The 230,686-nt window shown below is 44.0% G+C and carries 187 protein-coding genes, 2 pseudogenes, 1 riboswitch and 1 other annotated feature (2 of these 191 running past the window's edge); of the genes and pseudogenes, 156 read left to right on the forward strand and 33 right to left on the reverse strand.

Translation table 11 applies throughout. The features are described 5' to 3' along the window. Together MKY23_RS12870 and MKY23_RS12875 are read left to right on the forward strand one after the other, a co-directional pair. Positions 1 to 52, forward strand: the end of a protein-coding gene (locus MKY23_RS12870) for an aminopeptidase (protein WP_339838565.1). The gene continues 1,193 nt to the left of window position 1, outside the view; the window shows 52 of its 1,245 coding nt (coding positions 1,194-1,245); the start codon falls outside the window, past its left edge; its stop codon occupies positions 50 to 52. Positions 53 to 393: 341 nt separating this feature from the next. After that, entirely contained in the window at positions 394 to 1,572 is a 1,179-nt protein-coding gene (locus MKY23_RS12875) for a leucine-rich repeat domain-containing protein (protein ID WP_339838568.1), read from the forward strand. A gap of 129 nt (positions 1,573 to 1,701) precedes the next feature. Here the strand turns inward: MKY23_RS12875 and MKY23_RS12880 are convergent, their stop codons facing one another. Then, positions 1,702 to 2,334 (reverse strand): nitroreductase family protein, encoded by a 633-nt coding sequence (locus MKY23_RS12880; protein WP_339838571.1) that lies wholly within the window; start codon positions 2,332 to 2,334, stop codon positions 1,702 to 1,704. 137 nt (positions 2,335 to 2,471) lie between these two features. Here MKY23_RS12880 and MKY23_RS12885 point away from each other — a divergent pair, with 137 nt between their 5' ends. Then, complete coding sequence (locus tag MKY23_RS12885; protein WP_154889456.1) at positions 2,472 to 2,711, forward strand: hypothetical protein; 240 nt, start codon at positions 2,472 to 2,474, stop codon at positions 2,709 to 2,711. A gap of 207 nt (positions 2,712 to 2,918) precedes the next feature. On the opposite strand, the gene MKY23_RS12890 is transcribed toward MKY23_RS12885, so the two are convergent. Together MKY23_RS12890 and MKY23_RS12895 are read right to left on the reverse strand one after the other, a co-directional pair. Further along, the gene (locus MKY23_RS12890) at positions 2,919 to 3,695 is read right to left on the reverse strand and encodes a M15 family metallopeptidase (protein WP_253494887.1); all 777 of its coding nucleotides are present in this window, start codon (positions 3,693 to 3,695) and stop codon (positions 2,919 to 2,921) included. Positions 3,696 to 4,327: 632 nt separating this feature from the next. Continuing rightward, entirely contained in the window at positions 4,328 to 4,693 is a 366-nt protein-coding gene (locus tag MKY23_RS12895; protein ID WP_308721880.1) for an iron-sulfur cluster biosynthesis family protein, read from the reverse strand. Positions 4,694 to 4,857: 164 nt separating this feature from the next. Here MKY23_RS12895 and MKY23_RS12900 point away from each other — a divergent pair, with 164 nt between their 5' ends. From MKY23_RS12900 to MKY23_RS12925, 6 genes and pseudogenes are all read left to right on the forward strand, one after another. Next, on the forward strand, positions 4,858 to 5,442 hold the full coding sequence (locus MKY23_RS12900) for a TetR/AcrR family transcriptional regulator (protein ID WP_154958734.1): 585 nt from the start codon (positions 4,858 to 4,860) through the stop codon (positions 5,440 to 5,442). Positions 5,443 to 5,522: 80 nt separating this feature from the next. Then, positions 5,523 to 5,969 carry a nuclear transport factor 2 family protein gene (locus MKY23_RS12905; protein ID WP_154958733.1) on the forward strand — a complete coding sequence of 149 codons (447 nt, stop codon included), beginning with the start codon at positions 5,523 to 5,525 and terminating at the stop codon, positions 5,967 to 5,969. After that, a complete protein-coding gene (locus MKY23_RS12910; RefSeq protein ID WP_154958732.1) occupies positions 5,959 to 6,813 on the forward strand; it encodes an NAD(P)H-binding protein in 855 nt (284 codons plus the stop codon). Before MKY23_RS12905 ends, MKY23_RS12910 begins: the two co-directional genes overlap by 11 nt. A 184-nt stretch (positions 6,814 to 6,997) precedes the next feature. Continuing rightward, positions 6,998 to 7,606 carry a DUF1349 domain-containing protein gene (locus tag MKY23_RS12915; RefSeq protein WP_154958731.1) on the forward strand — a complete coding sequence of 203 codons (609 nt, stop codon included), beginning with the start codon at positions 6,998 to 7,000 and terminating at the stop codon, positions 7,604 to 7,606. Between the two features lie 83 nt (positions 7,607 to 7,689). Beyond that, positions 7,690 to 7,825, forward strand: a pseudogene (locus MKY23_RS12920) (IS1595 family transposase); the annotation flags it as partial. A gap of 135 nt (positions 7,826 to 7,960) precedes the next feature. Continuing rightward, positions 7,961 to 8,875, forward strand: coding sequence for a phosphotransferase (locus MKY23_RS12925; protein WP_154958730.1), 915 nt, complete (start codon positions 7,961 to 7,963; stop codon positions 8,873 to 8,875). Positions 8,876 to 9,265: 390 nt separating this feature from the next. Here the strand turns inward: MKY23_RS12925 and MKY23_RS12930 are convergent, their stop codons facing one another. Then, entirely contained in the window at positions 9,266 to 9,721 is a 456-nt protein-coding gene (locus MKY23_RS12930) for an SET domain-containing protein (protein WP_090924000.1), read from the reverse strand. A 193-nt stretch (positions 9,722 to 9,914) separates the two neighbouring features. On the opposite strand from MKY23_RS12930, the gene MKY23_RS12935 reads away from it, so the two are divergent. From MKY23_RS12935 to MKY23_RS12985, 11 genes are all read left to right on the forward strand, one after another. Further along, positions 9,915 to 11,471 (forward strand): ABC-F family ATP-binding cassette domain-containing protein, encoded by a 1,557-nt coding sequence (locus tag MKY23_RS12935; RefSeq protein ID WP_154958728.1) that lies wholly within the window; start codon positions 9,915 to 9,917, stop codon positions 11,469 to 11,471. 404 nt (positions 11,472 to 11,875) lie between these two features. Beyond that, the gene (locus MKY23_RS12940) at positions 11,876 to 17,128 is read left to right on the forward strand and encodes an S-layer homology domain-containing protein (RefSeq protein ID WP_339838584.1); all 5,253 of its coding nucleotides are present in this window, start codon (positions 11,876 to 11,878) and stop codon (positions 17,126 to 17,128) included. A 275-nt stretch (positions 17,129 to 17,403) separates the two neighbouring features. Continuing rightward, positions 17,404 to 19,239 (forward strand): assimilatory sulfite reductase (NADPH) flavoprotein subunit, encoded by a 1,836-nt coding sequence (locus MKY23_RS12945; protein WP_339839406.1) that lies wholly within the window; start codon positions 17,404 to 17,406, stop codon positions 19,237 to 19,239. Between the two features lie 53 nt (positions 19,240 to 19,292). Further along, positions 19,293 to 21,014 (forward strand): assimilatory sulfite reductase (NADPH) hemoprotein subunit, encoded by a 1,722-nt coding sequence (gene cysI, locus MKY23_RS12950; protein ID WP_154958726.1) that lies wholly within the window; start codon positions 19,293 to 19,295, stop codon positions 21,012 to 21,014. 152 nt (positions 21,015 to 21,166) lie between these two features. Further along, a complete protein-coding gene (locus tag MKY23_RS12955; RefSeq protein WP_090924069.1) occupies positions 21,167 to 21,883 on the forward strand; it encodes a YebC/PmpR family DNA-binding transcriptional regulator in 717 nt (238 codons plus the stop codon). Positions 21,884 to 22,095: 212 nt separating this feature from the next. Then, positions 22,096 to 23,007, forward strand: coding sequence for a tyrosine-type recombinase/integrase (locus MKY23_RS12960; protein ID WP_339838588.1), 912 nt, complete (start codon positions 22,096 to 22,098; stop codon positions 23,005 to 23,007). Between the two features lie 56 nt (positions 23,008 to 23,063). Then, positions 23,064 to 23,687 carry a hypothetical protein gene (locus MKY23_RS12965; protein WP_339838591.1) on the forward strand — a complete coding sequence of 208 codons (624 nt, stop codon included), beginning with the start codon at positions 23,064 to 23,066 and terminating at the stop codon, positions 23,685 to 23,687. 211 nt (positions 23,688 to 23,898) lie between these two features. After that, positions 23,899 to 24,096 carry a helix-turn-helix transcriptional regulator gene (locus MKY23_RS12970; protein ID WP_339838594.1) on the forward strand — a complete coding sequence of 66 codons (198 nt, stop codon included), beginning with the start codon at positions 23,899 to 23,901 and terminating at the stop codon, positions 24,094 to 24,096. Then, the gene (locus MKY23_RS12975) at positions 24,093 to 24,719 is read left to right on the forward strand and encodes a hypothetical protein (RefSeq protein WP_339838597.1); all 627 of its coding nucleotides are present in this window, start codon (positions 24,093 to 24,095) and stop codon (positions 24,717 to 24,719) included. Before MKY23_RS12970 ends, MKY23_RS12975 begins: the two co-directional genes overlap by 4 nt. Then, positions 24,706 to 25,332: a hypothetical protein gene (locus tag MKY23_RS12980; protein ID WP_339838600.1), complete on the forward strand. Its 627-nt coding sequence runs from the start codon at positions 24,706 to 24,708 to the stop codon at positions 25,330 to 25,332. Before MKY23_RS12975 ends, MKY23_RS12980 begins: the two co-directional genes overlap by 14 nt. Before the next feature lie 83 nt (positions 25,333 to 25,415). After that, positions 25,416 to 27,263, forward strand: coding sequence for a hypothetical protein (locus tag MKY23_RS12985; RefSeq protein ID WP_339838603.1), 1,848 nt, complete (start codon positions 25,416 to 25,418; stop codon positions 27,261 to 27,263). 320 nt (positions 27,264 to 27,583) lie between these two features. On the opposite strand, the gene MKY23_RS12990 is transcribed toward MKY23_RS12985, so the two are convergent. Further along, positions 27,584 to 27,907 (reverse strand): hypothetical protein, encoded by a 324-nt coding sequence (locus tag MKY23_RS12990; protein ID WP_339838606.1) that lies wholly within the window; start codon positions 27,905 to 27,907, stop codon positions 27,584 to 27,586. A gap of 180 nt (positions 27,908 to 28,087) precedes the next feature. Between MKY23_RS12990 and MKY23_RS12995 the strand changes: the two genes are divergently transcribed. The 3 genes from MKY23_RS12995 to MKY23_RS13005 all read left to right on the forward strand — a co-directional run bounded on the left by MKY23_RS12995 (position 28,088) and on the right by MKY23_RS13005 (position 32,346). Beyond that, positions 28,088 to 28,423, forward strand: coding sequence for a helix-turn-helix transcriptional regulator (locus MKY23_RS12995; RefSeq protein ID WP_339838609.1), 336 nt, complete (start codon positions 28,088 to 28,090; stop codon positions 28,421 to 28,423). Positions 28,424 to 28,576: 153 nt separating this feature from the next. Beyond that, a complete protein-coding gene (locus MKY23_RS13000) occupies positions 28,577 to 29,212 on the forward strand; it encodes a DUF1643 domain-containing protein (RefSeq protein ID WP_339838612.1) in 636 nt (211 codons plus the stop codon). A gap of 338 nt (positions 29,213 to 29,550) precedes the next feature. Beyond that, positions 29,551 to 32,346 carry a DEAD/DEAH box helicase gene (locus MKY23_RS13005; protein WP_339838615.1) on the forward strand — a complete coding sequence of 932 codons (2,796 nt, stop codon included), beginning with the start codon at positions 29,551 to 29,553 and terminating at the stop codon, positions 32,344 to 32,346. Positions 32,347 to 32,498: 152 nt separating this feature from the next. Here the strand turns inward: MKY23_RS13005 and MKY23_RS13010 are convergent, their stop codons facing one another. Continuing rightward, a complete protein-coding gene (locus MKY23_RS13010; protein ID WP_099859390.1) occupies positions 32,499 to 32,732 on the reverse strand; it encodes a helix-turn-helix transcriptional regulator in 234 nt (77 codons plus the stop codon). A 158-nt stretch (positions 32,733 to 32,890) separates the two neighbouring features. Here MKY23_RS13010 and MKY23_RS13015 point away from each other — a divergent pair, with 158 nt between their 5' ends. Next, positions 32,891 to 33,640, forward strand: coding sequence for a hypothetical protein (locus tag MKY23_RS13015; protein ID WP_339838621.1), 750 nt, complete (start codon positions 32,891 to 32,893; stop codon positions 33,638 to 33,640). 210 nt (positions 33,641 to 33,850) lie between these two features. Further along, entirely contained in the window at positions 33,851 to 34,153 is a 303-nt protein-coding gene (locus MKY23_RS13020; protein WP_339838624.1) for a hypothetical protein, read from the forward strand. Positions 34,154 to 34,211: 58 nt separating this feature from the next. Here the strand turns inward: MKY23_RS13020 and MKY23_RS13025 are convergent, their stop codons facing one another. Further along, the gene (locus MKY23_RS13025) at positions 34,212 to 34,496 is read right to left on the reverse strand and encodes a hypothetical protein (protein ID WP_339838627.1); all 285 of its coding nucleotides are present in this window, start codon (positions 34,494 to 34,496) and stop codon (positions 34,212 to 34,214) included. Positions 34,497 to 34,927: 431 nt separating this feature from the next. Here MKY23_RS13025 and MKY23_RS13030 point away from each other — a divergent pair, with 431 nt between their 5' ends. From MKY23_RS13030 to MKY23_RS13040, 3 genes are all read left to right on the forward strand, one after another. Next, positions 34,928 to 36,991 carry a caspase family protein gene (locus MKY23_RS13030; protein ID WP_339838629.1) on the forward strand — a complete coding sequence of 688 codons (2,064 nt, stop codon included), beginning with the start codon at positions 34,928 to 34,930 and terminating at the stop codon, positions 36,989 to 36,991. 791 nt (positions 36,992 to 37,782) lie between these two features. After that, a complete protein-coding gene (locus MKY23_RS13035) occupies positions 37,783 to 37,965 on the forward strand; it encodes a type II toxin-antitoxin system HicA family toxin (protein WP_339839409.1) in 183 nt (60 codons plus the stop codon). Between the two features lie 32 nt (positions 37,966 to 37,997). After that, positions 37,998 to 38,402: a type II toxin-antitoxin system HicB family antitoxin gene (locus MKY23_RS13040; protein ID WP_339838632.1), complete on the forward strand. Its 405-nt coding sequence runs from the start codon at positions 37,998 to 38,000 to the stop codon at positions 38,400 to 38,402. Positions 38,403 to 38,725: 323 nt separating this feature from the next. Here MKY23_RS13040 and MKY23_RS13045 read toward each other — a convergent pair whose 3' ends face one another. Continuing rightward, complete coding sequence (locus MKY23_RS13045) at positions 38,726 to 38,971, reverse strand: hypothetical protein (protein WP_339838635.1); 246 nt, start codon at positions 38,969 to 38,971, stop codon at positions 38,726 to 38,728. Between the two features lie 515 nt (positions 38,972 to 39,486). Here MKY23_RS13045 and MKY23_RS13050 point away from each other — a divergent pair. The 4 genes and pseudogenes from MKY23_RS13050 to MKY23_RS13065 form a co-directional block, all read left to right on the forward strand. After that, positions 39,487 to 40,725, forward strand: a complete 1,239-nt coding sequence (locus MKY23_RS13050; RefSeq protein WP_339838638.1) for a hypothetical protein — start codon at positions 39,487 to 39,489, stop codon at positions 40,723 to 40,725. A gap of 40 nt (positions 40,726 to 40,765) precedes the next feature. Next, positions 40,766 to 41,377: a hypothetical protein gene (locus MKY23_RS13055; protein ID WP_339838641.1), complete on the forward strand. Its 612-nt coding sequence runs from the start codon at positions 40,766 to 40,768 to the stop codon at positions 41,375 to 41,377. Continuing rightward, positions 41,355 to 42,428 (forward strand): hypothetical protein, encoded by a 1,074-nt coding sequence (locus tag MKY23_RS13060; protein ID WP_339838644.1) that lies wholly within the window; start codon positions 41,355 to 41,357, stop codon positions 42,426 to 42,428. The genes MKY23_RS13055 and MKY23_RS13060 overlap by 23 nt, the downstream gene beginning before the upstream one ends. Before the next feature lie 66 nt (positions 42,429 to 42,494). After that, positions 42,495 to 42,776, forward strand: a pseudogene (locus MKY23_RS13065) (YebC/PmpR family DNA-binding transcriptional regulator); the annotation flags it as partial. Between the two features lie 175 nt (positions 42,777 to 42,951). On the opposite strand, the gene MKY23_RS13070 reads toward MKY23_RS13065, so the two are convergent. The 4 genes from MKY23_RS13070 to MKY23_RS13085 form a co-directional block, all read right to left on the reverse strand. Then, positions 42,952 to 43,446, reverse strand: coding sequence for a DMT family transporter (locus MKY23_RS13070; RefSeq protein ID WP_154889595.1), 495 nt, complete (start codon positions 43,444 to 43,446; stop codon positions 42,952 to 42,954). Between the two features lie 18 nt (positions 43,447 to 43,464). Next, positions 43,465 to 44,163, reverse strand: a complete 699-nt coding sequence (locus MKY23_RS13075; protein WP_154889435.1) for a cyclic nucleotide-binding domain-containing protein — start codon at positions 44,161 to 44,163, stop codon at positions 43,465 to 43,467. Between the two features lie 33 nt (positions 44,164 to 44,196). Beyond that, positions 44,197 to 44,622, reverse strand: coding sequence for a DMT family transporter (locus MKY23_RS13080; protein ID WP_090924008.1), 426 nt, complete (start codon positions 44,620 to 44,622; stop codon positions 44,197 to 44,199). A gap of 367 nt (positions 44,623 to 44,989) precedes the next feature. Beyond that, positions 44,990 to 45,814 carry a Nif3-like dinuclear metal center hexameric protein gene (locus MKY23_RS13085; RefSeq protein ID WP_339838649.1) on the reverse strand — a complete coding sequence of 275 codons (825 nt, stop codon included), beginning with the start codon at positions 45,812 to 45,814 and terminating at the stop codon, positions 44,990 to 44,992. A gap of 381 nt (positions 45,815 to 46,195) precedes the next feature. Between MKY23_RS13085 and MKY23_RS13090 the strand changes: the two genes are divergently transcribed. The 19 genes from MKY23_RS13090 (at position 46,196) to MKY23_RS13180 (ending at position 84,287) form a co-directional block, all read left to right on the forward strand. Next, the gene (locus tag MKY23_RS13090) at positions 46,196 to 46,792 is read left to right on the forward strand and encodes a biliverdin-producing heme oxygenase (RefSeq protein WP_339838652.1); all 597 of its coding nucleotides are present in this window, start codon (positions 46,196 to 46,198) and stop codon (positions 46,790 to 46,792) included. Positions 46,793 to 46,879: 87 nt separating this feature from the next. Then, positions 46,880 to 49,420 (forward strand): diguanylate cyclase, encoded by a 2,541-nt coding sequence (locus MKY23_RS13095; RefSeq protein WP_339838654.1) that lies wholly within the window; start codon positions 46,880 to 46,882, stop codon positions 49,418 to 49,420. 217 nt (positions 49,421 to 49,637) lie between these two features. Beyond that, positions 49,638 to 51,218 carry a TerB N-terminal domain-containing protein gene (locus MKY23_RS13100; protein WP_339838657.1) on the forward strand — a complete coding sequence of 527 codons (1,581 nt, stop codon included), beginning with the start codon at positions 49,638 to 49,640 and terminating at the stop codon, positions 51,216 to 51,218. 5 nt (positions 51,219 to 51,223) lie between these two features. After that, positions 51,224 to 52,615, forward strand: coding sequence for an ATP-binding protein (locus MKY23_RS13105; RefSeq protein WP_339838660.1), 1,392 nt, complete (start codon positions 51,224 to 51,226; stop codon positions 52,613 to 52,615). Beyond that, positions 52,612 to 54,819 carry a DEAD/DEAH box helicase gene (locus MKY23_RS13110; RefSeq protein ID WP_339838663.1) on the forward strand — a complete coding sequence of 736 codons (2,208 nt, stop codon included), beginning with the start codon at positions 52,612 to 52,614 and terminating at the stop codon, positions 54,817 to 54,819. Before MKY23_RS13105 ends, MKY23_RS13110 begins: the two co-directional genes overlap by 4 nt. A gap of 136 nt (positions 54,820 to 54,955) precedes the next feature. Next, positions 54,956 to 55,066: riboswitch (purine riboswitch) on the forward strand. A gap of 106 nt (positions 55,067 to 55,172) precedes the next feature. Then, on the forward strand, positions 55,173 to 56,138 hold the full coding sequence (locus MKY23_RS13115; protein ID WP_339838665.1) for a DMT family transporter: 966 nt from the start codon (positions 55,173 to 55,175) through the stop codon (positions 56,136 to 56,138). A gap of 102 nt (positions 56,139 to 56,240) precedes the next feature. Continuing rightward, a complete protein-coding gene (locus tag MKY23_RS13120) occupies positions 56,241 to 56,666 on the forward strand; it encodes a cupredoxin domain-containing protein (RefSeq protein ID WP_154984154.1) in 426 nt (141 codons plus the stop codon). 153 nt (positions 56,667 to 56,819) lie between these two features. Further along, positions 56,820 to 57,842 (forward strand): SDR family oxidoreductase, encoded by a 1,023-nt coding sequence (locus tag MKY23_RS13125; RefSeq protein WP_339838669.1) that lies wholly within the window; start codon positions 56,820 to 56,822, stop codon positions 57,840 to 57,842. A gap of 176 nt (positions 57,843 to 58,018) precedes the next feature. After that, positions 58,019 to 65,524, forward strand: a complete 7,506-nt coding sequence (locus tag MKY23_RS13130) for a fibronectin type III domain-containing protein (protein ID WP_339838672.1) — start codon at positions 58,019 to 58,021, stop codon at positions 65,522 to 65,524. 57 nt (positions 65,525 to 65,581) lie between these two features. After that, on the forward strand, positions 65,582 to 66,292 hold the full coding sequence (gene treR, locus MKY23_RS13135) for a trehalose operon repressor (protein WP_154889417.1): 711 nt from the start codon (positions 65,582 to 65,584) through the stop codon (positions 66,290 to 66,292). Positions 66,293 to 66,534: 242 nt separating this feature from the next. After that, on the forward strand, positions 66,535 to 69,852 hold the full coding sequence (locus tag MKY23_RS13140) for a DUF5107 domain-containing protein (RefSeq protein ID WP_339839412.1): 3,318 nt from the start codon (positions 66,535 to 66,537) through the stop codon (positions 69,850 to 69,852). A gap of 61 nt (positions 69,853 to 69,913) precedes the next feature. Next, a complete protein-coding gene (locus MKY23_RS13145; protein WP_336122592.1) occupies positions 69,914 to 72,289 on the forward strand; it encodes a beta-galactosidase in 2,376 nt (791 codons plus the stop codon). A gap of 352 nt (positions 72,290 to 72,641) precedes the next feature. Beyond that, positions 72,642 to 73,577 (forward strand): glycoside hydrolase family 5 protein, encoded by a 936-nt coding sequence (locus tag MKY23_RS13150; protein ID WP_260510882.1) that lies wholly within the window; start codon positions 72,642 to 72,644, stop codon positions 73,575 to 73,577. A gap of 244 nt (positions 73,578 to 73,821) precedes the next feature. After that, positions 73,822 to 75,891 (forward strand): bifunctional aldolase/short-chain dehydrogenase, encoded by a 2,070-nt coding sequence (locus MKY23_RS13155; RefSeq protein WP_221788583.1) that lies wholly within the window; start codon positions 73,822 to 73,824, stop codon positions 75,889 to 75,891. 14 nt (positions 75,892 to 75,905) lie between these two features. After that, positions 75,906 to 77,162: an L-rhamnose isomerase gene (gene rhaA, locus MKY23_RS13160; RefSeq protein WP_221788584.1), complete on the forward strand. Its 1,257-nt coding sequence runs from the start codon at positions 75,906 to 75,908 to the stop codon at positions 77,160 to 77,162. A 552-nt stretch (positions 77,163 to 77,714) separates the two neighbouring features. Continuing rightward, a complete protein-coding gene (locus tag MKY23_RS13165) occupies positions 77,715 to 79,388 on the forward strand; it encodes a ribonuclease J (RefSeq protein ID WP_336122595.1) in 1,674 nt (557 codons plus the stop codon). Positions 79,389 to 79,621: 233 nt separating this feature from the next. Continuing rightward, entirely contained in the window at positions 79,622 to 80,605 is a 984-nt protein-coding gene (locus tag MKY23_RS13170; protein WP_336122596.1) for a LacI family DNA-binding transcriptional regulator, read from the forward strand. Between the two features lie 176 nt (positions 80,606 to 80,781). Continuing rightward, positions 80,782 to 82,272: a sucrose-6-phosphate hydrolase gene (locus MKY23_RS13175; protein WP_339838679.1), complete on the forward strand. Its 1,491-nt coding sequence runs from the start codon at positions 80,782 to 80,784 to the stop codon at positions 82,270 to 82,272. A gap of 26 nt (positions 82,273 to 82,298) precedes the next feature. After that, the gene (locus tag MKY23_RS13180) at positions 82,299 to 84,287 is read left to right on the forward strand and encodes a sucrose-specific PTS transporter subunit IIBC (protein WP_339838682.1); all 1,989 of its coding nucleotides are present in this window, start codon (positions 82,299 to 82,301) and stop codon (positions 84,285 to 84,287) included. A gap of 84 nt (positions 84,288 to 84,371) precedes the next feature. On the opposite strand, the gene MKY23_RS13185 is transcribed toward MKY23_RS13180, so the two are convergent. Both MKY23_RS13185 and MKY23_RS13190 read right to left on the reverse strand, forming a co-directional pair. Continuing rightward, positions 84,372 to 85,271, reverse strand: a complete 900-nt coding sequence (locus tag MKY23_RS13185; RefSeq protein ID WP_090924024.1) for a manganese catalase family protein — start codon at positions 85,269 to 85,271, stop codon at positions 84,372 to 84,374. Between the two features lie 58 nt (positions 85,272 to 85,329). Next, positions 85,330 to 87,060: a cellulase family glycosylhydrolase gene (locus MKY23_RS13190; protein WP_339838685.1), complete on the reverse strand. Its 1,731-nt coding sequence runs from the start codon at positions 87,058 to 87,060 to the stop codon at positions 85,330 to 85,332. 208 nt (positions 87,061 to 87,268) lie between these two features. Here MKY23_RS13190 and MKY23_RS13195 point away from each other — a divergent pair, with 208 nt between their 5' ends. The 4 genes from MKY23_RS13195 to MKY23_RS13210 all read left to right on the forward strand — a co-directional run bounded on the left by MKY23_RS13195 (position 87,269) and on the right by MKY23_RS13210 (position 93,279). Beyond that, a complete protein-coding gene (locus tag MKY23_RS13195; RefSeq protein ID WP_339838688.1) occupies positions 87,269 to 88,099 on the forward strand; it encodes an amidohydrolase family protein in 831 nt (276 codons plus the stop codon). Between the two features lie 288 nt (positions 88,100 to 88,387). Continuing rightward, positions 88,388 to 89,830 (forward strand): 6-phospho-beta-glucosidase, encoded by a 1,443-nt coding sequence (locus tag MKY23_RS13200; RefSeq protein ID WP_339838691.1) that lies wholly within the window; start codon positions 88,388 to 88,390, stop codon positions 89,828 to 89,830. Positions 89,831 to 90,125: 295 nt separating this feature from the next. Continuing rightward, positions 90,126 to 90,956, forward strand: a complete 831-nt coding sequence (locus MKY23_RS13205) for a PRD domain-containing protein (RefSeq protein ID WP_090924027.1) — start codon at positions 90,126 to 90,128, stop codon at positions 90,954 to 90,956. A 397-nt stretch (positions 90,957 to 91,353) separates the two neighbouring features. Next, complete coding sequence (locus MKY23_RS13210) at positions 91,354 to 93,279, forward strand: beta-glucoside-specific PTS transporter subunit IIABC (RefSeq protein WP_339838693.1); 1,926 nt, start codon at positions 91,354 to 91,356, stop codon at positions 93,277 to 93,279. Between the two features lie 149 nt (positions 93,280 to 93,428). Here the strand turns inward: MKY23_RS13210 and MKY23_RS13215 are convergent, their stop codons facing one another. After that, positions 93,429 to 94,016, reverse strand: coding sequence for a biotin transporter BioY (locus tag MKY23_RS13215; RefSeq protein WP_339838696.1), 588 nt, complete (start codon positions 94,014 to 94,016; stop codon positions 93,429 to 93,431). A gap of 113 nt (positions 94,017 to 94,129) precedes the next feature. Between MKY23_RS13215 and MKY23_RS13220 the strand changes: the two genes are divergently transcribed. The 4 genes from MKY23_RS13220 to asd all read left to right on the forward strand — a co-directional run bounded on the left by MKY23_RS13220 (position 94,130) and on the right by asd (position 98,931). After that, positions 94,130 to 94,987 (forward strand): ATP-binding cassette domain-containing protein, encoded by an 858-nt coding sequence (locus MKY23_RS13220; RefSeq protein WP_339838698.1) that lies wholly within the window; start codon positions 94,130 to 94,132, stop codon positions 94,985 to 94,987. Beyond that, the gene (locus tag MKY23_RS13225; RefSeq protein WP_339838701.1) at positions 94,984 to 96,786 is read left to right on the forward strand and encodes an ATP-binding cassette domain-containing protein; all 1,803 of its coding nucleotides are present in this window, start codon (positions 94,984 to 94,986) and stop codon (positions 96,784 to 96,786) included. Before MKY23_RS13220 ends, MKY23_RS13225 begins: the two co-directional genes overlap by 4 nt. A 142-nt stretch (positions 96,787 to 96,928) precedes the next feature. Beyond that, the gene (locus tag MKY23_RS13230) at positions 96,929 to 97,228 is read left to right on the forward strand and encodes a hypothetical protein (protein WP_154889385.1); all 300 of its coding nucleotides are present in this window, start codon (positions 96,929 to 96,931) and stop codon (positions 97,226 to 97,228) included. Between the two features lie 157 nt (positions 97,229 to 97,385). After that, positions 97,386 to 97,681, forward strand: a binding site (T-box leader). A 164-nt stretch (positions 97,682 to 97,845) separates the two neighbouring features. Then, entirely contained in the window at positions 97,846 to 98,931 is a 1,086-nt protein-coding gene (gene asd / locus MKY23_RS13235) for an aspartate-semialdehyde dehydrogenase (RefSeq protein WP_090924033.1), read from the forward strand. A gap of 101 nt (positions 98,932 to 99,032) precedes the next feature. Here the strand turns inward: asd and MKY23_RS13240 are convergent, their stop codons facing one another. Next, positions 99,033 to 100,001 (reverse strand): bile acid:sodium symporter family protein, encoded by a 969-nt coding sequence (locus MKY23_RS13240; RefSeq protein WP_090924034.1) that lies wholly within the window; start codon positions 99,999 to 100,001, stop codon positions 99,033 to 99,035. Between the two features lie 172 nt (positions 100,002 to 100,173). On the opposite strand from MKY23_RS13240, the gene MKY23_RS13245 reads away from it, so the two are divergent. From MKY23_RS13245 to MKY23_RS13260, 4 genes are all read left to right on the forward strand, one after another. Further along, the gene (locus MKY23_RS13245) at positions 100,174 to 100,614 is read left to right on the forward strand and encodes a DUF6376 family protein (RefSeq protein WP_090924035.1); all 441 of its coding nucleotides are present in this window, start codon (positions 100,174 to 100,176) and stop codon (positions 100,612 to 100,614) included. Positions 100,615 to 100,978: 364 nt separating this feature from the next. Further along, positions 100,979 to 101,734, forward strand: coding sequence for an SDR family NAD(P)-dependent oxidoreductase (locus MKY23_RS13250; RefSeq protein ID WP_339838708.1), 756 nt, complete (start codon positions 100,979 to 100,981; stop codon positions 101,732 to 101,734). A 489-nt stretch (positions 101,735 to 102,223) separates the two neighbouring features. Next, positions 102,224 to 103,021 carry a sulfite exporter TauE/SafE family protein gene (locus MKY23_RS13255; protein ID WP_154984141.1) on the forward strand — a complete coding sequence of 266 codons (798 nt, stop codon included), beginning with the start codon at positions 102,224 to 102,226 and terminating at the stop codon, positions 103,019 to 103,021. A 135-nt stretch (positions 103,022 to 103,156) separates the two neighbouring features. Next, positions 103,157 to 105,538, forward strand: a complete 2,382-nt coding sequence (locus tag MKY23_RS13260) for a polyprenyl synthetase family protein (protein WP_339838710.1) — start codon at positions 103,157 to 103,159, stop codon at positions 105,536 to 105,538. 105 nt (positions 105,539 to 105,643) lie between these two features. Here MKY23_RS13260 and MKY23_RS13265 read toward each other — a convergent pair whose 3' ends face one another. Then, on the reverse strand, positions 105,644 to 107,413 hold the full coding sequence (locus MKY23_RS13265) for an ABC transporter substrate-binding protein (RefSeq protein ID WP_339838713.1): 1,770 nt from the start codon (positions 107,411 to 107,413) through the stop codon (positions 105,644 to 105,646). A gap of 159 nt (positions 107,414 to 107,572) precedes the next feature. Here MKY23_RS13265 and MKY23_RS13270 point away from each other — a divergent pair, with 159 nt between their 5' ends. The 3 genes from MKY23_RS13270 (at position 107,573) to MKY23_RS13280 (ending at position 112,971) form a co-directional block, all read left to right on the forward strand. Continuing rightward, complete coding sequence (locus MKY23_RS13270; RefSeq protein WP_154984139.1) at positions 107,573 to 108,811, forward strand: MFS transporter; 1,239 nt, start codon at positions 107,573 to 107,575, stop codon at positions 108,809 to 108,811. A 648-nt stretch (positions 108,812 to 109,459) separates the two neighbouring features. Beyond that, positions 109,460 to 111,205, forward strand: coding sequence for an ABC transporter ATP-binding protein (locus tag MKY23_RS13275; protein WP_154984138.1), 1,746 nt, complete (start codon positions 109,460 to 109,462; stop codon positions 111,203 to 111,205). Further along, entirely contained in the window at positions 111,202 to 112,971 is a 1,770-nt protein-coding gene (locus MKY23_RS13280; RefSeq protein WP_339838717.1) for an ABC transporter ATP-binding protein, read from the forward strand. The genes MKY23_RS13275 and MKY23_RS13280 overlap by 4 nt, the downstream gene beginning before the upstream one ends. 162 nt (positions 112,972 to 113,133) lie before the next feature. On the opposite strand, the gene cyoE is transcribed toward MKY23_RS13280, so the two are convergent. Beyond that, positions 113,134 to 114,051, reverse strand: a complete 918-nt coding sequence (gene cyoE / locus MKY23_RS13285) for a heme o synthase (protein ID WP_253494804.1) — start codon at positions 114,049 to 114,051, stop codon at positions 113,134 to 113,136. A 433-nt stretch (positions 114,052 to 114,484) separates the two neighbouring features. On the opposite strand from cyoE, the gene MKY23_RS13290 reads away from it, so the two are divergent. The 3 genes from MKY23_RS13290 to MKY23_RS13300 all read left to right on the forward strand — a co-directional run bounded on the left by MKY23_RS13290 (position 114,485) and on the right by MKY23_RS13300 (position 117,744). Beyond that, the gene (locus MKY23_RS13290) at positions 114,485 to 115,405 is read left to right on the forward strand and encodes an NAD(P)/FAD-dependent oxidoreductase (RefSeq protein ID WP_154984136.1); all 921 of its coding nucleotides are present in this window, start codon (positions 114,485 to 114,487) and stop codon (positions 115,403 to 115,405) included. Positions 115,406 to 115,604: 199 nt separating this feature from the next. Further along, positions 115,605 to 116,192, forward strand: coding sequence for a TetR/AcrR family transcriptional regulator (locus MKY23_RS13295; protein ID WP_154889367.1), 588 nt, complete (start codon positions 115,605 to 115,607; stop codon positions 116,190 to 116,192). A gap of 70 nt (positions 116,193 to 116,262) precedes the next feature. Next, positions 116,263 to 117,744, forward strand: coding sequence for a DHA2 family efflux MFS transporter permease subunit (locus tag MKY23_RS13300; protein ID WP_339839415.1), 1,482 nt, complete (start codon positions 116,263 to 116,265; stop codon positions 117,742 to 117,744). 114 nt (positions 117,745 to 117,858) lie between these two features. On the opposite strand, the gene MKY23_RS13305 is transcribed toward MKY23_RS13300, so the two are convergent. Then, positions 117,859 to 118,839: an alpha/beta hydrolase gene (locus tag MKY23_RS13305; RefSeq protein WP_339838722.1), complete on the reverse strand. Its 981-nt coding sequence runs from the start codon at positions 118,837 to 118,839 to the stop codon at positions 117,859 to 117,861. 205 nt (positions 118,840 to 119,044) lie between these two features. On the opposite strand from MKY23_RS13305, the gene MKY23_RS13310 reads away from it, so the two are divergent. Then, positions 119,045 to 120,022, forward strand: coding sequence for an MBL fold metallo-hydrolase (locus tag MKY23_RS13310; RefSeq protein ID WP_339838725.1), 978 nt, complete (start codon positions 119,045 to 119,047; stop codon positions 120,020 to 120,022). A gap of 58 nt (positions 120,023 to 120,080) precedes the next feature. Here the strand turns inward: MKY23_RS13310 and MKY23_RS13315 are convergent, their stop codons facing one another. After that, the gene (locus tag MKY23_RS13315) at positions 120,081 to 120,671 is read right to left on the reverse strand and encodes a LysE family transporter (protein ID WP_339838727.1); all 591 of its coding nucleotides are present in this window, start codon (positions 120,669 to 120,671) and stop codon (positions 120,081 to 120,083) included. Between the two features lie 130 nt (positions 120,672 to 120,801). Here MKY23_RS13315 and MKY23_RS13320 point away from each other — a divergent pair, with 130 nt between their 5' ends. Beyond that, the gene (locus MKY23_RS13320; RefSeq protein ID WP_339838730.1) at positions 120,802 to 121,362 is read left to right on the forward strand and encodes a helix-turn-helix domain-containing protein; all 561 of its coding nucleotides are present in this window, start codon (positions 120,802 to 120,804) and stop codon (positions 121,360 to 121,362) included. Positions 121,363 to 121,499: 137 nt separating this feature from the next. Here the strand turns inward: MKY23_RS13320 and MKY23_RS13325 are convergent, their stop codons facing one another. Continuing rightward, positions 121,500 to 121,628 carry a DUF4023 family protein gene (locus MKY23_RS13325; RefSeq protein ID WP_090924048.1) on the reverse strand — a complete coding sequence of 43 codons (129 nt, stop codon included), beginning with the start codon at positions 121,626 to 121,628 and terminating at the stop codon, positions 121,500 to 121,502. A 183-nt stretch (positions 121,629 to 121,811) separates the two neighbouring features. On the opposite strand from MKY23_RS13325, the gene MKY23_RS13330 reads away from it, so the two are divergent. From MKY23_RS13330 to MKY23_RS13340, 3 genes are all read left to right on the forward strand, one after another. Continuing rightward, positions 121,812 to 122,564 carry a TrmB family transcriptional regulator gene (locus MKY23_RS13330; RefSeq protein WP_090924049.1) on the forward strand — a complete coding sequence of 251 codons (753 nt, stop codon included), beginning with the start codon at positions 121,812 to 121,814 and terminating at the stop codon, positions 122,562 to 122,564. Between the two features lie 156 nt (positions 122,565 to 122,720). Beyond that, positions 122,721 to 123,884, forward strand: coding sequence for an MFS transporter (locus tag MKY23_RS13335; protein ID WP_339838735.1), 1,164 nt, complete (start codon positions 122,721 to 122,723; stop codon positions 123,882 to 123,884). A 264-nt stretch (positions 123,885 to 124,148) separates the two neighbouring features. Further along, a complete protein-coding gene (locus tag MKY23_RS13340; RefSeq protein WP_339838738.1) occupies positions 124,149 to 124,718 on the forward strand; it encodes a sugar O-acetyltransferase in 570 nt (189 codons plus the stop codon). A 173-nt stretch (positions 124,719 to 124,891) separates the two neighbouring features. On the opposite strand, the gene MKY23_RS13345 is transcribed toward MKY23_RS13340, so the two are convergent. Further along, positions 124,892 to 126,325 carry a glycoside hydrolase family 1 protein gene (locus tag MKY23_RS13345; protein WP_154889352.1) on the reverse strand — a complete coding sequence of 478 codons (1,434 nt, stop codon included), beginning with the start codon at positions 126,323 to 126,325 and terminating at the stop codon, positions 124,892 to 124,894. 168 nt (positions 126,326 to 126,493) lie between these two features. Between MKY23_RS13345 and MKY23_RS13350 the strand changes: the two genes are divergently transcribed. Beyond that, positions 126,494 to 127,462, forward strand: a complete 969-nt coding sequence (locus MKY23_RS13350) for a LacI family DNA-binding transcriptional regulator (protein ID WP_154889350.1) — start codon at positions 126,494 to 126,496, stop codon at positions 127,460 to 127,462. A gap of 201 nt (positions 127,463 to 127,663) precedes the next feature. Next, positions 127,664 to 127,957, forward strand: coding sequence for a DUF3817 domain-containing protein (locus tag MKY23_RS13355; RefSeq protein WP_154984128.1), 294 nt, complete (start codon positions 127,664 to 127,666; stop codon positions 127,955 to 127,957). 168 nt (positions 127,958 to 128,125) lie between these two features. On the opposite strand, the gene MKY23_RS13360 is transcribed toward MKY23_RS13355, so the two are convergent. Both MKY23_RS13360 and MKY23_RS13365 read right to left on the reverse strand, forming a co-directional pair. After that, positions 128,126 to 128,263, reverse strand: a complete 138-nt coding sequence (locus tag MKY23_RS13360; protein ID WP_167375824.1) for a hypothetical protein — start codon at positions 128,261 to 128,263, stop codon at positions 128,126 to 128,128. Between the two features lie 100 nt (positions 128,264 to 128,363). Next, on the reverse strand, positions 128,364 to 129,194 hold the full coding sequence (locus MKY23_RS13365) for an AraC family transcriptional regulator (protein ID WP_154889345.1): 831 nt from the start codon (positions 129,192 to 129,194) through the stop codon (positions 128,364 to 128,366). A gap of 119 nt (positions 129,195 to 129,313) precedes the next feature. Here MKY23_RS13365 and MKY23_RS13370 point away from each other — a divergent pair, with 119 nt between their 5' ends. The 22 genes from MKY23_RS13370 to MKY23_RS13475 all read left to right on the forward strand — a co-directional run bounded on the left by MKY23_RS13370 (position 129,314) and on the right by MKY23_RS13475 (position 160,604). After that, positions 129,314 to 130,774 carry an alpha-L-fucosidase gene (locus tag MKY23_RS13370; protein WP_154889343.1) on the forward strand — a complete coding sequence of 487 codons (1,461 nt, stop codon included), beginning with the start codon at positions 129,314 to 129,316 and terminating at the stop codon, positions 130,772 to 130,774. Between the two features lie 650 nt (positions 130,775 to 131,424). After that, positions 131,425 to 136,704: a S8 family serine peptidase gene (locus MKY23_RS13375; RefSeq protein ID WP_339838746.1), complete on the forward strand. Its 5,280-nt coding sequence runs from the start codon at positions 131,425 to 131,427 to the stop codon at positions 136,702 to 136,704. 247 nt (positions 136,705 to 136,951) lie between these two features. After that, entirely contained in the window at positions 136,952 to 138,139 is a 1,188-nt protein-coding gene (locus MKY23_RS13380) for a GntR family transcriptional regulator (RefSeq protein WP_312027616.1), read from the forward strand. 248 nt (positions 138,140 to 138,387) lie between these two features. Continuing rightward, positions 138,388 to 139,689, forward strand: a complete 1,302-nt coding sequence (locus MKY23_RS13385) for a glycoside hydrolase family 125 protein (RefSeq protein ID WP_339838748.1) — start codon at positions 138,388 to 138,390, stop codon at positions 139,687 to 139,689. A 20-nt stretch (positions 139,690 to 139,709) separates the two neighbouring features. Next, complete coding sequence (locus MKY23_RS13390) at positions 139,710 to 141,089, forward strand: extracellular solute-binding protein (RefSeq protein WP_339838751.1); 1,380 nt, start codon at positions 139,710 to 139,712, stop codon at positions 141,087 to 141,089. A 180-nt stretch (positions 141,090 to 141,269) separates the two neighbouring features. Continuing rightward, a complete protein-coding gene (locus MKY23_RS13395) occupies positions 141,270 to 142,136 on the forward strand; it encodes a sugar ABC transporter permease (protein ID WP_090924060.1) in 867 nt (288 codons plus the stop codon). 27 nt (positions 142,137 to 142,163) lie between these two features. Then, positions 142,164 to 142,988, forward strand: coding sequence for a carbohydrate ABC transporter permease (locus tag MKY23_RS13400; RefSeq protein ID WP_123063799.1), 825 nt, complete (start codon positions 142,164 to 142,166; stop codon positions 142,986 to 142,988). A gap of 12 nt (positions 142,989 to 143,000) precedes the next feature. Next, a complete protein-coding gene (locus MKY23_RS13405) occupies positions 143,001 to 145,805 on the forward strand; it encodes an alpha-mannosidase (protein ID WP_339838754.1) in 2,805 nt (934 codons plus the stop codon). A gap of 258 nt (positions 145,806 to 146,063) precedes the next feature. Further along, positions 146,064 to 147,068, forward strand: a complete 1,005-nt coding sequence (locus MKY23_RS13410; RefSeq protein WP_339838757.1) for a Gfo/Idh/MocA family oxidoreductase — start codon at positions 146,064 to 146,066, stop codon at positions 147,066 to 147,068. 135 nt (positions 147,069 to 147,203) lie between these two features. After that, a complete protein-coding gene (locus MKY23_RS13415) occupies positions 147,204 to 148,127 on the forward strand; it encodes an AraC family transcriptional regulator (protein WP_260510864.1) in 924 nt (307 codons plus the stop codon). Between the two features lie 12 nt (positions 148,128 to 148,139). Further along, complete coding sequence (locus MKY23_RS13420) at positions 148,140 to 149,225, forward strand: Gfo/Idh/MocA family oxidoreductase (RefSeq protein WP_154889579.1); 1,086 nt, start codon at positions 148,140 to 148,142, stop codon at positions 149,223 to 149,225. 169 nt (positions 149,226 to 149,394) lie between these two features. Continuing rightward, on the forward strand, positions 149,395 to 150,108 hold the full coding sequence (locus MKY23_RS13425; RefSeq protein WP_339838763.1) for a glycosyltransferase: 714 nt from the start codon (positions 149,395 to 149,397) through the stop codon (positions 150,106 to 150,108). 267 nt (positions 150,109 to 150,375) lie between these two features. After that, positions 150,376 to 151,128: a FadR/GntR family transcriptional regulator gene (locus tag MKY23_RS13430; protein ID WP_339838766.1), complete on the forward strand. Its 753-nt coding sequence runs from the start codon at positions 150,376 to 150,378 to the stop codon at positions 151,126 to 151,128. Continuing rightward, positions 151,125 to 152,336 (forward strand): M20 family metallopeptidase, encoded by a 1,212-nt coding sequence (locus tag MKY23_RS13435; RefSeq protein WP_339838769.1) that lies wholly within the window; start codon positions 151,125 to 151,127, stop codon positions 152,334 to 152,336. Before MKY23_RS13430 ends, MKY23_RS13435 begins: the two co-directional genes overlap by 4 nt. Beyond that, a complete protein-coding gene (locus MKY23_RS13440; RefSeq protein ID WP_339838771.1) occupies positions 152,333 to 153,904 on the forward strand; it encodes an ABC transporter substrate-binding protein in 1,572 nt (523 codons plus the stop codon). Before MKY23_RS13435 ends, MKY23_RS13440 begins: the two co-directional genes overlap by 4 nt. 105 nt (positions 153,905 to 154,009) lie before the next feature. Then, positions 154,010 to 154,927, forward strand: coding sequence for an ABC transporter permease (locus tag MKY23_RS13445; RefSeq protein WP_145412920.1), 918 nt, complete (start codon positions 154,010 to 154,012; stop codon positions 154,925 to 154,927). A gap of 15 nt (positions 154,928 to 154,942) precedes the next feature. Beyond that, the gene (locus MKY23_RS13450; RefSeq protein WP_090915740.1) at positions 154,943 to 155,875 is read left to right on the forward strand and encodes an ABC transporter permease; all 933 of its coding nucleotides are present in this window, start codon (positions 154,943 to 154,945) and stop codon (positions 155,873 to 155,875) included. Between the two features lie 18 nt (positions 155,876 to 155,893). Beyond that, positions 155,894 to 158,005 carry a S9 family peptidase gene (locus MKY23_RS13455; protein ID WP_339838775.1) on the forward strand — a complete coding sequence of 704 codons (2,112 nt, stop codon included), beginning with the start codon at positions 155,894 to 155,896 and terminating at the stop codon, positions 158,003 to 158,005. Between the two features lie 202 nt (positions 158,006 to 158,207). After that, entirely contained in the window at positions 158,208 to 158,570 is a 363-nt protein-coding gene (locus MKY23_RS13460; RefSeq protein ID WP_339838778.1) for an Asp23/Gls24 family envelope stress response protein, read from the forward strand. A 47-nt stretch (positions 158,571 to 158,617) separates the two neighbouring features. Further along, the gene (locus MKY23_RS13465; RefSeq protein ID WP_090915747.1) at positions 158,618 to 159,226 is read left to right on the forward strand and encodes a GNAT family N-acetyltransferase; all 609 of its coding nucleotides are present in this window, start codon (positions 158,618 to 158,620) and stop codon (positions 159,224 to 159,226) included. An 85-nt stretch (positions 159,227 to 159,311) separates the two neighbouring features. Then, the gene (locus MKY23_RS13470) at positions 159,312 to 159,917 is read left to right on the forward strand and encodes a pentapeptide repeat-containing protein (RefSeq protein WP_090915749.1); all 606 of its coding nucleotides are present in this window, start codon (positions 159,312 to 159,314) and stop codon (positions 159,915 to 159,917) included. A gap of 120 nt (positions 159,918 to 160,037) precedes the next feature. Beyond that, positions 160,038 to 160,604, forward strand: coding sequence for a helix-turn-helix domain-containing protein (locus MKY23_RS13475; RefSeq protein WP_090915751.1), 567 nt, complete (start codon positions 160,038 to 160,040; stop codon positions 160,602 to 160,604). Between the two features lie 155 nt (positions 160,605 to 160,759). Here the strand turns inward: MKY23_RS13475 and dapA are convergent, their stop codons facing one another. Further along, positions 160,760 to 161,629, reverse strand: coding sequence for a 4-hydroxy-tetrahydrodipicolinate synthase (dapA, locus tag MKY23_RS13480; protein WP_090915753.1), 870 nt, complete (start codon positions 161,627 to 161,629; stop codon positions 160,760 to 160,762). A gap of 122 nt (positions 161,630 to 161,751) precedes the next feature. Between dapA and MKY23_RS13485 the strand changes: the two genes are divergently transcribed. The 7 genes from MKY23_RS13485 (at position 161,752) to MKY23_RS13515 (ending at position 169,279) form a co-directional block, all read left to right on the forward strand. Further along, positions 161,752 to 162,657 (forward strand): LysR family transcriptional regulator, encoded by a 906-nt coding sequence (locus MKY23_RS13485; RefSeq protein WP_318286355.1) that lies wholly within the window; start codon positions 161,752 to 161,754, stop codon positions 162,655 to 162,657. Between the two features lie 317 nt (positions 162,658 to 162,974). Next, on the forward strand, positions 162,975 to 164,129 hold the full coding sequence (locus MKY23_RS13490; RefSeq protein ID WP_186809670.1) for a glycosyltransferase: 1,155 nt from the start codon (positions 162,975 to 162,977) through the stop codon (positions 164,127 to 164,129). Between the two features lie 55 nt (positions 164,130 to 164,184). Then, positions 164,185 to 165,471 carry an aminotransferase class III-fold pyridoxal phosphate-dependent enzyme gene (locus MKY23_RS13495; protein WP_339838785.1) on the forward strand — a complete coding sequence of 429 codons (1,287 nt, stop codon included), beginning with the start codon at positions 164,185 to 164,187 and terminating at the stop codon, positions 165,469 to 165,471. 44 nt (positions 165,472 to 165,515) lie between these two features. Further along, entirely contained in the window at positions 165,516 to 166,547 is a 1,032-nt protein-coding gene (locus MKY23_RS13500; protein ID WP_339838788.1) for an alcohol dehydrogenase catalytic domain-containing protein, read from the forward strand. 132 nt (positions 166,548 to 166,679) lie between these two features. Then, on the forward strand, positions 166,680 to 167,924 hold the full coding sequence (locus MKY23_RS13505; protein WP_339838791.1) for an MFS transporter: 1,245 nt from the start codon (positions 166,680 to 166,682) through the stop codon (positions 167,922 to 167,924). Between the two features lie 79 nt (positions 167,925 to 168,003). Continuing rightward, a complete protein-coding gene (locus tag MKY23_RS13510) occupies positions 168,004 to 168,597 on the forward strand; it encodes a DUF1349 domain-containing protein (RefSeq protein ID WP_186812302.1) in 594 nt (197 codons plus the stop codon). A gap of 40 nt (positions 168,598 to 168,637) precedes the next feature. Continuing rightward, complete coding sequence (locus tag MKY23_RS13515) at positions 168,638 to 169,279, forward strand: HAD family hydrolase (RefSeq protein ID WP_090915761.1); 642 nt, start codon at positions 168,638 to 168,640, stop codon at positions 169,277 to 169,279. A gap of 4 nt (positions 169,280 to 169,283) precedes the next feature. On the opposite strand, the gene MKY23_RS13520 is transcribed toward MKY23_RS13515, so the two are convergent. Beyond that, positions 169,284 to 170,099 carry an AraC family transcriptional regulator gene (locus MKY23_RS13520; RefSeq protein ID WP_154958661.1) on the reverse strand — a complete coding sequence of 272 codons (816 nt, stop codon included), beginning with the start codon at positions 170,097 to 170,099 and terminating at the stop codon, positions 169,284 to 169,286. Positions 170,100 to 170,334: 235 nt separating this feature from the next. Here MKY23_RS13520 and MKY23_RS13525 point away from each other — a divergent pair, with 235 nt between their 5' ends. From MKY23_RS13525 to MKY23_RS13625, 21 genes are all read left to right on the forward strand, one after another. Continuing rightward, positions 170,335 to 171,468: an FAD-dependent oxidoreductase gene (locus MKY23_RS13525; protein WP_339838796.1), complete on the forward strand. Its 1,134-nt coding sequence runs from the start codon at positions 170,335 to 170,337 to the stop codon at positions 171,466 to 171,468. Positions 171,469 to 171,492: 24 nt separating this feature from the next. Then, positions 171,493 to 171,741: a hypothetical protein gene (locus MKY23_RS13530; RefSeq protein WP_339838799.1), complete on the forward strand. Its 249-nt coding sequence runs from the start codon at positions 171,493 to 171,495 to the stop codon at positions 171,739 to 171,741. Between the two features lie 46 nt (positions 171,742 to 171,787). After that, on the forward strand, positions 171,788 to 172,330 hold the full coding sequence (locus MKY23_RS13535) for a GNAT family N-acetyltransferase (RefSeq protein WP_339838801.1): 543 nt from the start codon (positions 171,788 to 171,790) through the stop codon (positions 172,328 to 172,330). 105 nt (positions 172,331 to 172,435) lie between these two features. Beyond that, complete coding sequence (locus MKY23_RS13540) at positions 172,436 to 173,113, forward strand: response regulator transcription factor (RefSeq protein WP_090915766.1); 678 nt, start codon at positions 172,436 to 172,438, stop codon at positions 173,111 to 173,113. Then, entirely contained in the window at positions 173,106 to 174,476 is a 1,371-nt protein-coding gene (locus tag MKY23_RS13545) for a HAMP domain-containing sensor histidine kinase (RefSeq protein ID WP_339838804.1), read from the forward strand. The genes MKY23_RS13540 and MKY23_RS13545 overlap by 8 nt, the downstream gene beginning before the upstream one ends. A gap of 435 nt (positions 174,477 to 174,911) precedes the next feature. Continuing rightward, a complete protein-coding gene (locus tag MKY23_RS13550; RefSeq protein WP_253494751.1) occupies positions 174,912 to 176,138 on the forward strand; it encodes an alpha/beta fold hydrolase in 1,227 nt (408 codons plus the stop codon). A gap of 151 nt (positions 176,139 to 176,289) precedes the next feature. Next, positions 176,290 to 178,419: a serine hydrolase domain-containing protein gene (locus MKY23_RS13555; RefSeq protein ID WP_339838807.1), complete on the forward strand. Its 2,130-nt coding sequence runs from the start codon at positions 176,290 to 176,292 to the stop codon at positions 178,417 to 178,419. 174 nt (positions 178,420 to 178,593) lie between these two features. Then, positions 178,594 to 180,312, forward strand: a complete 1,719-nt coding sequence (locus MKY23_RS13560; RefSeq protein WP_336122635.1) for an ABC transporter ATP-binding protein — start codon at positions 178,594 to 178,596, stop codon at positions 180,310 to 180,312. A 178-nt stretch (positions 180,313 to 180,490) separates the two neighbouring features. Then, complete coding sequence (locus tag MKY23_RS13565) at positions 180,491 to 180,952, forward strand: MarR family winged helix-turn-helix transcriptional regulator (RefSeq protein ID WP_167375624.1); 462 nt, start codon at positions 180,491 to 180,493, stop codon at positions 180,950 to 180,952. After that, positions 180,949 to 182,052, forward strand: a complete 1,104-nt coding sequence (locus MKY23_RS13570) for a low specificity L-threonine aldolase (RefSeq protein ID WP_336122636.1) — start codon at positions 180,949 to 180,951, stop codon at positions 182,050 to 182,052. The genes MKY23_RS13565 and MKY23_RS13570 overlap by 4 nt, the downstream gene beginning before the upstream one ends. A 767-nt stretch (positions 182,053 to 182,819) precedes the next feature. Next, positions 182,820 to 183,632, forward strand: a complete 813-nt coding sequence (locus MKY23_RS13575; protein WP_339838813.1) for a class I SAM-dependent methyltransferase — start codon at positions 182,820 to 182,822, stop codon at positions 183,630 to 183,632. 57 nt (positions 183,633 to 183,689) lie between these two features. Beyond that, positions 183,690 to 184,319, forward strand: coding sequence for a pentapeptide repeat-containing protein (locus tag MKY23_RS13580; protein ID WP_336122638.1), 630 nt, complete (start codon positions 183,690 to 183,692; stop codon positions 184,317 to 184,319). Between the two features lie 105 nt (positions 184,320 to 184,424). Beyond that, on the forward strand, positions 184,425 to 185,972 hold the full coding sequence (locus tag MKY23_RS13585) for a DEAD/DEAH box helicase (protein ID WP_339838817.1): 1,548 nt from the start codon (positions 184,425 to 184,427) through the stop codon (positions 185,970 to 185,972). 106 nt (positions 185,973 to 186,078) lie between these two features. After that, positions 186,079 to 186,432: an MmcQ/YjbR family DNA-binding protein gene (locus MKY23_RS13590; protein ID WP_221788668.1), complete on the forward strand. Its 354-nt coding sequence runs from the start codon at positions 186,079 to 186,081 to the stop codon at positions 186,430 to 186,432. A 68-nt stretch (positions 186,433 to 186,500) separates the two neighbouring features. Beyond that, positions 186,501 to 187,403 (forward strand): alpha/beta hydrolase, encoded by a 903-nt coding sequence (locus tag MKY23_RS13595; RefSeq protein WP_339838820.1) that lies wholly within the window; start codon positions 186,501 to 186,503, stop codon positions 187,401 to 187,403. A gap of 276 nt (positions 187,404 to 187,679) precedes the next feature. Then, a complete protein-coding gene (locus tag MKY23_RS13600) occupies positions 187,680 to 188,837 on the forward strand; it encodes a type III polyketide synthase (protein WP_339838823.1) in 1,158 nt (385 codons plus the stop codon). Beyond that, the gene (locus MKY23_RS13605) at positions 188,824 to 189,552 is read left to right on the forward strand and encodes an SAM-dependent methyltransferase (RefSeq protein ID WP_339838826.1); all 729 of its coding nucleotides are present in this window, start codon (positions 188,824 to 188,826) and stop codon (positions 189,550 to 189,552) included. The genes MKY23_RS13600 and MKY23_RS13605 overlap by 14 nt, the downstream gene beginning before the upstream one ends. Beyond that, positions 189,549 to 190,688, forward strand: a complete 1,140-nt coding sequence (locus MKY23_RS13610) for an NAD(P)/FAD-dependent oxidoreductase (protein ID WP_336122644.1) — start codon at positions 189,549 to 189,551, stop codon at positions 190,686 to 190,688. The genes MKY23_RS13605 and MKY23_RS13610 overlap by 4 nt, the downstream gene beginning before the upstream one ends. A 177-nt stretch (positions 190,689 to 190,865) precedes the next feature. Beyond that, positions 190,866 to 192,056: a PLP-dependent aminotransferase family protein gene (locus MKY23_RS13615; protein ID WP_339838829.1), complete on the forward strand. Its 1,191-nt coding sequence runs from the start codon at positions 190,866 to 190,868 to the stop codon at positions 192,054 to 192,056. Between the two features lie 258 nt (positions 192,057 to 192,314). Further along, positions 192,315 to 193,166, forward strand: coding sequence for a CPBP family intramembrane glutamic endopeptidase (locus MKY23_RS13620; RefSeq protein ID WP_339838832.1), 852 nt, complete (start codon positions 192,315 to 192,317; stop codon positions 193,164 to 193,166). A gap of 16 nt (positions 193,167 to 193,182) precedes the next feature. Beyond that, complete coding sequence (locus MKY23_RS13625; RefSeq protein ID WP_339838835.1) at positions 193,183 to 193,782, forward strand: TetR/AcrR family transcriptional regulator; 600 nt, start codon at positions 193,183 to 193,185, stop codon at positions 193,780 to 193,782. Positions 193,783 to 193,857: 75 nt separating this feature from the next. Here the strand turns inward: MKY23_RS13625 and MKY23_RS13630 are convergent, their stop codons facing one another. Next, a complete protein-coding gene (locus MKY23_RS13630) occupies positions 193,858 to 194,283 on the reverse strand; it encodes a MaoC family dehydratase (protein WP_339838838.1) in 426 nt (141 codons plus the stop codon). A 196-nt stretch (positions 194,284 to 194,479) separates the two neighbouring features. On the opposite strand from MKY23_RS13630, the gene MKY23_RS13635 reads away from it, so the two are divergent. The 8 genes from MKY23_RS13635 to MKY23_RS13670 all read left to right on the forward strand — a co-directional run bounded on the left by MKY23_RS13635 (position 194,480) and on the right by MKY23_RS13670 (position 203,349). Next, positions 194,480 to 195,355 carry an AraC family transcriptional regulator gene (locus MKY23_RS13635; protein WP_090915779.1) on the forward strand — a complete coding sequence of 292 codons (876 nt, stop codon included), beginning with the start codon at positions 194,480 to 194,482 and terminating at the stop codon, positions 195,353 to 195,355. A gap of 86 nt (positions 195,356 to 195,441) precedes the next feature. Beyond that, on the forward strand, positions 195,442 to 196,719 hold the full coding sequence (locus MKY23_RS13640) for an extracellular solute-binding protein (protein ID WP_339838841.1): 1,278 nt from the start codon (positions 195,442 to 195,444) through the stop codon (positions 196,717 to 196,719). Positions 196,720 to 196,948: 229 nt separating this feature from the next. Continuing rightward, positions 196,949 to 197,839 carry a sugar ABC transporter permease gene (locus tag MKY23_RS13645; RefSeq protein ID WP_154889262.1) on the forward strand — a complete coding sequence of 297 codons (891 nt, stop codon included), beginning with the start codon at positions 196,949 to 196,951 and terminating at the stop codon, positions 197,837 to 197,839. A 15-nt stretch (positions 197,840 to 197,854) separates the two neighbouring features. Then, a complete protein-coding gene (locus MKY23_RS13650; RefSeq protein ID WP_251503388.1) occupies positions 197,855 to 198,736 on the forward strand; it encodes a carbohydrate ABC transporter permease in 882 nt (293 codons plus the stop codon). Positions 198,737 to 198,900: 164 nt separating this feature from the next. Beyond that, positions 198,901 to 200,706 carry a spore germination protein gene (locus MKY23_RS13655; RefSeq protein WP_339838848.1) on the forward strand — a complete coding sequence of 602 codons (1,806 nt, stop codon included), beginning with the start codon at positions 198,901 to 198,903 and terminating at the stop codon, positions 200,704 to 200,706. Positions 200,707 to 200,749: 43 nt separating this feature from the next. Next, positions 200,750 to 201,865, forward strand: coding sequence for an endospore germination permease (locus tag MKY23_RS13660; RefSeq protein ID WP_339838851.1), 1,116 nt, complete (start codon positions 200,750 to 200,752; stop codon positions 201,863 to 201,865). Further along, the gene (locus tag MKY23_RS13665; protein WP_339838854.1) at positions 201,858 to 203,060 is read left to right on the forward strand and encodes a Ger(x)C family spore germination protein; all 1,203 of its coding nucleotides are present in this window, start codon (positions 201,858 to 201,860) and stop codon (positions 203,058 to 203,060) included. Before MKY23_RS13660 ends, MKY23_RS13665 begins: the two co-directional genes overlap by 8 nt. 70 nt (positions 203,061 to 203,130) lie before the next feature. Further along, positions 203,131 to 203,349 carry a hypothetical protein gene (locus tag MKY23_RS13670; RefSeq protein ID WP_154958645.1) on the forward strand — a complete coding sequence of 73 codons (219 nt, stop codon included), beginning with the start codon at positions 203,131 to 203,133 and terminating at the stop codon, positions 203,347 to 203,349. Between the two features lie 126 nt (positions 203,350 to 203,475). On the opposite strand, the gene MKY23_RS13675 is transcribed toward MKY23_RS13670, so the two are convergent. Continuing rightward, positions 203,476 to 204,756 (reverse strand): stalk domain-containing protein, encoded by a 1,281-nt coding sequence (locus MKY23_RS13675; protein ID WP_339838859.1) that lies wholly within the window; start codon positions 204,754 to 204,756, stop codon positions 203,476 to 203,478. Between the two features lie 178 nt (positions 204,757 to 204,934). Between MKY23_RS13675 and MKY23_RS13680 the strand changes: the two genes are divergently transcribed. Together MKY23_RS13680 and MKY23_RS13685 are read left to right on the forward strand one after the other, a co-directional pair. Further along, entirely contained in the window at positions 204,935 to 205,303 is a 369-nt protein-coding gene (locus MKY23_RS13680) for a hypothetical protein (protein ID WP_339838862.1), read from the forward strand. A gap of 17 nt (positions 205,304 to 205,320) precedes the next feature. Beyond that, on the forward strand, positions 205,321 to 206,553 hold the full coding sequence (locus tag MKY23_RS13685; protein ID WP_339838865.1) for an exo-alpha-sialidase: 1,233 nt from the start codon (positions 205,321 to 205,323) through the stop codon (positions 206,551 to 206,553). A 124-nt stretch (positions 206,554 to 206,677) separates the two neighbouring features. Here MKY23_RS13685 and MKY23_RS13690 read toward each other — a convergent pair whose 3' ends face one another. Continuing rightward, positions 206,678 to 207,103: a hypothetical protein gene (locus MKY23_RS13690; RefSeq protein WP_090915789.1), complete on the reverse strand. Its 426-nt coding sequence runs from the start codon at positions 207,101 to 207,103 to the stop codon at positions 206,678 to 206,680. A gap of 210 nt (positions 207,104 to 207,313) precedes the next feature. On the opposite strand from MKY23_RS13690, the gene MKY23_RS13695 reads away from it, so the two are divergent. The 8 genes from MKY23_RS13695 (at position 207,314) to MKY23_RS13730 (ending at position 216,262) form a co-directional block, all read left to right on the forward strand. Continuing rightward, positions 207,314 to 207,622, forward strand: a complete 309-nt coding sequence (locus tag MKY23_RS13695; RefSeq protein WP_251503395.1) for a hypothetical protein — start codon at positions 207,314 to 207,316, stop codon at positions 207,620 to 207,622. A 213-nt stretch (positions 207,623 to 207,835) separates the two neighbouring features. Then, complete coding sequence (locus tag MKY23_RS13700) at positions 207,836 to 208,402, forward strand: alpha/beta fold hydrolase (RefSeq protein ID WP_339839421.1); 567 nt, start codon at positions 207,836 to 207,838, stop codon at positions 208,400 to 208,402. Between the two features lie 300 nt (positions 208,403 to 208,702). After that, the gene (locus tag MKY23_RS13705) at positions 208,703 to 209,443 is read left to right on the forward strand and encodes a LytTR family DNA-binding domain-containing protein (protein ID WP_154889243.1); all 741 of its coding nucleotides are present in this window, start codon (positions 208,703 to 208,705) and stop codon (positions 209,441 to 209,443) included. A gap of 1 nt (position 209,444) precedes the next feature. Then, positions 209,445 to 210,743, forward strand: a complete 1,299-nt coding sequence (locus MKY23_RS13710; RefSeq protein ID WP_339838876.1) for a GHKL domain-containing protein — start codon at positions 209,445 to 209,447, stop codon at positions 210,741 to 210,743. 111 nt (positions 210,744 to 210,854) lie between these two features. Next, positions 210,855 to 212,906 (forward strand): serine hydrolase domain-containing protein, encoded by a 2,052-nt coding sequence (locus tag MKY23_RS13715; RefSeq protein ID WP_339838879.1) that lies wholly within the window; start codon positions 210,855 to 210,857, stop codon positions 212,904 to 212,906. Positions 212,907 to 213,151: 245 nt separating this feature from the next. Then, positions 213,152 to 214,141, forward strand: coding sequence for an SDR family NAD(P)-dependent oxidoreductase (locus MKY23_RS13720; RefSeq protein ID WP_154984090.1), 990 nt, complete (start codon positions 213,152 to 213,154; stop codon positions 214,139 to 214,141). Between the two features lie 296 nt (positions 214,142 to 214,437). Beyond that, positions 214,438 to 215,331 carry a UDP-N-acetylmuramate dehydrogenase gene (gene murB / locus MKY23_RS13725; protein ID WP_154889235.1) on the forward strand — a complete coding sequence of 298 codons (894 nt, stop codon included), beginning with the start codon at positions 214,438 to 214,440 and terminating at the stop codon, positions 215,329 to 215,331. A 211-nt stretch (positions 215,332 to 215,542) separates the two neighbouring features. Next, complete coding sequence (locus MKY23_RS13730; protein WP_339838883.1) at positions 215,543 to 216,262, forward strand: hypothetical protein; 720 nt, start codon at positions 215,543 to 215,545, stop codon at positions 216,260 to 216,262. 22 nt (positions 216,263 to 216,284) lie between these two features. Here MKY23_RS13730 and MKY23_RS13735 read toward each other — a convergent pair whose 3' ends face one another. After that, complete coding sequence (locus tag MKY23_RS13735; RefSeq protein WP_339838886.1) at positions 216,285 to 217,055, reverse strand: DUF817 domain-containing protein; 771 nt, start codon at positions 217,053 to 217,055, stop codon at positions 216,285 to 216,287. 224 nt (positions 217,056 to 217,279) lie between these two features. Here MKY23_RS13735 and MKY23_RS13740 point away from each other — a divergent pair, with 224 nt between their 5' ends. The 7 genes from MKY23_RS13740 to MKY23_RS13770 all read left to right on the forward strand — a co-directional run bounded on the left by MKY23_RS13740 (position 217,280) and on the right by MKY23_RS13770 (position 222,760). Next, the gene (locus tag MKY23_RS13740; protein WP_090915805.1) at positions 217,280 to 217,624 is read left to right on the forward strand and encodes a YojF family protein; all 345 of its coding nucleotides are present in this window, start codon (positions 217,280 to 217,282) and stop codon (positions 217,622 to 217,624) included. A 20-nt stretch (positions 217,625 to 217,644) separates the two neighbouring features. After that, a complete protein-coding gene (gene bshB2, locus MKY23_RS13745) occupies positions 217,645 to 218,322 on the forward strand; it encodes a bacillithiol biosynthesis deacetylase BshB2 (RefSeq protein ID WP_154889229.1) in 678 nt (225 codons plus the stop codon). 282 nt (positions 218,323 to 218,604) lie between these two features. Beyond that, a complete protein-coding gene (locus MKY23_RS13750; RefSeq protein ID WP_339838891.1) occupies positions 218,605 to 220,002 on the forward strand; it encodes a NosD domain-containing protein in 1,398 nt (465 codons plus the stop codon). Next, positions 219,999 to 220,601: a nitrous oxide reductase accessory protein NosL gene (locus tag MKY23_RS13755; protein WP_261771619.1), complete on the forward strand. Its 603-nt coding sequence runs from the start codon at positions 219,999 to 220,001 to the stop codon at positions 220,599 to 220,601. Before MKY23_RS13750 ends, MKY23_RS13755 begins: the two co-directional genes overlap by 4 nt. A 24-nt stretch (positions 220,602 to 220,625) precedes the next feature. Next, positions 220,626 to 221,447, forward strand: a complete 822-nt coding sequence (locus MKY23_RS13760; RefSeq protein ID WP_339838895.1) for an ABC transporter permease — start codon at positions 220,626 to 220,628, stop codon at positions 221,445 to 221,447. Next, positions 221,440 to 222,153, forward strand: a complete 714-nt coding sequence (ccmA, locus tag MKY23_RS13765; protein WP_339838898.1) for a heme ABC exporter ATP-binding protein CcmA — start codon at positions 221,440 to 221,442, stop codon at positions 222,151 to 222,153. Before MKY23_RS13760 ends, ccmA begins: the two co-directional genes overlap by 8 nt. Positions 222,154 to 222,166: 13 nt before the next feature. Next, positions 222,167 to 222,760, forward strand: a complete 594-nt coding sequence (locus tag MKY23_RS13770) for a redoxin domain-containing protein (protein ID WP_339838901.1) — start codon at positions 222,167 to 222,169, stop codon at positions 222,758 to 222,760. Between the two features lie 75 nt (positions 222,761 to 222,835). Here the strand turns inward: MKY23_RS13770 and MKY23_RS13775 are convergent, their stop codons facing one another. Beyond that, entirely contained in the window at positions 222,836 to 223,123 is a 288-nt protein-coding gene (locus MKY23_RS13775; protein ID WP_339838904.1) for a hypothetical protein, read from the reverse strand. Positions 223,124 to 223,559: 436 nt separating this feature from the next. Between MKY23_RS13775 and MKY23_RS13780 the strand changes: the two genes are divergently transcribed. After that, on the forward strand, positions 223,560 to 225,074 hold the full coding sequence (locus tag MKY23_RS13780; protein WP_154958630.1) for an FAD-dependent monooxygenase: 1,515 nt from the start codon (positions 223,560 to 223,562) through the stop codon (positions 225,072 to 225,074). A 262-nt stretch (positions 225,075 to 225,336) separates the two neighbouring features. Here MKY23_RS13780 and MKY23_RS13785 read toward each other — a convergent pair whose 3' ends face one another. Next, positions 225,337 to 225,909 (reverse strand): flavin reductase family protein, encoded by a 573-nt coding sequence (locus MKY23_RS13785; RefSeq protein ID WP_154958629.1) that lies wholly within the window; start codon positions 225,907 to 225,909, stop codon positions 225,337 to 225,339. A 125-nt stretch (positions 225,910 to 226,034) separates the two neighbouring features. Here MKY23_RS13785 and MKY23_RS13790 point away from each other — a divergent pair, with 125 nt between their 5' ends. The 4 genes from MKY23_RS13790 (at position 226,035) to MKY23_RS13805 (ending at position 230,201) form a co-directional block, all read left to right on the forward strand. After that, on the forward strand, positions 226,035 to 226,379 hold the full coding sequence (locus tag MKY23_RS13790) for a helix-turn-helix domain-containing protein (RefSeq protein ID WP_154958628.1): 345 nt from the start codon (positions 226,035 to 226,037) through the stop codon (positions 226,377 to 226,379). A gap of 235 nt (positions 226,380 to 226,614) precedes the next feature. Further along, on the forward strand, positions 226,615 to 227,295 hold the full coding sequence (locus MKY23_RS13795; RefSeq protein WP_261764559.1) for an MBL fold metallo-hydrolase: 681 nt from the start codon (positions 226,615 to 226,617) through the stop codon (positions 227,293 to 227,295). Between the two features lie 302 nt (positions 227,296 to 227,597). After that, positions 227,598 to 229,022, forward strand: coding sequence for a 6-phospho-beta-glucosidase (gene ascB, locus MKY23_RS13800; RefSeq protein WP_154958627.1), 1,425 nt, complete (start codon positions 227,598 to 227,600; stop codon positions 229,020 to 229,022). Between the two features lie 3 nt (positions 229,023 to 229,025). Then, complete coding sequence (locus tag MKY23_RS13805) at positions 229,026 to 230,201, forward strand: MFS transporter (protein WP_154958626.1); 1,176 nt, start codon at positions 229,026 to 229,028, stop codon at positions 230,199 to 230,201. A gap of 102 nt (positions 230,202 to 230,303) precedes the next feature. On the opposite strand, the gene MKY23_RS13810 is transcribed toward MKY23_RS13805, so the two are convergent. Beyond that, positions 230,304 to 230,686, reverse strand: partial view of a MurR/RpiR family transcriptional regulator gene (locus MKY23_RS13810; protein ID WP_154889211.1) — the 3' portion only. Its footprint extends 361 nt past the window's final position; 383 of the gene's 744 nt are visible here — the last part of the coding sequence; its start codon lies beyond the right edge, outside the window; its stop codon occupies positions 230,304 to 230,306.

Genomic DNA, 230,686 nt, shown 5'->3' on the forward strand with positions numbered 1-230,686 from the left:
ACAGGACGGTACGATTGAGCCGGTATTCCGCAAAGGAAACTGGGCATATTAATATGAAATGCATAGTCTGTTTACGATGAAAGTATAAGTGCAATTCTAGTGTAGTCAAATCAATAACAGATGCAACGTAGAAAAGTGACTTCAATGGAAGTCACTTTTCTGTTTATATTCAGTCATTAGGGAGCATATAAGACTAAGTCTGGGATAAAACATGTGAAGTGTAAGCAACTGTGGAATCATCTCATTCCAGGTTTTCTGAATACCCTCAGCCGTATGAGGAATCGTGAAAATGATAGTCTGGTAGCATTGTAAACCACTCGAAGAACTCATAAAATAGGCATAATATGATATGTACAGTGAGCCGTACGTAAAAGTGGTTAGGGAGGAGAATAGATGATGAATATGGATGGAATGGATATTACAAACGCCTTTACAGATGAACTTTTCAAGCAATACATATTAGCAAATTATTGTGATCAACGGGGTTATATTCGGGCACAAGATGTGAGTGAAGTGGAGACCCTGGAGCTTCCCAAAGTTGGTATGAAAAATCTTCAAGGCATTGAATATTTCACCGAACTTAAGGTGCTCGATTGCACGTATAATGCGTTGATCAGTCTGAATGTTGAACATAATCTGAAGTTGAAAACGTTATTATGCAGAGAAAATCAAATTGTTGAGCTGAAGTTGAACTCCAATACAGAGCTTGAAACATTAGATTGTAGCTTTAATTGTTTGCGTAAACTGGAACTTTCGCAGAATCATAAGCTTATAGCGATTGAATGTAACTGGAATTTGCTCTCTGAACTGAAAGTAGAGCATCTAAAGCAATTGCAAAGACTCGCATGCAGCTACAACACACTTTTCTCACTGGATATGGTAAGTAATGAGCACCTAACTTATTTGGATTGTTCGAGCAATGATCTTATTGAGCTTGATGTCACTGGCTGTCCTGCTTTACTGGAGCTTCGCTGTCATCACAATCACCTTAAAAGTCTGGATCTCCGTTCCAATCACCGTCTGAAAAGTGTTCGTTGTTTCAATAATCATATTCGTGAACTGGATTTACGTAATAATACCGAACTTGCGGAACTATATTGTTCTGAAAATAAGTTAAAATCACTTGACGTGAGCTGTAATTCCAAGATGGAGCGCATGCAGTACGGTGATAATCTCATCATGGAACCGGATCATGAAGTTCCAGGCATGGGTACATTTCAATATGATAATGAAACGACGATATATCATATGAAATTGCAGGAGGAAGGAAGAGAACTGTGTGTTACGGCACAAATTTCAACGAAGGCCGGTATGGATGCATTGTCTGCTTCTTTCGAAGCTGCTTGGGAACAATGGCATGTCCTGCGAGAGCAGGCGCTTCATATGATTGGTAACGCTCATCCAGACGAGGATGTAAATACTTTGGTGCTAGCAGATATAGAATTTCAAGCAGATGGCAGATTAAAGTTGGGATTTGATGCTGGCGATACGCCAGCCGGGCAGCTCTATATCTATGCTGAATTCGATAGCGATCTCCAGATCTCGGATGAGTTAATATATGAAACGTATTGAAACAACGGAATGTTAAGAAGGCTATTAAGGCAGTCAGTAACTTGATTAAGTTCTACACACGAAAAAGCCACGAAGTCGAAGTCGTGGCTTTTCAAGCACTTTTATTTTAGGAAAAAGATCGGATAACAGTTATTCGGCATTCATTTTATTAAAGCTAACATATTCATGAATAGGTTTACGATACCCGCGCGGACGCTGTTTGGATTCTGATTTTTTGCCAATGGTGATCATCATCGCAGTTACATAATGATCCGGAATGTTAAGACTTTGCTGCAGTTCCTCAGCGTTAAATCCAATCATCGGACAAGTATCCCAGCCACGATCCTGAGCGATCAGCATGAATTGCATCGCTGACAGGCTGGCGTTACGGATGGCATCCTCACGTTGGAAAAATCTGCCGCGAGTTTCGTAGAATTCGATAACACTTTGTGATTCCTGCTCGTATTGAAAAGGCGTGAGTGCGCCTAAGTTAAGCAGTCCTTCGTTAATCGTGCGAATATGATGATGTGCATTGACATCCCCTAACACGATAATGACCGCAGAAGCTGTTTTCACCTTGTACTGCTGAGAAGCCTGATATACTTTCTCTTTCTGAGCTTCATCGGTCAATACAAGATAATGAGTGTGTTGCAGGTTAAACGCGGATGGCGCAAATTTGTTCAAAGCAAACATTTCTTCCAGTTCGGACTCTGAAATTTCAATTCCCTCTTCAAAAATAACAGCAGATCTTCGGTTTTTAATCAATTGGTCCAGTTCGCTCATGTTGTTTACCTCACTTATGTATAGTTTGCTTGCTTATAAAGTGAATATAACATACTTAATTACTTTATGTAAGTATTATTTTTGAATAAGACAAGATATGCTCGCCATACGCTAGTAGAAAACAGCAGAGGTGAGTCATGAGATCATTCATCCTCAGATTAAAATCAGCTTGGCGGCATCGTGAGTTCCAGGTTTATGTCTTTGAATCCTCTGCCCTTAAAAAGTTTGTGGTGGTGGAGATCATACTGGGTTACATTGTATACAAAACAGCCTTTTATCTGAGCCACAACGATTTACTGGCAGGGGCAAGTTCCTGGGCGGGTACCGAAGGTGTAAAACGGTTGCCTGTTTTGATTCGGCGTATTGCTGGAGTCTAAAAAATGTTGAATAGTTGATCTGTAACCGTGTGGGATACGTGACTGCAATCAAGAACACTTTCTCAGAATACATTGGTGCACAGATGCTTTCCTGGAACTATAGCTATCTTGTAATTTATATGGAGAAGGGGCGAGTGTGCCCCGTTCTCCAGGTATCGATCTGCAAATGAAGAGGTTGAGTTACTAAGCTGCTTGCCGACCGAGAGCTTATTTTGCACGTTCCAAATATTGCTCCAAAGTTAATTTTTGGCTAGTAATCTCGCCAGCAATGTAGACACCAACATAACGGACATGCCAAGGCTCATATGAATATCCGGTTAACTTCTCTTGATCTTTGCCATAACGGATAATAAAACCGTATTTGTGGGCATTGGCTTTCAGCCATTTGCCTTCTTTGGTGTTGCCAAAACTTTGCTGAAGATCATAACCTGCCGAAGCGCTGGAAATGTCCATGGCGAGTCCGGTTTGATGTTCGCTCTGTCCTGGACGAGCACTTGTTTTGTTAGCAACAGCTTCGCCTTTGATGCTGGCATTACGGTCAAAGATTGCTTTCTGCGTAGCATATGAACGGTAGCCGGATACAGCTTTGATATCGATACCATCCTTTTTCGCGGCGGCAAACAATTTCTCCATTGCTGTTGCTGCGACTTTACGCATCTGTTTCTTGGGACTTGAGCCGGAGAAGCTGAATGGGATGTTAGGAACGACCAGATCTTTCGGCTCGTAAGTGGATGGTAGGTTTCTTTTTTTATTCACAAGCACAACAGTGCTGGATAGGTTCGTCACGGTAGCAACGCCTTTGCTAGAGGTCGTAACGGTACGGCTTGGTGCGTTATCTCTCAGAAATTGAGAGAAGCTTGAGCTTGCCGCAGAGGCAACCGGGTTAAAGATTTGGTTGATTGGAAGTGTAGTAAACGCTGTGCTTGCAAGCACTGAGCCAACCAGAAGTGTCGATATGATGGATTTGCGAGTAAATGATGACATGATGGGAATTCCTCCTTGGAATATATTAATCTATAAACCAAGTATACTGGAGGATTATGTCCATAGGTTCTCCAAATGTTTCCGACTTGTAAACAAAGTTTGCTAGAATCTATTTTATTGGGAAATTAGATGAAAGTTCGAATATCGCATATTTCAGGATGAAGGTCCTAGAAAATCGGTTGCTACCGGGCAAAAGATGCTGGAAGGAGAAATGTAAACGGTGGGGGAGAAAGGAAAAAGATGAAAGTGAGTAAAGACATAAAGAGCACAAAATATAGAGTATAAAGGGAATAAACAGGGAGGGCCAAGTTATTCATCAGCAAATTCAAGGCACAAGCAAGTAAAACAATTTAAGCGAGTAACTCGAGGCTTTTACCCAGTAAACTGTAAAAAATCTAACGATCACCACAGTGCTTATTCTACGAAAAAAGCCCATTTTTATAATCAAATACTGCTTTCAGGTTAAATAACGTTACTGGTGATCGTTAGATTTTCAATTTACTATTTTGGAGCTAAATAAGGTTCCTCATGATCATTAGAAGTTGCTCCAAGCATCTGGTGCTTGAGAAAGCTGGAAAAATCATCTTTGCAGGCTTTCCTACAAGGGTGACAATACTCTGCTTACCTGCTGTTTAGGATAGTGTACATGCATTTTCCGCACTAGGTGTACCTACTGCGGCAGCACGTGTATCCCGGAGTCTGAGATTACTGCTGATTACACCCGAATCACTGCTCAAAGTAAAGGCAGGAAAGTTTTCTTGTGCATCCAGCTTCATGTTTGATTCCAGGTTAAGCTGGTGTTTGGGGTCCACGTAGAATGGAACAAAGTTGGTTTCAATCTGCTCATCCAGCGCAGCCAGTTCATCAACAATCAGCAGTACGACAACACCGTTACATCCACAGCCTTCCATATCGTAAAATACTTTGAAATAACCCGGTTGATCATTCAAACTTGTTGTTAAACGTTGTGCCGCCAGATCAGTAATTTGCATATGCATATCGCTTCACTCCTCTATATATTGACCTCGTCATAAATGGTTAAGGAACATTCAGCCTGTAATGCCATTATACCACTTTGTCGAAAATTAAATCATTCATTTTCTTGACTGATCAGTCTGGAAAGTGTAAGATGTGTTTAACGAAGAGGAGGTGGGGACACCAGTTGGGAAGAGCGAAAGAGTTTGACACAGAACAAGTATTACGAAAAGCGACTTCTGTTTTTGGCGCTTATGGTTATGAAGGGACCTCGTTAACGGTATTACTTAATGAACTCGGCATTGCCCGGCAAAGCCTCTATGACACCTACGGAACAAAACATGATTTGTTTGTCTCTGCTCTGAAATTTTATGTGCAGCAGAAAACAGAAGCATCGACACAACTGTTAGAACAAAGCGGCAGTGTACGTGAGGGTATGCAACAATTGTTTGAAGAGGTGGTGAACGTGTTAGCCGATCCGGATCGGCGCAACGAATGTTTTATCATTAACAGCGCGATAGAACAGGCACCTCAGCAACATGAGATCGCTGCGTTTATACAGGCGAATAATCGCTGGATGGAGAACGTATTTTACACAGCACTTTTACGAGGGTGCAATACGGGAGAGTTACAGTTACAAGAAGAAGAACTGCATCGTATCGCACGGTTTCTTAACTATTCAAGGCTTTCGTTCACATATACGGCGAAGAGTGGTGCTAGTGAGGAAGAAATGCGGGAACTTGTGCAAACGACTTTGAAGGTTTTGGATTAAACGATTAATAAATGAACGCCTTAAGCGTTTATTTTTTTAACTATTCTAGACTGATTAGTCCGAAAAGGAGAGGGTTTAAAATGAAAGAACAACAAGAGGTGGACAATGAGCAAAATGTGCCCAAGCAAATCATGCAACACTTCACAGGGCTTTTGCTTGAGGGGAAACTTGATGAGTGGGCAGAGCTGTTTACCACGGATGCCATTTTTGAATTTCCTTATTCACCTCCGGGTTATCCGCAGCGGCTGGAAGGGAAATCAGCCATTTTCAATCATGTGAATGCGTTGTTTAAATTTCTCAAAATTCATCAATTTAGCGAACCGACCATTTTAATCGATTCAGACCAACAACGATTTGTAGCAGAATTCACTTGTGAAGGCGTATTTCTGAGTACAGGGAAGCCATACAATCAAACATATATTTCTGTCGTCAGCTATGATGGTGACAAAATTACGCATTACAGAGACTATTGGAATCCTCTTGTCGTAATGGAATCGGAAATGGGAGGTGTTGTAGATGAGCAATGAGAAACCTCTTACACTCATTACCGGAGCGAGTGGCAAGACAGGAAGTCGAGTGGCTGCACAGCTACAGAAACAAGGTTATCCGGTACGTTTGGCTGGAAGAAAGCTTCCGTCGTCCACAGATTCTCGTGGGAATCATGTCTACTTTGACTGGTATGATCCTGCGACATATGGCGCAGCACTAAAGGGTATTAATCAAATTTATCTTGTTGTGCCACAGATGGATATGAATCCAGAGAAAGTGATGTTTCCTTTCATTCAGGAAGCGATATGGAGTGGAGTGAAGCGTTTTGTGTTGCTGGGAAGTGCATCTGTCGATGAAGAAGGGCCCGTTTTTGGCAAAGTACATCAAGCCTTGAAAAAGCTTGCGCCAGAGTGGGCTGTGTTACGTCCTTCTTATTTTATGGAAAATTTCACGGAGGGTCCTCATCGACAGTCGATTGCCCAGTTTCGCAAAATATATAGTGCAACGGGTGAGGGGAGAATCGGTTTTGTAAGTGCGGACGATATAGCAGCTGTTGCCTTTCATGCCCTAACCGATACTGTGCCTCATAATAGAGAGCACATCATAACGGGACCGGAATCGTTATCCTATGCAGAGGTGGCGCAGAAAGCCAGTGAAATATTAAATCAGCCAATCCAGCATGAATCGTTATCGGAAGAGACTTTAAGAAACCAGATGATTCAAGTAGGGATGCCTGAGAATTATGCGATAATGCTTGCAGGTTTGGACACTCATATTAGAGAGGAAGGAAGAGAAGATCAGGTAACGGATACTGTTATTCGCGTAACGGGTAATCAACCACGATCCATTGAGCGCTTGTTTTCAAAACAGATGATGGAGTAGCATAGTGGAGAAATTTCATGAGAAAATCTTGGTGAGTATCAGATCATTGCATAATCTATTATTACAAGAGGTAAGAGCATAAGTGAAGCATATAAGGTAGATTATGAGGTAGTTTACAAGGTAAATGTACAGGATACGTCGAATTCCTACATGTATAGACGAAGCAGAAAGGATGGGAATGAAGATGTCCGTCAACTTTACAAACCTTGAACGAGGAAGCTGGACAACCGAGCCTGTCTATACCCAACATGATGGAGAGAGGTTGATTGTACAGGCTCAGGAGGGCAGCGATTTTTGGGAAGAGACGTTCTATGGTTTCTGTCACCGAAATGGCCATGCCTTGCTTGCGCCGTGGGATGGGGAACAAGCTGTTGAAGTTTCGTTTGATCTAAGTTCTTTTACAGAATTATATGATCAGGCGGGATTAATGCTGTGGCATGGAGAACATCAGTGGATTAAAGCCGGGGTTGAAGTCAATGATGGCATTGTGCATGTGGGCGCTGTTGTCACAGATCAATTTTCAGATTGGTCACTCTCACCTGTACCGGAGTGGGGGGGACGAATCGTTACCATTCGTGCATCGTATCACCAGGAATCCGTTGTCATTCGTGCGCGTACAGATGAGCATCCTTGGCGTACGATTCGAGTGGCGAGATTTGCTTATCCAACCAATAAGCAGGCAGGACCGTTCCTTTGCTCGCCTAAACGGGCAGGCTTTGAGGTTGCTTTTACAAGATGGACCTATACTCCACCAGATGCAGACTTGCATACCGATCCACCAATTAGCGGGTAAACGCAGAGAATAGATTCTGTAAGGGAATCAGTGAATCAAAATGTATAGAAGATGTATGAGGGTTCGTTTTATCGGATGGATGATGGAGGGCATTTAACTCATATGCGAATTCAGAAGGCCATGACTCATTACCGATTCAAATCCGACGGAGAACAACGCCTGAAAGGCGTGTACCCTATCCAAAATGTAAACAGCTACCACAGCCAATTGAAGAAATGGAAGGATTGCTTCGATTGTAAGAATAAAAAAACTTCGGTTTTCTGCTTCTTCTTGTTAAGCTAAAGGGCAGTTATGCATAACTTTCAGGGAATGTAAACATCTAAATAACGTAAGAAACGAGGAGGCAGACAATTTATGGGGGAAACGAATGTATGGGATGCGGAGTGGGAGGTTAATGAAGAGCAGGCGCAGACGCTGATCGGCAGACAATTCCCTCAGCTGTCATCAAAGCAAGTGAAGCGATTGGGATGGGGCTGGGACAATACGGTTTTTCTCATCGGTGACGAGTACGTGTTCCGGTTTCCAAGAAGAACGTTTGCAGTTGGTCCGATTCGTATGGAAGGGAAGCTGCTACCGAAGCTGGATGCATATTTGACCATCCCTTATCCGAAACCGTTATTCTATGGCGAAGCAAGTGACGAATACCCGGCACCATTTCTTGGCTATGCCCACGTGCCAGGAGATTTCCCAATTGGTTTGGCGGAAGAACGCCGGGCTTTATCGGCAGAGACGCTGGCGAAATTTTTGCGGAGATTACATGAGTTTCCGGTGCAGGCGGCGCTGGAGTGCGGAGTTCAGCAAGATCATCGAAACTTGACGGACATCGCATCGCGCAAAGTGAAAATGGAGGGTTTTCTATCGAAGGTAGTCGAACACTTGTCGCCGGAAGAGTTCGGTGCAATCGAAGCATATATTGGCAGTCTGCCACAGGACCGTGTCAAGGCCGTGAATAAAGTGCTACATGGAGATCTTCATTTCAAAAATATGCTTGTGAATGAGAAAGGGATCGTTTCCGGCATCATTGATTGGGGGGATCTGAGTGTAGGTCATCCGGCTTGCGATTTGAGCATTGCTTATAGCTTTTTACCACCATACGCTCGCGGCGTGTTTTTTGAAACGTACGGAGGAGCGGACGAGGAAACGAAGTTGCTGGCGCGTCTGATCGCTGTATACATACCTATACTGATCTTAATGCAAGCGATCGATGACGGGAATGAAACGATTGCGGCAGAAGCGAAATCCAACATCATGCGGGCACTGTCGGATTAGGTTCATTATTTCGTTCCGGCTAAGAGGCTATGGCTATCAACACCATTTTGGCGTTTATAGTCGCGATAAGGTATGATCCGCCTTCTCAGACGCCGCTTTACATCTACGAACACGGAATTCAACAGAGTAAGTCGTTGCGCTAACGGGACACGATTGTAATAAACCGCCTTTTCAACAAAGGCGGTTTTCTTATGGTCAAATATCAACATTAGAATTTAACATAGCTTTAATGTTTAATCGCGTTACATTCAATGAATGCTTCATGAGGCAGCTAGCGAAAAATTGTATTCTGGCAGAGAATGCTCAAGTACGTTCATAGGATGGCTCGATGAGGATTAGAGGTAGCACTATATTACATTTTAGAATAAATTTGCCTCTGCACTGGTCTGGTCACTTCTGTTCTGGTTCTTGAGTGAGCTCGTCGTCTTGTTCTTCCTTGTCCTGCATTTCGCGCATACGTTCTTCGTAATCGTCCAGGAACCATAGCGGGTCCATATTATCTTCTTCGCCGTTATAGTTAATGAGGATTTCTTCGCCAGCCTTAATGTCCTTATAAGCATAGAAATCAAAGGTGTGATTTTCGAAGTTGATATCATACGTGGCATTAGGCTCGTAGGAATGATTAATCAGACTGCCGTATCCTAACAGGATCGCGGTATGATTGGCACCGTATTCGAAGACGTAATCCTCCAGAATCGTTTTCTCAATATGTTCGTGATCTTCATTCGGATAAGGCACCACGGGGGCCTGATGAATTAGTTGACCTTTTGCAATATCCACTGTAGCAAATACCCCGCGGTTAAACTCACCGCCGTCACCCAGCTTGGACTGTTTTACTTCAATCATGACATTCACCTGATGCTCTCGCTGAGAGCTCCGTTCTATATAATAGTTGTAATTCGTTTAAGGCAAAATTTTACCGCATACGCCGGGATAAGGCAAATGGAACATCACATTTTTTAAATAGGGCGTTGAGTTGTTCGGCAGATAACGCTTATAATATACAAAGAATTAAGTCTATATAGAAAAGGTGTCATGAATGAGCATATTAAATGTAGAAAAATTAAGTCACGGTTTTGGTGACCGTGCTATCTTTAACAACGTTTCATTCCGCTTGCTTAAGGGCGAGCACATTGGTCTGATCGGGGCGAATGGAGAAGGTAAATCCACCTTCATGAATATTATTACAGGTAAGCTTCAGCCAGACGAAGGTAAAGTGGAATGGTCCAAACGTATGCGTGTAGGTTATCTCGACCAGCATGCGGTACTCAGCAAAGGACAATCGATTCGCGATGTGCTGCGCGGCGCATTCCAATACCTGTTTGACATGGAACAGGAAATGAATGACATGTACGGCAAGATGGGCGACGTTACGCCGGAGGAACTGGAGCAGTTGCTTGAGGACGTAGGTACCATTCAGGATACGCTGACGAACCAGGACTTTTACATGATCGATGCCAAAGTCGACGAAACCGCGCGTGGTCTGGGCTTGACCGACATTGGTCTGGACAAGGACGTCAACGACCTGAGCGGTGGACAACGGACCAAAGTACTGCTCGCCAAATTGTTGCTGGAAAAACCGGATATCTTGCTACTCGACGAGCCGACGAACTATCTGGATGAACAGCATATTGAATGGCTGAAACGATATCTGCAGGAATATGAGAATGCATTTATTCTCATCTCGCATGATATTCCGTTCCTGAACAGCGTAATCAACCTCATTTACCACATGGAAAATCAAGACCTGACACGTTATGTGGGCGATTACAACCACTTCCAGGAAGTCTACGAAATGAAGAAACAACAGCTGGAGTCGGCGTACAAGCGTCAGCAGCAAGAGATTGCAGACCTGAAAGACTTCGTAGCACGTAACAAAGCCAGCGTTGCCACTCGGAATATGGCGATGTCCAGACAGAAGAAACTCGATAAGATGGATGTCATCGAGATGGCCAAGGAGAAACCGAAGCCACAGTTCAACTTCCGCGATGCGAGAACGTCAGGCAAGCTTATTTTTGAAACGAAAGGCCTGGTTATTGGTTATAACGAACCGTTGTCCAGACCGCTTGATCTGCGTATGGAGCGCGGGCAGAAAATTGCTCTTGTCGGTGCGAACGGTATCGGTAAAACAACGCTGATGCGTAGCATTTTAGGGGAGATTCAGCCTTTGGAAGGCAATGTCCAGCGCGGAGAACATCTAGAGATCGGATACTTCCAGCAAGAGATGAAGGATGCCAACTACAATACGTGTATTGAAGAGATCTGGCAGGAGTTCCCTTCCTATACCCAGTTTGAAGTTCGTGCCGCACTTGCCAAATGCGGACTGACAACGAAACACATCGAGAGTAAGGTCGCAGTTCTCAGTGGTGGAGAGAAAGCGAAAGTGCGTCTTTGCAAGCTGATCAACAATGAGACCAACCTGCTTGTGCTTGACGAGCCGACGAACCACTTGGACGTGGATGCGAAGGATGAGTTAAAACGTGCGCTTCAAGCGTACAAAGGCAGCATTTTGCTGATTTCACACGAACCTGAATTTTACCGTGACGTCGTGACAGACACATGGAACTGTGAATCCTGGACGACCAAAGTATTCTAAAAGGTGCGTATTTCACTTGCATAGAGCATGTGGAATACGCGTTTTTTGTCATATTACACGGAGGATGAAATAGGACAAAAGAATGGTTGACAGCCTTAAAAGCAAACGATATTCTAATTTTAGAAAGCGGTTACATTTTGTTTGAAGAAACCTGTTTACGACATGGGCAAGAAAAAAACGGTTCTCTGTTCTCCGTAACGTGCGTGATTGCACCTGCCTGAGTAAACGGGGCTTTTTTGCTCTTGAATGAAACCGGTTTCATTGAATGGGGAGGTGTGATCAGCGGAGAAAGCATGGTCTGAGGCTCAATTGACTGATTCATGTGTACTAGGGCGTGTTAAACCACTACGCTGAATATGTAAGGAACCTGCTTATATGTTCAGGCGCAAAGGAGCGAATCGAGATTGGATAAACTGAGAAAACCGGTTGCAATTCTATTATCCGCTGCACTGATGTTATCTTCTGGACCGTTGATGTACCCGAACAAGGTTCTTGCAGATGGAGCTCTTATTCCCGGATTGTTAATTCAAGACGATTTTTCCGATGGAGACTATACCGTTTCACCTGAATGGCATGTGATCTCAGGCCAGTGGCAAGTGACATCAGATCCGGCTGACGCATCCAACCAGGTTCTTTTTCAAAATGGTACCGATGAAGGTTTTATCACAACGGGGGAGCCCGTACCGGACAAGACAGTGTCGATGCGTTTTTATACAGGAGCGGGTGAGGGATTTCCCGGTATTTTGCCGCGGTTTCAAGACAAGAGCAACTTCTACTATTTCCAGATGCAGGTGCCCGGCAATAAACTCGTTTTCAGTAAAAGAATAAATGGCACTGACACCACGCTGAAATCGGTGGACTATAAGTTCAGCCAAAATACATGGTATACGCTTAAAGTGGCGGTATCAGGGACCTCCATCCGCGGTTATATCGTCGAAAATGGGATGGACCGATTGGTTTTTGATCTGAACGATACATCTATTGCAACCGGTACCGTTGGCATTCGAAATAAGTGGCAGACCGTACATATTGATGATGTAATGATTGCGGAGCCGCCTCGAATGAATGAAGCTGTGCTTGTAAAGGATGGAGAGACGGCATCTTCAATTTCATTGCATTGGCCGGAGATTGAAGGGGCAACAGGTTACCGTCTTTATCGCTCGAACACGCAGGAAGGTAGCTACTCTTATGTAAGTCAGACGTCATCAACAAGTTATGTGGATGAAGGACTAAGCTCGGATACGGCCTATTATTACAGACTTGCATATGACTACGGGGCATTAACCGAGTCACAGTGGTCTGCCCCGCTTGAAGCCAAAACGGCTGCCGAGGCACCACAAGCACCGGGGGACCTGAAAGCGACAGCGTTGACAGCGACAAGTGTCAAATTGAGCTGGAATACGGTCAGTAAGGCGAATGGTTATCGTGTCGTTCGCGCCGAACAAGGAACGGAAGATTATGTACAGGTATATAACGGCAACCTATTGTCTTTTACAGATCAGGCACTTGAGCCTGGAAAGAATTACAGTTATCGGGTGACGGCGTACAATGCTGCGGGTGAATCGGCCTTTAGTATAGCGGAAGCGCAGACGTACACGGTAGATTCTCCTTCAGGATTTGGTGTTACTGCTATAACGGATACGTCCATTTCCTTAGGATGGGCTGCACTGCCCGGATCGGAAGTCTCCTACACGGTTTCGAAGGCGACAAGCGCTTCGGGGACGTATCAGCAAGTCTACACAGGGAAGTCTACTTCGTTAGACGATACAGGTTTGACGATGGGCACGGGATACTTTTATACAATTCAGGCCAAAGTGGACGGAATGGACACTCCTGTATCTGCACCGCTTGGTGTATCCACGGTGCGCACAAGTATTACGCCAGGACAAATGTGGCCGGATCAAAACGGCAAACCGATTGATGCTCATGGCGCAGGTTTCTTTTACGATGAAAAAACAGAAAAATATTACTGGTATGGCGAATATCATACCGGGGGGTGGCCAGCTGCAGGGGTGCGTGCCTATTCTTCCAAAGATCTGATGAACTGGACAGACGAAGGCATGGCATTGACGATGCTGCAATCGATGGATGATTTTGACACAAACCCGTTAATCAAGGAACTCTATGCAGGTCGCGAGGATCGTGTGGACATCTGGGCCGATATTCGCAAAGGACGGATTATCGAACGGCCAAAGGTCATTTACAATGATAAAACGAAAAAATATGTCATGTGGGCTCATATGGATGGAGACAAGGACCCTTACAACAATAATGCGAATTACGGTAAAGCGAAGGCCGGTTATGCAATCAGTGACTCACCTGCTGGACCTTTTATATATCAGAAAAGTTACCGTATGGACATGGCCCCTGAAGGCGAGAAGGACTATTTCCCAAGTGACAGAGGTATGGCCCGTGACATGACGCTATTTAAGGATGATGACGGCACGGGTTACCTGATCTACTCCAGCGAAGAAAATCTGACGTTATACATTTCCAAGCTCACCGAGGATTACAGTGACGTCACAGGCTGGCATAAGCAAGGTCTTAAGGATGATAAAGGCAATCTTGTTCGCGATAGCGTATATCAGGCGGAATACGGCGTAGACTATGTCCGGGTATTCCCAGGTGGACAGCGTGAAGCACCAGCCATGTTCAAGTATCAGGGCAAATACTATATTATAACATCGGGTGCAACGGGCTGGGCTCCTAATGAGAACAAAGTTACGGTCGCGGATCACATCTTCGGACCTTGGTCGGCGATGACAAATCCGTTTGTCCGCACACTGCCGAGTGATCCTGATCCCGGGAAGGCATTTGGTACACAGGCAACTTCAATCATCCCGGTTGATCCGGAAAAGGGCAAGTTTATTTATGTAGGAGATATGTGGAACGGAGGCAATTTCGCCAACGATGCAGCCAAGTACGTGTTTTTGCCAATCGAATTCGGTATAGGGTCAGACATTGCGATCAAGTGGTATAACAGCTGGACACCAGATCTGCTGGATTCGATGGGTAAGGTAGATATCGCTGATAAACTGCCTGAAGCGGTGAAGCTTGGCGAAGTTCCAGTGCTTCCTTCCACGGTAAAGGTGCGTGATGGAAATAATCTCGTGTCAACGCCAGCCGTCTGGACGATTAATCATCGTGCGATGACAGCGGAGGATTTTGCCAAGCCTGGACCGCTTACGCTACAGATCACGACCCCTGAGTATAACAACAAAACACAGGCAGTTCGTGTGTTTGTCATTCCCGAGAATACATTATACTTTGTGAACAGCGGTGGTTATGATACGGCAGATTACAAGCTGATGAGTGGTTATATGCAAGATACGCTCATGCATCCGGGAATTATAGATCAGATGTATGCTCCGGCTAATGGTCAATCCTGGGGATATGTTAGTGCCGATGCGCTGCCTTCCGGTTCGAACGGCGGTGATATTTTCTCGACCGTACGTTATCTGAATGGCGGCAATGTCAGCAACTCGCCTAAAGGCAAGGATTTGACCTATAGTTTTGATGTGCCAAATGGTGAATATGATGTGTATGCGGGATTCAATGACCCGTGGACGAATACTTCTCGTCGTGCGGATTTTATTATTAACGGTACGAACACCGGGGCGGTTACGTATATCCCTGCAAGTGTTCGGGCTCAGAAGGGCGCCGTGGTGTCAGACGGTAAACTGGAAATCACGGTGCGTAATACTGCTTCCCAGGACCCGCTGATCAGCTGGATCATGATTGTAAAACCTGATATATCGTCCCCTGGTTACGGTAGCGGGGGGCTGCACTCTGTTTCCGCCACGCCTTCAAGTGTAACACTTGGCTGGGATACATTACACGTTGCGGCAACCTATAAGCTGTATCGTTCGAATCAAGAAGAAGGAACTTACGAAATAGTTTATTCCGGCGCGCTTCCAGAGTATACGGATTCTGGGCTGAGTGAAGATACGGTTTACTATTACAAAGTCGAGGCACTGGACGATGCAAGCCAATCCATCAAAGGATTGTCTGATCCTTATCAAATCACAACAACTCGCCAGACGGCTGCTGACGTGGCTTCAGGCATTACAACACTCGAACAGCCAACGACGGCTTCTGCAAAAATTAAACTGCCAGTGTTGCCTCGAGGTTTTACGGCATCCGTTCATTCAAGCACAGCTCCGACTGTAGTCCAACTGGACGGAAGCATTATTTTACCAGCGAGTGAGACGACGGTCTGGATTGAACTTGCCATCACACGAACCTCCGATGGGAGCAAAGCGATAACAACGCCTCTGATCATTAAAGTCCCTGCACGTACAACATCTCCAGGCGGCAATGATTCAGGAGGGAATTCTGGCGGAGGATCAGGGAATAGCTCAGGCGGCAATAATGGAAATGGTTCAAACCCGGGCAACGGTGGTCAGATAGGCAACAGTAATGGTACCTCAGGCACAACTCAATCGCAGTCGTCAACTCAACCTGTCACAGAAAAGGACCGCGCTGTTCTTGAACTGCAAGCCTCTTCGGCTCCAGAAGGAAATGCACAGTCCAAAGTGGATGCTTCAGCGATTGAAGCTGCGGTCAAAGCCGCACCTCTTACAGGCACAGGTCAACGTCTGGTTGAATTTCGCTTGAAGTCTGTTCCGGAAGCGGCTGCTTACGAGCTGGCCCTGCCAGTTTCATCCCTGCTGGAGCAGAAGAAATCAGATGTTTTCCGTATCGTATCAGCGTTTGCAACGGTTGATTTGCCCGCTGATTTGCTGCCAAAAGAGGGAACCAATGAGGGTACGGCAATTATTCGATTGATCCGCACACCGCTTTCGCAAGGGATAACAGATCGTGTGGGTGCAGAGCATGGTGTACAGCTCGAATTTAGCCTAAATAATCAGACCTTCATGCCGGTTAGCGGGATTTCCATTGAATTACCGTATACCTCATCGAAAGATACCGTGGCTGATAAAGTGGTTGCTGTGCAAATTGGACCAGGCGGGGAAATCACACGACTGCCACAGAGTTATTACGATCCGGCACGCGGTGAGATTATATTTTCTGCAAAAGCTTTATCCTTGACTGGTGCATATGCAGTCTTATCTATGGAAGAGAACTTTTTGGATCTAACCGGAGTACCATGGGCACAAAAAGCGATGGAGGCACTCGCTGTTCGGGGCGTGGTGGATGCAACAGGTAGTGAGAACACCAAACAGCTTCATCCAAAGCAAGATATGACACGCGGGCAATATGTGCAGTGGCTTGTAGCTTCGCTTGGTCTAAACGGGGGTTCTACTGAACCATTCAAGGATGTGAATGAACAATCTTCTTATTATAAGGCTGTTAACATAGCACGATCACTCGGTATTACGGATGGGGCTGGAGATGGACGTTTCAAGCCAGAATCCGCAATTACTCGTCAAGAGATGATGACCTTAACAGTAAGGGCGCTCGTCGCGGGTGGATTCATTGATGATGAAGCACAGAATTCTTCCGCAACTGATCTCGCTCGTTTCCGGGACGCAGGTCAGATCAACTCGTATGCAAGAGAAAGTGTAGCTGCGCTTGTGAACCTGGGCATCGTAGGTGGTTACAACGGTGAAGTAAAACCTGCGGCTGAAGCCAGCCGAGCCGAATCTGCTACGCTGATCTATGCAATGATGAGCAAGCTGGTCTGGAAAAAGTGATGAATCACTGTAACTTATAAAATAGAAAAGAAGCTTGTTTTCACCTGAAGTCAGGTTAAAGCAAGCTTTTTTTTGCTGTTCATTGTCGATTGTTGTTGATGTATTTGCAAACAGGTGATTCGCACGTTTTGTTCCTTTATCAGAGAAACTGATAAATGGTATAAAATCATTGAAATTGACCCTCACCCCCCGGTGTGTTAGGTTCTAGAGAGAAGAAATTAATATGATCATTTTAGTAGGAATTAAAATCGAAGTAATGCGTGAGGTGGCAGATGGTGGAACTTCAAGTGACAAATAGTCCTTTTAATCAAGAGCAGGTAGAATTGCTCAATCGACTTATTCCTACATTAACGGACGGACAAAGACTCTGGCTTGGTGGGTATATTGCAGCGTATCAAGCAGGTGTGGCAACAGCACAGACTGGCCTGATTGGGCAAGTTGGACAAAATCCGGTAGCAGCGCCAGTCAGTGCTCCTGCCGTTTCCCGTGAAGTTACGGTGCTGTACGGTTCCCAGACAGGGAATTCCATTGGATTATCGAAAAAACTCGGTAAGAAGCTGGAGGAACAGGGATTGCAAGTAACCTTGTCATCCATGGGAGATTTCAAACCGAACGGACTGAAAAAAATTGAAAATCTTCTGATTGTGGTCAGCACACATGGAGAAGGCGAACCGCCGGATAATGCAATTCCTTTTCATGAATTCTTGAACAGCAAACGTGCTCCAAAGCTGGACGGACTTCGTTATTCCGTATTGGCGCTTGGAGATACCTCTTATGAGTTTTTCTGTCAAACGGGTAAGGATTTTGATAAACGACTACAGGAACTGGGCGCAACAGCTTTGGTTCCGCGCGTAGACTGCGATGTTGATTTTGATGAGCCAGCTGCAGCGTGGATGAACGATGTGCTTGCTTCGCTTAGCGGCGCAGCAACTACAGCCGGTGCGGTAACCAGTGAAGCAATCACAGCAGCGGTAAGCAGTGGAGAATCGGAATTCAACCGTACCAACCCGTTCAAGGCAGAGGTGCTGGAAAATCTCAACTTGAACGGCCGAGGATCGGATCGTGAGACACGCCATATTGAGCTGTCTTTGGAAGGCTCTAATCTGGATTATGAGCCAGGCGACAGCCTGGGCGTGTTCCCGGAGAACCACCCGCGTCTGGTAGATGAATTAATTGCAGCAATGGGTTGGAATGCAGATGAACAGGTTACGGTGAACAAAAATGGAGATCAAGTATCGGTTTACGAAGCACTGCTGCGTCATTACGAGATTACAGCAGTAACCAAACCGGTGGCAGAGCAACTCGCCAAGTTGAGTTCAGGAAACGAATTAACAGCATTGCTCGCCAATGATTCCGAATTCCGTAACGTCATGAATAGCTCCGATCTGCTAGATGTGGTTCAGGACTACGCACTGAAGGGCATTCCAGCCGCTCAATTTCTAGCGGTTCTTCGGAAAATACCAGCACGTCTGTATTCCATTGCAAGCAGCTCGAAGTCTTTCCCGGACGAGGTTCATCTAACGGTTCGGACTGTACGTTATGAAGCACGTGGCAGACAACGTTATGGCGTATGCTCGGTACATCTCGCTGAACGTATCGAAGCCGGTGACACTTTGCCAGTATATATTCAGCATAATCCCAACTTCAAATTACCCGAGAATCCGGATACTCCAATCATTATGGTTGGACCTGGAACAGGGGTTGCTCCATTCCGCTCTTTCCTTGGTGAAAGAGAAGAAACGGGTGCAGAAGGAAAAACATGGCTCTTCTACGGGGACCAGCACTTCTCTACAGACTTCCTTTACCAAACGGAGTGGCAGCGTTGGCTCAAAGATGGCGTTCTGACGAAAATGGATGTTGCCTTCTCTCGTGATACGGAACAGAAAGTATATGTACAGCACCGTATGCTGGAACATAGCAAGGAATTGTATCAATGGCTTCAGGAAGGGGCAAGCGTGTATATCTGCGGCGATGAGAAAAAAATGGCTCATGATGTACATGCGGCGCTGATTACGATTCTACAGCAGGAAGGCGGCTTGTCATCCGAGCAGGCTGTGGAATACATGACACGGTTACAACAGGAGAAACGTTATCAGCGGGATGTGTATTAATCCAAGGCTAAGCCGAAAGGTTATATTCCGCAGAAACGAGAGGAGAAAGCGGCATGGCTTATAATAACTTACTTAATCCGCAACGTACCAACAGCGATGTGGAAGATATAAAGATCAAGAGCAATTACTTGCGTGGAAGTCTCACGGAGACACTAGCCGATCGCATTACTGGCTCAATTCCCGAAGATGATAACCGGCTGATGAAACATCATGGCAGCTACATGCAGGATGATCGTGACCTGCGCAATGAGCGCAATAAATCCAAGCTGGAGCCTGCATATCAGTTCATGCTACGTGTGCGTGCTTCCGGGGGAATCGTAACGCCGGAGCAGTGGCTGATGATGGACCGTGTTGCCCATAAATATGCGAACCAGACGATCCGTCTGACCACTCGTCAATCGTTTCAGTTGCACGGGGTGTTGAAATGGGATCTCAAAAATACGATTCGTGAGGTCAATGACTCTTTGCTAAGTACACTCGCTGCATGTGGAGACGTTAACCGTAACGTGATGTGCAACCCGAATCCGAATCAGTCTGAAGTTCATGCTGAAGTGTATGAATGGGCTTGTCAGGTAAGTAATCATCTCGATCCGCGAACTCGTGCATATCATGAACTGTGGCTCGATGGTGAGAAGATCATTGACTCCCAGGATTCGGACGAAGAGGTTGAACCGATCTACGGCAAAGTATACTTGCCACGTAAGTTCAAAATTGGTATCGCGGTACCGCCTTCCAATGATGTGGATGTATTTTCACAGGATCTCGGTTTTATCGCCATTGTAGAGAACGGCAAACTGCAAGGGTTCAACGTATCTGTTGGCGGAGGAATGGGCATGTCTCACGGAGATTCGAAGACATATCCTCAGGTATCCAAAGTCATTGGTTTCTGCACGCCGGAGCAGATGATTGATGTTGCAGAGAAAACGGTCATGATTCAGCGTGACTACGGGGATCGTGCGGTTCGTAAACATGCGCGTTTCAAATATACAATCGATGACCATGGTCTGGAGTGGTTTGTTGATGAGTTAACGAGTCGTCTTGGCTGGAGTCTGGAAGCGGCACGTGAGTATCATTTTGACCATAATGGAGATCGTTATGGCTGGGTGAAAGGCAGTAATGGCAAATGGCATTACACGTTGTTCATTCAGAATGGACGGGTAAAAGATGTAGAGGGTTATCCGCTCATGACGGGTTTGCGTGAAATTGCCAAAATACACACCGGAGATTTCCGTCTGACGGCGAACCAAAACCTGATTATCGGTAATATCAGCAGTCAGAAAAAGAAAAAGATTGAAGCGTTGATGCAACAATACAATCTGACGGATGGCGCGCATTATTCAGCACTTCGCAGAAGTTCCATGGCTTGTGTCGCACTCCCAACCTGTGGTCTTGCCATGGCTGAGTCCGAGCGTTACCTGCCGTCCTTAATCGACAAACTGGAGCCTGTACTGGATGAAGCGGGTTTGAGGGATGAAGAGATTGTCATTCGTATGACAGGTTGCCCGAACGGGTGCGCTAGACCGATGCTGGCAGAGATTGCTTTTATCGGAAAAGCACCTGGCAAGTACAATTTCTATCTCGGTGGTAGTTTTACAGGTCATCGTCTGAACAAATTGTACCGCGAAAATATCGGTGAAAATGAGATTCTGGACACACTGACACCGATGATTAATCAATATGCCAAAGAGCGCAACGAAGGTGAACATTTCGGAGATTTCGTGATCCGTGCGGGTTATGTGCCTGAAGTGCTGGACGGAAGACAGTTCCACGCGTAACTTGACGTTTACTCAAAAAGCATTCCTTACGGAGTGCTTTTTGTTTCTCAGAAGCAGAATCGTTTGATGAGATGAACTTGTTGAACCAAGCGCAACACGATATAATGACAAAGTAGAAAGCAGATTACATGTTGAAAGTGAGCGGAAACGATATGGGTCGTAAGTGGAATAATATTAAGGAAAAGAAAGCGTCAAAAGACGCAAACACAAGCCGGGTCTACGCGAAATTTGGCGTTGAGATCTATGTAGCGGCGAAAAAGGGTGAACCGGACCCGGAAGCGAACCGAGCACTGAAGGTCGTTCTGGAGCGTGCCAAAACGTATAACGTACCTAAAGCCATCATTGATCGTGCGATGGAAAAAGCAAAAGGCAGCGGCGATGAGAACTATGAAGAGTTGCGTTACGAAGGCTTCGGACCAAACGGTGCGATGGTCATCGTGGATGCCCTCACGAATAACGTAAACCGTACAGCACCTGAAGTGCGTTCTGCGTTTAACAAAAACGGAGGCAACATGGGTGTGAGTGGTTCTGTTGCTTACATGTTTGATCCTACAGCAGTCATCGGCGTTGAAGGTAAAAATGCGGAAGAAGTGCTGGAAATCATGTTGGAAGCAGATGTGGATGTGCGTGATATCGTGGATGAAGATGAAGCGGTTATCGTATACGCAGAACCAGACCAATTCCACGCGGTACAAGAAGCATTCAAGGCCGCTGGTGTGAACGAGTTCACCGTAGCCGAGCTGACGATGCTTGCGCAAAACCACATTGAACTGCCTGCGGATGCCCAAGTTCAGTTCGAGAAGCTAATCGATGCGCTCGAAGACCTGGAAGATGTGCAGCAAGTGTATCATAACGTGGAGTTTGTGTAAGCGAGCAAGGGACTGCGGTGATAACGGTGGTTTAGAGTCTTTCTAGCCCAGTTAAGGATTTGAAAATGTTCAGCAATCATCCATTTTGTCACTCAGCGAGGGTATACATGCTATCTCCAAGTGATTCTTGTGATGATGTACGTTTTCCTTATCTGTATTGTATTTAACTCACTTTTTGTATGGGAAATATCCATATGAGGAGTGAGTTTTTTATGTTGTTTGAAGATGTTTATAAAGAGTTTCTTTTTGATTTAGAGATTAAGAATTATAGTATCCGAACTATAAAAGGGTATAAAAACAACAATCGGGCGTTTCTAAATTACTTATGTAATGAATTCTCAGTTATTGAAGTAGAAGAGATTAACACCTCTCACATCAAAGCATACCTTATGAACTTAAAAATGAAAGGATTATCAGAATCATATATTAATGGAATACAAAAAAATATTCGTTCATTCTTTAACTTCATTGTGGAGGAAGGGTATATTGCTGAAAAGCGAAATCCAGTATTAGGTTTGAAATGGATGAAAGAACCTAAAGTTCTTATAAAAACTTTCAACGATGATGAAGTAAAACGTTTAATCAACGCATATAAAGGTGACTTCTACTTGAGTATGCGTAACAAATTGATACTGATGTTCTTTGTAGACTTAGGGATTAGAAATTTGGAATTATGTTCACTTGGCTCTCTTGATGTAGGAGAAAGTGTCATTAAGATACATGGCAAAGGAAACAAAGAAAGAAATTTGTACATTTCCCCTTTTCTTAAGAAATACATCATTAAGTACGAAAGGATGAAAGAGGCTTATTTTAAGGATAAATTCATGACTGATTCCAATTTTTTCTTGTCTCAAAATGGTAAGGTTTTAACTGTTACAGCAATTGAAGTCATGATGAAGAAAGCAGGAAATGAAGCTAAAATTCGTGATCATATTCGTTGTAGTCCCCACACGCTGAGACATTATTTTGCTCAAAAACAATTAAGATTGGGTTTAGATGTTTACAGCCTTAGTAGATTATTAGGTCATGAGTCAACCATAATAACTAATCGTTATCTCCAATCAATCCAAGATGAACAAATATTGGAGTTGGCAAAAACAACTAGTCCGCTTATGAACCTGTAAGGGCATAAAGAAGGAGTCGTTGAAACTATTATCTCAAAGGACAGGTGATAATATTAATGAGTAATATTTTTAACTTTAGTGGGACGCATAGCATAGTAAAGTTAAATGTTTTTCCGTGGTATGGATACAGGAATTTGCAGAATTATTCCTTCGTTTTCTCTACATTTACTGAAGATATTGAGCTAAAAGGATGTGCATACGTGCAAGTGAGGATTATACATGACTCAAAACTTCTAGCAATGGATCGAGATGTACTGGCTGCAAATAAGTTTATATTTAAGGAAGGGAATTTAGTTGTTAATGAATTCATTGAGATTATTCAAGAGAAGACTCGCTTTCAAACGCTATACATTGCAGTTTTAAAGGGACAGGTAACTCCTAAAAAGCATATTTATATAGGAAAAAGAAATCTTCTTCTCTATACAGACAATAAAGACGGAGAAGGAATAAGCGACAAATACGCTGCCTACTATGGAAAAGAATTCGAAGCAAGTGTTAAGTGGCAGGAGGCTAGACTTAAGTATGAGATCATTCAACAGATGTATATTCTTCCTAGGAAGAATCCCGATAAGAACTTTACTGATCAATTAAAACTTCAATGGGATGAGCAAAGACAAATTGTGAATGAATTACATGAATTGTATGAAGAAGCATCTCGAAATGAGTACATGGAGATTTAAATATTACTTTAATAAAGTAAGAATGAAAAAAGTCAATAAAACATTAGGTATTTACATTATTTTACAAATTTATTTTTTTGGTGTATAATTATGTTGTAGTTAAGGTAAGAGGCCTTAAATTAGCCACTATCTTAATTGAAAATTCTAATGGCAAAACAGAGACTTCAGAATGTCTCTGTTTTTTGTTATTCACTAAATAAAGGAGGTTCTTATGGAACTAAGAGAAAGAGAATTGTACAGAGTAAAAAGGATTATCAAACGAATTAAGATCGCAGAAATTGCAGTATATCTAGGATGTCATCGAGGAACAGTAGGTCACTTTGAGAATAATGGATATCCTATGTCAAAAGAAAAAATTCAGAAATACAAGGAGTATATCGACAACCATCAAGGGAGTGAGCGTTTATGAGTTTATGTATTGCACTTAACAATCCTAGGAGCAAGTTTGCAATTATCGCTGGAGATGGAAGAGTCACTAAAAATGACGAATTGGTAAGGGATAACCACGTGAAGGTAACTGCACTTACACAATATGTCTCAATGTTCTGTTCAGGTGCACAGGACTATTGTGAAATTCTAAGAATAAAAGTCTCAGAACGAGTGAAATATGACACAAGGATTGATGAGATTAGCGTAATCATTGAAGAAGTTTTGAAAGAAGTTCTAGAACAATTTGAAAAAGAAAATCCAATGTATTTATCGGATAAACCTGAATTTTGTCCACTATCAACTGTAATAGGTTATTATGATGTGTTCAAAAATGAAACTGGAACTATTGAGTATTGTCATAAAAATAAGACACGTAGAACAACTGAAGCGGTGGTAACTGCTAGAGGCGAGGATAGAGAGGCAGTATTAACATTTTTTCTAAACAATCAGGTAGATCAAAACGACATCATTGATACAGTGTTTGATTTGTTCAAATACATCAACAGCTTTAACAAAGATGTTGGAGGAGATACGATTCTTCATGTTGTGACTCCTAATGGTATCTACGAATATAGCAGGGGATTCTATCATGTATCTAGGTAGAAATGTAAAAATGGGGCCAAATGCAAGTATTTCATGGGATCAGGTTGCAAACCAGCCTTTTATTCCAGTAGTACCAGAATACATTAAGTCTACATACATTGATGCAACGCAAATCTTTTCTCCTAATATATATGGCGGTACGATTGCTATAGGATCAGGAAATAACATTTTCAAGGCAGACAACAGAGGGATTTATTTAGGGCATAACCTGTTTGAAAGCGCTAAATTTAAAGTGAGTATGGATGGAAAGTTAGTAGCAGTGGATGGAATATTTTCAGGAACTATTAATGGTTCAATTATCACTGGAGGAACAATCAGAACAGCTGAGGCAAATGCAGACAGGATAGAGATATCGCGTAATGGATTCAACTCTTACAATCTGTGGGGAGAAAAGAACGGAGTAAGCGTTGATAGTGGAAACTTCTCTTCACTAGATTTTTATTACAGAGGAGAGAAAAGAGGGGGACTATCACAAGCAGCAGCAAACATCTCACTAGAATCAACAATGGGTGACATCATTGTAAAAGCATCCACTTATGGTAAAACGCAATTCAGAGGAACAGTAGATTTTACAGATGCTACTGTAAAAGGGGTTGCCGCGGTTTTTGGATAATTAAAGCTGAATAAAGGACATCCACATTTAGTGGATGTCCTTTATTTAAAAAATTGAGATATGAGAAAAAGGGGAATGATTGAATGTCATTATTATTTAAAGAAATTAAGGAATTAGTAAGCGAAGATCAGTTAGCATCCTTACATGAGAAAGGATTCGAAGAAACAGTAAGAGTGATTGTAGATTTTTTGGAGAATGAAGTAGAGGAGAATAATCACTGGGTATGTGATTCAGCTCCTGGTCATGGAAAGACAACTGCCTTAACAAAGGTTGTTCAAAAGATGGCTACAAAGAATAAAGTAACTCCATTACTTCTTGTTTTCAATAACAGTGATAACTTAAGAAGATTTTACAATGACGTAAGGGAGCACTGCTTGAAAGTAAGAAAAGAGAAATTCATTCAATATGTAGATACTAACAACTTTGAAGATGTTATTGACGGTTTAAGTGAATACCCAATCCTTTGCATTATGCATCAGCGTCTTAAAAATATATGCTTAGGAATAAGTAAGAAAGAAAGTTATCTAACACATAAATTTGCAAACAATAGCTACGTAACTCGAAAAATTATCATTGATGAGATGCCAATCTTTTTAAATGAGTGTACTTTTGATATTTCTAGTGAAAGTAATAGTGTTGACTGGTTTGATGAAGTTGCTTATGCCAACAATCTGCAATCAGAAGAAATCAGATTTGGTCGTAGTATCATTATGTCACTAGTTAATCATGAGTTATTCTTCAATGTAGGACAGACCACACTATACTTGAAAAGATCAATAGTGGGCTCACAGATGGAGAAAGACTTTGACTCATTAATGACTAGATTAGACACAACAGGAATGAGTAACGAAACAAGTATTAAATATATGTGGTTTAAGCGATTGCTTGTTGAAGATAATATTGGAGTCATCGAACGACACCTAAAAGGAAGCAAGATAATCTGTGCTGAGCGAATTGATTATAGAGCTTTAGGAAACATTCTTGTATTAGATGGAACAAGTTCAGTTACTAAAGAATTGTACAATAATGAATATCAATTTAGAAAGGTTAACAACTATCATAATTATAAAGATCGACTTTACTTACATTTCCGAGAGATTAATACATCTGCATCGAACAGGAGAGAATCAAAAATTACAAATACAATAGCTAATGATATAACAAAGATTCGTAATAGAGATTTAGTGTTTCCATTAATGAATAAAGATTGTGTAGACTTATATTTATTGAATGGAGTTATAACAAAAGATCAGGCGAAGTTTTTTGTTGTTTCTGAACATTCTGATGCTGACATGCCACTTAATCTACTTAACACAGTAGGGAAAAATGTACTTAATGACTATAATTCTTTAGCATTGTTGAATCTTCCAATACGTAATCCTATATATTATAAAAAAATTGCTATTAGTTTGTTAGGTACTGACGTTGATCTAAGTATGTCTACTGGAAATAAAGTACAATGGTTTCGTGATGAGAAGGTACAGAGGATTTTTGAAGAAGTAGTACTCGCTGATATTTTACAGATAATTCACCGAAGTAATCTTAGAAACATAAACGATAGATCGATTGTAAATATTTATCTATACACAAACAGGGGGGAATGGTCAGCTAAATTGAAAGCGGTATTAGATACTCAAGATAATAATTTTACAAAAATAAGAATCTTAGACAACTATCATGAACGATTTATTGAAGAGTGTAAGAGTTGGGCATTACAAACAAAAGAATATTTACTTTTGCTGAATACTGAGGATGTTTTCAAGTCAACTAAGACAAAAGCTTCAGAAGTGGGTGGGAAAAAATTTAAAGACTGGTTTAATAACAATTGGAAAGAAAAGGAGAGAAAAACGGAAATGATTGATTTGTTTTCCCAAGAAGAGATTGAAATCGTGGTAAGCACATCATTATATAAATCTTTTAAATTGAAATAAAACTAATAAGAATATGTGATTTTATAAAAGTGACGAGAACTGTCTCTATACTATATAGAACAACTACGTCACTTCGTCACTTAATTATACTTCAATAATGAAAAAAGTTATATTCGTTAAAAATTCAAACGAAATCACAGCGAAGCGAAGATTTCTTTGAATTTTCCACGCACTTGCTTGCAAGTGACGGGGCAGGGTCAAGCCGCAGGCTTCGACAAATAAACGAAGAAAGAGTGTTATTGAGAAACGATTAAAAGGATAGAACTGCACAGTCTTCTAATCGTTTCAAAAAGAATTTTGCCCATATATATTAACTTCTATTAGTTAATCTTCTCAAACCTCATATCCACTACTTCGAAATCCTCACCATCCCACTCACGAATTTCTTTCCATATGTATACTCCGTCTTGGCATATAACAAATTTTTCTCTAGGTATCTCATCACTAACACACGCCCACCAATTAATATCTTCACCTGTAGCGAGTCTCACATCCTCCTGTAGCATTGCTTCTCCATTGTCAAAGGTAATAATGAGTTCACGAGCGACCAAAGTTTTTTTAAGTTGTTGTATCGAGCGTGTTGAGCCTTCATAGGCATACGCTGATACTGAATTATTATGAGTAAGAGTTTTAATAATTTCCATGTGATAGTTCCCCCTAGTAAAAAGCATTTTTTAACTGTTATTGTGCTTTTAACACAGTATATTTCTAATTAATTGAGTTGTCAACACAAAAAAACGCGTTTTTATTGTGTTGACTACATTTTTTTTGTGTTGTAATGTTGATTCAGTATCTGAAACCTAAAGAAGAGGTGGAACGGAATAGTGCATAACAGAATAAAAGCTATTAGAAAATATCTTGGATTATCTCAAAGTGTTTTTGGTGAGAAATTAGGCGTGAGCAGAGATGTAATAAGCAATTTAGAATACAATCGTGTTCAGCCCAAAGAACTTTTTATCAAACATTTATGTGAGCGCTATTCTGTTAATGAAAAATGGCTGCTTTTTGGTGAAGGTGAAATGATAGTAGCTGGAGAATCTAACAGGAAGGAAATCGAAGAAGTGATAACGTTGTTTAATCAGTTACAACCTGTCTTTAAAGACTATATCTTGGATCAAATGAAGAGAGTCTCAGAACTACAGTCAAAAGTGAGAAATTGAGATGTTTATTAAAAAATAATTGCTTCGTAGATGCAGTTATTACAATGATGTGCTAAAAGATTAGAAAATCTTATAGCTTTAGATGTATCTGATTTTGAAATGGTTGAGGTATAGGTAGTGTAAGTAAATCATTATATAAATGAGAGGTGTTTTATGGAATACCCAAAGTTTGTGACTAATACTAATATTGATTGTGAATTCGAATCTCTATCGAATCAAATTGACGCTAGATATAGCTTGACTATTCCTATAAATAAAAATTATGAAAATATAATGACTTATATCATGATGAACCCAAGCAAGGCAGATAAGAATCAATCGGACACAACAGTAAATAATGTACTCAACTTTGCAGCTAAGAAACTGCAAAAGAAAATTGGAAAGGTAATTGTAGTTAATTTATTCTGTCTATATGAACCTAACTCAACAAAATTGAAGAGCCTTTTAAGTGAAATTAGTGATTGTGAGAGAGAGTACAGTTCTATAAAGAATAAAACGAGCATTGATGAGGCGATCTTTAATTCGAATTATATTATTTTAGCTTGGGGGAATGTACCTAAAGGAATAGCTGCGGCTGATCATAATAAGGAAGTAAGCTATGTGTATGAATCTATAAAGAAACACAAGAAGTTAAAGTCTGTATACATATTGAAGTCAGAAAAACATAAGAACATATTGACTGTTGCAAAGCGTCCAAGACATCCTGGACGAATGAAAATTGAAAAATACATTAAATGCTCACAGTTATCATTGAAAGGTTCGTTTCTTGTAGTTGCACATAACGATTAGAAGTATAATTGGATTAAGTTAGAGTGAACATCAGATGGCAAAACCTTTAAAAACTACGTCTAACTAAATTTATGTATAACATTAGCGTTTTACTTATAAGTATTTGGGTCTATATTTGTCAGTAAATTTAGGCTGATTATTTACGGGATTTATACGTTAATGCGTTAACGTAATGAAGTAAGTTCACTTAAATGAAATCCAGATTTCATTTAAACTAGAACCAGCATTTTACTTATATAAATATAATAGTATAATCGATTTACGGATTTAGTTCTTTTATCCTGATTCTTTTAAACCATGTAGAAAGTAAAGTAACTTATAAATGGGGAGGAATTACAATGAGTACTGCTTTCATTAATTTAATGAAAGAACATGATTTTCCAGATGAGATTATTGAGGTATGGAATGAAAATAAAATTATAGATTTACTTCCGATTCAAAGAGAAGCTATTAATCAAGGGTTGTTTTCAAATAAGAATTTTTTGATTGTTGCTCCAACCTCGTCAGGCAAAACCTTTATCGGAGAAATGGCTTCAATAAACTACTCTTACTATGGTAAGAAAAGTATTTACCTAGTACCCTTCAAAGCTATTGCTGAAGAAAAATACGATGATTTTAGTAGAAAATATTCAGGACTGGGGATAAATATTAAAATTTCAGATAGAGATCACAGAGAAGAAGATGATGACATACGTAGTGGGGACTACGATCTTGCGATACTTACATATGAAAAGCTTTCAGGAATGTTAATTGTAAATCCTGATTTACTAAATAATTGTGATTGTATAATAGTTGATGAAGTTCAAATGCTTGGAGACTCTCAGCGTGGAGGGAGTTTGGAATTACTACTTACAAAAATTAAAGAGTTTACTCATCTACAGGTTATTGCTCTCAGTGCGGTATTAGATGATTTGAATGGTTTTGATGTATGGCTGGATGCGAAAGTAATTAAAGAGGACAACAGACCCGTTGAGTTAAGGCAAGGTGTTTTTATAACTGGAAATGGAACTTTCGAATACAAAGAATGGAATTCAGGCAAAGCTGGTATTGAGCAGATAAACGCTACCGATATGAACGGACTTATAAAGTATCTACTTGATCTAAACGAACAAATAGTCATCATTAAAAATTCTGTTGCTTCAACTCAAAAAATGGCGATCGAATTAATGGAAGAATTTTATGATTTGCCAGCAGCAAGTAAAATTATTGGAGAATTAAAACACGAATCTGAATCAGAAACTAGAGATGAACTTATTACAGTTTTAAGAAATTCAATTGCTTTTCATAATGCTGACTGTGAACCAGCTGAACGAAGAATAGTGGAGAAAGGATTTAGAGACGGTCATATTCGGATAATTGTTGCAACTACCACAATATCTGCAGGGGTTAATCTGCCTTGTAAAACTGTTATTCTTGCTGATGATAAAAAATGGAGTTCAGGTCTTAATCGCCCTCAAAAAGTAAATTGGGGGGTCGGAGAAGTGAGAAATATTTTTGGTAGAGCTGGACGTCTAGGTGAACATAACGAGTTTGGTCGTGGGATTTTTATAGCTACTAACTCTAAAGAAAAAGAAACATTAAAACGAACTTACTTAAATGCACCCCTAGAGTCCTTGACTTCAACATTTGCTGAACAAGATATTGATAAGCGTGTTTTAGATGTTGTTGCATCGGGCTTTGGCGATAATGAGACAGCAATCACAAATTTTATCTTTAAGACGTATGCTGCACGCTCTTGGAATGATGATTTAGCAAAAGAACAAATAGCGAATTATATAAAAATCGGAATAGAGAAATGCCTGAGACATAAGCTGATCGAAGTGGCGTCTTCAGGTGAGTTGCGCATAACTGATTTAGGGAAGGTTTGTGCTTCTTTGGGTTGTAAGATTGAAACTATATCTGTATTAGAAGATTACCTAACAACAGCAGAGGATTTGAATTCTCTGGAGTTGTTACTGCTTGTTTCAAAAACTGAAGAAGTTTCTGGTTCTTACTATAGATTTAATTGGAAAAACCAAGAACTTAAAGACAAAATTATGATGCAATTAGATGGACTCGAAAAATCGTCACTGCTCTCTGGGATATGCTTACATGAATACGAGAAAGCTAAAGATAAACTAACTTTTACGAATGATGAACAGTTTAAATCTTTTGTTTGTGCCTTACTTTCAAATGATATTATTAACACGAATCTCTCAATATCAATGATTAAACGGGGTTACGGTTTTTCAACTGCGAACATAAGAAATATAACTTTGAATGTAATTTGGATATTAGAAGTTTTAAGTAGAAGTGCTGCAATATTTCGACCTGATTTCGTTGGAGAAATTAATGAAATCAATTTAGCATTGGCTAAAGGTACACCAATAAATTGTAATCATCTTAACACTCTCCCTGTGCAGCTTACACGTGAAGATAAAATTCGTTTAGTTGATGCTGGTTACGAGACTCTTGATGACTTTATAGATAAAGAGTCTTCTGATTTCCAAGGTATAATTAATCCAACGAAGGTTGATAAAATCATACAAAGTATTAATAGTAAAAGGGAGAAGAATCTTGAGTATTGGAAACGTGAGCACATTAGGAGGGGAGATATACTAAATGAAAGCACCGAGCTAATTAAGGAATTATATGACGCACAAGGAATCCCCTTTGAATATAAGTTAGTCGAACTCCTTGGAAAGAAATTCTTGGATTGTGAAACTGAACGAATCACTGATCAAAGAAACGGAGAGCCAGATATTCTTTTATTGCTAAATAGTGGTGAAAGAGTTGTGATTCAGGTTACAGCCAAGGAGGATAACACTAAGTTTATAGAACATAGCAAAGCAGCTGATGTTTTAACAAAATCAGAGAGCTTTAACCCCCATGCGTATATTTGTCTTGGAAAACCAGACTTCCAAGATAATGCAATTTCTCACGCCACTAAACTTGGTAAAAAAAGCAATTTCAAGCTATTGACTATATCTTGTTTTGTTGAATTATATTTACGAGTTCTTGAAGAGAAAATAAGTGTTGAGAATGCAACTAAATTTATTAAAGACGAAAGAGGATATCTTGATATCAGAGAATTGAATCGATACACTGCCAATTTAACGCTGAAATTAAAAAGTAATGCGAACAAAGCAGAATGAGGGGGGATGGTTACAACTTCTCCTTTTATGCATGAGTTGCCAAAACTTATAAGCACACCAACAGATCGATCAGCCTTCAAATAAGGAAATAAGACTATCCATCCATCAAACATGAAACAGAGCTGTAGGGTTTCCTACGGCTCTGTTTTGTGTTAGTTATTTGATTCGTATTCCAGTTCCACCATTCGGATGAGTTCTGAAGGTTTGATATTCAATGCTCTAGCCAACTCAAATATAGTAGTTAATGATGGTTGACTATTACCGCGCTCAATTCTGGATATGAATGTTCTTTCTAGTGTTGAGAGTTCAGCCAGTTTATCTTGGGATAAATCATTTCTAATTCGAAGACTTTTAAGTACTTTTCCGAAAATTGCTTCAATGTGCAAAGGAATTTCTCCTTTTAGTAATCATTATTATATCCAATAACGATTAATTTCTGCACACTATATGATTCAAAATGGTTTATTTATACAATTATTTGTGCTAGAATCAAATTGGATTAAATAAAATAAAACGAAATAACTTTACTAGGAGAGAAGAATTTATGGGAACTGGAGAAAACTTGTTAAGAGTAAATGAAGAAGTTATTAAGGCAGAAGAGAATAAGAATGCTACAAAATTTCAAAAAATGGCCATTATACCTGGATTGATTTTGTTCCTTACATTCATTTATCTGACTTATCGATATTTTGCTGTACACGATTTCCATGGATCATTTGTGATAATCTCTTTTTTAGTATCTCTTTATTTTCTTGGTCAGAGTAGCTTGCCTGATGAACAAGCAAAAATAAAAATTGAAGAGGCTAGGCGAGAAAGGTTGGAAGAATTACTCAGCAACATATCAGACTTCAATTCATCTCAAGTGTTCGTGAACGAAAAACATGACATAGCCATTTCTATTGATGATTTAACTAACAGGCTTTGTATAATCGATTCTGAAGTTAGAGTGTTTCCTTCAAGAGATGTTCTAGAATTAGAATTGGTAGTAGATGAAGTACAACTAACTCAAACTTCAAGAGGTAGCCAAATAGGAGGTGTAGTAGTTGGTGGTGTGCTTGCTGGTGGAGTAGGAGCTGTGATTGGTGGATTGTCTGGACAGAAAACTACTAGTAACGATAAAGTGAAGAAGGTCTATCTTAAGTTAATTGTAAACGATGCAAAAAGACCTTACGTTACAGTAGACTTCTTGAATGAAAAAAAAGAAATAATGAAGAAAGACAAGAAGGCAATTAATGCATTTAGTCAAGCTAATCACTGGTACGGAGTGCTAAGCGTACTTATTAAAAGAGGATAACAAAATATCTTGTTCATTACATATTACTTAATACAATCACATTAGAAATTCAAATGATCGACATTGATAGCAGGGCTGTTAACAAGTTGAAAGTTAAAAACCATATAACTAATTTCGATGGATAAGGTTAACTCTCTAGTCATATACTGCTTTGATAGACCTTGATCCGCGACTCTATCTAAAAATAAAAATAAAGGTGAGTGATGCTGGATGAAGTATTTAAAGAATAAGCACTACTGGATCATTGCAAGTATCATCATGATTGTTTCTTTGCTTCGTCCAGCTGATTATACAGTTAATCATGAAACATTCTTTAATGAGTATAATTATGGAGCAGTTTTCCCTTATCTTTCACTTAGGGTATCTGAACCTGTCACTGGTAGCTTAAATATCTTTAAAGTACTGAGCGCTGCTGAAAACTTTGAGTTTAACATCTCAAGTTTCTTAGGATCGGCGTTGTCAAGCTACTTAATGGCTTATCTTTTAGTTGTTATATATCGCAAATTTGTTTAACCTGACCGCTGATTTCTCAGCGGTTTTTTTTCTTTTGTGTGTAGTGCATATGGATTACTTAGTTTTCGTTTAAAATCAGGAATTCTCCTTTTTGAACTAAGTAAACCAACGATAATTTACCAGAATCGTCTACGATAACTTCTTCTTGTTCGTGTCTGTGATAAAGAATAGGATACACCTTACCAATAGTTACGTCTGTCCCTGAGAGCGTTTCATCATAAGTTCTCCAGTGCGTTGCAAGAGAAATATCTGTAGTTAAAGTAAAGATGGGATTTTTTTCAGGAACTTTATTTAATATTTTTGACTTATTTTGAAGAAGAAAATTTTTAAATTCTTCACTCATAGTTTTTGCTCCAATTCTTAGTTTTATTTAATTAAAATCTCTTTTTCTACATTTTTTCCTTAACTCTTCTTTTTTTATATGTTATGGTCAAACTTAGGCTAAAATTCTTTCTCTTTGACAGCAGAAGATACACAATAATTTTGAATTCTCTGTTGTTCACAAATCTTTTGAGAAAATGAACTTATGACGACAATAAAAGTTATTGCATATGAATTGTAAAGATTAAAATCGATGATTTAAATCATCTCATTGTTACCGATTAATATTATAAATCAAAAACCTCAAAATTACAAATTTTTACAAGTGTCAAATAAAATGATTTAATGTTTATGCTCAAAATAAGATAGATTATAATACTTCATTCATTTACAGAATCGATGGTATAATGAGGCTACTTTAATTAGTTTTTATCTTAGGGGGATAAGTTTTAAATGAATAAGGCTCTAATAATAGGTGTAAATAAGTACGAACATTTCAAAGATTTAATGAGTGTAGAATATGATGTTAAATGTATGAGTGAAACTTTAGATAAGCACTTTGAAGACATGAATATAAAAGAGGTTACTGGAATAAAAGCGAAATCTCAATTCTTGAAATTGGAATTAGAATATTTTTTGAAGAATTGTAGTTCACAGGATACCCTTATACTTTATTGGGCTGGTCATGGAGAGGTTTATAATCAAAAAGGGTACCTCCTAACATCTGATTCTATAGATGACGATTCCGAATTTAATAAGATTCCTATGAGCACTTTAACAGAATGGATTGAAGAATCTCCAGCAAAAGCAATACTAGTGTTAGTTGATTGTTGTAAAAGTGGTTACTTAACAAGAAGTGGTAGCAATAATTCAATAGATACTGCTATTAGTAATGAACTGGTCATTAGAGGTAAAGGAAGAATAATAATCACAGCAGCAAATGATGAGAATGCATATAGCCTTGAAGATAACAGTAATGGATTTTTTACGCATGCTTTTTTAATGAACCTAGACTTGTACATAAAGGAGTTAAATGAGCAAAATGATAACGTAGATATTACACAACTTTATTCAATGATTGTGAAAGATATGGAAGATGGTTATTACAAACAAGTACCTTGTATGAAAGCTTCAATAGAGGGGCGTTTTTTACTAAAATTGAAAAGTGCATCATCATTTAAAAACACTAACATTTCACGAAAAAATATACCACTAGCTAATTTAACTAGAGGAGGAATTAAACAAATTGAATCATTGGAAGAGGTTTTCAGGGGGACATACTTAGATCATAGACACTTTATGGGAACTGTAGTCAAATATGTTGGTTTAGATTTATTAGCTGCTAAAGTAGTTGAAGTTGTACCACATGTATTAATGGAAAACTTCTTTCATTTAAAGATTGAATGGTTTAATTGGGTTCAGTTTTCTAAAATTGGTTTAATGAGAGAATCTTATGTATTGAAGCTAGACAGAAGTGAAGCAGAAGTTATTTTTAAATTAGTTAATGATAAAAAATGTTTTGTGAATATCAGGTTTTCTATAATTAATGAGAATTTAAATGTTGAAAGACTGAGTTTGAAAATAGAAAAAAAGGAGATATCCTTCCCTCGAAATTATACCAGAAATCGTACAAATAAGTTTGCACATAGTATGGAAGAACATTATTCTTGGATTTTTTTGACGAAAGATGAAAGGTATTTGATAACATTTGATAATAATAATAATTTAAGTAAGTGGCGTATAGAAGATAGAGAGAAGTTGCAGACTATTAATTTAAAAAGTGAAAGTGATGAGCTTCTAATTGTAGGATATAGTAGTATAAAAGAAACTATACTTGCTGTTGAAATAGTAAAAGAACAGTACGTTTACTATTTATTTAATTTCTTAGGAGAGATAATATATACACAAAAACTTGATGAAGGCGTATTGGCTTATTTTCCTGATTCTGGTGACTATATAATTTTTTATCATAAAACTGAATTGATGTTTGTGGCATTATCAGAGAACGAAGATACAGAGAAAATGTTTAAGTTCAAAAAAGTTTTTTTTGCAAGAAGGCAGTACCCGCTCTTCTGTGAAAGCACTGAAGAAATTTTCGTCTTTAACTATAATCGCTTTTTAGTCTTTAATAGAAGCTTTGAGTATCTAAAAGAAATTCCAATCCAAGATGAAAATGTTTCTTCTATACTTAATTCTGATTTGCTTCTAGCAATTAAGGGAGAATATGTACAAGTTTTTGATGTTAACGATAAAACTAAAAAGTATCCTCAAATAAAATTAAATGAAAACTATATTAATAGTAAACATAACATTGTTAGTAATTATTATTATATAGGATACAAAAAAGCGGACATTTATTCTAAAGAAAAAACATTTGAAATTATTGACCTAACGTTAAATACATCTAATAATGATTTGTTTTTAATTGATGGAGAGCTGAAAACAGTGCTAGTAAATAAAGATAAATCTTTTATTGCTGTTCTCACTAAAGATGGAAAAATCCGTGTATGGGAGTGACATATAAAAAAACTAAAAATAAAGCTATCCTTTACATATTCCGTTAAGGATAGCTTTATTTTATTGAGTATCTTTATATGTAGTTTGATTAGATGAATTAAAGTTACTTATTCAACTCACATTATTCTATTGGTTAAATGTAGCAGAAATAGTAACAGAGTAATGAACTATATGATCTAGAGGAATCCATAAAGTTTCCTGAAGATTCTTAATTTTTACACGCTTCTTATCATTGGTAAGCGAAATTTCACCTATGTAGTTTGTCCCATCTGCAAAAGTTAAAAAAACTTGATACTTATGTTTTTCAGCTTTTATTAGGTCTTTTATCACTACGCATCCCTCGATCTAAATTATTTTAGTCCCATAAATTTACTCTATCATAATTTTTATTTACTATAAAGGGAAAATCTGAGACATTGCGAGGGACATTTTGGTTAGTGGTATAAAAAATTGATGAAAAGTTGCAATAAACGGTACTTGTTTACCTTTAGGAGACAAATACCTTTGTAGCGTCAACAAGGAGGTCAGTACGTGCTGTTTTAAGTGTGGTTTAATTGTTAGTAACAGTTTGAGGATATACAGTCTGTAATGGTCAACCAACTCTTGTAGGGAATAAGAACAGATTCGATATAAGGCTAGATTAAAAAATACATATAATTAAGTTACCCAATTTAAAAGAAATTCGGCTTAGCTGAGGTTGCTTTTTACGAGAGTCAAATGATGCGTTTTGAAAATTGACGTGCATAATTTATGCATGTTATTATTAATGTGGGGAAGGAGGATATTTATTGATCTACTCATCACGGGGTATAATTACACTAATTGAAGTGGATGGGTGGTACTTAGTAAGGGTCAAAGGTAGTCATCATCATTTTAAACATCATATAAAACGTGGCCTAGTAACAGTACCTCATCCTAAAAAGGAACTAAAGGCTAAAACAACGAAAAAAATTCTCGAACAGGCGGGGCTTTAAAAGTCCCTCCTAAGGAGGTTAAGAATATATATATGGATAAGTACATCTATCCAGCAGTTTTTGAAAAAGATGAAGTTGCGGGATATACAGTGACATTTCCTGATTTAAATGGAGCAGTAACTGAGGGTGATGATCTTGAAGAGGCTTTACGAATGGCTCGTGAATGCTTGGAACTTTATTTATATGGTCTAGAGGAAGATGAAGAAGACATTCCTAAGCCATCGGAACCAGTTAGTATTAATTTACCTGTAGATTCATTCATAACACTTGTTGAAGTTCGAATGGGATCAATTAGAGATGAGATGATGAACAAATCGATTACAAAGAACGTGTCGATTCCAAGATGGTTAGAAAGAGCAGCAGCGAAAGAAAAGTTAAATTTCTCACAAGTGCTACAGTATGCTTTGAAAGAGCGCTTAGGTATCAACGATAAGTAAGAGCGCTAGATAAATTGGTAAACAATGAATATATAAATACATTTTAAAAATACTAAATAATGTACTGACCTTATTGGCAATCCAGTTGCTAATAAGGTCTTTTTTAACTCTTAGTTAAAAAATTAAAGAAAGATAGGGAAGGGGGGAAAGTTAATCATTACTATATGTTAAATGATGTTAAAAATATAACTTGCATGCAAAGTGGAAAGTTTTTTTTTGTTAGTACTGTTGGGTTAGAGATGAGGAGTGATAGAAGGTAGGTAACATGAAAGATACCAAAGGTACTTCAAGTGTGGTTTTCTTCCTGAATTATAGGAGATGTGTTAGTTGTTTTTCTTTGCGGTACTTAATTCTTCATGGGATGTTTTAACTTCTAGGTGATTTTTTTGAAGATATTTAGTGACACCTTCCTCTCTAATTTGCTGAAATGTTTTACCTTTTAATTGTTCCTGTATATCATCAGGTACATGCCCTAATATTCCAACAGTATTCAATAAAGTTTTCTTCTTAAAAGTACTCTTGTTTTCTGGCATTAGCTGGCTCACCATCATTTCTTTTATTTTGTCCAAACAGTACATCCTAATTGTTTTTCCTTTATTCTGAAGGGAATATATTATTGTATTATGACATGCTCCCTTGATCCTTATACTAACGTATAACATTGATGCCCTCTGTAATTATATACTTTGCGTAATCAGTTGTTAAGAAGTTTTCAACTTTTAAAAATTTGATGTAAAGATTTTGTGTAAAACATTGTGATCTGAATCTTTCTAATAGGAATATCTATTCTTATTTCGTAAGAAACAACATATGAATTTTATTTTTTAGTCATAAACTCAATTATAAGGTTGTGGCTCTATTCTTTCATATGTTCATACCTTATCCAGATAAAAGAAGAAAGGACTATTCCTTCATCTGCATACAATTTTTCTACCTTCAATACAATGGAATATGCTAGAATATAAGATAGGTCATTGTAACTATTTATGGCGCTTATTTAAATACATAGTTTAAACTTTTAGAGAGTACAGTACCAATATAATTATATGAGAATTTATTAAGAATGATTCAGGGGGAATCAAAGATGAACATAAATGGAGCACTTACAAAATTCTTTAAAAAAGTAAATAGAGAAAACGTAGAAAAACTTATGAAGGAAAAAGGAGTCTTTCCTGATAAAAAAATAAAAAACAAGCATGAGCTATATCCTTATTTTATGCAACTCTCTTCTATAGTGAGTATGGAAGAGGTAGTGGATTTAGTTGAAATGGCAGTGCACGTAAAGTCCAAAGGACTACCAGCATTTACACATAAGTTAAGTAACAAAAATTTCTTCACAGGGAAGAATTATCAAGAGATTGCAGAACATTTTGAATATAAAGTTCACCCAGTGGGAGATATATTTACTATATCAACAAAAATGGCAAAAGAACATGAAGGACAGTATAGAATTGATTATGTTTTGAAAAAATACGAAGAGGCTTGGAGAAATGGGCAATTGAATATTGAGAGTCTCTCTGCTGTTTATAAATCAAGTATTAAAATTGATTTAGAAAAAAACATTCTAACAATTTTTGCAGGAGACGACGAGACACATACTATTATTGAAACTTTCATAAGTACTGTTCTGAAATTGCCAATACAATCATATAGAATAAAAACAACCAATAGCAATCTTACATGGGATCAAAATGCCAGCTATCTGACTGCTCTTTTTTTAGATTTCGTATTTAACAGATTGAAAAACAAAGGGATTGTAACTAGCTTTTCTCATATGAAATTTAGGGTTGCTAGCGACGATATAAAAGAAGTTACAATTAATGGTAGGAATATTCTAAATTCGTTTCTAGCGTGTGAATATGTTGTTTTAGGTAGAGATATCGTGCAGTTTAAAACAACAATGATACAGAACGGAAGAAGTTTTTCCTGTAACTTTGAATTAAAAGGTAACGAAATGTTGAAGATTGTAGTTCTGGATATTGCTGATGAGGAGCTTAAAGAACAAATTATGAGATTTATTCAAGATGAATATATCCTTATGTGTGAAAAAGGTATTTTTGATTACAATGAAACAAGTAAGTTACTTGAACAAATTTACGATAGATTTATGAACAAAGAAAAGTTATTCCAAGATACTTTGCGAGAAAACTTAGTTTCGAATCTATCTCAATTGAGATACTTATTAGAACATACTGAGAAGAACGATCAGTCTAAAAGAGCCTTATTACTAATGATTGAAAGTAGTAAAGTACTACTTGAAAATCTGGATGTTGAAGGAAAAGACGTACTAGTTAATCAACTCAATGGTTGGTTAAATTCGTAAATAAGAGCGAGCTAAATAAAGTAGAGGTGAAATTAAAATTATGCTTCTTGAAAGGGATTGTGTCGGTTATTCGGTTGATAGTGATATTAAGATTAGTTCAAAAAAAATAAGTAATTTTGAAGAAATTGAAACTTTATCAGATTCAGTCTCTTATCAAGTTCATCGGTATAATTGGGTAGACCCAATAAGGTACAGAGAGAAATTTATTAGTAAAACCACTAAATCAGTCTCAATAATATATTTAAAAAGCGATTTAACATTTTTCTTATTTGGTAACTCTGAAAGCAATATAACGTATGTGGTATCAAGACTTAAAAGCTTGTTTTCGATTCATATCGAGAAGCTTGACTTATATCCAAAAATCGTTTCCGAACTTCTTTCGAAAAATAAGAAATATAAAATTGTAAATATTCAGTTTGTGCGTGAAACAGACCAATTAGAAAAATGGATATCATTAGATACTGTTGGATTAAGCCAAAATGAATTATCAAAAATTTTAAGAGAAGAAACCCCCCAAGCAATCAGTCTGTACCTTGAATTCAATAATACTTATTTTACCGTGGATGTACATTCGTCAATGTCCTTTAATGATACATCCTCTATTCCAGAAATAGTAGGTGTTTTAAAATATGTTGGTTCTTGCTTTTCTTAAGAGATGGTATTCTATAATTCTTTACTTTATTTCACTTGTTCTTATTTTGAAATTCATGTTTGAGGGAATTAGTGGTGTTAATTACCCTCAAGGATCAAGAGAAACAATTGAATTAATCAGTTGGTTGTTTTCGGGAGTAGTTTCAATAATATCCTTTTTGTCGATATTTGTTGGATTTGTGTATGATAATAAATTGATTAATGCCTCATCATCGTTAAGGCAGATATATAAACCCTATGGACTGGAGATTGATAGCTATCGTTCAGTTCTGATTGATTACCAGCAATATATATCTAAGGGCTTAACGTTAAACTCTATATATTGGGTTATACTTATCACATCAAACTTATCAATTGTAATTTGGCTAGTTAGTCTTGAAATAGTAAATAATATTTTTCCGATATCATTAGATTTTAAAAACATAACAAATATTTTTCTTTTCATAATGTGGCTAATTTTCGGTTTCTTGTTGACCTTTCTGGTTTTTTACTTAAATAGAATAAAAAACAATAAAGACCCTCTAGGTAAAGGATATTTGCCTAAACCAAGTCAACTACTAGATTTTAAATTTCTTGTAACCCAAGATGCGGATATAGATGAAATTATTCAAAAGATGCTACCTATTGTTGAAATATATTCTAACTCTGACACTGATTATGAACTAAGTTTGGTGTTTCCTCTGCCTTTAAGTAACTATAAGTATGTGTTGAAAATTTATGATGGAAATAAGAGGCTTCTACTTCGTTGTTTTGGCTATTATGAATTACAGAGTTCCTTTGGAAAGAAACAACACGTAACAGTAATAAACAATATGAGTGAAGCTTTATATAATTTAATTAATGTAGACGCAACAGCCGAAGTTAAAGTTTATAATCCATCGGATAATAAACTTATAGGAAGAATGACCCTTTCATTTGAAGTGAATTCAAGTAAGAAGAGTACTCGAATTGAGCGATCGATAAGCCATATAGCAACACTAGATATCGATCAGGGTGTGATTATAACCATAAATACATCAAGTCATTTATTTCAAATGGAAAATGGTTCGTGAGCCTGTATGAGCATTATTCAATATTCGGTTTATAGAGATGGATATCCATACTAATTGTTATAGTAAAATCATTCAATAACTGTTATGATAAACGTATAAATTTTTATACAAAAAGTGAGTTAAGATGAAGCGGTTATCGTATACGCAGAACCAGACCAATTCCACGCGGTACAAGAAGCATTTAAAGCTGCGGGCGTGAACGAGTTCACGGTAGCCGAGCTGACGATGCTGGCACAAAACCACATTGAACTGCCTGCAGATGCCCAAGTTCAGTTCGAGAAGCTAATCGATGCGCTCGAAGACCTGGAAGATGTGCAGCAGGTATATCATAATGTAGAGTTTGTGTAAGAGCTAGCTAATTACTCACTCAGTTTGATATTTTTTGATTGATTAATATCGTGACTCCAGAGCAATCTACTTAACTTACTTACGTATGTTCTAAATTTAATTAGGCTAAAAGGTTTGAATTAAAAAGAGTGTCTATCCAATCCAGTTTGATTGGATAGACACTCTTTTCTTTTGATTAAGATTTACTCGGCACAGTGTGGGCTTGCTTATCCGATGAATCGGATGTCTCTTTTTTCAGTCCGCCAAATTTGAAGAGCACGATGCCACCTACAATGACAAGTACACCAATAAGTTGGTTCCATGAGAACGGAATTTGCTCCAGACCGAGCCAGCCCATCGAATCAAATAGTAAAGCGAAGCTTAACTGAGAGGTTAATACGATGGAAATCGCATAAGTTGGTCCGAGTAACTTCATGCCTTGAACGAGACAGAAGACGACGCCTACACCAATCGCACCGCTCAGCCAGTACCACGACTGCATGTGCTGAATGCTAAATGTATTTTTTCCTTCAACGAGTAAGGAGATTACAAAAGAAGCAATAAATCCGGTAAATAACACCATCGTTGTGGTCGACCATGAACCGGTGCGTTCATTGACTTTACTATTAAATATCGTTTGCAGACTGACCAGTGAACCGGCAAGCAGTGCAAGTAAAATACCTGTAATGATCATGTATGTCCTAACTCCTTATTCATAAATGTTGTGTCCCGCAATGTGTCTAAGGCCTGCACGATTTTTAATGCGGATTAATCCTTGATCCCGTTGGATGTAACCGTCAGCACATAGCTTCTGAATCACCCGATTCAAATGGCGATAACTGGTGCCGATCAGGTTGGCGATGTCCGTCAGGTTAAAAGCATCCAGTTCCTCATGCAGTACGGTTCCGCCTTCATCCGTTGAGATGGATAACAGATAACTGGCTAAGCGAACATCCACCGGATACATCAGATTAAAGTTCGAAAAGTTCGAATCAATGTAAAACTTGTGTGAGATGATTTTTAGCAAAAATTGCAGTAATGGCGCGTAATCACTGGCAAGCTCAGTAAGCCAGCGGTAATGAATACGGAGCATTACAACAGGGGACACCGCCTGAACGGTGTTAACGATGTTACTTTCACGCACATATTCGATATCTCCCACCACTTCAAGCGGTGTTTTGAAACAGAGCACGAGTGTTTTGTCTTGTGGAGAGGTGGTGAAAATTTTAATTTTCCCCTCTACCAGGACATATAAGTATTCGGAAGCTTCGCCTTCGCGGCAGATGAGCTCACATTTTTCAAATTGACATAGGGTCATATGAGGACGTAGGTGTTCGTGAAAAACCGCCTCCAATTGATACTGTTTTAAATAGTCCATAATTTGCTGGGATTGATGAATCTCTTCCATGCGGTTCTCACCTCTGCGTTAATTGTAATGAAACTACAGCTTCATAATGATGACACCGGCGATCATTAGAGCAATGCCTAGGAATTGCGGCAGTTTCATTTTTTGTTTAAGCACGCCAAACCATCCGTTGCTGTCGATCAAAAAAGTTAGAAACAATTGGGCAATCAACAAAGCCGAGATCGTAAAAGTGACGCCAATTTGCTGAATCGCGGAGACTTCACTGAAAATAATAACCGCACCAAATGCTCCTCCGGCGAGATACATCGGTTTAACCTGTTTAATTCCCTGAAGATTGGTGTCCCGCACAAACATCAGGATGATCGCCGCGAGTATAAATCCCGTTAACTGGGTGATCGAGGCGGCCTGCCATGTGCCTATATCTGTACTGATTCTGGTGTTAGCAACCCCTTGTAGCGTAATGCAGGCTCCGCCCAGCAAGGCAAAAATAATCCCTCTCATCTTTCTCCGTACACTCCTTCAATGCATGACTTCGACTTCTATTAAATGATAAATATCTCCAAACAGCCAAGGACAAATGTCCTGAGTCTGAAATTTACAGCATCTAGCGTACACTAAAGCTTCAGGATATTCCAGAAAAGCAAGAAAAGAAGTAGCTATGGAAGGTAGGAAGGGGAGGAAGGGGAGGAAGAAAGAAGTGGATTAACGATCCCAGGAACGCTATTCCACCAAACGAAGTCAAAACGCTGGATATGTGGAAAAATGGAGGAGATAGCTTCACTGAGGATCGTCAGGTTTATAAATGAGACAAGTTACGTAAAAAGGTATGTCAGCTGTAGTTCAATATGTTCTCTAACCTAGCCTAACGTTAAAACACCTTAAATACAGGCTGTTCCTTCACAAAAGTAATTTTGGTCTCTGGAAAAGACTCCTTCAGTCTGTCCGCCAAAAGCTTCATTCCCGGGGCCTCACTTTCGGCATGTCCAACCATGATGAGTGCTTTGGATTTACCTTGCTGCACAGCATCACGAACATATTCAGGCATTTCCCATTCAAATCCTTCCCCTGCGATAATCAGATCCACCTGTTCATTCTGAAGAAGAGGTATCGTGACGGGTCCATTTCCACGAAATCCAACCAGAACGGCAGCGCGTCTGCAAACGATTTCAGAATTGCCCGCAATGCGGACATAGTCAATACCCAGACGTTGCTTTAAATGTTGAGCAATTTCCTGAACGGTCATTCCTTCTGGAAATGTAACTATATCCGACTCTGCCGTTCGCCCGCTCAGATATGTAATCCAGCCAAGCTCCTGAATGAGTCCATCTGTAATGCCATCTGGCTCGAAACGGTGGATTATATCATGGCAACGAAAAAGAGCAATGCCTGCTTGGTCGATCAATGTTCTTTTATCCGTATAAACGGAATTGTTCACAAGCCAGTCGGTCGCACTGTGATGATTATAAAATGGGGATTCATGGGCAATAATCAGATTAGCTCCGACCTGAATAGCCTGTTCAATGACCTGTTGTGTAGGCATAAAAGCAACTACAATGCCAGTCACAAACTGATTCGGTGAACCCGTGATCAGCTGATCCACTGTATTTTCCGGAAGTGTTATCCCCTCTGTGAGGTGCAGTATAATCTCTTGAACCGTGAGTTCCTTAGGTCCTGTCATATCTTTAATTTCCATTAGCTTCATTCCTCCAAAATAAGGATATAGTGTTAGTGTATCATCTTCATAGGTAAAAACCAGCTATACATACGATACTTCATTACCCTGAAAATGAACGATTTTCAGATAGACTCTACGGTGCTCTAGGCATGCTCAGGTCCGTGTCTACCCTATGTTTAACCCAGGCTTACAGCACATCCATCAATTCCGCAGTTAACCTAACAACGTAAGTTTACAACCAGCTCACAAGCCTCTTGAATTCATGTAGTTTTCTGATACGAGAAACCGTATACTTACATAGAGTCTTTTTTGAATCAGGTAAAATTTACTATATTCGCAATAGATTTTTACGCTAATCATAGCCTGGATTCACATCACGATACGAAAGGGGATAACGACATGACGGCAGTTAGTATTATGGAACGCCTGAAGAGTGAGACAGCACATTATCATAGACAAGTAGAACAGAACCCCTATGCGAAAGCAATTATGGATTCAACCATAACGATTGAACAATATAGAGTGTATTTGGAGAAATTCTACGGTTTCCTAAAACCTTTGGAGGATCAAGCGATAGCGCAGTCTTTTTGGGCGGAAACAGGATTGGATATCGAGGTAAGAGGCAAGGCTGGTTTATTAGAGCAAGATCTGAGGGATCTTGGCTTAAGCGAGGAGCAGATCAAGCAGATTCCACAATGTAGCGACAAGGATTTACCCGACATTTCTACATCTGCACGACTGTTCGGATATCTCTATGTCATTGAGGGCTCAACCAACGGTGGACAGATCATGACCAAACGGTTGTCACAATTTTTGCCTATAGAGGCGGATCGTGGACTGCAATATTTCAACGCATACGGCACACAGACACGCACAAGATGGAGCGAGTTTGTGGAATTGTTACAACAATCGATTCAGACATCCGAGGATGAAGACAGCGTTTTGCATACGGCTTCGGAGACATTCAGGCTACTGGATCAGTGGATTAATACGTAAGAATTACGCCTGCAACACCCGATTAGCTACCCGACGTAAGTTCTGTAACAATGAAACAACACATGCTGAGAGGGGATATTCAAGTTCATGGCTGAACCTAGGTCGAGGCAAGAAATGAGTCTGCTTAACCGCACCTTACTCCCGCAAGGGACATATACCAATGATCCGATCGACCTGAATAACTGCGATAAGGAGCCTATTCATATTCCTGGCTTTATCCAGCCACATGGCGTGCTTCTGGCTATCGATCCCAAAGGGACAGCAACCATTGTGCAGTGTAGCCAAAATACACAGGATCATCTGGGCATAGATTACTCAGATATTTTAGGTATGCCTCTAAGCGACTTGATCGCTGAAGAAGATGTAAACAAGCTCCTGAACAACCGCTCGAACGCAGCTGTAACGTCAGACTTGCATTATATGGATCTGATTATAGAAGTGGCAGGGGAAGAGAAAGTTTTTTCAACGGTCCTGCATGAGAGCGAAGGTCTGTTAATTCTTGAAATTGAGCCTTATTATGAAAAAGAAAACATCGAATCGAACGATTTTGAATGGATATCCCGTTTCTTCGGAAGAATCAAAAGCACGGACAGCCGCGTGGATGCGAGCCAGATTGCGGCTGAACAAGTCAAAGAAATGCTTGGATATGACAGAGTCATGATCTATGAATTTGACGAGCAATGGAACGGCAAAGTGATTGCGGAAGCGCGCGAACCGGAACTCGAACCATTTCTAGGGCATCACTATCCGGCCTCGGACATTCCCAAGCAAGCAAGGGAACTGTATCTTCGTAACTGGCTACGTACCATTGTCAACGTGGATTATACGCCTGTTGAAATCGTACCAACGTTGCAGCCCCTTACAGGCAAACCTTTGAATTTAAGTCTGTCTGTGTTGCGGAGTGTATCTCCGCTTCATATTGAATATTTGCAAAACATGGGCGTGGGAGCTACCGTGACCATTTCGCTCATCCATGATAATCAACTCTGGGGACTCATTACGTGTCATCATTATTCTGCAAGATACGTTCCGCATCGTGTTCGTAATCTGTGTAACTTCCTGGGAGCCTTTTTCTCTAATGAATTGTTCCAGCGTCAACAGCTGGATGATTACCAGGCAGAGATCAACTCCCGTGAGGCTGCTACGCGGATCGTTAACATTTTCATCGGCAATACAAGCCCGGCGCGAGTGGTGGAAGAGCTGCAAGGAGAGCAGGAAACCATTCTTAGGTTAATGAATGCATCCGGTGCGGCAATTTGTTACCAGGACAAGTTGCTGTTATTCGGTGAGACTCCGACAAATGGACAGATTCGTGAATTGGCCGGATGGCTGGCTGGACAGGCAGAGGATCACAGCTATCACACGTCGAAGCTGAGTCTGGAATACGAGACAGCCAAGCGATATCAAGATGTAGCCTCCGGGGTTATTTATGTTGCCATCTCACCGGGTCACCACAACTATATGTTATGGTTCCGTCCCGAGGTAGTTCAGGTGGTCGAATGGGCTGGTGATCCGGCGAAAGCCGTGCTGAAGACGGATGATGGTGTACGTTTGTCTCCGCGGAAATCGTTTGAAAAATGGAGGGAGGTTGTGCAATCGACCTCCTATCCATGGACAACGAGAGAACTGAGCATATTACCTTTGCTAAAGTCTATTGTGCGTCGTCAGACGGAAAATCAGCTGGCTCAAGCGGAGGAGCACGCTTTTCAGAATGCCCGTATTTTGAAGCGAAACGAGCAACGTTATTTGCAATTGATGGACTTCTCGCCTGTTGCCTTTTTCACACTTACCGAAGGTCGGATTATTTACTGTAACAGGATGGCGGCCGAACTGTTTGGATATGAAAGTACAGGCAGTCTGATCGGGAAGAGTTTCAACGATTTTTTGCCTGATAATACAAGGGACATACTACGGCAAGACTTTGAAAAATTGCAGCTCGACATCACAAGTTTGATGAACAATCAGTTGTATTTTACAACAGCTTCTGGCATGTCTTTGCTCTTTGAGATTACGATGGCCTCCGTCGTTCATGCAGGCAAACCTTCCGTCATGTTGTTGCTTCGCAGCAGAACTTCACAGCAAGAGCAGGATGATTATAGCGAAACAACAAACCAATTACGCAATTACCTGACCACCGATCCGTTAACCGATATGCCTGTTCAAACGGTGTTCAAGCAGCAGCTTGAAGAGGATTGGAATGATTGCTTGCAGGACAACTGCAGTCTGGGGCTGTTGATCATTGATATTGACGATTTCCGTTCTTATAATACGGCGTATGGCCTGCAAGGTGGCGACCTGTGTTTACAGTGGATTGGAGAGGTGCTGACGGTGGTTAGTGAGCAGCATAATGCTCTCATTTCCCGCCAGCGCGGAGGTACGTTTATGTTGAAAATAAAAGACACAACGTCAGCGCATTTAATGGAACTGGCTGAGGAGATCAGGCAACATGTGCTTGCTCTGCATATTCAGCGAGAGCTCACGGGTCAGAGTGGTGTGGTTACAGTCAGCGTTGGCGGGGCGGTTCTGCTTCCTGATGAGAATACTGTCGCAAGTGATTTGATCGAGCTGGCTACTCAAGCCCTGTCTCAAGCCAAGGATGAAGGCAAAAATCGTACGCGGGTGGTTTGAGTTCAACGGATAAGTCCGCACTGTGTATCAAAAAAAGAGATTCAATTACCTGTAAAATAGATAGGAAAGACAAAATAGAGAAGAGGGCAGTGATGCCTTCTTTTTTGTGTGAAAAGAAAGTATGATTTTGCCGCCCATAGAAGCTACACAAGTGTTATAATGATGCGTATGGATACACGTGTTCGTATTTTGACCTGAAAGAGGTGGATTCAATTCCATGAGAGATCATTCGGAACAGCTGGAATTCATGGAGATTGATCTAAGTGAAGATACAGAGACAACCTCGATTCGTATACCTGATCGTTCATCTATAGAGAACCAGAGTCGTCAACCACACAAGTCGCAGGGAGCTGTATTGTCTTCGGAGAAGCGATTTGTGCAGGAAGCTAGACGCCTTGCAGAAGTTACGGGAGAAGAAACTTCACCTGTTCCCTTTATGAGTTACTGGCCGACGTATGGGGTGATGAATGACGCACAGTTGAAATGGTATTTGTACTGGAGAACGGAGGTACGCCAGGAAAGATACCTGGATGTCGACCTGTCGTATCTGTTTGTTCATGTTTACGAGTTGATTAACGGGATCGGCTGGTTACATCCAGAGGATGGTTATCACCAATTAAAACGATTATGGTTGAATTATCGAGAGCGGCTTCCTCAGCTTCATGTTTATATGCAGGAGTGGATGGTCGATTACGTTCTGGTTCACGATCTTCATACATTGCTTCATGATGTGATGATGCTCTCGGGTGGTTATTTGCCGGCATCATTGATGGACAAGGAATTAGAACGGGTGTTACAGGATAATGTCGCTGAGGTAACGCTGGATATGCTGAAATGGTATTTTGACTATGATGTTACGCTAAATGCCTTTTACCGGGATGGCGGCAAAGAATTAATGGAACGATATGTGCCCAAAGTGATGGCTGTGATGGATTCGTATTTGCAGCGAACGCAACAAAGAGGGTTGTTGCCTGCGCTTGAATCGAAAGCCGAGCAGACGGTGAAACGCACGCTGTTTCATAAAGCGGTATATGACGAGTCCATTTACGGCAGATTTGTTACGTTCACTCATGTTCCTCTCATATTGGAACGTGAATTTGTGGAGAGGTTAACCCACATTTACCGCTGTACGGAAAATAAGCTGCGTGAACTGTTAGGCTTCCGGGGCCGTCTGCGAGGTAAAACGCTGGAGCCTGAGCTTGCCAGTGTGATTGAGCGTTATCTGGAAAGAGCTTTTGCCATGGAACAAGCTGAGGCTGTAACTGCGCAAGTCATTCAGATTGATACGGCCAAACTGGCTTCTTTGCAGAAGGATAGCGAATATGTGCGTAAGGCGTTGAGCATTGAAGATAGCGCACATTCCGAATCGGATAATGCTGAATCTGACCTTGAAGAAAACGCAGACGAGAATGAAAGACACGGAATGGATGAGCCGCTTTTCCAAGAACAGCAAAGTGGTTCATTATCGATCCTAGACAACGGGAGTCAGCCATCCATGAGTTCGGATCGTTGGAATGAAGTGCTTATATGGGACGAAGCTGCGGAAGCCCATGTACCAGAGGAGTGGCGAGAATTTGCTGAGAGGTTGGATGCCCGGCATGTAAGAGCCATCCACGCTTTGCTTGGTGAACATCCGGATGGTGATTTGATGCGGCTTGCCGAAGAAACGGGAACGATGCCAGCTCTTTTACTAGATGAAATGAACGATATCGCTATGGAAACCATCGGAGATCTGCTGGTGGATGGTGACCGAATCGTTGCTGATTATATTGATGTATTTGAACATGTGAAGAGGTGATTGACATGACTGAGCATACAGTGAATGAACATCAAAAGACAGAACATCAACCAAACCAGCTTAAGATTCCAAAACGTTTGACCACCGCACTTGTGAATTCATTAACGGCAGGCGTCGTGCCACGGATTGGACTGGAGCAAATTGCTGTAGGGCGAAAGCCGGAAGTGGAAGCGATCTTGCGAGACTTGGATAACATTGCTGAAGGCGGTGCAGCATTTAAACTGATTACTGGCCGTTATGGTAGCGGTAAAAGCTTTCTTTTGCAAATGATTCGAAATTATGCGATGGATCGTGAGTTTGTGGTTGCGGATGCGGATCTTTCTCCAGAGCGTAGACTTGTCGGCACAAAAGGGCAAGGTCTGGCAACTTATCGTGAGCTGATGACACGCTTGTCTACACGAACACGCCCGGATGGTGGGGCTTTGGAGCCTATTTTGCAAAAATGGATTGCAGGCTTGCAGCAAACAGCGATGACCCAGTTGAATATTCGTCCAGATGATCCTGCGTTACCACTGGAGGTAGAAAAACAGATTTATCTGGTGACGGGTGAGATGCAGAACCTGGTTCACGGTTTTGATTTTGCCAAAGTGCTGGCTTCTTACTGGAACGGTTACAAACTTGCGGATGATGACCTGAAACAGTCTGCACTTCGCTGGCTTCGGGGTGAATTTGCTACCAAAACGGAGGCGAAGAAAGAGCTTTCCGTGGGTGTCATTATCGATGATGATAACTGGTATGACTATTTCAAATTATGGTCTGAATTTACGGCACGTATCGGTTACAAAGGGCTGTTGCTCTTTATCGACGAAGCTGTGAATCTGTATAAAATTACAAACAGCGTTTCACGTCAAAGCAACTACGAGAAGTTGCTAACGATGTTTAATGATACGATGCAGGGGAAAGCCGAGCATCTGGGCATTTTTGTGGGGGGAACCCCTCAATTTGTGGAGGATGAACGCCGTGGTTTGTACAGCTATGAAGCGCTTCGATCCAGACTTATTGACGGTCGTTATTCCGCAAGTGCGTATGCGAATTATACGGGCCCCATTATCAAACTTGCGATGTTGTCGCATGAAGAAATTTTGATTTTGCTACAAAAGCTACGCCAGATTCATGCCCTTCATTTTGCATATACCGCAAGTTTAAGCGATGAACAATTAGTTGGTTTTATGCAAATGGCTGTGAATCGTTTGGGTGCGGATGAACTTTTGACAACACGAGAAGTGGTGCGTGACTTTATGGATGTGTTGCATACGCTACATCAGAATCCTGATGTGACTTACGAGCAGTTACTTGGTGAGCGTGCGTCTCTTTCCGATGGTTTGGCTCGTGGAGCAACGGGTTCCCAAAAGGAATCCGATGAGCTTGATGATTTTCTTGCGGAGTTCGAACTATGAGTGAGAACCCAAACCCATTTTATAGACTGGCTCCGTTTGTGCAGGAATTTATTTATAAAAAAAGATGGGAATCGCTACGTCCTGCGCAGATTGAAGCGTGTAACATTTGTTTTCACACTCCGCACCACATGCTGATTGCGGCGGGGACGGCTTCCGGCAAGACGGAGGCCGCTTTTTTTCCTGCGTTGACTGAACTTTATGACCAGCCTTCCAAATCGGTGGGCATTCTGTATATTGGCCCTTTAAAAGCACTGATTAATGACCAGTTCGAACGACTCAAAGACTTGCTCACGGAAGGGAATATTCCTGTCTGGCACTGGCATGGGGATGTGCCGCAGGCTGAGAAGACCAAGCTGATGAAAAATCCGTCAGGTGTGCTGCAGATTACGCCCGAATCGCTGGAAGGGCTGTTGATGAATCGACCGAATGCGATTCCTGCGCTTTTTCATGATCTGCGCTATGTCATCATTGATGAAGTGCATGCGTTCATGGGAGCGGATCGGGGCATTCAGGTGTTAAGCCAGCTGGCTCGAATTGAACGTATGGCTGGCTGTGCTCCTAGAAGAGTTGGATTATCCGCTACACTTAGCGATTATGAAGCAGCGACAGCTTGGCTTGCAGCGGGAACACGGCAAGGAGTTGATGTCGTATCCTCCCCAGGCGGACGTAAACTGCGGCTCCGGGTGGAGCATTTTTCATTCCCGGATGCACAAAACGAAGAGCAGGCTGAGCAGCTTCATCATGCGCGTAAAGCCTATTACGACTTCATTTATGAGAGCACACATCGCAAAAAGGCTCTGATTTTCACCAACAGCCGCACGGATGCGGAAGTCACAATTCTGGAGATGCGCCGTATTGCAGCACGCAGAGAAGAACGGGATGTGTTCCATGTGCATCATGGAAGTATATCGGCCATGCTGAGAGAAGAAACCGAAGCGGCTTTGCGGACAGGTGCAGGTCCGGCTGTTGCTGCTGCGACGGTTACGCTGGAACTTGGCATTGATCTGGGAGAATTGGAGCGTGTCGTTCAGCTTGGCGCACCTTATAGTGCTTCGAGTTTCGTTCAGCGGCTAGGTCGCTCGGGTAGGCGTGATGATATGGCATCGGAGATGCTTTTTGTATGCCCGGAGGAAGAAGACGAGGAAGCACAGCTGCCGGCCCGTATGCCATGGACATTAATGCGTGCAATAGCGGTGATTGAGCTGTACGTTAAAACCAAATGGGTAGAGCCACTTGAAGCTCGGAAAATGCCTATTGGGGTTCTTTATCACCAGACGATGAGCATGTTGAAAAGTATGGGGGAGGCTGAACCAAGAGAGCTTGCAGCCGCAATCCTCTCCCTGGCGCCTTTTTCAGAGATTACACCGGATCAATATCAAACGTTCCTGAATTACCTGATCGCGACGGATCATCTGCAATGGACGGAAGAACAGACGCTGATTATCGGACTCACGGGTGAAAAGATTGTAAACAACTACCGCTTCTATGCCGTGTTCAAGGACGATGAAGAGCATAAAGTGCTGAACGGCTCGGAAGAGATCGGGTCAATCACGACCGTGCCGCCGCCAGGTTATTGTTTCTCTCTCGCAGGCAAGCTGTGGAAGGTAGAAGAGGTCGATCAGAAGCACAAGGCCGTGTACGTGAAGTCCGCGAAAGGCAAAGTCGATACACTGTGGCTTGGTGCAGGAGGAGATATTCATACGGCGGTTGTACAAAAAATGCGCGAGGTGCTGTCCGAATCCGTGATCTACCCGTATCTGTCTCCACAAGCGGTGAACCGCTTGGAGCGTGCACGTCGCTTGGCTCGCGAGAGCGGATTGCTCAAACAGGTTGTCATTCCGGCAGGCGGGGATTCCATGTATGTGTTGCCTTGGGTGGGTAGCAAATCGTTTCGCACGCTGGAGCGGTTGATGAAACATAATTTGTCTGAAAGGCTGGCTTTGCGTTCCGTTGTGCCGATGGAACCGTACTATTTTGTGGTATCAGGCAAAGTGGACGAACGAACCTTGTTAGCCGAGATGATGAGTGAGTGTCGAACGGCCCAGGATGCATCTGATTTGCTTGCTGAGGATGAAGCACCGTATCTTGGCAAATATGATGAGTTTATTGCACCGCCCTTGATTCGTGAAGCTTTTGCAGTAGATGGTCTGGATCTCGAAGGATTGAAATCAGGATTGCAAAAGACGCTGGAGTGGGACAGCTAGAGGAGACATTGGAGTGAACAAATGAGAGTGGCCATGTTAAGCTTTCATTTTTTAACGTTTAAAAATTGAAAAGAAATGGGTTGACACCACTTGACCTCCCATGTAATATATGAAAAGTCGTCACACATGAGCGATAGTTAAATTGCATACTTCATTTCGTATAACCTCGCAGGCCGAAAGTGTACACAGGGCGAGGGTCTCTACGGGAAGCCTATACTTCCTAACTACGAAGCAAAGGAATCAACATATTCCTTGCTCGGAGTTAGGATTTTTTTGCATTTAATACGTGGTTGTGACCTTACATGAACCCGGACAAGGGGCGCATTATTGAATCATCGGGAGGTTAATTACACATGAAATATTATTTGTCAGTCCTTGCAGGCGCGATGAGTTATGGTATTCTGTCCACCATTGTTGTACTGGCGTATGGCCAGGGATATCAACTTGGTGAGGTTGTGGGAACACAGCTGATTACCGGTTTCATCTTGTCGTGGATGCTGGCTTTATACACGCGTTTTAGAGCTAAACGCAAAGCACCGGCTGGTGGCCAAGTAAAGGTTACATCGGCTAGTCCTTCAAACGTCTTCACACGTTTAACTTGGAAACAGCGTTTGATGCTGATGGCGGCTGGAACGCCAACGGTAATTACCGGACTCGTATATTATCAATCGTTACGTTACATTCCGGCATCGCTTGCGATCATCCTGCTCTTCCAATTTACATGGATCAGCGTGCTGATTCAGGCGATTAGCAAACGGCAGCGTCCAGACAAAATCACGTTCCTGACCCTCTTTATTTTGTTTGGTGGAACCTTGCTGGCAGCAGGTTTTCTGGAACAGGGCATTAGTAATGTAAGTGGGATCGGGATTGCGCTCGGATTAATGGCGGCAGTTAGCTACTCCTTGTTTGTATTATTCAGCGGTAAAGCAGTTCCTTCTGCACACCCGGCATTTCGGAGTGCTTGGATGGTTACAGGCGGATTGATTCTGCTTTGCATTTTATTCCCGCCGACGTTCCTCTTTAACGGTCTAATCTGGAGTCAACTGCTTGTGTTTGGATTGTTACTTGGATTCTTTGGAGCTTTTATCCCGCCAGTGCTGTTCGCCATCGGCGTACCTCATATTGGTGGAGATATGGCGGGGATTCTGGGGGCAGTTGAACTTCCGGTTGCCGTGTTATTATCCTCCATCGTACTGCATGAGCATGTCAGCGCTCTACAGTGGTTTGGTGTCGTTATCGTACTGATTGGTGTGGCTCTCCCGGAATTGTATAAAATGAGGGCACGGCGAAGTCGGAGCACACCTGTATATTCCGGATAGCCCAGAGGGGTCATTTTCATTAAGTGCATAATGGGGTATGCTTGTAGAGTACATCCATCCACTTACGAATGAAGATGGGACAACGGAATAAGGAGTGTGTATATGAATAGCTGGTTTAAAAAAGCGTGGCCGTTCTTAACTCTGGGCGTGGCTGTAGTTGCTCTGCTCGGTGGATTTTTTGTATATTTCATGGGTAAGGACGTATCCCCGGGATCAGGCGGTTCAGTAACAGCAAAGATCGAGACACCGGAGGATTTGAAAGGATATGAGGTCATTAATGTGAACGTGAGCAACGATGGATTTGAGCCGAATGTCATTGAGGTGAAATCTGGAGTGCCTACGAAAATTAATTTCATCCTGACCCGGAGCGTGACACACGTCAAATCTGTCGCTGCAGAGAAGTTAGGCATGGATCTTTATATGCAAAAGGGAGACAACTACTACACGGTTGATCAGAACGTCGCTCCAGGGGAATACGAGCTTCACTGCGGGATGTACATGATCTACGGTACGATTAAGGTTATTTAAAGAGTCAACGAATTGAACCGGACAGTACATGTAGGATAGAGTTCTTTATATCAATTTCAAAAGGAGGAGCAGAGTTCGGGCAACCGGACTTTGCTCCTTTTTCACCTGCATGATATCATGAACGGGGAACATAATCGATCTGGAGGTGTTGCAATGAAAGCGCTATTTATCGGAGGAACAGGCACTATAAGTACAGCTATTACCGACATGCTTGCCAAGCAAGGTTGTGAATTGTATTTGATGAATCGCGGGAATCATAATGACAATTTGCCTGCAGGAGTCAAGGTTCTTCAAGCCGACATTAATGACGAAAAACGGGTAGCCGATCTGATTGCCGATTTACAATTTGATGTCGTTGTGGACTTTATTGCTTTTGTACCCGCTCAGCTGGAGAGAGATTATCGTTTGTTTCAAGGCAAGACCAAGCAGTTCATTTTTATAAGCTCCGCATCGGCCTATCAGACTCCGCTGTCGGATTACAGAATTACCGAAGGAACGCCATTATCCAATCCATTCTGGGAATACTCCCGAAATAAAATTGCGTGTGAAGACTACCTGATGAAATTATATCGGGATGAAGGTTTTCCCGTGACCATAGTTCGTCCAAGCCATACTTACGGGGATAAGTCCGTACCGCTTGGTGTACATGGTGAGAAGGGAAGCTGGCAGGTTCTGAAGCGTATGCTTGAAAATAAACCAGTGATCATTCACGGTGACGGCACTTCGTTATGGACGATTACACACAACACCGATTTTGCCAAAGGTTTTATCGGCTTAATGGGCAATATCCACGCCATCGGAGAGGCTGTACATATCACTTCGGATGAGTCTGTCACATGGAACCAGATTCATGAAATCATTGCTGATGTGCTCGGGGTCAAGTTACATGCAGTTCATGTGCCATCGGATTTTTTGGCGGCTAGCAGTAATTTGGATTTCAGGGGTGGTTTGCTTGGAGATAAGGCCAACACGGTTGTTTTTGACAACAGCAAACTGAAACGACTGGTTCCTGAATTTGTAGCTACAACAAGGGCTGACCAGGGCATTCGCAGCACGATTGAGCATATTCTGGAGCACCCGGAATTACAGATGGAGGACCCTGAATTCGATCAATGGTGTGACCTTGTTGTCAGCACATTGGACGAGGCGTTGCTGAAAATCAGAGATGGAAAGTAAAACTAGATAGAGAATGACTTTTTATACACGTCTCCATTCCAGGTATTTACATTCGATTTCCGAATCGTTATAATCAATAAAAAATAACACTTTAGGGGAGGCACCCCAACTCAGGACATTGTTCCTTGGTTGGGGTGCCTCCTTTTTTTTGTGTGCATAAAAAGGAGAGCAAGGTATTGAAAAACTCAAGAAAACGGTTGAAAAAGCAAGCGGAGCAAATGTCTAAAGTGATGCTAGCGTTTGCATTATTGTCGCCTCAGTCATTAATACCTGAATGGAGCCAAGCGGGCACGGCAATGGCAGCAACGGTAGAGAATATTGGGGTGGTATCCGATACATCCTCATTAAAGGCGGTACAATCCTCCAAAGTGAAAGTGGAGATGAACAGTGATGGAAAATACCGAATCGTATTACTACCAAGTACGAACGTTTTTTACGGAGGTGACACCGGTAATGTATCGACGATTATTGACCATCACGGCACAGCAATCAATTTCAAATCATTGCCGCTGAATTATTATCGAATTAACAACAATGTCATCGAGATGTCCAGACAAAAAGACAATGTAGAGTATATTTTGCGAGTTTCCATCGTAAATGCGACATCTCAAGGCGGATATATGAAGGTGGAACTGGAAGCGATAAATCGAAGCGGCTCAGCGCTGAATCTTGGGGGGGCTTTTTATTGGGATACGATGGTGAACGGCAACGATGCTTCTCCTTTTGAAGTCATTCAGAACGGGTGGCGCAATTATAGCGGAGGCGTACAGGTGACGGCTTTTTATGCCAACACGTACAACGTCGTTAATGCTGACCGTGTATTCATGGGACAATATCAAAGCCCGGATAGTGCCCAGTTGACAGGGGGCTCAGCTCCATCAGCCTATACACCTGGACAGATCGTGAATGCGAGTGATACTGCAGCTCAGTTCTGGTGGGACGCGAGATCAACGGCTAATCAGGGATCACGGAAATTTTCAACCATTGTAGGCATTGGGCCACAAAACGTTCCGCCTTCTTTTACATTAACAGCACCTGCTTCAGGTCAAACGTATTACAAAGGGGAACAGTTGCAGATTTCAGGTACAACACGGGATAACGACGCAGGCGATCTGTTAACGGTCAAGTGGTCCATTGATGGCGGGCCTGAGAATGTTCTGACGCAAATAACGGCAACAGGTTCGAACCAGGCTTTTAACACCAGCTATACCTTGCCTGATACATTGCCGGACGGATCTCATTTCTTGCAAGTATGGGTTATGGACGATAAGGGCGGAGTATCTTCCGCGGGCACGGTTAACTTCTTGGTCAGAAGTTTTGTCGTACCCGGAACTCCGACGTATACCCTGGTGAATAATAATAATGTGACGGTAAACTGGGATAAAAGAGTAAATGATGCTTCTGTAACGTATGAACTGAAAAATATGACAACGAATCAGACCTACGATACAGGCACATCCAACACGAGAGAGCTGACGGGTCTAACACCCAATACAAGTTATTCGTTTGCCGTACGCGCGAAAAATTCAAGCGGTGCTTATACGGGCTACTCAGCTACATCCTCCAAATACACACTTGCAAATCCACCTGCGGATGTTGCTGCTTCACAAATCGGAAATAACGTAACAGCCAGCTGGACCACAAACGGTAATCCTGTCGGTACCAGATACAAAACGGAAATCCGCAATGTGAATGGACAAGTGCTTCAATCATCAACGACAACTTCTACCTCGATGACTACAGCCTTAACAGGACTGGAGGATGGACGTTATGAACTGCATGTAGTAGCTTTGAATGCTGAAGGTATTCAGACAGCCTTTGTCTTGGCAGGGCAGATTATGAAAGATACAACCGGACCTTCTGCTCCTTCCATTACCCTCACCCCTTCAACGTGGACAAAAGAAGAGGTTCTTGTCACGGTTGAAGCGGGGACGGATCAATGGAGTGGAACACAGAAGACAGAAGTGAAGATTGGCCTCACTGGTGAATGGAGAGAATATACCGGGCCATTCACGATGAACGATGAGGGAAGTATAACAATCACAGTACGGAGCGTGGATGCATTCGGGAACTTGGGTCAGGAAAGCCGTGTGACTGCACGAGTTGACCGGACGGCTCCAACCCCGCCGTTGATTTCCTTGAATCCAGCGGAATGGACGAAGGAATCGGTTGTCGTTACCTTGACGGAAGGTGCGGATGATGCAAGTGGTATCGCCTTAACACAATATAAAGTTGGTGAGAGTGCACAATGGATCGATTACAAAACACCGTTCATCCTGAAAGATGAGGGCGTAACCGTAATTTACGCACGCAGTATAGACCGCGCTTCGAACGTAAGTGCATTGACGTCAACCGTTGCTCGAATTGACAAAACAGCCCCTGAACAACCTGTGATCCAATTAAGCGAAGCCGACTGGACGAGAGAGGATGTATCTTTTGTCATTACAAGTGGTACAGATGAAGGAAGCGGGACAAGCAAAACGCAGTATCGGTTAACAGAGCATGGGCCTTGGTTAGATTATTTAGGCGAGGTCACGATTAAAGATGAAGGTGAAACCGTAGTTTATGCTCGTACATTTGACCGCGTAGGCAATGTAAGTATGTTGGCGCAAGCCACGGCTCGGATCGACAAGACGGCTCCGACAGAACCGGAGATCTCGTTGAGCCAACCCGGCTGGAGTAAAGAAGCTGTACAGTTTACGATCGCTGGAAGTGTGGATGATAGAGAAATTACATATGAATATCGATTGGAAAATGAGCCATATACGACCGGAAATAAAGGTACGGTCAATACAGATGGAGCAACTGTAATCTATGCTCGGGCCAAAGATGCAGTCGGTAATGTGAGCAGAGAAGTCAGCAGGACGGTGTATGTGGATAAAACTCTACCGAATATTAGCTTTACTCCTGATGGAGCGGCTTGGACAGATGAAAATATAACCGCTACCGTACAATTTGTAGACAGCCATTCCGGCATAGATGGAACACAACGTTTCTATCAGATCACAGCTCAGGCAGAAGCTCAAGGAGACTGGCTGGAGGCTGAATCCGATCAGCAGAGCATATCCATATCGTCTGAAGGTACTTGGTATATCCACGCTAAGGCCGCTGACAGAGCAGGCAATACCGTTCAGGTGACATCTTCTCCTTATCGAATTCAACGGAAGCCTAATCCACCAACTCAAGTCCAGTGGAGTGCGGTTGGTGAAACATCGGTAACATTAACAGCTGATTTACCTTCAGGTGAAACTTACACCTCAGGTTACCAATATGAAATCAAAAATAGAACGACCGGGCAATCCTGGACACTGCAATATCCGAACAATAGTCTAGTTAATGACACATTGAGCGGAGGGCGAGTTTATGAGTATGAAGTGAGAGCAAGAAATCATACGGGTGTAAGTGAGCCGGCGATGATGAGTGTTTTAACTTTACCGCCATCTCCAACTGAGGTGCGCATACAAAAAGTGGACGCAGAGCCAAGTCTGGCTAAAGTAGACTTTGATCACGTACAAGGAGCCACAGCATATCGGGTGACGGCTACGGATTCTAACGGAAGAATCGTTTTTGAACAAACCATCTCTGATCCGGAAAGTCTTCCTTACATTAGCAATCTTGCTCCCGGAATGGTTCATACGATATCTGTTACGCCTATGAATGCGAGTGGTGCTGGTGCAAGTTGTGTAGCCGCATTTATGAGTCTACCTGCCGCTCCGGGTGAGTTCGCAGCAGTGCAGATTCGTGAGCATGATATCTCCATGACGTGGGAGTCCGTAACATCGGCTACGTATTATGCACTTGCACGTAACGGGGATATGATCTACGAGGGAGGGGGACTCTCCTACAAAGATGCTGGACTTGAAAGTGGAACAGATTACAGTTATACCGTTGTTGCAGAAAATGAAACAGGCTCAGGTCCTTATGCGAGTTTACCATTGCTAAGAACGTTGCCTGCGCAGGTGACGGGTTTACACGTCACGGATGCCTCGCACTCAAGTTTGCATCTGAACTGGGAAACCGTTCGTGGAGCAGAAGCTTATGAGGTATGGAGTAATGGAGAGAAAGTGGGCGAGATTACAGCTGACAAGAATGCATGGACACTGACGAATCTGAATCCGGGATCGGCGTACCAACTGCAAGTTCGGGCGGTAAACAGAGCTGGGCATGGAATGAGTAGTTCAATAACGGGACTAACTATTCCCAAAAGTCCAACAGGACTTCACGTTGTAAGGGCTACGGAACAGGGAGCGACGTTGAGTTGGGAAGCTGTGGCTGGAGCAGACAAATACCGCGTGACCATTGATGGGCAAACATACGAGATGTCGGGTACAGAGTTGACTGTTAAGAACCTGTCAGGTAGCAATCTGTATACGTATGAAGTGCAAGCAGGGAATGCTGCGGGGTATAGTGAGGGCGTAACGAGCACTGTTCTGACGCTGCCAAGGAGGCCGGAAGGATTGCAGGTCAGCTTAACGGAAGAAACGCAGATCGGTATTCGCTGGCAAGCCGTTCCTACAGCAGAGATGTATATCGTTATGATTAATGGTGCAGAGACAGGCAGAACGTCCGATCTCGAATATAGAGCGGAGGGATTGTTACCCGGCCAAGAATACACATTGCAGGTGCAAGCGGTAAACGCAGCGGGTGCTGGTGCACAAGCAGAGCTTGTGCGATTGTCCAAACCTCGTCGTCCAACGAACATTACGATGCAACCAGATGTACATGTCACCCGTTTGTCATGGTCTGCCGTTCCGGGAGCTTCTGAATATGTCATATTGCAAGAGGATAAAGAAGTATACAGAGGCATGGATACAGATGCCGTAATTACAGGGCTTGAAGCTGGGCGATGGCATCATTATAGACTATTCGCGGTCAACAGGCAGTCCTCCCGTTCTGAAGCAGCAGAAGTATCGTTTCTGACATTGCCGATTAAACCGGAGAAGGTGGATGTACGTGACGTAACCGAGAATGGGCTTTCACTCGATTTTACTGATACGGGTGTACGTGGAGCTGATCAATATATCATTGAACGTAATGGGCGAGAAGTGGCTCGTATGGAAGCAAGCGAAACTCAGTTTGTAGAAGAACATTTGAAACCGGGCACAATGTACACTTACGTTATCCGTGCAGTGAATGCAAGCGGTACCGGTGCACCGTTGACGATCAGAACGATGACACAAACGCTACCGCTCACAACAGACACGATTGAAGTGATTTCACGAACCTATTCACAAGACATAAGCTGGGAAGCGGTCACTGGGGCTGTTGCCTATGAAATTCGAAACCAGGCCACAGGTGAGGTCACAAGTGTATCTGAGCCTCATGCACATCTCGTGAGTATGGAGGACGGCACGTTGTATCGATTAGAAATTGTGGCTGTAAATGAGCAGGGACAGCGCTCCAAACCTGTTCAGATTGAAACGTTAACGAAGCCTCTAGCGCCGCAGACTGCCAGTGTAGAGCAGTTCACAGATCGGTCAGTCAAGCTGGATTTATCAGAAATTTCTGTTCGAGGTGTGGAGCAATTTATCATTCGGCGGGATGGTGTCGAGATTGCCAGAATTTCTGCAAATCAGACAGATCAGAAGCAGTTTGAAGACAGTGGGCTCGTCCCTGGAGAGCGCTATACTTATTCCATTCATACATTTAATACAGCGGGCGAGAGTGAAACCGGGTTTAACCTTGATGTGAGAACCTTGCCGGCAGCGGTGGATGAAGTGTTGAGTGCACAAGAGGTTGAAGAAGAAGATGCAGTACTGGTCTGGCCTAAGGTACAGGGGGCAGAAGGCTACATTGTTCTCATTAATAATGAGGAAGTTACTAGATTAGATGACGCGAACACGACTGAGTTCAGGTTAACGAATTTGAGTAGTGCGGACGTGTACGACAAAATTAAAGTCATTCCGATCAACTCGGCAGGAGAAGGCGCCGCAATCTTGGTTGCCCCTTTTTATACATTGCCTCACATTGATTCGCTCGATATGAGAGTCTTTCCAGAATCTGATCATATCAAACTGGAGTGGGACTTTTCCTATCCTAACGAAACGTTTGTGATTGTATTGGATGGTGTGGAGCGATATCGGGGACGGAATCAAGAATATGTAGTTGATGGACTGGAGGCGGGCAAACAATATCAGCTTGAGGTATACACGGAAAATGGTGAGCAGACTGCATCGGACAAAAGAAGCTATTCCCTCTTAACCAAGCCGGGTTTCCCGATAAAAGTTGCATATAAAGCCACCAAGGATCAAGTACATCTTCTATTGGAAGAAACACGTGCGGCTGGTGCCGAGCAGTTTTCAATTGAAAGGAATGGCCTGGAGATTGCCCGTATTAGCGCTAAGGAGACAAGGTATGAAGATACGGATCTTGAGCCCGGAACACGATACAACTATGTTATTCGAGCGATCAACGCTTCGGGCACAAGTGATGACGGATTTATGCTGCAAGCTGTGACTTTACCTGGTCAGTTAAATGTACCGCCAATTGTGCAGGACCGCTCCGTATCTGGTGCGACGCTGGTTTGGGAACTTGTACCCGGTGCAGAGGGTTATCGGATTTATCAAAATAAAGAAGTAGTCGGAACAACAGCTGAAACGTCACTTCAAATTACCGGATTGACTAGTGCTGCAAAATATGATGATTTTAGTATTATTCCTTATAATGAGGCCGGTGAAGGTGAAGGCATGAAGGTGCTGGAATTTGAAACGTTACCCTCGTTGCTTGAATCGATTACAGCCACCGCAAAAGGGCCTGATCGTATCCTGCTTACGTGGAGATTGGAAACCCAAAATGAGATTGTTGTAGTTGCTTATAAGGATCAGGAGATTTATCGCGGTCAAGAGCGAGAATATGTCTGGAAAGGCTTAGATGCAGAACGTCATTACGAGATTTCAGCGTGGACGGAAAATACGGCTGGTGAGGCAAGTGAGAAGAAAAGCGCAGCAGCAGTAACCATTTCGGTTCCAGTAGTTTCATCGAACGGTGGAAGTGCAGGAAATAACACCAGTACAACTAATTCAAAAGATCAGGATGAAAATTCCAAGAACAAGGATGAGGAACAAAATAAGGATACAACGAATACTCAGTCTGGAGGAATAACAAGTAGGCGAGTTGCTTTTTTAGATATTGACCAAACGTTTAATAAAGACCAGATTACTTGGCTTGCCGAGCATAATATTATACAGGGGGTAAGCTCAACGCGTTACGAACCGCATCGCCCCATTACTCGAGCAGAGTTTACAGCACTTATTGTGCGTTTAATGAGGCTGGATATCTCGTTGAAACCATCACATGTTTTTCAGGATGTGAATGACACGGATTGGTTTGCACCTGAGATCAACACAGCAGCCGAGCGTGATGTTGTACAAGGTATGGGGAATGGAAAATTTGCTCCACATGCTCTGGTGACTCGCGAGCAAGCCTCCAAAATTATAGCCAATGTGGTTCATCAGATTAGAAGCGAGCCGATCACCTCACATAAGACATTCACTGACCAGGTCGATGTCTCCAACTGGGCCAGGGAGGAGGTCGCGGAGTTAGCAGGTATTTATATGATTAACGGATACGAGGACGGCAGTTTCCGCCCATTACAAGCGTTGAGTAGAGCTGAAGCGGCCGCGTTAATATTCCGTTTGAATAAACTGATGCAGGTTATTGCCAGCGACGCAGATTCCCTTTGAATTGGTTTTAATGTTATGATTGGTTTCAAAAAAGGTAATGAATTATGGTGATGAAAAATGAATAATAAATTTATCCGAATATACGAAGATATCGCTGGACGTATTCGGAACGGAGACATCGAAGCGGGCACACTGCTTCAATCAGAACTGGATTTATCAGAACGATATCAAACATCCAGAGAAACGATACGTAAAGCACTGAAAATGCTATATGAAGAAGGTTATATTCAGAAGATTCAAGGTAAGGGTTCCATTGTACTGGATATCCGTAAAATTGATTTTCCCGTGTCAGGTCTCGTTAGCTTTAAGGAGCTCGCACAAAAGATGGGACACCGCGCACAAACGGTTGTGAAGCTGTTTGAGGAACAAGGGATTGATCAGACGCTCAGCCAAAAGACCAGCTTTGGTCTGAATGAACAAGTGTGGCAGATCAATCGTGTTCGCATTGTGGATGGAGAACATGTCATTCTGGACAAAGACTACATCAGTCAGCGCTTAATTCCGGGGCTGAACCAGGAAATCTGTAATGACTCCATCTATGAGTATATTGAACAGAAGCTTGGGCTATCGATTTCTTATGCCAAGAAAGAAATTTTGGTGGAGGAGCCTACGGCTGAGGATCGCGAGTTACTTGATCTTGACGGTTTTCACAATGTTGTTGTCGTGAGAAGTCAGGTGTATCTAGAAGATACTAGCCAGTTCCAGTATACGGAATCACGGCATCGACCGGACAAGTTCACATTTGTGGACTTTGCCAGACGCAAGTAAACGGGGTAGAAAGGTAGAATATATGTAATGCGAATTCAGTAATTGAACCCATAACCTAATGTCGACAAGAAAAGAGTATCAGGTCACTGTAATCAGAGGTGATCGGGTACTCTTTTTGCCATGCAACATTCCAGTCATGATCCGAAGATCGTCCATCATTAACCGTTAAATGTCAATGTCAGTCTCGCTTATCTAAGCGTATGATCATCCTATCTCGAAGCAAGGAGTGAGCGAATTTGGAATTGAAGCAGGTTAGTGCAGAGACGTCCGTTCGGATCTGGGAAGAGAATAGAGACATTCCAACGTATAGCACAGGTAAACCCGATAAAAATCCAATGTTTCTTGAAAAACGAATCTATCAGGGCAGTTCGGGTAAGGTATATCCTTATCCCGTCATTGATCGAATCGAGAATGAGGCGAAACTGCAATCGTATCGATTGATTATTCTTGAAAACGAATATGTCCGCATCGAGATCATGCCAGAACTCGGTGGCCGTATCTATCGTGCGCTGGATCTGACAAACCAGTATGATTTCGTCTATTACAACCGAGTGATCAAACCTGCTTTGGTTGGTCTTGCTGGGCCTTGGATATCAGGAGGCATTGAGTTCAACTGGCCACAGCACCATAGGCCAAACACATTTGGCAAAGTAGATTGCACTTATAGTAGCAATAAGGACGGAAGCGCTACTGTATGGGTGGGTGAGATCGATCGAATGTACGGTACCAAGGTGACGACTGGTTTTACTTTGTATCCCGGGAGAGCTTACCTGGAGATTCATTCCCAAGTATACAATCGGACAAGTGAACCCCAGACGTTTCTATGGTGGGCTAATCCAGCGGTCGCTGCGAACGATGATACGCAATCTGTGTTTCCACCAGATGTAAACGCCGTAATGGATCATGGTAAACGTGATGTTTCCCGATTTCCCATTGCTACAGGAACGTATTATAAGATGGATTATTCGGAGGGGGTGGATATTTCGCGGTACAAGAATATTCCGGTGCCTACTTCCTACATGGCATACAAGTCCGAATATAACTTTGTAGGTGGATATGATCATCGTTTACAGGCAGGGCTGTTACATGTTGCCAATCATCATATCTCTCCAGGCAAGAAACAATGGACCTGGGGTAATGGGGATTTCGGCAAAGCATGGGACAGGCAATTGACGGATGAAGATGGGCCGTATATTGAACTGATGACAGGCATTTTTACGGATAATCAGCCTGATTTTAGTTGGCTACAGCCATATGAAAGCAAGTCTTTTACTCAATATTTCATGCCTTACAAAGATGTCGGTGTAGTAAAAAATGCAACGATTGACGCAGCGGTTAATCTGGCGCTGGATAAGCAGACGGGAACGGCCAAGATTCTGGTTTACGCGACAGCTAATTATGAGAAAGTCTCTATTAAAGTAAAGGGTGCTGCAGGGAATTATTTTGAAGACATATGCGATATCTCGCCAACACAATCTTATACAGGTACATTCCCATGGAATGAAGAGGAAGAATGGCATCAATTAAAACTGAGTGTATGTACAAAAGAGGGAAGAGTACTTGTGGCGTATCAGCCAGAACAGACGCGCATTCAGGAAGTGCCTGATCCTGCGAAGCCGCTACCGCTCCCCTCAGAGATCCAGACCAACGAACAGCTCTATCTCGCAGGTCTTCATCTGGAGCAGTATCGACATGCAACCTATGAACCGGAATTATATTATCTAGAAGGACTGAAACGTGATCGTACTGACATCCGCTTGAATGTTGCATATGGGACTTTACTCTTACGAAGATGCCTATTTCAGGAGGCAGAGACTCATTTTAGACAGGCCGTTCAGTCCCTCACATGGAAAAACACCAATCCGTATGATAGTGAGGCTTATTACCAGCTTGGTTTGAGTTTGAAGCTTCAAGGAAAGATGAAAGAATCCTATGATGCAATATATAAATCCGTTTGGTCGGCACAGTTTCAGGATATCGGATATTTCACTCTCGCCCAGATGGATGTAGCTCAGGATCAGTACGCACAGGCACTCGAACACATTGAATGTGCGCTAATTCGAAACAGCAGAAATCTCAAAGCACGTCACTTGAAGACATCATTGCTTCGAAAAACGGGGTGTAACTCACAAGCCATTTCGTTTGCTCGTGAAACACTGGATATAGACCCGATGGAATATGGCACGGCATATGAACTGATGTTATTGTCTGCGGAGCAGGCGAAGGAGTATTTCGTGCGGATGATGAGCGGGGATGTTCACAATTACTTGCACTTGGCTGCAGATTATGCAGAGAGTGGCATGTGGGAGGAAGCACGAAGTGTACTTTCCTCAATAGAATCCGATTTGACCAGACCATACCCGATGCTTGGTTATGCTCAGGCATATCTGTATCGGCAGTTGGATCAACTGGATCAAGCATCTCAATGTCAGGCACAGGCGAGTGCCGCAGAGACGGAGTATTGTTTTCCGAATACACCGTTCGAATGCATGATTCTTCAAGATGCGCTTGAAGCGGACCCAGAGGATGCACATGCACATTATTATATGGGTAACTGGCTCTACGACCACAAACGTTACGAGGATGCGATAAACCACTGGGAGATGTCTTGTAAAATAAACCCGGCCTTCCCTACGGTACACCGAAATCTAGGTCTGGCTTATTACAACAAGATGAATCAGCCTCATAAAGCGTTGACTTCGCTGGAGGAAGCATTTCGGCTGGAGCCGCAGGATGCCCGTGTATTCTACGAGTTGGATCAATTACAGAAGAAGCTTGGATGCCCTCCAGCAGAACGATTGCAGCGGTTTGAGGCTCAGATGGAGCTGGTACATCAACGGGATGACTTATACATCGAGTGGGTTACGTTGTTGAATATGTTAAGTCATCATCAGGAGGCTTACAATGCACTGCAAACAAGAACATTTCATCCATGGGAGGGCGGAGAAGGTAAAGTTACGGGTCAGTATGTGACGGCTCTGACGGAACTTGCTAAGCAAAAACTCACGGAAAAGCATCCAGAAGAAGCTATAGAATTGTTGCTTCGAGCTCAGAAGTATCCTGAAAATCTGGGGGAAGGCAAGCTTGAAGGCAGTGCAGACAATGCACTTTATTATGTTCTGGGCTGTGCATATGAACAGATGCAGCAGACTATTGCCGCTGAAGAGAGCTTCCGCAGAGCTTGCACAGGTTTGCATGAACCAGCAAGTGCGATGTTTTATAACGACCAGCCACCAGAATCTATATTTTATCAGGGACTTGCCTGGAAGAAGCTGGGCAATATTAAGGAAACAAACAGACGTTTTAACAAACTGATTGATTACGCCGAACGGCATATGCATGACTCCATTCAGATCGATTATTTTGCCGTATCTTTGCCAGACTTCCTTGTATTCGATGATGATCTGGATCAGCGAAATAAAGAGCACTGCCATTATATGCGGGCTTTAGGCCTCCTCGGTCTGGGTAAGAAACAGGAAGCTTCACAGGAATTGCAACGAGTGCTGGAAAACAATGCAAATCATCAGCAGGCATTTTTACTTTTGGCAAAAGGGATTTAAATTGGATTTTCACATCGTGACATCCTGCCTATTCTATTGAAGAAAGAGTTGATCTCCCAATATGAAAGATAAGATAAACGCCGATATGTGTAAGCACATCAACGAACCAGATGACAAGTTTTGTTCACATCGTTGTATTCGCTTCACATTGGAAGCCGAGGATAAACTGATCCAACCGGGCCACATGGAAGGCTATGGAGGTTACAACACGCGCGGAGAGTCCTATGATTTCACTAATTTTTATATGATGCATAATGATAAACCGTATATTCCGGTCGTCGGGGAATTTCATTTCTCAAGATTTGCTTATCTTCAATGGGAAGAAGAATTGTTGAAGATGAAAGCAGGAGGAGTGCATATCGTAGCAACCTATATCTTTTGGAATTTTCATGAGGAGCAAGAGGGAGAGTTTAATTGGTCGGGTAACTTGAATTTGCGGCAGTTTGTGGAGTTATGTGGTAAACATGAGCTGGCTTTAATTCTTCGGATTGGTCCGTTCTGTCACGGAGAAGTTCGGAATGGCGGTTTGCCGGATTGGCTGTTCAACTATGCATTTGAGGTCCGTTCTAATGACGAAGGGTATTTATTCTATGCGAAACGGTTATATCAGGAGATTACTCGTCAGATTGAAGGCAGTTTTTATCAAGATGGTGGGCCGATTATCGGTATCCAGCTGGAGAATGAATATATGCATGCTGGTGCGCCAATGGATTCGTGGGGTTATTCGCAGGATAAATATATCTCTTCAGGACGTGATGGAAAAGAACATATGGAGCGGCTTCGCCGTATTGCGGAAAAAGCGGGTATGAAACCGATGTTTTACACGGCGACTGCTTGGGGGAAAGCGGCAGTTCCCGCGCAAGGTACGCTACCAATGCTTGCAGGATATGCTTATACCCCTTGGATACCTAATCAGCCACCTAGCGGGGAGTATCTGTTTCGTGATTTGCATCTAAATCCTGCAGAAGAACTGGATTATGATAGTAAACGCTACCCAGCGGCCTATTGCGAACTTGCCGGCGGAATGCAGGTTAGTTATCATGCCCGCCCTGTGGTCGATGCAGACAGTGTAGAGGCGATGACTATTGTTAAGCTGGCGAATGGTAGCAATATGGTGGGTTATTATATGTATCACGGAGGTTCCAATCCCATTGGTCGCAAAACGTACATGAACGAACGAGGATTACCGAAGGTGACGTACGACTATCAAGCACCCCTTGGAGAGTTTGGACGTATCGGAGAATCGTATGATCGAATCCGGAGTTTGTCCATGTTCTTGGAGGCATATGGGGAGCAGTTGGCACCGATGGGGTGTGTCATTTCTGAGGATCAGTTGACTATTGCGCCAGAAAATACGTTGGATCTTCGTTGGTCGGTCCGCCAGCGGTCAGGAGCAGGGTTTCTTTTTATAAATAACTATCAGGATCATATTCAAATGCCAGCGCGTGACATTCGACTGGAGCTTCTTACCTCTCAAGGAAATGCGATGTTTCCTTATGAAGAGGGCACCATGCAATTGAATTCTGGCAAAGCAGTAATCCTGCCTTTTCATCTGGATCTCGGGGAGATAAAGCTTATAAGTGCTACGGTTCAACCTCTGACTAAATTTCTTGTAAAAGAGGAGCTTACGGCTGTCTTTTATGCTCATGAAGGCATGACTCCCGAATATGTAATTGATGCATCCTCTGTAGCAAGTGTGCAAATGACAGCAGGTACAGTCCGTGAACAGGATGGGAAGTACGTCCTTCATCCGGTGGCTGGCAAAAATGATGGCTTTAGTGTTAGCACGATGGATGGGAAAGTGATTCGTATCGTTACGTTAACGCGTGAGGAAGCCTTGCAAAGTTATCTTTTTGAACTAGGTGGAGAAAAAAGATTGGTGATCAGTAGCAGTCATATATATCAACAAAATGAGCAGTTAATAAGCACGTCTGTTGGACAGAGTGAGATCGAGGTTTCCATATATCCTGCACCTGAGAGGATAACGGCCCCTGAATATACAATCATCTCCCGGATGCAGCAGCAACGGTGGTTTGTAACCTATACTTTGCAGGTATGTGTATATCAGCCGGAAGTGGAGATCAATTATCCGAAAGAGCATGCAGCTTCTTTAAAAATAAATACGTGCTGGCCTGAACAGGTTCATGACCTGTTTGTGGAGATTGATTATGAAGGGGATGTGGCGGCAGCCTACATTCATCAACAGTTATTGACGGATCATATCCAGTATGGTCACACTTGGAACATTGGACTGAAGCAATCCCGACATTTATTACATGACCACGCTCTGAGGTTATTAATAACACCTCTTCGTAGGGGAAAGACAGAGCATTTTGTGAATCAAGCGTATGTGGAAAGGTTCCACGGTGTAGAACTGGGCAGGTTTGAGCAGATTCGAATTGTACCGCATTACCGAGTGGCTCTAAAGTTTTCCTGAATGTGTTCCAAAGACTTTTACTCTGTCCGTATGGAGTAAAAGTCTTTTTATTTGTTCAAAAAAACCTGAAAATGGAAAAAATAATTGACTGGTAAGCGTTTTCATTTTAAAATAAATATATTACTTTAACGATAAGTTTATTTATACAGTAATTTTTTGATTCAAAAACTTTATATTGATTCTGATTCTAAAGTTAATTTGAAAAGATTTTGTTCAGTGAAGGTGCAAATACGCTCATGGTTTTGATTCGCTTTGTTAGTGCAAAGTGAATTAAAATAAAAACATAACAGGAGGTTTCAAACGAATGGTCAATCTGAAGAAATGTACGATCTTTACGTTGATTGCTGCGCTCATGTTCATGGCTCTGGGGAGTGTTACGCCCAAGGCAGCTGCTGCATCCGGTTTTTATGTAAGCGGGAACAAGTTATATGACTCGACGGGCAAGCCTTTTGTCATGAGAGGAATCAATCACGGCCATTCCTGGTTCAAAAATGATCTGAATACAGCCATACCTGCTATTGCGAAAACAGGCGCCAACACGGTACGAATTGTTCTCTCGAATGGAACACTGTACACCAAAGATGATCTGAATTCAGTTAAAAACATAATCAATCTGGTCAATCAGAATAAGATGATCGCCGTGCTTGAAGTGCATGATGCAACAGGCAAAGACGATTATAACTCGCTGGATGCAGCCGTGAATTACTGGATCAGCATCAAAGAAGCGTTGATTGGCAAGGAAGATCGAGTGATCGTTAATATCGCCAACGAATGGTATGGAACCTGGAACGGCAGCGCTTGGGCAGACGGTTACAAAAAGGCTATTCCGAAGCTCAGAAACGCAGGCATCAAAAATACCTTGATTGTTGATGCTGCAGGCTGGGGTCAATATCCACAATCGATTGTCGATTATGGTCAAAGCGTATTCGCAACAGATACGCTCAAAAATACGGTGTTTTCCATTCATATGTATGAATATGCAGGTAAGGATGCGGCAACGGTGAAAGCTAATATGGAGAATGTGCTGAACAAAGGACTTGCAGTAATCATTGGTGAGTTCGGTGGATATCACACAAATGGTGATGTGGATGAATATGCCATTATGAGATATGGACAAGAGAAGGGTGTAGGCTGGCTTGCATGGTCATGGTACGGCAACAGTTCCGGTCTGGGTTATCTGGATCTGGCTACCGGTCCGAACGGAAGTCTCACAAGTTATGGCAATACGGTAGTTAATGACACATACGGAATCAAAAATACGTCCCAAAAAGCAGGGATATTTCAATAGATAACAAATTTAATGAAAAAATAAAACAAAATGTGATCGGCAAAGAACAGGACAAAGCATGAACTATAGTGCGATGTCCTGTTTGTTTTTTGCACATTTCTAAAGAAGGAACACCGTTGAAGGAGATATCTATTTAGATTCTTTGTATATTTTTGTTTTTCCTGATAAAGTTTTTGTTTTCAAAACAAAACAAAGATGATAAACTCGTTTTAGGAAGAAAACAAACATTATCGGAGGGGAACAAATGGTACAGAGTTTATGGAATGCAGCGAAGGCATCAGAGAAAACAACAGGGCTTGAACAATTAGTCTACCGCTCTAATCTGATCGGAGCAGATCGTCGGGTCTGCAATATTTATGGGGGTAACACATCTACTAAAACAACAGTAAAGGATTTTCGTGGTCGTGATGTCGAAGTGATGTATGTGAAGGGGAGCGGATCGGATCTCGGTTCCATGGAAGCAAAACATTTTACCGGACTGGCGCTTGAAGATATCGGCCCCCTCATGGAACGTGACTCGATGTCGGATGAAGAGATGGTTGAATACCTTGGGCATTGCATGATTGATGCGAAACATCCGCGAGCTTCCATTGAAACGTTGTTACATGCGTTCCTTCCGTACAAACATGTGGATCATACACACCCGGATGCAATTATCAGCCTCTGCTGTGCGGATAACGGGAAAGAGCTGGCACGTGAAATATATGGCGATCGTTTTGTATGGGTTCCTTATGTGCGCCCAGGTTTTACACTGTCCAAGATGATTGCTGAAAGCGTATTCGCCAATCCGAATGCCGAGCTTGTACTTATGGAGAAACATGGTCTGGTGACTTGGGGAGAGACCTCTGAGGAATGTTACGCTCAGACGATCAAAATCATTAATGAAGCGGAAGCATTCATCGAGGCACGTGTCAATGAAGCTAATCTGTTTGGCGGCGTGAAGCATCCTGCACTTCCTGCTGAAGTTCGTCGTCAGATTGCTGCTCGGGTGATGCCTGTCATTCGCGGAGCGGTGTCGGACAGCAAAAAAATGATTTTGTCCTTTGACGATCAGGATGATGTGCTTGCTTTTGCAGGTGGAACGGATTCTCCACAGTTGTCTCAGGTTGGCGCGGCTTGTCCGGATCATCTGGTGCATACCAAAGTGGTGCCGCTGTTCATTGACTGGACGCCGAATGCGGATGATATTGACGGACTGAAAGCCAAGCTGGCGGAAGGCATTGCTACGTACAAAGAGCAATACAAGCAATATTTTGAGGAGAATAAAAATGAAGGCGACGTAATGTTCGAAGCCGCTCCTCGCGTTATTCTCATTCCGGGCGTAGGGATGATTAATACCGGCAAAAGCTGGGCGTTGTCACAAGTAAGCGGTGCGCTGTACCATCGGGCAATTGCAGTTATGCGTGGGGCAACAAGCCTCGGTAAATTCGTTTCGCTCAGTGCGAATGAATCTTACAATGTGGAATACTGGCCGCTGGAGTTATATAAATTGTCGCTGGCTCCTGCAGAGACGGAGTTTTCTCGCAAAGTAGCGTTTATTACGGGTGGTGCAGGTGGTATCGGTAGTGAAACAGCACGCAGACTCGTTTCGGAAGGCGCCCATGTTGTGCTTGCAGATTTGAATTTGGAAGGCGCGCAGAAGGTAGCACAGGAAATTAACGATCAATATGGTGCCAATCGTGCATACGCGCTCAAGATGGACGTGACAGATGAAGAAGCGGTACAGGCAGCTTATGCAGAAACGGCTCTGCAATACGGTGGTGTGGATATCATCGTGAATAATGCGGGCCTGGCCACATCCAGTCCATTTGACGAAACTTCATTGAAGGAATGGAATCTGAATATGAGTGTGCTGGGCACAGGTTATTTCCTGGTCGCTCGCGAAGCGTTCAAATTAATGAAAGAGCAGAGCATCGGTGGAAGCATGGTCTTCATCGGCTCCAAAAACTCGGTATATGCAGGTAAAAGTGCCTCTGCTTACAGCTCAGCGAAAGCACTCGAAGCCCATCTGGCGCGCTGTATTGCAGCAGAAGGCGGTGAATATGGTATTCGTGTCAACACTATTCTGCCGGATGCCATTTTGCAAGGTTCCGCGATCTGGAACGGTTCATGGAGAAACGAGCGTGCGGCCGCATATGGCATTGAACCGGATCAATTGGAAGAATATTATCGCAAACGCACGACATTGCTCGTTAACATCTATCCGAGAGATATCGCGGAAGGTATCGCCTTCTTCGCTTCATCGAAATCGGAGAAAACAACAGGTTGTATGCTGACCATTGATGGTGGTGTACCAGCAGCATTTACACGTTAAGGGAGGTTAGATTGATGCAAAATCAAGTGGAACAAGCGTATCAAGCTGCGAAGACTTTGTATGCACAACACGGCATCAATACAGACGATGTATTAAATAAGCTTGCAGATATTAAAGTATCCGTACACTGCTGGCAAGGAGATGATGTCAGAGGTTTCCTCAACCAGGAAGGTGAACTGACGGGTGGTATATCGGTTACGGGAAACTATCCGGGCGCAGCAACAACCCCTGCGGAGCTTCGTGCGGATCTGGAGAAAGCTTTTGCTCTCATTCCCGGTAAACATAAAGTCAATTTGCACGCGATCTATGCGGATACAGACGAACAAGTGGAACTGGATCAGATCGAGCCAAGACATTACGAAAATTGGGTAAAGTGGGCGAAAGAGCACGGGCTTGGACTGGACTTCAACCCAACGTGTTTCTCACATGAAAAATCAAGCGACGGCTTCACACTTAGTCATCCTGATCCGGAGATTCGCAAATTCTGGATTGATCACTGCAAAGCTTCACGGCGAATTGGTGCGTATTTCGGCGAACAATTGGGCCAAACCTGTGTGACCAACGTATGGGTACCGGATGGATTCAAGGACACCCCTGTTGACCGGATGGCTCCCCGCAAACGTTTGAAGGAATCCTTGGACGAAGTATTTGCAGAACCACTGAATCCGAAGCATAATCTGGATGCGGTTGAAAGCAAGCTGTTTGGTCTTGGTTCTGAAGCTTACGTTGTCGGCTCACATGAGTTTTATATGGGATACGGTTTGCAAAATGATACGTTAATCTGCCTGGATGCTGGTCATTTTCATCCAACAGAAGTGATATCTAACAAGCTGTCCTCTCTGGCATTGTTTACGAGTGGTATTCTGCTTCACGTTAGTCGTCCGATGCGCTGGGATAGCGATCATGTCGTTATTATGGATGACGAATTGCTTGAAATTGCCCGTGAATTGGTACGTCATGAGCTTCTCGGCACAACCCATATCGGACTGGACTTCTTTGACGCCAGTATTAATCGTGTGGCAGCATGGGTGGTCGGCACCCGTAATACAATTAAAGCTTTGCTGCGAGCTATGCTGGAACCGGTAGACGCTTTAAAACAGGCGGAACTGGATGGAGATTACACGACACGCCTGGCTTTGACGGAGGAGTTCAAATCCTATCCATTTGGCGCAGTATGGGACTACTATTGTGCTCAGCAAGGTGTGCCTGTCCGTGAGCAGTGGATTAAAGAAGTTAAGTCTTATGAGCAGGATATACTTCAATCAAGGTAAAATAATGCGAAAACCCTGTTATTACAGGGTTTTTTTGTTTACATATAAAATATTTTGATCATACAGCTTGATCGATGTTATTTGTCGACAGCTGAATGGTAGCTTGCAGGCTCAGTATTTGTCATACTATAACTAGGTCCTTAATGAATGATCAAAGAGGTCTTTAAAGGAGAGGTGGGGTTGGTATCTCTAGTGCAGATGCGATAATTGTAGTGGGTGTATCTGGAGCCGTTATTTTTTTAATCGCACTAGTCGTTGTTATTACATGGTTAGTTTTAAAGAGAAAAAAGAAGGATAATAAACGAATATAAAATACAGAGTAGTTGCTGATTAAGCCTTGTTTCAAGAATTTTTTTTCTTGTTTAATAACAAACTTAAATTCTCATTTGTTCATATAAATTAACTAACTCTCATAAACCACGTCGGAACGAAAATTCCGTACGTGGTTTTTGGCATATATCCGTTGTTGTGTATAACCAAAGCGTTTATTTCCATACTAGGAATACACAAGAAGAAATTGAGGATCACTATACAGAGGCGGGTGAAGGTATATTGAAGTTTGCTCATAACAAACTGTATATTGCTGCACTTGGCGGCGTGAATGAAATCGGTAAAAACATGTATTTGATTCAATATGATCAAGACATCATTGTGATTGACTGTGGTTCGAAGTTTCCCGATGAAACAATGCCGGGCATTGATCTTATCGTGCCGGATGTGACGTATCTGCTCGAAAATCAGGATAAAGTAAAGGCCCTTGTTGTCACGCATGGACATGAAGACCATATTGGAGGAATTCCGTATCTTTTAAAACAAATCAATATTCCCGTCTACGCTTCCAGGCTAACACGAGGTCTAATTGAGTTGAAATTGAGAGAGCATAACTTGTTGCGCCAATCAGACCTGCACACCATTGATGCAAACTCTCAGATCACGCTTGGGAGTATCGCCGTCTCATTTTTCGCAACGAGTCACAGTATTCCGGACTGTCTGGGTATTTTCTTTCAGACGCCGGCAGGCAATGTGGTTCACACGGGCGATTTCAAATTTGATATGTCCCCTGTAAACGGCCCTTTCCCGGATTTACACCGCATGGCTGAGATTGGGAAACAAGGGGTGCATGTGCTTCTTTCCGAGAGTACCAATGCCGAAAGACCGGGTTTCACTCCTTCAGAACGTGTTGTCGGAGATCATATTCTGGATGCTTTTATTCGTGCGAAGCAAAAAGTGTTTATCTCTACCTTCGCATCCAATATCAGCAGAGTTCAGCAGATCGTGAATGCTGCATTTCAGACTGGTCGCAAGCTTGCACTGCTTGGACGAAGCATGATTAACGTCGTGAATGTTGCAAGTGAACTCGGTTATCTCGACGTTCCGGATGGACTGTTGATTGAGGCCGCTGATTCAGGACAGTTTCCGCGGGAGCAGGTGGTTGTGCTATGTACGGGAAGCCAGGGAGAGGCGATGGCGGCTTTGTCCCGGTTAGCTGCGGGTAAACATCCTCAAGTTAGCATTGAATCTGGAGATACGGTTATTATTGCAGCAGGAGCCATACCTGGCAACGAAAGAAACCTTGCCCATGTCATCGACAACCTGTATGTTCTGGGCGCTCGCGTAATTTATGGCTCCAGCGGAGCGGCGGGTATGCACGTATCCGGTCATGGAAGTCAGGAAGAGCTGAAACTGATGCTTACACTGATGAAACCGGATTATTTGGTACCGATTCACGGCGAATTCCGGATGCTGTACCAGCACAGATTGCTTGCGGAATCTGTAGGAATTGAGCAAAGTCATGTGTTTATCGTCAATAATGGAGATATGGTGGAATACAGAGACGGAACAGCTTCATTGGGTCCGAAGATTGCCTCAGGTAACAGCTTGGTGGACGGGCTTATTATCGGTGACGTTGGCAATGTTGTGCTTCGGGATCGCAGGCAGCTATCATCGGATGGGATGCTAGTCATTGTAACCACGCTTAGCAAAACAGAAAAACAAATGGTTGCCTCCCCGGAGATCATCTCTAGAGGTTTTGTTTTTGTGAAGGACTCAGAACAATTCATGAAGGAGATTCACGAACGGGTCGTTAACCGCATGGATGAATTAACGGGTGCCGGGGTCAATCAGTGGAATGTGATCAAACGGAAGCTGAAGGATGAGATCGGTCATTACATTTATGCACAAACCAAGCGCAGACCGATGATTTTACCGATTATTATTGAGGTTTGAACTCAATGTTTGCTGGCAGAACGGAAGGCTATCCGTTCCTGATCTCTTTATACGTATGTGTTTACAAAATGACTTTGCCAAGCTCGGTTCGATTCGTATGGAGCACACGACGTCGTGTGCTTCTGCGTGAACCGGGCTTTTTTGCTATGTTATCCTGCCCATATTCGATGAGCTTTGCGATTTGCGTTATAATACATAAATGAATGATTTTATTGACACTAGAGGAGTTTCTTATGAATAAAACGATTTCAGATATTGCTCAAATGGCAGGCGTGGCGAAGAGTACCGTATCTCGTTTCCTGAATGGCGGTTCGGTCAGTGAGGATACCCGTCAGAAGATTGAGCGTATTATTAAAGAATATAATTATGTTCCGAATACCTTTGCGCAGAGTCTCAAAGCAAAAAAGACCAGCATTATCGGTACAGTGGTTCCAAGGCTGGATTCCTATGCGACATCACAGACGCTAATCGGCATTGATGAGGAGCTAAGAGGGCTGCAATATCAGATGCTCATTGCCAATACGAGTCAGGATATGCAGCGTGAGATAGATGCTATTTATGATTTTGCCAGACAAAAAGTGTCCGGGATCATTCTGCTTGCCGCTGAAATAACGGATGCACATCTGAAGGCCATAGAAGACATCCAGCTTCCCGTGTTACTGGTAGGACAGCAGCATGAGTTACTGCATAGTCTCATTCACAACGACGAACAAGCCGGGTATCTGATGGGCAAATATGTTGTGGAACAAGGACACCGGGACATCGTGTACATGGGGGTAAGCGAGAAGGACCAGGCTGTAGGTATCCATCGTAAACAAGGGTTTAAACGTGCCATTGAAGAGTGCAGTGATTGCACGGTGAGGTATTATGAAACGAGCTTCAAAATGTCAGAGGCAGTGCTTACGGCAGCGGAGATTTTGCAAGAAAACAGGCCCTCTCTTATCGTTGCAGCGACAGATAATATTGCGATGGGCGTCATGAAAACCGCGTCCTTTCAAAAAGTCCGCATCCCGCAGCAAATGTCAGTAGCCGGGTTCGGCGGATACGATATCACTGAAATGATTCATCCGACATTGACTACGGTAAAATATCATTATTTGCAGGCCGGAAAACTCGCCGCAAGTCATATTAGCAAGCTGGTTAAAGGGGAGAGTATAAGTCAGCACACCGTTATGGATGTTGAATTAATCCCCCGAGAAAGCGTTGACAAAATATAAATCGATCCTTTATGATAATTCCATCGAACCGGTTCCATTCTAGTTTTTAGTTTGAGAATGATGACACCGGTCGGCAACAATGGTTGTATGGAATTATTTTTTTGTCTAATTTGGAACCGGTTCCTCTAAGAGTGGAACTTCTGATTTTGCATCATGATTGGAGATTGATATGACGTATGAAAATGACAAGAGAGCAGCTCTATCGGCGGATTGAGCAAGCTGAACCGGGAGAGATTGCTGCACTGGAAGCTAAGATCGCTGCATGTCCATGGAGACAGGGTTACCATATTCAGCCCGTAACCGGTTTGCTTAACGATCCGAACGGATTTTCCTTTTATGAAGGTTACTACCATCTGTTTTATCAATGGTTCCCTCTTGGAACGGAGCACGGCATGAAATACTGGTATCATACCCGTTCTAAAAATTTGGTGACTTGGGAGAATGTTGGTATTGCGATTGAACCCGGAACTCCTTATGACTCCCACGGAGCGTATTCCGGAAGTGCGATTGAAAAAGATGGCATGTTAAACCTGATCTACACAGGCAATACGCGAGATGAGAATTGGATTAGACATCCGTTTCAGTGCTTGGCGTTCATGGATGAGCAGAATGTAATCACAAAATTCGAGCATCCTGTCATTTCTGACGTACCGACTGGATATACCGAGCATTTCCGAGATCCGAAGGTGTGGCTGCACGAAGATGTCTATTATGGTGTCATTGGAGCCCAGCGTACGGATGAGACAGGATGCACGGTACTGTATTGCTCGGAAGATTTGAAACATTGGCAGTTTCTTGGTGAGATCGGTACAACATTGTCTTCCTTTGGTTACATGTGGGAATGCCCCGACTATCTGGAGCTGGAAGGCCAAGGAGTACTCATCTTCTCACCACAAGGCATTCCGGCCGAATCAGACCGATACCAAAACATCTATCAATCGGGATACCTCATTGGTGAACCTCTAAACCTGGATACGAGAGAATTCACACATGGGGAGTTTGAGGAACTGGATCGTGGATTTGACTTTTATGCGCCGCAAACGATGCAATCTCCAGACGGAAGACGAATCCTGGTTGCATGGATGGGACTTCCTGATCTGACGTATCCCACAGATGACAGTGGCTGGGCCCATTGTTTAACGATTCCACGGCAATTATCGATTCAAGGCGGCAAGCTTATTCAGCGACCCGTTCCTGAAATGGCTCAGTTGCGCAAGGATCAGCAAGGTATTCGGACTCAGGACTCGCTTAGCAATGAAAGCCGATCCTTTGCAGGCTTTAATGGTATCGCTTACGAACTCCAATGTGAGATTAGCCAGAACGATGCAGACCTTGTGGGCATTGAGTTCCGGGCGAGCGATACGGAGAAAACGGTCATTCAGTATGATCGCCTTCAGCGCAAACTTATATTGGATCGCAGTCAGTCTGGTGCGACACTATCTGAAGCCAATGGCACCATTCGCACCTGTACTTTGGATGAAGATATAGATGTAGATGCTGTAATTAAGCTGCATATGTTCGTAGATTCGTCCTCGGTTGAGATATTTGTCAACGATGGACAGGAAGTCTTCACTAGCCGAATCTTCCCAAGCCGAGACAGTACGGATATTCGATTTTTTGCACACGGAGGCAAGGTGGATTTCAGAGCGGTTATGTGGAATGTTTAGATTGAATGAGAGAGGGATGAGACAACATGTCGGATAATCAGCGCATTGCTAAAGAGGTCATCCAGGCTGTCGGGGGAAAAGACAATATCGCCTCCTTTGCACATTGTGCAACGCGGCTTCGCATCATGGTGAAGGATAAAGAGCAGATTGATCAGAAACAAGTCGAAAACATTGACAAGGTGAAGGGTGCCTTTTTCAACTCGGGCCAATATCAGATTATTTTCGGCACAGGTACAGTCAACCGAATTTTTGAAGAGGTGGAGAAGCAGGGGATTGAAGGGACATCGAAAGAAGATGTGAAGAGTCAGGGGAAAAAGGAAGGCAATGCATTCCAGCGGGCTATTCGCACATTTGGTGATGTCTTTGTTCCGATTATTCCTGTACTGGTAGCGACAGGGCTATTCATGGGGCTGCGCGGTCTGCTTACGCAAAATGAAATTCTGGCGTGGTTCGGCGCAACGCCCGATGACATATCGCCAAACTTTTTGCTGTTCACGCAGATTCTAACGGATACGGCTTTTGCATTTCTGCCTGCGCTTGTCGCCTGGTCTGCATTCCGCGTATTCGGCGGGAGCCCCGTGCTCGGGATTGTACTTGGTCTGATGCTGGTGAATCCGGCGCTGCCGAATGCTTATGCTGTAGCCGATGGCTCGGCGCAACCCTTGCATATGTTCGGGTTTATCCCCGTCGTAGGGTATCAGGGATCAGTCCTGCCTGCCTTTTTTGTAGGTTTACTCGGTGCAAAGTTTGAAAAAGTATTGCGTAGACGTGTGCCTGAGGCACTGGATTTGATTTTGACTCCATTCATTACGCTAACGGTGATGATTACACTTGGACTATTCGCTATTGGTCCTGTATTTCACTCACTTGAAGAGTGGGTTCTGCATGGCACAACGGCTGTACTCGATCTGCCTTACGGAATCGCAGGCATTATTATCGGTTTTTTCCATCAGATCATTGTGGTTACGGGTGTACATCATATCTTTAACTTTCTTGAGATTCAATTGCTTGAAAAAACGGGCTTCAATCCGTTTAACGCGATTATTACATGTGCAATGGCTGCACAAGGAGCGGCATGTCTTGCGGTGGGACTGAAAACTAAAAATATGAAGCTCAAAGCACTCGCGCTTCCTTCATCGTTATCTGCATTCCTTGGTATCACTGAACCCGCCATCTTTGGTGTGAATCTGCGTTATATGAAACCATTTGTAATGGGCCTGATCGGGGGAGCCGTTGGTGGTTTCATCGCTTCACTCTTTCATCTGCAAGGTACGGGTATGGCAGTAACGGTAATTCCCGGAACACTGCTATATCTGAATAGTCAATTGCCTTTGTACATTTTGTCCAACGTAACGGCAATGGCGATTGCTTTTGCACTGACATGGTTCTTTGGTTATAAAGATCAAGCTGTAGAGACAGCTTCCGACACTGGTTCGAAAAATATGGAATCAACGACTGAGTCATCCGCATCGAACTTAACTTCATCTACGTCTGCATCGGTAACGGAATCGGTCAACACCGCATCTCGTCCCAAAGTGAAACTACTTGAGATTGCATCCCCGATCCATGGTACACTCGTTGAACTGGAGCAGGTACCTGATTCGGCATTTGCGGAAAAACATATGGGAGAGGGCTTCGCCGTCGAGCCTTCCGAAGGCAAAGTATATGCTCCGTTTGATGGCGTTGTTGCCCATGTCATGGATAAGAGTAAACATGCGGTTATTTTAGAGCACGAGACAGGAGTTCAACTGCTGGTTCATATCGGTATCAATACCGTCGGTCTGAAAGGAAAAGGCTTTGTTACTCATGTGAAAAGCGGGGATTCCGTGCTTACTGGACAACTACTCATTGAATTTGATATGGATATCATCGAGGAGGCTGGACTGCCGTTGATTACTCCTGTGCTGATCCCGAGCGGGAATGAGTTTATTGCTTCTGTGAGAGCGATAACCAGTGGTATCGTGCAGGCGAATGAGAAAAAGGTACTGACGGTGGAGTTTGCGGAGCCGCAATAGGAGATATCATGTAAAATAAGAGCTACAAAAAAAGGGAAACCGGGTGGATACATCCTCCGCAGGTTTCCCTTTTTTCTAATCCTATTATAATCCGGCATTCCGCTTAAGTCGTTCTGCAATCTGAAGAAAGTCCTCCGGCGATATTCCAGGAGCAAATTCTTCCGGTAGATCAGGAAGCTCGGGAATGGGCCCTCCGTAACCCGGTAAACCTGCAAAGGCCTCCAGTTTACCTCCGTCGGTAGGATGCACACCCTTCCATATCTGGGCAATCTGCTGATAATCCTTGTCACTGAACGTGTACAATCGTCTTTGTTCACCCATCGCTTCCCATTTGCGGGTGGTCTCAAACGCTTTGTTGTCAAGAGAGGGGATAGGAATCAGCTTCGTCACATCAACCCCGGTCGCAATCTCCAGAGCTTTGGCGTATGCCAGAATGTGCACACCGCCCCGGACAAGCAGATAACCTGTCATCTCACGAGCCGTATTGTTGTCGGTCATTTCGTACACTCTCATTTTGTGTGTTCTTGCACCACATTCCAAAAAGAAATTATGCAGCAGATCCAAAATCAAGTTACCACTGCTAAAAACATACGAGCCATTCCAAGGTCTTCCCATGGAATCATAGGGCAGTGCCGTCTGCGCGGATTCAATAAAATGCGAAGTCATACGTAAATCCTTGGCTATGCGAAGCGGTGTGGAGTCTGGTTCGCCAGGTGACGTTGAACCTTCAAGCATCAAATTAATCGTGTTCGCGACAAGTTCGACATGACCGAATTCTTCTGCTGTAATACTGGCAACAATGTCATAGAAGGGACGTAGCTTGGATCTGCCTCTGAAGTTAAACGATTGATACATGTAATTGTTCAGCGTTGACATCTCCCCATATTTTCCACCGAGCAATTCCTGTACGGCACTGGCTCCGTTGGGGTCGGGATTATTCGATATAGGCAATTCAATGGCAAGACGATCTACACGTTTAAACATGTCAATTCCTCCTCAATCCTCATTACAATCAAGGTATGAAGGTTGACTTGTACGTTATTCAATCTAATGTTGCGCCCTCTACGATGGAGCCATTTTTCGTAAGGGTATATTCAATGACAGTACCACTCCAGAAATGGAACTTGAGCTGGATTTCGCCATCTTTGGTTTCGTTAAAAAAGTTAGGTTTCAGTTCAATGACGTTACGATCATAATCCGGGCTAAACGTATAGGCGAATTCCTTAAATGACGTCCAGTTCTGAGGGCCGGCATTTTCTCCATTGGCATAGGTCGCTTCCATCGTTGCGAGCTGATCGCCACCAAATGTGACAGGGATAGCGAAAGCACTGGTTGTACCCTGCGCGTCATTTAAAACAGGTGTGTTGTATTGAATAATATTCAACGTCCAGTCTGCACCTGCACTGAACCCGGCTGTCAGTGTGGCATTTACCCCCAGCTTGCTTTCAGCAGTTAATCGGGTTAGCAGGCTTGATTTTAAAGTGAGTACACCGTTTCGAATCGAGTAATCTTTCCCTCGTAGAAGTGGAGTTGTGCCATTTTTCAGAGAAAAGAAGCGATTTCCATTCAAATGGAGATTAATTTTCACATCCTGAACGGGTTCATGTTGTTTTAGATAAACCTGATCGGTCTCTGCGGTGGATGAGCGCCCGTTCCAGCTCGCCTGGATCATATCAAACAGTTGTGGATCTGACCAGGTAAAGCTGGTGCGTCCAAAGTGTTGTCCATTGTCCCAAAGCATGGTTGTCATCTGTTTTTGCCAGGAATAATGTCCAACGAATTCAAAAAACTTTAATTTTTCACCTTGTTCGATCACACCTGTATGCTGGTCAAATCCGAGCAAACCGTACTCACCGATGATGACTGGAATACCTTTGGCTGTAAAGGCATCGTGCACACGGTCGAACGTGTCGGTAACGTCCTTTTGTACTTCGTCGTTGAATTTGGTAAATCCCGCAATGTTCACGCTGAAAGGCCAGAACCCGTAATAATGTACGGTAGCGATGAGATTAGGATCATCCAGCTTTTGAATCGTCCGACTCAACGCATCCAGATCAGGCTGAGCCGATGAAGTATGCATAGTGGGTAATACAAGTGGACGGGTATCATTGTTACCGCCGGACGATCTTACGATATGATGAAAAGAAGTATTTAACGTATCCAGCATGCGGTATCCGGTATCTGCATTCGTAGTGCCACCTTCGGTGAAGCGGGGTTCATTGACACTCTCGAACATCAGTTTCTCGGGTGCATCCTTGAACTTGTTTGCAATCTGTGTCCAAATGGCATTGTAACGCGCAAGAACGTGATCATAGTCTTTCTCCATGGTGCTGATCCAGCGCCAGGAATCATGATGCAGATTGATCATGACATAGAGGTCGGCATCAAGCGCCCAGCCTACGACCTCCTGAACCCGATTTATGTAAGCCGCGTCAATGTTGTAATCCGGTTTGTCACCGATGTGCGCTTCCCAGGTAACGGGTATACGAATGCTTTTGTACCCTTGATCGGCAATCGATTGTATCAGCTCTTTCGTAATGCGCGGGTTGCCCCAAGCCGTCTCATCATCCCCGACTGCATCCAGCGAGTTACCCAGATTCCAGCCTGGTTCCATTGCATTAACATAAGTTTGCATTTTACTTACGGGGGCTGGTTTACTGTCGGGTTCGTGGGAGCTTGTTGCAGCAGAGGCCATGGCCGTGGAGAGCATAGACAGAACCAAGGCGGCAACAACGGTGATCGAGAGGATGGACTTTCGTTTTTTTGGCATCAATAACATCTCCTTTTTTAAAATCAAGATGATGAACCTAAAATACTGAAAGCGTTTTCTGAACAGTAAATATATCACAGTTAACAGGAAGGAAATACCAGTACAATTGGAATAAAATTCATTCGATAATTAGTGCTTATCTGCTGCATTTGATTTATATTTATATGAATGTAGTACACTGAACTAACGTGGACAATACAGGAGGGCACTTATGATGAAACTCGATGCACATCAACATTTTTGGAATTATAACATTCGTGATTATGGATGGATCGGTGAAGAGATGAGTGTGATTCAGCGTTCATTTCTGCCAGAAGACCTAGAGCCAATACTTACGGATTCCGGCGTCTCGGGCTGTGTAGCTGTTCAAGCGCGCCAAACTCTTGAAGAAACCGAGTGGCTTCTCGAACTTGCGGACAAGCATGGTTTCATTAAAGGCGTAGTTGGCTGGGTAGATCTACGCTCTGAGGAAGCCTCATCTCAACTGGAAAAGTTTGCGGCTAACCCGTGGCTGAAGGGGGTTCGTCATGTCATTCAGGACGAGCCTGATGTAAAGTTCGTGTTGCGTGAGGATTTCCAACGAGGCATTGCCCTGCTGGAACAGCACGATTTAGCCTACGATTTACTCGTATCGAAGGAGCAACTGTCCTATGCGGTAGAATTGGTTCAAAAGTTCCCACAGCAGCGTTTTGTCATTGACCATCTGGCTAAACCGGACATTAAGGCCGGAATTGGTTCGCCTTGGAAGGAAACCATGGAAGCGATTGCGGCATATCCAAATGTCTATTGCAAATTGTCTGGTATGGTCACCGAAGCAGATTGGAACCAGTGGACACAGGAAGACTTTGCCCCTTATCTGGATACGGTACTTCAAGCCTTTGGACCAAAGCGAGTGATGTACGGATCGGACTGGCCTGTGTGCACCGTAGCAGGTACATATGCACAGGTTTTCAATCTGTTGCAAACGCATGTTCTGAGCTTACCAGAAGCGGAGCGGCAGCTGATTTTTGGTGATAACTGTGCTACATTTTACAAATTATAAGCATTTGAGAAACGGTGCTGACATAAAAAAGTAAACCTTTGATAAGCCAACAGGTATGTCTAATTAAAATGCGCGCGTTGACATATTTCCTGTTTCTTGGTAATGTTTTATCTAATCCGCATAATGTTTTCTGGGAATGTTACCGAATACGGGCATAACCTGAGCTGGCTTGTGATACACGCTAAGTGTATACAGGCTGGTTCGGGTTTTTTCTATTTTCCAAGTGGCAGATCTGGAGGGCAGAAAAGGGGCGGATCATGGAGTTACATATTTGAAAGGAGAATACAAATGACAACATTTAAATTTCCTGAAAACTTTCTGTGGGGTGGAGCGATTGCGGCCAATCAGGCAGAGGGAGCATACCTTGAAGGCGGTAAAGGGCTGAGCATCGTTGACCTGTTGCCGACGGGAGAAAACCGGAGAAGCATTATGAAAGGAAATGTGCCAGCGTTCACACCGCTCGCTAGCGAGTTTTACCCATCACATGAAGCGATTGATTTCTATCATAGATACCCGCAAGATATTGCTCTTTTCGCCGAAATGGGGTTCAAAGCATTACGTGTATCGATCGCCTGGGCACGGATTTTCCCTACAGGTGAGGACGTAGAGCCGAATGAAGCGGGTTTACAATTTTACGATGATCTATTTGATGAACTGTTAAAACATGGGATCGAGCCGGTGGTTACGCTGGCACACTTCGATGTTCCTGTACATCTGATTGAGAAATATGGCAGCTGGAGAAGTCGCAAACTGGTGGATTTGTTTGAGAACTATGCCAAAACGGTATTTACCCGTTACAAAGATAAAGTGAAATACTGGATGACGTTCAACGAGATCAACATGTTGCTTCATCTTCCTTTCCTTGGTGCCGGACTGGCGTTTACGGAAGGTGACAACATCAAAGAAATTCAATACCAAGCGGCACACCATCAACTCGTTGCAAGTGCGCTTGCCGTTAAAGCTTGTCATAAGATCATTCCTGATGCCATGATTGGTTGCATGCTTGCAGCAGGTAGCTTCTACCCTTACACGTGTAATCCCGAAGATGTATTCCAGGGCATGGAGAAGGACAGAGAGTCCTATTTCTTCATCGACGTGCAATCACGCGGGGAGTACCCGGGTTATGCTAAACGTTTCTTCAAGGATCACAACTTGAACATTGTGATGGAACCGCAGGATGCTGACATTTTGCGAAACCACACGGTAGACTATATCGGATTTAGCTATTATTCCAGTCGGACAACCAGTACAGATCCTGAAGTGAATAAAAATATGACCAGTGGCAACGTGTTCGGTTCCATAGCGAATCCATACTTGGCCAAATCGGAGTGGGGATGGACGGTTGATCCCAAAGGTTTCCGTATTACGGCAAATCAGCTACATGACCGTTATCAGAAACCGCTGTTTGTGGTGGAAAATGGCTTTGGTGCACATGATGAGGTTAATGCTGATGGTGAAGTCGATGATTCGTACAGAATCGATTATTTGAAACGCCATGTAGCTGAGATGGGTGAAGCCATTCAGGATGGATGTAACATTATCGGTTATACCAGCTGGGGGCCTATTGATATTGTCAGTGCCTCTTCCGGGGAGATGAGAAAACGTTACGGTTACATCTACGTGGATCGTGACAACGAAGGTAAGGGCGAATTAACTCGGATCAAAAAGAAAAGCTTCGAATGGTATAAAAATGTCATTGCGTCTGGCGGTACAGACCTGGAAGACAATTAATCTCATTGTTTTTTAAAACAGCTGTCTCCAAGGATGAGGAAGTTGCAGGATACATGTAACTTCCTCATGTCTGACCGTTGAAAGCGTTGACATATAACGCAGTTCACGCTATACTTGACGCAAATATATCGTTACTGGGATTGTTACTACATCACACGCGTAGGCAAAACCTGAGCACCAAAAAAAGCAGACCGCCACGTCTTGTTTATTTTGTGATGCTCCAGGTTTTTTTTTGCATGCCCGTAATTGAATATATCTTGGCGACTAGAGAGTGGAACGTGACGGGGGGATTGAAGTGAAAATAGCAAAGGTTATCAACAATAACGTCATTAGCATCTATCAGGCCGACGGGGCAGAGCTTGTGGTGATGGGACGTGGGATTGCCTTTAAGAAGAAGCCGGGAGATAAAGTAGACGAGACCCGCATTCAAAAAGTATTTGCTTTAAAAAACAAACAGACATCCGATAATTTCAAAACGCTTTTACGTGAAGTTCCGATGGAGCTTGTTGAGATTGTGGAGGAAATGATTGCCCATGCGCGTGACAATTTGGGACGTAAATTGAATGAGAACATCTATGTCTCACTTACAGATCATATTCATTTTGCCATCGAGCGTTATCATGAGGGAATCGAAATTAAAAATGCTTTGATGTGGGAGATCAAGCAGTTGTACAAGGCCGAGTTTGGGCTGGGACTTCGCATGCTGGAGCAGATTAACAGTAGGATGAATATCGAGCTCCCACCAGATGAAGCGGCTTTTATTGCGCTACATATTGTAAATGCGGAAATGAACGAAGAAGTGATTACGACGATGAATATTACGAAGTTTATCCAGCAGATTATTAATATCGCCAAGTATCATTTCAAAATGGAGTTTGATGAGGAGTCTCTCAGTTACTTCCGTTTTATCACACACCTCAAGTTTTTCTCCCAGCGAGTGCTTAGTGGGACGCATTATGACAACAATTATGATCATTTTTACGACATGATTAAGGAGAAACATCCCGAAGCAGCAGCATGTGTAGAGAAAATTGCATTGTTTGTCAAAAAAGAATATGATCATGAACTCACCAATGAGGAAAAGTTATATCTTACGGTACACATCGAACGTGTCGTGAATCGTTAACATTTTAATTATTGACATAAATGGGTATATTATAATATTATGTTTATAACAGGAATTGAATACGATTTAACTGGGATTGTTACTGGTTATGCAGGCAAAACCTAAGTCATGTGTATTTCGGCATTTTATGTCCATTTACGCAAGGCTTAGGTTTTTTGTGTGCAAAAAAATCGGTAGGAGCCTGTTATATAAATTGAATTATCATTTACACATCAACGAAGAGGACAGAAAAAACCTGGAAAAGCGAAGCGTTCGCCTTTATCATCGGATTTTTCCCATTTTAAAAAGAATCAAAAAATCTGAGGATAACAGCGATTGGAAGGTTATTCTGTCATCGGAGTGACCGTGTAAAAGACTTTCAGTTCAATTTTATAGACACAACGTAGGAGGGCAAATTATGAGTCAAGAAAAATTGGCTAGAGAGATTGTTGAACGGGTTGGCGGTGAGAAAAACGTACAATCACTGGTACACTGTGCAACTCGGTTGCGGTTTGTATTGAAGGATGATTCCAAGGCTGACAAAGCAGGTTTGGAGAAAACGGAAGGTGTCATTGCCGTTAAGGAAAACGGTGGACAATTCCAGGTTGTCGTGGGCAACAAGGTTCCTGAAGTCTACCAGGCGATTGGTCAGATCAGCAATATTTTGGACGATTCATCGAGTAAAGAAAAAAGTAGCAAAAAGGTTAAGGGGTTAGGCGGTATCATTGACGTCATCTCCAGTATCTTCGCACCGCTCCTTGGTGTAATGGCTGGAGCCGGTATTTTAAAAGGGCTGTTGCTGATTGCCAACAATGTCGGTTGGCTTGAAAAGACAGACACGACCTATATCATTCTGTATGCTGCAGCAGATAGTTTGTTCTACTTCTTGCCGTTGCTGTTAGCGGTTACAACAGCACGTAAGTTCCAAGGTAATGCATTTGTTGCATTGACCATAGCAGGTGCACTGATCTATCCAACGATTATTCAGTTGAAAACGGACGGAACACCAACAGACTTTTTCGGTATTCCCGTAGTCCTGATGAGTTATGCTTCGACTGTTATTCCTATTATTCTAGCTGTTATTGTGATGAGCAAGCTGGAGAAGTTCTTTAACAAGATACTTCACGATAGTATTAAAAACTTTGTTACACCGCTATTTTTACTTGTTATTATGGTTCCGCTCACACTGCTTGTCTTCGGACCATTCGGTGTATATGTTGGTAACGGCATTGCATCGGCGATGGTGGCTGCATTCGGATTCAGCCCGCTACTTGCCGGAGCGGTAATGGGTGCAAGCTGGCAGCTGCTCGTGATCTTCGGTGTACACTGGGGTCTGGTGCCTGTATTTATTAATAACATTGCCGTACACGGTCAGGATGGTGTGAAGCCAGCAGCAACAGCTTCTGTCTTTGCTCAAACGGGTGCAGCATTTGGTGTCATGCTCAAAACAAAAAACAAAAAATTGAAAACACTCGCTGGTTCCTCAACACTTACAGCTCTGTTCGGGATCACTGAACCGGCTATTTACGGTGTAACTTTGCCGCTGAAACGTCCATTTATTGCAGGGGTTATCGGTGGTGCCGTCGGTGGTGCCATTATCGGTCAGGCAGGTACGCAAGCTTTTGCTTCCGGTGCGCCTGGATTGCTGACCTTGCCAATCTTCTACGGTCCGGGTGGTCAAGGTTTTCCAGGCTTGATTATCGGTATCGCCGCATCGTTCATTGTTTCCGCAGTATTAACGTATATCATGGGCTTCAAAGACCCTGTCGATGATGAAGAGACAAAGGGAGAATCCGTACCATCTGCAGGAGCAGCGGCTACACCTCGTAAAGATGCTTCTTCGAAGTCATCTGCTCAGGCTACAGCTACTTCCGATCAAGAAGTATTAAGCCCGATTGAAGGTAAAATTGTTGATTTGGCCGAGGTTCCAGATCCGGCGTTTGCTTCAGGCGCGATGGGTAAAGGGATTGCAATCGAGCCGTCAACAGGACGGGTTGTTGCTCCTTTTGATGGGACGGTAACCGTCGCTTTTAAAAAGAAACATGCGCTTGCTGTGGTTTCGGATTCCGGTGCGGAGATTCTGGTACATGTGGGTGTGGACACAGTCAAACTTGATGGAGAACATTTTATCTCTTACATTGAGGAAGGCGATAGAGTGAAGGTAGGTGATCTGCTGCTGGAATTCGATATTGAACAAATTAAAGCGGCTGGTTATCATACCGTGACACCAATTATTGTAACGAATTCGGCAGATTATAATGATGTTGTTCCGCAAGCTACTGGACAAGTAAGCAACAAGGATATGCTTTTGAAAATTGTCGGAACAGAAGCGAGTAAAGCCTAAGACTAGCTTAACGATACATTTCGATGATTCACTAATGGATAAATTGCAATAATTTATCTTCATATAAACAAACAACCGCTCAAGAAAAATGTGGCGGTTGTTTGTGATTCGTTCCTAATAAATAGTTGTTTAGGGAAGGAAGCTTGCTGTTAACTTGCTTTTACTACATTAGAGTGCATATGACCTGTCAGCCGCGAAGGCGGATATACGATGCGAACTGGAGCAATGATGATTGTGGCGAAGATGGCTTTGACCAAATCACCGATAATATAAGGGTAGAAGCCTTGAATCATCGCATCCGATAACGACATGCTGAATCGATAAGCCAGCCAAGGAACACCTGTAACATAGATTAACAGGGAACCAAACAACTCAATAATGATAAAAGCAAACAAAAATCCTTTGAATCCCCGAATTTGTACTTTGGAGAGGAATAGACCCATGAGCAATGCGGCAAACGGCCACATTATTACGTATCCTCCGGTTGGCCCCAGTAGCACACCAAGACCGCCTGTACCGTGTAATAGAGGGAAACCAAGGCCTGTAAGAACAACGACAAGGGCTATACTTAGAAAGCCATAGAGTGGCCCGAGCAGTCCACCGGCCAACATCACTGCTAAAGTTTGTAACGTGATGGGTACAGGTGAAAAGCCAAGAGGAATGCTTATGTATCCGAAAATAACGAGAATAGCAGCCATAAGTGCACTAAATACAATGCCTCGCAAAGATAATTTCATGTTTGTACAATCCTTTCGATTTTGATAGAATTATTGTTAACCTATTATTAATATTTGGTTGACGATTAGGATATTATCATATAATTTCAGAATGTGAAAGGACTAATTTCGAAATGCAAGACAAGTTACCTATCATTTCATTGCTAGATGTCCGTGTGCACTACGCTACTGAAGGCGGTGAAGTTAAAAAGGCACTGGACGGTGTCTCGCTTACGCTCAAAGCGGGAGAATGGTTAAGTATCGTGGGTGCTAATGGCAGTGGGAAAAGCACGTTAGCCGGATTGCTGCTTGGTTTCATTCCCTTATCCGCCGGAGAGCGAAATGTGCCTGCAAACCTGACCATTCGGGGTGTGTTACAGCAGCCCGATGCACAGGTGCTGGGAGATACGATTGAAGAAGAATTTCATTTTGCTTTATCGCATTTACGTATATCGAGCGAAGAGAAAGCTAGACGTAGACAAGAAGCGCTACATCTTGTGGGACTTCACCACCCGCTGGATATGGTGATCGCCCGTTTGTCCGGTGGACAGAAACAGTTACTTAACATTGCTACAGCCCTTGCGGCCAAGCCGGATGTACTGATTATGGATGAACCTGCAGCGATGCTTGATCCTGATGCGAGAGACCGCATAGAACGGATTGTGCAGTCCGTCACGAGGAACGGTACGGCAGTAATCTGGATTACTCACCATCTGGAGGAAGCGACCTTATGTGATCGGATTATGGCTATGAGTAAGGGGAAATGTATCTATGACGGCATACCGGAATCTTTTTTCTATCCAGAGGCTACAGCTATGGAGACATCATCAGATACGAACCCGTATGAAAGGCTTGAATCTCCTTGTGAAAAGGTCGGGCTGGAACCGCCTTTCACAGTGAAGACATGCCTGATCTTGAAACAGCGGGGAAGACTGAAGGGTGTTAACCCCCTCCGGCCTGAGCAGCTTGCGAAGGAGGCTGCGCGTTGGTGATTGCACTTAATAATATATACGTGCGAGTTCATGACGAAACGAAACGAACCTTACTTGATCATATTTCGGTAACAATGAACCGTAGTGAAATCACACTGCTTCTGGGCTGCACTGGCTCTGGCAAGACAACGCTACTGCAGACGATAGCTGGTCTTAAGCAGCCGGATTCCGGGGACATTACGCTTGCAGGAGAGCCGATGTGGCATGACGGCAAGGTACCTAAGTCCGTTTTGTTTCAGATGGGACTTGTGTTCCAGTTTCCAGAGCAACAATTGTTTGCCCGAAATATTAAGCGAGAGCTGTTATATTCCCTTCGCCCTTATCGTTTGAGTGAAGCTGAGCAAGAACAGCGGATCGAAGCAACCTTGGCACACTGGGACCCGCATAGAGGAGATGATTCAGAGCGACGTTTTCATTTGGACAGGTCGCCCTTTGCACTTAGTGGTGGAGAAAAGCGCAGATTAGGACTTGCACTTGGTTATGTGACCCAGCCAGACTGGCTTTTGTTAGATGAACCTAGCGCAGGGCTTGAGGCACAGAGTATCAAGTTGCTGCTTGATTCACTGCATGAGCATCGTGTGGAAGACGGAGGAGCGGTCATTGCGACACACGACCTGGATACATTCCTGCCACATGCAGATCGTGTACTTTTATTAAGGGAAGGGCGTTTGGAAGCAGACCTGACGCCGCTGGAACTGTATCAGCATCCGGAGATATTAGTGCAAGCGGGAATCGGTCTGCCTCCATCCATGCGACTAGCGGCTCAGCTGAGGGAGGCAGGGATGCCGATCAGTTCTCAAGCGATGACTCCGGAAGAAATGGCGGAATCCATTTTAAGATCTGGGATGGAGATGACGGATGCTTCTCTCAACGCGGAGAGTGACAATGACACCGTTGCGATGACACAAGAGACATGTACAAGGACATCTGGATCGGTTATTTCCAAAGCAGATGGGCGTGAATCTTCTGTTTCTTCTATAACAGACTCATTGTTGAATGTTAACCAAAGTACAGTCCCTTCTTCGAGTTCATTCAGTTCTTCCAGCCGTCTGAAAAGCATAATGGACCCGCGTCTGAAATGGATATTGTATATGTTGCTTGTTACAGCGGCGATGCTTCAGCATCATTGGGGAGGACTAACGTTAACTCTGATTCCTGTGGCTGGTGCTTTGGCAATCTTGCCTCGTCAGATGCTGATAGGATGTATCAAGTTGATGAAACCACTTGTTTTGTTTTTTGTTCTTTCTACAGCGTTATCGGGCAGTACCCTGACGACAGGAGAAAGCGGGATTCAACTGGGCTTTTCCTTGACTCAGGCCGAGGGAACATTACTTAATCTCTACCGCTTGTTCATCGTAACCCTTGCAAGTCTGTGGTTCTCACTTACGACGCCATATGGACGCATGGTTGAAGGACTGAACTGGGTGCTGGCTTACGGGCGAAAAATCAAGCTACCTGTAGCTTCGTTTGCACTGGCTGTATCCTTGGTTTTTAGATTTATTCCAATGATTTGGAGTGAGTGGCAACGCTTTTCACTGATCGTAAGGGCACGCGGAAAAGCGGCTTTGAAGCCAAATACGGTTCGGGTACGAGATTTAGGACCTATGGTTATTCCTCTGATCATGGCGTTGTTCCAGCGCGCTGAGGACATGACCATTGCGATGGAGATGCGCAAGGTGAGAGAAAACGGCGCGCTTGGCGCTCGTTCCTCACTTCTGTCCTGGAGCAGGCGGGATACCTGGATCAGTATCCTTGGACTGCTTGTGTTTGTTGTGCTGGTATCGTTGCGCCATTGGTAAGTGGCGTAGATGAATATGCTGATTTCGCTGTCGTATCAGCACCAGAAACGTAGTGTTTTCCATTGAAAATGCATAAAAACTTCACGTTTCGCTCACCTTAAAGGTGCGTTGATCATCTCAAGACGATCAGGAGGGACGAGTGATGGAAGAGAAGTTTTTGCAGGAAGATAGACGTGAATATACAGACGTGTCCACTGTAGAGTCGCAGCGGAATGACATTACGCTTGAGGAATTTCCGGAGGGTCCTTACGGTTCAACCTTGCTGTCTGAGTCGCTTGGGAAGAGCTCTCCGTGGCGAGCAGATCAGAGAACTGCACACCGTTTTGACTATGAGAACCATGAGTTGCACGAGGGTGAAGTACGGGATTATCCGGGTCAAGATGTCTTTGACGAAACGGTGCCAGATGATGTGCACGAACCTCAATACCCGGGTAAAATGTAATAACGTTTTTTGTCCAATTGAAATCCATATACGCAGCCTTCGGCGTGAAGAGTTCGTGCGAGGGCTGTTTTTCATTCTGTCTTATTACATCCAATTCAAGCAAATTTAAAAAATGTGTTTACTTCCGTACTGGAATTTTGATATTATAATCGCAATATCAAATGCAACGACGAGACGAGTAGATAAAAATCATTCTTTCATCAGAGAGCTCCGGTAGCTGAAAAGGGGCAAAGAACCTTTTATCGAATAAAGACTCTGAGCAGCACATCGGAATCGGCTTACGCTGAAGGATGGTGTGACAGGCGCTCCTGTTATAGAGCTAGAGTATAAACGGATGAAGACAGCATCTTACTAAGATGTGATCTGGTCATCTTTCACATACTTGAAGAGGTGAATATGGCGACATATTTGCGAATCTGGGTGGTACCACGAGTGTTCAATCTCGTCCCTGAGACTTTTGTCTTGGGGATGGGATTTTTTGGTTTTTCCGGAGCTGGGATTACACGCTTTGGATGGACCTGAATAGTGTGAATGATAGGGTAATCAAGTTTCAAATATCCCATGTACGATGACAGTAACAGATGATCTAACTTAAATTGAAAGGAAATGATGATTCCATGTCAGCAAAATTAAAAGTCGGTATTGTCGGAGGAACAGGAATGGTAGGTCAACGTTTCGTAGACCTGCTGGATCAACATCCGTGGTTTGAGGTAACAGCGATTTCAGCAAGTGCCAACTCGGCAGGTAAAACGTATGAAGAGTCTGTAAAGGGAAGATGGAAACTAGCGGTTCCAATCCCTGAGCCTGTGAAAAACATTGTGGTGCAAGATGCATCTCAGGTTGAAGCTTTTGCCAGCCAGGTTGATTTTATTTTCTGTGCCGTGGATATGAAAAAGAATGAAATTCAGGCGCTGGAAGAGGCTTATGCCAAAACAGGTACACCTGTCGTGTCCAACAACTCCGCACACCGCTGGACAGCAGACGTGCCAATGGTTATTCCTGAGATTAATCCAGGTCACTTGGCGGTTATTGAAGCTCAGAAAAAACGTCTGGGTACAACGACAGGTTTTATCGCTGTAAAACCAAACTGTTCCATCCAAAGTTATGTGCCGGCTCTACATGCATTGCGTGAGTTTAACCCGACACAGGTTGTAGCTTCCACATATCAAGCGATTTCGGGAGCAGGCAAAAACTTTACGGACTGGCCTGAAATGCTAGATAACGTGATTCCTTACATTGGTGGCGAGGAAGAAAAAAGTGAGCAGGAGCCACTGCGTATCTGGGGAAGTGTAGAGAATAATCAGATCGTTAAAGCATCTGCACCATTGATTACAACACAATGTATTCGTGTGCCGGTAACAGACGGACACTTGGCAACGGTTTTTGTGAACTTCGAGAAAAAACCGAGCAAAGATGAAATTCTGGAGCGTTGGTCTCAGTTTAAAGGTCGTCCTCAAGAGCTGGCTCTGCCAAGCGCGCCGAAGCAGTTCATTACGTACTTTGAGGAAGAGAACAGACCGCAGACTCAGCTGGATCGTGATATCGAGCGCGGCATGGGCGTTTCTACAGGCCGTTTGCGTGAAGACTCACTCTATGACTATAAATTTGTTGGATTGTCCCACAACACACTGCGTGGAGCAGCTGGTGGAGCCGTACTGATTGCTGAACTGCTCAAAGCAGAAGGATATATTCAACCGAAATAAGCGATTTTTTTTATATAATGTGAAAAGGCTCTTGAATCTGTCATCTCCAAGTGACAGTTCAGGAGCCTTTTTTATTCCATTTTCTGCAAGTAAAATCGATATCAAGCTGCTGAGGTTTTATCCGAGTTTCGCAATAGCTGAGAACGTCTGCCGAGCAAGTACCCTGAAAGGGAAGCAAGCATTTGCTGAAATACCATCCCAAGTACGACAGGGACAGCAACGGGCGGCGGAAAATAAGTAACTGCAAGAACGGCACCAGCGCTAATGTTACGCATTCCTCCGTTAAAAACAAGAGCCACTTGATCCGCTTCATTCCAACCTAGCCATCTCGCAATGAAGTAACTGAGTGCATAGCCGAAGGATGCCAGAAAAACGATAATTACCGCCAGCCCAGCCAAGCGCCAGTTGAAGTCAGCCAGATAGGGTGCGACAACCGAGCCATTAATGGCAACGACCGAAGCCATAAACAATTTGGATAATGGATTAAGCCGAGGTCCCCATACAGGAACGATCCCACCTTTAGTCCATTCATTCAGGAGCATACCCAGCAGTGAAGGGAAAACAATCATCCAGAATAGGCTGCTCATCATCGCTGCCGTATCCAGTGTGACGCTTGTGCCAACAAGCAGGGATAACACGCCGGGCACAACAAACGGAGCCAGCAAGGTATCAATCAGAATAATCGAAAGCGTAAGCGCAATATTCCCCCTGTAGATGCTTACCCATATAAAACTGCTAATACCCGTCGGAATGACCGCAGCGAGAACAAGTCCTGTGATAGTATAAGCATCGGTTGGAAACACAAGATGACCCATGCCCAGCGCAATAAGAGGCATGGCCAAATGCAAGATAAGAAGACAAACAAACAAGGGAAAAGGCTTTTTTAAGACATTTACAAAGTCTCGTACGCTCAGACTAATACTGCCCGCGAACGTCATGAAGGCAAATAGCCAAGGCGACAAATACGTGTAAGAAGATAAAAAACTGCCGCATAAAACACCAATGATAATACTAGCGGGGGTAATCAGTGGCATGATGCGGTTCAAGCGTTGATTCAAGGCCTGAAGCATAATGTCGACATCCCTTTATTGTGTGATTCTCCTATTATACATCGGAATGTCCGGCTATGCAGGCTGATTTGCAATGTAGCTTTGTGAACAAGTATCATGAAGTAAGGTACCATCATTCTGAGATGAAGAAAGGAAGATAATCATGCGAAGGCGAAAAAGAAGACACAGGACGATGATCACAGCCATTGTGGCCTCCAGTATGTTGATGCTATCCGCTTGTTCGATTGTAGAGCAAGCCAATCAAAGTTTGAGTTATGTAAGCGGTGCTACGGATTATATTAATCAGGTATCGAGTGCTGGAACCGAGTTACAACAACTTGCAACAGATGCCATCAACAACCCAGATGTAACGGGTCAGATTCAAGAGAAGATTGATCTGATTCAAGCAGAAGCCGCAGAATTTTCGGAGATGAGTGCGCCTGCTATTGGAGAAAACATTCATGAGAATCTGGTTAGTTATAATAATCAGCTGACAGAGGTAATGAACCAATTCGAAACATCCATTGCGGAGCAAGGGATTACTGCTGAGAATTGGGAGAAAACAGGTATTCCGGAATTAATCAACAACATCAACAGCTTGAAGGAACCGCTGAGCGGATTACAAACGGAATAATAAGTTTAAACTAAATATAAGAATAATCTTTCCTTTTCCTTAAGGAGCATTTGAACAGGAAAATTATAGAAGACGGGTGATCTGGAAGGGTTACTCGTCTTTTTTGCATATTTATTTTGAAGAAAGAAAAACTATATGGATCACGACAAGATCCAAAATGCTGGCCGTGTATCAATGAGGAATACCATGATGGTGATTGTTTGTTTGTTGGATAACATGCGGTCTATCGTAATCCCATCGTATGATCGACCCATTTGACAAATGAATGATAGACTAGTATGGTTATTATATAAACATTTATTTAGTAACTAACATTAATTCAGTCAATTGAAACCAATTTTATTTAGCAAAGGAGATCTATGTTATGTCCGAACATACGGGAAAAGTCATTGTTATCACAGGTGGAGCAAGCGGAATTGGTAAAGAAACAGCACTGCAACTATCTGCACAGGGAGCAACAGTCGTTGTCGCGGATTTTAACGAAGAAGGAGCCAAACAGGTTGCGACCGAGATTGAAGCAACCGGTGGCACAGCCGGAGCTTATAAAGTAGATGTATCCAAAGGTGATGAGATTAAAGCTTTGATTGACTGGACTGTCGAAAAGTATGGAACATTCAATGGAATTTTCAACAACGCTGGGATCGGTCTTGTAAAGCCGTTTCTGGAGATGGACCCGGAATCCTATCACAAAGTTATTGATGTAGACCAACACAGCGTATACTACGGTATGTATTATGGCGCGAAGAAAATGGTTGAATTAAACGTACAGGGCACAATTGTTAATACAGCATCGATCTATGGAAGCGTGGCAGCTGTAGGTAGCTTCAACTACAATGCGGCGAAAGCAGCAGTAGTGATGATGTCCAAATCGGGTGCACTTGAACTGGCCGAGCATGGAATTCGCGTGTTGGGTGTGGCGCCTGGGTTCATCGAAACTCCCATTCTGGGAAATGACAAAGCCATGAAGGATGCATTGGCCACTCAACATATGCGCGGAGAGTTGATCCAGCCGGAAAAAGTAGCAAGTGTGGTGACCTTCCTGTTCAGTGATGCCGCGAGTGCAATGAACGGTACAACAGTGGCAGTTGATGATGGCTTCCTGAGTTTCAAAACGAAATAACGGGTTATCTAACTCTAAATCATATTGCATTTAAAATGAACCAAAGGCACAGGATGTAATCATCCTGTGCCTTTTCATGTTCACTCTTGTAATAAATTCATCATACAATAGTGTCGAATCATCCCGAAATTTAGGAGTTCATGATACAATATAAGGGCTGTTCGTTTTATCCATTTGTGGTGTCGTACACAATACGGACTCCGAGTGAGCCGTAACTTTCTTCTTTATAGTGACAATGAGTGCAGGTTTTGACAGAGCATAATTCATCATGATGTGTTTGTAATTTTTCGTTACAGCGAGGACATGTATTCACAAAAAGTGTCTTCAACACATTCAACATGCTTAATCACTCATTTCTGATTAAATTACTTGGTTTTAAAGTATTATACCCGAATCCAAGTGTCCTGTATATGTTTTTTGGAATGAAATTTTATCTTTTTTTTGATTTCGTATCTTCGTATTATCTTCATGAAAGGAAGGTTATAGCCGATGGATCTTTTGCTGTTCTTCATCATGTTTATACTGGGTCTAATCGGTTCATTTTTCTCCGGATTGCTTGGCATTGGTGGAGCGATCATCAATTTCCCTCTCCTGCTGTATGTGCCGGAAATGGCAGGGCTCGAACCGTTCACGGCTCATCAGGTGTCAGCCATCAGCATGTTTCAAGTATTCTTTGCTTCGCTTGCGGGCGTAGTTGCATTTCGCAGAAAAGCAAAAGCAGGCAAAACTAGCGGCGCTGTGATTGATTCCAAACTGGTACTGTACATGGGAAGCAGTATTCTGGTGGGCAGTTTAATTGGTGGTTTTATCTCAGGCATGCTGGCTGAACGTATGATTCATCTCGTTTATGGCATACTGGCGATCATAGCGATTGTTTTAATGCTCATCCCGAGCAAGGGGCGGCTGGATCTGGACCAACCGTTAACGTTTAATAAAATGATTGCTTCAAGTACTTCGCTTGCTGTGGGGATCGTTTCAGGAATTGTCGGGGCTGGAGGTGCATTCGTACTCATCCCTGTTATGTTGACTGTTCTGAAGATTCCGGTTCGGACAACGATTGCCTCATCCCTTGCGATTGTTTTCATCTCTGCAATAGGAGGGGTTATAGGGAAGTTATCTGCGGGAGACATTCCGGTGGAGCCGATTATTTACACGGTGCTGGGAAGTTTGATTGGCGCTTCGATTGGCTCGAGAGTAAGTTCAATGGTTAATGTGCGGCTACTTCGATATGCGTTGCTTCTTCTGATCGCGATTACTGCGGTTAAAGTATGGTCTTCGATATTCTAATTTAACGCTCTTATCTCTCAGACATTAGCGATTTCGTAACCAAACGGCCGAAGTGCCGTATATAGGATATGAACATGAGCGGACCATGTTTAACTTTAACTGAAGTTGAGGGATCGACCGATGAACAACGTACTTATGAATCAGACGAAAGCCGAGGCTAATGCGGATGAGGCTTATCGTCACGCAGAGCAGAAAGCATCTCAGTATTTTGTGACACTCTCTCAGCGACTGCTGAATAATACTCATATAGATACACTTACGAAAGATTTTAGAACTTGGCAAAAAAAACATATCCATCGTTGGAGCTGGTTATCCTGGTTCGCTGGCAAAAGAAAACCGGATGCCGCTGACATTCAGAAATATATGCATTGGCTCAATGCGACAGGCAAGATCGATGATTATCTGGATCGCAGCATCTCATATATCTACATGCGCGATCTGGGGCAGGCGCTGGATAACCCGAAAACAAAAGACAAGATTCAGCGTATCGCTAAGGATACCCAAGCATATTTTATGCGTGTCGCAAGTGAACAACAACGTCAGGCTGACTACATAAGCCCGGCAGCATTATATCGGTGGGGACAGCGAGAACAGATTGAAGAGGCAGTCATCTGGGTGATGGACAAATTAAAACATGTTGCAGCAAACATCCCACCAGAACTCGATGCGGCACAGGCTCAACGTAAACTGATCAAGATTATTCTGGGTGTCGTGCTTCACGTCGATGATGAGCTTACAGAGGACACGCCGCGGGAGGAACGGATCGCAAAGCTTGATGCAGCCATCAGGCTGGGTTATTCCTACGGTTTAACATACCCTTTTGTGGATGATCTTCTCGATTCTCAGGCGCTGACTACACAGGAAAAGGAACAGTATTCTGCGATGATACAACAAGCTCTGCTTACCGGCATTGTGCCTGATCTTGGAGAATGGAAGGGACCTCAGCTTGAAGTGATTCGGTATGTACACTCCGAGCTTCGAGAGGCCTTTGAATATATTCGGAACTATCAGCATGAAGAGATGCGACACACTTTTTTTGAACAGTCTTATGTGTTCTTTCAATCGCAGGAGATCGATCGTGGCAAGAAGTTATCCAATGCGCATTATACGAATGAAGAGCTGTACATTCCGATCATTATCAAGTCGGCGTCGTCGCGATTGATTGTTCGTTCTGTTCTGAGCGCACCGGAAGATGAAGGGTTTGATCTGCGCACCTTCCATTACGGGATTTATAATCAACTTGCGGATGATTTTGCGGATATGTTCGATGATATGCAGGACGAGGCCGTGACACCTTACACGTATTATTTGAAATATCGTGACCTGCGTCAGGATTTGATTAACCCGTATGAGCTGTACTGGGCAGTCATCTCGTTTCTAATCCATGATGTCTACCATTCCAATGCCAAGGCGAGGGAAGTTATACTGGATCGTGCGATTAACGGGCTGAAGCGTTGCAGAGAGCGGCTCGGTCAGGCGAAGTATGACGAGGTCATGACAATCTTTGCTTCAGCCCAACCGGGACTTAATCAAGTAGTACAACAAATGGTGCGAAAAGCAGATGACGTGGAATTTCTGGATAAATTGTTACGGGATCAGGTTGTTTCGCAGCTCAGTAATGATAAACAAGAGAAAGAGTCGTTCCAGCAGACGATCCGAACGGTACGTGAGCAGATCAATGTAGAACTGCAGATTAACAAAGCTACTGAAGAGCTCGAAATGAAGGGGAAGCTGATGGACGCGGCTAACTACAGTCTGCAAGGGGATGGCAAACGTCTGCGTCCGATCCTGACTTGGGTCATGGGTGTTCAGGAGTACGGGCTTAGCGAGTCGGCAATCATGCCGTTGTTACGCTCCATGGAATATATGCATACCGCTTCACTCATCTTTGATGATCTGCCCACACAGGATAATGCCGAGGTAAGGCGTGGACGTTCGACGCTTCATCAGTTGCATAATAGCGCGACGGCAGAACTCACAGGACTATTCCTGATTCAGCGAGCGATTCGTGAGCAGTCTTCATTGAACCGATTTGATGCGCAAACGGTGCTGAAGCTGATTCAATATTCGGCTATAAAAGCTGAAGATATGTGTATGGGTCAGGCGATGGATCTTGATTCGAAAGGGAAGCTGCTCTCGCTGGAGGAGCTAAACACGATTTGTTTTTACAAAACAGGCATTGCCTTTGAGGCGGCGCTGGTTATGCCAGCGATTTTGGCAGAAGTAAAGGAAGAAGAGATTGACGCGCTAAAAGCGTTTGCGTATCATGCAGGCATTGCTTTTCAGATCAGGGACGACTTGCTGGACTATGGAGGAGATCAACAAACCCTTGGCAAACCTGCCGGTCAGGATGAGCGAAATAACAATTCAACCTTTGTATCCATTCTGGGAGAGACAGGTGCTCAAAAAGCGATGTGGGAGCATTACTGTCTTGCTACGGATGCATTACGTCAAATGCCTAAACCGATTCCATTTTTAAAACATCTGCTGGATTATCTCGTCGGCCGTGAACGGTAAGGCTAACATTGAGGCTTTAACGGATTTACCGAACTTATAACTGTTATTCGATGTATACTCAATAAAACCCTCACCCGTATTTTAACGGGGCTGAGGGTTATTTTATTACGCATTTTTGATCCATAGCTTCGAGATATCCAGGAATCCAAACTCTGAAGTTTGCATGCCGTAGAAACTCTGGTGCAATTCCGCTTTTTTGTTCATATGACATCCGTACAACATCCAGCTATTTTCCCGCAGTAATTCTTCAGCCTGCTCCAGAAGATCGCTACGCTCGGAGTGAGGAAGCTGTGGAAAGGGATCCAGCAGGGAATCCAATATGGATTGAAGCTCGGGAGTCATGTACTCATGGAGCGTATTGCTTTGGTTTTTGAAAAAGTGAATCATGCCATACTGCCAGTCGTCCTCCAGTATTTCTTCTCTGAGAATCAAAGGTGCATCTGAGGTCTTCACGACATCCAGATAATCGTCAAAAGGCTCCAGGTCAATCCGTAATCCAATTTGGCGTCCGCGTTGTTGTATCCACTCCGCCACATCGGAATCTTTGTTCTTCTTATAAGATAACAAGAAGGATTCCCCTTGATAACCCGATTGTTCAAGCAATGCTTGGGCATCGACGAGTGATGTGGCTTCCCAGCTCTGTGCAGCGCTTTTCCAGGGGAGAAAACTGCTGGCGGGTGTAATTCGATTTTCACCCAAATCGTTCACCAGGTTGACCGGATCATAGACGATGCGCATGGCCTGACGGAAAGGGAGTGTATGATGGCAACCCGGGACATTGAAGTTGAAAAGCATATACTGACATCCCAGTGCAGGATAGTCGATATAATGAGGTCGCTCATGACTGCTTCCAGGCAGACTAAGCCGGTCAGTACCAGACATATCATAATAACCGTCGCTTGAAGCCGGCTCAGGGAGAAACCAGATGTGGATCTGATCGAGATGAGGACGGAAACCAAAATAAGCATCAAATGCCTTCAATTTAATCACATCTTCATTCATCTCGGTGATCTGAAACGGGCCTGTGCCGACCAAAGTCTGGTTCGAGTCATAATCCGCGGGCAGTACCGTCATCCGAATACAACTGAACAGATGCAGAAAAAAACGGTTCGCCCGATGCAATATAAACCTGATGCAATAATCGCCTTTCACTTCTGTTCGCTTAATATCACGGTACAGCCACAAAGACGAACAATTTGTATCAAACAAACGCATTAATGAAGCCTGAACATCATGAGATGTCATCACACGTCCGTCATGGAAACGAACCCCTTTTCGCAAATAAAATACCCATTCTTTATGGTCTTTGTTAGATTCCCATGTATGTGCAAGTGCGGGTAAGAAGGTATCGGTGTGGGCGTTGTAAGTAATCAGTGTGTTGCATATTTGGCCAAGAAGATAGGTTTCAAAAGCCGTATAAACCGAAGCCGGGTCCAGATCACCCAGTTGACGTGATCTCAACATGCGAAGTGTATCCTGGCCAGAGGCGGTTTCGGTGTAACTGCGAAATCCCATCTGCTCATGAAGAGCAAGCATTAGTTTTTCCCGCATCAAGTCATCGATTTGCACACTTCCAATCAACTCGATGGCTTCTTTCAGTTTGCCTTTGAATAACAGTTCAGTAAAGTTGGATTCTAAAGCATCATTCAGACTTCGCAGTAGTGTAAGCTCGGAATGATGGCCTCGTCCACGTCCAGGTTTCCAATGGATAAAATTCTGATCTTCCAGCTTTCGTAGAATGAATTTTACATTGCGTGGAGTGCAACAGAGGATGGAGGACAGATTCTCAATCGTTACGGGTACAGGTTCATTGATCTTAATCGAGAGCATATCAGAGCCAGCAAGTCTTAAAAAGTGAGTGTATATCGTATCCATGTGTATAGATCCTCCATAAAGGTGAAAAGTGAGAATGAAACATTACACTTTTACTTCCCCCTTTTATCTTTACAATTATACCTATGAGGATGAGAGAATTCATCCATTTTTCGCAGCAACAGGATAGATAGAGAACGCAGCAAGATAGGAGAATGAAAGATGAAGCATATTTTGAAGCAAATTCACCCGCTGGCCTGGACCATTATTATTGGGACGATGTTCGGGCGCCTCGTAACGTCGATGAGCATTCCGTTTCTGTCCATCTATCTGACACGTGTGCTTGAAGCCACGCCGACCCAGACGGGAATCACGGTTGCGGTAAGCTCGCTGGCGGGAGTGCTCGTCAGCTTTTACGGGGGATATATCTCTGATCGAATCGGTCGCAAAATCGTTATGCTCGTCTCGGTATTTAGTTGGGCCGCTGTATTTTTCATTTTTGCGGCAGCTGAACATCTATGGGTGTTCTTTGTTGCAAACACGTTAAACGGTTTGTGCCGGGCTGTGTTTGAGCCAACCTCAAGAGCGTTGTTATCTGACATAACTTCACCGCAGAACAAACTGCTAGTGTTTAATCTGAGATATGCAGCGATTAACTTGGGGGTTGTGTTCGGGCCAATTATCGGATTTCAGCTGGGATCATCGGAATCGACGTTTCCTTTTGTGATCTCGGGGCTCGTTTATATTGCGTATGGTCTGATTCTGGGACTTCAATTTAAACTGCATCACGCCAATTTGCCCGGACGTCTAGAGGTTATTGCACCTCGTCTGCGCGAAGCCCTCATGACCACCGGACGGGATCGGGTATTCTTGCCTGTGCTGATTGGGACGACGTTTTGTGTGTTAGGTTATGGCCACTTCAGCTCTACGTTAGCGCAGTATTTGGCGAGAAGTCCAATCTTTGAAAATGGAAGTCAGATGTTCTCGTATATGCTTTCACTCAACGCAATCACCGTGCTCATCATCCAGTATCCACTCGTTCGTACTTTCCGGAATGCACCGCCGCTTGTACCGCTTATTTTGGGGAATCTGCTTGTTGCAGCAAGTCTGTTGTTATTTGGTCTAGCCGAAGGGATTGTACTGATGATGATCAGTGTCATCTTGTTTACAGTAGGGGAAGTGCTGCTCTTTACCATGATGGATATGCTTATCGACCGAATTGCAAAGCCTGAATGGAAAGGAACGTATTTTGGTACAATCGGTTTCAACAATATTGGAAATGTTGCGGCTCCGGTCATTGGTGGGTTGCTGTTAAGCCAGTTCGGTGCGGGAAATGGACTAGCCATCTTTATTCCCATTGCTATAACGACTGCACTCGGGGTTCCTTTTCTACTGATAGCACATAAGCGACTTGTCAGCAGAGAAAAGCAAACACCTGAATCTGTACAAATTGGACTCTAACAGATGAAGTAAATAACAATTCAGTTAATAATTATGTTGACGTATAAAGAATGAGCGAATACAATAAACAACAAATATGTGGAACGGGTGGGATAAACAATGATGGATCAGCCAGCGCAGGTGCTTCAACCAATAATTGAATATGCATGAGCATAGTGACATTATCCAGGTAGAGTATTGACCATGTTTGGACAGTCCAGCTTACTGCAATCCTGTCTGGACGCTCATTCATACTGCGATGTTAGAGAAGAAGCTGAAATGTCACATTTTCTGGCTGGCTTTTCGATCCAATCAAGCTGTAGATGAACTTCGTTCATCTATGGCTTTTTTTCATTCCACCAGACGGTTCACATGGAAAGGAGCATGAGTAAGAGTAAAAGTGAAAGGAAAAAAGCAAGAACTGAAATCGATTCCAAGTTGTTACTTAAGTTCGATCTATATCCATAAGAAAGGAAGAATAAACTATGGTTAATGCATGCAAACAATGTGTTTCTTCGGGAGGCCTTGCTGATTACAATACGCTCATACATGATTCGTCATAGCGAAGGTAATCAAAAGTGTAGTTGGAAGATTCAACATTCAAATGATAATTATGCGCGCGAAAAAGTATAAATCCGAGTGAAATTTTTAATTAAAGGGGTGGGGCTGGTGCCCAAAACAGAAAAACGCTCCATGTCATGGCTGCTACGATATTTAAAGCCGGTGAAAGGAAAGCTGGCCGTGTTGCTGATCATGTTGTTAACATCAACAGGGCTGCAGCTTCTCAATCCACAGATTATTCAACGTTTCATTGATACGGCTGCAAGCGGCGGGATTCTGGGTGATCTGGCACAGCTTGCTGGGCTTTTCCTGCTCATTGCCGTGAGCAATCAATTGATCACGATCGCGGTCAGTTATTTAGGAAACGATGTAGCCTGGCGGGCAACCAACCGGATGCGTGGAGATTTACTGAAACATTGCCTGAGGCTGGATATGCGTTTTCATAACGTCAAAACACCTGGAGAGATGATTGAACGCGTGGATGGCGATGTAACGAGCATTTCGAACTTCTTCGCTATGTTTATCGTACAGGTCATCGGCAGTTTTGTTCTGCTCGCAGGTATTCTGGGATTCATGTTTACGATTAATGTGCCAATCGCACTGGTTATGACCGTATTTACGTTATTATCTATTCTGTTCATGGTCATTATTCGCAATCTTGGAGTGGAGTCTTCCAAAAATGAGCGCGCCGCCAGTGCTTCCTTGTTCAGCTTGATTGAGGAACGAATTGCCGGTATTGAGGACGTGCAGGCGAATGGACACGTACCATATGTGATGAACCGATTCTTTCGTACGATGCGCACCGTTTTCCTCAAAGGCCGGAAGGCATGGATGCTCAGGGTTATCCCTTGGAACACCACGGTGGTCATGTTTATTGTATCCGTTACGGTCGTTTTGCTTCTGGGTGTGCACTACTATATCGAAGGTGCGATCAGCATTGGAACCTTGTTTTTGATCTATCAATACAGCCAGATGTTGAATGAACCTATCGAGTTGCTTGGCGATCAGGTACAGGAGTTTCAAAAGGCAAAATCAGGTATGCTTCGTTCACGCGAATTATTGTCTTTACGAAGCGAGATTGAGGACGGAAGCGAAGAGAGGTTACCTGATGGCCCGCTTGGACTGGAGTTTAATCAGGTGTATTTCAGTTACAATGAGGATAAACCTGTGCTTCAGGATATCACCTTTGCGGTGAAACCGGGAGAACGGCTAGGCATCATCGGTCGAACGGGAAGTGGAAAATCAAGTCTGAGCCGTGTTCTTCTACGTCTGTACAATCTGGATCAGGGCACGATTCGTATCGGTGGAACTGATATTACGAAGTTATCCATGCAGGCTCTGTATCGCAGAGTGGGGATGGTGACACAGGATGTGCAGTTGTTTGATGGTACGCTACGTGACAATCTGACTTTGTTTAATTCAGAAGTATCGGATGCCATGATTAAGCAAACAACAGAGCGACTGGGGTTACATCACTGGATTGATACACAGCCGGAAGGCTTGGATACACATCTAACTGCAGGAGGTGCTTCATTATCCGCAGGGGAAGCGCAGCTCTTTGCTTTGACCCGTGTATTTCTAACGGAGCCGAGTCTGGTCATACTGGATGAGCCTTCTTCACGGCTTGATGCAGCGACCGAGAATTTACTTCAATCTGCTATTGATGAATTAATGAAACGATCAACAGGTATCATTATTGCGCATAGATTAGCCACGCTGGAGAAGGTGGATAAGATTATGGTTCTTGGTGGAGGCAAGCTGCTGGAATTCGGATCAAGAGTGGAGCTTGCGAATAATCCGTCCTCCCATTATGCACGACTTCTGGTCACGGGCCAAGAGGAGGAACTGGCATGAATGTAACAGGATTTATAGGGCGCTTGTTTCGCTTTAAGCCTTATTTGTTTCTTATTAACGGTTTGTTATGGTGTATGTTTCATTCGCTTCCCCTAGCAATGGGGCTTGGGATGCAGTGGTTCTTTGACCGGACGTCAACAGGAAGGGCTGACTATATGTGGCTTGCTGTACCGCTCATTGTTATCGCGTTGTTCCGCTTGACCCGTGTAGGCACGTTCTTTGTCGCATTCCATGCTTGGGTGACCTATATGTATCATATTCAGGCCATTTTGCGGACGAATATGCTGGCTGGCATTATGCGCTGGCCGGGAAGGAATCTTCCTGCATCTCCGGGTGAAGCGATGAGTCGTTTCCGGGATGACGTCGATGAAGTGGTTGAATATATCGAATCCTGGGTGGATTTTTGGGGTCGATTGGTTTTTGCAGTGGTATCCATTGCGATCATGGCCAACATTAACTGGAAGATTACACTTGTTGCTGTTTTACCGCTTTTGGTGGTAACGCTTCTGAATAATCTCTCAGGTAATCGTGCAAGAAAGTATGCACAGGTTAATCGTGAAGCCACAGGTCGTATTACCAGTTTTATTGCCGAGACGTTTGGGGCTGTGCAGGCACTGAAGCTGGGTCAGGCAGAAGAACATGTCTCCACACGGTTCAACCGGCTGAATGAAGAACGGCGCCAGGCTGCTTTAAGAGACAATCTGTTCAAGCAATGGATGAAGTCACTTAATCAGCATGTGCTAAGTATATGTACCGGGCTTATTTTGTTGATGTGTGCTGCGGAAATGAAGGCGGGTCACTTTACGGTGGGTGATTTTGCCTTATTTACGAGTTATCTCGTTAATATCGGGTTCAGCATTTCACTTTTCGGATACATGGTATTCCAGCATAAAAGACTCAAAGTGTCTTATGATCGGATGCGAACACTTTTTCGTCCAGGTGAAGAGGATCGGATTATGGAGAAACGGGAAATCTATCTTAATGAAGAGCCGCCAGAGCCAGTAAACGAAGCAAGAAATCCGAAGGAGAAATTGCGTGAACTTGAAGTGAATGGTCTTAGCTATCGCTATGAGCAATCCTCAAACGGTATACAAGACATCAACTTCAAGCTGAAACAGGGACAATTTCTTGTCATTACAGGACGCATCGGTTCTGGTAAATCCACACTGGTTCGTACACTGCTTGGACTTCTGCCCAAGCAACAGGGTGAAATTCTCTGGAATGGAGAGCACGTAGATCCGGCAACATTTCTTATGCCACCTAGAGCTGCATATACGCCTCAAGTTCCAAGGCTGTTCAGTGACACGCTCAGAGAAAATATCGTTCAAGGTAAACAGGGGAATGTAGATCAAGCGCTGGAAAAAGCCATTCGACTGGCTGTTTTGGATAAAGATATCAAACAGTTGGATGAAGGATTGGAAACACCTGTAGGACCAAGAGGTGTCATGTTATCCGGAGGTCAGATTCAGCGATCAGCAACAGCGCGAATGCTGATGACCGAGGCAGATCTGTTTATCTTTGATGATCTGTCCAGTGCGCTTGATGTGGAAACAGAGCAGCTGGTATGGGACGGACTCTTTAAAGAGAGAGATGTCACATGTATTGCCGTATCTCACCGCAAGGCCGCTCTTACCAAGGCAGATCACATTATCGTTATGAAAGATGGTCGTATTGAAGCCGAAGGAAACCTGGCCGATTTACTTGAAAGCAATGAAGAGATGCAGTTGCTATGGCAGGGAGAGCAGGTGCCAGTGAAGGCAGGATAGTATAGGTTTTAACGAAACGGATAGAGCAGCAATGTGATAATTCAGATGTTATAAAAAAATGACAAAAAACCGTACAGATCATGCCTGAATGCAGGCGTAGGATCTGTACGGTTTCTTCACTTTTAATAAAGCCCGGTAGAAATGTCTATTGTCTTATTTTCTTTAAGCAATCAAGGAATACGCAATGATAACCAAGAAAATGATAGTGATATGGTTAATGGAAAAAATAAACATACGCTGTGACCATTTTTTGGTTTCTTTCTTGTCAAACGTAGCCACACTAAGAATAAGCCAAGCCAGACTTACCAGAAAAGCCACGATGGCAACAAACGGGCTCATTGGCCAGAACAGGAAGCTGGAAAGCAACAGCAATACCAGATAAACATTTGTTTGTACATAAGTACGTCCAATCCCTTTTACCACAGGTAACATCGGAACACCTGCCGCCTTGTATTCATCGAAGCGACGAATAGCGATACCGTAGAAATGGGGCATTTGCCATAGTAACATCGTTACGACCAGTGCCCAGATTTCAAAGTGTCCAAGTTCCGGAGAGATGGCTGCCCATCCAATCAGCGGAGGAACAGCACCTGACAGACTACCTACCTCAGTGTTGTAAATCGTTGTACGTTTGGTCCACATCGTATATGGAATGACGTAAAGGAACAAACCAAGAAGGCCAAAAAAAGCGGCCGATGGAGATGCAATGTACAGCATAATCGCACCAATCAACGTAATCGTAAACCCTAGAATCAGACCAGACTTGGTATCGACCCGCCCTGTGACGGTAGGACGTTTCTTCGTACGTTCCATAATCGCATCAATGTCACGGTCATACAGATTGTTGAACACCCCAGCTGCTCCGATGATTAATGAAGAACCGAGAAATGAAAGTAAAATCGGAACAATATTAGCAACGATAGATGCATCAAATACATATAAAGCTAAACTTAAACCTGCAAACATGGCGATCAAGTTGGACTTGATGATTCCAATTTTGATCGTATCTAAAAATACTTTTGGAATCGAGCTGTACTCCAAGCTGATATTGGCTTGTGATTCATTATTTAATGTTTTCAAATACTCACTTCCTATTGTTTGTACTTAATATAATATGTGTCCATTATATCATTCAATTCGCGTTGTGATTTAAATTACATTCTAGTATTTATAATAATGTCATTTGATTGTGAACAATTTAAAAACAAGAACTTTTTTAATTGTTAAAACAACAGTTCTGTGCTACGCGCGTATTTTCGAAAGATTGTCATCGTTTAATTGTAGAAATGAAACAAAGATATTGCAAATACGAAATAATAACTGTATTGTAGATATAAGATATCTCTAATGGTCTTGTTCAAGAGACATAAAGTCTGGATTCCACTATCTGTTAGAAGGGACGCTATTAGATATTTCACATGTCTTTGCTTCTTAAGTACCAAGTGTGCAGAAGAGAGAGAATATTTTTTTTGTTACTATTAGAGATATTAAATGTCTGGAAAGGATGTTATATATGAATGAAGATCGTAATGCATTTGATGTCGTAATCGTGGGGGGAGGGCCTGCTGGACTTAACGCTTCACTGGTACTCGGGAGAGCCCGAAAACAGGTGCTTGTTATTGATGATCAGAAACCTCGTAATTGGGTTACCCGAGAGACACACGGCTTTTTAACTAGAGATGGCGTGAGTCCACAGGAATTCCGCAGAATTGCAAAAGAAGAGATCGCTGCGTATCCTTCGGTGCAATTTGCATCAGATACGGTAACAGAAATCACTGGAAATGACGGCGATTTTGTTGTTCAAACAGTCGAGGGAAAGCAGTATGACGCGAAAAAGGTTTTATTTGCTGTTGGTAAAAGAGATTTACCTTTGGAGATTACAGGTTTATCTGAAGTCTACGGAAAAAGCGCATTTGTCTGCCCATACTGTGATGGATGGGAACTCAGGAATCGGGAGCTTGTCATCATTACCAGCGCCAACCACGCATTACATATGGCTAAACTAATCTCTGGCTGGACAAGTCAATTTACGCTGTGCATCCAGGATACCAATCTTTTGGAAGCAGAACAGAAGCAAGAACTTTCACGTCATGGGGTGCAGGTTTACGAAGCTCCTATTCAATCGATCAGATCGGAGGATGGAATGGTAAGCGCAGTTGAACTGAGTGATGGAACATGGATTCCTTGTACGGGCATCTTCTTCCAGCCCAAGCTTCAGACGGGTTCAGATTTGCCCCGAATCATCGGTTGTGAGATGACGGAGACAGGAACCATCGTCGTTGATTCACAGGGAAGAACATCTGTCTCTGGTGTGTTTAGTGCTGGAGATGCCGCATCTGAACTGTATCAGGCGATCACGGCAGCATCGTTAGGAGCGTTAACCGCAGTTAGTATTAATAATGAGTTAAATCTTGAAACTTGGGATTGTAAATAAAGCGTAACAATAGGAAGTGAAACCGCCAGCTGATTCTCGATTACATGTCGATAAGGCTGACGGTTTTACTTATGTCTCTATATAGTAGGGAAGTGTTATTTTTTCGTAAAATTTAAAATAAAAGCATTGACATGTTGCCCGCGAGCGACTTTAATTATATAGACCGATTGTTATAATTTATTGAAGGAAGTGGCTTTCTTTGAGTGAAAAGTCGAATGCCAGAGATCTTATTGTTGGCACAGCAGCGAGACTTTTTTTTTCACAAGGGTATCATGCGACCGGTCTGAATCAGATCATTAAGGAGAGTAACACACCGAAAGGTTCGTTATATCATTATTTTCCTAAGGGGAAAGAAGAGCTGGCTCTCGAATGCATTCAATCAGCCAATGCCCATATCTTGCAAAGGTTCGAGGAAATTTTTGCAGCCCATGAGACGACTGCAGAAGGCATTCGGCAATTCATTTATGAAACAGCGAATGAAGCCGAAGCCTGTGGTTATACGGGGTTTCTGCCATTCAGCTTCTGGGCTGCTGTAGAGACTTCCTGTATCAGTCAACAGTTGCGTACGGCTTCACAGAACGTATTTGCAGGGTGGCAGGATATTATCGCAAGGCATCTCATGTTGGACGGTATTAGTGAAGAGAAGGCTCGTGAGACGGCAATGCTCGTAATTTCTCTGATGGAAGGCGCATTGATCATTACGCTGACCAATCAGGATAAACAGCCGATGCTGACGGCTGCGGATTATTTGTCAGTTGTAGCGAAGAATGTCCAGCAGCATCAATAGTTGTACCAAGAGAAAGAGAAAATAGAAATCGCAGGATATGTTTGAGGAGGATGGGATCGTGGAGGCTTCCATGAAGGCTGGTACAGCAAAAGACCAGCAAGAAACACAGCAATATAAGGTATTCCCAATTTTGTTTGCCATGCTGCTGAGCGGGTTTATCGGTTTGTTTGGTGAAACGGCTTTGAATGTCGCTTTGACACCACTTATGGGTCTACTTGAGGTTGGACCTACAACTATTCAATGGCTAACTACAGGATACCTGCTCGTCCTTGGTGTATTGGTACCTGTTTCTGGATTGTTATTGCAATGGTTCACGACGAGACAGCTATTTACAACGTCACTTATTTTCTCGATTGCAGGAACATTGGTTGCTGCGCTGGCACCTAGCTTTGAAATTTTGCTCGTAGCCCGCGTGTTACAAGCGGTGGGAACGGCACTGTTGCTCCCGTTAATGTTTAATACGATACTGGTGATCTTCCCTATTGAAAAGCGTGGAGCGGCGATGGGTTTGATTGGTCTCGTTATTATGTTTGCACCAGCAAGCGGCCCGAGTATTTCAGGACTGATTCTGGCTAACTTGAGCTGGCACTGGATTTTCTGGATTTCCTTGCCGTTCTTCCTGATCTCCTTGGTATGTGGGTTGTTGTTCCTGCCGAACATTTCCAAGTTGACCAAGCCCAAGATTGATGTGTTGTCGATTGTTCTGTCCACACTTGGTTTTGGTGGCATCGTTTATGGCTTCAGTAGTGCAGGTGGACATGGTGAATCTGGCGGAGGCTGGACCAGCCCGGTTGTTATTGCCACGTTGGCCATTGGTATCGTTGCATTGCTCTTGTTCAGTATCCGTCAATTAAGTATGAAAGAGCCAGTGATGAATCTAAGAGCGTTCAGATATCCGATGTTTACGACGGGACTGCTTCTAGTCTTCATCTGTATGATGATGATTCTGTCGTCCATGCTGATCTTGCCGATGTATTTACAGCAGGGAATGGCTGTTACACCACTTACTGCCGGACTCGTTTTATTGCCAGGTAGTTTGCTGAATGGATTTTTGTCTCCGGTGATGGGACGATTGTTTGATAAGTTTGGTCCAAGATGGCTCGTTATTATCGGGATGGCAGTCGTTGCGGTTGTCTTGTTCCTGTACACAGGTATCGAAGCAACAACACCTCTGATCCAGATTATTATGTTGCATGTGTTCATGATGATTGGTATTTCAATGGTGATGATGCCTGCACAGACGAACGGATTGAATCAGTTGCCGCGTGAGTTTTACCCTCACGGTACGGCGATTATGAATACACTTCAACAGGTATCCGGTGCGATTGGTACAGCTGTTGCCGTAAGTATTTTGAGTGCTGGACAGACGCGGTTCCTGAGCAGTGTTGAGAATCCGCAAAGTCCGGAAAATATCCTTGCAGGATTCACATCTGGTGTACAGAATGCATTTGTCTTTGCGTTGATTTTGGCTCTTGTTGGTTTTGTCATTGCTTTATTTGTAAGAAGAGTGAAGGTTGGCTCGGCTGACAAGCAACAGAGTCCGATGCACTAAAATGAAATGAATCATTTGAAAAGAGCGATGTTCCCTAATGTAAGGGAACATCGCTCTTTTGTTTACTTTCCGGAACTACCTTTTCGGATGATTACTGTTGTTCCAACGGATTAATTATTTCTTAACAATATCCAGGATTTCATCAGCTACAATGTCCGGGTGGTATTGATGAATGTAATGCTCCGTATCTTTGACAGTAATTTGTTTGGACAACGTTGACCATGATTTGAATTCACTCTGAGTTTTCACCCAATCCGGTTCCGGTTTACCAAAGTAATCTGCGGTCAGAATTGTGAGAGGGACGGATAAGGGATGCTTATTGGCAATCACCGTTTTGGCATTCCGTTGCGTTTCACGTAACTCATCAATCGTGTTAGCATTGCCATAGCTCAGAAGTAGCGCCGTTTTATCTACTTTTCTCAAATCCTCTGGTACCAGTTTTAATTCATTGCGATTGGCATTAGAGGCGTCAACGACAGCCGGGACTTGCATACTTAGCCGGAAAAGTCCGGTTTTGATACGGAATTGGTTCGCGAAACCACCAATCGTATCTGCCAGGTTATCCTGACCCGTTGCGTAGAATTCAGGATTGCCACCGTCGATCATCACAATACCTTTTACCAACTCAGGATACTTCTGTGCGAATCGAAGGGTCTCCAATGAACCAAGGGAGTGAGCAACGAGCACGTAAGGTGGTTTTTGGCCGGAAACCTGTAGCAGTTCATGCAATTCGTCCGCTACCGTGTCTACATCCCGTTTCTTATCGGTTCTGTCACTGTATCCATAGCCGAAGCGGTCGTATACAGCGAATTTCGTATTAGGGGCAAGCTTTTCATATAAAGGATAATAGTCTACATAGGGATCAGCTGTTCCCCAACCTGAGGCAAGAACGACGGTCACATCGCCTTCTCCCCCTGTATACAGGTGCATTTTATCTCCATGTACTTCATACAGTTTGCCCGGAGGTGTAAATGTTTTTTCATCTTGTGAAGAACTGATCTGCTGATAGATCAATCCGGTACTTAATAGAATAATAATCAGTGACAGGTCGAATATCAGAAATTTAACAAGTCTTTTACGCCATTTTTTGCTCATGGTAGCTCACACTCTCTCTTGTTTTTTCTATATCATATAAGCCCAGTCTTATACGAGTGGAAACAGTATCTTAATTCTAGCTTAACGCATCGTAGTTCCTCTGGCATACAAAATTGAATATCGGCAAGCGTTGAATTAAGATGAAGTAAGATTAGCATTTCTCCACAAGACTAGCCATGGAGTATGGAGAACAGAAGGGTGAACTATGACGAAATACGAAAATCAGATTCCAACGACCGCCGGAATGAGCATCAAGTCACTCACAAGTATATTGAGAGATTCCATGCGCAGACATGTAGAACGGAGGCCGTCAGGGAATATACCTATGGAACACTATCAACCTGCTACAACAGAGGGGGTGTCTGAACATTCACAGGTGACGTGGTTTGGACATTCGGCTTTTCTGCTCGAAATCGAAGGTCACAGACTACTCTTTGACCCCATGTTGGGTGACAGGCCGTCACCCGTGTCGTGGGTTGGAACGAAACGTTTCCGCAAGGATCTGCCTATGCAGCCTGAAAACTTTCCTACTTTGGATGCGATTGTGATCTCTCATGATCATTATGATCACCTTGATGCTTCTTCTATTCGAAAATTAAAAAGTAATACCAATCGTTTTATCGTTCCTCTTGGTGTACGCAAACGCTTAATCAAATGGGGAGTGCCAGCTGGCCAGATTACGGAGCATCAGTGGGGTGATGAATTCTTCTTTAAGGGTTTAACATTCGCTTGTGCATCTGCTCGTCACTTCTCAGGCAGAGGATTATTTGATCGGGACTCCACGTTATGGTGCTCATGGGTTATTGTTGGGCAGGAAACGAAAGTGTTTTTCAGTGGAGACAGCGGTTACGGTCCACACTTCAAGGAGATTGGAAGCAAGTATGGACCGTTTGATCTGACCTTGATGGAATGCGGCCAATATGACGAACGCTGGTCCAACATTCATATGATGCCTGAAGAAACGGTACAAGCCCATCTGGATGTGGGCGGAAATGTATTGATTCCGATTCATTGGGGGGCATTCACCCTCGCCTATCATGCCTGGAACGAACCAGCTGAACGGGTAACTCGTGCCGCACGAGCCTTGAATGTATCTGTCATTACACCGGTCATAGGCGAGACGGTTATGTTGAGTAATGTAGCTCATGCTACTCGGTCATGGTGGAGAAGGAATCAGGATTAACGTTTTTAAACAAAGCTAGCGTTCGCTCATTAGATGAGTGGACGCTTTTGTTTTAGTTTTATGTGATCAACGAAACCGCGGTCCAGATCAATAAAAGACCCATAACAATATTAAAAGGGCGTTCATATTTTAACAGGAACCGTTGAAATAAACGTCCACCCAATGCCCATGTCAGATTCGCACTTATTCCAATCAGGGTGAGCAGTAACGAATACCCTAAGAGTTGATGATGTGACTGCGCATGAGGCAGGACAAACACGGATAAAGCTGTAAGCGCGTATAGGATAACCTTCGGATTAATCAGTTGAAGGCTGAATCCGAACCAAAATGAATAACGGGTCTTTTTCGAATTGTGCTCAGACTCACTCTTGGAAGATGTGCTCCTCATGATTTTGAAAGCCAGATAGAGCATGTAAATACATCCGAATACATTGAGGCACGGGGTGATGGCCGGAATGTATTGATATAGAGCAAGGTTGAAATAACTGGATAACATCATGATCAGAAGGCATCCGGCAGCGACTCCACGAATAAAAGGAAACGTGCTTCTGAATCCATGCTCCCTCGCACGGGTCATGGAGATGATATTGTTGGGACCGGGTGTAAAAGAAGAAATCATTGCGTACGTTACTAAAGATAAAATATCCATATGCTCTCCTTGTGGGTATATATTGTATGTTATAATGAACTATATGGTCGTTATAACGTATGTATGTTTTAATTGTACAATATGTGCTATATAGTGCACAAGAGGGCGCGAGGAGAGAGGTGTATTTTGGATGGAAAATATTAATTTGGTTTTGGCTCACAACTTGAAGCAAATCAGAGAGCAAAGAAAACTTAGTCTGGACAAGGTCGCAGATCTGTCGGGCATTAGCAAGACGATGCTGGGTCAGATTGAACGCGGGGAGTCTAATCCTTCGATTGCAACGGTTTGGAAAATTGCAAACGGGTTAAAAATTTCATTCAGTGAATTAATTCATGAAGCGAAGTCGAATACAACCGTTCTCATGAGGGAAGACATCAAAGTCATGCGAGAAGATGAGGGAAGAATCCGAATCTATCCTCATTTTTCTTTGGAAGAGGGGCGCCGGTTTGAAATGTACATGATGGAGATGGATGAACAGGCATCGTTGACTGCTGAACCGCATATTGACGGGGCTGAGGAATTCATCACGATGTATGAAGGGGAGCTTACGATCAGAGTAGGCGAAGAAGAATACAAGTTAAGACAGGGAGATTCGATTCGTTTCAAAGCGGATCAGCCGCATGCTTACGATAATTCTGGGGCAAGTAGTAACAAGCTGAGCATGGTGATACATTATGCCAATTCGAAGTAAACAAGAAACAAGTAATAAGTAAACAATTAGTGACAGGAAATATGATGCACTCACTGTTGTGAGGCACCATATTTTTTCGCATGGATGCTTCTGATTATGCTGGTTCACAGTTAGGTGAAGTTATAAAACTTTGTGTTTTATTTGTTCGTGGAGTGTTGTTTGTTCGGTAATTTATCACCGGGCGTACCTTTACCATTGTTTTTGTTGTGACGTGCTTTCTCGGCATTTTCATTGACCTTTTTCACGAATTCTTGTGTACTTTCCATTCGGATTCATGCTCCTTTCCAAAACAGGGAATGGGTAATTCAAGCTTAATATAACCAGGCTTAACTCATTTTATTTGAACAGACACCATGAAACTGGACAGGTGCTGAACTTGTCTCTAAACTAGATACAAGTTGAACTATTCTTTTACACATTTAAGAACGAAGGGACGTTCTGAACAAAACATGTTGCAAAAATTCGGTTTTACTCAATATGAAAGTCAGGTCTATGAAGCTATACTTGCGCAGGATGAACCGCTGGATGCGACGACGATTGTAAGCGCCTCGAATGTACCCAAGGCTAAAATTTATGAAGTGCTTAATCGAATGATCGATAAAGGCATCGTGCTGACAACGATGGATGGCAAGAAAAAACTGTACATGGCGGTGGATCTGCAAACGGTGATTCACAAAATCAAGCTTGATTTCGACAAAGATATAGAAACCTTGAAACAATATAAAATCAAGCGTACGTTCACGGATGAGCATATTTGGACATTAAAGGATGAGTCATCCATTGCTTCAAACATAGAACAGCTGATTGAAGAGGCAGATTCATCGATTCTTTTTCTGGCCTGGAATGAGCGGTTGGAGAGATACCGTGGTTTGCTGGAGCAGAAGGAGAGACAAGGTGTGTATGTAGAAGTGCTCGCGGTTGGTGGTCTGGAAAGTTCGCTAACCCGCAAATACTCACTTATTCCGTTACTTGATGCGCCAGAGCCATCACAATTGCTTATTGTAGATCATGCCTATCTGCTGTTCGCCGGATTGGAAAATGAATCGTGGAAAGCGATCAAGACCATGTCCAAACCGATTGTTAAAGCGATGACGGATTATTTCTATCACGATGTGGCTCTGACACAGATCACCAAAAAATACGGGGAGCAACTGTTGCAGGACGAAGAAATTGAACGTTTGCTTACGAGATTGATCTATTAGAAGACTATTCTTTCGAAGAATAGTCTTTTTTTTTGTTTTTTATCTTTTTGTAAATAAAATGAAAAACAATCTGAAAATAAATTAAAAATATCCATTGAACTTTTCAATCGATTAGGTTACTATCGTAGTTGTAACTTGTTAGGGGGATTTTATAATATGAACAAAAAGGTATATGTTTTAGCCATTGCAGCCTTTGTGGTCGGAACGGTTGAACTGATATTGGGAGGCATATTGGATCTGATTGCAACGGATCTCCATCTGTCTCTGGCGAAAGCCGGTTATTTAATTTCAATCTTTTCATTGGTCTATGCGGTATCCGCACCCATACTACTCAATATGACAGCCCGGTTTGAGCGTAAAAAGGTATACATGGTTACGTTATTTGTATTTCTGATCAGTAATCTGATCTCAGCGTTTAGTGTGAACTTTTATATGTTAATGGCAGGGCGCATGCTTGGAGCCGCAACAGGTTCGCTTATTTTTGTATTATCATTGACACTAGCCTCACGTATCGTGAAACCTGAGTATAAAGGACGTGCGGTGGGTACGATAACGATGGGAGGAAGTGCATCTCTGATTCTCGGCGTACCGATTGGAATTTTTATAGGTAATGCGCTTGGATGGCGTGAAGTATTTATGCTGATTGCGGTTCTTACCGTGCTAGTCATGGTGGCGATTGGTCTTGCGATGGATCGTGTACAACCTGCTCCTGCCGTGAGTTTGAAAAATCAGTTAAAGGCACTTTGGAATCCGAAAATGCTGGCGATTCATACAACTACACTGCTCGTACTGGCTGGGCATTTAACGTTATATGCGTATTTTACGCCTTTCCTGCAGGAAACCATCGGTGCCAGTTCAACAGCAATCACGTTAATCTATATGATGTTTGGACTCGCTGCTGTAGCAGGCGGAGGCATGGGGGGCATGTTATCCGATCGGCTTCATCCTGCTAAAGCCATTATCATCGTGTTAGTCCCGTTCATGATCAGTATGGCTGTGATTCCTCTCAGCACGGGACTGCCTTTGATTGCTTTTCTGCTACTGTTAAGTATCTGGGGTGCACTAAGCTGGACGGTTACACCCGTACAAAATAGTCTGATTATTAAGACTTCGCCTGAGACATCTGAAATTCTGATCAGCACGAACTCAGGTATAGCCCATGCGGGGATTGCACTGGGAACGTATATCGGCGGTCTGGTTATTGATCACTCTTCCATTATGAACACCGGATGGGTTGGCTCTATCCTTGTATGTATTGGACTTGGTACTGCCGTTCTCGCAATTAGTATGAAAGAAAAACATGCTCATGCGATCGCATGAGGATACAATGATTCATAATTGCAACTCAAATAGAACCTTTGTGTTTCCAGCATTTTTGCGGAAGTACAGAGGTTTTTTCGTCATTTAATGGACGGAGTCCGTAGGCCGAAAATACAAAAGAGGCTTGATTTTTGATCATGAACCCATATAATTAAAATAGTTTTAAAAAGTATAAGTATAAGTTGTTAAGCTTTATAACTTGTATTAACGTTGCTACTTACTTCCAAAGAATACACATATAAGATCTGCACAAAGGAGATTTACATGACGATCAAATCAGAGAAACAGAAGATGCTGGACGGGGAACTGTATATGGCTACTGATGCCGAATTATCCCGAGACAGAGAGAGTGCACGGAAGAAGACACGTCTATTTAATCAAACGACGGAGATCGAACAACAGACACGCCAAAAGCTGTTAAAGGAACTATTGGGATCGACAGGTGAGCATCTAAGCATGGAACCGAATATCCATGTCGATTATGGATATAACATCCACGTAGGCAATCATTTTTATGCCAATTTTAACTGTACGATTCTGGATGTATGCGAAGTCCGAATCGGAGAGAACTGTTTGTTGGGACCAGATGTACATATCTATACAGCAACTCATCCGCTTAACCCACATGAGCGCAGCACCGGAGCGGAATTCGGTAAACCTGTAACCATTGGTAACAATGTATGGATTGGCGGTAGAGCAATTATTAATCCGGGAGTTACCATCGGAGATAACGTGGTTATTGCATCGGGAGCGGTAGTTACGAAAGATGTGCAGGGTAATATGATTGTAGGCGGGAATCCCGCAAGAGTGATCAAGGAGATTAATGTAGAGTAGCGCGATATGAAAAAAAGACCCTCCTCGGCAGAACAGTCAGCATGCCAAGCTTGGATGCTATGGCTTTGCTGACACCATGCTGCCGAAAGAAGGGTTTAACTAGTTTACGTTTTGAAGTTAAAACCTGAAATTTACGCCTTGAAGTTTATGCCCTGAAATTTAAATCTTGGAGCTTAACGCTTCAGGCTATTTCCGTTGCTGGCAATAACATCTTTGTACCAGTGGAAGGATTTCTTGCGGTAACGCTCGAGCGTACCTGAACCATCGTCGTGACGGTCTACATAGATGAAACCGTAACGTTTTTTCAATTGCGCAGTGGAGGCGCTCACGACATCAATACAACCCCAAGAAGTGTATCCCATAATGTCTACGCCATCTTCCAATGCTTCACCGACTTGAACGAGATGGTCATTCAAATACTGGATTCGATAATCATCATTCACTGTTTTCTCGCCATCCGGACCCGTGATTAACTCGTCGACTGCGCCAAGACCATTTTCCACGATAAACAGCGGCTTCTGGTAACGATCATAGAACATATTCAGCACATAGCGCAGTCCTTGCGGATCGATCTGCCAGCCCCACTCACTCGCAGGCAAATACGGGTTAGGGATTCCTCCGATCAGATTTCCTTCACCAGCCACTTGTTTGGCAGGATCGGCTGTCTGACATGTGCTCATGTAATAGCTGAAAGAGATGAAATCAACGGTGTTAAGCAGCATCTCCTGATCGCCGTCTTCCATATGAATCTCAATGCCCTTTTCACGGAAATAACGTTTCATGTATCCAGGGTAACGTCCACGCACATGCATATCACCGAAGAAATAGTTGCTATGTTCGTACTCCATCACCTTAATGACATCATCGGGGTTCGGAGTTAGTGGATACGTCGGCATACTTAAAATCATACATCCGATCTGAGCATCAGGGATGATCTCATGGCACAGCTTCACAGCGGATGCACTTGCCACCAGTTCGTGGTGGATCGCTTGATACAGATCTTGCTTGCTTAGCTTTTCTTTGGGTGTGTAGATCCCGCCACTCATGAACGGGAATTCAAGAATAGAGTTGATCTCGTTGAAGGTAAGCCAGTACTTGACTTTATTTTTATATCGATTGAAAACAGTTGTTGCATAGCGCTCATAGAAGCCGATCATTTTCCGGTTAACCCAGCCATCATATTCTTTGGCAAGGTGCAGAGGTGTCTCATAGTGGGATAACGTGACCAACGGTTCAATACCGTACTTGCGGCATTCATCAAACAGATTATCATAAAATTGCAGGCCTTCTTCATTCGGCTCAAGCTCGTCCCCTTTAGGGAAAATGCGAGACCATGCGATAGAAGTACGGAACACTTTGAAACCCATCTCGGCAAACAGCTTCACGTCTTCCTTATAACGGTGGTACATGTCGATACCGATCAGTTTCATATTGTCGTCCGTTGGCTCCTCCGTAATCGAACCCATGACACCCCGGGGAGCAACGTCTTGAGTGGACAAACCTTTGCCGCCTAGATTGTATGCACCTTCAGCCTGGTTCGCCGCAATGGCACCGCCCCACAGAAAGTTTTCAGGAAATGAATACGTATGATTCGAAGATTTACTCATATAGATCGCTCCATTCATTGAATTCATGGTGAACGTGCTGCGTTCACATTAGTATTTTCTCTCGAAAAAAGCTTACACGTTGTAACGGGTTACACGTCAAGTTTTACTTTTACAGAGCAGATGAGGCATACTATATTTGGCGTTTATTCGCAGGAAAGGAGCATCGGGATGTCCAAATTTGATGAAATTATGAAACGTTCCGGTTATTCGAGGGCTACGGTATCCCGGGTCATTAACCGTTCACCACACGTCAGTGATGAAGCAAGACGCATTATTACAGAAATTATGAATGAGCTGGACTACATACCTAACCGGAATGCAGTTTCTCTGTCTACAGGGCAGACGAAGCAGATCGGGATTGTCACTGCGATGATTGATGAACTGAGTTTGACCTTCATTAACCAATTTATGGATACCGCGATGGACTACGGATTCCAGACGATTGTATATATGTCGCGCAGTGATAAACAAATTGAGCTACAGGCATTCGAGGATTTGCGGAGTAAACGTGTGGATGGTTTGTTAATCGTGACTTGTGTGAATGATCCGGGGGAATTGAAAACATATCTGCAATATGGACCGATGGTGTCCTGGCAACGCATGGGGAACGACGAGATTCCTTCGATTGCAATGGATCAGGCACAAGGGTATAGACTGGCGCTGGAGCATGTGGTATCGAAAGGCTACACACGTATTGCGAATGTGTTTGGCCGCAGTAATAGTCTGAATACGAAAAGCCGCCGCGAAGCATATGAGACATTCATGACGAGCCAAGGACTTCCCGTGTGGCGTGAAGCATATCAGTATTCCGTATTTACTTCATCAGACGGAGAAACGGCCTTACGACGTATGGCCAACGGAGGAGAGCTACCGCAAGCGGTGCTGTGTTCCAACGACTATGCGGCAATAGGCATCATGAGTGAAGCGCGCAGACAGAACATACAGGTTCCAGATCAGCTGGCTATTGTTGGATTTGATGATATTGAATTGTCACGTGTGCTTGAGCTGACAACCATTCATAATCCAATTGCGGAGCAAGCAAAACAGGCTTTTTATCATTTGTGGAGAGTGCTGGGGAACGAGGAACATAAGGCGACATCACTGGCATACCGTTTGATTGAACGAGCAACGACTTGAGCGAAGCAAAACGGATGATATTGATTCGATTCTATTCAATAATTATTCAAATTTAAAGTAAATCTGACTCGGATGCATGTTTTATAATACGGAGAAGGAGCTTACATACGTTGTGTGAGAATCGAATACAGCGTTGTAAAGCGTCATGTTATAAGTTACATATTTCACAAACAATTTAACGGAAAGGTGAGAGCATACGGAATGAGAACGGTCACAGGTCGCTTCAGAATTGCAGGTATTTGGGAGGGGATATCCCTTCTACTACTCGTATTTATTGCAATGCCGCTCAAATATTTTGCGGATATTTCTTCAGCTGTAGCCATACTGGGGATGATTCATGGTATATTATTTCCTCTATATCTCATTGCACTAGTACATGTAGGCTTGGTCAAAAAGTGGAAGATATCACTTTGGATTATGGGGCTATTGGCGGGACTGCTTCCTTTTGGAACATTTGTATTTGAGTCTTATCTCAGAAAAAGAGATTGGCAGTAACGAATAACGCATAGCTCATAACACATAGCGTATGGTACACATTGCAAAGTAATGCGAAAGAACAACCTCCTGAACAGAAATCAGGAGGTTGTTTTTGTATAATCTTTTGCACATTAGGAATTGCATCAGTTATGTATGTCCAGATGTCCAGCATGGAACGATCAATCGTTATCTTGGTTTAACGGTTCCCGTTTGTCGATCAGATAACACGCTATATCCGTTGTCTGTCGGTGCCGCCGAAGCAAAAGCAGCGAATGAGGAGACAACAAACAGGGCAGCAAGGAGCAGGAGCGTTTTCTTCGTCATATACAAACCTCCCTTCTGCAAGAATGAGCCACACATCCATTTTAATCCAAAAATTAAACTTGTGGGAATTTTTTTTCGGAGCTGAACTATCTTTTGCAATTCAGTTGACCACCGTCGTTTGCTTGCGATATTCAGTGGGATTCAATCCGGTGTGTTTCTTGAACTGTCTGGAAAAGTAATACGAATCGCTGAATCCGAGATTGTCCGCGATTTGAGTCATCGTTAGAGAGGTGCAGTGAAGCATCTCTTTGGCTTTATCTATTTTTCGGCTGGTGAGATAATGAATGGGGGGCATTCCTACTTGCTGTTTGAAAAAACGAATGAAATAATTCGGATGCATATGCAGCATCTTAGCCAAATCTTGAACGGACATGTTCTCTTCGATATGAGTATCAATATAGGTGAGCAAGGTGGATAATTTTTCAACCACGGGCACGTTCAAGTAGGTAATCTGGTTCACATCCAAGTTCATGATGTAATAGGAAAGCAATTCTGTCAGTTTACTCTTGGCCATCATGCGGGCGTAAATTTCATTGGAATTCGCATAGGTTAACACACTGCCAAAGATGTCCTGAAATCGTTCGGGCTGATTCACGTCAACAACGTGTGGGAATTTGAGAATCTGAAATAGATTGATTCCCCCGACTTTGGCGGAAAAATGACACCAGTATTTGAGAAAAGGTTTGTCACTGATTACTGAATAGGATTGTTTTATTCCTTCCGGCATCAAAAAAAGCTGTCCTGGTTTGGGGTAATATTCCTGATCCCCGATTCGCAGCCAGCCTTCTCCCTCGCAAATCCAATACAATTTGCTATAGTCCGGTGTGTAGTCCAGATCTCTCCAATCCGGGCCGCAACGGTTGTAATTCACCATAAACAGATCCACTTCCAGATTCGACAAATAGTTGGTCAGCAGTGTTTGATGATCCATGAGCATATCTCCCTGAAGGTTATTATCGTCCATCTAAACGTTAATGTTCTGCATGTGCATCGGAATCCTGCCACACTACAATACAAATGTAGTCAACCAGGAAAGGATGGGGATAACACATGAACAAACATGAATATTTGCGACATATCGATACCAGTATTGCTAACGGAAAATTCAAGGACAACTGGACTTCGCTTCGTGAAATCGTCGTTCCCGAGTGGTATCCAAAAGCAAAATTCGGCATTTTCATCCATTGGGGCGTGTATTCGGTTCCGGCTTATGATAGTGAATGGTACTCCCGTAATATGTACATTCAAGGGTCCAAGGCTTATGAACACCACCTTAAGGTATATGGAGACCATAAGGAGTTTGGATATAAGGATTTCATCCCGATGTTTAAGGCAGAGAACTTTGATGCAGACGAATGGGCGACTCTATTTAAACAAGCAGGTGCAAAATATGTTATGCCGGTTGCCGAGCATCATGACGGTTTTCAGATGTATAAAAGTTCTATCTCTCACTATAACACATATGAAATGGGCCCTAAACGTGATGTGTTAGGTGAGATGAAAGTCGCCTATGAGAAGCAAGGGTTAACCTTCTGTGTGTCGTCCCACCGTGCCGAGCACTGGTTCTTCATGTCTCATGGCAAAGAATTCGATTCCGATATCAAGGAACCGTTGCAGTGCGGGGATTTCTACTGGCCCGCCATGCCGGAGCCGCCCGATTTTCAAGACCTGTACGGTTCACCGCCTTCGGACGAATTTCTGGAAGATTGGCTCATTCGATGCTGTGAACTGGTAGATGAGTATCAACCGAGGGTGTTCTATTTTGACTGGTGGATTCACACGGTGGCGTTCAAGCCCTATCTGAAAAAGTTCGCAGCGTATTATTATAACAAAGGCGAGGAATGGGGCATTCCCGTTGCCATCAATTACAAGCATGATGCGTTTATGTTTGGTGCAGCGGTTCCTGATGTAGAGCGTGGACAATTCGCTGAGCTTAAGCCTTATTTTTGGCAGACGGATACCGCAGTTGCGAGAAATTCCTGGTGTTATACGGAAAATAATCAGTACAAAACGGCAGAAGAGATTATTCGGGATCTTGTGGATATCGTCAGTAAAAATGGAAGTCTACTGCTCAACATCGGGCCACGTGCAGACGGAACGATTCCAGACGAGGATCGCAATATTCTGCTACGTATCGGGAAGTGGCTGGAAGTGAACGGAGAGGCGATCTACGAGACCACGTACTGGCGTACGTATGGTGAAGGGCCTACAGAGGTGAAGGAAGGTCAGTTCACTGACGGAGATACGAAGGTTTTTACAAGTGAAGATATACGATTTACGGTAAAAGGCAGTAGTCTGTATGCGACGGTAATGGTGTACCCGGATAACGGGATCGTGCACATCCAATCGTTGAAAGAAGGATCTCCGCATTTTCATGGAATAGTTGAGCAGGTTCAGATTCTGGGATATGAGGAGCAGCCAAATTGGGAGCGAGATGAAAATGCTTTAACGCTTACCACTATGGGTGTGCAGAGCAATGTACCTGTCGTATTTAAAATTGATCTGGACTAAGTGTGAAGAGAACCGGCGTAAGAGCTGGTTCTCTTTTTGTGGATTATGCGCAAATGCGAAAGGTGTATAGGTCAAAGGTGTAGACATTAGAAGTTAAAAAGCATGATATAGACTTATTTTCTATTTTTTTCAAATAAGGACTTGTGCAGTTCCCACTTTGAAACTATACTATACCAATAAAATCCAATTTAAGCCTAAATTTAACTTTTATATGTAATTCAAGATGTATTCTGTTAATCAACCCGTACGAATCACACTGATTCACTTACCACTTCATGGCGAGCGTTATACGAACACTTCCGAATATCCTCCACACGAATGCTTACGACATCCCAGTTACTCTCTTATGACACCCACACTAATTATTGATGACCTCAGTCAACATAAAAACCTTTATCTAAAGTGCCATTTTCTCACATTTATTTAACCTATGGACAATTTCCAAATGTTTCAGTTCCCTATGTTCCCCTAACCAAACCTGTAAAGGAGGTGAGGCCGTATGTGAAGTGAAAAGAAAGTAAGTAAGGTGACGTAAAAGATGTCCGATGATGGTCACTACACCGCTACGAAATCAACAATTGCATTCATTCACAGAGAAGGGTACTTGTACTAGACCAAATAATAAAGCCGGGTAAAGGGAGTGGAAAAGTTTGATAAAATTAAAACCGTTACGCAAGCCCGTTTCCATGGGGCTCTCGCTTCTCCTTGCATTATCAATGGCACTTCCGGTTTCTGCACAGAACTCATCCTCATCTAAAATCGATATGAAGTCCAGCTTGGCTGAGGTTTCAACGTCTAAAGTGAATGCCAAACTGACCAAAGCCTTTGAAGGTAGCGAATATGTCACCTATCTTGTCAAAATGAAGGAACAGGTGGATACCAAGGCTGTCTCCAAACAAGCGATGGAAAAGGCAACGATTGCCAAGGAAACACCTTCGGCAACCAAGCTGTCTGTGCGGAACTCTGTGGTGAGTTCCCTTCGTGAAACGGCTTCGCGGACACAATATTCAATTGAAAATTATCTGGAAAAGGAAATTGACCTGGGGAAGGTCAAAGAATATAAAAGTTACTTTATCGTGAATTCACTCGCGGTCACCAGTACCAAAGAAGTCATGGAACAGATTGCGTTGCTGCCAGAGGTAGAGAAAATTCTGCCGAACGAAACGCGATATCTCGATAAGGCGGAAGTAAGTAAGCAGCCAGCGAGTGTGTCGCCAGCGAAGGATTCCGTCCAATCACCGGCTAAAGAGTCAGCTTCACAAGGAACTGCAACCAAAGAAGCGGATTCCAAGGTGAAGAAACAGACTGAAAATGTCGAATGGAATATAGATTACATCAATGCACCTGCGATCTGGGAGAGAGGCATTGATGGAACAGGCATCGTGGTTGCCAATCTGGACAGTGGCGTGGATTACACGCATCCTGCGCTTCGCAGTAAATGGCGTGGTCTGGACGCTTCAGGCAATGTCGTTGATCCAGAGCTAAGCTGGTACGATCCGCATAGCGGCGCGACTCTTCCTGCTGATGCAGACGGACACGGTACCCACACCATGGGAACGATGGTTGGTTCCGAAGCGAACGGCACGAATAAGATCGGCGTTGCACCTGGTGCAAAGTGGATCGGAGTGCGTATTTTTAATCCGGAAACAACAGATGCCATTATTCTGGATGGCGGACAATGGCTCATTGCCCCAGTGGATGCCGAAGGCAATCTGCATCCTGAACTCGCACCGGACGTTGTAAATAATTCATGGGGCGGAGGCGCAGGGCTCGACGAATGGTTTAGACCGATGGTTCAGGCTTGGCGTGATGCTCAGATTTTCCCTGAATTCTCTGCAGGGAATGTACGATTGGGGAATCCGGGCGGTCCTGGTTCCGTTGCGAACCCGGCCAACTATCCTGAGAGTTTTGCTACAGGAGCAACCGATATTAACGGCAATTTAGGTTCATTCTCATTGCTGGGACCATCCCCGTATGGTGAGATCAAACCAGAAGTATCCGCCCCTGGCGTGAACATTCGTTCAGCCGTGCCTGGAGGTACATATGAAGGTGGATGGGACGGCACATCCATGGCAGGTCCGCATACGACGGCGCTCGCAGCATTGTTGCTTCAAGCGAACCACTCTCTTAACGTGGATCAGCTGGAACAGATCATCATGGATACGGCGACACCGCGAACCGATAGCAAATTTCCGGTTACCCCGAATAACGGCTATGGTCACGGAATCATTAACGCACTGAATGCGGTTGGTTCGGTTCTCGAAGGCATCGGTACTGTCTCCGGAAGAGTGGTTACGGCTGGAGATGATCTGGAAGAGCCGGTGCTGGAGCACACGCCTGTAAATACGGCGTTTAGGGGTCTGGACATTCCTTTAACGGCACATGTGACAGATAATGTAGCGGTAGTTTCCGTCGAAGCTTTTGCCAGAACCAAAGGCACGAAGCAGTACGTCTATCTTCCAATGAATCGGATTGAAGGAGACAGTAAAGCAGGTACGTATACTGCGACGATTCCGGCTTTCCTGATTGAGCCAGAAGGTGTGGAGTATTACATTCGAGTGAATGATTATGGCAACAATGGATTTGAGAGTAAGGTATATAACATTGCGGTGTCTAATGGTGTCAAACCTGGATATTTGCAGGACTTTGAGGCCGATCAGCTTGGCTTTACTACGGGCGGCACAGGCAGTACGTGGGTTTGGGGGGCACCTGTAAGCGGGCCGAAGGCTGCTTACTCAGGTGAGAAAGTGATTGCTACCAATCTGCAAGGCACGTATCTGCCTAATAGTAATGCGTACTTGCTTGCTCCTCCGATCGACTTGACAGAAAGCCCTGAAGGGGCATTGTTAACATTCAAACATTGGTATGATATTGAGAATAATCTCGATTTTGGCAAGGTATACATTGCTTCTGAAGATAACGACTATGTATTTGAAGAACTGCTTAGTTACACAGGAACGAGTGGTGGATGGAAAACACAGTACATTGATCTGCGTGATTATGCCGGACAGCAGGTGTTCATCCAGTTTAATCTGACCAGTGATGCTTCAGTTCAGAAAGCTGGTTGGTATATCGATGACTTTGCCGTTCAGGAACTAGACGATATTGCTCCAGGAACGCCTTCAGCTTTGTCTGCAACAGCGGATATTCTGGGGAACGTAACGTTGAACTGGACGGGTTCGAATGATGAGGATCTTGAATCTTATGTGGTTTACCGTTCCGAAACGGCTAGTGCCGGTTATGAGGCTGTCGGCACGGTGAAGAAAACCACATTTACAGATACGGCTACGGAGTCAAATACTACGTATTATTACACCGTGGCGGCACGTGACTATAGTGGTAACGAAAGTGAGAAATCGAATGAAGTTTCCATCACCGTAGAGGTGCCGGAAGATATTTATATCGATTCGTTTGATGGAAACGATGATAATGGCTGGACTCACGCCGGAACCAAGGATGAGTGGGAGCGAGGTATCCCGTTAACGGGTCCTTTAAGTGCGGTATCCCCGCCTAATGTGTGGGCAACCGATCTCGACAACACGTATGAGAATGGTTCCAACTACTCGCTGGTATCCCCGGTGATTGATTTGACGGATGTCTCTGATGCGACACTTACGTTTAATCACTGGTATGAGATTGAAGGTGGATATGACTTCGGTTATGTCGAAGCTACCAAAGATGGAGGAACAACCTGGACAGAACTCGGCAAATTCTCGCATAACACCAACGGAAAACAGTGGACACCTGTCTTCTATGGACTGGATGCACTAACGGGGAATGAAGTTCAATTCCGTTTCCGATTAACCTCGGATAACAGTGTGGTGAGAACAGGTTGGTTTATCGATGATTTCCGTGTACTGGGTGTTGCTACACCAACGGTAACAAAGGATGAAGCCGTTGTGCTTTCGAGTGACAAACCTAAACCGGACTATGATAATCCATGGTACAAAGTTACGCGTACAGACAAAGCAGAATTCAATAAGACGAAACAACAAGAGCCTGCTATCGAAAAACCGGGCACGGGTTCAGTTCAGCCGCAAAGTCTGCCGGCTAGTGCAACGGTTACCGTGCTTGAGACCGGGCGTTCTGTGAAAACAGACTCGTCAACAGGGAAGTACAACTTCACACATGTTGCAGGAGAGTATACGTTAAAAGCGGAGGCATACGGTTATTATCCGCAAACGAAAACGGTGACGATCACAGATGGTGGCGGAGCCAAAGCCAACTTCAACCTGGAAACGATCCCTTATGGACAGATCAAAGGGGTGGTTAAGGATGAACGCTCAGGTCAACCGGTAGCGGATGCCTCGGTGCTCGTTGTGGAGGATGCTAAAGTAGCAGAAGTTCGTACAGGAGCAGACGGAAGTTTTACGCTTCAAGTGTTAGAGGGAAGTTACACATTGTCGGTTCGCGCGGCGGACTATTACAGCAAAAAAGTTACGGTGACTGTTCCGGGCAACGGCACAGTAGATAGTAATATCGCTTTGAAACCATTTATCGGTTTCCCAGGTGAAATTGCTTATGACGACGGTACAGCCGAGAATGCAAGAGCTTTTAATGCTGCTGATAATGCATGGGCCGTTCGAATGACTCCAGAGCTCGAAACAGCTCAAGTCACGGGAGCTTCGTTCCGATTCTGGAATACGGAGTGGCCTGTACCTGGTGGGACTGCTTTCCAATACGCGGTTTATGATGCATCAGGTGCTGGTGGAGCACCAGGCAAAAAGCTTGCTGGACCGTTCAATGGTACGGCACTGCGGAACGATCAGTGGACTTCCGTAGAATTCCCTGAGCCAATTATTGTGACAGGTGATTTCTACATCGTTTATATCCAGAGTTTAGCGGGTACAGCTGCTCCTGGTCTGGCTACGGACGAGGATGGAACTTATGCGACCCGTAGCTGGCAGCGTGTAAGCGGGGCATGGAGTGCTTCCCCTGCTGAAGAGGGGAACTACATGATCCGCGCAGTGGTACAATATCCGGTGAATGCTCCGGTGCTTACACCACCAGCGAATACGTATACCAATCAGTCTACCTTTACGATCGCTGGAACATCTCCTGCTTCTGGAGCACAGATCAAGTTTTACAATGGCAAGGATGCTGCAGGAACAACAACCGTAAATAACGGAAAATTCTCTTATGGAGTAAAGCTGCGGGCGGGCGTTAATGTGATTACCGCAGAAGCTGTCATTAATGGTAAAACGACAGATCGTTCACTTCCAGTCATTATCATTCTTGACCAGACCAATCCGCAAGTGAATGGTGTCAGTCCGGCGGAAGGAAGCCGGATTAATACCGAGGTCGTTCATGTGACAGGCAGTGTGGTGGAACAATTCCTCGACAAAGTCACCGTGAATGGTCAAACCGTGCAGGTTGACAGAGACAGAAAGTTCAGTCATCGCGTACTGGTGAATAAAGGTGAAAACATCATCACAATTGTGGCAACCGATCTTGCCGGAAATAAAACGACAGTAACACGTAAGGTTTATGTGGAAACGGAAGCGCCTGAACTTACCGATATCACGCCAGCCCAAGATGTACGAATTACATCAGGGGAAAGTCTCAACGTTTCGTTCAAAAGCAAACCGGGATTGCAAGCCTCTTTCCGAGTTCAGTTGCCTTTGAATCTAAACGCGGACGGTGCGGGAGAGGTGCCTCTGGTGGAAACAGAACCGGGTGTATACACAGGCTCTTACACAACACCTGCTAATCTTGTGCTTGAAGGTGGAGTCATTGTGATCCGGGCACAGGATGCCGCAGGCAACAAGGCTGAAGCTCAAGCCGCTGGAAAATTGTTTGTCCATGCAGAGCAAGGAGAAAACAAAGCAGAAGGGCAACCTGCTCCAGAGAAGGAAGCTGAGGCAGGGAGTGACCTGAAATCGGTCCCAACCGATACAGGCTCTAATCCCGCTGAAAGTCTTGAACCATAGTCTGATCCGTCAGGGGGCATAACCTGTCCATGCTTTGACATCATCTGAATGGAAGTTTTGTAAGCTATATATAGGCTTTGTCAGCTAAATTCAGTATCTGCTAAAAAACGGTAAGCCTGGAATCAGGGCTTGCCGTTTTTTGGGGTTTAACTATGCACACATACAATAATTTTCATCTCTCCTTCACTTTAATGATATAACATGATATATTAGGGTATAAGAATTATGAAGTAAAGTGTTTATGGAGGTGCTTGTATTGGCGAAAGACTCGGCTTCCAAGCCGATGTATGAACAGATCTTTGAGTCGTTGAGAGAACGAATACAGCAACATCAATATAAAATTGGTGATCGTGTTCCATCGGAAAAAGAACTATGTGACGAATTCGGCGTGAGCCGGATTACAACGAAGAAGGCGCTGGAAATGCTGGCCAATGAACAGCTGATTGTTCGACAGCCGGGACGTGGTTCATTTGTGGCCGATACCGCTTTGGATGAGTTAGGACGAGATGTTACGTCTGTAGCCAACAAAGGACAGAAGCAGGAACGTAAACTGCTCATCGGTCTGGTCATTACCAATTTCAGCGATATGTATGGAACAGAGCTTTTATATGGTATGGAGGAAGCTTCACGAAAACATGACAGCTTTCTTGTGCTTAGACGTTCTTTCGGTATTCCCGAGCAGGAGGAACAGTGTATCCGTGAGTTGCTGGAGCTTGGGGTAGACGGTTTAATTATTTTCCCTGCACAGGGGGAATATTTTAGTGACGAGATTTTAAAACTGGTGGTTGGCAAGTTCCCGTTTGTAATGATAGACCGATATCTTAAAGGGATTCCCGCTTCCTCGGTTAGCACGGACAATGTCAGAGCAGCAAGAGAAGGTACAAAGTATTTGTTCGATCTGGGGCATCAGCATATTGCTTTTCTTACGCAGCCTCCAGTGAACACAACGACCATTGAGGAACGAATTGAAGGTTTTATTGAGGCGCACAACGATCAGGGTATACTTGTGAATCGAGAAATGTGGGTGGAGTCTATCCTTTCGTCCTTGCCGAATGAATTCGATCCTGAAGCCAAGCATCGTGACGTGGAGAAGCTTGTTGCGCATTTTAAAAAATACCCGCAGATTACAGCGGTTTTTGCAGCTGAATATGACATTGCATTACTTGCTTTAGAGGCCGCAGAACAGTTGGATATGCGTGTACCCGAAGAACTGTCCATCCTGTGTTTTGACAGTCCGCATACCGAAAGGTATTCGCGAATTACCCACCTCAAGCAGAACCAGTTTGATATGGGAGAAAAGGCGTTTGAAATGGTCTTGCAACATATGCAAGGTCAAGAACTAGGCGGGGTTAAGCGAGTTGTCCTTCCTGCGTCCATCGTAAAGGGAACCTCGACAAGTCAGGTAAGAGAGCGTGCTGTTTTTCAACCGAAATAAGGGTATTGAATTTGTGGAATTCGATGCACCAGATGGATAAGATCAGATGAATATAACGGAGGCTTTGGTGACGAAGTCTCTTTTTGTTGTGCATATGTTCTTATTGGATTTAATGACAAAAGTTAACATACCATTTGATTTATTTTATGTAAATAACATGATGTTATATAATTAAATATATTGACATAACATTTAATTCGTTTTAGGATGATGAAAGCGGTTAAACTTTTGATGTTTAAGGAGGACTCATGCACACAACGAGAAAAGATCAGAACATTTCTCCTTCCATTCAGCAGATGATCGGCAAAGTGAAGGCTAGTTTGCCAGACCATCCCAAGCTTGTGGAGATGTTTGAAAACTGCTTTACCAATACATTAACAACGACGATTCAGCGTAAGGAAGACGGGACAACATTCGTCATCACCGGGGATATTCCCGCAATGTGGCTCAGGGATTCTGCGGCTCAGGTCAGACCGTATCTGATGCTTGCTTCAGAAGATCAGGAACTGTCGGATATGATCGCCGGGCTGGTTGAAAGGCAACTGAGATACATTCTTTTAGACCCTTATGCAAACGCTTTTAACGAAACAGAGAGTGGCAATGGACATCAATCGGACCTTACAGAAATGAATGACTGGATCTGGGAGCGGAAATACGAGATTGATTCACTGGCGTATCCAATTCAGCTCAGTTATCTGCTATGGAAAAATACAGGCAGAACAGATCAGTTTAATGCCACGTTTCGTAATGCCGTCAACGAGATCATCTCTTTATGGCAAGTAGAGCAACATCATGAGACCCGTTCTCCATATACATTCCAGCGACTGGACGCCCCCGAGACGGATACGCTCGTAAGAGAAGGGCGAGGCACAGAGACCGTTTATACGGGTATGACCTGGTCGGGTTTCCGCCCAAGTGATGACAGATGTGAATACGGATATCTGATTCCATCCAACATGTTCGCGGTAGTAGCTCTCCGATATGTAGAGGAGATTGCACTTGCGTTACTGGATGAACCTATGCTGGCTGAGACAGCTCGAAAGCTGGCGGAACAGATTGACGAAGGAATTCGGAAATATGGAATGGTGGAGCATCCTGAATACGGGACGATCTACGCGTATGAAACGGACGGGAAAGGCAACCACAACCTGATGGATGATGCCAACGTACCAAGTCTCTTATCTTTACCCTATCTCGGATATGTTACGGAAGATGACGAGATCTACCAGAACACACGCCGGTTCATATTGTCCGCACAGAACCCTTATTTTTATGAAGGTTCTTCGGCTTCCGGAATTGGTAGTCCGCACACACCCGAAGGATATATATGGCATATCGCCTTATCTATGCAGGGACTAACTTCTGTAGATCGGAATGAAAAAATGAACATGCTTCAGTTGATCCAGCGGACGGATGCGGATACAGGTCTGACGCATGAAGGTTTCTCGGCGAATGATCCACATGAGTATACCCGTCCATGGTTTTCCTGGTCCAACATGTTATATAGCGAGTTAGTCATGGATTATTGCGGATTCCGCATACAGAAATAGGACAAAAAGGAGATCGAGACATGAGAAAATTTTCGATGAAACTGCCGGTGGCAGCTATGATGACTTCTTTGCTTATTCTGACGACTGCCTGCTCAAGTGGAAGTTCTTCCACAGGCACGACTAGCGATGGGAAAAAAGAAGTAACCGTATCGTTCCGTTCCTCTGGTTCGGAGGACACCCTTACGAAGTTTTTCAAATCCGGACTGGTCGAGCAGTTTGAGAAAGATCATCCCGATATCAAGATTAACATAGCACCTGTGCTTGCTAGTGAAGGCGATTACACTTCCAAAATGGTGTTACAGATGAAATCACCGGATACTGCACCTGACGTCATTGCCGAGGATACCTCTATTATTAAATCGGACGCAGCTGCAGGTTATCTGGAGCCTCTGGACGAGCAAGTGAAAGGCTGGGCAGATTGGAACGGTAAAATTATCGACAACCTGAAAACCGGAGTAACTGGCGAGGACGGCAAAATCTATGGTATACCAGCGACTTCGGATACACGCGGCATCTGGTATAACAAAGAGCTGTTCCAGCAAGCTGGACTACCTGTACCGTTCAAACCGGCAAGCTGGGATGAAGTTCTGGAAGCGGCCCGCACGATCAAGCAGAAGCTGCCTGGCGTAACGCCGCTGAATCTCATTGTCGGTAAAGCGAACGGTGAAGGCGTAACGATGCAGACGCTGGAGATGCTGTTATATGGTACAACGGATACGCTCTACGACGATGCAACGAAGAAATGGGTTGTGGACAGTCCGGGATTGCTGGATTCCTTCAAGTTTATTGATCAGGTCTTCAACAAGGACAAAACCGGACCAACCATGCAAGTAGCACTTAACGGACAAGCAGGAAGCATTGCGTTCCAGCAGCAATTTCCGCAAGGCAAGCTGGCAATGGCGGTCGATGGAAGCTGGGCAGGTTCTACATGGGCGGAAAATGGAGCTGCTCCGATTCCGAATGTAGAAGAAAAAATCGGTTTCGCACCGTTCCCGACACAGAATGGACAGGAGCCAGGTGCGACCACAATGTCTGGAGGCTGGGCGTGGTCCGTTCCTGCTCAGGCGAAAAACAAAGAAGCAGCCTGGACGTTTATTGAGTTTCTGATGAACAAAGAAAACGCAACAGCACGTGTCGTTGCCGAGGGCAGTCTCAGTCCACGCAACGATTCTACAGAAGTTGAAGGGTACACGAATCGCCCTTATACGAAGGAAGCACAAGAGCTGTTGAATGTGGCTCACTTCCGTCCGGCCAATGATCAATATGCATCGGTATCCGCACAATTGCAAAGCATCGTGGAGAGCATTGCCTCTGGAAAACTCACGCCGGAAGATGCCATCAAACAGTTCAAGGATAACGTCTCCCGATCGGTTGGAGCGGAGCATGTCGAAGAGAAATAGTTTACTTGCAAGAGATGTGAATTAGATATCTATAGAAGTTGAACTTGTCATTTACACAAAAACGAAGTGAACGTGTAAATATATCTTTGGTTCAACTTATATAGGGAGGATAACAACATCGATATATTCGGAGGGGGAGCGAAAAACTCCCCTTTTTCCGGTTCGAATGGAGAGTGACGTATGAAAAGAAAAGCCCCGGGCTCATTTCTGTTTCTGATGCCTTCCGTAACGCTGTTACTCGTGTTTTTTATCGTGCCGATTGTGCTCACAATCTGCTTTGCGTTCACGAATATGGCATTAACCGGTGCCGCAGCCAAAAGCCTGGAATTCGTAGGGTTCCAAAACTTTATTAACATGTTCCAGGACCCTGACTTTCGGATCAGTGTATGGCGTACACTTGTATTTCTGATTTTCTCCGCAGTGATCGGTCAGGTCGTGCTCGGATTTATTCTTGCCTTACTCATGAAAGAAAAAAATGTAACGTTCCGCCGGATCATCGGCATAATCGTAATTGCTGGCTGGGTCACGCCCGAAATTGTCGTGGCATTCTGTATGGTAGCCTTTTTCAGTGACAATGGTTCATTGAATCAGATTCTGGGCTGGTTTGGCGTAAGTCCAATCTCATGGCTGTTCAGTTTTCCCATGGTGAGTGTCATTATCGCTAACATCTGGCATGGAACGGCTTTTTCCATGATGGTTTATCAGTCTGCACTGGATGATATTCCGAAGGAAGTAGAAGAGGCCGCTATTATTGACGGCTCCACCGGATTCCAGATCATTCGCCATATTACGATTCCGATGGTGAAAGGCTCAATCGTTACCAATATGATGCTGGTTACTTTGCAGACACTGGGTGTGTTTACCCTGATTTATACGATGACGGGCGGTGGCCCGGGTACCTCTACGCAAACCTTGCCTATATTTATGTATAACCAGGCTTTTGTGAATTACCAGTTCGGATACGGAACAGCCATTTCTCTTGTGTTACTGTTCATTGGTATTATCGCCAGCCTGTTCTACATCCGTTCGATGAAAGTAAAAGTGTAAGGATTAAGGAGGTGTCATGTTCTTATGATGGTCAAACACGGTATTCAACGCAAAATCCAGTACGGTATTCTGGTTTTCCTCGGTCTATGTTTCTTATTGCCGCTACTTTGGATTATTCTGGCATCCTTTGATCCGAACGCGCAGCAAGGCATCAAGATGCCTGCAACGTGGACACTGCAAAATTTCAAGGATGTACTTGGGGATGAAAGTAACCTGCGCTCGTTCGGGGTAGGTCTGATTCTGTCAGGAGGACAGGCGGCACTTGTTGTCGCAGTATCTGTGCTGGCGGCCTATCCGTTGTCACGCTACGAGATGCGGTTTAAGAAAAGCTTTTTATTATCCATTCTGTTTATGACGGCTTTGCCGATTACGGCTGTGATGGTGCCAGTGTTCCAGATGTTTCTGTTCTTCAAAATGCAGAACTCCATCATTGCTACGATGCTGTTCCTGACGGCTTCATCTCTTCCATACGGCATCTGGATGATGAAGAACTTCATGGATTCTGTTCCAATTGATCTGGAAGAATCGGCCTGGATTGATGGTGCGTCGGTCTGGAGAGGCTTGCGAAGCATTGTTGCTCCGCTGATGCTGCCAGGCATTGCAACCATTGCGATCTTTACTTTTTCAGGCAGCTGGGGCAACTTTTTTGTACCTTACATTTTGCTTCAAACCCCGGAAAAACTGCCGGCATCGGTCACGATTTATCAATTCTTCGGCAGTCATGGCATGGTGGAATACGGCAGATTGGCCGCATTTTCGATGTTATACACGATGCCTTCGGTAGTACTCTATATTTTCTCCCAACGTTATATGTCCAAAGGATTTAGTATGGGTGGAGCGACAAAGGGATAGGAGGAGACACATATGACGAATACGACGAATCAAAAAACAGCGCATCTGATCTCACACACGCATTGGGATCGGGAATGGTATATGCCATACGAGCATCATCATGTGTTACTGGTTGAACTGATGGACAAGTTGCTGGACACACTCGACCGGGACCCGGAATATCGGTACTTTCATCTCGACGGTCAGACCATCATTCGGGAAGATTATTTACAAGTTCGACCAGACCAGCAAGAGCGGCTGGATCGTTACATTCGGGAGGGGCGTATTCAATTTGGCCCGTGGTACGTGCTTCAGGATGAGTTTCTGACGAGTAGTGAGGCTAACCTGCGCAATCTGCTCATTGGGCATCGGGACGCCAAACCTTTTGGAATCATCTCCAAAACCGGGTATTTCCCGGATTCGTTCGGCAATATGGGACAAGCCCCGCAAATTTTAGAGCAGGCGGATATCCAGAATGCGATCTTTGGGCGCGGGGTAAAACCTACCGGATTCAACAACGCTGTTGTGGATGCAGAAGCTTATGAATCTCCTTATTCAGAGATGATCTGGCGTTCTCCGGACGGTTCGGAAGTGCTCGGTATTCTGTTTGCCAATTGGTATTGTAACGGGATGGAAGTACCTGTAGACCCGGAGAAAGCACGAGTGTACTGGGACAAAAATCTGCAGGAAGCCGAGAAATTTGCATCAACATCACATCTACTCTTCATGAACGGTTGTGATCATCAGCCTATTCAGACGGATCTACCTGAGGCACTTCGTACCGCTTCCGAGTTGTACCCTGAAGTGAAATTTGTACATTCCAATTTTGATGACTATATCGCAGCAGTCTCGCAGCAGGTTCCTGATCATCTGGCAACGATTGAAGGAGAGCTTCGCAGTCAGCATACGGATGGATGGGGAACGCTGGTGAATACAGCCTCTGCACGGGTCTATCTGAAACAGTTAAACCAGCAAGGTCAGACGTTATTGGAAAAAGTAGCAGAACCCCTGGCAGCCATGGCCTATGTAGCCGGGGTTAAGGAATACCCGCATCATCTGCTTACCCATGCCTGGAAGATGCTTATGCAGAATCATCCACATGACAGCATCTGTGGCTGTAGTGTAGATGAGGTGCATCGGGAGATGGTGACCCGGTTTGCCAAGAGCCGGCAACTCGCCGAGAAGCTGGTATCCCAGACGTCGCAAGCCATTGCGGAATGCATTGACGTACAGAATATCGAAGCTTGGGCCGAGGATGCCGTGTTGTTCACCGTGTTTAATACGGCTGGGTGGATGCGAAGCGGTATCATAGAGAAAGAACTGATCGTAGATAAATCCTTTTTCCCGGAAGGTCCGAATCCACAGGCTCTTGCGCGCAAATTGGAAGAAGTCGTACTACCGACATATCAAGTGATCGATGCTGAAGGCAATATATACGTAGCCGAAATCCTTGATCTAGGTGTTCATTTCGGTTACGAGCTTCCGAAAGATCGCTTCCGTCAGCCATATATGGCACGTAAGGTTAAGGTGACTTTCCAGGCGAAGAATGTTCCTGCACTGGGTTATCAGACGTATGGTCTGGTTCCAGTCGGAGAAAAGGAAGAAAGACAGGCGGCTGGCGTTGAAGTTAACGTTGAGATTGAAGCGAACATGATGGAAAACGAATATTTGCGAGTGCGTGTGGAGCAGAATGGCGCGATCACTTTGCTCGATAAACGCTCTGGAACAGAATATCACGGACTGAACGTCTACGAAAATACCGGGGATATCGGCAACGAATATGTGTACCGTCAGCCTGAAGGCGAACAAGCGTTATCCACTAAACAACTCAAGGCGGAGCTACGTCTTGTGGAGCATTCCCCTTATCATGCCGTAATGGAAAGTGTGCTGCGTTGGAACATTCCGGCTGGGGCAGATGAGCTGTTTGAGCAGGAGAAACGTTACATGGTTCCGTTCACGGAGCGTAAGGCTCAGCGTGTTCAGGATACCGTTCCTCTTAACATCACAACAACATATACACTGGAAGCAGGCAGTAATATGGTCAAGGTAAAGACCGAATTTAACAATCAGGCCAAAGATCATCGTCTACGCGCGCTTTTCCCGTCCGGTCTGGTCACGGACCATCATTATGCTGATTCCATCTTTGAAGTCGCCAAACGGCCAAACATTCCGGCGAAGGAGTGGGTGAATCCGAGCAATGCACAGCATCAGCAAGCATTTGTTCATGTGACGGATGGGAGCACCGGGCTGATGGTTGCGAACAAGGGGCTCAATGAATATGAGATTTTACAGGAGAATGCAGGAAGTACGATTGCGGTTACGCTGCTCCGCGCTTCATCCGAATTGGGAGATTGGGGTGTATTCGACACACCGGAGGCTCAATGTCTGGGACCTCAGGCGGTGGAGTATGCTATTATTCCATTTGCAGGCGATGCGGCGAAATCAGGTGCTTGTGCAAGTGCATACACGTATCCTATCCCGTGGACGACGGTGCAGCTTGGGGAACTGGCTCATACGTATGAAAAAGAAGCGCAGCCTGTACATGGAATGAAAGATGGCCAACGGAAATTACCACTGAGCAAACAGTGGCTGGACTGGCAAGCCGAGAATTCGACGCTGGCATTTTCCGCTTTGAAGATTGCAGAAGAAACAGGAGATGTGATTGCACGTTGGTTCAATTTGAGTGCTGATCCGGCTGATTTGCATGTACAGACTGGCTTCGAGTGTGTCTCCACATATGAGAGTGATGTGCTGGAGCGGGTGAAGGGTGCGCTTGAAAATAATCATCGGACGGTAGCGGGATATAAAATTGTTACGCATGGTTACGAGCTATTGTGATACCGAACGAATCAACAGAGTCAGCTGAAGTTTAGGCTTTAGAGCTTAAAGCGTTAACTGTTGGATGAGAAGCCGCCTGTGAGCGGCTTTTTCATATTTTAGGAGAATGAGGGAAAGTGCAACTGTGATAGTTTAATAATATTAAATGTCGTAATTTTATATATGAATTGTCGTGAGTTTTGATTAAAAATAAATAAATCATGTGATACCTTATAGATACGTTGTCAGAATATTATATACTATGGAGGGAAGACATCCGTGACCATTCGAATTGGAAAAATCAGTTTGTGGCATGTACATGCATGGGATTACATCAAGCAAGCCCAGGAGCACGAGGATACAGTAATCGCCGCCGTGTGGGACGAAGACCCGAAGCGTGGGCAGGAAGCCGCTGACCGCTTGAACGTGCCCTTTTATGCATCGCTTGCGGATATGCTGGCACAAGATGACATTGATGCGGTAATTGTAGATGCGCCTACACGTATCCATGAAGAGGTAATTACGGCTGCTGCCAAGGCGGGTAAACATATTTTTACCGAAAAAGTCATTGCCGGGACGCAAGTGGAGGCTAATGTTATTCTGAGAGAGATTCAGGCAAACGGAGTCAAAATGACCGTTTCTCTTCCTCGTCTATATGCTGGATATACGCTGACCATTCAAGACGTGCTTGAGCGCGGATTACTCGGTCAAGTTACATACGTGAGGGCACGATTATCCCATGATGGAGCGATCACAGATTGGCTGCCTCAGCACTTCTATGATCTGCATGACTGTCAAGGCGGAGCTCTGATTGATCTGGGCTGTCACCCGATGTATTTAACGAGATTGTTTCTAAATCAGCCAATTACCGATGTGAGCGCACACTTTGGTTATATTACAGGCAAAGAAGTTGAGGATAATGCAGTGGCAACACTCTCTACATCAACAGGAGCTATTGGGGTAGTGGAAGCGGGATTTGTGAACAGTCACTCGCCTTTTACCATTGAAGTACATGGCACAGAGGGTACAATGTTATATGGAACGCCGGATTCCACATTGTTGATTCGCACGAAAGTAGCGGAAGGTCAGTATACGGATTGGACCGAACTTCCTGTTGCTGAAAATGTAGAAAGCGCATTCAATCAATGGGTAGGACACATTCAAAATGATACCGAGGACAGCGCAAACATCAACATGGCGATGGAATTGACCCGGTTGATGGAAGCGGCGAATCGCTCAGCGAAGGAAGGTAAACGAATTGCACTCACTGAGTTGCAAAGTTAGATATCAAGCTAGACAGGATAGATTGGATTATATAAGTTGAATGAATTACTTACACTTTAACGGAGTGGACTGTGTAAAATCTTCAGTTCTACTCAATATAAATTCGTCCTGTAAGGCGTTAAGGAGGAAGGCATCTTGAGTCTGTATCCGTATGAGAAAATGCTGGATCGGCAGGATCTCCTGGAGCGGCTTGATATTACCGTGGTATGGGGGCATTACGAGATTCGTGTGCTGCGATTTCATCTGACGACATTTCCAGCGGGGCGGATTGTCGATTTTCATAACCATGCGGAGTATGAGTTCCATTTCATTCCTAGAGGGAAAGGTAAAGTTATTATTGATGATCAGTCCCATGCATTATCGGAAGGGTTATTGTATCTGACCGGACCTGGGGTTGTTCATTATCAGGAAGCCGACGCCGAGCAGGATATGGATGAGTTGTGTCTTCATGTAGATATCGTGCATAAACCACGAGAGCATGTCGATCCATGGGAAGTTGCGGAATCAGAAGAGACCATTGAAAAACTAAAGACACTTCCGCATAAACCGGTTCAGGATTATCACCGTGCAATGCTCTGTTTTCTCGAAGCGTATGAAGCATGTGACCACAAGATGGTCGGATATTATACTTCGATTAAGCAGCTGGTTGTTAGCATTTTGTTAAAAACAGTTCGCGCTTACGATACGGGCGGAATTCGAGCTGAAGCTCCTGTAAGGGATATGACAGTGTATCGATACGATTATGCTGTACAGTACATGGAAGCTAATCACGCTTCTGTAGTGACGCTGGAGCATGTCGCCGAGAAGCTGCACATCAGCAGCCGCCAGTTGCAACGCATTTTTTATCAGGTACAGCCTGATATGCCGTTCAGCCGAGTGCTGGAGGACATTCGCCTGCGAGCGGTGTGCCGTAATTTACAGGAAAGCAACGTGTCTATTGAACAGATTGCGGTTGGCTCAGGCTTTAACAACGCCAACTATTTACATGCTGTGTTTCGAAAACGCCTTGGGATGACCCCGTCGGCTTTTCGCAAAATGAAACAACCAATACTAAAGTGAGGGTGACTTATGATGAGTAAATTATATCGCATTGGAATTATTGGCTGTGGCGGGATCGCAAACGGCAAACATCTGCCAAGTCTGAGCAAGCTGGAGAACGTTGAACTGGTTGCTTTCTGTGATATTGTGGAAGAGCGTGCCGCAGAGGCGAAGAAACAGTACGGTTCTGCCGATGCCGAGATATACACGGATTACCAGGAACTGTTGAAGGATGAGACACTCGATATTGTGCATGTGCTTACCCCGAACATCTCCCACGCAGAGATTTCAATTGCGGCGCTGGAGGCTGGCAAACATGTGATGTGTGAGAAACCGATGGCCAAGACTGCGGCTGAAGCTCAGCTTATGTTGGAAGCGGCCGAACGTACAGGTAAAAAATTGACGATCGGTTATAACAACCGTTTCCGTCAGGACAGCATGTACTTAAAGCAACTGTGTGAAGCGGGCGAGCTAGGTTCGATCTATTTTGCCAAAGCCCATGCGATTCGAAGAAGAGCCGTGCCGACTTGGGGTGTGTTTCTGGATGAAGAGAAACAAGGCGGTGGACCGCTGATTGACATTGGAACACATGCACTGGATCTGACCTTATGGATGATGGACAATTATCAGCCGAAAGTAGTACTTGGCACTACGCATCATGAGCTCTCCCAGAGAGAAAATGCAGCGAATGCTTGGGGTCCGTGGGACCCACAGAAATTTTCGGTGGAGGATTCCGCCTTTGGTATGATTGTCATGGAAAATGGGGCAACGATCATGCTGGAATCCAGCTGGGCGCTGAACTCGCTTGATGTGGACGAAGCTAAATGCAGTCTGAGTGGCACCGAGGCAGGCGCTGACATGAAAAACGGACTGCGTATCAATGGCGAGAAGTTCAGCCGTCTGTATACCAATGAAATTGAACTCAGCTCTGGTGGTGTGGACTTCTATGAAGGACAGTCCGAAAATGCACCGGATGTGGAGATGCGCAAATGGATTGAAGCGATCGATAAAGATTTGGAGCCCGTAGTTACACCAAAACAGGCGCTGGTGGTATCACAGATTTTGGAAGCTATTTACGAGTCGGCACACACGGGCAAGGCAGTATACTTTAATAATTAACGGAGAAGCTTCAATAGATTGTTCTGTTAACATAATTAGATTCCTAAACCTTTGTCCGTTTATCCGGTCAGAGGTTTTTTGTTATTTTTCCATAATAGAGGGAGCCGTCCATACCTGATATGGATCAAACACATAGGATGAATGGAAATAAGCTGAAAGAGGGGATGTTGTGTCTAGGTATCTTACACCTATGGGAGTTTCCATCGTTGTTTGCACCAACCGTCCACAATTTTTGGATAACATCCTGCAGAATTATGTTCGCCAGCGTTACAAGGTCAAGGAATTGATTATCATTCTGAATCTCGACAGCATGAACATGCGTTTGATTCGGAAAAAGGTGCAGAAATACGCGAATGTCCACGTATACCAAGTACCCGAACGTATCTCACTAGGACAGTGTCTAAATGCAGGCATCACCAGAGCTCGTTTTTCACTCGTTGCGAAAATGGATGATGATGATTACTACTCTCCTTATTATCTGGAAGAACAGGTACGTGCGCTCAGGCAAACCGGCAGTGATATTGTGGGTAAACACTCCTGTCTGGTTTATCTGGAAGCTTCCCGAACATTGCTGATGAGGTCACCGGGCGAGAGCAATAAACCTGTGGAATTTATCCAGGGAGGCACGCTGTTATTCAGAAAAAAGGTGTTAAAAAGGGTTCGATTTACGGATCGTTCGGTGGGGGAAGATGTTACGTTTCTAAGGCAATGCAGGAAGAGAGGGTACAAAACGTATGCAACATCACCTTACAACTATGTGTATCTGCGCAGGCAGAACAAAGCAAGTCATACGTGGAGAGCAGAGGATCAGTTCTACCTTGAAGGAAGCGAGCGACTGGCTGTAACCAGGACTTTTAAACCTTTTGCAAACAAAAAGTTGTAGAAAAGGGAGACACTGCATTTTTAAGCGAAGAGTCGGATATCGTCATTCAGAAAAAAGTATAACATCCATTTGATCCAGAGAGGTTCTGACCGGTGCAGAGCGTCTTTTTTCTTTATAGATAGAGTTTAATTTCGATGTGGAGAGAGTGATCTATATGGGGGATTAAAATAAATGTTGGATTTTAGCAAAAAAAGTATTGCATATCAGTTTAGTCGGATTTATATTAATGGTATAAGGTCTAGACCATATACAGATCGGAGTGATCAGATGTCTAATCCATTCTCCTTTCATTTCGAAAAAGTATCGACTAAAAAGGTTAGTGAATTTATTCGGGAACAACTGGAAGAAGCCATTATTCTAAAAGAGTTGATGAGTGAGGAGCAGCTTCCCGCTGAACGGGATTTAGCCGAGATGTTTGATGTAAGCCGTATTACGGTTCGCGAAGCGCTCTCAGCACTGGAAGATAAAGGACTGATAGAAAAAAGAGTTGGAGCAAAAGGTGGAACTTTCGTCCTGCCACTCACGACCAATTCGCATAAACGGACAAGAGAAGAGATCAAACGAGGCTGGGCTCAGATGCTCAAGGTGTTTGAGTACCGGACCATTATTGAGCCGGAGGCGGCTTTTCTGGCTGCTGAGCGGATCACCGCAGGCGAACTGGAACAGCTGTATAACTATATGGAGCAAAGTATCGAGCCGGATTGCACACGGGAATGGTTCAGGGCACTGGATGTGAAATTCCATCTAACCATAGCCAAAGCATCAGGTAATCCATACTGTGAAACAGCCGTCAGACAAATTCGAACGAAGATTAACCCGGCGCTCGATCTGATGCCTTACGATGACCGAATTCGTTCCGTAAACTACGAAGTACATATGGAGATTCTTGAAGCACTGAAGTCAAGAGACAGCGTAAGGTCACGGGATACGATGAAAAGGCATATCGAATTCTCGGCTGATGCCATCTATGCGCGCTTGGTGTCGGAATCCGAGCAACAGGAAAGGAATGAGATGCAATGAAGCAAGCTGAATTAATACAACTGGCTCAGCCGCTACAAGCGAAGTTAAGCGCCTGGCGCAGAGACCTGCACCGCCATCCGGAGATTGGTTATGAGGAGCATCGCACCTCTGCTATTGTGGCCGAACATCTGGAAAGGCTTGGAATTGAGGTTACTCGTCATGTTGGGAAGACAGGTGTAACTGGCCTGCTTCGCGGAGAAACAGCTGGCCCTACCTTTGCACTTCGAGCAGATATGGATGCATTGCCGATTGAAGATCAGAAATCAGTGGAATATCGCTCAACGGTGAAAGGCAAGGCACATCTCTGTGGGCATGACGCACACACATCGATTCTGATGGGCGCTGCTGAACTACTCACAGGGCTTGGCAGACCGAAATCCGGTAATATTAAGTTCATCTTTCAACCTGCGGAAGAAGGACTAGCCGGTGCAAGAGCCATGATTCAGGACGGCGTGCTGGAGAATCCAAAGGTGGATGCCATTGCTGGCTTGCATATGACACCCGGTCAGGATACGGGAACAGTTGGGGTGAGCCAGGGAGTTGCCTTTGCTTCGGCTGATCCGCTCGTCATCAAGATTGTGGGTCAGGGAGGTCACGCGGCTCGTCCGCATGAAGGTATTGATGCGATCGCCGTATCCGCTCAGGTGATTACTGCGCTACAAAACATCGCCAGCCGTATGGTGGACCCGCTTGAACCTGTAGTGGTCACGATTGGTAAAATCACCGGAGGTTATATGGGTACCGCTATAGCACCTGAAGTCGAGATGATTGGCACAGTCCGCACATTATCTCCTGCAGTGCGTGAACGGATGCCATCTCTGATCAAACAAGTCGTGAACGGTGTCTGCAGTTCATTCGGAGCGGCATGTGAAGTCACCTATGGTGACGGTTATCCGGTTGTTGTGAATGACCTTGGCATGGTTGATCTGCTCACAGATGTCTGTGAAGAGGTGAATGCGCAGAAGGGGTGGAGTTACATCAAACCGTCGACAGGCGGGGAAGACTTTGCTTTTTATTGCGAACATGTGCCTGGTGTGTTTTTCCGGTTAGGATCGGGAAATGAAGAGGAGCGTACACGGTATCCGCTTCATCATCCGAGATTTGATCTTGACGAAACGGTCATGCCTTACGGCGTAGGCTTGTTGTCAGCAATTGCACTTGAATTTTTGGCAAGGAATACAACTTCCAAGGGGGAAGAATCACAATGAAAAAGAGACAATGGACAGGCTTGTGGATTACTTTGCTGGCAATCGTGATGGTGTTAAGTGCTTGTGGTGGTGGAAGTAAAGGTGCAACGAACAATGCAACTTCTGAAGGGAGCGGAAGCGAAAGTGCAGCTGCCAGTAGCACGTTAACAATTGCGGCGGCAACGGATATCGAAAGCTTTGATCCACACAACAATAACAATACCGCGAGTGAAGCTGTGCTTGTGAACGTATTTGATTATTTGATCAAAAACGACAGTCAGCAGAAAAAAGTTCCTGCGCTCGCTACTTCATGGGAGCAAGTGAACGATACAACGTGGAGATTCAAGCTGCGTGAAGGTGTAACGTTCCACAATGGCGACCCGTTCACTTCCGCTGATGTGAAGTACACGCTGGAGAGAGTCGCTAAAGATAATACGCTGAAGCAAAATAGTTATTTCAAAAACATCGTTGAAGTCAAAGCGGTGGATGAGCATACGGTAGACATCATTACCGATGGTCCAGACCCATTGTTGCTCAATCGCTTGTCCAAAATGGGCGCTGGCATCCTGCCTTCCAAATATATTGCAGACAAGGGCATGGACACGTTCCTGAAAGAGCCGGTGGGTACTGGCGCATACAAGTTCAGCAAATGGACCAAAGACGACCGGATTGAGCTTGTGAAAAATGAAAACTATTTCGGCGGTGAGCCGAAGTGGAATGAAGTGGTATTCCGTGTCATCCCTGAGGCTTCCACACGTGTATCTGAATTACTTGCTGGCGGAGTTGACGTTGCGTCATCCATCCCGTCAACAGATATTGCACGTATTGAAGGCGAAGCAGACAAAAAAATTGTGAAAGCACCTATTCAGCGTGTTTTGCAACTGATCTTCCGTCAAACGGAAGGCAGCATTACAGCTGATCCAAAAGTGCGTGAAGCCATTGATCTGGCGATTGATAAACAAGGGATCGTAGACAGCATTGCCGGGGGAGCAGGAATCGTTACTCGTACATCTGTAACACCTGGAAACTTCGGAGCTGACCCGTCACTGTATAAGACATCATTGTATGATTTGGAAAAGGCAAAGCAACTGCTAAAAGAGGCAGGCTACGCTGAAGGCACGGCCGAGATGACCATCTCCGTATCTTCTCAGTACAAGGAACAAGCTGAAGTTGTTGCAGCCATGCTGGATCAGGCCGGATTCAAAATCAATCTGGACGTGCTTGAGCCGAGTGCATTCAGCGAGCGTTATAGCTCCAAATCATTTAAAGAAATTTTCATGATCGGAATCGGTAACTCCCTGTTTGACGCTTCCAACAACTATAACCGCTATATGGTGGAAGAAGCCAAAGGGGAATCAGACTACAACAATCCGGAAGTGGAGAAGTTGCTGCAATCTGCGCTTGTAAACATGAATCCTAAGTCTCGTGAGAAAGAATATCAGCAAGTACAACAGATTTTCTCAGAAGAGCGCCCTGCCGTATATTTGTATCAGATGGAAGGCGTCTATGGAACCAATGACAAAGTGAACTTTGCACCACGCAGTGATGAGATGTTCTATGCGGATGAGATTACACCTGTTGCAAAGTAACAGAGGCTAATACCACCTGTCATTGCATGAGTAAGCCGTGAACGGCAGGGACTGGATGAACAAGTTCCTGCCGTTCTTTTTTTGGAAAGAGGAGGTGAGCCGGGAGTGGGAAAATACGTATTCAAATCTTTACTGCAGGTCATTCCGGTGCTGTTTATTGTCTCATTAATTGTTTTTATTCTGGTTCGGGTCACGGGTGATCCTGTGGCTCTGATGTTGCCTGAGACCGCTACAGCAGAGGACAGGGCTGTGTTGACGCAGGCACTGGGACTCGACCAGCCTTTATACGCGCAGTATATGAAATTTCTCGGTAATGCCATTCAGGGAGATTTTGGTCAATCCTTCCGTTACGGTCAGCCTGCACTTGAGCTTGTGTTAGAGCGATTGCCTGCAAGCTTTGAACTTGCCGCGGCTGCCATGTTATTTGCAGTATTGATGGCTGTTCCGCTGGGAGTGATCTCGGCAGTGAAAAGAAATACATTTACCGATCTTCTCATTTCAGGTATTTCGGTGATTGGCAAGGCGATGCCAAACTTCTGGATGGGCATTATGCTCATTCTGTTATTCTCCGTTGTGCTGGGCGTTTTACCGGTTTCGGGTCGCGGAGGTTTATCCCATCTGATTCTGCCCGCTTTTACGCTGGGGGTGGGACTTGCTGCACAGATGACACGGCTAATCCGATCCAGCATGCTGGAGATTCTGAATCAAGATTACATTCGCACGGCACGCAGTAAAGGACTGGGACGAATGACAGTGATCGCGAAGCATGCGTTCCGTAACGGTTTAATTCCGGTTGTGACCATTATGAGTCTGCAGTTTACCAGTCTGATCGGAGGTACTTTGATTACAGAAACCGTATTTTCCTGGCCAGGCTTGGGTCAACTGTTAGTTGTGGCCGTAAATACACATGATATGGCGATTGTGCAAGCAGCCGTGTTTGTGATTGCATTCATTGTAGTGGTTGTTAATATTCTCACGGATGTGTCCTACAGACTGCTGGATCCACGTATCAAATATGACTAGAAGGGGGTGCGATCTATGAGAGACAACGATGAAACAAATGTTCTGGTTACCGAACCGGACAACAGAAGTTCGCGTACGATTGCCGGAATTCGATCCATCTGGCAACAGCTAATCATCAGCAAGACCGGATTCATCGGTGCAGTGCTTGTATTGGTTGTTGTCCTGATTGCAATAGCCGCACCTCTGCTAACGAGTCATGATCCGTCAGCGGTCAACCCGCTGAACCGTCTCAAACCGCCTGCGTGGCTCGAAGGCGGAAAGGCCGAATACTGGCTGGGAACCGACAATCTGGGCAGAGATATGTGGAGCCGTATTGTATATGGCGCACGCGTGTCTTTAATTGTAGGTATGGGCGCCGTCATTGTCTCCGGAATAATCGGAGCCGTTCTGGGTCTGATATCCGGATTCTATGGAAAGTGGCTGGATGCCATTATTATGCGTGTGGGTGATGCATTCATGGCGATACCAACGATTCTGTTCATGTTAGTAGTGATGGCTATTGTGGGTCCAGGTATGACCACGTTGATCTTTGTTATCGGTGTAACCAACTGGGTGCCATTCACCCGTGTAGTTCGTAGTGAAGTGCTTAGTATGAAAGAGCGGGATTTTGTATTTGCCGCCAGATCGATTGGTGCCAAAAATGGACGGCTGATTATCAAGCATATTTTGCCTAACGTATTGTCGTCGTTTATTGTCATCTGCGGCATGAATGTAGGCACAACAATCATCATGGAAGCTTCGCTGAGTTTTCTGGGACTTGGAATAAAACCACCGGATGTATCGTGGGGCGGCATGTTAAGTGACGGACGGCAGTATGTAGCCACGAGCTGGTGGGTTGCTACATTTCCGGGACTAGCTATTACGTTTACTGTGCTGGGTGTTATTTTTCTCGGCGATTGGTTGCGGGATGTGCTTGATCCTCGAACAGAGTCAGCTCAGAAATCATAACGGAAGGGAGTTATGGATATGAAAAAAAGCCAGATTACGCCGGAGGATCTCTATCACTACCGCTGGATTAGTCAGCCGGTGATCAGTGCAAATGGACAAGTAGCCTACGTTGAACAAACGATTGATCGGGCGAAGAACGAATATAACACACAAATTCGGGGAATTTCGCTGGATGGGACAGAAGATGTAGCGCTGACGGATGGAACGAAGGATTCCTCTCCTGCATGGTCACCAGACGGCAACAAGTTGACGTTTATTCGATCGACTCAGGCTGGAAAAGGACTTTGGTCTGTTCATACGGAATGTACAGAACCGTCCATGCTCATATCTCCTGAACGTAAAATCATGAGTTACGTCTGGTCTCCCGATGGGAAGTATATTGCGTTTACGAGTAAAGCTCAGATGAATTCAGCTCAATTATCAACCGATGAGTCGGCGAAAGACGCTAACGATGAAGCAACCCGGCAACCAGAAGCGACATTGCGGGGAAAAGTCTACGAGCGCACTACGCCGAAAGCTGAAGGATCTGGTTGGTGGGATGGTCAGTACAGCCATTTGTTTCTTTACGAGATCAAGAGTGGACTTATCAAGCAGATAACCTCCGGGTTATGGAACATCACTACCCCCGTCTGGTCACCGGACAGCCTGAAACTTGCCTTTATCTCCAAACAAGTAGAAGAAGCAGGATCAGATCCGGATTTGCTTCATCATACGGACGTGTATATGACCAGCATTGAAGCAAACTCAGGAAAAGTTGAAGAACCTTTCAAAGTTACGGATTCCAGTCTCCAGATCACCCAATTTTCTTTTACAGCCGATGGAAAACAACTAATTCTGATTGCAAGCGATCGTAAATACGGAAGTGGAAGCCATCATCAGCTGTTTACACTTCCCGTGAATCGGGGGATACCCAGGCTATTCGCACCTGAGCTAGATATGCACATCGGTAATACTGCACTGGGGGATATGAAGTCGGCAAGCGCCTCTCCTTCGCCATTCATTAGTCGTTCATCTTCTCAACCGGGAGTATATGTACTAGGCACACATCACGGTAATGTCGATGTATACCGAATTCAGTCCGATGGAAACTGCGAAATGATCACAACTGCAGGAGAAAAAGATGTTTATCAGTATACGATCTCTGCAGATGAAGAGACTTTGGTTGTAGCTGCGCTCACGGATAAGCATCCAGGAGAGTTGTACACCGTCGGCATGAAAAGCGGTAAAATGGTCAGACTCACTCATCGTAATGATGAATTTATGGGGCAACGAATGGTTAACGTACCGGCAAGAGTGGAATTCACCTCATCGGATGGTTTGCTGATTCAAGGCTGGCTAGCGATGCCTGATTTAACGAAAGATGCAGATTGGACTGAAGCTACGGGTGCAACGACCCCATCGTCCGGAATTCAGATTGAAGATGAACTGCAATCTGATCGTAAGTTACCTTTGATTTTACAGATTCATGGTGGACCTCACGCGATGTATACCGGAGCATTCAGTCATGAGATGCAGACACTTCTCGCAGAAGGTTATGCTGTATTGTGGGTTAATCCTAGAGGTAGCATAGGTTATGGCCAGGAGTTCGCCAGAGCTTGTCGCGGAGACTTCGCTGGCGGTGATTATCGGGATCTGATGGAAGCTGTGGATGACGCACTGGCAACGAATTCAATGCTGGATGTATCTCGTTTGGGTGTTGCCGGCGGTAGTTATGGCGGGGTCATGACCAACTGGATTGTCGCTCACTCAAACCGTTTCAAAGCAGCTGTGACACAACGCTGTATCTCCAACTGGTTATCCATGTACGGCACAAGCGACATCGGGATTTCTTACGTGGAGGGTGTTATTGGGGGTAATCCTGCGGAGAATGCTGCATACCTCTGGTCTCGATCGCCGCTTGCTCATGCGCACAACATCGAAACTCCGTTGCTTATCATGCACGGGGAACAGGATTACCGAACACCGGTAGCTCAGGCGGAGGAATTGTACACGACATTGAAGCGTTATGGAAAAACAACCAAGCTCATTCGTTACCCGGGTTCCAACCATTCACTGCTCAAAAGTGGAAAACCTTCTCTTCGAGTCGATAGCTTCGAACAGGTGAATGCCTGGTTTAACGAGTACCTGTAGCTCATCAAATGCAGAATGAATTCGGAAGTTAGCTTTTCAGCGAATCTTTTTATAGAATGAACACCTAATATAGAGAAGCCAAAAAACCGCAATTGATGCGGTTTTTTTTGCTTTATGCAGAAATAGTTGAATTCAGTTCTTGAATGATATATATTTTAATTAAATGATAGTATTTACTATCAAAAAAATGGAGGCGATTCATATGATGAATCAACAAACGTTAGGTCAGATCCAAATATCCGATGAAGTCATCTCCAAAATGGTCGGTAAAATAACAGGTGCTACCCGCGAAATTTCTTCCATGTCGGCTGGATTGGTTGAAAGTATTAGCAAAATATGGAGCGGCCGTAGCCAGCAGAACGGCATTGTCATTCGCAGAGTAGACAATAGCGTGGAGATTAACGTGAAAATCATCGTTCATTACGGCAGTAAAGTACACGAGGTTTGCAGAGAGTTACAGCAAAAGGTCATTGACCAGGTTGAACATCTTACTGGGATATCCATTCAAGCGGTGAATGTTTTTGTAGATGGCATGACATCCGAAGCATATCCGTCCAAATCTTAAGATCGAAGAGAAGAGAGCTTACTAAGCATACATGAGGAGTGATCACCATGAGCCAAATATCTATTTATAAAGCAAATCCGCAAACCGCCGTCGGAGGAAAACTAACGGAGATGGCGCTTGATTACATGAAATATTCATTGGCGGGTTCCAGGGAGCCCGCAGTTATAGATAAGACCTTCCAGAAGCTTTGGAAGTCCCGAAATAATCGGTTTAGTCACGAGTACGCTTACGAAGCGGTTCGGGAGGGGAAAACACTCGGCATGATCATGTGTTATCCAACGACACTGATGAATAAGCTGGCATGGCCGACGTTCTCACAGCTGTTTGACATACACAAATGGAAGCTGATTGGATACAACCTGCGTAACTGGAAGGAGTTTTATACGATGGTGACGTTAAAAGAGGCAGAGAACGATGAATATCACATCGGAATTATTGCTGCTCTACCAGAAAGCAGGGGGCTTGGGATCGGGACAGAATTGATCCGTCATGCGGAGAAACAGGCGCTTCTGCAAGGGTTTGCAAAGTCTTCCTTAACCGTCAAACAGGAGAATGCAGGTGCAATCAAGCTCTATGAACGTCTGGGGTACAACAAAGTGGGAGTGATCAGTAAACCTGCTGTATCCATGTATCGAATGTCGAAAGCACTTCACTGAATGAAGTGATCTCATATGGTATAGTAGGATGAGTTATTATTTAAATGACTACGACGTTAACACGATACCAAATGAGGTGTAATCCATGTATCAATATAAGGATCAGGAATATGAGGGCGTTCACTTTGAGGGACGGGATTTGCGTTACGGCGAGCTAATTAGCTGTGTGTTCAAGCATTGCACGTTCATGAATGCCTCCATGGAAGAAGTCGAAACAAGCCATTGCCGTTTTATTGAATGTGATTTCAAAGGGGCATCCATGAATGGTTCCATACATACGGAGTCTGCATTTGAGAATTGCCTGTTTGGGGGTGCCAACCTGTTTGCTTCCAAATTTACAGCTTGCAAGATGACGGGATCGGATTTTTCCGGTGCCCAGATGGACGGCATTACACTTGTCAAAGGAGATTGGTCTTATACCAATCTGAGATATACGCGACTTGGGAGACAAGATTTGCGAGGGATTCGTTTTTTTGAAGCGGATCTGGCTGAATCCGATTTAAGCAAAGCGGATTTGCGTGATTGTGACCTCACGAGAGTATCCATGAGTAAGGTGAAGCTACAGGGTGCGGATTTGCGGGGGGCCATTTTGGATGGCATTGATCTGAAATCTCTAGATCTGAAAGGGGTGCGAATGGATCGCGAACAGGCCGTTCTGATTGCACGCTCCTATGGAGCGAAAGTGGACTAGTTTTACCTCTGATTTGAAATGGACATCATCACTTTTGACTAATCAGAAAAAGAACCAAAGTCACGTACCTATGACCAAAATAAAAAGTAATAGTCTATTCGTTCCGAGGTGCCGTTAGAGATGAAAAATGAGAAGTTAACATTTAAGCAAAATCGAATGCTTGCCATTCTGGATGAAGCCACAAAATTACTGATCGAGAAGCCCAATGCGTCGATGAACGACATTGCTGAAGCCGCGAACATCGGAATTGCCACATTACATCGATATGTGGAGAGCCGTGAGCAACTGATGATTCACTTGGCGATGCGTGCAATTGATGTTGTTAACGAGACGTTGCAACACGTTAAGCTCGATGAGGAGCGGGTTGAACACTATATCCCGGAGCTGATTGAAGCGCTAATTCCACTTGGGGATAAGATATATTTTCTGGCTCACGATGCAACCGTCAATTATAATGCCGAGATTGAAGGGGCCGATCAGAAGCTGAGACAACCGGTGCTTCATGCCATTGGTATACTTCAAGAAAAAGGCTTTTTTCGTTCGGATGTGGACAAAACGTGGATTGTAGATGTTCTGTATTCAATTCTTTTCTTGACGTGGCAACAAGTGATCCATGGCAATATCGCCAGAAATGCTGCGCCTGCACTTGTTGTGGACACGTTCTATCACGGTTTTGTTACGAGATGAGCTGAAAAAGAAGCAGGATATCAAGCATTTTTACGTTGTTGCTTCTATGGAGTGTTAAACAAGTGCACAGCAAAAGCCGCAGATGAAACTGCGGCTTTTTATATTTCGACCTATGGCTATCTGTGGCTATGTTCTATAGAGGTGTTCCGCTTAATTTACAGTGCAATCTTTGCTTTTAATTGTTCAGATGCTGGCATGAGAGGCAGGCGCAGCTGTGCAGAAGCGATAATGCCTTGCTGTGCAAGCAGATGTTTCAGCATGGCAGGCGCAGGCTCTTCGAAGAGATTTTTAATGAACGGAAGCAACTGCGTATAGAGACGGTAGGCATCTTCTTTTTCATCAGCCACAAAACGGTTATACACTTCCAGGAAACGCTCTGGATTAATACTAGCCGATGCCATCATGCCGCCGGCTGCACCTCTCGTTAACATATCGAAGAAGAAGGTATCATCTCCACACAAAATGGGCTTCGAGCCGCAACGTACCAGTTCGGTCATAAGATCGAGGTTATTTGTGCTATCCTTAAGACCAATAACACCATCGATGTTCATAATTTTTTTCATCATATCTATGGAAACTCTAACCCCTGTACGGGCTGGGATTTCGTATACCATCACGGGTATGCCCACGCTGGCTGCCATGCGGAAGTGCTCGTAAATGCCCTCTTCCGTGGGTCTGTTATAGTATGGAGTAACGACAAGAACAGCATCGGCTCCGAGTGCGGCAGCTTTCTTTGTTCTTGCTACCGTTGAAGCGGTATCATTGGTTCCAGTTCCAACCATAATGGGTACGGAGGAGTTGATGCTGCTCAGAGTTTCCTTCGCGGCCTTCACAAGCTGTTCCACTTCATCCCATGTCACGGTAGGTGACTCTCCAGTCGTACCATTAATCACCAAGCCATGAATGCCACTGTTAGCCATAACTTTGATGTAATTTTGGAACGAAGGAAGATCAAGTTCGCGTTCTTTGGTAAAAGGTGTGATTACAGGTATATAAATACCTTGAATCTGTTGTTCGGTTAACATCGTATTACCCCCAAATGTATGTTGGAATTCCATTTCATTCACTTTACCATGGGAAAAGGTATCATAGTTAGCTATAATAGATGATAGGTGTTATCAATAATTTCGATGATGTGAGGGAATAAATGATGGATTTGAATTATTTTCAAACCTTTCGTGAGGTGGCATTGAGGCAAAGCTTTACCAAAGCAGCCGAAGAGCTTGGTTACGCGCAGTCAAGTGTGACAACCCAGATTCAAAAGCTGGAGAAAATTTATCAGGTCAAACTATTCGAACGTTTTAATAACAATAAAATCCGGCTGACTTCGGCTGGAGAAGAGCTGTTTAAGTTGTCTGGACAGCTTCTGGAGATATTTGAACATTCTCAGGAGAAGCTGACCAAACAGGGCGGCGGATCACTTACCATTGCTACGATGGACTCGCTTGCTTCTTATTATCTGCCGGTGCCCATTCAAACGACACGTAAACAATATCCCGAGCTCGGCATTCGGCTACAGACCGATCGGGAAGATCTGATTCTACAAAAAGTCAGAGAAGGGGAGGCAGACGTGGGTCTTATTCTGGCCAATGCTTCACCGGAATCCGGATTACAATGGATTACGATTCGCGAGGAACCGCTGGTACTCATCGTGAATTCAGACCATCCACTTACAGCTAAATCCGAGGTAACATTGAGTGATTTAGCCGATGAAGAATGGATCATGCCGGAGGATTCATGCAATTACAGGCAGTTGCTGGAGAAAGTGCTTAGAACCAACGCTATTCCCTACAAAGTGGGACTTGAGCTGGGAAGTCCTGAGGCCATTAAACGAAGTATTATGGCTGGTCCGGGCATCTCGCTTTTACCTCGTATGATTGCCATGGATGAGATCCAAAGACAGAAGCTTACTGTACTGCCTCTAGTTCATACTGATTTTACATTGGAAATTCAGTTAGTAATTCATGCCCGCAAATGGATATCACATGCACTGCAGCAATTCATCACGAATCTGGGTGCCAAAGAGTCCGATTGGTTGCCTGCAAAGGCATAAAGTTAAGCAATTATTGGCGTATTTAATAAATGAAGAGCAACTTCTAAAAACTCTTGATCGGTTTGTCGCATTAGATGCGAGGGGCCCCTCGAGAGTTTTTTTGATTTTTAAAGAGATTCAGATATTAATAGAGTTCAGAATTTAAGATTTAAAACTTCCAAAAAATGATATAAATTTCTATTAGATTCAAATCATTACCAAATTAAGACAAAGTTTGAGTGGAGGAGGACGACAGAGAACAAGTAGTTATATCTTGCACATATTCATAATCTTGGCCAACGGGTTCCATCAAAATTAACTTCATGAGGAGGAATTGTATGCTTTATACCATTATTGTACCGGTCAATCAGGACTATAACATTCTGAACCTGTTTACAGACTCGCTGCTTCGAACAGTCGTCCCATCAACACAAATTATTTTTATCAACGACGGATCTGGCTCTGCCGTCTTCCAGCACCTGGATAAACTCAAACAAGAGGTTGGAGAAGGTGTGACCATTGATATTCTTCAGCATGACTTTCCACTTGGCTGCGCCGTATCCATTAACAGCGCCCTGAATCTTGCTAAGGGAGAATATATCTTTTTCCTCGACTCCGACACGATATTGCAGCCCCACTGGCAAACGATGATGAAGGAGACGCTCGACACGGATATTACGATCGGTATGATCGGAGGCGTACTGTTATATCCGCAGACTGGCGGTGTGCAGCATTGTGGTATCGCCTTTGCTGACTCGATTGGACGCCATCTTTTTCTGAACGCATCCCCGGATGATATCCCGAAGGAGACATTCTCTGTGCAGCTTGTTGTATTTGCGATGTTTGGCATGAAACGGGAAGTTTATGAGACGATTGGCGGCCTGGATGAAAAGTTTTTCAACGGATATGAAGATTTTGATTATCAGATGCGCGCCAGAGAAGCGGGTTATGATACGGTTATTAACCCTAATATTCAAGCCTATCACTGGGAACGCAGCAGCGGCATTCATCGCAATTTTAACCGCAAGAACAATCTGGCACGATTTTGGAAAAAGTGGGGAAGTCAGATCGAAGCCGATGTATGGCCCTTCGTATTCAGTCATCTCAAGGAGCAATTGCATCATCAACGCGAATACGAGCATCTGCCAATGATCGGTATCGATCTTGCCGAGGTTCGAAGTGATGCGGACACGTTCTGGAGCAAGCTTGACGAGGCAGGTATCGCGCCCCTTGCCGACGTGCGAGACTACTCCAACCGCTTTAACTCGAATGGAGCCATATGGCTACCCCAAGTATTAGGCAAGGAGTTAATTCATAGCGAAAATCGGTTGCTGTTTCTGGTGGACAACTTCACCCGATTGTTGGAGAACCGCTATTGGATCGAAATGAGGCATGCCCATAGAGCCAAGGATCTAATTATTGACCTCTACGGTAACGTGATTACGATGGATCGCATCTATGATGGATGTTGGCCGGGCACGAAAGTGCGATGACTTAATCATTCAGGTTGTGATACACCACTATTAAGCCTTAGGGAGGTACTTCAAAGTGAGCGATGAAAAAATCACGCTGGATCGTGCCGCAAGATTTACTCAAAATCTGGAGTGGCTGGAGAAGGTTGAAAAAGTTATTCCGAGCGGGTGCAGTACACTAGCCAAAGCGCCAGAACGCTTATTTCCGGGACATACCCCGGTCTGCTGTGCGGAAGCATATCATTCCCGATTCACAGATATTGACGGTAATGAATGGCTGGATTGTGAGATGGCCATGGGCACGGTTCCTTGGGGGCATGCCAGACGAGAAATTCAGCTTACGGTCATTCATCAGTTGAAAAAAGGGACAGGCTTTTCACTTCCAGCGGATATTGAACTGGAGTGTGCCGAGTTAATTCTGGAGCGGTTCGAGGGACGTTATCCGTCCCTGCGCTTCACCAAGAGCGGTGCAGACGCAGTAAGTGGAGCGGTGCGGCTGGCCCGTGCGGGAAGTGGTAAAAGCAAGGTCATTGCAACAGCTTACCACGGGTGGCATGACTGGTCCGCATATGGTTATTACGGCAGCCAGACCAAAGAACGCGGCATTCCGGTGGATATTGAGCGTTCCACGATTTGGGTGAATAAGCCTTCCTATACTAACATTCGGGGACACACTTCATCTATGGATGATATCGCTTGTATTGTCTTGTGCCCCAACGAGTGGAATAAAGAAGAACTGGAGAAGGTAGTGAATTTATGCCGCTCTCTGGACATCATTATTATCTTCGACGAGGTTACTTCGGGAATACGAATGGGCAAACAGGCGACTGCAGGAGAGTATGACATCTGGCCGGACTTGCTCTGCATTTCCAAGGGCATGGCCAACGGACTTCCGCTTGCAGCAGTAATGGGGCCAGAGCATCTCATGTCCCTTGCAGGACAGGTGCGATTTAGCAATGCGCATTCCAGCGAGACAACAGCACTTGCGGCGGCTATTGCTTGCGAAAGGTTAATTAAAAATTCAAAAGTTTGGCCTACTTGGCGTGAACCCGCTACGCGGATCATGAAACGACTGGAATCGGAACTTGTGCTGCTTGGTCTCACGGAACAATTAGCCTTAAAGGGAACCTACGCGAGCTTTTACATTCAGTCCCTAGATGAGCAAAATTTTCAGACGGACCCGTTCCGCGAATTTATGGTGAAGAAGATGGCTCATTACGGCATTTTCACCAAAGGTTACTTTATTTTCTCGGATACGCATACGCGGGAGGAATTGATTTGGGTGGAGGATGCACTGCTTCAGATCTTGTCGGACTGGAAAGAAATGCAGAAGCTTGAACATCTGAAATATGCCAATCTGTAAGGAAAGTAACACGAAAATTTATGATATGACCAGGAGGATATCTCATGAAAGCACTCGTATATCAAGATTTGAAACAGGTGGAGCTACAAGAGATTGAGGAGCCCAGCATTCAAAGACCGAATCAGGTCAAAGTGAAAATCTATGGATCAGGGATCTGTGGAACAGATTTGAACATTGTTAAAGGTAAAGTCCCAGCAAACAAAGGAACCGTTATCGGTCACGAGGGTGTAGGGACTGTGGTCGAGGTGGGAGATGAAGTACGGGGTATTCGCGTAGGAGATCGGGTTCTCGTGGACCCGACGCAATCTTGCGGACACTGCTCGTATTGCCGCGAAGGCTTGTTCATTTACTGTGAAAATTTCGATGACTACCAAGTAGGAATGACCACACACGGAACGTTTGCCGAATACTTTGTGGGAGATGAAAAATACATCTATCCGATTCCCGATTCCATGAGCTGGGAAGCGGCCATGATGATTGAACCTCTGGGTTGTGTGTTGCAAACATTCATGAAAGCAGGCGTGAAGCCGAGTGACTCTGTACTCGTGCTGGGGTCAGGCGCCATTGGTTCGCTGTGCCAGCTGGTGAGCAAACGACTGGCAAGACTTACGGTGGGAACTGAGATTGATCCTTATCGCAAACAATTCGCAGAAGGGATCGCTGATTATGTCTACTATCCGCAGGATCTAACACTGGACAAAGTATATGAGATCAACAATAACAAAAAGTTTGATATCGTTGTCGATGCTGTAGGGAATCAGCTTCATGTCGGGTTTGAGATGATTGCTAAAGGCGGCCGGATCATTCCGATGGGGTATGACGACAGTTACGAAGTAACTTTTAAATCAACCCATGTCATTAACGATGGACTCAGTATTATTGGTGCGGTAGCTGTACACTCCATGATCAGCACGGCGTTGAAATTCGCGCAAAGCATTCCTGAGCTAGAGCAGATGGTAACAGCCAAAGAATTTTTGACGGACTATGAGCAGGCTTTCAATGGCACCATCGGTTATGACCTGCGAAGCGGGGAGAAGTTGCCGATGAATTCGGTGAAGACCGCATTGATTCTGTAATAATGTAGACATTGTGGGGTTCTCCGCTGTGACCAGTGAGGTATAGGGCGTTAAGCACAAGTGAGATGTGTTCTCAATTGGATCTTGCAGATTACAGCGGAGCGATCCGCAGAGAGAAAGAAGGGATATGGAGTGAAACTGCTTCGGGATTTGCCGAGAAATCCGCGGTATTCTATTTTACTTGAGCCGGTGTGGGCCATTCCGGGAACGATTGTTTTGTTTTACGCTCCTTTGTATATGAAAGAGGCCGGTTTGTCCGACATTGAGATAGGCATCATTAATTCGGTGAATCTGTATTTTGCCTTCATTTTTCAACTATTTGCAGGGTCAGTGACTAATAAGCTGGGACGTAAACGAACGACACTGATCTTTGATTTACTCGCCTGGAGTGTACCCATGTTCATCTGGGCATTTTCACAAAATTTCTGGCTGTTTCTCATGGCTTATTTGCTCAATGCGACATCAAAGTTTGTCACGGTGTCTTTCAATTGTCTGATCATTGAAGACGTAGAAGAACATAAACGATCCAAGGTGTTCGCCATGCTGAACATGATTATTACCGGAGCGGGAGTGCTTACACCGATTGCGGGAGTTGTAATTGCAGACTTTGGCATCGCGCCTACGCTAGCAAGCATTTATTTTGTGGGCGGGCTGTTGATGACAGCGATGTTTTTTATTCGTAATCGCTACACGGAAGAGACTGAGGTTGGCAAGGAATTGATGGGCATACACAGCAAAACGCATGTATTTCGCAGCCTCGTCACCAGCCTTCGTCTGTTTGGAAGGTCGTTCTATAAGCGCAGGTTATTTCCGATTATTTTAATTACGGTATTGTCCAATCTGGTTCTACAGTTAAACTTCTTTCAGGTCATCTATTTTAAAGAGCAGTTAAGCTTTGGTGATCGAGTGATCTCGTTTGTTCCGGTCGTGACAGCGGTTACCGTCATGCTGCTCTATCTTGTTATTCTTCCGCGCTTGAAGCAGAGATCGGAAGAGAAGTATGTTAGCTTCTCCATTGTGCTCAGTACCGCGGGTGCTGTGTTATTTCTTCTGATTCCGGCCGGTAATATAGCGATGCTGTTTCTTACCCTTATTGTACTTGCTGCCGGGAACTTCATTCTGCAAACGTACCGTGATTCATTACTGATGAACCGACTGGGCACGCATGAGAAGGCGGATATGTTCTCGGCTGTACAGACGGTTATGACGTTAACAGCAATACCTTCCGGGTATCTAACCGGGTTGCTGTATCATTATCATCCGGTCCTTCTGTTCGGCGTTATTCTTGCACTGTATATTTTCTTGATGATTATTATGTTGTTTTTACATGATCCACCGCAACGCCCCCAAGTGATGGAATCTTACAAAAATATGTAGAAGAAGGGCTTTTCTGTATGTTGCCGAATATATAAAACGGTAAAATACAGTTATTAGCACAATCCTTGGGAGGTTTTGAATGATGAATGTAATGACAACGGAAGCAAGGGAGAAAATGAGCTGGATCAATGAGCCGCACAACTGGTCATATACGGATCAAGGTGGACTGATCATAGAGGCGCAAGCCGACTCGGATTTTTTCCAAGACCCGGCAGGCAAACATATTCGAGCGACCGCTCCATTCTTGTCGATGCCCGTCGCTGGTGATTTCGAAATGACTGCACAGCTGACGGTAGAGATGAAGCATCAGTATGATTCCGGATGTTTGATGGTGATGGTCGACGAACGTAACTGGTGCAAACTGTGTTTTGAATATGATGGTAAGGCCGCAACGATCGTATCTGTTGTTACACGCGATGGTTCATCCGATGATTGTAACTCGACAGAGGTGCCTGTGTCAGATCCTTACCTGCGTATACGAAAAGTGGAGGGATGTCTGTCCTTCTTTTACTCTCCCGATGGGGAAGAATGGAAGTTAATTCGATACTTTGGCATGCCGATGGATGGAGAGCTTCGAGCTGGAGTTGTTGCTCAGTCACCGACCGGCACGGGTTGCACTTGTCACTTTTTATCCGTAAGCATGACCCAGCCGGATTTGACTGCACGCTTCTGATCCGTTTCTCCAGCGATGGCTGAGAGAGAGGAATAGAACAATGGTACAGAAGTTAAAAGCATTTATATTTGATTTTGACGGCCTGATTGTCGATACAGAAACGCCTTGGTATTATGCTTTTCGTGATATTTATGAAGAGCATGGTGTGGAGCTGGGACTTGAGCTTTGGTCTAAAAACGTAGGCACCTCCTTCGAGGAATTTCATCCGTATCGATATCTGGAGCAGATGTTGCAAAAAGAGATCAATCATGAGCAAGTCCGCTTGCTCTCTGAACAGAAGTACGAAGCATATTTGGGACAAGCAGGCATACTCCCGGGCGTACTTGAATTGCTGGACGCTGCTCGGGAGAAGGGAATTCGGCTTGCGGTTGCTTCGAGCTCCACTCGTGATTGGGTACACGGGTACTTGCAAAAGCTTGGGTTGTTTGATTATTTTGAAGTCATTCATACTTCGGATGATGTGAAACGGGTGAAACCTGACCCGGAGCTGTACCTGCTGACGCTGCAGAAACTTGGTGTGGAGGCAGATGAAGCGATTGTTTTTGAGGATTCTCCCAATGGACTAAAGGCAGCAAATGCCGCAGGTATCCGTTGTTATATCGTGCCGAACGAGGTAACACGCGGTTTGGAATTCACCATGCATGAACGGCGGTTATCCTCGCTGGCTGAGATGAAGATATGATTTTTTATCTCTGAAACTTTTTGCGCAGTTCAATGGGTGAGATGCCTTCATATTTTTTGAACACGGAACCGAAATAACTGGCACTGTTAAAACCGACGGCTTTTGCAATCTCATGTGCGGTGATATCCTCTTGCTGCACAAGCATCTCCTTTGCCTTAAGCAAGCGATAGCGAACCAGGTAATCGAGTGGAGTCATATGGAACTCTTTTTTAAAGATGCGGTTCAGATGTTGCTCGGTCACATTCATCTGATCCGCGAGTAGGGAGAGGGAGAGATCTTGTTGATAGTTTTCTTTGATAAAAGCAACAAGCTCTGTCAGACGCAGCCGAGCCTCAGAGCGCTCAACCTTGCTGTAGCGTTCACTCTCAATGGTTAAACGAACCAAAAGAGTATAGAGCAGTGTAGAACCATGCCAGATATAATCCTTGTGACGGGACTGTAGCGCCAGTGTGATCTCACGTAACAGGAGGCCAAGTATGCCTTCCGGTTTGAAGGCGCGCAGTTCCCCGATCTGCAAGGAGTGCAGGAAACGCGGCAAAATGTAGCCATTAAACGACAAACAATCAAACTGTAATGAGTTACTTGAATTGTTATAACGGTAGGGAACTTCAGGAAACATGATAAGCGCTGTTCCTTTCCGAACAGAAAGCTCGAGATTTTTGGCAGCGATTCTCCCTGTTCCGCCGATGCATTGTACAATGGTGTAATCCCGTGAATGGTCGCTCCAATCCATTAATTCATTAACGGTTAACCGGTTTTGCCCAGTAATCATGAGAGGCATATCGGGCACTAGCAGATTTCCCATGTTAGGTTTCAGCATCGTTGAATAATTCCTCTTTTCGTTAAAAGGTCTTGTGCAGGTAGCATGATTAGAGCATGAAAGAAACCTGAAAAGAATTATATTACATAAATGGAATTATTTTAAATGTGTCGACATCTTAGCTTTGTATTTTACCGAAAACGGTATCCGCGGTATCCAGGTGCCACAGCTTGCCAACAGAATGTCAAAAAGGGTACGCTATATAGATGAATGGACGAAGGAAAGGAATACTCGTATGAAAAAAGTCATCGTAGTCGGAGCGGGCATATTAGGAGCATCAACAGCCTATCATTTAGCAAAATCAGGAGCAGAAGTGCTTCTTATCGATCGGAAAGATGCAGGGCAGGCCACGGATGCGGCTGCTGGTATCATCTGTCCTTGGTTGTCTCAGCGTCGGAATCAGGATTGGTATCAGCTAGCCAAGGCAGGTGCTCGTTATTACCCTGAGCTTATAACTGAATTAGAACGTACCGGGGAAACCGAGACGGGGTATGCACAGACAGGCGCACTCAGCATACATACGGATCAGGAGAAGATTAACAAAATGGCGGAGCGTGCCAAGTTGCGCAGAGAAGATGCGCCTGAGATTGGTACAATCACATGTCTGGATGAAAATGAAACCCGTGAACGGTTCCCTTTACTTGGGGAAGGTTATTCATCTGTACACATCAGCGGTGCTGCGCGTGTGGATGGAAGAGCGCTGCGTGATGCATTGATCCGCTCTGCACAGCGGCACGGCGCTCGTCTGATTGAGGGAGAAGCCAGAGTACTCTATGAGGATGAGCAAGTAACTGGCGTTGAAGTGCAATCGAAGCATTATGTCGCGGATCGGGTGGTTGTGTGTGCAGGTGCGTGGGCGAATGAGTTAATGAGACCACTGGGGATTCATTTTAACGTCCATTATCAGAAGGGTCAGATTGTGCATTTGCGTACTTCTAATCAGCAAAATACAGAAGATTGGCCTGTTATCATGCCGCCTACTGATCAGTATTTACTTGCGTTTGCAGAACAGAAAATAGTTATTGGCGCCACACATGAAAATGATGTTCACGGTTACGATACACGAATTACTGCCGGAGGCATGCAAGAAGTGTTGAACAAGGGACTAGAACTGGCACCTGAGCTTGCAGACAGCACACTTGATGAGGTTCGTGTCGGGTTTCGCCCATTTACCCCAGGATTTTTACCCGTTATGGGACATGTCCCGGGATGGTCAGGTCTGATTACAGCTAATGGATTGGGTGCTTCTGGTCTAACCATGGGGCCTTATATTGGTAGTCAGCTTGCCAAATTGGCTTTAGACTTGGCACCGGATATCAACATGGACGCGTATGATGTAAGTAAAGCGATCGAGTCGAAGGCAGAATAACATACGCATGAATGAGGTGAGCAAATGACGTATTCACAGCGTTTATCAGGCGGAGCCAGCCTGTCGGAAGTATTGTATCTGGAACAGCAGATTGATCAATTCAAAGAAGAACGCGTCGTAGCTGTTGAAAAACTGAAGCAGTATGAACAAGTCGCAGAGAACGTGCAGATTAAGGATTTACAGAAAAAGATTGCTGACGCGAAAGAACATGTCAATATGCTGTCAACTCGGCTCGAAGAGCTGGAGAACACATTGGATGAACTAGTAGATTAGGTTGTTTTCAGATGACTTTAACTGAACTTCTAAGGAGTAACTTGAGATGAAATATGAGGCGGAACGAATTTATATCAGAGCTTGGACGTTAGAAGATGCTACGTTGCTTCAGGAGTTTCAAATGGGCAATAGAGAAGATATAGAGAGGACTTCTTCTGGTCATCGAGATGAGGCATTTTATAGTCTGGAGGGACAGACCCGTCTGATTGAGAAATGGCTTGCGCTAAGAAAAGAAGGAACAAGACATTCTTTTGGCATTTTTCTTAAAGATACCGATGAACTGGTGGGCGAAATTTCATTATTTCGAATTGAACTGAACGGTGCAGATAAATGGGTGATAGGTTACGCAACCGATCGGCAACATCACGGTAAAGGGTATATGAGCGAGGCGTTGAAACGTGTGCTTCAATATGCCAAACATGAGATGAGCATTACGCATGTTGAAGCTGGTGCTGTTCCAGACAACATCGGCTCCATTCGTGTGCTTTTGAAAGCAGGCTTCCAGGAAAGTGGCACACACGATGTACCTATTCAAGGAGTGATGAAAAAACATACGATGTTCACGATATCTCTGACGGATGTGGAATAAGCAAAGAGGATCGAATGAGATTGCAAAGATTGAGGATTCACTAAATTAACGAACTGGCGATATAAATGCATAACAATTCGTATAATGTTGCCGAAGGAGAAGCATATGGCTACCATATTAGTTGCAGACGATGATGCGAATATTCGTGAGCTGGTCTGCTTGTTTTTGCGAAATGACGGATTCGACACCGTAGAGGCAGTGGACGGCCATCAGGCGCTCACGTTATACAAGGAACGTCACATTGATCTGGTGGTGCTGGATATTATGATGCCAGTGATGGACGGGTGGGCGTTGTGCAGAGAATTGAGACAGTTGAACGCAGACCTACCCTTACTTATGTTGACAGCTAGAGGTGAGACATGGGAAAAGGTAAAAGGTTTCGAACTGGGCACAGATGATTATTTAACGAAACCATTTGACCCGTTGGAGTTAACTGTACGTGTGAAAGCTCTGCTAAAACGGTACAAGATTGGCTCCACTCATATGATTCAATTTGGAGACGTGACGCTGGATCGTCAGAGTTACAAAGTTATTCTGGGTACAGAGTCGTTAACTTTGCCACTCAAGGAATTTGAATTGTTATACAAGCTGGCCGGAACACCGGGGCAGGTCTATACACGAGAGCAATTGATCGATCAGATCTGGGGGCTGGATTACACAGGGGATGATCGGACAGTGGACGTACATATCAAACGTTTGCGTGAACGGTTTGCGACGACGCCTGATTTTCAGATTGAAACGGTTCGTGGTTTAGGATATCGGTTAGAGGTCAAGCATGATTAAGTCTTTGTATATCCGGGTTGTTGTGACTTTTCTCATTTCTGTGATTGCCGGGACCGTAATTGCTTTCCTCTTATCCACCTGGATTTTTGAAGATCAGCTCAATGAGAATTCACATATCAACATACGCAATTTCGGTCAGGATGTTGTACAGATATACAAAACGCTTCCACTCTCCGAAGCGGATGCATTCGTCAACAACATGAAGCAGCTCGATCTTTACTATATTCGGATGTATGAGCCGTCAGGACAATTCCAAACGTACGGAAAGGCTATAGATCATAAGCCGATTTCAGTGACGAAAGAGCAGCTTCAGAAAGTACTTGGAGGAGCCGTGGTGGAGGCGACTCCGAATGGTCTTGGTACAGTTCTACTGGGATTGCCAGTCCAGACTGCTGGTGGGACTCGAGCCATGTTTCTGGAGACGCTGTCGCCGCCTGCTGCCGCTGCTGTGATTCAATGGGGTACAATCTTTGCCACCTCGTCTCTGGCCGCCGGAAGTCTGATCATTCTGATTGCTTCCATGTTTTTGGTTAGACCCATCAAAAAATTAACCCAGGCAACCAAACGTATCGCAGCAGGTGATTTCAATGTAAAACTGAATATTAAGCAATCTAGTGAACTGGGCACGCTCGCTCGCAGTTTCGAAGATATGATGAAGGATCTACAGCAACTGGAGCAGATGAGAAGAGAGTTTGTAGCCAACGTCTCACACGAGGTACAATCACCACTTACTTCCATATCAGGCTATGCTCAGGCTTTGAAAAATGTAGAGTTACCGGATCAGGAACGAGGACGGTATCTCGACATTATTATTTCTGAGGCGAAACGCATGTCTAAAATGAGTGATAATTTGCTTAAGCTCAGCATGCTCGAATCACAATCTCATCAGCTGCAACTCGCCACGCGTGATCTTGATGAACAGATCCGAAGGGTTATCGTTGCATTACAGCCCCAATGGTCCGCTCGGGATATTCGTTTTGAGCTGGATTTACAGAAGGTTCAAGTCATCGCAGATCACGATCAGTTGAATCAGGTATGGACGAATATTCTCAGCAATGCGATTAAGTTTTCAGAGAATAAAGGCGTAATTCACGTCAGGATGGAACGGGATGTCAGGACTGTAACAGCATATATAACGGATGAGGGAATTGGTATTCCTCTCGAAGATCAAAAGCGTGTATTTGAGCGCTTCTTCAAGGCCGATCGTTCCCATAGTCGGAAATATGATGGTAGCGGGATGGGGCTTGCGATCGTGAAACAGATTATTTCGTTACATAAAGGGGATATCGCGTTGGAGAGTAAAATGGGCCAAGGAACAACATTTATAGTAAGCTTGCCAATTAGTCCACCGACGGCAGGCTAGTCAACTTCTTTTTGTGTGGTTCTTTGCTACGTTCATGTACAAGTTCGCTTGTATGTGAAACGTAGCTTTTTTTAGTTGTTCATGTTCTATTCATATGGATGTCATGAGCAGTACACGATTAGTAAGTATTATTTTCTAGGAGGCAGATCAATACACAGATCAAACACTTGATGAAGTGGGATCTATTGAGAAAAGTGGGGATTCTGAATGAGATTATTTGAATTACTTTTAACGTTATCTTGTTTCGTTTTGTTAATCGATTTATTTTTTGTTAAAAGAAATGTAAAGAAAACTGGTTTGGCTCTCGGCATTGGAAGCAGTATTTTGTTTGTGGTTCAGTTAGTGGTCGAGGGATACAGGTGGCAGATGCTTTTGATATATGGCCTAACGGGTCTGTTCATACTCATCATTTACTTTAAGCACACCAAAAAGAGGATGGCTATTAAAATAGGGAAAACGCTGAAATACAGTATAGCCTCTTTCATTGTTATTTTATTAGCGTTATCTGTCGGCTTGATGGTGTACTTGCCTGTCTTTCATTTGCCTAAACCTGATGGACCAGAGAAAGTCGGGACTCAAACATTTCACTTAACGGATTCAAGTAGAGATGAAGTCTTAACGGAGGAGCAGAGTGACAAGAGGGAGCTCATGATCCAGATATGGTATCCCACTGCAAATAAAGATAACAATCAAAGTGAATTTCTTTTCCCTAAAGATAAAGAGATGTTCAAGAAGTATATTCAGACATACTCCAATTCTTTGAACCTGCCTGATTTTGTGTTTGATTACTGGAAGTACAGTAAAACGAGCTCCTATAAAAATGCAGAAATATTGCCCTCGACAAGTCCTTATCCGGTGGTACTGTTATCCCATGGCATGGGAACCAGCAGGTTTTTACATGCATCACAGGCCGAGAATCTGGCCAGTCATGGCTATATCGTGGTGACCATCGATCATACGTATAGTACGTTTGCTACTATTTTTCCCGATGGACGTGTAACGGATTACAGAACCAAGATGAAAACCATTGACGACCGTAGAAAAGTCGGGGAAATATGGACACAGGATGTAGAGTTTGTAATGGGTCATATAGAAAAATTAAATTCAGGCATAATCAACAGCCAATTCAAAGGAAAGATGGATTTAAAACACGTAGGCGTGATGGGACATTCGTTCGGGGGAGCTACTGCGTTTAATACCGCTTATTTAGATCATCGAATTAAAGCCGGAATTAATATGGATGGGTCACTGTATGAGGTGGAGAATCGAGATGATCTCGAAAAGCCGTTTATGTTCATCAGATCAGGAAGTTTTAAAGATTGGTTAGTCGATTTTAAAAACAATACAGATTCGGATAACGAAGTGATTAAACAGCTTTCGGATGAGCTTCAAATTATGAAAAATGTAATCCATCATCAAGGAAATGTGATTTATGTAGAAGGGACCCAGCATTTCAATTTTGCGGATCTGCAATTTTATTCTCCGTTGATTAAACTGACAGGCATCACGGGAGATATCAATGGTAGCAGAGGGTCATGGATTGTAAACCAGTATGTACTTGATTTTTTCAATAAACATTTGAAAGGAACAGGTGGAGACCTGATCCAAGGAGCAAACGACAGATATCCTGAGGTGAAATTCGTTGAACCTGGGCAACTGTAACGAAGGTTATCGGATGACAGATTAACGCCGAATCTAATTTGTCCTGTTCATGTTCCGTTCATATAGACTTCATGAAGAGTACATCTGAATCGATTAAGCTTGTTTCATATCGTAAGGTGAAGGTCTGACCACAGAACAGGAGGAGATGTGAATGATAACCCAAGATATCAAGATCAACAAGGGTATGATCAAAACAATAGTTAAGAAACGGACTTCAATTGTTGCGTTGAGTCTGGTGATAATCATGTTAACACCAGGTACTATTATGGCTGCACCTTCTGTCACTAAGAGCAATGACCTGATGTATGAGACTACCAAGAAAACAGTGGTGGAGAAGGCTAGCCTACTTACCGAAACATACGGGGTAACCAGTGTGCAATATGCGCTGATGGATCAAGGAGAGATTGTTGTTTCCGGGCAGACAGGCAAAAATGACTCTAAAGGGGAAGTTCCGCTCACATCCGATACCATCTACGGCATAGGGTCGACTAGTAAAATGTTTCTGACAGCATCCGTGATGAAGCTTGTTGACGAAGGCAAGGTAAATCTGGATCAACCACTGACGAGTTATATTCCAGAATTTAAGATGAAAGATCAGCGCTACAAACAAATCACACCACGTATGCTGTTGAATCATTCGGCAGGTCTCCTCGGCACTTCAAGCCATAATGCAACATTGTACGGGGATAATGATACTTACACACATGATACTTTCTTGGATCAACTAGCGACACAGAATCTAAAGGCAGAACCAGGTGCGTATTCGGTATATTCTAACGATGCATTTACATTGGCTGAACATCTGGTTGAAAGAGTCAGTGGCTTAAGCTTTACGGCATATATACACACATATTTTACAGAACCTCTGAACATGGAGCACACCAAAACGCCGCAGGATGTGGTTAACACGGCAGAAATGGCGGCGATTTATTCTCCTTTGTCCGAGGTTCAGCTTCCACAAGAGAATTATAATATCATCGCTACCGGAGGGATATATTCCACCGCTGAGGATCTTGTGAAATTTTCACAACTCTTCACAGGTGAGGCTGAAGATATTCTTTCAGAGAAGTCGGTAAAAGCCATGGAACAAAAGGAGTACCAACGAGGCATGTGGCCAGAAGAGAGTGATTCTTCTATTTCTTACGGATTAGGATGGGATAGTGTGGACTTGTTCCCATTCAGTGACTATGGAATCAAGGCCGTTACGAAGGGTGGGGATACCGTATCTTATCATTCATCTCTGGTCGTACTTCCAGAGCATAATCTGGCTGCAGCCGTTACTTCTTCAGGAGGATCGAGTGCAATTGATCAATTGATAGCGAGCGAACTGTTACTTAGCGCACTCGAGACCAAAGGTATCATTCAAGAACGCAAACCTGAAAAGTCGTTTGGCATGCCTGTAAAGGCGGATATGCCAAAAAAAATGTCCGAGTATGCGGGAATCTATGGTGGCAACAATTCGGTTATGAAGGTGGATGTAGGTTCTACTGGAGAACTGTTGATTACTCCCCAAATGGTTCCGAATAGTCCTGTGGATCAATACATCTATACGTCGGATGGAACGTTTGTTAATAAGGAAGGCACAAAAAAATTAAAATTTGTTCAAGAGTCAAAAGGTCATATCTACTTGTGGTCTCGATCCTATCTGTCCATACCTGGCTTAGGACAACTTGCTTTCTCGGAATATACGGCACAAAAGCTCGAAAACAATCCATTGCCCAACGACGTTAAGGCGGCTTGGGATCAGCGTGATGGGCAGCGATATTATTTGATGAATGAAAAATATACCTCCACGGCATATCTCCATTCTTCAGCAATCATTCCATTGGATACAGGGAATGGTGTTCCCGGGTATATGATCAATCACAAAATTGTTGGAGCCGACCATGCAGTGAACCAACTCCAGATTCCCGGCATGGCTGGCAGGGATGCAAGGGATATCTACTTTTCCAGTAAAAATGGTATAGAGTATATTCATTTTACAGGCTATGAATACGCCAGTGAAGAGATTGTCCAGACACTTTACAGCGGAAAGCAATCTAAGATAACGATCCAGCCAGAAGGTTATAACAGATGGTTCTCCGTGCCGTCAGCTACCGTAGGTCAGGTTATGACAGTGAAGATGCCTGCAAATGCCGCCTTTGCTGTATATGATCAGACAGGAGTTTGTGTGAATCATACAGTGGTTAGTGGCAAGAATGAGGTTGTTCTACCTGAAAACGGGCGTATTGTATTCGCGGGTGAGACAGGTTCTCGATTTGAAGTTTCATTGAAAAAATAGAAAGCGTATTCGCACGTATTTACAGAATCAACATGCCAAAAGTCTTCTCTATGATATGGGGGAGGCTTTTTAGCTATCGATCAACGAGAATAGGTTTACATGTTTTGGTAGACTGTATAGAATGGTATACACTGTATAACCGAATATGAATGTGGAGAGTGAGTGTGAATCGAAATGCTTCGTCGTTTTTTTTCGTATTACCGACCGTATAAAAAACTGTTTTTGATCGATTTTGGCTGTGCTGTATTTGCGGGTTTGCTGGAGCTGGCATTTCCGCTTGCGGTTAGTAAATTTATCAATGAACTGCTACCAGGCCAAGACTGGCCACTGATTTTACTGGCGTGTATCGTGCTGTTATCGATCTATGCACTCAATACGGTATTGAACTACGTTGTTACATACTGGGGGCATATGCTGGGCATCAACATCGAAACAAATATGCGGGAGAAAATGTTCGCTCACCTGCAGAAGCTTTCGTTCCGGTTCTTTGATAATCGTAAAACGGGGCATCTGATCGGTCATCTCACGAATGACCTCAATGATATTGGCGAAGTGGCTCACCACGGACCAGAAGATGTGTTTATCGCCGTGATGACGCTGATTGGCTCATTCTGGCTGATGGCCAATATCAACCTGGAGCTGGCTTTGCTAACGTTTATCATCATTCCGATTATGGCGTGGGTGATTATTGTATTCGGCGGTCGGATGACCAAAACGTACCGGAGACTCTTCGGTGACGTCGGTAACTTCAATGCACGTATTGAAGACAACGTAGGCGGTATGCGTGTCGTTCAGTCTTTTGCCAATGAAGATCATGAGAAAAAGCTGTTTGCTGTAGATAATGCCAATTTCCGTTTAACCAAACTGCTAGCGTACAAAACGATGGCGAAAAGCATTTCGGTCAGTTATATGATGATGCGTCTGGTGACCGTGTTTGTGATGATCAGCGGAGCGTGGTTTTACATCGATGGCAGAATCAACATGGGCGATTTCATGGCGTTCCTGCTCTTGTCGAATATTTTCTTCCGCCCGATTGAAAAGATTAATGCCGTGATTGAGAGTTACCCGAAGGGGATCGCGGGGTTCAAACGTTACCTGGAGATCATTGACACCGAGCCTGAGATTGCGGATCGCAAAGAGGCGGTCGAATTGCGTGAGGTGAAGGGGGATATCCGCTTCGAAAATGTGTCGTTTGGTTACGAGTCCAGCCGGCGCATCTTGAATCAGATTAGCTTGTCGGTCCGTCCTGGGGAAACCGTTGCTTTTGTCGGACCTTCAGGTGCAGGTAAAACGACGATCTGTAGCTTGCTTCCACGCTTTTATGAAGTAGAAGAAGGCCGAATTACGGTGGATGGGATGGATATTCGAGACATTAAGTTGCAATCTCTACGTAAACAGATCGGGATCGTGCAGCAGGATGTATTTCTGTTCTCGGGTACGATCAAGGAAAATATCGCGTATGGCGATCTGACCGCCACCGAGGATCAGATCTGGGAGGCGGCGCGCCGTGCTTCATTGGAAGACCTGATTCTAAGCTTGCCTGACGGCATGGACACAATTATTGGCGAACGAGGAGTGAAGCTGTCCGGTGGGCAAAAACAACGTTTGTCCATCGCCCGCATGTTCCTCAAAAATCCGCCCATTCTAATTTTGGATGAAGCGACATCTGCCCTGGATACGGAAACGGAAGCACTCATCCAGCAATCTCTTGCCGAATTGTCGGTAGGCAGAACAACGCTGGTGATTGCTCACCGACTGACCACAATTAAAAATGCAGATCGCATTATCGTGGTGAACACCGATGGCATCGCTGAACAAGGCAATCACGAAGAGCTGGTTGCTGCCGGAGGCATTTACAGCCGCCTGCATCAAGTTCAACACAATCACTCGTAGGCTGGTGTCTCACCAAGTTCGTTAAATTTGTTTGAAGTTGCCGCGCAATGCGCGGCTTTTTTGTGTTCTTTTAGAGATCCGATGTCTGGAGATGTTGAACTGGAAGAATAATGTTGACAGTGTCCACAATCCTGATTAATATAATGTTGACAATGTCCACTAAAAGGGAGGTTTCGTAATGAGCTCTCAACATATTCAACCTGAGGTTCTGGCAGACATGCGGCGGTTTAACCGTTTTTATACGAATATACTCGGGGTGCTTGATAAGCATATTCTCGGGACGGGATATTCTTTTGCCGAGGTACGCGTCATCATCGAGATTGGCATGCGCGGCGAAAGCATTGCAAACAATCTGGTCGATACACTAACGATTGATCGCAGCTACATGAGCCGCATTGTGAACAAGCTGACAAAGGAAGGACTGCTCATTAAGGTGGATTCCACAGAAGACAGCCGGGTTAGCCTCATTCGCCTGACGGAAAAAGGGCAGGTGCTATTTGCTGAACTGAATGACCGATCCGATCAGCAGATTATGAAATTAATGCAAAATTTAAACGAAGAAGAGATTCAAGAGGTGTATGCCTCTATGATGAACATCCAAGAGAAGCTGAACAAGAAGGCAGGAGAGAGAGCACGATGATACGATTTGAATGTGATTATAACGAAGGTGCGCACGAACGCATTTTGCAGCGATTAATGGAAACTAATATGGAGCAAACGAGTGGTTACGGCACAGATGATCATTGTGAGCGTGCGCGTATGCTGATCCGGCAGGCCTGCGGTCAAGAAGAGGCAGATGTACATTTTCTCGTCGGAGGTACACAGACCAACACAACGGTAATTGCATCTATTCTTCGTCCACATCAAGGCGTCATTGCCGCGGTATCTGGCCATATTGCTGTTCATGAGACAGGTGCGATTGAGGCGACAGGACACAAGGTGCTGACGGTTCCGAGTCCGGACGGCAAAATTACGGCTACGCAAGTGAAAGCTGCCTATGATGCACATGCACAGGAATCGTCACCAGAGCACAGTGTGCAACCGGGCATGGTATACATATCCCAACCGACCGAGTATGGCACAATGTATAGCAAAGCTGAACTTGAAGCGCTGTATGCAGTAAGCAAGGCGTGTGGTCTGCCATTTTTTGTGGATGGAGCACGTCTCGGTTATGCTCTTGCATCCAAAGATTGTGATATGACGATGGCCGATCTTGCTCGACTCTGCGATGTATTTTATATTGGGGGAACCAAAATTGGTACATTGATGGGTGAGGCAGTTGTTATTCTCAATGATGCGTTGAAACGCGATTTCCGTTATATTATCAAGCAAAAGGGTGGCTTATTGGCGAAAGGAAGACTTCTAGGTATTCAGTTTGAAACGTTGTTTGAAGATGGTCTGTATCTCGAAATTTCCCGTCATGCCGTTGATATGGCTTTGAAAATTCATGATACCCTTAAGCAACATGGTGTGGAGTTCTTGTATGATTCTCCAACGAATCAGCAGTTCCCGATTCTGCCGGATTCCTTGCTGGCACAATTGAGTGAAGACTACACATTTACATTTTGGGAAAAGGTTGACCATTCCCGTAGTGCGGTTCGCTTCTGTACCAGTTGGGCCACTCGTCTGGAAAACGTAGAAGCACTAACGCGTGATATTGCATCACTGTTGCAGAAAGACAAAGGTCAAGCTGAATCGACTGAAAAAATTGCGGTGTTAGAGACTGCGGTAATGGTGTAACTGGATTGGTGTGATTGAATGCGTAAATAACAGTAGAATCAAGTGGGCTATCCGAATCAAGCATGCTGCCACTGAAGTAGAGCACCTCCTCAGCAAGCGAGTTGAGTGAAGGGTCAAACGCTACCGATCATGACAGAGCTTATTCGGGGCGTTTTAGCGAGTAAATTTTTCTAACGATCACCACAGACGTTATTCGACTAAGAATCGCGCTTTTTCAGGATAAAATGCTGATTTATTATAAAATAAGCTTCCTGGTGATCGTTAAAATTTAGCATTGCCTGATTCGAGCCAAATAGCGTTTCTGGTGATCGTTAGAACTTTCTAACTGGCCAGGAGTGGTCTACTGTTTTCATAAATTAGTGCCCACATACAATCATCCAAGGATAGAGAGCTGATTATAGGGATTAGATGTGCCTGGAATAGAATTTGGGGGTGTCTTGCAGGTGAGCTGTAACCTGTAAGGCACTTCTTTGTATTTTATATGAAAATGATGCAATCCGGATTTTATGTGCAATGCTAAATATATTAGGAATTCTTTTATTAGAAGTGAGTTTATTAGAAGTGAGTTTATTAGAAATTAGATTACTAGAAGTGAGTTTATTAAGGGATAGTTTAGGAGGGGGTAGAAACATTAGACCTCCGTTGTTAGACTGTGATTGTTAAATTTTAGTGGTTAGACCTTAGTGGTGAGGTTAGATTGACATCTTTCTCCGAATAATTTAAGGTATTATAGATATATTATGTCTCTAATGTGAAGGAGAGAAGTTATGCAACCGGAAGATAAACAATCCTTTCCAACAAAAAGTTCATTGGGTAAAAATTCATCTACTTTTTCAATAAATGAATCGACTCCAGCGATCGAAGACCTTCAAAATAAGCTTCCTATACAATCCATGCCTCTCCTAACGATGTTACAGCCATCCCCCGGAGAACGGATTTTGGATTTGGGATGTGGGAATGGCATACTGACGGCTAAAATTGCGGCAACCGGAGCAATTACCACCGGAATTGATTTTTCTAAAGAGAGTATTGCACAGGCTATGGAGAAACATCCCGGACTGGATTTTCAGATCGCAGATGCTGCTCATTATCGGACAAAGGAACGTTATGATGCTGTATTTTCTCATGCTGCATTTCATTGGATGGCTGATGCACCAGCTGCCTTGAAAACCGTGCAATTGGCGTTAAAGGAAGGAGGACGTCTTGTTACTGAGTTTGCAGGAAGCGGTAATACGGCGATCCTTCTTCATGCGGTTCGGGACGAGTTGCTCACAAGAGGATACACATGGGAAGGACGTAATCCGTGGTATCACCCTACCGTAGGTGAGTTTTCAAGCTTGCTGGAGCAGCATGGATTACGAGTGTTATTCATACAACATGCTGACACGATGAGGCCACTGAAACAGGGAGTCCGTCCATGGCTCACTAGCTTTGCTTCGTATCTGTTCCATGATATTGAAGCAGCCGAGCAGGAGATAATGATGGAGGTTGTCGAAAAGAAAGTAAAAGCGCAGCTTTATCGTGAAGGGCAGTGGAATCTGGATATTGCCAGAATGCGAGTTGTGGCTGTAAAAGGTTAACGATTAAGAATACAATAGCCAGGCTGGCATAATCTCGACTCATTTCAGGAGGATCGCATGAAAATAGAGAAACCCAAACTGACCTTGCAGTTGCTTGAATCTGAACCGACCTATACTTTGGATTCGAAAATAGAGTACAAGGACAGACTGTTTGAACATATGACACTGGACATGCTGGAGGTGAGCAAAGCATCATTCGAGAACGTGGTGTTCCGGCATGTAACCATTCTGGAGTCATCACTTGAACATTGTGAGTTTACGGATGTGCGGTTCGAGCACTGCGACTTTTCCAATGTGAATCTGCAAAATACGTTTATGCATCGCACGGAGTGGGCCAATTGCAAACTGGTCGGCACGGACTTTTCCGGTAGCAGGTGGCAGAACGTTAGCATTGTGCAGAGTATATGCGATTATAGCAATTTTCGCTTTTCCCATCTCAAACAGGTTGAGTATGTCGAGTGTAGCTTGAACGGTGCGGATTTCGGATATCTGAAATTACAAAAGATCGCATTCGGTGCATGTAGACTGGATCAGGTGACTTTTACCGGAACACCTATGAAAGGATTGGACCTCAGTGATAGTGAATTTGATGCTCTTGTTCTTACGCTGGAGGATCTGGCCGGGTGCGCAATCGCGCCGCATCAGGCAGCCACGTTTGCCGGATTAATGGGACTAATCATCAAATAACGTTCAAAAAGATATACAGAATCGTGATTTAGTGTTATCCTTAACTGTTACGTGTGACATAAAGATTCGTTTTATGTAGAGATGTGCGTAGATGAAGGAGATAACATGACATTTCAGGAATTAAACATTATCCCTCCGATTTTGGAAGGATTGAAAAAAGCAAATTACAGTAAACCTACTCCGATTCAGGAGCAATCCATACCAGCCGTGCTTGCGGGCAGAGATTTACTTGGTTGTGCGCAGACGGGAACAGGTAAGACGGCGGCATTTTCGGTGCCCATTATCCAGTTGTTAAGCCAAGGCAGTAAGCAGAAACAAGGTACTCCCGGTAAACAGTCAGATCAAAAAGTAAAATCCGTCCGCGCGATTCGCTCACTGATCTTGTCCCCAACAAGGGAGCTAGCCATTCAAATATCCGATAATATTAAAATGTACAGCAGATACACCGACATTCGCTCTGTGGCGATTGTGGGAGGCGTATCTCAAAGAGTACAGGAACGCGCGCTGCAACAGGGAGCAGACATTATCATTGCTACACCCGGACGCTTGATGGATCTGGTGAATCAGAAGCAGATTGATCTGAGCAAAGTAGAGATTCTTGTACTGGATGAAGCTGACCGTATGCTTGATATGGGTTTTATCCACGATGTGAAACGCATCATCGCCAAGATGCCAAACAAAAAACAGACTTTATTCTTCTCAGCAACCATGCCGCCAGAGATTGTGAAGATGGTGCAAACACTGCTGGTGAACCCTGTGAAAGTGGAAATTACCCCGGTATCATCAACGGTAGATCGTATTCAACAGTCTGTATATTTGCTGGAGCACGGCAAGAAGCAGAACATGTTAAATCATATTTTGCAGGATAAATCCATTGCTACAGCACTGGTATTCACTCGGACCAAACGCGGAGCTGATCGGGTTACGCGAGATTTGGCCAAAATAAACGTGACGGCGCAGGCCATTCACGGTAACAAGTCACAGAATGAACGGCAACGGGCGCTGAACAATTTTAAAAGTGGTGTAACTCGTGTGCTGGTCGCAACCGATATTGCCGCGAGAGGTATCGATGTGGAAGAGTTGACACATGTCATCAACTTCAATCTGCCGAACATCCCTGAGACTTATGTTCACCGCATTGGACGGACAGGACGAGCTGGGAAAAGCGGGATGGCGATCTCGTTCTGTGAGAAGGATGAGCTTCCTTTCCTGAAAGATATCGAGAAAGTCATCAAGAAGTCGATTCCCGAAGTGAAGGATCATCCTTACCCGATGACTAATACGCCTGTGTTTACCCCAATGAATCAAACGAATCAAGGTAAACGGACAAAACCAAATTCCAGAACAGCTGACAGTAGATCTGGATTTAATCGCGCTACTGCGGATAAACCGGCGAAATCCAAAGCCAACCCGGCGCGTAAGCCAAAGTCCGAATGGTTTACCAAACGAGACAAAGTAGCATCCGGTGGTAGAAGCGAAGAGCGTAGCTCGAATGGTTCACGTTCCGGACGTAGCGACAATCCTCAAGCCAAAGTTAAGGGTGCATCGTCATCTGAGAGAGTGCGTAAAGCAGATCATAGCCAAATAGGTAGCCGTTCTTCCTATCAGAGCCAACAGCGCCGTAGCAAAACGCGCAATGATAAAGTTAATTAACATACTAGGAACGAAGCCTTCTCCGATCTATTGGAGGAGGTTTTCTTTGTGTAAGGCTTCGATTAAAATGGAAGATAAACGAGTTCAGTTTAGAGGGGGAAATGTTGTGACTAATAGTATTATGAATTATTGTCTTGGCAAAAAAGGTGCTGTGAAGGAATTTCCATTCGGGCCTGAAGCGGCAGTGATTAAGGTAGCCGATAAAATGTTTGCACTTCTGTTTGAAGGCAATGGAGAGAACAGTCGTTTGAATCTGAAATGTGATCCGATCATTGCGGAGAACCTGAGAGAGCAGCATGAGGCTGTTATTCCCGGTTACCACATGAATAAAAAGCACTGGAATACCGTTAAACTGGATGGTTCCCTACCAAATGAGGACATATATGCCATGATTGATCACTCCTATGACCTGATCGTGCAGAAGCTTCCAAAGAGGATTCAGGAGACACTGAGCGAATAGATTTAATGAGACCAGATGCGGTTGTAGCAGTTTTCGGAATACACAAAGATGATGAGGAGTGGATGTGAATGGATCAACAGCAGCAGATCGCCATGGTTCAACAAATGCGTCAGCAAAGCTCGGGAAATGAGCAGAGTCTCCAACCAAGTCTTACATATGATGTTACTGTAAAAGAATACACGATTCCTACCTCCGCCGGAGAAACCCGGGTGTTGGTGTATGTGCCGAACCGCAAGAAGAACGAACAAGCCGTAACTTGGCCCGTGTTCTTTAACATGCATGGAGGCGGCTTTGTGCTGGGTCAGGCTGACGGGGACGACCCTTGGTGTCGTTTGATTGCAGATCGTGCAGCATGCCTCGTCGTAAACATTGATTATAAGTTAGCACCTGAACACAAATTTCCCACGGCTGTCCATGAGTGTTATGACGTCGTGAAATGGATGCATTCCAATGCAGATCAGTTCTCCGCTAATGCAGCTATGTTTGCTATTGGTGGTCATAGTGCGGGAGGCAATCTGGCAGCATCGGTATGCTTGCTGAATAGGGAACGTGGGGGCGAATTACCAATACTGCTCCAAATTATTGATTATGCTGTGCTGGACGTGGCTACAGAACCCGGGGAGAAACCTGATTTTCCGGAAGCTATCCCAGCCCATGTGGCTAGAACGTTTAATGCAATGTATTTATCAAAACCAGAGGATGCTTCGAACCCCTTAGCTTCTCCGTTGCTTGCCGAATCACTCTCTAATTTGCCTGAGGCTTTGATTATTACTGCGGAGAGAGATTCTCTAGCTGAAGAAGCGCGTGCATATGCCGCGAAGCTGGAAGCAGACGGTGTAAAGGTGACCCACAAAGAGTACGCAGGGGCAGTGCACGGTTTTACACATCATGGCGATGTTGAAATGGCTGAAGATGCTTGGTATTTGATGAGTGACAAGTTGAGGAACGTTTTTAGCCGTGCAGAAGTTTGATATAGAACGATGACGTTGAAGCCGCCTATGGGCGGCTTTTTTGTGTGAAGTTATAAAGTTCGTCAAACGGGGCCTTCTGAGTATGTCATCATCTTAATAAAATATATAATCCGGGCAGAGAACTCGTCGCCTGGAAACAGTGATGTCATGTTACGGCTTCAATACATCTTAGCAACAATTTAATATGGGACAATATCATTTTGGGGATTACAACTTTTTTATAAAGGGTAAGAAGTGTTAACTGCAGGTAATCATAACCAAAATTAGGAGGTTCATATGAATCCAAATAACCCTTCGAGTGATATCGCCATTCTTGGCATGGGAACGGCTCTTCCTATACACAAGGTAGCTCAGCCGGACATTGCGGAGCTTATCGCTTCTTCACTGGTTGATCGACCGGATTTGGCGAGGTTTGCCAAGCGAATTTTCAAATCCTGTGGTGTAGAGACACGGTATACCGTGGAACCGAGTTATCTTGGAACATTGGAAGAATGCCGTTATATCCCTTCTGGTAAACAGCCGGATATTCCAACGACACGGGAACGCATGGATACATACCAGCGGGAGGCGCTCCCTCTGGCGATTAGAGCAACGCAAGAAGCGATACAAGACGCGCAGATCTCTACCGAAGCGATAACTCACATCATAACGGTCAGCTGCACCGGGCAGTATCTGCCAGGACTTGATGTGCAATTGATCCAACACTTTGGACTTTCTGCTCGAGTGAACCGATTACCACTTATTTTTCAGGGCTGTGCAGCAGGATTAAAAGCAATCCAGATGGCTCGTGACGTCGTACAGGGTGCTCCAGGCTCGCAAGTGTTGGTTGTTTGCGTGGAATTATGCACGCTTCATTTCCAGCCGGTGCATGATCGGGAGGCACTGTTTGCTGCGTCGTTCTTTGGAGATGCCGCTTCTGCATCCATCGTGGGTACGCCAGAAGCGCAGCACAGAGACTACCTGAGTCTGGGAACCGGATATTCGGTGTTGCTACCGGATTCGACGGAGGACATGACGTGGAAAGTGGCCGATTACGGATATGATTTGCATCTGTCGCCACGCATCCCGAAGTTACTTGGCAATCATTTGCAAGAAGAACTGAGTCTTTTGCTGCAAAGTGAACAGCTCCCCGAACTATGGGCAATACATCCGGGCGGACGAGGAATCGTAGATTCTGTTCAGGAAGTGATGAATTTGAAGTCGGAACAGACGAAGTACAGTCGGGATGTTTTGAGAGATTACGGCAACTTGTCTTCGAATACGATCTTGTTTGTACTGCAAGCGATGCGCATGGATATGAAAAAGCAGGAACAATCATCGACGGAAGGCGTAGCTATGGCTTTTGGTCCCGGACTTACTGCAGAATTAATGAAATTCACGTATGTTCCGGCGTTAACTTCGGTCATGGAGGAGCAGGATCATGTCCTTCTTTAGAAGATTAAGCAGTCGTGCCAGAGAAGACGAACTGATGGATGACTTTTCGATGGGTGGAGAAGAACTGCGTGAAGCGTTGCGACATTTACGGCGGTTGAACAAAATATTTGCTGCTCCGGGTCCCACCGTGTCCGGTGTGGAGAAGTTATGGAAATCCGTCGGTAAGCCGGATACCCTAACACTGCTGGACGTTGGTGCGGGTTCAGGAGATGTGAATCAGAAGCTATTACATTGGGCGAAAAAACAAGGGATAGATATGCAAATTACGCTAGTGGATCTGACCGAAGAGGCTTGTGAGGAAGCAAGACAGTTGTTTCAGAACGAGCCTCGTGTTCGAGTACAGCGTGCCGATCTAACAGCGTTGCCTGATGATTCAGCCGATATTGTGACAGGCTCACAGTTCATTCACCATTTCGAAGGAGAACAGCTTGTGGACATGGTTGGTCATATGCTTCGTGCTTCGAGATATGGCGTGGTTATCAACGACATTCACCGTCATCCGGTGTCTTATAGAGCGGTATGGATTACAACCAGACTTATCTCGCGTAACCGTTATATTCGTCATGACGGACCGTTGTCAGTAGCCAAGGGATTTACAGATCAGGATTGGCAGGAACTCAAGCAGCGGTTGAACCATGACACGATGAGCTATGAGTGGAAACCGTTATTTCGGTATTCTGTGGTGATTCCGCGAAAGGGAGGCCTCGTAACATGATGAAATCAACCGATGTAATCATTGTTGGAGCTGGCATTGCGGGCAGTAGTTGTGCGATCGAACTGGCCAGGCAAGGTCATCGAACGTTGTTACTCGATCGGCAACAGTTTCCCAGACATAAAACATGTGGGGAGTTCATGTCACCTGAAACGAAGGAGATGCTGGAGCGTCTTGGCATTCATCTGTTGAATCAGGAGAAGAGCCCCAGCAGTATGGATCATGCTCGAATTACGATGCCGGATGGTGGTGAGATTGAAGCACCTTTGCCTGGATTCGCCTATGGAATAAGCCGATATGAGCTGGATCAACTTCTGCATCAGCAGGCTTATACCGCCGGGGCTGAAATTTTAACGAAAGTGAATATTGCTTCGATCCGGCAACTTGAAAATCAGAGTTATGAAGTCGAGGTGAAGCAGGGCAATGAACGGAGATGTTATCAAGCCAAGGCGGTTATCGGGGCATATGGCAGCAAAAAGTTGAGAGGAACAAGTAGCGAAGAAGGGGTTCGGGACGAGACGATATATGTCGGTGTCAAATCTCATTACAGAGGTATTAACATACCGGCGAGGGTAGAATTATATTTTTGTGATGGTGGTTATGTGGGCATATCCCCGATTGAAAACGACACGGTTAATGTTGCCGCATTGTTAACACTTGATTCTGTACAGGGGAGCGGCAAGTCCGTAACAGAGATTTTGCAGGCGGCCGCGATGACGAATGCAAATCTGGCGGCTCGTTTAGCAGAAGGGGAAGCCATTCAGGGAACCCAAGTGTCTGTTGCGCCTTTGCAATTGTCTAATGTCCCGGAACCGTGGTCCGATTATCCGCATATTGGGGATACGATGATGGTCATTCCACCTCTGTGCGGAGACGGGATGTCCGTTGCCCTTCGTTCTTCAATCGTGTGCGCGCGGTGGACAGATGCATACCTTAAGGACGAGGTTGACTATACCACATGGCAAAGCGAGTATACACTCGAAGCGAATCGGGAGTTCGCACCATTGCTTCGAAGAGCCAGAACGATTCAAAATCTTGCCTTTGCTAAAACCAACCGCTTTTATCCTGCTCTAGCTCGAATGTTTCCTGGGCTTGCGACCTACGTTGTAAAAGCGACGAGACTGTCTGAGATGAAATAAGCTGCCGAGAGCAGCTTTTTGTCGTTACTACAGGTGTTCGAAACAAGGATTCACAACATTTTGTATGAAAAAGGAGCAGGACTCTTTGGCAAATTGAAAAATGCTCGTATAATAGAGTCTAATGTATCATTAGAGCTAGAACTCAGATAGATTAGAGCCGAGAGGATGTTAGTAAAGATGAATTATACCTTTTCCAACCGGATTGCATCACTGCAACCGTCTATTATTCGTGAGATTTTGAAAGCTTCTTCAGGTCAAAATGTAATCCCATTCTCAGCAGGCAATCCTGCGCCAGAAACGTTCCCGATTGAAGCGATTCGTACCTTCACCCAGTCGATTCTGGAACAAGACCCGGTTACAGCGTTGCAATATGGCATCACGGAAGGATATGTACCACTTCGTGAAGCACTCCAGCGGCACCTTGAGCAGAATTTCAACACAGGTAAGCCGTCCGATCAACTTTTTATCGTGTCAGGGGCACAACAGGGGATTGAGCTTGCGTGTAAAGTGCTGTGTAATGAAGGCGATACAATTATCTGCGAAAGTCCCAGCTTTATCGGTTCTCTGAATTCCTTCCGTGCTTCCGGTGCGAAGCTGGCAGGGGTTCCGATGGAGACGGACGGTATGGACATTGATAAACTGGAGCATGCGCTGCAAACCGAGCCGAATGTAAAAATGATCTATGTTATTCCTAGTTTCCAAAATCCTACAGGTGTAACCACCAGTCTGGAGAAGCGCCAAGCAATCTATGCACTGGCTAAGAAGTATGGTGTTATGATTCTGGAGGATAATCCATACGGGGAGCTTCGATTTAAGGGTGAGGATGTGCCAACGATTAAGTCTATGGACGAAGACGGCTTGGTCATCTATGTCGGATCGTTCTCCAAAATTTTGTCGGCCGGACTGCGAGTTGGCTTTGTACAGGCGCCGCATGAAGTCGTGGAGAAGATGGTTGTAGCCAAGCAGGGGGAAGACGTACATACAGCGATGCTTCCGCAGATTCTGGCTCATCGTTTTATGACGGAGTATGATTATGCAGGGCATATCAATCTTATTCGTGATGTCTACCTCCGAAAGGCTACACTGATGATGGACAAGCTACAAGAGCATCTAGGCGATGCTGTGACCTATACTCGTCCAGATGGCGGATTATTCCTATGGTGTGATCTGCCTGCTCATGTACCGATGGTGGATTATGCCAAAACTGCTGCTGCGCAAGGTGTAGCTGTAGTACCAGGAAATGCGTTCCTCGTGAATGAGCAAGATCCGTGCAATGCCATTCGATTGAATTTCTCAACACCGTCAGACGAGCAAATTGTTAAAGGTGTGGAGATCCTTGGACAAGTGTTAAGGAACTCATTTTCCTAAAACCATTGAATAAATAACGGAAGCCGCCCTCGGGGGCGGCTTTTTGTATGATTAGATTAGCCAGTCATTACTAGTTGGTTCGCATAACAAGCGAAGATAGAGGTTATAAGTCTGGTACAGCATTTCATAACCGAATATTTATCTGCATGACAGCAAATATTAAAATCTTGTTCAATGTTGACAGAAGTCTACGTAGCTATATATATTGTATTTACCGACTATATAGTCGGTAAATACAATAAGAGATGGATGTGTATCATGAAAAGGAATTATGGCCTTCAACCGCCGATACCTTTAAGTTTAAAATCCGTAGCAGGCTTCGTACTTATTTTGATCATTTGGCAGGGTGGTACTATATTATGGTTTCATTTAGTAAATACTCTGATTCCTGCTACCCGTTCTGGATTACCTCAATTGATCACACTATATTTGTCTTTTTCTTTCCTGATTCTCGGCGTTTACATGATCACCAGGTATTTCTTTAAAATCCCGTTTATAACATTTTTGTTTGAAGGTAAAAGACCTGATATCCGCAAGTTTGCTATTTATTTTGCATGGTACTTCACTGCGCTTATCCTGTATTTACTTGTCGATATCGCTTTGCATCCTCAAGCTTTTACGCTTAATTTTGATCCGCTTCCGTGGTTAGGTGTACTCGTAGTAACTGCTTCTTTGGTTTTGTTTCAAAGTGCTGCTGAAGAGATTTTATTTCGAGGTTATATGTACCGTATGTTCAGATCATTAAGAGGCGGTGCATTCTGGTCTATCTTGGTCACTTCCCTGATTTTTGCTCTGCTCCATGGGTTTAACCCCGAAATGCTGCATTACGGGGTTTTTGGACCTCTGTATTATTTGCTGGTAGCGCTCTTTTTGGGAATCGTAGCTTACCATACGAATGGTCTAGCTGCTCCCATCGGTATTCATTTTGCCACGAATCTTTTTAATACATCCATCTGGGGATATGGAACGTCGACTTTGGAAAACATGGGTCTGCAAAATGTTGTATACCGCCACACATTAGACATGCCATTTGCATTCTTTGGGATTTTTGTTATCGTTATCTCATATGTTGCTTTTCAATTATTCAAGCATAAAAGGAACCGTTCATAAGGTTTCGGGAGGACTCATGACCAGAAGAAGATTGCCAGCAGAGGAAGCTAAAACAATCATTTTAAACCATGCTAAACAGTTATTTATCGAAAAAGGCTATGACCGAGCTACTATGGATGACTTATGTGCATTGACACAGATGAGCAAAGGAAACTTATACCATCACTTTAAAAATAAAGAGGTACTGTTTCTCCAGCTGCTTACTCAGCATACTGAACAAATGTCACAAAAATGGCTTCGTTTGATGGAGCATACTTCGTCTCCCAGCGAACAGCTGCTTGAAATGGCTGATTTATTCGGAAGAGACTGTGAAAGTCCATTAATCCAGGCGCTTGAAGAGTATTCCAGAACACTTTATAGCGAATCCGAGTCATTGACTACATTAAAGGAGATCACAGAAGTAGCCTATACTGCAATTAGGCAGGTGTTGCAGACGGGGATTAATCAAGGTATTTTTATGAATGAAGACATCGAAACATTGAGCTTTGGGGTCATGTCAACCTTGGCTGGAGCAACCCAACTCTGCTTAACTAAGCCAAATCTAAGCGGGGATGAATACGCAGCTCTGCATGTCAAAGCGGTTAAGTTGCTTTTAAAGGGAATTGCTATAGGTTGACCAGGGAGTCGTCACTATTCGGTTGTTTGTAGGGTACAAACATTTTACCGAGTAGACGACTCTTTTTTTAGCCTTTTAATTGTCCACCAGCGCACTCAATTCTGCCCGAAATACATTCTGACCCTTTTGGTTATATGTACTGAGCAATACCGTCACCGTGCCATTCCCGGTTCGTCTCGGACGAAGTTCGGTGACTTCAGCGATAACGTGAAGTTCATCCCCTGGATAGACAGGTTTCAAAAATTGAATATGGTTCATACCAGTGCCAGCGATAATATGCTCACCATACACGCCAACATCGATCCATAGTCGGAACGTGACATTCAGGGTCTGCATACCCGATGCAATCAGATCTCCGAAGCGTCCTTTTTTTGCTTTGTCCTCATCCAGATGCATATATTGCGGATCGTAAAGTTCGGCAAAACGAATGATTTCCTCCCTCGTTAAGAGAACCGATCCGGTTTCGTAACGCTGTCCTATTTTAAAATCGCTGAATTTCATGTTTGACCACTCCGATTTCTTTGGATTTCCTTAGCATATATTAACATGCTTATGTTCAATCTCCCTAACCATTGAGATCAGAAATTTGGATGTTTGGTCCTATTTTAGATAGAATATGAGAAACGGGGAAGTACATTCAGGCATAAGTATAGACACATGAGGCAGATGTATATGGAAAAAAGAGGAGGCAAATGACATGGGCGTACCTACTTTTCTCGAAACAGGTCACATGGCCGAAGGGTTTCCCATTCGGTTAATTTATACAGGTGCAGAATTCAATTATGCGGCACATTGGCATGATGAAGTGGAACTTGTTATCGTGACTGGAAAACATGCACGAATCGGTGTAAATGAGCAAATTTTTGAACTGAACCAAGGGGATATGGTTCTAATCAAGCCGGGGGACGTGCATTATTTTATGCCAGGCACCGGACGGCTGACGATTTTGCTGTTTCGGCTTGAATTGTTAACCGGGAGCTTCACGAGTGAAGCGGAGATGCAAGAGCTGGGAACACTTTTGAATCAAACGTCCATCATTCCGTCGGGCAGTCAGTCCAACCCCGGTCCTTATATTGATGCGATTGCCGTGGAGAAAACAAATCAGAAACCCGGTTACCGCTGGATTATGGTATCTCGGTTATATGATCTAATCGTCTTGTTACTACGTACCACACCCCCGGCTTCACAAACGGATTCGTCGCCATGCTGGCCTTGCGTATCTTCCAAAAAGTTCGAGTTTCTCGAATCCGTATGCGAGTATTTGGAAGAGCACTATGCCGAGCCGATTAAGCTGGAGCAGGTGGCAGAACATATGAAGTTCAGTAAGTTCCATATCTGCAAACTATTCAAAGAAATCAAGGGCATAACGTTAATGGAATATTTGAATCATTTTCGCATTATTAAGTCGGAGTGGGCGCTTTTGTTTCGTCAGGAATCCATTTTGGAGATTGCGATCAGTCACGGATTCAACAATGTGAACTCCTATAATCGTCTTTTTAAAAAATACAATAACTGCACGCCGTCCGAATTTCGCAAACGTCATCGTTCCAATATCGCAAAATATCAAGGATGATTGACAATATTTGTGGAGAAAGCCACCGCTCAAATTCTTATACTCAAATAAATTGTAAGCGTTTCCTTTTTAGGGAGGGTACTTTTATGAAGAGATGGTTTAAGCGGTTTGTTGTACCGGTCACGCTGCTTGCAAGTTCAGTACTCTTGCTCGTCGGTTGCCAGACAGGTGCATCCAATCAAGCGAAGCAACAGGAGATTACCGTCTGGAGTTTTACGGATGAGGCAGGCTATGCGATTGAGAAATTTGAAGAGAAGTATCCAGATATCAAAGTGAATTTCGTTAATATTCCAGGCAACTTTTACCTGACCAAGCTCAAATCAGCACTTCAGACCAGTTCCAAAGCACCCGACGTGTTTATGATTGAAAATGCAAATATCCGGGAACTCATTGATGTACCATATTTGGAAAATTTATCAGCTGCACCATACAATGCAAACGAGTTAATTAAGGAGCAGTACCCTTTTGTTCAGGCTAATGAGCAGGATAGTGAGGGGAACGTTCGCGCCATTGGATATCAAGGTACACCTGGTGGCATCTATTATCGCCGTGATCTGGCGAAGGAATATCTGGGTACCGATGATCCAGAGAAAGTCAGCGCCCAGATTGATACATGGGAGAAGATTTTTGCTATCGGAGAAAAGGTACAAGAACAAAGTGGCAACAAGGTACATGCACTGGCGAACTGGAACGGGATAGCCAACTCGTACGGTGGCATTCCTTGGGTGAAAGATGGGAAGCTCGTCATTGATCCTACGTATATGAAGGTGCTTGATCTGGTGCGTGAGGCAAGGGAGCGGCGTGTACTTGGTGAGTACGAGGATGGAAGTGCAGGGTATGCAGCGTCCATGCAAAAAGGTGAAGTGATGTTCTATCCTGCGGCGACTTGGGGATTGCAGTTTACATTCAAAGCAAACGCACCCGATACCGAAGGGTTATGGGGTTTGGCACACGGGCCTTCGTCCTTCAGTTCAGGAGGGACTTACATCGCGATGTATAACAAGAGTGATCAGAAGGATGCCGCCTGGAAATTCATTGAATTTTACAACTTTAATCACGATTTTCTGACGGGACTTGCCAAGGAGCAGGATTACTTTACGAGTAACATGGTCGTGAATGACCAGCTTGCAGACTCGCTGACTTCAGCCTATCTGGGTGGACAAAAGCATTTTGAATTTTTCTCAGAGGCCGCCAAGCAGGTTCCGGTGTATGAACGCACTAAATATGACGGTATCATCAGCAATGATATCTATCGAAACTTGCTGCAGTTGTATCTAAACGGCGATATTCAGACGAAGGAAGAAGTGGTAAAACGCATCAAACGTGACGTGCGCTTAAGGTTCCCAGAACTAGAGGTAGAGTAAGTTTACTACTCCAGAACCTAGGAAGTTAACTAAGTGTTTACACAAACAACGGAGAGGACAGATGAAAGCTGGAAAAGCGAAGCGGTCGTTTTTATCACTGGATTTTCTCCTTTAAAAAGGGATCAGAAAAATCCGGGGATAACAGCGATTGAAAGATCTTCTGTCATCGGAGTGCTTGTGTAACCATCGTAGGTTCGCTTTAGGTCAATTATTGATTGGAGGACAGCGTATGTTTGCCAAGACAATTCGAAAAGACCATTACGGGTACTACTTTATTGCTCCTTTTTTTATCGTGTTTGCCATCTTTGGACTGTATCCGATTCTCTACTCGCTATATATCAGTTTCACGAATTTCGACGGGATCACCACGCCTGAGTTCGTCGGGATCGGTAACTATGTCGCTGTGCTTCAAGACCCGCTTTTCTACAAAACATTGTTTAATACACTCTTCATTTGGGGGGTATCGGTAGTACCGCAACTGACGGTCTCCCTTGTACTTGCTTTTATTTTGAACGACAAGTTGTTAAAAGGACGGGATATTTTCCGGGCGGTATACTTCTTCCCTAACATCGTTACGGCTGCTTCGCTCGGTTTGCTTGTCAGTCTGATCTTTGATTGGCAGTCGGGTGGACTGAATCATTTTCTCGTGCAGACAGGGATAATTCAAGACCCGATCAATTGGAAAGATGACCCTTGGTTTATGCGGCTAATCGTGTCATCCATTCTGTTCTTCCAGTACTTTGGTTATTCAATGGTCATCTATCTGGCTGGATTACAAGGGATAGATCCAGCGCTACAAGAAGCTGCACAAATCGATGGTGCCAAGAAAAAACATATTTTCCTGCACATCATCGTGCCGATGCTCAAACCCATTATATTGTTTCAGATTATCACCTCGATCATTGGGGGCATTCAGATTTTTGACCAGCCGTTTACGTTGACCAATGGTACAGGAGGGCCGGACCGTGCGGCAATGACCAGCATCATGTACCTATATAACGTAGCGTTCCAAAGTACACGTTTTGGTTATGGAGCTGCCATTGCATTTTGTCTGTTCATCATTATTATTCTGTTATCGGTTGCATCCTTCATCATGACCAAACGGAAGAGCCGTTCATAGGGAGGGAGAGATTGTATGCCAACTGCTAAAGTTGCCGCGCAGCGAGAAGCCGTAGTTCAACATCATGCGCTTCGTCAGCGGCTGACATTGGGGAAAATCCTCATTTATCTGTTTCTGATCGCCCTCGCTGTATTGTGTGTGATTCCGTTTTACCTGATGCTGATCTATTCTACACATAACAATGCGTCGATTGCTTCAAGCTTTACGTTTCTTCCGGGTGCGTTTCTGATAGACAATTATGTGAATATGGCTTCAAAAATCAACATTTGGCGTGGCTTTGCCAACAGTTTCTTTATCGCTGGCAGCTCTACAGTGCTGTCGCTGTATATCGGTGCTTTAACGGCTTATGGTTTTGCCAAGTTTAACTTCAAAGGACGCACCGGATTGTTTCTGTTTCTGCTCGCCACGATGATGGTTCCGGGTCAACTGGCGCTAATCGGGGTATACCGGTTGTTCAGTACACTTGGCCTGCTGGACAGTTATGCGGCGATTATTTTACCCGCGGCGGCGAATGCCTTTAACGTATTTTTCATCAAACAGTTTATGGAAAGCAGTATTCCGGATGAGATCATTGAGTCGTCAAGAGTAGACGGTGCAAATGAGTTCAGGACGTTTAATCAGATTGTACTGCCCATCCTTGGGCCAGCGATCTCGGCTCTGGGGATTTTCACCTTTATCGGGTCATGGAATAACTTTCTGACACCACTCGTACTCTTTTTCTCCTTAGATAAGTATCCGCTACCCGTCTTGGTCGCTCTCGTTCAGGGCTACTACGGTATGGATTACGGATTGTTGTATCTGGGCGTAGCGATTTCGATATTGCCGATTATTGTTGTGTTCGCCGTATTTTCGAAGCAGATTATCGGAAGCGTTGCACTGGGTGCTGTAAAAGGATAGCTACTGCACACAATCTGTGCAGTGGCAGTTAAATGTTAGTTTAGAAGAGAGTCGCTCACGGAGCGGCTCTTTTCGTCGTTCGGATTGCATATTTCTGGTGAAGGAAGCAAATGATATCTTTTACTGAGAATACTTGGACGAATCGGCGGAAAGGGGGGGAGCCCATGAGTCAAAACAGTCAAAATACAAATACCAACTCAGGAACAAACTCAAACACGAATACGAACTCAAACACGAACTCAAGTACAAATAGCAACTCAAGCACAAGCACCACGGAACAACAGGGTTCGAAGCAAGAAACAGAGCAGTCAACCGAGCAAAATATGAAACAGGATACAAAAGAAGAACAGAAAGAACAAAAACAAGATCAGCAAGAAAAAGAAAACGGCGAAAACAGTGAAATATCAAAACAGAATAAGGATCAAAACGCGAAGAAAAATACGGATCAGGATTCAAAAGAGAATGAGAATGAGAATGGGAAAGAGAAAAAAGAGAACAAAGAGAACAAAGAGAACAAAGAGAACAAAGGTAAGGATCAATCGGATCAAGAAGGACAATCAGATCAAGAAAAACAAGAAACGCAGCAGGACTTGCCCTTAACAGGCGATCTAGCCATTGATGAAGAGACATTACGCGCCGTATTTACGGACTGTTCCGATGTGATATTTCATTCATTCGAGACCGCGGGCTTCACCTCGGCACTATGTGTATATTGTGTGGGTTTATGTGATACGGAGCGGCTTGAGCGTCAGGTGCTAACGCCAGTTCAGGAGATTGGCATGGAGGCTGCTCAGGTTCCTTTATCTTCCGTAAAAACCGTTGAAACGTCGAAAGAGGCCGCAGAAGCGATATTGGAAGGAGAAGCACTTCTGTTACTGGAAGGTTCCAATGTCGCAACAACGTATCCGCTATATAAAGCCGCTAATCGTTCGACAGAAGAGCCTCTAGCTGAATCAACGGTCCGTGGTGCAAGGGACGGATTCACTGAATCGCTCGCAACGAATCTTTCTTTGGTTCGTAAACGGCTCAAAACACCTGCACTAAAATTCCGAACACGCACCGTTGGAGAAAGCTCCAATACCAGCATTGCACTTGCGTACGTGGAAGGTATCATTGATGCCTCACTGGTGAAAGAGGTGGAGCAGCGACTGGATCGGTTAAGAGTCCGGGACATTCTGGAAAGTCAGTATATTGAGGAAGATATCATCGATCAGCGATTCTCTCCTTTTCCTCAAATGATTGCTACAGAACGTCCGGACGTGGTGGCCTCCAATCTGATGGAAGGGCGATTTGCGATACTGGTGGACGGAACACCGTTCACACTGGTCGCTCCTGTAACGCTGTTTTCCATGCTGCAGTCGCCTGAAGATTACTATCAATATGTGTTTATGAGCGTATTCCTCCGCTGGCTGCGATACGTATTTTATGTTTTGTCCTTGTTGTTGCCTTCGGCTTATGTCGCGATCACGACCTATCACCAGGAGATGATCCCTACAGTGCTGCTACTCAGTATCGCTAGGGCCAGAGAGGAGATTCCTTTTCCCGCACTTGTAGAGGCACTGATTATGGAAATCGCCTTTGAAGCGCTCCGGGAAGCCGGTGTTCGCCTGCCGAAACAGGTAGGTTCCGCGGTCAGTATCGTTGGCGCACTGATCATTGGACAAGCTGCAACCACGGCGGGTATCGTCTCCGCTCCGATGATTATTATCGTTGCGATCACAGGGATTGCGTCCTTTATGATCCCTCGATACTCTGCTAGCATATCGACACGACTTCTTCGTTTTCCCATTATGCTTTTGGCTGGAACGCTGGGCTTAATCGGGGTTATGTTGGGCATCATTTTGATTGTCATTCATTTGAGCAGTCTTCGCTCATTTGGTGCGCCGTATCTGTCTCCAGTTGCACCGACGAATGCCAAAGGGTTGAAGGATCTGTGGTGGCGTCCAGCACCTTGGAACAAGCCGCGATAGGGATTAGATTGCATTAAGGATGTAGGAGAGGGCGGGAAGATTCATGTTAACTGACCAAGGAAGAATATCGGAGACACAGCTGGCGTTCATGATCTTCCCGGCTGTTATTGCCACTGCGATCTTGTCTGTACCTGGTATTACAATGCATTATGCCGGACATGATATGTGGTTATCTCCCATTATTGGATCGGTTATAGGACTTGCCGCCATTGGTATATCACTTGGACTAGCACGGATGTACCCCGGAAAATCGCTCATTGAATCCAGTGTGCTCGTGGCTGGTCTCATTCCAGGCAAGCTAGTCGGACTTATTTATATTTTGTTCATGCCTCATCTAACCGGGCTGATTATAAGGGAATATGGTGAGTTTATCGCCAATAATGCACTTCCGCGCACACCGATGTTTGTAATCATGGGCACGATGATGCTCGTTTGTGCGATTAATGTCAGACTTGGCATAGAAGTGGTTGGAAGAACAGCTCAGGTTTTTGTAACACTGGTCATGGCTATGCTGGGTCTTGTCTTTGTACTGCTCATTGGGGAGTTGCACCCGTCAGAATTGTTTCCTTTTATGGAAAATGGGCCGATGCCTGCCGTCAAAGGAGCGCTCGCTCCTGCCGCCTGGTTCAGTGAATATATCGTAATTGCCTTTCTCCTGCCGTATGTAAATCGCCAAAAAAGAACCGCTCGTGTGATGCTCGGCTCTTTATTGACAACAACGATAGTGATGACCGTTATTAATGTGGTTTGTCTCTTTTTAATTGGAGATTTGACCGATACATTTGTTTTCCCGGTGATGATCGCTGCCCGGTACATTACGATTGCAGACTTTCTACAACATATTGAATCCCTCATAATTGCCGTGTGGATCTTTGGTATGTTTGTGAAGGTTTCCGTATTTCTATATATATCTGTGACGTCCACAGCGGAATGGTTCGGTCTGAAGGATTACAAGCCCCTAGTGAGCCCGCTTTCCTTTCTCTGTATGATTTTTTCGTTTTGGGTAGCTTCGAGCAGTTCGGGGTTATCCAGTTTGGTAAGTCCTTCAGCCAATTTGTATACGATCGCCGTTTTGCTTGTTCTTCCAGGGGTGACTTACGGGATAGCTTGGGTGAAAAAGGGGTGGGCTTATGTGCGAAAAAAACGTACGGATGACTGATCCCATGAAAAAAAGAATGATCTCTGCATGCAATACTTGGCTTCTTATCTGTTTTTGTTGCACATTACTCACGGGATGCTGGGATCGGATTGAGATTAATGATCTCGCGATAGTACTGGCAACCGGAGTGGATTACAAAAATGATCAGATCGAACTGACATCACAGATCTTTATTCCCCGTAAAGCTGGGGGAGGAGACAGCACGGGGAGTGGAGGCAGTCCAAGCGGGGTAACACTAACTCGATCGGCTGAAGGTCATACCATTGCAGAGGCTTTGAATCGCTTGCAACGGAAAGTGCCGAGAAATATGTTTTGGGGACACTGCGAAGTAATTGTGATTAGCGAAGACGCCGGAAAAAAAGGCATACGCGAATTTATCGATTTTTTCCTTCGATACCCCCAGATCAGGGAACATGCTTATGTTTTTTCAACACCTGACCCTGCCAAAAACATTCTTGCCTTGCTTGACCCATTGGAACGAAGCTCTGCGGAATCTTTGCGTGAGATGGCCAATATGAAACTAGGTACACGGATAACCGTTCTGGAACTCGCTCAATCCATTGAAGGCCCTAACCAATCTGTCATTTTGTCCCGTATGTTGACTCTTGCACCTGACGAGGGACAGGATAAATTAACAACGACGCCATATATCAAAGGACTAAGTCTTTATAAGGGCGATAGGTTTAATCGGAGTGTACAGGAACCGTTAACCGTTGGCATTTTAATGCTTGCTAATGAATTAAACAACATCATCATGCCTGTAAATGTAGAGCCGGAGAGAGGTTCATTTTCGATCCAGCCGCTAGAAGTGAAGACGATTTTGAAGCCGAATATTTCGGGTTCACAGTGGAGCATGAAGGTGGATGTACAGACACGGGGAGAAGTGGTGTTAAATACAACCAACGGGAATCTCACAGATCCTGCTGTGTTGAAAAAGCTGGAGGAAACCTGGGCATCACAACTGAAAGAAATGGCTACATCAGCCCTTCGGTTATCCCAGCGAGAGATGCGAACGGATCTGTTTAAGTTCGCGGTGGAGTTCCGCAGATATTATCCGAAACAATGGAAGGAGCAGGAGAAGAGATGGGAGCAGATCTACTCCGACATGGATGTAGATCTCCAGATACATGCGCAGGTTGTACGTACAGGTAAATCTGCCGGGCCTCAGGGCATCCCGGATGAGCAGGGGAGATGAGCAATTAACTGTGGAAGTAATGCCATCACTAATGGGGACACGAGATATGATAGACAGAAGGTGATAAGTCATGAAAATTGCTTCCATGCTAGGTATTCTTTTGTTAGCCGGAACGATCATCTATGTGGAATGGCAACGTAGCGAAGAAAAAAAAGTCCGGATGATCACAACAGGAGTCAGTGCTATCAGTGCGGTTATTGGCACGATCCTGTTATTTGATCCCCAGTTGCCGGGACCGGGTGTGATCATCAAGCTACTGTTTGGTGGTATAGATAAGGTGATGAAATGAAAAGAAAAGGTGATGGAGTATACAAAAAAAGCACGTTCCTTGTACAGTCAGTCAAGGAGCGTGCTTTTTCCTGCTTATTTTGAATTAGATTATGAAGTTCAATATAGCTATGAGAAGGTAGCTTTATTATTCCTTAATTACCGATGCTTGCACAACAGATTGCATATCAGCGCTATACGTGCGGAATAGGCCAAGCCGCCAGAAGGCTGCACCCTTCAGATTGTAACGCTTGGCAAGTCCGAGCTTGTCCCCGACAGATGCAGGTGTCTCACTATTGATGTTGATGCCAAGCAAAATCTTTTCTTTGGGTACTCCTGCCTTGAGTGCGAGTGCAATTGCCTGATTGACCAGACTGTTCGGCTCCGCAACTTGAGCTTTGGTTCCTGCAGGATTATATTGGTAGGCCATAATGATAAGGTCATCCGCCAGTGTAGCCAGTGTTTTGTAATCATACCCTTTGTAGGCGCTATTGAGCGGAGGAACAGCCAGAGAGATGGCAATCTCTTGAGGTAGCGATTCCCTTAGCTGTTTCACATACTGATTCAGCAATTGTTGTTGCTCTACAGCGTCCAGTTTGAAGCCGAGTCCCTCAAAATCAAGCACAACCCCACCAAAGCCATACTCCTGAATGGCTGCTTGAATGCCTTCAATGGATTTTTGCCTTAAAGTGCTGTCACTCAGTACTTTAGTTAACTCGCCATTTCCATCCAGCGCATACACCATCAAACTGGGCTGGATTTGTTGACTTGCCGCGTCAGCTACAATGGATTTAGGGGTTACTTCACCCGCGGCAGCAGGAACCTGATATTCTTTCCCTTCCAGTGTAAACGTACCATCCCGGTCAATGCGGCTCCATCCAAAAGCAACCGAATTCATAGAAGGTAACAGATCGATTTCATGGTAGGCTTTTACGGCATAGAACGCTCGGAGATGCATTTCACGTTGAGGTGATACCATAGAGACGGTTCGTGTAGCCTGATCCCAGCCTGTACGGACATCGAATTGGCTACTGAATGAACTCAGCGGAATAAGTACACGTCCTTCCCGCTGCACAGGTGCGGCAGGGAGATTCACTTTCTCTCCATTTACAGTAGCTGTCTTGCTTCCAACCTGAAGAACAACTTTCGTTGTTTTTCCTTTGGATGTGTTCACCGCGGTTATGGTCTGTGTTTTGTTGTTCCAGCTAATACCAATGCCGAGTGCTTCTCCGACCGTCCGGAATGGAACATAGGTTACTCCTTTATCAATCCGGGGTGCTGCATCGAAGGTTAAGGGTACATGATCCAATTGAACAGAGATCGCAGGGGCTGCTTGAAGTTTGTGGGATTGAGTTGCAGGTATACTGCCCATCATGGATATTACCATGGCGGCTGCCACAGCGATTTTTCCAGTACGTTGTATAAACATAAATAGGTGTACCTCCAGGCGTTGTGGTTTGGCGTAAATCTACTAAACTAATGAAATTTGGCAAATCTATCATAACAAAATTTTCATATTGTTCCAATACAAGAAAACATAGAATCTGCATAACACAAGCTTAGTGGAAAGTATAGTGGAGTATATGGTGTGGAAGGAGTGTGACTCTTTGCCGAACTCTACAGGGTTTATCTACAATCCAGCTTCAGGCCCGACACAGTCTACACAAATTATAGTCACTTGTATTAACGATTCGTTGAATGCTCCTGTTAATGTTGAACTGGAAGTTTTCAGGTGGGACACGGCACAACTGGCACGTGTTCCTATTGGTCATGATTTAGTTGAAATCTTGCCGCAAGCCACAAGGACTTTCATCTATCCGTTGATTAATGCTGCGTTTTTTGAAGTTCAAAGTGATTTCTTTAGCGCAACGAGCACCGTTATTCATGTCTATGGCGTTGATTCTACGGGTCAGATTATACAGCGCATTCTTCAATCTGAAATGACGTTAATCGACCGGTTTACGAACATTCCTTAGAAAAAGAGGTGATGAAATTGGCGGTTGTTAATATTACCGGCGCTTTGGGAGGAAACCAGTTTGAACCATCCATTGCGGTTAACACATTGAATCCCGATATTATGTGTGTCGTGGCTGTCGATACGAGTACGGGGCCGACACTTACGGGATTCTATCGCTCTATTGACGGTGGAGTGTCATGGTCAACAACGATACTTCCGCAACCAGCAGGTTACTCTGGAGCGGAAGCACCAACGATTGACTATACGTTTCCAAGCATTTTTATTGTTACTGTACATCTGTTCAACGGAAACAACGACGGTACGATTGCCAGTTATACTTCATTTGATGACGGTGCCACGTTCCAACCACCTGTAATTGTACAACTAGGTTTTGGAACTATTGTACATAATGATGAACCGTTCATTGCTGTAGATCGTTCTCCTGGCAGCCCATATCGAGGCCATGCGTATGTAGGTTATACACCGCTTGCCACAACTTCTTCTGCTATTTTTACGCAAAGATCTGTTGATCAAGGAATCTCGTGGGAACCCCCGGATCGACAATCGAGTCCTCGTGGAATTCATGACCGGGCAGCTTTGGCCGTTGGCTTCTCCGGCGAAGTCTACGCAGGTTATATCATTACAGGGCCAGCCAGCCCTTCGGCATTGATACGCATATCGTATGATGGCGGAATCAATTATCAACCGCCTATAGAACGGCAGTCCACATTTATATCTTCGGTAGTGCCTGCTCCATCACCGTTGCCCGTGCCAAATTATAATTTTCGAGTCCAGACGAACCTTAGTCTGGGCGCAGATATTTCTAATGGACCTAACAGCGGCACCGTTTATGCCGTATGGAATGACGCTCGCGCAGGGTATACCGATGTTTTGCTATGTGAATCTCCTGATGGGTTGCTTTGGTCAGACCCGATAAGTATTACTAGCGCTCCAGCAGGTACGCAGAATTTTTTTCCGGCCATCACCGTTTCTCCATTCGCGGGAACGATTCGGGTAATCTATTACAGCAATCGAATTGACGGGTTTCTGCTGGACGTATTCGTTGCAGAGTCCTTTGATGGCGGAGCAAGCTTCAGTAATCGCCGCCTAACAACGACCTCCTTTGATCCGAATGGTGTCTCCCCAGTGCCAACCGTTCTAATCGGCGACTATATTACAGCAGCTACATATGCTCCGGATAATCTGGCTGCCGTCTGGATGGCTACTACACCGCCGACAGGCAAGCTGGATGTTTATTTCGGAAATTAGCTGAACACATAAAGGCCCCAAATCTGTAATCTACAATAGAGATGTAGATTACAGGTTTGGGGGCGCTAAGCATTACATACGAGACCTTAACCTACAACTTAATCTAAAGCGTTAATCTTAAACATTAATCCGAAACGATAAATCCGTCGAAGCTTTCAGGACCTACCCGGACCGTACCAAGCAGATTGGTACTGATAAAAGCGGTGTAGGTGATTTGCGGAGTTACAGGCGGATTATAATCATTGGCGGAAAAAATGATGACTTCAGGTACAAGCAATCCGTTCAGACCATACGTGTGATTGGCTGAATATATGAGAGGATCTGTTGCAACCGTGCCACGGACAATCGTAATTCGGACTTGGAAGAGAGCGAGTGGAAGCTGAACTGTAATCGTTCCTTTCATAGAAACTCTGGGATTAGGACCTGCCCCAGCAGTTAGTAACCCGATCTGTGCAAATAATGTAGGTGTATTAATGACGGGAATAGGAATGGCAATGGAATTAAATGTAGCTGCATTCAGCGATATCCTTGCATCAAGTAGTTGGGTCATATGATATTCCTCCTTCACATTCAGATAGAATACTATATTCAATGAGGTCACATTCGCATGGACGAGCGCTCAGGACTAGCCAAATTAGGAAAGTTAGATGGAGTATTAAAGCACTTTTGAACGTATGTTTTGACACATCAAGAACGAAATGAGAAAATACGTTTCTATGATATGAAGAAAAAAATAATTTGAAGTTGGAGGCATAACCAGATGAACCAGCGTTTTAAAATAACGAGATCGATGCAGGAAAACAATCCGGAACAACATATTTCTTTGGAAGAGTGCAGCGCATATTTTGCTACCAAGCCGGAGTTTACTTACTCCACAGTGCTAAATATCGTTGGTGCGGAGAGCACGATGACCATTGAGGGTGACTTTTTTATGTGGGAGCATGAAGGACAACAATACCCATTCCGATTGTATATGGGGGAACTGTACGTCGCTATTTCGAATGAAGCGATTGTTCCGGTTATGATGGAAGCGGCATCGCAGCTGCATGCGGATATTGTAGAGGGATAGTTGTCTCGTGCTCCGAGTCGTACGATGAGCCAAGCTGGAAGAGGAGAACCTCTGTATTTCGACAAAATAATTAGCAGTAAACATCATACTCCATTGGTTAAATGAGACTAAAATACCATTTTATTTACAATTTTTAAATTGTAAAATGTGGGTATCTCATTTCACAGGAGGATGATCTGATTGAAAAGGTTAAGACCACTGCTAATTGTTTTGATGAGTGCGATTTTTGCTTTACCAGGAATTGGGCAGAGTACGACAGCTTCTGCTGCCACTGCGCGGACACCCATTGTTTTTGTTCATGGATTGACAGGCTCAGACAGTAATTTTGCCTTAATCGAAAGGTATCTGCGCGGTGAAGGATGGTCGAATAATGAGCTATTTGCCATTGATCTCCCGAGCAAAGCAGGGAATCAATTGTTAAATTCTGCGGCGATCAGCCGATTTGTGGACGATGTTCTTCGCCAAACGGGACATTCCAAAGTTCATATCGTTGCACATAGCATGGGCGGAGCTAACAGCCTGTATTATATATTGAACCGCGGAGGCATAGATAAGGTGGATAAATTGATTACGCTGGGTGGGGCGAATCGGTTGACAACGAACAGTGCACCAAGCGGCATTAAAGTTACCTCAATCTACTCCACCAGCGACACCATTGTTTCACCTCTTTTATCCAGACTGGACGGGGCAAACAATATTTCCGTTAGTCTGGTAACTCATATCGGATTGCTCTATAACTCAAGGGTAAATGCATTGATTAAGGCCGCACTCATCGAATAGCTGTGGTTGAAGAACTTATATACTCATCCTATATTAGCGGTATTAACAAGACTGACCACTCCTGGTCAGTCGTTTTTTTGTTCAAGAGTAAGGTGATGCTTACAACCAAGGAAGTGGAAAGATCAAAAAACAACCAAAGAATGGAACAAGGACGCATGGTCACGTCGTTGTTCTTTTTACGTTTGCCTGCATTTCAGGGTAGTGTAAATGCTTTTCAATCCATGCTTAACGATCTGAGCGTGATAAGATAGTATATTAGAATGAATAAAAACGGTTTGTGTTCGAGAAAGGCGGGATGAAATGTATCAGGTAGCGATATGTGACGACGACGAGCAGCAACGAGAATTGATGAGACATATGCTGACAGCGTTCTCGCTCAAAACCAATATCGAGTTTCATATCACCATGTTCAGTTCAGGAGAACAACTCCTGGCTCATTATAAGGATCAGAGAGAGACGTTTCACCTGCTTATTCTGGATGTAGAGATGGGTGGGTTGAATGGCATACAGACGGCACAGGAAATCAGAAAACTCAAGATCATGGATGTGCAGATCATGTTTTTGACCAGTTATCCCGAGTATATGGTTCAAAGTTTCGATGTGATGACGTTCCAATATTTGATCAAACCGATTCAAGAGGCTGTGCTGGAAGAGAAGCTGGTCAAACTGCATCATTATTATCAAGCTATGGATAAAAAGTATCTGGTGATTAAATCGGATTACGATGATTTGATGTTGAAATATGAAGATATTTTATGGATTGAGGTAATCAAAAGCCTCACGGTTAAAAACAAACTAAAGGTAATTACTCGTGATAACTCTTATGAAACGAAAGGTATTCTATCGGCTTATGCTGCAACGCTGACAGAGCATGGTTTTATGCAAATTCACCGATCCGTGCTTATTAATCTAATGCATGTACACAAGTTCACGGGGGCACAAGTCACGATGCTGGATGGAACCTCTCTGCCGATAGGTCGTTCCAAAATCAAAGAAGTCAAGGATACGTATACCAAATATATGATTATGAGGGTTCAATAAAATGAATATTTTGCATCTAGTACCCGTCATTTTGTTGACCCTGCTCATGACCTTTCAAGCCAATTATTACTTTGATGCTGTGCTGGGCAAATCCAGACGTAAACCTCGCAGAACGATTTATTTTGTTGTGTTTGTCCTGCTCAATTTCTTTTATTTGGCTACGCGATTACCCTCTTTTCTTTCGACCTTGCTTGCATTAATCTTTATCTTCACTCTGGCACAATCCTACCGGGTAGAATTAAAACTGAAGATTATGTTTACGGTTATGTATGCAGCGCTGTTAACCACGGTGAATATCATTTCAGTTTACGTTTTTAGTGTGATTGACGGCATCGACTACCTGAAAGTGCCTGTCTATGGCCCGGAAGCGATATGGTTGTTCTCCAAAGTTCTGCTGCTAGGATGCAGCATTATGTTTGTTGTGATCCCCATTGTTCATCTCATCGCCAAACGCAGGAGCTTTAGGGTGCACCATAGGTCTTATCTTTTATTTTTGATCGTTACTGCGATTACGGTGTACCAGATCAATGTCATTTCAATATATAGCGAAAAAAATATCTTTTATATTTTTTCAGTGCTAGGCTCCCTTTTTCTAAACGTATTTATTGTGTATGTGTTTGATAATATCGTGGAGAAGGCGCATCTCGCTCATGAAAATGAACAATTGCAGCGGCAGATGGATTACCAGGATGCCAACTACGAGAAGACCGTGCACAGTTTCAAAAGCATTAAAAGTATTATCCACGATATCCATCAGCAGTTTCTATATATCGAAGAGTGTGTGAAACGTAACGAACTTGCGGCAGCAACAGAGCATATGCATGTTACGATGAACACCATTGAGCATGCGTACCAACGTGTGAATAGCGGTAATCTGGTCATTGATGCTCTCGTTACAAATACGCTAACCGTCGGGCAGGCAAACGGCATTCGAATCGATACCCGCATCAATCTCCATTCTCAACACATAGGCATTGAGCGTTATGATTTGTGCGTGGTGCTCGGAAATATTCTAGACAATGCTGTTGAAGCATCCAAGAAAGTACGGGTCGCCGAGGATCGTTATATCGTAGTATCTATTCATTCTACAGCTTCTGCTCTGGTAATCCAGATTATGAACCATACCGCCCAACCGGCAACGGATCTGAAAAGTGACAAAACGGATTCAGAATTTCATGGTTTTGGCCTGACCAATATATCCAGAATATGTAGCAAATATGGAGGACATATGACCATTGAGCAAGGACAAGGGTCTTTTAACAATATGGTCGTTCTTCCTTACAACACAAACAACGTCTGAACTGTCGTTCAGGGGTTGTTTTTTTCCATTCGGGGTTCTTTTCCGCAGGCCACGTCTTTGCCAGGTATGATGAGTTCATTCAAGTATATCGATCTGAAGGAGGAAATCTGAATGAAAAGGATAATTACGGTTTTATGTGCGTTTATGCTTGTCATCATGCCTGTAGCAGATGTTAAAGCTGAGGCGACAGAAAAGCAGACAACCCAAGCGAAAGCTAAACAACTCGCTGACATGCTGGTTCAGAATTATGGCGTCACAAGTATGCAATATGCGATTATGGACAAAGGTGAAATGATTTTATCTGACGGTGCTGGATTTCATGATAAGGCGAGCCAGAAAGCCGTTGACAAAGATACCATGTACGGTATAGGCTCCGTAAGCAAAATGGTGGTGACAACTGCGGTCATGATGTTGGTCGATTCTGGTGAGGTTGACCTGGACCAGCCACTTACTACGTATATTACCGATTTCAAAATGGCAGACCCCCGCTATAAAGAAATCACACCGCGTATGTTAATGAATCATTCATCCGGGTTGTACGGTTCGCAGTATGGAAACAGCATTCTTTTTGATGATAACGACACACGCAATCATGATGAACTGCTGATCAAACTTCAGGCCGAACGTCTCAAGTCTAAACCCGGGGAATACTCCGTTTATTGCAATGATGGCTTTCAATTGCTGGAGATTCTAGTTGAGCGCGTGAGTGGGCAAAGTTACAGTAAATATGTGGAACAGTCTATCAGCAAGCCGTTGCAACTTGGTTCTACGAAGACACCACTGGATTCTTTCAATAGAGACAAATTAGCTGGAACCTATTGGCCAACTTTTAAATCAAAGATGCCTGTTGAAAATGCCAATATCATCGGTACGGGTGGCATTTATTCAACGGCTGAGGAGTTAACGCAATTTGCTGAGGTATTGATGGGTAACCGCCCGGATCTTCTATCCAAGGCTTCGGCTAAAGCGATGCAAAGTCCAGAATATCGCAAAGGCATATGGGTGTCTGACGAAATCAATTCGTTCAACTACGGACTCGGCTGGGATGCAGTAGAACTTGCTCCATTCAGTGAGTATGGCATTAAAGCACTGACCAAGGGCGGCGATACGATCATGTATCACGCTTCATTAATTACGATTCCAGAGCACGGCATATCCATGGCTGTGTTATCTTCAGGTGGATCTTCTGTTTTTGACCAGATGTTTGCCTCTAAAGTGTTGCTGGAAGTACTGAAGGAACAGGGCATTATTGACAACATTAAACCGGATCGCACCTTCTCTGTCCCAGTCCAGACCGAGATGCCTGCTGAGTTGAAAGATTACTCCGGTTTGTATGGAACCGTTGGTGCAACAACGGAGATTAATATTCAAGACGGAGCATTCACCTTACCAGCTATGCTGGGCGGACTAATTGCTGAACAAAAGTATGTGTATACAGGTGACGGGTATTTTACCGGCAAGGACGGAAGCGTGAAGGTGAGTTTTGTAAAGGAGCGGAATGCCAAGACCTATGTTAAAGTCCAAGGATATCTTAGCTTGCCGGGACTGGGACAGATGGGCATGAGCACGTACGATTATCAAAAGCTGGAGCCTAACAAGCTGGATGCAGTTACCCAAGAGAAGTGGGCTGCACGGAACGGTGTGAACTATTTTGCGCTGGACGAAAAAATCACATCGCTCTTCTACCTGGTTCCATCACAGCTTATTAAAAATTTTAAGGTCAACGCAGAGCATGGCTATGTAAATGGGACGCAAATCAAGGATGCCAATTATGCCGTTAATGTTGCGGAGATTCCAGTCATGAATGGCCGAGATGCATTCGACTTGGAATTAATGATGAAAAAAGATGCTGAGATTCTCACGCAGAACGGACAGCAGTACATCTCGGAAAAGGCGATTCGGCCTATTTTCAGTGGGAAATCAGGAATTGCGACTATACCAGCTAACGGTCAAGCTCGATGGTATGCGATTGACGGAAAATCAGCTGAAAAAACGATAACGGTGGATTCTCCTAAGCACGGCGGTTATGCGGTTTATGATGATCAAGGTCAGGCGCTACAGTTCTCTATCGCGACTGGTGAACAGTCCACGAAACTTCCGAAGAAAGGCTTTATCGTATTTGGAGGTAACGCCGGAGATGTTTTCCACATTCGTCTGAAATAAAGAAATAGAAATGGTTAAATGTTTCAGTACATTTAAATATATGTATATGGATAAAGCCGCCGAATGGCGGCTTTTTTGTTCATCCTGATGGCGAATGAAGATCAATGGTGAATTTTCAGGATAGACGATTTAACGGGCATGATTTGACTTCGAGTTTACTCTAGGGTGTAGACTGATTATAGAAGTCCTAACAGGGATAAATACTATAAGCAGTTACAAGTGAAAATATGAAGGAGCTGAGTCAGATGAACATAAACAAAGAGACAAGAACAGTTCAGCATAACATACATTCAGGTTTTGACAAGAGTAGTACAGCGGATGAGGTCTTACATGGCCTGGATCTGTCAGGGCGCCTCGCCGTAGTGACAGGTGGATATTCCGGTCTGGGACTGGAAACAACTCGTGCATTGGTTCGAGCGGGAGTACACGTTGTTGTGACTGCGCGCAGACCAGATGTTGCACGTGAAGCATTGGCAGATATTGAGAACGTGGAAGTGGACGAGCTTGATTTGGCTGACTTGTCCAGTGTTGCTGCATTTGCGGAACGTTTTCTTGCAAGTGCACGCAGTATTGACATGTTAATCCTGAATGCAGGTATCATGGCCTGTCCAGAGACCCGGATTGGTCCGGGATGGGAAGCACAGTTTGCTACGAACCATCTGGGACATTTCGCGCTAACCAATCAATTGTGGCCTGCGCTGGTCAGTGAAGGTGGAGCCCGTGTCGTTTCGCTTTCCTCTGCAGGACATCATTTCTCCCCAATCCGCTGGCATGATATTCATTTTGAACAGGGATACGAGAAGTTTCCGGCATACGGTCAGTCCAAAACAGCGATCAGCTTATTCACGGTAGAACTCGACAGACTTGGCAAGCAGCATGGAGTTCGTGCATTTGCTGTACATCCGGGTGGAATCATGACTCCATTACAGCGTTATATGCCCAAAGATGAGATGGTTGCTCTCGGTTGGATTGATGAATCCGGCAACGTGGCTAATCCGGGGTTCAAATCACCGGAGCAGGGTGCAGCAACCCAGGTGTGGGCTGCGACTTCTCCCAAGCTTGAAGGCATGGGCGGTGTGTACTGTGAAGATTGCAATATCAGTGAGATGGCTCCCGAAGATGGCGGTTTTTACGGCGTGAAGCCATATGCGATTGATGCAGAACAGGCGGAGCGCTTATGGGCGTTATCTGCTGAATTGACAAAGACGGATATTCCGGATAACGATCGTGGATGAAGCGGACTTCTATTCAGAAGATAGAGAATATGTGTTAGAATGTTCAGGGCGCTGCGGGTGATAAATCCGCAGCGCTATTGCTTTTTTTGATGCCGTACAATCTGAAAATGGTTGTTCATGTATAATTTAACTTGTATTCAAGTATCTATTCAGTAAACAGGCGAATATCATGATAGTATACGGTTGAATTTCATCGGCCTGTAAAGGGAAATATGAGGATAGATTGTCATTGGAGTGTGTTTCGATTTACAATGTAGGAATCATGTTCTTTTTGAAGAACGCAGGGAGAGAAAATCATGAATATTTTTGAAAGTCACATACCTAACGAAAAAGTAAAATTTAATGAACCGCTAAAAAATCATACGTTTATCCAAATTGGAGGCAAGGCCGATATTCTCGTGCATCCAACGACGGTGGAGGAGATTACCAAAGTGGTTGAAATTGCGAACAGCCATCAGCTGCCGCTGACCGTTATTGGTAAAGGCTCCAACGTTATTATTAAGGACGGAGGCATCCGGGGAGTCACGATTTCGCTTAGCCGCTTCGATCAGATCGAAGTCAGTGGAACACGTATCATGGCACAGAGCGGCTCCGATATTATTGACGTATCCAGAGCTGCTTTGGCACATAGCCTGAAGGGTATGGAATTCGCCTGTGGCATTCCTGGCAGTACAGGAGGCGCTCTTTACATGAACGCTGGCGCTTACGGCGGTCAGATCGCGGATGTCATTGAAAAGGCGACGGTCATTACCCGTGAAGGCAACGTTGTTGTTATCCCTCGTGAAGAGATGAAGCTGAGTTACCGCAACAGTCTTTTCAAGATGGATCATTATATTATTTTAGATGCCGAGTTTACGCTTAACGAAGGGGATCAGGAGGAGATCTCTAGCAAGATGAAGGAATTAACGTTCCTGAGAGAATCGAAACAGCCATTGGAATACCCTTCTTGCGGAAGTGTGTTCAAACGTCCAGAAGGACATTTTGCCGGTAAACTAATTCAGGATTGTCAATTGCAAGGCACTCGCATCGGTGGGGCTGAAATCTCGACTAAACATGCTGGATTTATCGTGAATGTGGATCACGCCACTGCCAAGGATTATGAGGATCTGATTCAGTTTATTCAGAAAAAGGTGTGGGACACGTTCCAGGTGGAGTTAGAAACTGAAGTGATATTCCTTGGAGAATATTAATTCAGGCACAGTTTATGAAGACTGGGGCGCTGGAGCATGTCTAAGACATAACTATGCGTCGTTAAAAAGATGGAGCCGCCAATTGGCGGCTTTTTTGCTGTATCTTATAAGAAGTGAAAAAAGGATTATGATAATTTTGGTAATATTAGATGGGGTTATATGGTATATTATTAACTTATAATTTATCCATTTTTAATAAGGAGGATTCAACATGAGACCGAAAAAGGGAAACATTTTCAAAATTATCGTCGCAACGATAGCGCTCTTAGTACTCTCAGTGATATCCGTATACACATATATGTATTTAAAAGAAAAACCGGGTGGTCTGGCGGATCAGACATTGTCCAAAGCTATGGTGCTGGACGAAACCATGTCGATTCCGATCGGCAGTACGCCAGAGGATGCAGTTCAACAATTCAGAGCGTCGAGTCCTAATGTCCGTTTAGTTCATCAGGAGCCTGTGGACGACGGCATGATCGTGTTTACGCAGAGAACGAACAGTGAAGCATCAAGTAATATGCAGCTGGAGTACGTGCGAAAAAATAGTTTTGGGTGGAAGTGGGTATGGGGCGGAGGTTATGGAATAGGAGATGTGGATCCGTCTGAGTATGCATTGTATTATATGAACTTACCGAAGCTTGAAGGGATAGAAACTCCTTTTCCAATGGTGTTTGGTACAATCGAGCATCCGGGTATCCAGCGTGTAACTGCTGAAACAGAACAGAATGGCTCCATGTCCATTACTGAAGCCAAGTTGATCAGAACAGATATGGAAGAGTATATCTGGTTTGTGATGCTGCCTTCATCGGAGGGTACACCCTATACCATTAAAATATATGATGAAGAGGGAAAACAAGTGGGCAGCAAACAAAATGAAATGGTAAACGATAGCGGATCATTGACGCTGGGGAAAAGGTCGGCGTCAATGTGATCCGGACATGTTCTTCTTTAAATTATTTTGCTGTGCGATTGGCTTTCACATATTTAAGTTGTGCGACGATGATTACACTGATAATAACCAGTAGAAACCATGAACTGATCTTGCTGAAGCTCACCAGTTGCCAGCTCTCATGTTGATCCGGATATTTCCAGCCATTGAAGAAGGTGGCGATATTTTCTGCCAGCCAGATAAAGAAACCTACGATAATGAAAGCAAGAGACAATGGCATACGGTAGGTTGTATGGCGCACCCGGTAGATAATCCACGTTTTCCAGAAGACAACAAAGACAAGGGCTGTCAGCCACCAGCGAAAATCCGGGATAAAGTGGTGGGTGAAAAAATTAAGATAGATTGCTGCGCCGAGTAACATGGAGGGAACCATGCCCGGCCAGCCGGTCATATCCATACGCAGTCTTCGCCAGATCTGACACATGAAGCTGGCTACACTTGCGTACATAAATCCGCTGTACAGCGGAACGCCAAATATTTTGCTATATGCGGGCTCCGGGTAAGACCATGATCCCATATGTACTTTGTATATTTCGAGTAGGAGACCGATTACGTGGAATACACAAATAACCTTGATTTCGTCCAACGTTTCCAGTCCAGTGCGAAACATCAAATATTGAACAGCAAGCAGAATAAGCAGAATGGCATCATAGCGGTGGATATAAGGAAATGGAATGATCGTTGAAAGAGCCAGTGTACCAAAAATGGCTACGGGAAAAATGCAGCTCATGGCCTGATGATAGCCAAAATGCAATAACTGAATGATTGATTTCATAGGAAGTAGCTCCTTTTGAACACCTGATCTGGAGTAAATTTGAGAGTGCATGATCACTTATATTAATCTAATCGATTTTGTCCCATTTGAAAAATAGAAAAAAATAAAGAAGAAAGTTCATATTTTTGTCTGTCATTTTATGCAACTGAGCAGCTTTAAATGTATATTCTTTGATGCATATGATAAAATGGAGCTCATACTTTACAAGAAATAAGGAGGCCGTCATGCAACTGATACAACCACAAGATATCCAGCTTCGGCTCGATCGCCTTGTTGATCAGGATGTATATATGCATCTTGAGATGACAACGGGCGCTTACGCTCAACATTACGATAGTTCACGGCATCCGGCTTCAGCTTTTATCACCAATGCCGCCATTCGATATACACAGGGCTCCATTTCAGGTGAGGGACCTTACCGTGTCGGTCTCAAGACGACAGATGGCTGGGTGTATGCTGAAGGGCTAACCCATATTGATGAGCAGGAACAAGATAGATTGATTATGGCCGGCCATGACACCCAGGGCAAACTGGTTGTGGCTCTGCAGCTGAGCCGGGAGAAGTTCTAATGGAAGTGGAGGAACAACATATGACAAAGAATGCACACGATGAGCATCAACGCATCCTGGTGGTTTATCCTCATCCAGACGACGAAGCATTCTCCGTATCGGGCACGTTAGCCAAATACATTGATTCAGGAGCACACGTTACATATGCTTGTCTGACTTTGGGTGAGATGGGGCGTAACATGGGCATACCGCCGTTTGCGAACCGTGTGACCCTGCCATCTATCCGCAAAGATGAGCTTATTGAAGCGGCTAGTGCGATTGGTATTCAAGATTTAAGAATGCTCGGATTTCATGATAAAATGGTAGAGTTTGAAGATCCTCAATTGCTCGATGGCAGCATTATGGCTCTTCTTGAGGAGATTAAGCCATCACTGATCTTTACATTTTATCCTGGATACAGTGTTCACCCCGATCATGATGCGACAGGAGCTGCGGTGATCAGGGTTGTTAGCCGTCTACCGCTGGAAGAGCGTCCTGTCGTTCACTGCGTAGCCTTTTCTAATAATCATGAGCAGCATATTGGCAAGCCAGATGTAACCGTAGATGTCTCCCAATTTCTGGCGCAAAAGCTGGCTTCGATTCGTGCCCACCGCTCGCAATTTCAAGCCGCAGAGTTGCTTGGTAATCGCAAGCTGAACGATGAAGAACTTCAAGCACGCTTTGGACGTGAGCGGTTCTGGACCTATCGATTTGCATAAGTTGAAACTTACTAAAGTCGCCAATTTGGCGGCTTTTTTTCATTCAATCACAATTTGGACACAAAAATAAGCAAGCTATAGCCTGATGGGGCTATATGGGAAATTTATCATTTTCGATACACTGTGTGAAGGACTGGGATCACACGATACTGTGACAACAATAAGAAGGAACTGGAGGAACGTGGTGATGATATGGATGCAAAATACAGGAGAATTGGGGGCTTACACATTCTGAACGTGAGAGATCGATGGAAGAACAATAACAAAAATACAATCAAAAATATGAACAGTAATAAACGATTCAATATCCGTAGACATGCACTGATTACTCTGATCGGGATTGGACTGGGGTTGCTTTCCGTGTTCCAAACTGTTGTTAATGCTACTGGAGTCACTGGAGATCGTGAACCCGTCCTGCTTCAGCCCATCATAAACCAAGCGGATGCCGGAGCGGTTATTCATCTTGAACCTGGTCGATATGAAGGCCCCGTTCTCATCTCTAAAGCACTCACTTTAATTGGGGATGATTCGGCTATCATCCATAATGAACAGGAACAAAGTGCGATATCCATTCAGGCGGAAGGTGTGAAATTGGAAGGGTTTACAATCGAACATAACGGCCGTCAGCCAGCAGCAGCTGTGCAGATTACGGGCAGCAATAACGAAGTATCTGACCTTAAGCTTCGTACCAAGGGAGCTGGTTTGCTTCTACGTGATGCGACTACTTCTGTAATACGAAATAATTCAATTCAATGGGCAGGTGCAAGCACAGTATCCAGCAGTCAAAAAGGCAACGGGATCGATCTCTACAATTCGCATAACAGTAGGATTGAAGGGAATCAGATTGAGGGCGTGCTCGATAGCATCTATGTGGAGAACAGCCGAAACGTAGCGGTGAACAATAATCGTTTCATTCAAACCAGGTACGGTATTCATTGCATGTATATCGATGGATCATCTGTTACGAATAACACAGGAGAAGGTAACATGACAGGTGCCATGATCATGGGGGTTAAAAATACAGTTATATCAGGCAATACCTTTCGCAAACAAAGTTCAAATGTTCATTCGCAAGGTATCTTGCTCTATGACGTGCATCAGTCCAAGATCTACGGCAATACAGTAGAGGGCAATCGCGTGGGTATGAATATAGCTGAATCCTCGGGCAATGAAATTGATGACAACGGTGTAATCCGTAATTTCGTTGGAATTCAGATGGTGCTCGCTGAAGGAAATCAATTTACGCAAAATCGATTTGTTTCCAACGTTATTGATGCCTCGACAATGGACAGTCAGGATAATATTTTGAAAGAAAACTATTGGGATTCCTTTCAGGGATTGGATCTGAATCAGGATGGAATCAGCGAGCTTTCCTATGCAATCAACCCGTTCTACGAACAAATAATAAGCAGAAATGCAGCATATCAACTGTTTTTTCAATCCCCGGGCATGGTCTTTCTCAGTGAACTGCACTCGGAAGGGAAAAGCAACTGGACAACAGATGAATCACCGCAGATGAGCATTGTGAAAAAGCATAGTGAAGTTGTAGCAACATCGGGAACATCCGAGACAGATAGAACAAATGCGGGAAAAAGATCAAGTCCTGTTACGATAATTGGTTTACTTTTACTTGGTTTGTCTGCTAGTACGATGATCTATATGGGGGTATGGAGAAAATGAATAAACGATGGATTTGGGCAATGGTGTTGCTGTTAGGGACTTTGATGTTAACGGCTTGTGGGCAGAAGTATGCGGCTGTGCCCATTAATGAGGACGTGGATATCTGTGCGATCTGTAACATGCAGGTAAAGGATGATGCGTTTGCCACACAGCTTACAACGAAGGACGGTAAAAACTTCAAGTTCGATGACCTTGGCTGCATGAATGAATGGAAAAAAGAAAACGGCACAGACAACATTGGCATGGACTATGTGCGTGATTATAACGATAAGGAATGGATCGAATTCAATAAAGCGACCTATGTATATGACCCTTCACTCAGAACACCCATGGCTTATGGCATTGTTAACTTCAAGGATAAAGCTTCTGCCGAGGCATTCGTGGCCGAGCAGGGTGTAGGCAAGGTTATGACTGCGGATGAACTTGCTTCTCACGATTGGACTCAGAATATGGATAACATGAATATGGACGGAGACGGGCACGGACATGGTCACGATGAGGGCGGGACGGATCAAGGCTCGAAGCATGATATGGGAGAAGAGATGAGCAAAGATATGCATCAAGAAGGTGAGTCGAAAGAAGGATCAGGCAGCCACTGATGCTGATAGGGGGTGCTGAAGCCGATGTCTGATATGTTACAAATAACAAAACGAGAGTTGAAAACGGGGTTTCGTAACCCCTGGTCATATTCGTTTCTCGTTCTTTTTTGCACATTTAGCTTAAGTTTATTACTACTAAATGCACAGAATCCAATAGAAGGATACTCGGGAACGACAGGTTCTATGCTGAACCTCATTCTCTATCTTTTGCCGCTAATGACGCTTTTTCTGGGTTCATTCTCATTGACTGCTGAAAAGGAAGACGGAAGCTGGCAGCTTCTATCGACGTATCCCATCGGTACGTTATCGTTCATTACAGGCAAATATCTCGGACTAGCCGCGGTGCTGCTACTCATCGTGACATTTGGCTACGGCCTGATGGGGCTCGTTAGCGGGTTGCTTGGCAATCCGATCAATCTACTGACCTATCTACTGTTTTTAGCGTTTTCTTGTGGACTTGTGCTGTTATTCCTAAGTGTTGCATTGCTGATCGGCTCACTGTCTCGCAATCGCTGGCAAGCTTTAACGATTTCCGTATCGATCTGGTTCTTTGCCGTTATTGGCTGGCCTACATTATTACTTGCGATATTAGGGCTAATGCCGTACCTCTGGATAAAACCGTTGCTGGTGGTGTTAACCTTTTTGAACCCGGCTGAATTGGTACGGCTGTTTATTGTGATCAAGCTCGGTGGCGGTTCTATACTGGGGCCTGAGTATTATCAATGGGTAACGTGGGTGCAACAGCCGAGCGGCAGTGTCATATTTATTGGAATGTGCTTGTTATGGGTGAGTTGCTCGATCCTTGTTGTTTACGTTATATGGGAAAGGGGGCGTTCCCGTGCTTGAAGCGGAAGTTATCGTGAACGGTTTAGACAAACAAATCAAAAGTCAAAAAATTGTAGATAATATCTCCTTCCGACTTGGTTCTGGTCAGGTACTTGCCGTATGCGGCGGGAACGGTGCAGGCAAAAGCACCTTGTTACGTATGCTGGCAGGCATTCTGCGTCCATCGTCAGGAGAGATCCAGGTGAATAACGTCCGCTGGTCACAGGATCGCAAACGGTATGCGAATCAGATTGGGTATATGCCGGATGATTATCAGTTCAGCCAAGGTCTTACGGCCGAGGAATCTTTATTATTCTGGGCATCTCTGCGTAAACTTCCCCGAGATAGGGTGCAGGAAGTATTAGTGATGGTTGGACTTGACGGGCAAAAACATAAACGGGTAACGACCTTTTCCAAAGGGATGCGGCAGCGTGTATTGTTTGCTCAGGCGATGCTTGCAAAGCCTGCTCTTCTGATCATGGACGAGCCTACCAATGGACTGGACCCCTTCTGGATGCAGGAGTTCGTACATTTGCTGAGAGGTATCAAACAGGAAGGACATATGGTTGTGTTCTCCACACATCAGCTTGAAGTGGCCAATGACATCGCAGATCAAGTGATGTTTATGAATCAAGGTTGTAATGTGGGGGAAGGCACCGTAGAAGATATTCGGAATCAGTATGGTTCACTTCATGCTGCTTTTCATCAGAGTCTAGGAATAAGGTGAAGGTGATGTGAACATGCATAACAAGCCGCAAAATATGGATACGAACAGTGCACAACAGGACGGACAAAAAAAGACAGGGTCGAAAATAAGATGGGTTGTTACGATGTTGATTGCACTGGCAGCATTGGCTACAGGTATATGGGCTGGGCTGGCAAATTTATCGGACTCTGATTCGAAAAGTAGGAATCTAATTCGTACAGAAGTCGAGGCTCCTGATTTTACAGCAGTTAATTCTAAAGGGGAGCAAGTCCAGTTGTCTGATTACCGGGGCAAAGCCGTGATGATTAACTTCTGGGCATCATGGTGCACGCCTTGTGTAAGGGAAATGCCCTTGGTTCACGAGCTAGCGCAGCAAAATCAAAATAAGGTGGAGACACTGTTTGTTAACGTGGGGGAGAGCAAGGGCACAATTAACGAGTTTATGAAAAGTCATCGGTTCGATTTTCCAGTGATCATTGACGCAACGGGTAAAGTATCCAAGCTGTACCGTATCACTGGCCTACCAGCCACAATGGTTATTGACCAAGTGGGACAGTTTAGCCATATTTTGCTCGGTGAACTGACAGAGGATATTCCTTTGCAGCAATGGCTAGAGGAAAGTATGTAAATGTTGATGATTAGCCAAATGAAGCAAATACAACTCACTCTAAAATCAGGCATTGATTTGAAAGTGAGTTGTTTGCTATTCCAACATGATTTTCTCATTAACCATTTGATAATAATACTCATCCATCTGTTCTGCCGTAATATCTTCTTCAAGATGATATATCCACCACGTCACAAGTAAACTAATGACTCCTGAATGATATTCGGCTAAAAGTTCAATTGGAGCTGAAAGCTGTTTACCTCTTCGTTTTAGTTCGAGAAAATCTCTTCTGGAAATATCTCCGATATAAGTTTTGAAAAAATCAGTAAATCCTTTATCATTCTTCTGATTTTGAACAATCGGTTCTAATAAATTCTCCAACATGAATCTGGATAGGCTTTGTAAGGGCTGCCGTAGCCGATCTTCTATATTCATGTGTAAATAATCCTGAAGCACCCAGGTTAGTGTCGAGTGTAACAGTGCAAATTTATCCTCGAAATGTTTGTAAAATGTGGTACGGTGAACCATCGCTCTGTCGCATATTTCATTAATCGTGATATTACTGAATGATTGTCCTTGCTCGGATAACAGATCTTTAAAGGCAGTGGTTAACAACTTTTTAGTTCGGGCAACTCTTAAATCAACCTTTTTCTCTATAATTTCATCTACACCTCCTGGTTATCGTAGTTTAACTATACAGCGTCTTTATATTGATTCTTACATAAGAGAGATTTTGATTATATATTGGTATTATAAGTAATATTTTTAGTGATCTACAACCGTACATTCAATATAATTCTGAAGAAAGGATGAAGTTGAAATGTCTGACATGAAAAAAGCGATAGTCATTGGGGCAGGGATTGCAGGGTTGATTACTGCCAGAATGTTAGCTGACTATTATGACGAGGTATGTGTGATTGAAAGGGATGAGTTCCCTTTGGATCCAGATAACAGGCAGGGTGTACCTCAGTCATTTCATCCACACCGTGTACAACCACGTGGCGCACTTATTATGGAGCATTACTTCCCGGGATACAATGATGAGTTAATACAGATGGGAGCGATATCTTCGCATGATGAGCAGTTCCAGATTGCTAACCGATACGGCACATTAGTCAACAAGGAGGACTCTTCTTCGTTTAAAATTGCATCGTGTAGCAGAGCTTTGCTGGAATGGGTGCTGCGCAAGCGAATCCAGAACATGCCTCAGATCGGCTTTTTAACAAGCAAGGAAGTGACTGGACTTATCGTATCTGACGATCAGCGTACCGTCACAGGCGTGTATACCAAAGAAAGAAGTGGAGAAAAGAAGGAAGAGCAAATTCCAGCAAATATGGTTATTGATGCTTCTGGACGTTCCTCCAAGATCATCAGATGGCTTAATAAGATCGGATTAACAGTACCAGAGCCTGAAGTGCTTAAGGTATCTCTTGGTTACAGTACCCGGTATTACAAAATAAAACGCTCCATTCCGAACGAATGGGTGCTGTCTGACTCCGATCCTGAGCGAGGTATTCGTGCAAGTATATTTACGCGTATTGAGGATGATATTGCTGGACTCATTCTTTTTAATGCAGGAGGAGATGAATACCCGTCTACTCAGCCGGAGGAGTTTCAAGAACAAATCAAACTTCTGTTTACTGGGGATAAAATCGTCGAACTCATGGAGCAATTAGAACCCTTGCAAGGGCCTAGAGGATACCGTATTTCCGAGTCTGTTCGTCAGCATTTTGAATTGATGGAGAATTGGCCCGCGGGCTTACTCGTCCTGGGTGACGCACTGTGTGGTTTCGATCCTATTCACGGACAAGGCATAACTGTTGCCGCGATTGAAGCCGAGACGTTAGGGAAATGTCTGGAAGAACAGCGCATACAACCTGAACCACAGTTTGAGCGTAAGGTGTTACAGCGTATGCAGCAGGCCATTGAGCCGGCTTGGTGGCTTAGTTCTGTGGCTGACATGCGTTGGAAAGGGGTGGAACATGGAGGGGCGTTCGAACTGAAAGGAGTTAACTTTGCTCAGAAATATATCAACTTATTTACGAAGAAAGCGATGCAAAAAGCGGATCAGGAAAAAGACAACTCTCTCTTTTTTATGCAATTCCTGATGAATGCACTGATTCTTCCTCCAAGTGAATATTTTAATAGTGACGTGCTGAACATGATTCTGAACGATAGTGGTTCAGAAGAGGAGATGGAATTAAGGGCAGAGCTTGGTGTACATGATTCTGATTTGTTCCAGCAAAGATTGGATGAGATTCTTCCATCATTTGAACTGGAGTATGATGAGCAGATTAAACAACTGCTGGAATCACTTCAGCCTGCGATGAGCTAACCCTTTCATTGTAAAGTATTACTAGCTTCCTTAACCATTGAATATGCTTTTAAGCGGAATTTGACTTATCATTAATAGTGAAAGATGAACTTAGCTTTAACCCCAAAACACAAAAAGAGTCGCTTTTAGTAGCTACTTTTTTTGTGTTTTTTTGTATATTTCAAAAAAGATTCCCCTGTTCGTACTGAGAAAATTTATATTATCTCTTTGATCATTTCATGTAACCAAAATGGAAGTTGAGAGTTTTCTTTACGGATGTAATTTAGTCTTTACCAGGTCCGTGATTAAACTTAGTACCTTTTCCAATAGCATAGAATTGACCACCAGCCACATAGTGTATTGTACGCAATTCATCAGGAGCATCATCAAAAATCCAATGTCCGTTGTTGAATACTCGATCATCACTCCAAGCACCGACAATTTCACCCATGAAAAGATCAAGTTCTTGTTCATTTTGAGCATTGGGGATAACCTTGCATACTAGCCAGCCAGCGGAACCTTCAACTAGTGGTAAATCAAACTCTTCTTGGTAAAAGATTGGGATATGTTCAAGTTTGTTGTCTACATTTTTAGAACTGTGCTCACCAACATACAAGACCGTTTCCATTTGTTGAACAGTTGGAACATGAACTACGTAGTAACCACTCTTTTCAACGAGTTCACGTGTGAAAGCTTGTTTGCCAATATATGCCATCACTTTATTATTTCCCACCAGACCGACCCAAGCGGCTGCCATTACATTTTCTATCCCATCGTGTTTAGCAGAAATCATGGTTGTTGGACCTACTTGCAATAAACGGTATGCTTTCTTTAAATCAACAGGCTTAATTGCCATTATTTATTCACCTTTTCATTATTAGCTTATTTTCTTGTTGAACACTGATGTATAGTATAATGCAAGCATAAAAAAAGAATAGTATGCACTTTTTAGTGAGATACTATCCAAAAGGAGAGTATTAGATGATTCCAAGTAAAGCAAAAAATGAAAAAGAAGACAGCAATGAATCATTTGTGTATACCTTATCGCTAATTAGTGGTAAATGGAAATTACATATCTTATTTTTACTACTGAAGGAAGACATTATGCGTTATGGTGAGTTGAAAAGAGCGCTTCAAGGAATTACACACAAAATGCTCAGTAATCAATTAAAAGAGCTGGAGGCTGATTCGCTCATTACACGCCATGAATACTCACAAGTGCCGCCTAAAGTTGAGTATTACCTTTCAGAGCGTGGCAAGTCCCTCATCCCTGCTCTGCAAGAGCTATGCAAGTGGGGAGTAGATCATATGGATGATGAACTATAAGTTGCGAGTCATTCTGAATACAGCACTAAATAGTGAGAAACCCGGGTGAATTATAACCTTGGGTTTCTTTCATTTTCAAATGAAAACGTACAAAAAAGAGGACGAGAAGGCATCTTTTTAGCTGCACTTGTAGCATCAAGTACCAAACCAATAAGAGAGTGAGTCTGAATAAGTGTTGACTTCTGACTTACTTTAAGTAATATAATATCTTTACGAATTGAAGGAGTGAATGTGAATGTCTATGTCTCAACCGAATACCGGAATCAAAACGATAAAACTTGAAATGGAATATTATGGAGAACCATTTATAGTATATCCAACATTGTTATGGGATGAACAGAATGTAGTGCTCGTTGATACGGGCATTCCTGGGCAATTGGCACAAATTCGTACGTTACTCGAAAAGGAGAATTTCAGTTTCAATAAGCTGACGCATATCATCATCACGCATCAAGATGGGGATCACATTGGCAGTCTGCCGGAATTAGTTGAGGCAAGAGGGAGCGAGGTGACGGTACTTGCACATGAGGAGACTGTACCCTATTTGACCGGAAGCATTCCGCTTATCAAAAGTAAAGATTTCGCACCGTCCGTGCACGTTCATACCGCATTAAAGGATGGAGATATCCTGCCCTTGGCAGGTGGTATTCAAGTCGTCTTTACACCAGGACACACACCAGATCATATATCGCTATATCATATTCCAACCCAAACGTTAATTGCTGGTGACGCTTTAAATGCGGAAGATGGTCGTCTCTTGTCCTTTAATGACGAGCAAACTTTGGATCATACGACTGCGCTAGAGTCAATTGCCAAACTGTTAGAGCTTGATATTAAAAAAGTGATTACGTATCATGGTCACGAAGTTACGAATCAGATTAAGGAAAGTCTTCAGAAATTTGTAGATATGAAATAACTTATCATGAATGAAGTCGTCATTTTGGCGGCTTTTTTATTTTGTTACATAACTATATGATGGCATAGTTGAATTCAGTTACCCTTTAGCTTGCGCGCAGCAACCTCGTGAAACACTGTGTTACTTTTATGTTACAAATGTGAATCTCTGATACCTTGTACTAAATACGAAATAACATGTATTTTATGCATTAATCTATGTAACATAAGTTGTGAAAACAAATACAAGATAAAAAACCGATACAGCGTGATTCGTTTTATATCCAGATCCGCAGAAGGTTTAAAAGAAAGGTGGCTTACCAAATGAGTCAAGCATTTCAATTTCCTAACGGTTTTTTGTGGGGAGGTTCCGTCTCTGCAAACCAAATAGAAGGTGCATATCAAGAAGATGGAAAAGGACTTTCCATTCAGGATATCATGCCAAACGGCATTCAGACACCTCCGACGAATGAACCAACAGAGGATAATATGAAGTTATTTGCGATTGACTTCTATCACCGATATAAAGAGGATATTAAACTCCTTTCCGAAATGGGTTTCAAAGTTTTTCGTACGTCGATAGCTTGGTCCAGAATCTTCCCAAAAGGGGATGAACTTGAGCCAAACGAAAAAGGTCTCCAATTTTACGATGATCTCTTTGACGAGTGCCTGAAATACGGGATTGAACCTTTAGTTACAATCTCTCATTATGAGACTCCGTTACATCTCGTTAGAGAATACGATGGCTGGGCGAACCGAAAAATGGTCGATTTCTATGAACAATATGTGCGAACCATTTTTGAAAGATACAAAAACAAAGTGAAGTATTGGCTCACATTTAACGAGATTAATTCGATTCTTGAACACCCGTTTGCAAGTGGCGGGATTAACACCCCTAAGGATCAACTTAGCAAACAGGCCCTGTACCAAGCGGTTCACCACGAGTTTGTTGCAAGTGCACTGGCGGTTAAAATTGGGCACGAAATTAACCCGGATTTCAAAATTGGTTGTATGGTCATTGCTATGCCGATTTACCCGTTGACTCCTGACCCTAATGATATGATCAAAGTGATGGACGCGGATCATAAGAATACAGGCTTTACGGATGTTCACGTGCGTGGTTATTACCCGGGTTACATGAAACGTTATTTGAAAGATAACGGAATTACCATTCATTTCGAGCCTGGTGACGAAGAAATTTTGAAAAATACCGTTGATTTTATTTCCTTTAGCTATTATCAAAGCAGTTGCGAAACGGCTGATCCTGCCAAGCAAATTAAAGGAGAAGGAAACCTGATTGGTGGTGTTCCTAATCCGCTCTTGACTGCGAGTGATTGGGGTTGGCAGATTGACCCTCAAGGCTTAAGGTACATCATGAATGCGATGCATGATCGTTATCAGAAGCCATTGTTCATCGTTGAAAATGGATTAGGAGCCGTAGATGAACTGATTACGGACGAAAATGGTAACAAAACCGTTAATGATGACTACCGTATTAACTATTTGAAGGAGCACTTGCTTCAAGTCGCTGAAGCCATTAAAGACGGTGTCGAATTGATGGGATATGCATCATGGGGTTGTATTGACTTGGTTAGTGCAACAACTGCAGAAATGAAAAAACGGTACGGATTCATCTATGTAGATCGTCATGATGATGGTTCAGGAACATTGGAACGCTATCGTAAGAAGTCCTTCCACTGGTACAAAGATGTCATTGAAAGCAACGGGAGCAGTTTGTTTCGGGAGTAGAAGATGAGAAAAAAAAGTATATTTTTAATTATTGCATTATTTGTTGCTACATTGAATTTGCGCCCAGCTATTAATTCCATATCTCCACTGCTAGATACGATTCGGGAAGATTTGGGGATGAGCGCTGCACTAGCCAGTTTGCTAACGTCAATACCTGTATTATGTATGGGCGTATTTTCACCTTTTGCCGTCAAAGCAAGTGGGAGATGGGGAATAGAGCGAATCATTGGATATTCCCTGATTGTGGTGGGAATCGGAATAGCCACTCGGCTATTTACACAGTCTACGTCCGTTTTACTTTTATCTGCATTGATCGTAGGTATCGGGATCGCTTCGATTGGCCCGTTAACTTCAGGCTTTATAAAAAAGTATTTTCCCGATCATGTTCCATCTATGATTGCACTCTATAGTATTGCAATCACTGTAGGGGCTGCGGGCAGTTCAATGGTATCCATTCCCTTAGAGGCATATTTCAATTCTTGGCAGATCGCAGTAGGAGGGTGGGCAGTAGTTGCCTTTGTAGCAGCGATCATGTGGTGGATCATGGTGAAGCCGCGATCTGAATCTGCTCATGTGAGTGGAATAAAAGAACGTCCGCAAATTAAACTTCCCTGGGGAAATAGAAGAGCATGGACGATTACGCTCTCATTTGGATTAATGGCGATGTTGTTTTATTCTTTTACAGCGTGGCTCCCGTTGATGATTCAGGAAATGGGGTATAGCAAATCCTATGCAACGTTTTGTCTGACCATATTTGTTGTCATCCAAATTCCGATTAGCTTTGTACTTCCTGTATTATTGAAGAACTTTCCTTCAAGAAGAGTATGGTTGGTTGGTGAATCTCTGTTCATGATTGTTGGGTTGGTTTTATTGATGATGAATTTCATGCCGATGGTTTCCGTTATACTCTTTGGAGTTGGGGCAGGGGGCTTGTTCACTTTAAACCTGATGTTACCGATTGATTCTACAACCAATGTGAACGATGCTACTTCTTGGTCAGCGATGCAGCAATCTGCTGGATATGTGATTGGAGCGATGGGTCCAATATTGCTAGGCTGGATTCATGATGCTTCACATAGCTTCACACCTGCTATGATTGGAATGATGGTGATCATCATTCTAATGATCATGACACAAATTGCAGCAACACGGAAGAAAAAAGGAATGGAAAGAGCTTAAAGTAAGCATTCATTTGAGAACTATAGCAGCGTAAAAGAGAGTCGAAATGACTCTCTTTTTGTTTACGTAAATTTAGAAAGAATGGATGCTCCACTATAACTCTTATTCTAGTTTTGCAATAAGATTGTAAACCTCTTTGCCTAGCCATTCTAATAAGAAAATAACAGGTGTGTGTGTAGTGAGGTCAATACTTCCGAGATACTCTTCTTTTACATAATATGGAATACATACATCTGAAATTTTAGCCATGGTAGATTGGCGATTATTTGTAATTGCAATAATTTTATGCTTATCCTGCTTGATCCGCTCGAGATAAGGTTGAACATATGGGTTTTCACCTCGCGTAGACAAAGCAATCGTAATACTGTCTTTTTGAATTCTCGTATGAATAGGATAATGAGGATCTTTTATGTACATAGAGAATATCCCTAAATTTGAAAATAACCTAGCTCCATATTCACCCATTACTCCAGAGCTTCCGATAC

This window comes from Paenibacillus sp. FSL R7-0272 (genome assembly GCF_037969905.1).
GTDB lineage: Bacteria > Bacillota > Bacilli > Paenibacillales > Paenibacillaceae > Paenibacillus > Paenibacillus polysaccharolyticus.

What these genes read in the sequence shown, in the direction of transcription:
- MKY23_RS13730 (WP_339838883.1), top strand. Translation starts at nt 215,543, where the DNA reads ATGAGACCGAAAAAGGGAAACATTTTCAAAATTATCGTCGCAACGATA.
- MKY23_RS12935 (WP_154958728.1), top strand. Translation starts at nt 9,915, where the DNA reads ATGAGCATATTAAATGTAGAAAAATTAAGTCACGGTTTTGGTGACCGT.
- MKY23_RS12890 (WP_253494887.1), bottom strand. Translation starts at nt 3,695, where the DNA reads ATGTCATCATTTACTCGCAAATCCATCATATCGACACTTCTGGTTGGC.
- MKY23_RS13115 (WP_339838665.1), top strand. Translation starts at nt 55,173, where the DNA reads ATGAAATATTATTTGTCAGTCCTTGCAGGCGCGATGAGTTATGGTATT.
- MKY23_RS13360 (WP_167375824.1), bottom strand. Translation starts at nt 128,263, where the DNA reads ATGACGAAGAAAACGCTCCTGCTCCTTGCTGCCCTGTTTGTTGTCTCC.
- MKY23_RS13785 (WP_154958629.1), bottom strand. Translation starts at nt 225,909, where the DNA reads ATGGCAATTAAGCCTGTTGATTTAAAGAAAGCATACCGTTTATTGCAA.
- MKY23_RS13335 (WP_339838735.1), top strand. Translation starts at nt 122,721, where the DNA reads ATGAACAAAAAGGTATATGTTTTAGCCATTGCAGCCTTTGTGGTCGGA.
- MKY23_RS13690 (WP_090915789.1), bottom strand. Translation starts at nt 207,103, where the DNA reads ATGACCCAACTACTTGATGCAAGGATATCGCTGAATGCAGCTACATTT.
- MKY23_RS13435 (WP_339838769.1), top strand. Translation starts at nt 151,125, where the DNA reads ATGAAGCAAGCTGAATTAATACAACTGGCTCAGCCGCTACAAGCGAAG.
- MKY23_RS13210 (WP_339838693.1), top strand. Translation starts at nt 91,354, where the DNA reads ATGAGTCAAGAAAAATTGGCTAGAGAGATTGTTGAACGGGTTGGCGGT.
- MKY23_RS13385 (WP_339838748.1), top strand. Translation starts at nt 138,388, where the DNA reads ATGCACACAACGAGAAAAGATCAGAACATTTCTCCTTCCATTCAGCAG.
- MKY23_RS13270 (WP_154984139.1), top strand. Translation starts at nt 107,573, where the DNA reads ATGAAGCATATTTTGAAGCAAATTCACCCGCTGGCCTGGACCATTATT.
- MKY23_RS13105 (WP_339838660.1), top strand. Translation starts at nt 51,224, where the DNA reads ATGACTGAGCATACAGTGAATGAACATCAAAAGACAGAACATCAACCA.
- MKY23_RS13265 (WP_339838713.1), bottom strand. Translation starts at nt 107,413, where the DNA reads ATGGATACGATATACACTCACTTTTTAAGACTTGCTGGCTCTGATATG.
- MKY23_RS13350 (WP_154889350.1), top strand. Translation starts at nt 126,494, where the DNA reads ATGTCCAAATTTGATGAAATTATGAAACGTTCCGGTTATTCGAGGGCT.
- MKY23_RS13610 (WP_336122644.1), top strand. Translation starts at nt 189,549, where the DNA reads ATGATGAAATCAACCGATGTAATCATTGTTGGAGCTGGCATTGCGGGC.
- MKY23_RS12910 (WP_154958732.1), top strand. Translation starts at nt 5,959, where the DNA reads ATGAGCAATGAGAAACCTCTTACACTCATTACCGGAGCGAGTGGCAAG.
- MKY23_RS13460 (WP_339838778.1), top strand. Translation starts at nt 158,208, where the DNA reads ATGATGAATCAACAAACGTTAGGTCAGATCCAAATATCCGATGAAGTC.
- MKY23_RS13015 (WP_339838621.1), top strand. Translation starts at nt 32,891, where the DNA reads ATGGGAACTGGAGAAAACTTGTTAAGAGTAAATGAAGAAGTTATTAAG.
- MKY23_RS13320 (WP_339838730.1), top strand. Translation starts at nt 120,802, where the DNA reads ATGGAAAATATTAATTTGGTTTTGGCTCACAACTTGAAGCAAATCAGA.
- MKY23_RS13770 (WP_339838901.1), top strand. Translation starts at nt 222,167, where the DNA reads ATGCATAACAAGCCGCAAAATATGGATACGAACAGTGCACAACAGGAC.
- MKY23_RS13455 (WP_339838775.1), top strand. Translation starts at nt 155,894, where the DNA reads ATGAAAAAAAGCCAGATTACGCCGGAGGATCTCTATCACTACCGCTGG.
- MKY23_RS13405 (WP_339838754.1), top strand. Translation starts at nt 143,001, where the DNA reads ATGACGAATACGACGAATCAAAAAACAGCGCATCTGATCTCACACACG.
- MKY23_RS13695 (WP_251503395.1), top strand. Translation starts at nt 207,314, where the DNA reads ATGAACCAGCGTTTTAAAATAACGAGATCGATGCAGGAAAACAATCCG.
- MKY23_RS12930 (WP_090924000.1), bottom strand. Translation starts at nt 9,721, where the DNA reads ATGATTGAAGTAAAACAGTCCAAGCTGGGTGACGGCGGTGAGTTTAAC.
- MKY23_RS13525 (WP_339838796.1), top strand. Translation starts at nt 170,335, where the DNA reads ATGAAAAAAGTCATCGTAGTCGGAGCGGGCATATTAGGAGCATCAACA.
- MKY23_RS13145 (WP_336122592.1), top strand. Translation starts at nt 69,914, where the DNA reads ATGAAAGATAAGATAAACGCCGATATGTGTAAGCACATCAACGAACCA.
- MKY23_RS12895 (WP_308721880.1), bottom strand. Translation starts at nt 4,693, where the DNA reads ATGCATATGCAAATTACTGATCTGGCGGCACAACGTTTAACAACAAGT.
- MKY23_RS13125 (WP_339838669.1), top strand. Translation starts at nt 56,820, where the DNA reads ATGAAAGCGCTATTTATCGGAGGAACAGGCACTATAAGTACAGCTATT.
- MKY23_RS12975 (WP_339838597.1), top strand. Translation starts at nt 24,093, where the DNA reads ATGAGTTTATGTATTGCACTTAACAATCCTAGGAGCAAGTTTGCAATT.
- ascB (WP_154958627.1), top strand. Translation starts at nt 227,598, where the DNA reads ATGAGTCAAGCATTTCAATTTCCTAACGGTTTTTTGTGGGGAGGTTCC.
- MKY23_RS12915 (WP_154958731.1), top strand. Translation starts at nt 6,998, where the DNA reads ATGTCCGTCAACTTTACAAACCTTGAACGAGGAAGCTGGACAACCGAG.
- MKY23_RS13465 (WP_090915747.1), top strand. Translation starts at nt 158,618, where the DNA reads ATGAGCCAAATATCTATTTATAAAGCAAATCCGCAAACCGCCGTCGGA.
- MKY23_RS12985 (WP_339838603.1), top strand. Translation starts at nt 25,416, where the DNA reads ATGTCATTATTATTTAAAGAAATTAAGGAATTAGTAAGCGAAGATCAG.
- dapA (WP_090915753.1), bottom strand. Translation starts at nt 161,629, where the DNA reads ATGTTAACCGAACAACAGATTCAAGGTATTTATATACCTGTAATCACA.
- MKY23_RS13090 (WP_339838652.1), top strand. Translation starts at nt 46,196, where the DNA reads ATGACGGCAGTTAGTATTATGGAACGCCTGAAGAGTGAGACAGCACAT.
- MKY23_RS13420 (WP_154889579.1), top strand. Translation starts at nt 148,140, where the DNA reads ATGAGTAAATTATATCGCATTGGAATTATTGGCTGTGGCGGGATCGCA.
- MKY23_RS13230 (WP_154889385.1), top strand. Translation starts at nt 96,929, where the DNA reads ATGGAAGAGAAGTTTTTGCAGGAAGATAGACGTGAATATACAGACGTG.
- MKY23_RS13665 (WP_339838854.1), top strand. Translation starts at nt 201,858, where the DNA reads ATGACTGATCCCATGAAAAAAAGAATGATCTCTGCATGCAATACTTGG.
- MKY23_RS13640 (WP_339838841.1), top strand. Translation starts at nt 195,442, where the DNA reads ATGAAGAGATGGTTTAAGCGGTTTGTTGTACCGGTCACGCTGCTTGCA.
- MKY23_RS13040 (WP_339838632.1), top strand. Translation starts at nt 37,998, where the DNA reads ATGGATAAGTACATCTATCCAGCAGTTTTTGAAAAAGATGAAGTTGCG.
- MKY23_RS13430 (WP_339838766.1), top strand. Translation starts at nt 150,376, where the DNA reads ATGTCTAATCCATTCTCCTTTCATTTCGAAAAAGTATCGACTAAAAAG.
- MKY23_RS12905 (WP_154958733.1), top strand. Translation starts at nt 5,523, where the DNA reads ATGAAAGAACAACAAGAGGTGGACAATGAGCAAAATGTGCCCAAGCAA.
- MKY23_RS13705 (WP_154889243.1), top strand. Translation starts at nt 208,703, where the DNA reads ATGTATCAGGTAGCGATATGTGACGACGACGAGCAGCAACGAGAATTG.
- MKY23_RS13440 (WP_339838771.1), top strand. Translation starts at nt 152,333, where the DNA reads ATGAAAAAGAGACAATGGACAGGCTTGTGGATTACTTTGCTGGCAATC.
- MKY23_RS12880 (WP_339838571.1), bottom strand. Translation starts at nt 2,334, where the DNA reads ATGAGCGAACTGGACCAATTGATTAAAAACCGAAGATCTGCTGTTATT.
- MKY23_RS13625 (WP_339838835.1), top strand. Translation starts at nt 193,183, where the DNA reads ATGACCAGAAGAAGATTGCCAGCAGAGGAAGCTAAAACAATCATTTTA.
- MKY23_RS13560 (WP_336122635.1), top strand. Translation starts at nt 178,594, where the DNA reads ATGCTTCGTCGTTTTTTTTCGTATTACCGACCGTATAAAAAACTGTTT.
- MKY23_RS13540 (WP_090915766.1), top strand. Translation starts at nt 172,436, where the DNA reads ATGGCTACCATATTAGTTGCAGACGATGATGCGAATATTCGTGAGCTG.
- MKY23_RS13195 (WP_339838688.1), top strand. Translation starts at nt 87,269, where the DNA reads ATGATGAAACTCGATGCACATCAACATTTTTGGAATTATAACATTCGT.
- MKY23_RS13000 (WP_339838612.1), top strand. Translation starts at nt 28,577, where the DNA reads ATGGAATACCCAAAGTTTGTGACTAATACTAATATTGATTGTGAATTC.
- MKY23_RS13200 (WP_339838691.1), top strand. Translation starts at nt 88,388, where the DNA reads ATGACAACATTTAAATTTCCTGAAAACTTTCTGTGGGGTGGAGCGATT.
- MKY23_RS13025 (WP_339838627.1), bottom strand. Translation starts at nt 34,496, where the DNA reads ATGAGTGAAGAATTTAAAAATTTTCTTCTTCAAAATAAGTCAAAAATA.
- MKY23_RS13095 (WP_339838654.1), top strand. Translation starts at nt 46,880, where the DNA reads ATGGCTGAACCTAGGTCGAGGCAAGAAATGAGTCTGCTTAACCGCACC.
- MKY23_RS13315 (WP_339838727.1), bottom strand. Translation starts at nt 120,671, where the DNA reads ATGGATATTTTATCTTTAGTAACGTACGCAATGATTTCTTCTTTTACA.
- MKY23_RS13310 (WP_339838725.1), top strand. Translation starts at nt 119,045, where the DNA reads ATGACGAAATACGAAAATCAGATTCCAACGACCGCCGGAATGAGCATC.
- MKY23_RS13535 (WP_339838801.1), top strand. Translation starts at nt 171,788, where the DNA reads ATGAAATATGAGGCGGAACGAATTTATATCAGAGCTTGGACGTTAGAA.
- MKY23_RS13735 (WP_339838886.1), bottom strand. Translation starts at nt 217,055, where the DNA reads ATGAAATCAATCATTCAGTTATTGCATTTTGGCTATCATCAGGCCATG.
- MKY23_RS13600 (WP_339838823.1), top strand. Translation starts at nt 187,680, where the DNA reads ATGAATCCAAATAACCCTTCGAGTGATATCGCCATTCTTGGCATGGGA.
- MKY23_RS13490 (WP_186809670.1), top strand. Translation starts at nt 162,975, where the DNA reads ATGCTTTATACCATTATTGTACCGGTCAATCAGGACTATAACATTCTG.
- MKY23_RS13330 (WP_090924049.1), top strand. Translation starts at nt 121,812, where the DNA reads ATGTTGCAAAAATTCGGTTTTACTCAATATGAAAGTCAGGTCTATGAA.
- MKY23_RS13660 (WP_339838851.1), top strand. Translation starts at nt 200,750, where the DNA reads ATGTTAACTGACCAAGGAAGAATATCGGAGACACAGCTGGCGTTCATG.
- MKY23_RS13630 (WP_339838838.1), bottom strand. Translation starts at nt 194,283, where the DNA reads ATGAAATTCAGCGATTTTAAAATAGGACAGCGTTACGAAACCGGATCG.
- MKY23_RS12925 (WP_154958730.1), top strand. Translation starts at nt 7,961, where the DNA reads ATGGGGGAAACGAATGTATGGGATGCGGAGTGGGAGGTTAATGAAGAG.
- MKY23_RS13520 (WP_154958661.1), bottom strand. Translation starts at nt 170,099, where the DNA reads ATGCTGAAACCTAACATGGGAAATCTGCTAGTGCCCGATATGCCTCTC.
- MKY23_RS13655 (WP_339838848.1), top strand. Translation starts at nt 198,901, where the DNA reads ATGAGTCAAAACAGTCAAAATACAAATACCAACTCAGGAACAAACTCA.
- MKY23_RS13060 (WP_339838644.1), top strand. Translation starts at nt 41,355, where the DNA reads ATGTTGGTTCTTGCTTTTCTTAAGAGATGGTATTCTATAATTCTTTAC.
- MKY23_RS13030 (WP_339838629.1), top strand. Translation starts at nt 34,928, where the DNA reads ATGAATAAGGCTCTAATAATAGGTGTAAATAAGTACGAACATTTCAAA.
- MKY23_RS13530 (WP_339838799.1), top strand. Translation starts at nt 171,493, where the DNA reads ATGACGTATTCACAGCGTTTATCAGGCGGAGCCAGCCTGTCGGAAGTA.
- MKY23_RS13515 (WP_090915761.1), top strand. Translation starts at nt 168,638, where the DNA reads ATGGTACAGAAGTTAAAAGCATTTATATTTGATTTTGACGGCCTGATT.
- MKY23_RS13400 (WP_123063799.1), top strand. Translation starts at nt 142,164, where the DNA reads ATGGTCAAACACGGTATTCAACGCAAAATCCAGTACGGTATTCTGGTT.
- MKY23_RS13215 (WP_339838696.1), bottom strand. Translation starts at nt 94,016, where the DNA reads ATGAAATTATCTTTGCGAGGCATTGTATTTAGTGCACTTATGGCTGCT.
- MKY23_RS13355 (WP_154984128.1), top strand. Translation starts at nt 127,664, where the DNA reads ATGAGAACGGTCACAGGTCGCTTCAGAATTGCAGGTATTTGGGAGGGG.
- MKY23_RS13635 (WP_090915779.1), top strand. Translation starts at nt 194,480, where the DNA reads ATGGGCGTACCTACTTTTCTCGAAACAGGTCACATGGCCGAAGGGTTT.
- MKY23_RS13615 (WP_339838829.1), top strand. Translation starts at nt 190,866, where the DNA reads ATGAATTATACCTTTTCCAACCGGATTGCATCACTGCAACCGTCTATT.
- MKY23_RS13645 (WP_154889262.1), top strand. Translation starts at nt 196,949, where the DNA reads ATGTTTGCCAAGACAATTCGAAAAGACCATTACGGGTACTACTTTATT.
- MKY23_RS13370 (WP_154889343.1), top strand. Translation starts at nt 129,314, where the DNA reads ATGAACAAACATGAATATTTGCGACATATCGATACCAGTATTGCTAAC.
- MKY23_RS12965 (WP_339838591.1), top strand. Translation starts at nt 23,064, where the DNA reads ATGAGTAATATTTTTAACTTTAGTGGGACGCATAGCATAGTAAAGTTA.
- MKY23_RS13510 (WP_186812302.1), top strand. Translation starts at nt 168,004, where the DNA reads ATGATGAATGTAATGACAACGGAAGCAAGGGAGAAAATGAGCTGGATC.
- MKY23_RS12980 (WP_339838600.1), top strand. Translation starts at nt 24,706, where the DNA reads ATGTATCTAGGTAGAAATGTAAAAATGGGGCCAAATGCAAGTATTTCA.
- rhaA (WP_221788584.1), top strand. Translation starts at nt 75,906, where the DNA reads ATGCAAAATCAAGTGGAACAAGCGTATCAAGCTGCGAAGACTTTGTAT.
- MKY23_RS13585 (WP_339838817.1), top strand. Translation starts at nt 184,425, where the DNA reads ATGACATTTCAGGAATTAAACATTATCCCTCCGATTTTGGAAGGATTG.
- MKY23_RS12960 (WP_339838588.1), top strand. Translation starts at nt 22,096, where the DNA reads ATGTTGTTTGAAGATGTTTATAAAGAGTTTCTTTTTGATTTAGAGATT.
- MKY23_RS13080 (WP_090924008.1), bottom strand. Translation starts at nt 44,622, where the DNA reads ATGAGAGGGATTATTTTTGCCTTGCTGGGCGGAGCCTGCATTACGCTA.
- MKY23_RS13220 (WP_339838698.1), top strand. Translation starts at nt 94,130, where the DNA reads ATGCAAGACAAGTTACCTATCATTTCATTGCTAGATGTCCGTGTGCAC.
- MKY23_RS13450 (WP_090915740.1), top strand. Translation starts at nt 154,943, where the DNA reads ATGAGAGACAACGATGAAACAAATGTTCTGGTTACCGAACCGGACAAC.
- MKY23_RS13155 (WP_221788583.1), top strand. Translation starts at nt 73,822, where the DNA reads ATGGTACAGAGTTTATGGAATGCAGCGAAGGCATCAGAGAAAACAACA.
- MKY23_RS13345 (WP_154889352.1), bottom strand. Translation starts at nt 126,325, where the DNA reads ATGAGTAAATCTTCGAATCATACGTATTCATTTCCTGAAAACTTTCTG.
- MKY23_RS13595 (WP_339838820.1), top strand. Translation starts at nt 186,501, where the DNA reads ATGGATCAACAGCAGCAGATCGCCATGGTTCAACAAATGCGTCAGCAA.
- MKY23_RS13185 (WP_090924024.1), bottom strand. Translation starts at nt 85,271, where the DNA reads ATGTTTAAACGTGTAGATCGTCTTGCCATTGAATTGCCTATATCGAAT.
- MKY23_RS13150 (WP_260510882.1), top strand. Translation starts at nt 72,642, where the DNA reads ATGTTCATGGCTCTGGGGAGTGTTACGCCCAAGGCAGCTGCTGCATCC.
- MKY23_RS13300 (WP_339839415.1), top strand. Translation starts at nt 116,263, where the DNA reads ATGAAGGCTGGTACAGCAAAAGACCAGCAAGAAACACAGCAATATAAG.
- MKY23_RS13280 (WP_339838717.1), top strand. Translation starts at nt 111,202, where the DNA reads ATGAATGTAACAGGATTTATAGGGCGCTTGTTTCGCTTTAAGCCTTAT.
- MKY23_RS13120 (WP_154984154.1), top strand. Translation starts at nt 56,241, where the DNA reads ATGAATAGCTGGTTTAAAAAAGCGTGGCCGTTCTTAACTCTGGGCGTG.
- MKY23_RS13325 (WP_090924048.1), bottom strand. Translation starts at nt 121,628, where the DNA reads ATGGAAAGTACACAAGAATTCGTGAAAAAGGTCAATGAAAATGCCGAG.
- MKY23_RS13700 (WP_339839421.1), top strand. Translation starts at nt 207,836, where the DNA reads ATGAGTGCGATTTTTGCTTTACCAGGAATTGGGCAGAGTACGACAGCT.
- MKY23_RS12990 (WP_339838606.1), bottom strand. Translation starts at nt 27,907, where the DNA reads ATGGAAATTATTAAAACTCTTACTCATAATAATTCAGTATCAGCGTAT.
- MKY23_RS13050 (WP_339838638.1), top strand. Translation starts at nt 39,487, where the DNA reads ATGAACATAAATGGAGCACTTACAAAATTCTTTAAAAAAGTAAATAGA.
- MKY23_RS13245 (WP_090924035.1), top strand. Translation starts at nt 100,174, where the DNA reads ATGATCACAGCCATTGTGGCCTCCAGTATGTTGATGCTATCCGCTTGT.
- MKY23_RS13470 (WP_090915749.1), top strand. Translation starts at nt 159,312, where the DNA reads ATGTATCAATATAAGGATCAGGAATATGAGGGCGTTCACTTTGAGGGA.
- MKY23_RS13750 (WP_339838891.1), top strand. Translation starts at nt 218,605, where the DNA reads ATGAACAGTAATAAACGATTCAATATCCGTAGACATGCACTGATTACT.
- MKY23_RS13500 (WP_339838788.1), top strand. Translation starts at nt 165,516, where the DNA reads ATGAAAGCACTCGTATATCAAGATTTGAAACAGGTGGAGCTACAAGAG.
- MKY23_RS13790 (WP_154958628.1), top strand. Translation starts at nt 226,035, where the DNA reads ATGATTCCAAGTAAAGCAAAAAATGAAAAAGAAGACAGCAATGAATCA.
- MKY23_RS13255 (WP_154984141.1), top strand. Translation starts at nt 102,224, where the DNA reads ATGGATCTTTTGCTGTTCTTCATCATGTTTATACTGGGTCTAATCGGT.
- MKY23_RS13395 (WP_090924060.1), top strand. Translation starts at nt 141,270, where the DNA reads ATGAAAAGAAAAGCCCCGGGCTCATTTCTGTTTCTGATGCCTTCCGTA.
- MKY23_RS13240 (WP_090924034.1), bottom strand. Translation starts at nt 100,001, where the DNA reads ATGCTTCAGGCCTTGAATCAACGCTTGAACCGCATCATGCCACTGATT.
- MKY23_RS12875 (WP_339838568.1), top strand. Translation starts at nt 394, where the DNA reads ATGATGAATATGGATGGAATGGATATTACAAACGCCTTTACAGATGAA.
- MKY23_RS12955 (WP_090924069.1), top strand. Translation starts at nt 21,167, where the DNA reads ATGGGTCGTAAGTGGAATAATATTAAGGAAAAGAAAGCGTCAAAAGAC.
- MKY23_RS13805 (WP_154958626.1), top strand. Translation starts at nt 229,026, where the DNA reads ATGAGAAAAAAAAGTATATTTTTAATTATTGCATTATTTGTTGCTACA.
- MKY23_RS13550 (WP_253494751.1), top strand. Translation starts at nt 174,912, where the DNA reads ATGGCTATTAAAATAGGGAAAACGCTGAAATACAGTATAGCCTCTTTC.
- MKY23_RS13100 (WP_339838657.1), top strand. Translation starts at nt 49,638, where the DNA reads ATGAGAGATCATTCGGAACAGCTGGAATTCATGGAGATTGATCTAAGT.
- MKY23_RS13720 (WP_154984090.1), top strand. Translation starts at nt 213,152, where the DNA reads ATGAACATAAACAAAGAGACAAGAACAGTTCAGCATAACATACATTCA.
- murB (WP_154889235.1), top strand. Translation starts at nt 214,438, where the DNA reads ATGAATATTTTTGAAAGTCACATACCTAACGAAAAAGTAAAATTTAAT.
- MKY23_RS13710 (WP_339838876.1), top strand. Translation starts at nt 209,445, where the DNA reads ATGAATATTTTGCATCTAGTACCCGTCATTTTGTTGACCCTGCTCATG.
- cysI (WP_154958726.1), top strand. Translation starts at nt 19,293, where the DNA reads ATGGCTTATAATAACTTACTTAATCCGCAACGTACCAACAGCGATGTG.
- MKY23_RS13675 (WP_339838859.1), bottom strand. Translation starts at nt 204,756, where the DNA reads ATGTTTATACAACGTACTGGAAAAATCGCTGTGGCAGCCGCCATGGTA.
- MKY23_RS13055 (WP_339838641.1), top strand. Translation starts at nt 40,766, where the DNA reads ATGCTTCTTGAAAGGGATTGTGTCGGTTATTCGGTTGATAGTGATATT.
- MKY23_RS13555 (WP_339838807.1), top strand. Translation starts at nt 176,290, where the DNA reads ATGATAACCCAAGATATCAAGATCAACAAGGGTATGATCAAAACAATA.
- MKY23_RS13670 (WP_154958645.1), top strand. Translation starts at nt 203,131, where the DNA reads ATGAAAATTGCTTCCATGCTAGGTATTCTTTTGTTAGCCGGAACGATC.
- MKY23_RS13475 (WP_090915751.1), top strand. Translation starts at nt 160,038, where the DNA reads ATGAAAAATGAGAAGTTAACATTTAAGCAAAATCGAATGCTTGCCATT.
- MKY23_RS13775 (WP_339838904.1), bottom strand. Translation starts at nt 223,123, where the DNA reads ATGTTGGAGAATTTATTAGAACCGATTGTTCAAAATCAGAAGAATGAT.
- MKY23_RS12885 (WP_154889456.1), top strand. Translation starts at nt 2,472, where the DNA reads ATGAGATCATTCATCCTCAGATTAAAATCAGCTTGGCGGCATCGTGAG.
- MKY23_RS12970 (WP_339838594.1), top strand. Translation starts at nt 23,899, where the DNA reads ATGGAACTAAGAGAAAGAGAATTGTACAGAGTAAAAAGGATTATCAAA.
- MKY23_RS13485 (WP_318286355.1), top strand. Translation starts at nt 161,752, where the DNA reads ATGATGGATTTGAATTATTTTCAAACCTTTCGTGAGGTGGCATTGAGG.
- MKY23_RS13390 (WP_339838751.1), top strand. Translation starts at nt 139,710, where the DNA reads ATGAGAAAATTTTCGATGAAACTGCCGGTGGCAGCTATGATGACTTCT.
- MKY23_RS13575 (WP_339838813.1), top strand. Translation starts at nt 182,820, where the DNA reads ATGCAACCGGAAGATAAACAATCCTTTCCAACAAAAAGTTCATTGGGT.
- MKY23_RS13755 (WP_261771619.1), top strand. Translation starts at nt 219,999, where the DNA reads ATGAATAAACGATGGATTTGGGCAATGGTGTTGCTGTTAGGGACTTTG.
- MKY23_RS13305 (WP_339838722.1), bottom strand. Translation starts at nt 118,839, where the DNA reads ATGAGCAAAAAATGGCGTAAAAGACTTGTTAAATTTCTGATATTCGAC.
- MKY23_RS13740 (WP_090915805.1), top strand. Translation starts at nt 217,280, where the DNA reads ATGCAACTGATACAACCACAAGATATCCAGCTTCGGCTCGATCGCCTT.
- MKY23_RS13760 (WP_339838895.1), top strand. Translation starts at nt 220,626, where the DNA reads ATGTCTGATATGTTACAAATAACAAAACGAGAGTTGAAAACGGGGTTT.
- MKY23_RS13020 (WP_339838624.1), top strand. Translation starts at nt 33,851, where the DNA reads ATGAAGTATTTAAAGAATAAGCACTACTGGATCATTGCAAGTATCATC.
- MKY23_RS13715 (WP_339838879.1), top strand. Translation starts at nt 210,855, where the DNA reads ATGAAAAGGATAATTACGGTTTTATGTGCGTTTATGCTTGTCATCATG.
- MKY23_RS13250 (WP_339838708.1), top strand. Translation starts at nt 100,979, where the DNA reads ATGTCCGAACATACGGGAAAAGTCATTGTTATCACAGGTGGAGCAAGC.
- MKY23_RS13260 (WP_339838710.1), top strand. Translation starts at nt 103,157, where the DNA reads ATGAATCAGACGAAAGCCGAGGCTAATGCGGATGAGGCTTATCGTCAC.
- MKY23_RS13085 (WP_339838649.1), bottom strand. Translation starts at nt 45,814, where the DNA reads ATGGAAATTAAAGATATGACAGGACCTAAGGAACTCACGGTTCAAGAG.
- MKY23_RS13365 (WP_154889345.1), bottom strand. Translation starts at nt 129,194, where the DNA reads ATGGATCATCAAACACTGCTGACCAACTATTTGTCGAATCTGGAAGTG.
- MKY23_RS13565 (WP_167375624.1), top strand. Translation starts at nt 180,491, where the DNA reads ATGAGCTCTCAACATATTCAACCTGAGGTTCTGGCAGACATGCGGCGG.
- MKY23_RS13005 (WP_339838615.1), top strand. Translation starts at nt 29,551, where the DNA reads ATGAGTACTGCTTTCATTAATTTAATGAAAGAACATGATTTTCCAGAT.
- MKY23_RS13605 (WP_339838826.1), top strand. Translation starts at nt 188,824, where the DNA reads ATGTCCTTCTTTAGAAGATTAAGCAGTCGTGCCAGAGAAGACGAACTG.
- asd (WP_090924033.1), top strand. Translation starts at nt 97,846, where the DNA reads ATGTCAGCAAAATTAAAAGTCGGTATTGTCGGAGGAACAGGAATGGTA.
- MKY23_RS13340 (WP_339838738.1), top strand. Translation starts at nt 124,149, where the DNA reads ATGACGATCAAATCAGAGAAACAGAAGATGCTGGACGGGGAACTGTAT.
- treR (WP_154889417.1), top strand. Translation starts at nt 65,582, where the DNA reads ATGAATAATAAATTTATCCGAATATACGAAGATATCGCTGGACGTATT.
- MKY23_RS13175 (WP_339838679.1), top strand. Translation starts at nt 80,782, where the DNA reads ATGAAAATGACAAGAGAGCAGCTCTATCGGCGGATTGAGCAAGCTGAA.
- MKY23_RS13580 (WP_336122638.1), top strand. Translation starts at nt 183,690, where the DNA reads ATGAAAATAGAGAAACCCAAACTGACCTTGCAGTTGCTTGAATCTGAA.
- MKY23_RS13110 (WP_339838663.1), top strand. Translation starts at nt 52,612, where the DNA reads ATGAGTGAGAACCCAAACCCATTTTATAGACTGGCTCCGTTTGTGCAG.
- MKY23_RS13795 (WP_261764559.1), top strand. Translation starts at nt 226,615, where the DNA reads ATGTCTATGTCTCAACCGAATACCGGAATCAAAACGATAAAACTTGAA.
- MKY23_RS13780 (WP_154958630.1), top strand. Translation starts at nt 223,560, where the DNA reads ATGTCTGACATGAAAAAAGCGATAGTCATTGGGGCAGGGATTGCAGGG.
- MKY23_RS13180 (WP_339838682.1), top strand. Translation starts at nt 82,299, where the DNA reads ATGTCGGATAATCAGCGCATTGCTAAAGAGGTCATCCAGGCTGTCGGG.
- MKY23_RS13545 (WP_339838804.1), top strand. Translation starts at nt 173,106, where the DNA reads ATGATTAAGTCTTTGTATATCCGGGTTGTTGTGACTTTTCTCATTTCT.
- bshB2 (WP_154889229.1), top strand. Translation starts at nt 217,645, where the DNA reads ATGACAAAGAATGCACACGATGAGCATCAACGCATCCTGGTGGTTTAT.
- MKY23_RS13290 (WP_154984136.1), top strand. Translation starts at nt 114,485, where the DNA reads ATGAATGAAGATCGTAATGCATTTGATGTCGTAATCGTGGGGGGAGGG.
- MKY23_RS13075 (WP_154889435.1), bottom strand. Translation starts at nt 44,163, where the DNA reads ATGGAAGAGATTCATCAATCCCAGCAAATTATGGACTATTTAAAACAG.
- MKY23_RS13620 (WP_339838832.1), top strand. Translation starts at nt 192,315, where the DNA reads ATGAAAAGGAATTATGGCCTTCAACCGCCGATACCTTTAAGTTTAAAA.
- MKY23_RS13170 (WP_336122596.1), top strand. Translation starts at nt 79,622, where the DNA reads ATGAATAAAACGATTTCAGATATTGCTCAAATGGCAGGCGTGGCGAAG.
- MKY23_RS13570 (WP_336122636.1), top strand. Translation starts at nt 180,949, where the DNA reads ATGATACGATTTGAATGTGATTATAACGAAGGTGCGCACGAACGCATT.
- MKY23_RS13650 (WP_251503388.1), top strand. Translation starts at nt 197,855, where the DNA reads ATGCCAACTGCTAAAGTTGCCGCGCAGCGAGAAGCCGTAGTTCAACAT.